The organism is Selenomonadales bacterium 4137-cl, from assembly GCA_032334055.1.
In the GTDB taxonomy this organism is placed as follows: domain Bacteria; phylum Bacillota; class Negativicutes; order Sporomusales; family UBA7701; genus Anaeroselena; species Anaeroselena agilis.
Window position 1 is genome coordinate 2666223 of sequence record JAUOZS010000001.1, and the last position, 228613, is coordinate 2894835.

Below are 228613 nucleotides of genomic sequence, written 5' to 3' on the forward strand. Positions count from 1 at the left end.
TGTAACCACACTTGGCGAAAGGACTGAACTTATGCCCAAAGTACATTTCAAGCGCGGCGGCTTCATCGAAAGCAGCCACCAGATAGAAGCCGTGGCCGTCGACCGGGCCGGCCGGCCGATTCTCGCCACAACCCGCCCCCACTACCGCACCTTCTGGCGCTCCGGGGCCAAACCGTTTCAGATACTCCCCTTCCTCGCCCGCGGCGGAATGGAGAAATTCAATCTCACGGAACGGGAGCTGTCGGTCATGGTATCCTCGCACAGCGGGGACGAATTCCACCTCCAACTCGTGCGCTCCATTCTCGGCAAAATGGGGCTGAGCCCCGAAAACCTGGCCTGCGGCGTATCCGAGCCGCTCGACGCCGCCATCGCCCGCCAATTATACAAGGACGGCCGTCCCTACTCCGCCCTCCACAACGACTGCTCGGGCAAACACGCCGCCATGCTCGGCCTCGCGCTCCTGACCGGCGCGCCGCTCGCCGGCTATACCAGCCCCGACCACCCCGTCCAGCGGCTGATGCGCTCCGCCGTGGCCCTCTCGGCCGGCCTGGCCGAGAGCGAAATGGACGAAGGCGTCGACGGCTGCGGCGTCCCCACCTTCTGCCTGCCCCTCCGCAACATGGCCCTCGCCTACGCCCGGCTAAGCGCCCCCACCGAAGAAGACTGGCAGGACCGGCGCGCCGACGTTGCCCGCATCCGCGACGCCATGCGTCACAACCCCGACTGCGTCGGCGGCCGCGGCCGCTTCGAAACGGTGCTCATGGAAACGACCGGCGGCCGCCTGATCGCCAAGCTCGGAGCCGAAGCGTCCTTCTGCATCGGCTGCTGCCCGACCGGGCAAGGGCTCGTGTTCAAGGTTATCGACGGCGGCCGGCGGGCGCTCGAACACTTCGGCATCTACATCCTAAAACGCCTCGACTGGATAACCGCCGAAGAACAAACCGCCCTGCTGAAGCACTTCCCGCCGGAAATCCGCAACGACCACCAACAGCCCGTCGGCTCGGCCGAAATCGAATGGGATGCGTAAAATACACAACCCCCGAAGCTCAACCAAGCTGCGGGGGTTGTATTCTACGGCCGGCTACGCTGACGGCAAGAGCACACTTTTTCGTAATTATCACGCTGCTAATGACCATTCGCGAGGAATTCAATTATGGATTTCTCCGGTCGGCGGGGCGGCAGGGAGGAAAAAACCAGGATTCATGGAAATATTTCTCATGGAAAACCTTGGCCGATCCTTCCGACATCGGCCGCTGCCCCTGCCGGCCGAAACAGGCACGGCCTTCCTGGGGCGAGAGGAGGGACTGGCCTTGAAAAAGGCCCCGAAAGCGACAAAAATAACGGTAATCATCCTTATTCTGCTGGCAGCGGTATTTGCCTACTACGCCGCCGAAGTCATGCTCGCCCGGGCCGCCACCGCCGCGACCGTCGAGGCCTGTTACAAATCCGGCCGCATAAAAATGACCGTCAACGACTTATCGCCAAGACAGTTGGCCGTTTTGCTCAAAATTCAGGACCCCGGCTTTTATCGCCACCACGGCGTGGACTTCCACACCCCCGGCGCCGGCTGGACCACCATCACCCAAGGACTGGCCAAAAGCTTTTACTTTGAAAACTTCCGACAGGGTCCCATGAAAATCAAGCAGACCCTGTGCGCCCGCTTTGCTCTCGACCCTTTGGTCGACAAGGAAACCCAGCTCACCCTATTTATCAACCTGATGTACTTCGGCAACGGCATCTACGGCTTGTCGGACGCGGCGGCCTACTATTTCCGCAAACCGGTGGCCGAACTCACGGAAGACGAATACATCGCCCTGATAGGCTGCCTGATCAACCCCACCGGCCTGAACGTAAAAAGCCACCCCCGGGAAAACGCCCAGCGCGTCCAGCGGATAAAAAAAGTATTGTCCGGCGCATACACGCCCCAAGGCCTCTTCGACATCACCTACGAGGGCGCGGATAAGATCTGACGGCCGGCGGACCGCGCTCTATCGAAAGACACTCCCCTTATACAATTACTTTCCCATGCTAAAAAACATATCCGGAACATCACTGTTCCGGATATGTTTTATTTCGCATCCCGATGCGCCGTTCCGTTGCGGCCGGCCGATTTGTCCCTACCCGCCGACATACATACGGTCGGTTTTCAAAATATGATTCACAAGCCAGTCGGCAAAGAAATCCAACAAGTCGAACAAATACTTTTCTTGATTGGCGTCGACCGAGTTCAGGTCGACGTTGCTGATTTTTTCGATGAAATCGCTATGCTGAACCTTATGGGACAACAGTTTTGGATAACCGATACTGGCCATATATTCTTCTTCCTGGCTAAAGTGCGTAACGGTATAATCCCTCAACTCGTCCAATATCTCCATAATCTGATCATACTTGTCCGTCCGCAGTTCATTTTTCAAAAGATCATACGCTTTATTGGCGATAGCGAATAAATTCTTGTGCTGCTCATCGATGTCTGCTAAACCAAGGCGATATTCTTCCGACCATTGAATCATATCAGAGGCTCCTTTCCTTTGCGGAAATAAGTTACCAGCGTATATATAACTTGATTCGGCCTTTATTTGTCTAATCCTTTCACAAGCTTTCCAACAACCAGAGAGATCTCAGGATTGTATCAGATTTTTTCTGTGTTTGCAGATTGTCGCTTTGATGGCGGCGTAATCTACCTCATCAGGCAAAGCCTCTTTGAGGGGCTTCAGCTTGGCTGCCCCCAATTCGTCAATCTTGGCGAGAATCAGCGCCTCATACCGGGCAGGGATTAGCGGGGACCAGTCGATTGCATATCCTTCAACACCGCACCGCATCAGATGGTCTTGCACGGTAAGCAGCTTCAGCTTGCGCTGCGCGGCGATTGCCGCCAGTGAATGCCCGGCCTGGTACAAGCCTAGCGTGACTACATGACTGGGAGTATCATCGCCGTTATCGTCACTCGCTGGCGGCGCCGTAGGCGCGGGTCGAAGCGCCCGATTATGCGCAGCACTATATTGTTGGATGACCCGCAGGAAGTCGTCACCGTAGCGCACTAATTTGGTCTCCCCGACCCCCTTGATTGACCGCAGGGCCTCCCGGTCGGCTGGGCAATGTTCACACATCTCCCTGAGCGTACTGTCGGCAAACACCACATAGGGCGGCACTCCTATCCTGTCGGCGATTGACTTACGCAATTCCCGCAATAGTTGAAACAGCGAATTGTCTTTTGTCACTGTCTGCGGCCTTTTGGGGGTCTTCTGCCACACTTTGGCTTCATCTTTTAATACCGCGGCCCCCTGGCCAGTCACTTTTACCACCGGGTACTCGCTCTCGGTCAGGCAAAGATATCCGGTGGCAATCAGCCGGTTGATAAGGTCTTTCAGCTCTTGCAGGCCGTATTCTTTAAGGATGCCGTAGACGGACAACTCTTCTACGCCCAACTGACGGACCTTCTTGTTCTTTGCTCCTTTTAACACATCGGCGATTAGGTTTATGCCATAACGCTCTCTTAGCCGCACGATGCAAGAAAGTACCTTTTGCGCCTCGACGGTTATATCGACCAGCTCATTGCCATCGTTGCAGTTGCCGCAGTGGCCGCACTCCTCGGCAGCCGCCGTCTCGCCGAAATACTCCAGAATGTACCGGCGCAAACAAGCAGGGGTGTGGCAATAGTCCACCATCGATTTCAGCTTTGCGAATTCGCCGGCTTTTCGCTCGCTGTCGAGCACCGACTGTTCGATGAGAAACTTCTGCAGCATGATGTCCTGGGCGCCGAATAACAGGATACACTCGCCGGGTTCGCCGTCACGGCCGGCCCTCCCGGCCTCCTGGTAGTATGATTCCATATTTCTAGGCATGTTGTAATGGATTACATAGCGCACGTCGGGTTTATCGATGCCCATGCCAAAGGCATTTGTGGCCACCATAATATTTATGTCGTCGCGAATAAAAGCCTCCTGGCTTTTCCTGCGCTCGTCGTCACCCAGTCCCGCGTGGTATTTCCCGACCGGCCAACCCGCTTTGCGCAAGACGATATATAGATTATCGACCTCTTTGCGGGTGGCGGCATAAATTATCCCCGCCTTGTCCTTATTGGCCGCAACATACTTCAGGACAAATTCCTTTTTGTTTTCCCCCCGGCCGACGGCGAACAAAAGGTTGGCACGGTCGACGCCGGTATAGTAGGTGTCCGGTCTTTTCAACCCCAGCAGTGCGATGATATCCTGCTTCACGGTCGCGGTCGCGGTCGCGGTGAATGCGCCGATGACCGGGCGGTTGGCCAGGCGGTCGATAAACGGCCCGATCGCCCGGTAGCTGGGACGAAAATCATGACCCCACTGCGAAATGCAATGCGCTTCGTCGATAGCCAGCAGCGATATCGCCAAGGCCTGGATAGCTTCCTGGAAATATTCCGACTCCAGGCGCTCCGGGGCAACATAAAGCAGCTTGTACCGGCCCGACCTTGTGTTATAGAGGCGTTCATTCACTTCCGCGGTGGTTAACGAGCTATTGATATAAGTGGCGGGAATACCAACCCCGTGGAGGGCATCGATCTGGTCTTTCATCAGCGAAATAAGCGGCGAGATAACGATCGCGGTCCCTGGCAGCATCAGCGCCGGCAGCTGGTAGCACAGCGACTTCCCCGCGCCTGTCGGCATAACGGCTAAAGTATCGGTGCCCTTTATCAGGCTGCCGATTATCTCGGCCTGTCCTGGACGAAAATCGGCGTAGCCGTAGTATTTCCGCAATAAATCCCGGGCCTTTTGCACGCGTTTTATTCTCCTATCAGGTTTTATTATTGGTTTAATTCAGTTTCTCTCATTATAACACTCCCGGCCCGACCTTTCTTTAGATTTTCGGCGGGCTGCGATCATCGTCACAGGCTCGCTGTCCAATTGTTTTGCAGTCCTTGTCCTGTTGCCGGGTCCTCGACAATAAAAAGAACACACGCCCGGAACATCGCTGTCCCGTGCATGTGTTCTTTTATTCTGCATTATGATTCGTCTTCCCGTTCTCCCCGGTCTCCTCGTCCGGCCTGTTTTGACCGCCTGGGGGATCGTTCACCCAAGATAACTATGTAGTCCCGGCAAAAGAAAACTCACTCCCAAATAGGTGAATATCACCGCAATAAAACCTATAGAAGCCACTGACATCACGAATGGATTATCATAGCCGCGCTCCAGGCGAAAATGAAAATAGGCGGAATAGATCAGCCAGGTGATCAAAGACCAGGTTTCCTTAGGGTCCCACCGCCAGTATGACCCCCAGGCATATTCAGCCCATACGGCTCCTGTAACAATTACCAATGTTAAAAAGGGCATGGCCAAAACTATCAAGCGATCGGTCAACCAGGCGGCTTTGCTCGTATCATCCGGGTTTGACGCCGTGATTTTGGTTTGCCATAAATAGAGCACAGCTGTGCAAAAAGATGCCGCCAGCAGGCCGTAGGCCAGCACTGCCACACTGATGTGAACCGCCAGCCACCAACTTTTCAGGGCCGGCATCAGTTGACGCGGCAACGAAAAACTTGCCGCGGTGACGGCAGTCATAACCAGCAGTAGAGCCAGCGCGACAGGCATAACCGCCGGCATCCGGCAACGCCAGTCAATCACGAACAATATACCCGCCAGTAAACCGTTAAATAGCAGGCCGAATTCATAGAGGGAGATTCCCGGCCAGTGGGCAGCGACGGCGGCACGGGCAGCGACCGCCGCGAAATTGGCCAGACAGCCGGCCAACAGTAAATACCTGCCAAATATGACGTCAGGCTTCTTGCGACTGAAGACGTAGCCAAAAAAAGCTAACAAGTATAGGCCCAGAGCAGAAATGGTTAAATATTTATCCATGAGAAGCGTCCAACACCTTCGCAAGTTGCTCGATTTTCGCGGACAATTGCCGCCGATAAGGGTTGCCCCCTATCAACAGGGTTTTTACATAGACTGACTGTCCTTCCTCCCTGAGACTAAGATAAATGATATGGTGAGGGGATAGAACGGTGGCGAAAAAGGCGATCACCAATAAGAGAAAACCACCGAAAACGAACGGTATTCCTGGATCGCGTTTTATCTGCAGCCGGGAATACTTCTTGACGCCGCCGAAGACCCACTGCTGCCCCGCTCCCGGCAGGACGAACGGTCTGTCGAGAGGCTGGCTGGCTTTGTAAAGCAACCTGTTGCCAGCATACACCGCATAAAGCACATCATCAAATTGCGGCCTGTAGCCTAGGATCTGCAGTAGTTCGGAATTGTCCGCATTCAGGGGGATTACGGAGTATTCCGAAAACCAGGCAGCAGGCTGTCTTTCGCCGATTGCCTGCAACCGCACCCTGTACCCGTACCCAAACTGCTGAATGGATAATCCGAAAACATCCAACGGGTGGTTGACAGTCACTGAGCCCCTTACTTCTCCAGCGCCGGCCCAAAAGCTGACATCGCTGGTAAATTCGGAAACTCCCCCGTCTGGGTAATAATCAATGCGAAAATCCCGCAGGAGAATGTGCCCCCGGACGGTTTGGCCGGAACGGGCGTCTGTCCTGACGGCGACCTTCTCGCCAACCGGTGCGTCGACAATGGCCTGAAACCCGAAATAGCTTCCGCAAAAACCGGCGACAAGGATAATCAGTATCGCCAAGTGAAGCACAATTGCCGCTGCTTTTCCCAGCACACCCTTCTCGGCGCGCAGGAGGTACTGCTCGTTCTTGTCGACCCGCGTGCAGTAATTTTGCTGCCGCAGGTAGTCGGTAACCCGTCCCAATACCGCTTCCGGGTTCTCCCTGGCTACGCAAAATTCCGGCCCGGTAAGCCGGGGGGGCGACGAGCCTGACCCGGAAAGCATTTTCCCAAAGCGCCGGATCTGAGCTAACGTGCAAGCAGTAAGCTGGAGAAAAAAGATGATCAGCAGTGCTTGAAAAGCGGCAGACCGAAATAACTCACCGGCCGGATCGATCACCGTTATTACTGCGCTCAAAGCGGCGATGGCGCCACACAATAACAGCCCGGCCCGCATCGAGAAGAAAATCCGGGTGAATACGTTCATTGGAAGGCTCCCACTTAACGATTTAGCCAAAGAGAGCGAAGCGGCTTCGCTCTCTTTGGTTGTGCAACCGACCTACCGCAGGCCGATGATGCGCGCAAAATCTTTGACGTCCCGGGTCCATTGCGGGGGGTTGTCGTTCTTGTGCTGCCCGGAATATTTGTCATAGTCTTCCGGGTAGTTTTTACCCGGAGGGAAATCGGCTGTCGCCGGTGGTCCCAGCGGGGTCCCGTCCTGACGCCATACCTCGCCGTAGCTGAAACCGACGTAAGCCGGATTGATATCGCCGCTGGCTTCGCTGAAGCCTTTTGTGTCGTACCGCCCTGCCAGAACATCCCGCATCTTGTCCTGCAAAAACGGGTTGATGCTATAGATATAGGCCATTATGTAGTTGATCTGCTGGGTGGAAAGCCGGCCGATCCATGGTTGCATTTTCAAGGCGGCAAACTCTTGGCCGCCGATGTCGGCGGGGTCCTGGTACATGCTGAAAACCACCGCCCGTTCGATCTGTTGGCGCAAAACGATGGGAAAGACCATGTTATTGCTGGCCAGATCCTTGTCGTTCCAGCCTGGAACGCGCCCATCGGGATGGCCGGGGTTTTCCACGCCGCCTTTTCCTTCCGGTCCGTGGCAGGTAAAGCAGCCCTGTTCGGCCGCCAACTCTTTTCCTATGGCGATGACCAAATGCGGATCATTATCCTGGCTGCGGACATCATGCATCAGCACCGCGTTGTAATTTAGGGCGAAATAGAGGACAGCCCATAGCGGAACGGTCACAAAAATTACTTTCAGCAGCCACGGAATCGGCTTATAACCGGCTTGAACCGTATGGTTGTCATGATAAAGTCGCTTTTCGGCCAACTTTGTCATCCCCCTCGCTAGCGCAGAGTTTTGAGATACTCGACAACCGCGTGAACATCGCTTTCAGGCAAATAACTGAACGGAACCATCCATGTACCCGGATTGAACCGGGATGGGTCTTTGAGATGCTCTTTCTGCCAGAATTCAGATGGCCAGCGGGCCCATGCATGACTCAGATCGGGTCCGCGGCGATGTTGCTCGAACAGCACCGGATTTTGGTAATAATACACTTCCGGCGAAGTGAAGTTGCCGATATCGCCTCGTCTGAAGACGGTAATTTCATTTGCTTCCGCGTTGCGTACCATCTGGGAATGGCACCACAGACAACCTTCACGGATGTAGATGGCGCGGCCCCTAGCTTGCAGCGCGGTATATTGCACAGACTGGGGGCCGGGTTTAAGCTCCTTGGCCCCGATGGCCGGTATGGCGTAAGTGGTGACGACCGCGAAAGAAAAAGTTGCTAACATGTACATGGCCAGGCGTGGCAGCGAGTGTTCGAAAGCGAAGACTTTACCCGCCGCAGCGCCTTCTTCGGCGAGAACGTCTTCTTTCGTCATCAGTTCAACCTGCTCCCCATGCCTGATGGAGGCAACAATGTTGATGACAAACAGCACCTGGGCAATAACAAAGGTTAAGCCGGATAACACCAAGGCGACCATATGCGGGTGCGACGCCCGCACCACCGCATCGACCCAGTGCATGCCCGCGATGGCGTTCTGCCAGTTCGCGCCCTGAACAAGGCCTGCCACGGTCAGGGACAGGAAAATTCCTGTTATTCCGATGGTGGACAGCCAGAAATGCCATGCTGCCAGACTGTCGCTCCACCAATGGCGGGAAAACAATTTCGGCATAATATAGTAAATGGTGCCGATGGCAATGAAGGTGAAGCCACCTCCCAGCGCCAGCATGGCGTGGCCGGGCACCCATTGGCTGAAGTGGAGATATTTTGATACGAACATCAACGCCTGGAAGGAGCCTTGGAAGCTTACCAGCATGTACATAGTAAGCCCAACCAGCACAAAACGGAGAGTGTTGTCCGTCCACAGCAAATCCCAGCGGGGGCTTGTCATTTTGTACAAATTCCAAATTGCCGCCGTAACCGGGATGACCATCAGTACGGAAAACACGGTCGCTTCCGCCATCAGCCAGCGGGGTACGGGACCGTCCAGGGTATGGTGCGCCCCCACAGCAGGATAGAATACCGCCAGCGACCAAAGACCGATCACCGAAAGATAATGACTATAGACAGGCTGATGGGTTATTCGCGGGATCATGAAGTAGGACATACCAATGCCCAGCGTGGTGAACCACAGGCCTAAAATGTTATGGCCCAAAAACCAGTTGGCCACGTTGTCGAAATAACCGCTGAAAGGATTTGTGATAAAGTTGAGGTATAGACCTTTTCCCAAGACAATAATCAATGGCATCCAAATAAGCGAACCATAAAGATACCATACACCGACATTCATTCGCTGCTGGGTGCGGACCCGAATGGTTGCCGTCATGGCGTAAAGCAGCAGTAAAAAGGCGATAAGAAGGAAAAGATCCGCCGGCCAAAACATGGAAGCGTACTCCCTCCCCCGGGAGTACCCCATCAGCAAACCGATATTTCCGGCCAGCAGCCCAATATTCCAGAAACCGATGGCAGCTACCGCGCATTTCTCATGTTGCAGCGCCGTCTTTGTCATATGGGGAATGGCGTATATCAGGCCGCCCAGAAAAGTTAGGGACAGCCAGGCGAAAGCCAGAACGTTGACATGTACCTGGCGAATCTTCCCGTATTCGATAAAGGGGCGCATATCAACAGGGGCTTTGTAAATGATTTCCGGGAAAGCAAAATGAACTGCCATCCATAGACCCAACAAAATACCCAGGAGAAGCCAACAAGCCGCCGACAAAAAAGCCAGCTTTACCGCTCGGTTCACCGTCATTCCTCCTTGTCAAGGGATAACCCCCGATTAGATTGGCTTTCCTTTCCGTACTTCTACGACAAACATCCCAATCCTTCTTTAGAGATTTTTTGCTAAAATGTTACCAATTGACAAAAAAATGCCCGGAACATTGTCGTTCCGGCACGCGGGTTATCCCCTCCTTGAATTTCAGGCTATTGCAAACTCCGGCAACGGACATGGCATCTCGCACCAAAAGGAACGAGTTCCGCGTCCTTCTCCAGGCATACAGCAAAAATGCCGCACCTTTCCGCCGCCTTAACTGTGCCAATTCGTTCCGGGGGGGGGGGGAGTCGCCAACGCTTTTGCCGCATATCATTGTCAAGTCAAAAGCCCTGGCGCGCGCCAGGGCTTTTTTCACCCATTTTCTATGAATATTATACCAGAAAACCCGCCTGATTTTAAGACTGTAAATTGTTGGATATAATTGCTACAATCTACTGTAACCCCCCTAGAAAGGAAGTGGCTCTATGAAAATCGTCGCCGTCAACGGCTCCCACAAAGGCCGGGCCGGCAACACCGCCGTAATGGTCGACGCCTTTTTGAAAGGGGCGCGGCTAGCCGGGGCCGAAACGGCCCATATCGCCTTGGCGGAAAAAGAAATCGGGTATTGCCGCGCCTGCAAAGCCTGCTGGTTCGCCACCCCCGGTCAATGCGTCCTCAGGGACGACATGGCGGAAATAGCGCCCCTCCTAAAAAGCGCCGCCGTCTGGGTCTGGGCCACCCCGCTCTACTTCGACAACCTCTCCTCCCGGCTCAAAGCCTTCCTCGACCGCCTGATGGTGCTCGCCAGCCCCCGCTGGACGAAGGACGACCACGGCGAATGCCGCCACCTCACGGCCGGACCGCCGCCCAAACTGGCGCTGATCGCCAACTGCGGCTATCCCGAAAGGTCCCACTTCCAGGTCATCTCCCACTGGCTGGAAAGGCACGCCCGCAACCTCGGCGCCGAAGTGGTCGGCGAAATCTACGCCTCCGAAGGCGCCCTCCTGACCAGCCCGGCCGACGAACTCCGCCCCGTCGTCGCGGACCGCCTCCAGGTCATCGAAACGGCCGGCCGGGAAATCGCCGCCGGCCTCGCCATATCGGCGGAAACCCGCGAACTGCTGGCCCGGCCCTTCATACCCGCCGAAGCCTACATCCGGGGAGTCGAGAGCCACATCGCCGCCCTGCTAGAAAAGGCTCCCTGAGTACAGCAAAGCCCCGCGGACGGCAGAAGGATTCGGGCCTTAAAAGTGGAATACAGCCTCAAACCGATCTTGCGGAAAGGAAGAACCCTATGCATCGCTTCGCATACCCCCGCAAACCGCATATATTCGCCGCGCTGTTATTCCTCTGCCTCTGCCTCCTTGCCGTCCCATCCTTCGCCTCCCCAGCGCCGCCCGGCTATCACCGCATCGTTCTGCTGTCCGATCCGCATCTCCCTGTCAGAGCGGCCAAAGCAGCCGACCAGTCCAGGCAGAATAAGATCATCGCCGCCAAGAGCAAGCTCGTCGACGACATCAACGCCTGGGAGGACGTCGGCGAAATCGTCGTCCTCGGCGACATAGCCGCCAGCCGGGGAACGACGGACGAATACGCCTACGCCGCCGGCTATTTTGCGAAATTCAACGCGCCACGCGTATTTATAACCGGCAATCACGACTACATCTACCGCGACGAGCCCAACGAGAACGGCCGCAGCGTCCGGGGGGACGCCCGCTCCCGCCGCGACAAGCTGCAGCGGTTCAAAAAAACGTTCGGCCTGCCGGAATTGCACCACACCCAAAAAATCGGCGCCTATCTGCTGGTTTTCCTGTCGCTCGACTCGCCCGATTCCCCGCATCTCGCGGCAATCTCCGGCCGCCAGCTTGACTGGCTTAAGGAAGAATTGAAGAAAAACCCTTCCGCGCCGACGATCATCTTCTGCCATGCCCCCCTGGCGGGTACGCTGGCACAATACAACAAGTCCGTCAACACCCCCAACTACATCGCCCAGCCGGAGCAAAAGCTCGCCGAAATAATCGCCGGCAACCCGCAGATTTTTCTGTGGGTGTCCGGGCATACCCACACGCCGGCCGACAACCCCTCTTTCGCCTCCGCGGTCAACCTGTATGCCGGCCGGGTAACCAACATTCACAACACCGACCTGGACCGGGAGGTTATCTGGACGAACTCGCTCTACCTCTACGCCGACAAAGTCATCGTCAAAACCTTCAACCACAAGAAAGGCGTATGGGTCGACGAACTGGAACGCGCCTTCCCGCTCCCACAGGTAAACAATAATTCTGGTAATATGTAAATCCGTGTGCTATATTATATTTATATACTCGCGTCTAACGGAGGTCGCATATGGCCAGAAAGGGGTACCGCGCGGGCGACGTGATCTATCTGGGCAGGCTCGCCGGCGGCAAGATTTCCGTCCTGCCGGTACTGCTCGTCGAGCTCGTCAGCGTCAGCATCGACGGTGAATTGTGGAAGGTGCGCAGCTCGGAATCCGGCGACGTATATACCCATTTTATCCAGTACCCGGATGAGGAAGACGACCCCGGCAGCGACGGCCCCTTCATCGACATCCCCGTATCTTAGCCTCCGTAAAGCAAGGCCCCCGGCTACGCCGGGGGCCTTTTCCGTTTCCTTATCCTTGCAGTACCGGCACAGTGTTGGCCGCGCCCGGCATGACGGTGATGGTGAAATCCTTCTTGCCGAGCTTCTCCTTGGCGATGCGGTAGGCTTCGTCCAGGCTGGTTACGGCGATCATACCCGTACCGTTGACGAAATCGACGTTCTCGGGCTTGGTGACGACGATCAGCGGCTGCTTTTGGGCGATATCGGCGCACTTGTAAGCCACAAAGCCGGGGATGGTGAAATGGTTGCGGATCGCCATCTCGAAGTCCAGCATATTCTTGTGCTTGAACCAGTCGCTGAATTCCCGCGGCTCGTAGATATCCCGGCATTCCATGATGCAGATGATCGCCCCGCCCGGCTTGCAGGCCATATAAGCGTTGTCGATCGTCTTCGAACCCTGGTAAAGGTTGATATCCTTCGGGAAGCCGCCCGACGAAGCGATTACCAGGTCGGCCTGGGCCTTGATCGGCACGCCGTAGATCTCCTCCACCAGCTTGGTGCCCGCCTCCCATGCCTTGTACCAATGGCCGGCAAAGAATTTGGCGAACTTGCCCTCGGGCGTGAATACGGCGTTCAGCAGGAAATCGGGCTTGGCCAGCTCGGCCATGTCGCACATGTCGTGATGCATATCGTTCGGCTCCAGCGATCCCGAGGCGCACAGCGGATTCAGGCCCTTGCCAACCTCCTTGTTCATGCAGAACAGGTGGTTGCCCTGGATGGTGCGGAAGCCGCTGATCGCCGGCATGATCGACTTGCGGCCGCCGCCGAAGCCGGCCATGAAGTGATAGACGATGCCGCCGGTGATGATCATCCTGTCAGCCTCGGCCAGGCGCTTGTTAATGTAGGTCTCCACGCCGCGGCTGGTTTTGCCCACATACGCAAGCTCGTCCTGATTGTGGCAGTCGTGCTGGTAGACAGGTACGCGATGGCACACGTCCTGCCCGCACACCAGGACGTCTTCGTCAACGGTGTGTGCCCGGTGGGCGCCTACGCCGATGACGATGAACATGTCGCTGTCGGGGATTCCGCAGGCGTTCAGCTCATCAAGCAGCACCGGCAAGAAGAAATTGAACTTGACCCAGGCCCGGGTGATGTCGCTGACGACGATGCCGACCTTCTCGCCCGGTTTGACGATCTCCTTCAGGGGAGGGGTGCCGATCGGGTTGGCGAGCGCTTCCTTGACTGCCGCGGCGACATCGGTCACCGGCGGATAAGCCCGCCCTTCGATGACCTGTATGATCTGCTCTTCCGGCAGGGCGAGCTTGAGCTTCTGGTCGCCGAATCCGAACTCGAAGATCTTTTCCATAATAAATTTCCACCTCACGTAGCAATTTATCTTATATTATTAGCCTTGCCGGTAACTATTTCCTGCCGTCCGGCCGGCAAAACGGCCTCCCCTGTAATATTATATTTTTTTATCCCGTCACTATCCGTAGCGCCGTCGCCGAAAATGGCGCCAATCGTCGTCAGCCCGTAGCCCTTGGCCCGCAGGGCGGGGATAATTTCGCGCAGCGCTCCGGCCGTATTCGCTCCGTGCAAATGGAAAAGAACGACAGAGCCGTCGGCAGTTTCTTCGGTCACCTGCCGGGCGATCTTCTCCGCGCTCAGTCCTGACCAGTCGCGGCTGTCCACGTCCCACATCACCATCGCCCGATAGCCGAGCTCGCCTAAAACGCCTGTCAGCGTGCCGTTATAGACCCCGTACGGTGGCCGGAAAAACCGTGCCCCTTCCCGGCCGGTCACCTCCCTGAGCGCCGCGCCGGCGGCCAGGATTTCCTCCCGCATCCCGGCCGCGTCCAACCAGCTGAAGCGGGGATGAGAATAAGAGTGATTGGCGATTTCATGGCCTTCGGCCACTATGCGCCGAACCTCGTCAGGGTTGGCCCGCACCCACTCCCCCAGCAGGAAGAAAGTGCTCCGCACCCCCGCTTCTTTGAGGACATCAAGGATTTCGTTCACCCGCCAGGCCGGGCCGCCGTCGTCGAAGGTCAGCGCCACATAAGGCCTGCCGGCTTCGCTCCGCCTCAGCACGGCCAAGGACCCCCCCGCGGGAGACGGCACAGTCGGCGTCACAGCCACGGGTGGAGGTATTTTTCGCAGAAGCTCGCTCGCCGTCACCAGTTCGAAGCCGCGGGCTTTAAGCTCGCCGACGACCGCCGGCAGAGCGGCCGCCGCCGTTTTTAGCTTCATATTAATATTGACGATCGCGCCCCCGGCGACCGCCCCCTTGAGCTGTTCCACCACCGCTTCCGCCGAATCCACCAGCCAGTCGCCCGCGTCCACCCCGCGCACCACGGCTACGGGCGGCGTCAGGCCCGCCGCCGCCTGGCGGAAGTTGTCCCCATAATAGCTATAGGGCGGCCTCAAGACGCGCGGCTCAAGGCCAGCCGCCGCCTGCACGGCCTTGGCCCCGGCCGTCAGGTCGGCGGCGATGTCCGCTACGCCGGCCTCGGCCCAGTAGTCGTGGCGCAGGCCGTGATTGCCGAATTCGTGGCCGTCCGCGACCGCCTGCTTCACCGGCAGGCCAGCCAGAGCCTCGCCCTTGATGAAAAAGGTTACTTTGATCTTCTCCTCCCGGCATAGCTTAAGCACAGCCGCGACCTCGGCCGCGTCCTCTAAATCCTCGATCGTCAGGGCCACCGCCTTCGCCGCCGGCGCCTTGTCGACGACGGCCGGCGGCGCGGCCGCGGCAGGCTGCGCCCCCAAAAATACGGCCATGATAATTGCGCCGATAATCGCTATTCGCAAAGCTTCATCCTCCTGTCAGCATGATTCACTGACAGTGTATGACGCCTGTCCGCCCGGTAGAACCGGGCGCGGAGGTTGCCACCGGCGGGAAGTTTTACTACAATGATAAGGATGGACTGGCTTGTAAAAATATAGAGACGGATAAAATAGGCTTTTTAACAAGGGCAGCCGAGAGGCTCTGGCAAGCTCTGGCAGGAGCACTGGCAAAGGCACTGACATTTTCCCTGACATTTTCGTACGTTTATTCTGACATCCGCATCGATATCAAGGATTAACGAGGGGTTTTGCGAGATTATGAGAACGATTCCCGGAATTTGCCGTTTTTGCTCCGGAGGGTGTGGCGCCATTTTCAGCGTGGCAAAGGGCGAAATTGTCGCCGTTAAGGGCGACCCCGCCCACCCCGTCAGTCAGGGCGTCCTGTGCGCGAAGGCCGGCGCGGGCTCTTTCCGCGACCGGCCGGAGCGCGTCACCCGTCCGCTGTGGCGGCCGCCGGGGGGCGACTCGTGGCGGGAGATCACCTGGCGGCAGGCTATCGCCCTGGTGGCCGGGAAGCTCAAGGCGGCGCGCGACGCGGGCTGGGCGCCGGACGACGCCCGCACCGACGGCATCGCCGTGTTCGGCTCGGCGGCGGTGACCAACGAGGAGAGCTATCTGCTGGCCAAGTTCACGCGCCTGCTCGGCTCGACGTACATCGAGCATCAGGCCCGCGTCTGACACGCCCCCACGGTGGCAGGTCTGTCATCGACTTTCGGTTACGGGGCGACGACAAATTCGTGGGCCGACCTGGCGGCGGCCGGCACGGTGCTGATCGCCGGGGCCAACGCGGCCGACAACCATCCGGCGGCGATGCGGCAGGTGCTGGCGGCGCGGGCGGCCGGGGCGAAGGTAGTGGTCGTCGACCCCCGCCGCACTTCGACCGCCGCCCAGGCGGACGTTTTCGCCCAGCTTCGCCCTGGCAGCGACATCGCGCTGCTGGGGGCGGTCATTAATATTATTCTGGAACAAGGGCTGTTCGACCGCGATTATGTCGCCAGGTTCACGAACGCCCGCTATGTGGTTAACCCCGGCTACGGCTTCGCCGACGGGCTGTTCGCGGGTTACGACGCCGCGACCCGCAGCTATGACATGGGCTGCTGGGCCTATGCCCTTGATGAAGGGGGCCGGCCGGCCGAGGCGACCGATATCGACGCGCCGGGGACGGTTTTCAGCCAGCTGCGCGCGCACTTCCGCCGCTATGACGCGGCGACGGCGGCGGCGATAACCGGCGTGCCGGCGGCGACGATCGCCGCGATGGCCGCGGCGGTGGCTGGGCGGCGGCCGCTGGCCATCCTTTACGCGCTGGGGATAACCCAGCACACGACCGCGGTGCAGACCATCCGCTGCTACGCCATCCTGTCGCTGCTGCTGGGCTCGGCGGGGGTGGCGGGCGGCGGGGTGAACGCGCTCAGGGGCGAGGCCAACGTGCAGGGGTCGACCGACCTCGGCAGCCTCGCCACCAGCCTGCCGGGGTACCTGCCGGCGCCGGCCGGGGAGGACGCGACGCCGGCCGCTTACGCGGCCCGTTACGGCGCGGAGGCGGCCGGCGGCCTCGCCGCCCTGCTGGCGGCATGGTTCGACGCGGCGCCGGAGGAAGGCTACCGCTGGCTGCCGCGCCTGGGAAAAGACAAGCCGGCCACCTACCTGCCGATGCTGGCGGCGATGGCGGCCGGGCAATTCAAGGCGGCGCTGGCGGTGGGCATCAACCCGATGGTCAGCACCCCCGACAACCGCCTGGCGGCGCAGGCGCTGGCGGCGCTCGACACGCTGGCGGTGGTCGACCTCTTCCCGTCCGAGACGGCCGAGTTCTGGCGGCTGCCCGGCGTAAGACCGGGGGAAATCAAAACCGAGGTGGTCCTGCTGCCGGCGGCCCACTTTTACGAGAAGGCCGGCTCGGTGACGAGCGGCAGCCGCCTCATCCAGTGGCAGCGGCGCCTCCTCCGCCCCGCGGGGGCGTCCAGACCCGACCTGGCGATAATCGACCTGCTCTTCCGGGCGGTGCGCCGCCTGTGCGCCGCCGCCCCGGCCCCTCACGACGCCCCTCTTCTCAGGGCGCAGTGGGACTACGGCCGGCCGGCGGACGCGAACAAGGTGCTGGCGGAGATCGACCGCGCCTGCCGCCTGTACGCCGGGGCGGCCGACTCCCTGGCGGCGGGGCGCAGCTTCGCCTGGCCGGAGGGACAACGGATACTGTACGAAGGCGGGACCTTCGCCACGCCCGAGGGGGTGGCCCGCCTGTTCGCCGCCCCCTATGCCGCCCCCCATGAGGACGGCGCAACGCCGGCGAAGGTGGCGGCGGTCTGCGCCGACGGACCGTTGCCCGAGCATTACGAGCCGGCGGAAAGCCCGCTGACCAATCCCCTCCACCCGGCGGTGAGCGCCAATCCCCTGCTGCGGGCGCCGGCGACGGGCGGGCACGACGTTTTCCCGTATGTGCTCACCACCTACGCCGCCCCGGTGGAGACCGGCGCGACGGTCGTCGTGGATGTCTCGGCCGCGCTGGCGGACGAGCTGGCGCTAGCCGGCGGCGACGAGGTGACGGTGGCCTCGCCCCGCGGCACGGTGAGGGCCAGAGTGCGGGTGAGCGACGCTCTTAAGCCGCTGACGGCGGGCGGGCGGACGGTCCATACCGTAGCCATGCCGCTCGGCAAAGCGGCAACGGCCCTGGGCGTCAACGCCATCACCAGCGCGGCGGCCGACCCCACAGCCGGCACCCCGGCGGCCAAAACCTGCCTGGTCGCCGTCCGCAAGGCATAAAGGACGCAAAAACCCCGGTCGTAAACGACCGGGGTTAGTTATATTTGATCCTGTTCCAGTTGATCTCGTCCTTGCCCCTGGTGAGCAGCGCGCTAACAATCTCGCCCGACGGACGGCCGGTTTTGCCTTTGACCTTAACGAGCAGATGGATAAGATAATTAAACTTGGCCTGTTCATCCGGTTGCCGTGCAAAGTTCTCTTTCATGGAAATCATCTCCATCGAATCTTTATTTTATTTTTACCATTTTCTCGCCGCTTTGTCAATAATAATTTTCCTTTAATATTAACTTTTACATTAATTTACAGAATATTTAAATAGTGGTTTGCGATAAATGTTTTTGCAGGCCGGTGTGGCGATATGATATATGTTAAGTTTTAAACCGCTCCATTCGCCGGGACCAAAGAAAAAAAGCCCATCTTTCCGATAAGGCTCCGCAAGATCATATGTCCGGGACAACTTACACCGCCAGAAAATGGTCTATGCCGCTCAGATGCTGGACAGACGGCGGTTTCAGTTAATGATTTATTCTGAAGAGTTTACCGTTGGATAATTAAGCCGCCGGGGATACGTTTTATTCTTCCCGTGATTTCCCATATCACACTGTCCTTGAAAGCTCTTCCGTACACTACCCAGGAAGTCCCTAGTATCCGCATGCATACGAAAATGTTGTTGCCGGATTGCGTGACGACCTTATTGCCGGCAAGCGCCGCTCGCCACATATCAGCGAATATCGGAAAAGATGCGATGTTACGTTTCATCCTTACCTCTTTATCGGGGTGTATGAAGATAAGCCCTGACCTTCCAACTAAATATGCATAGCCGGTCATGCCAATTGTTTGCTCACTGATAAAATTATTGACGGCGTCAATATTGACCGCCGCACCGATAAACCCTATGATCTGGTTATTTTGCTTTACCGGCGTCGCAACCATGACCACAAGTTTGCCGGTAGATTTAGACACGACTGGTTCACCGGCTACTACCGTCGCCTGTTTTTGCACAGCTTGCTTGAAATAATCTTGGTCCGCAACCGACCCTTTATTTCCGTCGCTGGCAACGAAATTACCATCCGGGGCAGCCAGGAACAACATCTCTATTGTCGGTCGAATGTTTTTGATTTCAGCCATTCGTGAAGCTGCGCTTGGGACCGCCGCCTTGATCTTATCATCCATAGCAATGTGTTCGACCATCGCTTTTATAGCCGTTATTTCCTTATTGACGCCCTCGGCGACAGCCTCAGTTCTTCCCAGGGCAAAGGCCAAAGCCTTGATCGACAGCTCATCATTTGTTTCCTCCGGATTGGCGAAAACCGGGGACCCGAATGTGATAATCAATAGTAAACAGGTGACAACTACCAAATTTGTTTTGACTCTCTTGATGTTAATCTTGGTTACCATTGCGTTTTACCTCATAATTGGGAATACTTCTAGTTGCTGTTCCGAAACATTATGGCCGCTTACCATAGTTTCGTTATAATCATTATACCAAAAATAACCATTGACGCGCGGATTTCTCAAAACTCTCCAAGTGATAAAATATGCGGATATGCAAAAAACAACCCTCGTCAGCATTTTCTCCCAGCAAACGAGGCTTGTCATGCGAGTGGTCCTTTTGGGTGGGATTGCGTGGTGGAGGCGATCCAACACCATGCAAATCGACCTATTTGAAGGATGCAAAAGAACCGTCCCTTTGTATCCTTAGGGTGGAGGGAAACCATGAATACAACGCTATAATACGACCGCACCTTTTCTTGCGAACAAAAAGGAGCAGCTAAAACCGCTCCCACACGCTGGATTTGGTAAAATAAACTAAAAAAAGGCACCTCTTTCTAAGTACGCGGGTTTTCGGTTTTTCCGGATTTGTATGGTGGAGGCGAGGGGTGACCTTGCAAATCCACCCCTTTATCACAACCCATTATTCTGGTACGGTCCATCTTACTACCGTATTCTCGTCCCTATAATACCTCGTGGTCAAAACTTGTTTTCCATCTGGGCTTACTGAAATTGAGGATCTAGTTGATATGCCAAACTTAGTATATATATCGTCTGGTGGCTGAAACTTCCGCTCATATATAAGTTCGGGACTTGCTGGATTTGCAACATCCCATATTCGATCTCCACCAATACCTGTTGCTGCAAGTCGCTTAGCCTGCCTGGCATAGCTCATGCCATTAATATCAGGCTTCTCCATTACTCCGTATAGAGAAGTGATCCGTTGTCGGTTATTAGCGTCCCATATTTCAATAGAACTCTCCCCGCCTTTTTTACTAATAATTGTATAGAGAACTTCCCCACCTGGTGAAAAGAGTATCTTACGAACACTTTCCGTGGAGTCTAATCTGATAATAGATGATATTTCGCCCGAATAAATATCGACTGCGTATATCCCGCCACTTCCGCCCAGAAATAGGCATTCTCCATCGGGAGAAAAAGCAAGTGTATCTACCACCACTGGTGAATTAGGATTTTCTTTTTTTATCTGGTCGGTAATTTTGAATGCTCGAAATAACACTCCCCTAGAAACATCCCATATCTCTATCGTAGTTGACGGACCCGAAGCCATACCAACCAAAGTAGCAAGATACTTATCTTCACGACTGAATACTGCGTCATGTACTGCCGGAAATCTCTCAAAGGATGGAGTATCTCTCTTGAATGGCAGAAGATCACCAGTCACTATATTAAACATATCAAATAAAATATCATCCTTAAAATATGCCTGTTTCTCGTCTTGATTGTTATAGTTACCGTAGCCGTGTCCCATTACAACTTTCGTACCGTCAGCACTCACCGTAATAGCCACAGGATTGGGCACTACGGCAATTTTATGATAATTATCGGAGCGATGAAAATACACATTTTGCCCGTAATACCGGACAAAATCTCCACTTTCCCCTACAAAAACCGCTTCATATGCGTCAAACTTAGTCTTGTCAAAAATTTTAGCAAAGTTTATGTTTGACACCCACGGATGAGTTGCTACCAGCAGCATTATCACTACGGCTAGAAAAAAAGATACACGCCGTTTAATAAATTGCCTATCAAACTTTCTTTTTAAAACTAATAGGATTAACAACAGCAATCCATATTCCGATATTTCACCATAATAGCTTTCCCCGAACAATTTAAACCAGGATGAATGTATATAGTTTTTATATAGCATTTCTGCAGTTGTTGCGATTGCTGCCACACTAAAACAACAAAACAACCACCACCAAACTTCTCTATTTCTTAAGAACGTATCTTTATTTATCAGCACTAAAGAAACTAACATAACCAGAATGGACAGTACTTCAATAGCGTGCTTTACCCCATGCAGCATTGGCCATAAAGAAAAGAAAAACAAATAGACTGTGAACAATATTCCAACAAACCTACCTATAAAATCAATATAACATCTAATACGACCGCCTCCTAATCAAACAGGTATATCGAACCTTTAACCAGATAAATACAACTATACAACAGAGTTTGCCACCAATTTCCCATATCCTGCACAATCAGTAATATTGCTCTAACTTAATATCTACCAATCTGGTGGAGATCACCTCCACCAAACACCCCACACAAACAACAAGAGCCCGCGAATTTCGCGGGCTCTCAGTCATTCCGGATTTACATGGTGGAGGCGAGGCTCATCGAACTCCTTTCATTACCGATAAAACCAAGGCTTCGTACCTTGCGGGGCCGCGAGCTATGGCGACTTTGCGGAGACCGTTACGCGCCGTTGGCGAAGCGGAGCGCGCCGCCGCATGCGAGGCCATGGACGGCCGAGCAAGGAGTCCTCTGCCATGGACGGCAGTGGACGACGGTGCCCGCGGGCGCGCGGAGCAAGCCTTACGGCGCGTCCGGCCGGAGCATCGGAGCCGGAGTTCGCGGCCCCGCAAGAGGAAAGGCATCGGCGTTAAAGCCCTAAATCCTCATTGACGATTATGACATGGATGCGGTCCTTGCCGGCCGGCATTTGGCTGCTGATGACGGTGTAACACCGGCAGATTCTCTCGGGCGAATTGCAGTCGGCGCAAGTCCCGGTAACGGCGCACGGCGTGCTGCGCTTCAACCGCCGGGCGAGCGCGGGCGCGGTCGCCTCCCGCAGGCGCTGCCATGCCTGGGCTTGATCCCGGACGAGCTTGTTTCTGCCGACAACCACAATAACCCGCTCGGGCCCGAACAGCATCGCGGCAACCCGGTTCCCTTTGCCGTCGATGTTGAACAGCTCTCCGTCGAGGGAAACGGCGTTCGCACTGGTAAAATACACGTCAGCCAGCAGCCCCTGCTTGCGGCGGCGGAGATTTTCATCGGCTGAAATGCCTTGTTCGAACTGATTTATGACGTTGTACCGGCCATCGGTCAGTGCGTCGAAGATGCCTGTCTCGCGAAGCGTGAGGGAGTTGCCCATGGCGATGACGGCCTCGGACGGGATGAGTCCCAGGGCGAGCTCTTTCGCCTCCGCCCGGTCGCGGGCCAGATAGCCGTGCATATTGCGGCTTTTCAACCGTTCGAGCAACTGCTGCATAAATCTGCCTCCTTCGATTTTTGTCTGCAACGGGCCTCAAGAAGCCGAAAAGGCTGCCAGGATGCTTTTGGCAGCCTTTTCGCGCGGCTAGCGACGGCGGAGGATTCAGCCAGTCGCGGTAATTTCTATTTTTTGTAAATAAAGCCATTTATTTAAAGGAAACGGCAGGGAACATGTCAAAGTAAAAATATGGAAAATTTAGGAAGCGGCGATGGGGGGATAATATGATACGATTGGTTGTCATCTTGTTAACGGCGCTGACGGTAGTGGCGGCCGCAGGCTGCGGCGGCGGCGGCGGGGGCGGCGGGAGCGGCGGCGCCGGCGTGGTCACTACGTATGTGCATTTTCATGACCAGAACGGCAATCCTCTGGTGCTGACCCTTACTTATACTACCCCGTCGGGTAAGGCGTATTCCGTGACCTCCAACTCTTCCGGCGATGTCGTTATAGTCACCAACGAGGTTGGCGTGTACGTCGTCAACCGCATCGATTTGCCAAGCACCGGCGGGACTTATTACGTGAACAGCGCCGTCTTTACCAATGACCCGGAGGATCTGCGGAACAATTTGGTTACGAAATATGACGTGACGATTGACTTGAGCGGCAATTCGCCCGGTTTTCCCGTTTATATCGTCAGGACGCAGTAAATCGCCCCGGAAAGAGACCGCCGCAGAAGGCGCAGGATCGGCAAAAAACGGAACGCGACCCCGGCCGGGGAAAGGCCGGGGCCGCGTTTTGTTCAGATTTCGATTTTCGCGCCCAACAGGGCTACGAAGGCCCGCAGCCACTCCGGATGATTGGGCCACGCCTGGGCGGTGACCAGGTTGTTGTCGGTTATCACCGGCTCGTTCCGCCATTCGGCGCCGGCAAGGCGGCATTCGGCGGCGCAGGCGGGGTAGGAGGTGACGGTACGCCCGTCCAGCACGCCGGCGGCGGCCAGAAGCTGGGTGCCGTGGCAGATGGCCGCGACCGGCTTGGCTGCGGCGAAGAACGCTTTGACGAGATCGACGACTTCGGGGTGCATGCGGATGTACTCCGGCGCCCGCCCGCCGGGAATGACCAGTCCGGCGTAGTCACCGGCCTTGACGTCGGCGGCGGCGAGGTCCACCGGGATGCGGTGGCCGGTCAGTTCGATATAGGTGTCCAGGGTGGTGAAGTCGTGCACCACCAGCTGCAGCATGTCGCCGGCTTTCTTGGCCGGCGCCGCCACATCAACGTGATAGCCCAGCATCATCAGCGCCTGCTGGGGTACCTTGACCTCGTAATCCTCGGCGCAATCCCCGGTCAACAGCAGAATCTTTTTCGCCATTGTTCCTACTCCTTCCGTCATTGGAATGATAGAGCAACCTTCGTCTTGCTTCCATAAAGTTCCTGCAACGGGGCGATACTTTTACAAAGAATCACCGCTTTGGCGGCGCGGCGGAGCGAGTCGCCGGGGGCTCAGTTTTCGGCGAGCCGCGCTTCTTCCGCCCGGCAGGCGACGATGCCGACGACGGCGACGGCGAGGCTGGCGGCGAGGCCGGCGAACAGGGGGACGTTATGCCCGGGGAAGATCAGGTTGCCCAGGATGGCGGCGACTACGCCGGCGAGCATCGAGAGGACGGCCGCTTTGCGCGGCAGGCGGCCGGGGTAGAAGACCGCCAGGGTGAGGGGCACGAATATGCCCACGCCGCGCAGGGCCATGGAGAGGAAGTTCCATTCGAGCACCAGGGACTGGAGGTTGCCGAAAACGAACAGGGCGGCTGAGAGGGTGATCAGCAGGATGCACGCCCGGTTGAGCCACAGCAGTTTGCCGGCTCCCCGGCAGTTGAACACGCCGGCGCAGATGTCCCGCGAGATCATTGTGCCGACGCCGAGGGCAAGGCCGGCGACGGAGCCGAGGGAGGACAGGAGGAGCGCGGTTATCGCGGCGCCGCCCAGCCATTCGGGCAGGTTGTGCAGGAGGTACATGGGCAGGGCGTTGATCGGCAGCATGTCGGGGTGGCTGGCGCGCATGTACATGCCGATCATGACGGACGGCAGGCCGACGGGGATGGTGACGAGGGCGGCGACGAGGGAGCCGGCGGCGGCGGTGCGCGTGTCCCGCGCGGCGAAGATCGCCTGGACGTAGGTCTGGGTGGAGATGATGCCGATGATGAGCGCCAGGGCGTTGCCGGCGTCCCGCGCGACGCCGCGCCCGAAGATGCTGAGCCAGGGGTCGGCCGGGAAGGCCGCTGTGAGGCCGCTTAACCCGCCGATGCCTTTGAGCGCCAGGACGCCGGCGACGAGTAGTGAGAGGTAGAGAAGGGCCAGCTTGAAGATGCCTGACAGGCCGGTGCCGTTGATGCCGCCGAAAAATACGTACGCGAGGACGATGACGAGGGTGGCGCCGGCCGCCGCTGCCGCGGTGACGCCGAACACGGCGGCGATGAGGTGGATGGCGGAGAGCATGCTGGCGACGATGCTGAAGAAGATGCCGAGCGACGAGGCGAGGCTGATTATGGGGCCGGCGGCTTTGCCGTAATGGAGGACGAGGAACTGGGGGATGGTTTCCAGGCCGGAGCGGCGCAGGGGGCCGGCGTAGAAGACGGACATGACGAGCAGGCCGATACCTGAGCCGAGCGTGAACCACCAGGCGGACAGGCCGACGCAGAAGGCGAGCTGGGCGGTGCCCATCGTCGCCGCGCCGCCGATGATCGTGCCGACGATGGTGCCGGCGACGAGGACGGCGCCTGTGGAGCGGCCGCCGACGCTGAAGTCGTCCGCGGATTTGACTTTGCGGGCCGAGTATAGGCCGAGCCCGAAGGCGAGCAGCAGGGTCGCCGCCAGGCTGAGTAGCTGAATGGCGCTGAGTTGCATGGTGAGTCCCCTCCCCGCGCGACAGGGCGTATTGGTCTTGACCGGCGCCGCGCTTTCATTTACGATTATAGCAAGAATTGTGGTTATACTCCTAATACCAATATTGTTCGATAAGTATACTGTAAAGGTATATAGGGAGGCGACGATATGGATGTCAGGGATATGCGCTATTTTCTGGCGGTTGCCGAGGAGGGCAGCATCAACGCCGCGTCTAAGCGGCTGCATATCGCGCAGCCGCCGCTCAGCCGCCAGATGAGGCAGTTGGAGGAGCGGCTGGGGGTCAAGCTGTTCGAGCGGGGCAGCCGCAAGGTCCGTCTTACCGAGGCCGGGCGGCTGCTGCAGCACCGCGCGGAGCAGCTTTTGGGGCAGCTGGAGAATGCCGTGCAGGAGATGCGGGAGTTCGACGCCGGGACAAGCGGGACTTTGTCGATCGGCACGGTGACGTCCGCGGGGGCGACGATTCTGCCGGGGGTGGCGCGCGTATTCCGCGACAGGTATCCCGGGGTGAGGTTTCAGCTGTGGGAGGGCGAAACGGAGCGGATTATCGAGCTTTTGAACAGAGGGTCGGTGGAGATCGGGATAACCCGGTTTTCGTCCGATTCGGCGATGTACCAGTCGATAAGGCTGCCGAACGAGCCGCTGGTGGCCGCCGTCAGCAAAAACCGCGCCGCCTGGCTGGAGGGCGCGGACGAGCGGGTCGCGCTGCGGGAGTTGGCGGGCAAGCCGCTGCTGATCCACCGCAAGTACGAGGCGATGCTTATCGGGCACTGCGAGCAGTGCGGCTTCGCGCCGGAGATAGTGTGCATGAGCGACGATGTCATGCCGATATTGGCGTGGGCGGACGCCGATATCGGGGTGGCGATCGTGCCGCGGTCGGCTATCGGCCTTGTGCCGGGCGCCAGTCTTGCCTACAGGGTGATCGCCGACCCGCATCTGGAAACGACTTCGGCCGTCGTCTGGCTGCGTGGCCGCTATTTGTCCGCCGCCGCCCGCAATTTCCTGGCGTTGTTCACGGCGCTGCGCGCCGGGGAGCCGGCCGGGGAGTGAGCGCGGGCGGTTGCCGCCGTACCTGGCAGCGGGCGTATTAGCGCCCGGCGGCCGGGAGCTACGGCCGGTCTCCGAGCAGCCGGGACAGGGTGACCGGCTCAAGGCCCTTGGCGCGGATGGCGTCGATGATCGCCGGCAGCGCTTTGACGGTCTGACGGCGGTCGCCGCCGCCGTCGTGGAGAAGGATGACGGACCCTGGCCGGATTTCCGCGGCGACACGCCGGGCCAGTATTTCGGCCGGCGGCTGTTCCCAGTCGCGGGGCACGACCGACCATAGCACGACGTCGAGGCCGGCGTCCCGGCATGCCCGGAAATAGGCGACGTCGAAATAGCCGTAGGGCGGCCGGAAGTAATGCGGTTTCCCGCCGCTGACCGTTTCGATCAGCCGGGCCGCCTCCTGCACTTCCCGCCGGAGCGTCCGGCCGTCGGACCGGGGGGCTTCGGGATGGGTCATGGTGTGGTCGGCGACCTCGTTGCCCCGGTCTGCGACCTGGCGCGCGACCTCGGGATACCGGCGGGCCATCTCCCCGACCATGAAGAAGGTGGCCTTGGCGTGGTGGCGGTCGAGAATGGCCAGTATTTGCGGCGTGTATTCGGGGTGGGGGCCGTCGTCGAAGGTGATGGCGACCTGGCGCTTGTCGGCCGGGCCGTGCCAGTAGATCGTGCCCGCCGATGTTGCGGCCCGCGGCTGTGGAGCGGGGACGGGGGGCGGCGCGGCGGGGGCGGACACGGGGACGGCGGGCCGCGCGGCTACGGGTTGTGCGGCGGCGGGGGCGGCTTCGGCAGCGCCCGGGGGGCCGGGGTAGGCAGCCGTGAATGCCATGCCGTATACGAATATGTAGAGGCCGACGAGGTTGATGACGCAGGTTCGTTTGAGCATTTTCTCCTCCCGGGCGGTTGAAAAGGGCTGACGCGTAGCGCGTTCTTTTTATAGTTTAGCATGTTTGGGCCCGGGGCTGTCGCCTGTTTGCTTTTTTTGGTGTAATTTGTATATTTTTATTTTTTTCTAATAATTAATCTGGTATAATATGTTTATCAGTGTTGTTTTTAATCCTGAGATATAGCGTCATTTCGGCAAACCCATCGAAAGGTGGGGGCGCAAAGCCGTGGGTCTACGGGTTCCATGCGGGGCTTATGACTGCCTGGTTGCTTCCTGAAAAGGGATAGCCAGGCGGTTTTTTATTTGCGAGGAGGTCGATATTATGCAGGGTAAACAGAAGCAAGGCAGATGCCGGTGCGGGAGCAAGGCGTTTGAGGAAGTGGACGCCACCCCGGCCGGAACGGAGAAGGAGCGTCATTTCACCCGGTGCAAGCAATGCGGTCTGGTCATTTCGACTTACCGCTGCGGTAATGTCAGCAAGCCTGCGACAGGCTGGGCGAGGCTCGCCGGGAAGCTGGCAAGCGGGATATAGGATAAGGAAAGGGAAAGGGAACGGGACGCAAAACCCGGCCGGTGGCACCGGCCGGGTTTCTGTTTGTGGTGGGCGAAGAGTTCGCGGGTTATGGGCGTCGCCGCCGAGCCGGCGGCTAGGGGAGTTCTTTAAGCAGCCTGGCGAGACGGTCGGCGGCGGCGTTATACTCGGCCAGGTCTTCGTCGGCGACCGAGGCGAGTTTGACCAGCAGCGCTTGGCAGGCTTCTTTTTTCAGGTCTTCGAGGACGGCCAGCCCCGCCGCCGTGGGACTTATTCTGATTATCCGCCGGTCGAGGCCGTCGAAATCCCGCCGGACGAGCCCCTGGGAGACGAGGCTGTCGACGACGCGGGTCATCTGCTGCTTGGACATCCGGATTTCGTTCGCCAGCAGGGTCATGGTGGCGGCGCCGTTGTCCCGGAGGGTGTCGAGGACGTGGAACTGAAGGGGGCTGAGGTCGGCTTTCGCCTGCAGGACGACCGGGCGCACCAGTTTTTTGTGGAGGATGAAGGCCAGGTGAAGTATTTTATCGGCCGCGGCGGCGCGATATTCCACAGGCAGGTCACTCCTTGCGGTTTTCTTTGTGTTGGGGCAGCGGGAAGGCGCGAATATGGTAATTGTTTGTTTACTGTGTACTTTTAATGATATTTTAGCACGAAAAAAGCCTGGCCGTCGATAGGCCGGGGAGGTAAATGTCGGATAATTCCGACGCATGGCGATAAGCGCGCAAAAAAGCCGCTCTCTTTTCGGGAGGGCGGCTTGCGCGGGGCAGGAGAGCGCGGTAGGGCTAGCGGACGATGGCCTGGAATTCGGGGAGGGCGCGCATGCGGGCGAAATGCTCCTGGCGGCGGGCGACTTCTTTCACTCCTTTGTCGAGGTCGACGGCTTTCCTGAGGTATTCGAGGGCTTCGCGGGTTTCGCCGCGGTCGGCGTGGATGGTGGCGATGCCGTAGTAGCTCCAGGTGTTTTTAGGGTCGCCCCGGAGGGTTTGTTGGAACCAGTGGAGCGAGTTGTCGAGGTCGTCCTGGAGTTTGTAGGCCATGGCCATGTCGTAGAGGGCCGGCACGTAGCCGGGGCGCATGTCGAGGGTTTTGCGGATGAGCGCCATGCCGCCCTTGTAGTCGCCTTCGAAGCAGAGGGCGATCCCTTTGGCGGTGTAAACTTTGTAGTTGGCCGGGTCGGCGGCGATCGCCCGGTCGTATTCGGCCACCGCTGCCCGGTATTCGTACCGCTCGTAGAGGTCGCGGCCGGCGGCGAAGTGTTGTTCCGCCTCGGCGGCCCCGGCACTGTCCGCGGCGAGGGCGGGAGCTTTGCCGGCAACGGGCGGCTTTGCGGGCGGCTGGTTCGCGGGCGCGGGTTGCGGGCCGCAGCCGGCGAGCAGCGCGACCGCCGCGATGATTACGATTGTGGCGGGGATGTTTTTCATGTGTTTCCTCCAGGGCCTGGCGCAGGCAAGTATCATGACAATTTTATCACTTGCCGGTTTGTTGTAAAGACCGCCGTGACGGGAATATCGCGGCGGGGCGTGTCAGACGAGGCTGACGAAGCGGCGCAGGAGGAGTTGCCCGTAGGAGTTGTCCTGCAACGAGGCTTGCAGTTTTTCGACGTCGAACCCCTCCCGGATGAGCGCCTCCCGTTCTTCTTCGATGTAGGCGAGCATTACCGCGGCGTCGAATTCGGGATGGAACTGAACGCCCCAGATGTTGTCGTGAAGGACGAAGGCATGATGGGGTTCGAAGGCGTTCCGCGCCAGCGGACGGGCGGCGGGGGGCAGTTCGAGGACCGACTGGGCGTGATAGACGTGGCCGAGGAATTTGTCCGGCAGGCAGCCCAGCACCGGGTCTTTTTTGCCTGCTTCGTTGAGTTCGATTTCGACGGTGCCCACTTCCTGGCCGCGGGGGTGGTAATCGACGGCGCCGCCCCAGGCGTCGGCGAGGATCTGGTGGCCGAAGCAGAGGCCGAGCACGGGCACGGAGGCGCCGCACATGTGCCTGAGCCAATGGGCGAGGCGCCTGCTCCAGTCCGCCCTGTCCGTGACCATGGCGTGCGAGCCGGTTATGATGACCGCCGAGACGTCGGTAAGCGGCGGCAGGGTTTTGTCGATATAGACCGGGGCGACGACGACGTCGCTCGCCGGCATGCCGGTCCGGTCGATGATATAGTCTTCGAAATCGCCGTATTTTTGGCGGATCGTTGCGAAGGTTGTTCCGGTCTTGATGATAAGCAGTTTTTTCATATCGCGCCCGCACCTCATAAAATAGCCCGAAGGGGGTTACCCCTCGGGCTTCGTCGCTCATCTTTATATTAAATATTGCGCGGCTGTTTGTCAACCGGCGGTAAAAGGCGTCGCCGGGGCGCTAGAATTTGAAGGTGAGGCCATAGCCGATGCCGGAGATTTTGAGATCGTACTTGTAGTCGGTGATGTTGTGAAACTCGAGGTCTTTGTGTTTGGTGGATCTATAGTAGAGGTTGAGTTCGGTGTTCGCCGCCAGAGCGTAGCCGACGCCGAATTCGAAGTTTTCGATCCTGTTGCCGACCCCGGCGACGGCGTAGCCGGTAAGGCGGTCTCCAAGCGGCGCGGAGGCGACGAAGCCGATCTGATAGCCGTTGGCGTTTTTCCCTTGGGCGGAGCTGCCTACGAAAAAGTACCGGCCTTTTATGATGGAGCCGGCGGAAAAGGTCAAATCCGTGCGGGAGTGTGTATAGCCGGCAAAAGCTGCGAAGTTTTTGTCCAGTTTATAGAGGATGTTGATCTGGTTGGCGGTTGTTTCGGTATTGCCGTTGCTGACAGTCAAGGTCTGGTTGGCGGCGGTGAAGAGCTTCGAGTTGGCTTTCTGATGGGCGATCTGGAGGGCGAATTTGTCGCCCAGGCCGAATGTCAGGCCTAGGTCGTAGTTGCCGCCTTTGCCGCCGTAGGAGGTCAGCCCGGACCAGTCGTTGCTCTGGTTCGGCCGGGAAGCGACATCCACTGCGACCTTCCCCGCGGAGTAATCCATCAAGGGGCTGGCCGAGGCCACGGAGCAACCCAGGACCAACATGGTCACTATGAGCAGTATTTTTTTCATCGCAATCCCCCATTTACCTTTTCTAGAATTGTTACCAATATTCGACACCGTCGATGATAACCCTTCCGTATTTTGGGGCGGGGGATCGGCATTTACCGCTGGGGACGGAGGAGGCCGAAGCGGTTGGGGCATATCCGGCGGCAGAGGTTGCAGGTTATCAGCCAGCTGCCGTTGCCGATGCAGTTTATCATGTTGGGGCGGCAGTTTTTCTGGATTATCGTCGTGCCGTCGAGGGCGCGGCCGGGGCAGGCGTCGAGACAGGCGCGGCAGCCCGGCAGGCAGGCGTCGTAAGCGGCGAGGGGGTCGGCGGCGAGGGCGCGGTCGACGAGGACGGCGCCGAGCCACAGCATGTTGCCGAAGAGGTCGTTGACAAGTAGGGTGTTTTTGCCGATTTTGCCCAGTCCCGCGCGGACGGCGGCGTGTTTGAGGGAGAGGATGCCCTGGCCGTGCTGGCGGTCGGCGTCCCAGTATTCGCAGGGGTCGGCCGACGGCACCGGGACGGCGCCGATGCCGCGGCGGTCGAGATCGGCCGCCAGCCTGAAGGTGATGGCGTCGAGCTTGTCGACCATTTTGTTGCGGACGAAGGTGTACGCGGCCGGGCTGGCGTCGAGCGCGGCCGCCGGGAAGCGGCAGGCGACGGCGAGGACCGACCGGCAGCCTTTCGCGACGTCGGCGGGGTGAAAGCCGGCCGGGGCGTCGGCGAAGCGCTCCAGCGGGGCCACGCCGCACAGGTCGGCGCCGAGCAGCGCGGCTTGCCGCTTGATTTCCATGGTTTCCATGTTATCCTCTCCTTCGGTGACTGGACTGTTTCCGGGGATTATATTATCATAGAAAACATAAATTGGTAAAATTCACGGTTTTGAAGTGACGGCCGCTATATTCAACGATTTTGATGCTTCCATGGGGGTGAGCGGGTGGAGCTAAGGCAGTTGCAGTCTTTTCTGACGGCGGCGAAGCTGGCGAGTTTTTCGCGAGCCGCGGCTGTTCTCGGCTACGCGCAGTCGACGGTGACGATGCAGATCAAGGCGCTGGAGGAGGAGCTGGGTACGAGTTTGTTCGATCGCTCGGGACGCAGGATTCGTCTGACCGGCGATGGCGAGAATCTGTTTTCGTACGCGGAACAGATTCTGAGGCTGGCGGAGGAGGCGACGGAGACGACGGCCCGCGGGAGCCGCAAAGGCGGCTCGGTGGCGGTCGGTACGCCCGAGTCGCTCTGCCTGCATTACTTGTCCCCGCTGCTAGGCGACTACCGTCTGAAATATCCGGAGGTTGCCGTCAAGCTGCGGTTCGGGACGTGCTGCGAGCTGTACGAGCTGCTGAAGACCAGGTTGGTCGATGTGGCCTTTTTTCTCGACGAGCTTATCGACGACGGGAAAATGACTGTCCACGTTTTATTCGACGAGCCTGTCCTCCTGCTGGCTTCGCCCAGGCATCCGCTGAGCCGCAGGGCGGCCGTCGCCCCCGCCGATCTGGAGGGGCAGCCGCTGATTGTAACCGAGCCGGGCTGCAATTACCGCGCCCGGTTCGAGCGCTGCATCGGCGCCCAGGGCGTCAAGCCGTGCTCGACGATGGAGGTGAGCAGCGTGGAGCTGATCAAGCGCTTCGCGAGGGACAACCTGGGGGTGGCGGTGCTGTCGGGGAGCGCCGCGCAACAGGAGCTGGCGGCGGGCCAGTTGGTCGCGCTGCCGTGGACGGGGCCGTCTTTCGACGTGAAGGCCCAGCTCGTGCACCTGAAGGAGAGAAGGCTGCCGCCCGCGCTGCGGGCGTTCGTCAGCCTGGTGCTGGCGGGCGGAAAGGGCGCGGACACGCTGATTACTCCGTTACGTTAACACCGTTCATAATTCCCCCTCTTTCACTAATACTAAGGGAAAGGGAAGCTGATGTTTAGGGGGAAAGGAACAATGAATATTTTCGACGTAATCCACGATAATTTCGAGCCGTTTTTAGATGGCGAGATAAGGCCGCTGAATATTATGGAAGCGGCCAATCTATGGTATTTTCTCGCCATAAGCGAGACGACGATGCGCAACGAGGAAGTAGCCTACAATCTCGCCCAGGACAAGGAGCTCAGGGACAAGCTGTGGGATGCGAAAGTCAGCGTGCATCAGCCGATCGCCAAGGAAATTCAGGAGTTCCTGCTCAAGGAGAAGGTGCCGTTGCCAAAAGGGACGCCGCCGAAGCCGGCGGCCGCCTATCAGCTCCCTGAAGGCGCGAAATTCAACGACCAGGAGATCGCCAATCTGATGTCGTTCAACCTGCTGCTCGGGATTACTTTCGCAGCCAGGGGACTTACCGAGTCCGTCCGCTCCGATGTCGGTCTGATTTTTTTCAAGGTTATCGTCAGAAAGACGCTTTTCGGCGCTTCGGTCAAAAAGCTTATGGCCCAGCGCGGCTGGCTCAATTATTCTCCCGCATTCAAGGCATGAATGTGGCGCAGGCGCCGGGAAAGAAAAGAAGCGGCGGCATGCGGAAGAACGAAACCCCTCCGGTTGTGGGCCGGAGGGGTTTGCCGTTTATTCCAGCCGCAGGCTGATGTCGGCGGCTGTGACGGAGTGGGTCAGGGCGCCGCTGGAGATGATGTCGACGCCGCTGGCGGCCAGGGCTGCGATTTTTTCCCGGGTGACGTTGCCGGATACTTCGACAAGGACGCGGCGGCCGATGGTCCGCACGGCTTCTTCGATGGCCGGCAGAGCCATGTTGTCGAGCATGACGGCGTCGACGCCGGCGGCGAGCGCTTCCTGGACCTGGATGAGGTTCTCGGCTTCGACCTCGATTTTGACGAACGGGGAGACGCTGCGGCGAGCATTTTCGACCGCGGCGACGATACCGCCGGCGGCTTTGATGTGGTTGTCCTTGATGAGGACGAGCGAGTCGAGGCCGAAGCGGTGGTTCTTGCCGCCGCCGACGGTGACGGCGTATTTTTCCAGCATTCTGAGGCCGGGGGTGGTTTTGCGGGTGTCGACGACGACGGCGGGGTGGCCGCCGCAGGCCGCGACGCAGCGGGCGGTTTCGGTGGCGATGCCGGTGAGGCGCTGGAGGAAGTTGAGCGCGACGCGTTCGCCGGTGAGCAGGGAGCGCGTCGGCCCCTCGATGGCGGCGAATTTACGTCCTGTTTCGATCCGGTCGCCGTCGGCGTTGTGAAAGGTGATGACGATGTTTTCGTCAAGGAGGGCGAAGACGCGTGCGAAGACTTCCGAGCCGGCCAGGACCATGTCCTGTTTGGCGATAAGGGAGCCCCGGGACCGGTGGCCGGGCGGGAAGATCGCTTCGCTGGTGATGTCGCCGTGGCCGATGTCTTCGGTGAGGGCGCGGCGCAGCAGTTCGTCGAGGGCCAGTTTGTTCATTCCATGACCGCCTTTCTCCCCCATTGCTGGAGGGTATGGTTGCTAAATTCGCCGTCGTTTCTGGCGGGGTAATCCTCGCGGTAGTGGGCGCCGCGGCTTTCGGCCCGCAGGAGGGCGGCGGCGAGCAGCAGTTCGGCGAGCTGGCAGGCGTTGACCGCATGACAGGCGTGCCGGTCGGCCGCGCCGACCGGCACGCCCGCACCGCCGGCGCGCAGCCAGGCGAGCGCCGCAGCCAGTTCTTCGCCCCGCCGCACGACGCCGGCGACGGCTTCAAGCCGCGCCCTGAGGTCCGGGAGATCGGGGCGGACGCCGGCCGCGACCTGGGCGTCGGCGGGAAAACGGCCGGCCGGCCGCGGCGCACGGCGGGAGCCGTTGATATGGGCCGCCGTCCGGCGCGCGAAGACGACGCCTTCTAAAAGCGAGTTGCTCGCCAGGCGGTTGGCGCCGTGGACGCCGGTGGCCGCGGCTTCGCCGCACGCGTACAGGGAAGGGACGGTGGAGCGTCCCCATAGGTCGGTCTTGATGCCGCCGATGGTATAGTGGGCCGCCGGGAGGACGGGGATGGCGTCCCTGTCGAGGAACCAGCCGCTTTTGGCCAGTTCGCCGTAGACGTGCCGGAAGCGTTCGGTCAGGTGCCGCCGGCCGAGGCGCGTGGCGTCGAGGTAGACCGGCCCGCCGCCCTGGCGGGCGCTTTCGCGCAGGATGGCGCGGGCGACTTCGTCGCGGGGGGCGAGCTCGCCGTCGGGGTGGCAGGCGGCCATAAAGCGCTCGCCCTGGCGGTTGAGCAGCACGGCGCCTTCGCCCCGCAATGCCTCGGTAAGGAGGAAGACTTTGCCTGACGGCAGGGTGGCGGCGGTGGGGTGGAACTGGACGAATTCCATGTCGGCGAGGGCGGCCCCGGCCCGGTAGGCGGCGGCGATGCCGTCGCCGCCGGCGGAGGCTTCGTTGGTGGAGCGCAGGAAGAGGCCGCTGTAACCGCCGGTGGCGACGACGACGGCCGCGGCGTCGAGGTAAAGCAGCCGGCCGCCCTGTTCGACGACGCAGCCCCGGCAGCCGTCCCGGTCGGTTATTATGTCGACAAGGAAGGAGTCGTCGAGCAGTTCTATGTTGCCGCGCCGCGCGGCTGCGGCGGCCAGCGTCTCCGCGATGTGCCGGCCGGTGTGGTCGTGGTAGTGGACCACGCGCCGGCGGGAGTGGCCCGCCTCCCTGGTGAGGTCGAGGCCGCCGGGGGCGCGGGTGAAGGCCGCTCCCAGGGACTGGAGGTATTCGAGGGCCGCCGGGCCTTCGCGGACCAGGACGTGGACCGCTTCTTCCCGGCACATCCCCTGCCCCACTCTCAGGGTGTCGGCGATGTGGTCGGCGGCGCTGTCGTCGGCCCCGACGGCGACGGCTATCCCGCCCTGAGCCTTGTATGTGCTGCTGGCGGTGAAGGACGCTTTGCTGAGGAGCGCCACTTCGAGCCCGGGGTCGAGCGACAGGGCGGCCGTCATGCCGGCGATGCCCGCGCCGACGACGGCGATGTCGCAGGTTATGCGCTCCAGTTTTTCCGGGCGCAGGCATTCGGGGGCGATGCAGCCGCGCGCCATCTAGACCACCCCGAGCATGCGGGTGATGGCCTGCCTGGCTTTGTCCGCGACGGCCGCATCGACGGACACCTGGTGGCGGTCGTGGAGCAGGGCGTCGCGAACGCTTTCGAGGCGCGTTTTCTTCATGTCGGGGCATACCAGACCGGGATGGAGGAGCAAAACCTGTCTGTCCGGCCGGGAGGCTTTGATGGCGCTCAGTACGCCGGCTTCGGTGCCGATCAGCAGGACGGGCGCGGGGGAGGCCGCCGCGTAGCGGATGATGTCGGCGGTGCTGCCGGCGAAGTCGGCCATTTTGACGACGGCGGGGGCGCATTCGGGGTGGACGAGGATTTTCGCGGCCGGATGTTTCTCCCGTGCGGCGAGGATGTCGCGGGGCGTTATTTTCGCGTGGGTGGCGCAGGCCCCTTTCCACAGCACCAGCTCTTTGCCGGGCAGGCGGCCGGCGACGTATGCGCCGAGGTTGGCGTCGGGGACGAAGATGACTTTGGCGTCCGGCAGCGAGGCGACGACCTTGACGGTATTCGCCGAGGTGCAGCAGATATCGCTGAGCGCTTTTACTGCAGCGGAGGAGTTGATGTAGCAGACGACCGGGGCGCCGGGATGAAGGCGTTTGAGCGCCGCCACGTCGGCGGCGGCGACGGTGTCGGCCAGCGGGCAGCCGGCGTCTGGCTCGGGCAGGAGCACGGTCTTGGCGGGCGAGAGGATTTTGGCCGTCTCGGCCATGAAGCGGACGCCGGCGAAAACGATGGTGTCGCATTCGGCCTGGGCGGCGATCTTGCTCAGATAAAAAGAATCGCCGACATGGTCGGCCACCGCCTGCACTTCGTCGCGCTGGTAGTTATGCGCCAGGATGAGCGCGTTGCGGTCCTGTTTGCGTTTTCGGATCTCCCGGATCAGTTCGTCCATGTTTTACCTCCTGAGCCGTTTCGCCCGCCGGGTTGCCGGGGGTGAAATGACATTACAGTTGTCTTGTCACCTATGATTATTATACGGCCTGGGCGGGGCGGCTGACAAGCGGTAGCGGCAATTTTAGGCGTTTCTGTTTATTTGTAGAGGATATTCTCCCGTTCGAGTTCCCGTTCGATGCGGGCAAGGACTTCAGGGGACGGCGCTTCGACGGTGTGGAGGTGAACGCCGCCGGTGATGGCCGACAGGGGCTCGGCGCCGCTGTTTTTCAGGGAGCGGAGGAAGTCGGTCAGGTCGTGGCGCGAGGCGAGCATGAGGTTGGCTTTGAGTTCGCCGTAGACGGGATGTTCGACGATGACGTCGAGGACCTTGCCGCCGTTGTCGATGATGATCGCCAGTTCGTCGGCGAGCTTGTCCCAGCCGTGCTGGCAGGCTATTTTCGCCGTTGCGGCCGCCGGCGGCTTGGCGGCCGGCAGCAGATAGCCCTGGGGGGTGGCGTAGATTTCCGCGCCGGCGGCCCTCAGGATGGCGATGTCGCCGACGATTACCTGGCGGCTGACGCCGAGTTCCTGGGCCAGAGCCGTGCCTGTCACCGGCTCGCCGGTTTTATGCAGTTTGTCGATCAAGCGGTTGCGCCGTTCCCTGGCGTCCATGGCATATCCCCCACATCCGCAGCCGCCCGTTGACGGCGGTTATTATTTTTATTATACACGCGGCGCTGGCGATAGGCTACTCTTACGGGCGACGAGGAGCACATCGGTCGCCAATTTTACATAATATATAACGTAATTGTGAGGAGGTGAATATTGTATGGAAATTATTTGCCGGGAGGTCCGGCCGTATCCGCCGCTCGATATGCACCAGGTACGCTTCTGGCTGCGGATAATGAAGGAGCATGCGCTGTTCATCAGGCTGGGGCTGCCCTGCGACCAGACCGAGCTGCGCAAGGAGTCGCAGTGTTTTTACGATTTATTCGAAAAGCTGGAGCAGAAGGCCTGCCATGTGAACTGCGGCGAGGCTTTCCGCGCGTTCGTCGAGGAAGTGATGGTGGCTGTTAAGAATCTGTTCGCCTTCAAGCGCCATTTGCTGTGCCTGCTGATCGAGTGCAAGATCCGCGGCGGGGCGAATTACCCGCTGCTGATCGACCACATTTCGCGCGAGGCGCTGTATTTCTATAAGCTGCTGCAAAAGATCTGCGACGGCGAGATGGAGTATCCGGCGGACGCGATCGTGAGCGAAAACGTGTTCTGGATCCGTATCATGGCCGACCACCTCAAGTTTATCCGCGGACTGCTGGACCCCTCCGAACGCGAGGTTTTCGAGCAGACGCAGGCGCTGAGCGATAAGTGGGACGGCCTCAACCTTCACGCCCGCGACTTCGAGAGCATGCTGTGGCACATGAGGCCGAACAACGATTTCGCGCGGTTCGAGAAGACGGTGACCGACGCGGCGGTGGAGCTGCGCGGCTTCAAGGCGACGGCGCAGGAGCTGATCGAGCGGTGCAGCGTGCTGTCGCTCATTCCTCCCCTGCTGGCCGATCATGTGCGCCGGGAGGCGGAGCAGTTCCTGCGCATCCTGGAGATGATCGGCGGCGAGCTGGGAGAATGCCAGGGTTCGCCGATCATCCGCTGTGACGACGACTGCATGGATCTGCCGAGGAGGTAGGGACGCATCGAACGCCACGGACGCGGTAAGAGACCGAACGACGTTTTGGGGCCGTCCTGACTGGCGTGGGGATGCGCGAAGTAAAAGCAGCTCCGAGATGGGGCTGCTTTTGGTTCGCCGCTGTTTGGGATGGAGACCGTCCCCCGGCTTTGGCAACTGCCCCTGCCCTGGCTGCTCAGCCGGAGCGGCGCTGCGATAAGGGAGCGCATTCGTGGGCCGCGGCCGTTGGCCGCGGTTTTCGCCTGCCGCTCATTTCATCTCGGCCCCGGAGAAGCCGAAGGCGGACAGGATGTAGACCGCGACGGCCAGTGAGGCGAGCCAGGCGAGCGGCGGCCTGAGGTGATGGAGGCGGATGATGGGGAACATGGCGCAGTCGAACAGGATGGAATGGCCCAGCGACCAACCGTTGAAGTAGGTGATGCCGCCGATGAGGGTGTCGGCGGCTTCGAGCGCCCCGAACAGCAGGACCCAGGCGAGGATGTATCTGATCTGGCGCACCGGGCCGGCGGCGGGGTAGTTGCTGAGGTAGATGAGCGTGTTGGCCGGCAGGGAGACGAAGGTGTTGAGCAGTTCGACCGTCGTTTCGCTGAGCGCGAGGGTGTCAGGGTTGAAGTCCCACAGGGGGTGATGGTAGGTGATGAACGCGGCCGCGAGGTTGACGGCCATGACGAACAGCATGGTCGGGTAGTAACGCTGCCAGCGCCGCCAGTCGCCCCACCGCCAGACGGCGATAAACAGGCCCGCCAGCAGGGCGACCCTGAATAGGAGAAGAACCGTCTCGGCCCGAAAAAGTCCCGGCATCCGCTCACCCCCTCAGCCCGCGCACGCGCGGGACAGAGTTATTTTTTACCTCCGGAAGGCGCATTATGTGCCGCCAGCTCCCGTTCCGCCCGGGCGGCGGAGTTGCCAGGGGCGCCTAAATGACCTACAATGTAAGGGTGCGACAATCGCGGCAATATCGGAGGCAAGTTATGCTGACATTATCGAGTGTTTATGTTTTCGGCGTCATTTTGTTCGCCGGTGTGCTGCAGACGGTGACCGGCTTCGGCTTCGCCCTGGCCGCCGCGCCGCTGCTGACTTTCGCCCTGCCGCCCAAGGAGGCGGTGGTGGCGGTGCTGTTCGTCGGCATTATGATGAAGGGGCTGATGGTTTACAAGACCTGGGGGGACGGGGCGTTCAAGCGCATCGCGCTGGTGTTCGCCGCCAGCGCGGTCGGCGCGTTGCCGGGCGCGTATGTTCTTCGGGTGGTGAGCGACAGCGCCTTGAAGGTGTTCATCGGCCTGACGCTGGTGGCTGTGACGCTGGCGATGTACGCCAATTATACCGTCACCATCCGCCGCCACGGCCTGGCCAAGTCGGTGGTGGGGTTCCTCAGCGGTTTCCTGGGGGCGACGACCAGTTTCAACGGCCCGCCCCTAATCCTTTATCTGATGAACGAGGGCGGCGACAAGACGACGATCAGGGCCGATCTGGCGCGCTATTTCCTCCTTTGCAACGTAACGACGATAACTTTCGCCTATTTCATGGGCACTGTGCCCGCCGATCGTCTGGGAGGGCTCGCGGCTGCGGCCCTGCCGGCGGTGTTGCTCGCCTGGTGGCTCGGAGACAAGATTTTTGCCCGCGTGGACGCGGCGCTTTTCCGCCGCATCGCGCTGGGGATAATCTCGCTGAGCGGGCTGGTGACGTGCGGGTTCGGCCTGTGGCCGCTGATAAAGTAGCGGGTGCTGATTATTGATTATGAAGAGGGGACTCCGGCGGATGGCCGGAGTCCCCTCTTCATAATGTTGCAAGACCCAGGTTGCCTAGAAAGCTCCAGATGCAAGGCGCACCGGAAAGCGCGCTGCGACGCGTACCCAAGACGTACGCTAGCAAGCGCTTTGAGGAGCAACGCCGCAGATGGGGCTTTATCGGCAGCCTGGGAGGGGACTCCGGCGGATGGCCGGAGTCCCCGCCCCTACTTGTCGGCGTTGTCCTGGTAGTGCGCGGCCTTGGCCCTCACTTCCCCGGACGTGAGTTTGTCCTTGCCGGGCCGGACGTCGTGCTCGATACCGAACTTGACCGGTCCTGTTTCCTGTCTGGGCGTACAGACCACCTCCGCGGTTAGTGTCTCCCGCGACGCGGCTTTTATCACCGGCCGCGCAGCGGCTTGGCGCCGAAGCGCGGTCCGTCGGCCGCGCGCGTGGCGAGCGTGTGGCAGAGCCAGTTGGCGTCGTCGCGGGCGGGGAAGTCGTCGCGGATATGGTGGCCGCGCGTTTCGGCGCGGGTCAGGGCGCTGCCGGCGACGAGGCCGGCGATTTCGGCCATGTTTTCGAGTTCGATGAGTTCGACGAGGCGTTGGTTGAAGACGCCGGCGTCGGGCACCCGCGCGGCCGCCAGCTCGGCCCGCGTGTCGCCGGCCAGCCGCGCGAGGCGCTGAAGCCCCGCGGCGTCGCGGCCGACGCCGGCGTACTGCTGGACGGCGGCGCGCAGCCGGTCGCGGAGGGCGGCGAGGTCCGTCCCGCCGCTTTTGGCCGGGGCCAGCCGCGCGGCGACCCGCGCGGTTTCTTCTTCGACCGCTGCCGGGTCGGGCCGGGCGCCGCCGTTGTCGGCCGCCCAGCGGCCCGCCGCCAGCCCGGCCCGCGCGCCGAAGACCTGGGTGGCGGTGAGGCCGTTGCCGGCGAGGCGGTTGGCGCCGTCGAAGTTGCCGGCGCATTCGGGGGCGGCGAACAGGCCGCGCACCGAGGTGCGGCAGTCGGGGTCGATGTGGATGCCGCCCAGGAGGTAGTGGGCCCCGGGGGCGACTTCGACGCGGTCGGTGGCAGGGTCGACGCCGTGGGCGCGGATGTAGTTGTACTGGAGGATGTCGAGCTTGGCGGCGACGGCGGCCGTGCCTTTGGGCGAGTCGCCCACGTACCACATGAGTCCGCCGTGCGGGCCGGCGCGGCCGTCTCTGACGGCCCGCGCGAGGAGGAGCATGGCTTCGTCGCGGACAGGCAGGGGCTTGGGCAGCACCGGCCGGCCGGCGTTGTCGTAGATGTTGCCGTCCAGGACGTCGGGGGCGAGGTATTCGTAGTGGACGAAGGCGCCTTGGAGGGACGGCGGCCAGACGAGCACCGACGGGTAGAAGAGCACCATTTCCATGTCGACGAGCTCCGCTCCGGCGCGGTAGGCGTGGACGAGGCCGTCGCCGGTGGCGTCGGCGGGGCAGTCGTTGGTGGCCCACAGCCACTGGCAGCCACCGGTGGCCATGACGACCGCCGGGGCGGCCAGTAAGGCGAGTTCTCCGTTCCTGAGGTCGAGCCCCACCGCCCCGGCGACGGCGCCGGCGGCGTCGCGGACGAGGCCGGTGACGAAGAAGTCGTCGAGGACGGTGATGCCGGCGTGGCCGCGGCAGGCTTTGGCAAGGGCGCCGGCCAGGCCGATGCCGCCGCCGCGCACGAACAGGTTGCGCGGCTGCGACTGGCCGGGAAATTGACCGAGGGCGTAGCCGCCGGCGGCGTCGCGCACGAAGCTGACGCCGTAGCGTTCGGTTTCGAGGACGCGGCCGGCGGCGTCCGCGGCGAGCGTTTGGGCGAGGTCGCGGTCGGCCAGCCCGTAGCCGCAACGGATGATGTCGTCGCAGAAAAGCTCGGGGCTGTCGTCGGGGTGCAGGGGGGCCTGCATGCCGCCGGCGGCGGTGAGGGTTATGCCTGATCTGGCAAGTGGGCCTTTGTTGGCGAGCAGGACCCGCGCGCCGGTTTCGGCGGCCGCCAGGGCGGCCCGCAGGCCGGAGGCGCCTCCTCCGACAATGAGTACGTCGGTTTGACGGGTTGCGGTGATTTTCATCGCGCCCCCTCCCCTTCCGGCGCCAGCGGACGCGCGAAGTCCACGACGACGTCGCGGACGACGGCGTAGCGCGAGTGCGGTTCGATGACGACCGTTTCGCCCGGGTGGATCAGGGTGGTGCAGCCGAACGCGTCCCGGCCGTTGACTCTGACCAGGCAGGAGCCGCACCGGCCCTTGAAGCAGGTGGACGTGCGGCAGCAGAAGCTGGCGTCGAGTTCGCGCACTTTTGCGAGCAGCGCCATGACGGACAGCGGCGCGTCGCCGGCCACGGCGAATTCCTGCAGGCGGCCGGCCCGGTCCGCGTCCGGGTCGAAGCGGAATACCCTGACGGTTATCGTCGATGAGTTGTCCATATGTACATCCCCTCTCTGTACCTATTTTATCCCAATCGGCCGCCGCCCTCAATCCCGGCCGTGCAGGCAACGGCCGTCCGCAGGGAGGAACGGGGCCGCCGCGGGTCGAATTTTAGCGTTAGGCAAACCTGACAACGGAGGAAACTTTTTTATGACCACGATTATGCACCGCAACGCCAAAGGCATTATCGCCGCATTGCTGGCATTCCTGCTGCTGGCGTGCACCCCCGCGCTCGCCGCGCCCGCGGACGCCGGCCGCCAGGCCAAGGAGGCAAAGGCCGGGACGAACGCCGCGGTTGTCGACGAAATCAATGAGCACCTGGCGGTAATGAACGCCGAGGAGCTTGCCGCGACCCTCAAGCTCCTGAGGGTGAGAGGGCTTATCAACGCCGCTTATGTGGACGGCACGTCCAAAATCGACCTGATGACCGGCGCTGTCAAGGGCGCGATCGAAGCTGTCGGCGACCCTTATAGCCAGTATTTCGACGCCCACACCCTGAAGGAGTTCATGATCGAGGCGAAGGGGGTGTTCGGCGGCGTGGGCATGGTGCTAGGCATGAAGGACAAGCGGATCACCGTTATCGCGCCGATCGAGGGAACGCCCGCCGACCGGGCGGGGATCGCCAGCGGCGACTGGATAATCGCGATCAACGGCCAGACCACCAAGGATATGGCGCTGGACGCGGCGGTGAGCAAGATCCGCGGCAAGGAGGGCACCGAGGTAATTCTGACGGTCGGCCGGACCGGGCAGGAGCCCAGCGATTACACTATCGTCCGCGACACGATCGAGATCAAGACGGTGGCCGGAAAGATGCTTGAGGGCGATATCGGCTACATCCGCCTGACATTTTTCAACGAGAATACGGGCGAGAGCTTCGCCGCCAAGCTGCGCGAGCTGGAGGGGCAGGGTATGAAGGCGGCCATTCTCGACCTGCGCAACAACCCCGGCGGCATCCTCGAGGAGAGCGTGAAGGTGGCCGGTCAGTTCATCCCCCGGGGCCCGGTGGTGTCGGTGGTGACCAGGGACGGCAGCCGCCGGACGAGCTATGCGGAGCCGGGTGGCCCCAGGTACCCGCTGGTGGTGCTGATCAACGGCGGCAGCGCGAGCGCTTCGGAGATCGTGGCCGGGGCGGTGCAGGACACCGGCGCGGGAACGCTCGTGGGCACGCACTCGTTCGGCAAGGGGTCGGTGCAGAACCTCGTGCCTCTCGGCGACGGCACGGCGATCAAGCTGACGGTGGCCCGCTACCACACCCCCAAGGACCGGGTGATCGACGGCGTGGGGCTCGAGCCGGACGTCCTGGTGGTCCAGCCGGCCGACGCCCGGGAGACGGGCCGCGACACGCAGCTCGAAAGGGCGATCGAGGTGCTGAGGGAGAAGCTGTAGGAAAAAGCCGCGGATGGAAGTATTGATTGGCCGGCCGGCCGATCAGTGCTTCCATTTTTGTTTGGCCGTAATGATAGCATCCGTTGCGTGTGTTCGCGATAATATGTCCGGCCGGGCGCCCGACAAACAAGGAGTATTGCGAGAATTGTCAAAATATATCGAATGACGGGTTTCCGCTTGGAAAAAAAGGTATCAGGTCTTGAAGCCGACAGTGTTTGTTCAGGTAGCACATATTCACCGATTTGCGGGGTGTGATTGTATGGTTGGCAAGATTAGCAGCACTTTGTCCTTGTTGAGGCGCCTGATAGCCGGTTTGCCGCCGAAGCTTTGCCGGCAGGTAAACGGCGGAACGGCCGCTGGCGCTCCGACGGCGGATGCGATTCGCCAGCGGGAGGACGCCCTCACTGTAAGCAAGACGAAGCTGGCGTTGGCGGCGAAATTGGCCAACCTGGGACCGTGGGAGCTCGATCCCGTGACAAATGTATTCGAATTCGACGATGATTTCTACGCCATCTACGGAACGGATGTGGCCCGCGAAGGCCGGTTTATGCCGCTGGAGGTCTATGCGAGGGAGTTTATGCACCCGGACGATCTGGCAAGGGTAGCCGCAGTGATGAATGGCGCCATTGCTTCCCCGGAGCGCGTCAGCTTCGGCCAGGTTGTGCACCGCATCATCCGCCGGGACGGCGAGGTGCGCACGATCATGGTGCGGTCGAATTATGTCAAGGATGAGCACGGCCGGCTGGTGCGGGCTTTTGGCGCGAACCAGGATATCACCGAACGGGTGCGGGCGGAGGAGGAGGCCCGCAAACGGGAGGAAGCCCTGATCGCCAGCAGGACGAAGCTGGCGTTGGCGGCGAAAATGGCCAACCTGGGGCCGTGGGAACTGAACGTCGAGACGCAGATCTTCGAATTCGACGATGAGTTTTACGCCATCTACGGAACGGATGCGGCGAGGGAAGGCCGGTTTATGCCGCTTGAGGTCTATGTTAGGGAGTTTGTCCATCCGGAGGACCGCTGGAAGATTGCCGAGGCGACGAAAAAGGCGCTTGCTGCCCGGGAGCCTGTCGGCCTCGGCCAGTTGGAACACCGCATCATCCGCCGGGACGGCGAGGTGCGCACGATCATGGTGCGGTCGAATTATGTCAAGGACGACGCCGGCAAGATGGTGCGCAGTTACGGCGCGAACCAGGATATCACCGAACGGGTGCGGGCGGAGGAGGAGGCCCGCAAACGGGAAGAAGCCTTGATCGCCAGCAGGACGAAGCTGGCGGTGGCGGCGAAATTGGCCGACCTGGGTCCGTGGGAACTGAACACCGAGACGAACGTATTTGAATTCGACGACGAGTTTTACGCCATCTACGGAACGGATGTGGCCCGCGAAGGCCGGTTTATGCCGCTGGAGGTCTATGTGAGGGAGTTTGTCCACCCGGACGACCGCTGGAAGGTGGCCGAGGTAAGGCAAAGGGCCCTTGCGTCCCAGGAGCCTGTTTACCTCGGCCAGACGGAGCACCGCATCGTTCGCCGGGACGGCGAGGTGCGCACGATCGTGGCGCGGGCAAACTATGTAAAGGATGAGGCCGGCCGGCTGATAAGAAGCTATGGCGCGAACCAGGATATCACCGAACGGGTGCGGGCGGAGGAGGCGCTGCGGGAACAGGAGGAAATCATCCGGCAGATGGCTTTCTTCGATTCGCTTACCGGGCTGCCGAACCGCAGGCAGCTGCAAGAGTGGCTCAATAAGGAAATGGAGCGGGCCCGCAGCGGCATCTCGGCGGGGGTGCTGCTGTTTATAGATTTGGATGACCTGAAGATGGTGAACGATACGTTTGGGCACACCTGCGGCGACGATATCATCGTCGCTGCCGGCCGCAGCATCGTGGCCAGCGCGGGGGAGGAAGCGTTCGTATCGCGGGTCGGCGGCGACGAGTTCATTGTGATATTGCCCGGCGAAAGCAACCGTCAGCGGATTGGCGCTATTGCCGAAAGGATAATTTCGGCGCTTGGCCAGACCCATGAAATATACGGGACGTTTTTTCATATGACGGCAAGCATCGGCATTTCCACTTATCCCGCCGATGGCGATACTGCCGAAGAGGTGATCAAAAACGCCGATAATGCCATGTATGCGGCCAAAAGAAAAGGCAAGAACTGTTGGCAATTATATACGATGACGATGCAGGCTTCGGCCTACGAGGAAATGCGGCTGACCGGCAGTTTGCGCGGCGCGCTGGAGCGGGAGGAACTATCCCTGCATTACCAGCCGCAATTTCTCGCAACCGGCGCCATCATCGGCTTTGAGGCGCTGCTTCGCTGGAACAGCTCCGAATTGGGAGCCATTCCGCCGCTACAGTTCATCCCGCTGGCGGAAAAGAGCGGCTTCATCCACAGCATCGGGCAGTGGGTGCTGCGCGAGGCCTGCCAGTTTATTCGCCGTTTGACCGATCAGGGATGGGACGGAATACGGATCGCCGTGAATATCTCGTCAAAACAGTTGGCTGTCGACAATTTCTGCTCTATTGTCCGCGGCGTCATTCAGGAGGCCGGTATTGCACCGTCCCAGCTTGAATTGGAGATCACCGAGAGCGTTCTCGTGACGTCGTTCGAGGATGCCACAAGCAAGCTGGCCGAGTTAAAAGCCCTGGGGGTGCGTCTGTCGCTCGATGACTTCGGCACGGCTTATTCTTCGTTGACTTATTTGCGGAGTTTGCCGGTGGAGACGCTAAAGATCGATAAGTCGTTCGTAGATATGATAACAACCGATATTCCTGCGGCGAAAATTATCGGCGCCATTATCCAGATGGCCCATATTCTTAATATCGCCGTTGTCGCCGAAGGGGTGGAAACCGAGCAGCAGCTGGCGTTTCTCCGCGATAACGGGTGTGACCGTATCCAGGGGTTCATCTTCAGTAAACCGTTGCCTGAGCCGGAGGCGGTGGGTTTTCTGGCCAAGAATACCGAAAAGTAAGGCGGCGCGGTTGGGGAATATTTGTTTTTGATCGGAAAAATTGCAGGATTTTACAGTTAATATGTATAACAATAGCAAAAATGGTCGTATTTACCAATGAAAAGCGGCGAGGTGCCCACCCATGGGGGAGCAGGAACGATTCAGGCGGCCGACACCGGACTGGGAGGAAGGCCGCGCTAAAAACGTGACTTTCATCGTCACCGAGGACTGCCAGCTGCGCTGCAAGTATTGCTACCTGGTGGGAAAAAACCCCGGCCGGCGGATGGATTTCGCCTGCGCCCGGAAAACGGTGGATTATCTGCTGCAGGAGAGAGCGCTGTTCGCCGAGCCGTCGGTGATCTGGGAGTTCATCGGCGGCGAGCCGCTGCTGGAGATCGAGCTGATCGACAGGATCAGCGATTATATCAAGCTGCGCATGTACGACACGAACCACCCCTGGTTCGACAGTTACCGGTTCAGCCTTTCCACCAACGGCCTTATGTACGGCGACCCCAGGGTGCAGCGCTATATTTTCAAGAACCACGGACACCTGAGCATCGGCATAACTATCGACGGCATCAGGGAAAAGCACGATACCGCGCGGGTCTTCCCCGACGGCCGCGGCTCCTACGACGCGGTGGCGGCCAACATCCCCCTGTGGCTGAAGCAGTTTCCCGATGCAGGCACGAAGGTGACGGTGGCGCACGACGATCTGCCCTATATCAAGGAGAGTGTGCTGCATATCTGGAGCCTGGGCGTGAAAACGGTGAATATCAACGTCGTGTTCGAGGATGTTTGGCAGCCGGGCGACGACGCTTTATTGGAGGAACAGCTCGTAAGCCTGGCCGACGAAATCGTCGACCGGGAGCTATACCGGGAATACGCGTGCTCGTTTTTCGACGATACGATCGGCAAGCCGCTCGATCCGGCGGGCGACAACCAGAACTGGTGCGGGTCGGGCCGGATGCTCGCCGTGGGCGCGAAGGGTGAGTTTTACCCTTGCGTGCGGTTCGCGCCCCACTCGATGAGCGGCAAGCAGCCGCGGGTGGTGGGCAACTGCGAGGACGGCGTGAACACGAATCTGCTGCGGCCGTTCCTCGCGCTGACCCGTCTGGCGCAGAGCCCGCCGGAATGCGCGGCCTGCGAGGTGGCCAGCGGCTGCGCGTGGTGCCAGGGACTGAATTACGAGGCGGCGGACACCGATACGATTTACCAGCGGGCGACCTATATTTGCCTGATGCACAAGGCCCGCGTGCGGGCGAACCGGTATTTCCGGGACAGGCTGGGCAGGAAGCGGGGCGAATCGTGATGCTGACCCATCTGCTCGTGCTGGTCGACGGCAGCGCGCCGCCGTTCTGCCATTACGGCCATGACCGCCGGGAATGCGAGCTGATGCCGCTCGCCACGCTTAAGAAGGCCGTCGCCTTCGCCCGGAGCGGCGGTCTGGCGCTGACGCTGCTGCTTGGCCGGGAGGAATTGCCGCCGGCATACCGGGCGGCGCTGGCTGAAACCGAGTTTGCCGCGATCGTCCCCGCGGGCCTGGCCAACCGGTACCCGGACGCGATCCTGGTGCTCGACGCCGAGGACCCGGGCAGCTTTCCGGACGAGGCCTGCGCCGGGCAGCGGCTTATTCTCCGCCTGCCGCGGCGGCGGCTGGGCGATATGGCGGCCCTCGTGGCCTCCTGCGCGGGACGGGCCGCGCGGCTCGATCTTTATCTCGCGGATATCGACCGGTACACGGCCGCCGATATCGGCGAATACGGACGGCAGCTGAAGCTCGCCGCCGAGTATGTCACGGATTTGTACCGGCAGGGCAGCCTGCCGGAGATGAATATTTTCTCGGACCGGCTGCTGCTGAGCGGGATGAGGAACTGCGACGCGGGGGCGGCGCACCTGACCGTGGCGCCGAACGGTCTGCTGTATATCTGCCCCGGCTTTTACTATGACGACGAAGAGCACCCGGCCGGCAGCCTGGCGGACGGCGTCACCCTCGCCAACCGGCGGCTGCTGGAGCTGACGAACGCGCCGATATGTTCGTGCTGCGACGCTTTTCACTGCAAGCGCTGCATTTATCTGAACAGGAAGACGACGCTGGAGTGGAACACGCCGTCCCGCGAGCAGTGCGTGCTGGCTCACCTGGAGCGGAACGCGGCCGGGCTGATCCGCGAACAGCTTGGGACTACGCCTCCCTTTTCGCGGCTGAGGTTTATACCGGCTATCGATTATCTCGATCCTTTCGAGCAAATGCCGACAAGGAGGACACTGCCATGAACGACACCCGGCGCAAGATCGGCGCCGTCACCCCCGCCGAACGCGACGAGATCAGGGCGCTGTTCGAGCGGAAGAACGCCCTGCGCGAGCTGTTCCGCTCCCTGGCGGGCATGCCGGAGGAGGAGCTGGCCGGCAGCGCCGTTTATGAGCGCCTGGTCGCGGATATGGGGCGGACGGCGACGCGGTTTCAGCAGTGGTGGGACGAAAAGAGCGCCCAGTATGGGTGGGAGAATATCAGCGGCTATAGCTGGGAGATCGATTTCGCCAGCGGCGACATCTACATCCGCCGCGAGGGCTAGGGCCGGGGGGCTTGTGGCCCGCCGGGCCGCTGCAATGTAAAGAAAGGAGGATGGCCATGAAAGGTTCCGACCGGGGTGGAGAGGCTACGCCCACAGCCGGCGGCGAACTGACCAGGCGCGATTTTATCAAAAGGGCGGGGTTGGCGTTGCCGTCGATCGCCCTTTTGGGGTTCGGCTCGCTGGCCGAAGGGGCGGTCTTCGGCCAGGACGCGGAGAATGGAGCCGGCCCGCCGGCCGCCGGCGCGGATAAGGCCGACGGGTATTCCCCGCAACGGAGCGGCTGCAACTGGGCGTGCGCGGGAAGCTGCGCCGGCCAGTGCGGCGGCAGGTGCAGCTACGGGTGCGAGGGCTCCTGCCGGGGGACTTGCTATCAGACCTGCACCGGTTCGTGCCAGAATACCTGCCGCGGCAGTTGTTCGGCCAGTTGCGGCAGCGGCTGCAGCGGCACGTGCACGCGGGGCTGCACGGGGAAAATGCGCTGACGGCAACAGGGAAAACACTGAGTAATCCGGTCCTCAGGGGCCGGGTTTCTTTTTGCGTAGGCCAGCGGCTAAACGGCGGCCGGCGCGGGCAGATTAACGGGTAGACGGCGGAAAAGGGGGCTGGAAGGCGTGAGGGTACGGTTCGGCTATGTGGCGATCGCGCTCGGCGTGCCGGAGGGGTCGCCGAATAAGACGGCGAGCGTCAAGACAATCGAGAAGATCGCGGACCCGCTGGGCCGTATCGGCCGGCTGCGCCGCCTGATGACGGCCAACCTGGAAACGACGCTGCGCATCCTCAGATACAACGCGGCCCACGGTATTCACGTTTATCGCTTCACGTCGAAGACGGTGCCGCTCGCCACCCACCCGCTGGCGGCGGACTGGGACTATATCGCCGATGGCGGGCCGCTGTGGCGGGAGATCGGCGATTATGCGCGGCTCCACGGGATGCGGGTGAGCGCCCATCCCGACCATTACACTCTTCTCAACAGCCCGAAGCCGGAGGTGCTGGCCGCCTCGCTCGCCGACCTGGATTACCACGCCCGCATGTTCGAGGCGATGGGGCTGCCCCCCTCCCCTTCCCTGGTGCTGCATGTCGGCGGGCAATACCGGGAGAAGAACGCGGCGCTGCGGCGCTTCGCCGGGAACTTCGCCCGCCTGCCCGACCGCCTGGCCGCCAGGCTGATGCTGGAGAACGACGACAAGATTTTCACCGCCGCCGAGGTGCTGGGCCTGTGCGAGGAGCTGGGCCGCCCGATGGTGCTGGATATCCACCACCACCGCGTTAACGGCGGCGGCGATCTGGAGGAGCTGTGGCCGCGCATCGCCGCCACCTGGGGCGAGGCGACGCCGAAGATCCATGTGTCGAGCCCGAAGGATGATAAGGACATGCGTGCCCACGCCGATTACGTCGACCCGGCCGACGTGCTGCCGTTCCTGCGGCTGGCGCGGGAGACGGGGCGCGACTTGGACGTGATGGTGGAGGCGAAGCGGAAGGACGAGGCGATGTTCCGGCTGGTGGAGGGGCTGGCGGCCGCGCCGGAGGTGCGGCGCGCAGGCCAGGCGACGGTGGAGCTGTAAGGGGGAAAATAAAAAAAAGACTGAACCTTTCGGGTTCAGTCTTTTTTGATGTCGCGGGCGGCTTTGATGCCGGCGAGGGAGGTGGCTTCGGTGACGGCGCGGAGGACGGCCCGGGCCATGACGCGGGCGGCGAGGAGGCCGACGACGCTGGTGTCGGCGGTTACGTCGCCGGCGGACAGGCAGAAGACGGTGTCGCCGTCGACCATGGTGTGGGCGGGCCGCATGGTGCGGGCGTAGCCGTTGTGGGCCATGGAGGCGATTTTGGCGGCCTGGGCCTTGGTGAGGGCGGCGTTGGTGAGGATGGCGCCGATGGTGGTGTTACCGGCGAAGAGGTTGCCGGTGCGGCCGTACCTGGCGATCATACCGTCCTCGCTGCCGAGGAAGGCGAAGGGGTCTTGGCGGCAAGCCCCGGCGATTATGCGGCCGCTGTCGGGGTCGACGACGTCGCCGAGGCAGTTGACGGCGACGACGGCGCCCACGATGAGGTCGCCGACTTTTACGGCGTAGGCGCCGAGGCCGCCTTTCATGGCATGGTCCATGCCGAAGAATTTGCCGACCGTGGCGCCGGCGCCGGCGCCGGCGGTGCCTTCGGCGAAGCTGCCTTGTTCGGCGGCCTGGCAGGCGGCGTAGCCCATGGCTTTGTCGGGCCGCACGGACGGGTCGCCGCAGGGGAGGTCGAAGAGGACGGCGCCGGCGACGATGGGGACTTTGGCGACGCCGACGTCGAAGCCGATGCCGCGCTCTTCGAGCCAGGCCATGACGCCTGATGCCGCGTCGAGGCCGAAGGCGCTGCCGCCGGCGAGGAGGACGGCGTGGATTTTCTCGACATAGTTTTCGGGCCGGAGGAGGTCGGTTTCGCGGGTGCCGGGGGCACCGCCCCTGACGTCGACGCCGGCGACGGCCCCCGCCGGGCAGAGGATGACGGTGCAGCCGGTGGCGGCGGCGAGGTCGTGGGCGTTGCCGAGCTTAAAGCCGGGGATGGCGGTGGCGGGTATGGCGTCCATCATGCGTCCCTGCCGGCGGCGAGGCGCGCGCCAAGGTCGAAGGCGCGCCCGAGGTCGCGGGGGAAGTTTTCGGCCCTGCTTTTGGCTTTGGCGGCGGGGTCGAACATGGGGGCGTCGTAGCGGCCGTAGTCGTCGAATTGGAGGGTGTCGTAGGCGAACAGGTCCTGGTGGGCGCCGAAGATCATGCCGAGGACGCGGGCGTTGTTGGCGAGGTGTTTGTCCCAGGCGAATTCTTTGAGGCGCGCTTCGTCGACGTTCATGGTGTAGATGAAGGCGGTGGGCAGGACGCGGGGGAAAAGGGTGCGTTGGTCGCCGGCGACGTATCGGAGGTAGGGGAAGAGCAGTCTTTCGAGGAAGGAGCGCATTTCGCCGGTGACGGAGCCGAAGTAGACGGGCGAGCCGAGGATGAGGGCGTCGGCGGCGGCGATTTTTTCAAGGAGGGGGGCGAGGCCGTCGCGGACGGCGCAGCGGCCGTAGCCGGGGCCTCCTTTGAGTTTGCAGGCGAAGCAGCTGACGCAGCCCCGGTAGTCGAGGTCGTAGAGGTGGACGAGTTCGGTGGCGGCGCCCTGGGCGGCGGCGCCTTCGAGGGCTTTGGCGAGCAGGGCGGCGGTGTTCCAGGCTTTGCGGGGGCTGCCGTTGACGGCGATGATGGTTTTGCTCATTTTATATCTCTCCCCTACCCTATTTTTGCTGGCATTATTTATGCTTTTCTCGGCGGCGGTGCGGATTCCTGCCACGGCGGCGGGGGGTGCAATTTTTTACAATACGGCGGGGCTGGGGTTTGGTAGGATGGAGGCAAAACCAGTTTGCCAAGCAAGCTGAGGAGGAGTGATTGGTATGTTGAAAGGTTATACCCTGCCCCGTACGCCGCGCGGCACTTCCTGCCTGGCGCCCGAGCCGCCGTGGCATTACGCGGGGACGGCGCTGGCGGTGGAGTTCGTGGCCGATCCTGCGCGGGTGGCGGCGTTCCTGCCGGCCGGCCTTGAGCCGGCGGACGGGCGGTGCGCGGCGTATTTCGTGGAGTGGCAGTACGCGAGCGAGACGGGCGAGGAGTATCTCGACCCGGTCCGCAGCCAGTACCGGGAGACGATCTTCCTGGTGTCGGCGGGCTATGAAGGGGAGCCGGTGGCGTATTGTCCGTTCATTTTCGTGGATCAGGACGTGTCGCTGATGCGCGGGTTGGCGCAGGGCTGGCCGAAGCAGTCCGGGTCGACGTGGGTGACGCGGGCGTACGACCTGCCGTCGAAGGCGACGCCGGCGGTGGCGCCGGGGGGCAGGTTCGGGGCGACGCTGGCGGCGCGCGACCGCCGTCTGGCGGAGGCGACGGTGACGCTGCGCGAGCCGGGGGCGGCGCTGCCGACGCCGAATTTCGCGCGGGCGGTGAATGTGCGCTATTTCCCCGAGCTGGCGGCGGGGAGGCACGGCCGGCCGGCGGTCCACGAGCTGGTGCGGCTTAAGTCGCGCGATGTGATGATGTCGACGGTGTGGAAGGGCGAGGCGACGCTGGCGGTGTTCGATAATCCGTATCTGGAGCTGCCTGATCTGCGCCCGACGGCGGTGCTCGCCGGGTACCGCTTTTCGTTCGCGCTGACGGTGGACGATCTTGTCCTGTTGCGCGATCTGCGCGGCGACGATCCCGCTTGACCATTTTTTACCACTGGATTATGCTAGTGGTAAGAAGTGTGGAGGAGGGGTGCAGGATGGTGGTGCGGATCTGGCGCGGGGAGGCGACGCGGGAGAACGCGCCCGCGTATTACCGCCATGTGACGGGAAAGGTTTTCCCGGAACTGAAGGGGATACCGGGTCATAAGGGGGCTTATCTGCTGCAGCGGGAAACGGCCGCGGGGGTTGAGTTTCTGGCGGTGACGATGTGGGAGTCGCTGGAGGCGATCCGCGCGTTCGCGGGCGAGGACGCCGGGGCGGCGGTGGTGGAGCCGGCGGCGCAGGCGGTGTTGACGGATTTCGACGATTTTGCGCGCCACTATACGCTGACGTTCGGGAGCTGCAGTCAGTAGCGTCAAGACGGCATACAAAAAGCGAGCTAGCCCAATATGGGCTGCTCGTTTTTTTATGCGATGACTTTGTTTTTGGTTTGCTTGGCCCGGTAGAGGGCGTCGTCGGCCAGCCTGATGAGTTGTTCCAGGTCGGCGGTGGCGGTGGCGGCGGCGATGCCGATGCTGACGGTGACGGCGACGGTGTGCGGGTCCTGGCCGAAGGGGTGGCGCTCGACGGTCGCCCTGAGGCGTTCGGCGAACAGGCGGGCGCTGTTTTTGTCGGCGCCGGTGAGGAAGACGAGGAATTCTTCGCCGCCCCAGCGGATGGCCGCGTCGTTTTTGCGGATGCTGGCCCGGAGGAGGTCGGCTAGCTGACGGAGAACGGCGTCGCCCATGGCGTGCCCGTGCTTGTCGTTGATCTGTTTGAAGTCGTCGATGTCGATCATGAGGAGCGCGGCCTCGTTGCCGGTGCTGCCCCTCCCCACCCGGCCGGCGATGGCGGCGGCGAAGTAGTGGCGGTTGTAGAGGGCGGTGAGGTTGTCTTTGAAGGCGGTCTGGACCAGTACGCCGCACCTGTAGGCGATGACGGCGTCGATCGCGCCGACGCAGGCCCATACCGCCGGGGACAGGCCTTCGGCTATATGGCTTTCGGCGAGGAAGCCGAGGATGTGCAGGAGGAGGACGGCGGCGACGATGATACGGGGAGCATGAGCGATGAACCGGGGGTCGGCGATGGTTGGCCACCTCCTTTATTTTTGTGCTTGTTTGCGAGCTTCTTGGCCGGGAAGGGTAAGCCTGCCGGCGCGGCCGGGGAAGGACCGCCGACCGGGGAGAGCGGTTTTTCGGCCGGCGGGGAGCAAGTTTGCCGCCGCGCCGACATATATATTTTAGCAGCAACCGGGCCCCGGTGGAAGAGCCTGCGGGGCAAAGGCGGATTCGGCGGAGGGGATGTCGGTGATTACGCCGGTTATTGGCATTGCGGCGAGCATCTGGGCCGACGGGGAGGAGCGGCTGTTCGCGGGCGGGGCGTATGTGCGGGCGGTGGCCCGGGCGGGTGGCTGTCCGGTGGTGCTGCCGTTCACCGGCGGCGAGGCGCAGGCCGGCTGCCACCTGGCGGTGGTGGACGGGGTGGTGCTTACCGGGGGCGGGGATGTCGATCCCTGGCTGTACGGGGCGGAGCCGCTGCCGGGGCTGGGACGGGTGTGTCCGGAGCGGGACGAGTACGAGCTGACGCTGGTGAGGACGGCAGGGGCTTTGGGCCGTCCGGTGCTGGGAATATGCCGGGGCCTGCAGGCGGCGAACGTGGCTCTGGGGGGGACGCTGCTGCAGGATGTGCGCGGCCGGCCGAACGGGCTGCAGCACTGGCAGGAGAGCCGCGCCGAGGTGGCGGGGCATGCGGTGGCGGTGAAGGCGGGGACGCTGCTGCACCGCGTGCTGCGGCGGGAAACGGTGCGGACGAACAGCTTCCACCGCCAGGCGGTCGACGAGGTGGCGCCGGGTCTGCTCGTGTGCGGCCGGGCGGCTGACGGCGTGGTGGAGGCGGTGGAGGATATCGCGGGGTTGCTGCTGGCGGTGCAGTGGCACCCGGAGGATATGGTCGACAGCCAGCCGGCGATGCTGGAGCTGTTCCGCTGGCTGGTCAATAAGGCCGCCGGCCGCGGCTAGGAGGGGCGTTATGAGGATGAAAGGCGGTGTCTGGCGGCGGCGGCCGCTGTACTGGGCGTTCGCCGGGCTGGTGCTGGTGGCGCTGGCGGTGAGTCTGGCTGTGGCCGATTATATCGACGACCGGGATCTGGCCGCGGCGCCGGGGCAGAAGATCAGCCCGCCCGCGGGCGAGGTAAGCCTGAAGATAAATGTGCAGAAGCGGACGCTGGAGGTGTACGACGAGGGGCGGCTGCACAAGACTTACCGCGTGGCGGTCGGGAAGAGCAGTACGCCGACGCCGTTCGGGGAGTGGAAGGTGGTCTGGAAGGATTATAATTGGGGAACGGGGTTCGGCACGCGCTGGATGGGGCTGAACGTGCCGTGGGGAACGTTCGGCATTCACGGGACGAATAAGCCGTGGTCGATCGGCAGCTTCGCGAGCCATGGGTGCATCAGGATGCGCAACCGGGACGTGGAGGAGCTGTTCGAGTGGGTGAAGATCGGGACGCCGGTGGCGATCGAGGGCGGCCGGACGCGGCTCAGCCGGACGCTGAAGTATCAGTCGGTGGGGCCGGATGTGGTGCTGGTGCAGCTTAAGCTGAAGGAGCTGGGGTATCTGGAGAGCCGGGCGGACGGTATCTATGGCCTGGTGACCGAGGAGGCGGTGAAGCGGTTTCAGCGCGACCGCGGCCTGGAGGAGAACGGGACGGTGGGGGCGGAGGCGCTGACGGCGCTGGGGCTGAAGCAGTGATAAGGAAAAGTATAGCGGCCCGGACATGCGGGCCGCTTTTTGTGTGCGATTATTTCGGCCGAACGGAAGCTGTGTCGCCGCTTGCGGGTCTTGATCTCAAGCGGCCGTTCAGAAGGCCCCAGCTGCTAGGCGGCTCTGTCAGGCGCGACGCGACGCGTACTCGGCACGTACGCTAGCAAGGGCCTGACAGAACAACAACGCAGATGGGGCCTTATCAACGACCGCTAAATTTTCCAGGTAAGACCGAGGCCAAAGCCGCGATAGTTGTGGCGGTCCGCCCCCGCCCCGATATGATCGACGGTGAGGTGGCGGTAGGTGGTGGTCAGTTCGAGATGGGGCCTGAGCCGGTAGGAGAGGCCGAATTCGACGTTGGCGACGTTTTTGCCGCCGCCGAGGTTGGCGTAGAGGGTGAAGCGGTCGCCGAGCTTGCGGGTGGCGATGACGCCGGCCTGGATGACGTTTTTGGCGCGGATGCCCGCGCCGCCGCCGGTGTGGGCGTGACCGACGTAGAATTGGAAGTCGTCGCCGAGTTTGCGGATGAGGTTGATTTCGCGGCTGTGGGTCCGGTAGTCGTTGTGGTAGCCGCCGGTGTCGAAGTTGATCTGCCGGCAGGCAAGGGCCCAGTCGCCGCCGAGGCCTGTGGCGACGCCGAATTCCAGGGCGTTGCCGCCGGAGAAGGAGCCGGGTTTCCAGATCAGGTCGACGGCCCACCGTCCGGGGGAGAAGTCTTCCAGCGGGCTGGCTGAGACCGGCGCGGCCGCCAGCAGCAGGGCCGCGGCCACGATGATGGCGATTTTTCTCATGTTTCACCTCCATGTTTTTTCCGTACAAGTCTACGCGCCAGCCGCCAAGGTTATGAGCAAAATTTTGGACAGGAGCGGTTAAGTGTGCCGCCGTAATGGCGGCAGAACGGCCGGAAGAGGATTCAGGGGAGCCGGTCCCCGCCGGCGAGGAGACGGTCGATGGCGGCGGTGAAGGTTTCCGGAGGATGGGCGCCGTCGATGAGCCGGCCGTTGACGATGAAGACGGGGACGCCGTCGAGGCCGAAGGCGTCCGCTTCTCTGATATCGGCGGCGATTTGACTGCTGACGGCGGGGGATGTAAGGTCCGCGTCGAGCCTGGACAGATCCCCTCCCAGTTCGGCTACGGTTTGGCGAAGGAAGGGTTCTCCTTCTTTCAGCCTGTCCTGTCCGGCAAATATGCGACGGTAGAATCGCCAGGCCAACGCATCGCTTTGCCGGCGAAGAGCTTCGAAGTAGCGGGCGGCTGGCAGGGCCATGGGGTGAAATTCCAGCGGGCAGTGTTTGAGGACCAGTTTCACGCTGCCGTGGTATTTGGCGAGGATGCCGTCGACGGTTTCCGCCGCCGACCGGCAATAGGGGCATTGAAAGTCGGTGTATTCAAAGATCGTGACCGGGGCTGCCGGCGGTCCCTTGACGGCGGAGCCGGCGATAGCGGGCCGGTACTCGGCGGCGCATTTGGGTTCGGGAACGGATTCGCTGTAAACGGCGGCAGGCAGAGCGTCCGCCGGAAGGGCTCCGTAGGCGCGGAGCAGTTCGCCCAGGTTCGGGGGGTAACCATTGCCGACGGCCTGGTCGAGTACGGTGCGGCCGTCGCGGTCGACCGTGTTCGCGTCGGCGCCGGAATCCAGCAGCAGGAGGAGCGTTTCGCGGTCGCCGCGCCGTGCCGCCCACATGAGCGGCGTCCAGCCCATGATGTCCCGGTGGTTGACAGCCGCCCCGGCGGCGATGAGCAGGGCGGCGCCGGCCGCATTACCGCGCTGGGCGGCCGCGATGAGGGCGGTTATGCCGTTTGCAGCTTGGCGGTTGACATCGGCGCCGCGGTGGATGAGGATGTCGGCCAGCCAGGTGCTGCCGGCCTGGACGGCGACGATGAGCGGCGTGCGCTGCCAGTTGTCACAGGCGTCGATGTCGGCCCCGTGGGCGAGAAGTAGCTGGGCCATGGCGATATCGGCCCTGGCGGCGGCGATAATGAGCGGCGACTTGCCCCATACGTCGCGGGTATCGGCCGCCACCCCGCCAGCCAGCAATTTTTCCGCTGCCGTCACGTCGCCGCGCCTGACCGCCGCGAGCAGGACGTCGTCTTTTCCGGTCGCCCCGACAGCGGCGGGCAGTGCCCATACCAATGCGAGAAGCATATATACCGCAAGCTGTTTTTTCCACACAGGCCTCTCCTCCCCTGTCCCGCTACTGCGGTTATGTAGAATGTATACGCGCGGTTGGCGGAAAAATTCGCCGTAAACATGGTTGGGGCCGGCATGGTTCGGTTAATGCCGGGAGGGCTGCCGCATATAATAACAAAAATGGCGAAAGGCGGTCGATTGGATGCTTTCAGCACGGATGATAAATGTGTTGTGTCTGGCACTGGTTCTGACGGTTACTTTTCTTATGAGTCCCGCCGCGGTATTGGCGGCGCCGGCGAGCGAGAACGTTAAGACGGCGGTGGAGTCTGAGGCGGGGGCCAAATGCGTCGACCCCGGAGATAACGACGGAAGTTTCGAGTTCTTTTCCGCCGAACCGGGCGAGGCGTCCCTGGATGGCCTTTACCGCGACCGGGATCGCCACCACCCCAACCGCTGCGAGCGCGTGCGGCATAAGTGTCTGGAGCAATGCCGGCATCACCGCGGCCACCACGATAACCACCGGCACTGTTTCGAGCGCTGCATGCGCTACCACGATTGCCATCACTATCGCTAGGGTGCCGTCACAAACGGCAAGGAGGCAGGTAATCCTGCCTCCTCGCTTGTTTATTTAGTGACGTTTATCAATCGGCTCGGCCCTGCCCTGCCGCGGGCGGGCGGCCACGCACGAGGCTGGCGGCGTAGACGACGATGAACAGGCCCATGACGGCGGCGGCGGTGAGGTAGACGGCCGGGTAGCCGGCAGCTTCGGCTACGATGCCGAGAACGACGGCTCCGCAGCCGACGCCGGTATCGAGGAAGTTGTAGAAGGTGGCGTTGACGATGCCGCGCCGGTCGGGAGGGACGAGGCCGACCATCCAGGCCTGCAGGGATGGGAAGAGGATGCCGACGCCCAGCCCCTGGAAGACGGCCGCGGTGAGCAGGACGGGGGTGGTGGCGGTTTGGGAGAGGATGATCTGGCCGATGAGGAGGCAGACGGCGCCGGGGAGGATGACCCAGGCGTGTCCCCGGCTGTCGAAGATGCGTCCGACGAACAGCCGCGACAGGAAGACGAACGAGGTGGTTACGGTGAAGAAGTAGCCGACGGTGGTCAGATGGGCCTGTTTGGCCATGAGGGCTACGAAGCCGAGAACGCCGCTGAGGGCGGCGCCTGTGAGCAGGGCGAGGCAGGCGGGGAAGACGGCCTTGCGCTCCAGGACGCGGTCGAGGAGGGAGGCCGCGCCCCGGCCGGAGGATGGCGCGGGAGCGGGGACGCCGGTAAAGGCGCCGAGCCCGAGGATGGCGACGAGTTGGCCGGCGGAGGCGACGGCGAAGAGGACGCCGAAGCCGTGGCCGGCGACGAGCCAGACGCCAAGGGCCGGGGCGATGGCCATCGAGAGGGTGGTGCCCAGCCCGAAGTAGCCGATGCCTTCGCCGCGGCGCGCGGCCGGGATGATGTCGACGGCGAGGGTGGCGTACAGGGTGGTGGCGATGCCGAAGCCGACGCCGTGGAAAAGGCGGACGGCGAGGGCGGCGCCGACGCTGTCGGCCCGGTAGTAGGCGGCGGTCGCAAGCATGCAGACGAGCATGCCGAGGAGCAGAAAGTTCTTTTTACCGAGGCGGTCGATGCCGGGTTCGGTGAACAGACGGATGAGGATGGCGGAGAAGGTGAAGCTGCCCATGATGAGACCTATCTGGCGGTCCGTTCCGCCGCAGTCGGCGATGAAGAGCGGCAGGACGGGCATGATGAGGTGGAAGCCGGAGAAGAGCAGGGCGTTGGAAAATGACAGGATGATGAAGTTTTTAGTCCATAGGGGGCCGGTGATCGGTGCGGGCATGATGGGTCTCCTTATTCCCGGACGGCGGGTGTTTGCCGAAGGTTGTCAGGTATACTTATTTCCAGGCGGAGGGCAGGGTTTCCTCCCGGGAAATAGAAAAGACCCGCGCTGCGGGGCGCGGGCCGGAGACGTTATCCTTCGGGGGTATGGAACAGGTCGGTGGAGAGGTAGCGTTCGCCGGTGTCGGGGAGGATGACGACGATGGTTTTGCCTTCGTTTTCCGGCCGGCGGGCGAGCTCGGCGGCGGCGAAGGCGGCGGCGCCGCTGGAGATGCCGACGAGGAGGCCTTCGCTCTCGGCGAGGGCGCGGGCGGTGCGGAAGGCGTCGTCGGCCTTGACGGTGGCGACGGCGTCGATGACGGCGGTGTCGAGGATTTTGGGAACGAAGCCGGCGCCGATGCCCTGGATTTTGTGGGGGCCGGCTTTGCCGCCGGAGAGGACGGGCGAGTCGTAAGGCTCGACGGCGACGACGCGCACGGCGGGGAGCCGTTCCTTGAGGACGCTGCCGACGCCGGTGATGGTGCCGCCGGTGCCGACGCCGGCGACAAAGATGTCGACCTTGCCGCCGGTGTCGCGCCAGATTTCCTCGGCGGTGGTGCGGCGGTGGGCGGCGGGGTTGGCGGGGTTTTCGAACTGCTGGGGCATATAGGCGTTGGGGGTGGCGGCGACGATTTCGCCGGCTTTTTCGATGGCCCCTTTCATGCCCGCGGGGCCGGGGGTGAGGACGAGGCGGGCGCCGAGGGCTTCAAGGAGGCTGCGCCTCTCCCGGCTCATGGTTTCGGGCATGGTGAGGACGATTTTGTAGCCGCGGGCGGCGGCGACGAAGGCGAGGCCGACGCCGGTGTTGCCGCTGGTGGGTTCGACGATGAGGGTATCTTTGTTTATGAGGCCGCGCTCTTCGGCGGCGGCGATCATGGCGAAGGCGGCGCGGTCCTTGATGCTGCCGAGGGGGTTGAAGTATTCGAGCTTGGCGAGAATGCGGGCTTTAAGACCCTCGGCACGGGCGTAGCCGGCGAGTTCGAGGAGGGGGGTGTTGCCGATGAGGTCAGTGAGGGAGCGGGCGGTAGGCATGGGGTAGTACCTCCTATTTGTTTGCTTGTAGCAAGACCGTATACTCCGGCTCCATAGTTACGGATGTACGCGCCGTAAGGCTTGGGCTGTCCGACCGCGACCACCGTCGTCAACGGTCATCCATGACCGATGACTCCTCGCCCGGCCGTCCATGGCCGGGCGTGTGGCGTCGGGCAGCCGCTTCGCCAACGGCGCGTATACATCCTCCACAAAGTCGCGGGTCGTATACGGCCCTGCTATTCCCCGTTCTCTTGCGCCGTTTTCCTCAGTCGGAAGCCGTGGCCGGTGGAGATGCCGCGGCCGATGGCGGTGATTTTGCCGGTGATGCAGGAGCGGCACTGGGCCGGGGTGTCGCCGACGCAGATTTTGCCGGGGTAGAGGGCGTAGTGGCGGCGGTAGTCGCCTTCGGTGACGTTTGGCATGACGACGTTGGCGCCGCTTTGGAGGGCGATCATGCGGCCGTTTTTGTCGAGGGTTTCCATGGCGGTGGTGGCGGGGATGTTGATGTCGGGCAGCAACAGTCTTATTATGGCCATGACTTTGAGGCTTGATGTGAAGGCGCCGCCGGCGGCCGCGGCGAGGGGGGTGTCGGGGTTGGGGATGAAGGGGCCGACACCGATCATGTCGGCGTCAATTTCCTGGAAAAAGAGGATGTCGTCGGCGAGGGATTCGAGGGTCTGGCCGGGCAGGCCGATGAGGCAGCCGGTGCCGAGTTCGTAGCCGAGGGAGCGGAGGTCGCGCAGGCAGCGAAGGCGGTTTTCGAAGCTCATGCCGGGGTCGAGGTCTTCGTAGAGAAGGCGGTCGGTGGTTTCGATGCGCAGGAGGTAGCGGTCGGCGCCGGCCTGTCGGTAGGCGGCATATTCGTCGCGGCTTTTTTCGCCGATGCTGAGGGTGACGGCGACGCCGAGTTTTTTGATTTCGCTGATGATGTGGCGGAGGATGTCGACGGTGTAGTAGGGGTCTTCGCCCGACTGGAGGACGACGGTGCGGTAGCCGTATTCCTTGGCTTTGCGGGCGAGGTCGATGATGGCGTCGGGCTCCATGCGGTAGCGGACGACGTTGGTGTTGTCGCGGCGGAGGCCGCAGTAGTGGCAGTTCTGGCGGCAGGTGTTGGAGAATTCGATGAGGCCGCGCAGGTGGACTTCGTCGCCGACGTAGCGGCGACGGACCCGGTCGGCGGCGGCGAAGATTTCCTGCGTATGGGCATCGTCGGCGAGAAGGGCGACGATTTCCTGCTTGGCGAGTTTGTGGGTGTTCTCGGCTTTGGCGATGATGGCGGCGATGTCCATGGCGGGCCTCCTCCCGGACGGTGATTTGTTATTATTATACAACAATTCCTATCGGATTGCTATGGATTTTGGGGTAGGCGGGTGTTTTTGTTTTTAGTTTATGCGCGGGATGGGCTTGTCACGCAGCCTGCCGCTAAACGGGCGTTTGCCAGCGTACCCGGAATGTACGCTAGCAAACGCCCGGCGGAAAAGCGCGCCCCTGTTAGCGCTTCAGCGGTTTGCGGGGCGGCCTGCCCCTTGCACCGTGGATGGGGCTTATCAGCGGCTGCCCTGGTAAGAGAGCACGCGATCGCGGGTTTTTTGCCAGACTTTTTCTATTTCCGCGAAGTTCATGTTGGGGACGTAGTAGGTTTCGAGCTCGTCGTGGAGGGTTTTGGCGCGTTTGATGCAGGCGACGCTTTTGACGAACAGTTCCCAGAAGAGGTCCTGGGCGTAGGTGACGTCGTCGGCGCGGGCGGCGACGATGTCGCTTTTGCGGCATTCGCCCATGTCGATGGTGAGTTCGGGCTGGCGGGCGGCGTGGTAGGGGTGCGGCAGGAAGGAGGTGGTGACGGCGACGTCCAGGGCGGGAATGACGGCATGCTCGGGTTTCTCGGGGTCGAGGGGGCAGTAGAAGGCTTCGACGTCGAGGCCTTTGGCGAGGGCGTCGTCGATCACTTTGCGGACGAGGGTGCTTTTGCCGCAGCCGGGGTCGCCGGCGATGACGAAGCAGCGGCCTGTGGGCCAGACGGAGGAGTCGAGGTAGTTAACCATGCCGTCGGGGGTGATGGCGGAGGCGAACAGTTTGCGGAGACGTCCGGCACCGACGGTGTCGCGGCCGCCGAAGACGGCGGCGAGAAGCTGCCGGGCGCGCTCGTTGGCGGCGGCGTGGTCGAGGGCTTCGGCGTTGGCGGCTTCCCAGTCGTCGTAGAGGGCTTTGGCGGCGCGGAGGAGCCGGTAGGCGCGCTGGAAGCTCCGGCCGATTTCGGCGGTGCAGGCGATTATCGGCCGTTTGTTGGCAACCATGCCGCGCTGGTCCCAGAAGTCGCCGAGGTGGATGATTTCGTCGACGCAGCCGGGGTGGCGGGGGTCGACGACGTGAGGGGCGGTGCCGTCAATGAAGGCGACGCCCAGGGCGGGGACGACGACGCCGTCGAGGGAGCCGTTGTCGCTGGAGCAGTGGTGGTGCTCGATGTCGTGGCCGCGGGCAAGAAGCTCCTCCCCCATCCGGCGCATGAAGGTGGATTTGCCGGTGCCCGGGCCGCCTTTCATGATGAAGATGCGGTTGGCGTCGGCGGGTATTATGTAGTTGTAGTAGGAGAAGAAGCCCTGGGGGGTGTTGCCGCCGGGAAACAGGTGACGAATCTTTCCCTCTCTCATAAAAGCAGGTTATCCCCTTTCACGGCGCCTGTCGCGCAGACGCCTCTAGTGTACCAATATGATATGCGGCGACGGCGAAACTGCCACTGAGGCAAAACCGCAGCCCCCACAATTGTGGGGGCTGCGGTTTTTTTGGGGAGACCGGGCCGGGCCTTGTATGGCGGAGACCTGAGGGACGCCGCGGGGAGGGCGCCGAAAATTCGCGGCAGGGGAATAATGCCATGAGGCGAATAGTGATTAGTACGGGGGACAAAACCATAATCTCCGCCGCGCAGGAAATACTAAGGCAGAATACTTGCGGGCGACGGACGGGATTCGCCGCGCGTCCGCCGATTGGAGGCCGGAATGGAATCGATCCTCGGTTATGTTGCCGTCTTTTTCGCCAGGGTCGCCGACATGACGCTGGCCACCATCCGCACGCTGATGGTGATGCGGGGCCGAAAGCTCATGGCTGCAGTGATCGGCTTCGCCGAGGTGCTGATTTATGTCGTGGCTCTGAAGTTCGTCCTGGAAACGCTCAACGATATTCCCAGCCTGATTTTTTACGCGCTCGGGTTCGCCGCCGGCAACGCGGCCGGCTTGTGGGCCGAGGAGCGGCTGGCGCTGGGGTATTACGTGATGCAGGTGATCACGGGCCGCGACGCGGTCGCGTTCGCCGCCGGGCTCCGCGAGCGGGGCTTCGGGGTGACGATTTTCCCCTGCCAGGGCCGCGAGGCCTGCTACGACTTGCTGAGCGTGGTTTTCGAGCGGCGGCGGCTCAATGAGCTGGAGGATGCGGTGCGCGACTGGGACCCGAAGGCGTTCGTGACGGTGACGGATACGCGCACTATCCGCGGCGGGCACTTTTACCGCAATAAGTAAAAAATCGCTTGCATAACGCAAGCGATTTTTTATGTTTGGTGTACGCGCTTATCCGCGGCCGTGGCTTTACCAGCGACGGCTGGAGCCGCCGCCGCCCCCCGATCCGCCGCCAAAGCCTCCTCCGCCCCCTCCCCCGCCGCCGCGGCGCATGAGAAGGGCGAGGATGAGCCAGGTGAACTGGCCGCCGAAGAAGACCCAGTCGAGGATGAAGAGGCCGAGGGCGCCGGCGAGAAGAAGGATCTTGCCCCACCAGGGCAGGCTGTCCCACCAGGGCGCTTCGCCGGCCCGCTGGGGCCGGGAGACGGTTTTCTTTTTGTCACCGTCGATGGTGACGCCGTATTCCTGGGCGGCTTCCTGGACGACGGCGAGGTAGCCGTTGTAGATGCCCCGGTCGTAGTCGCCGCGCTGGAAGTAGGGGAGCATGTATTCGTCCTGGATGCGGCCGGTTTTGGCGTCGGGCAGTCTCCCTTCGAGGCCGTAGCCGACTTCGATGCGGGAGGCGCGGTCGTTGACGGCGACGAGGATGACGACGCCGTTGTTTTTGGCTTTGTCGCCGACGCCCCATTCCCTGAGGATGGCGAGGGCGTAGTCTTCCGGTGTCGCGCCGTCGGTGCTTTTGACGACGACGGCGACGACGTGGGCGGTGGTTTTGCCTTTGAGCTGGGAGCCGAGGAAGTTTATTCTCGTTTTGGCGTCTTCGCTGAGGACGCCGGCGTAGTCGCGGACGAAGAGGCTGCCTGATGTGGGCGCGGGCGGGATGGCAGGCTGGGCCCACGCCGCTGCGCCGGTAAGCAGGAACGCTGCCAGCAACAGGCAGGCCAGCCATTTTTTCATCATTTTATCCCTCGCTTTTGGCCGGGGCTAGAATTTTACCTGGGGTACCTGTTTGGCGCCTTCCTCGGCCCGGAAGTATTCCTTGGGGCCGAAGCCCATCATGCCTGCGAAGATGGTGGTGGGGAAGGAACGGATTTTGGTGTTGTAGCCCTGGACGGCGTCGTTGTAGTCCTTGCGGGCGACGGCGATGCGGTTTTCGGTGCCGCTGAGCTCGTCCATGAGGGCGCGGAAGTTCTTGTCGGCCTTGAGGTTGGGGTAGTTTTCGACGACGACCAAGAGGCGGGAAAGGGCGGTGTTGAGTTCGCCGTTGGCCTGAGCTTTGGCGGCGGGGCCTGCGGCGCCGGCGAGTTTGGCGCGGGCGTCGGCGACGGCGGCGATGGCCTGCTGCTCGTGGGCGGCGTAGCCTTTGACGGTGCTGACAAGGTTGGGGATAAGGTCGGCGCGGCGCTGGAGCATGTTTTCGATCTGGCTCCATTTGCCGTTGACGTTTTCGTTCATGCCGACGAGGCCGTTGTAGCTTGAAATGCCGAAGACGACGAGCAGGGCGACTACGGCGATGACGATCCAGAGAGATTTGTTCACTGTTTTACCTCCTGTTTGGGTTTGGGTACTTTTCCATTATAGCATAAAAGCGCTAGTCGGACCAATCGGCCGTCGGATTGTTTTTATCCAGGAAGAACGTTTCCGTCTTGCAGCCGAGGCTGGCGGCGGCGGCGGTGAGTTCGTCGCGGGCGGCGAGGACGGCGTTTTTGTTGAGGTCGGCGAAGCCGTCGATGGGAAAGAAGATGTCGCGGGAGTCGGCCTCGATCTTGGCTTTGTCGCCCTGCCGCCAGACCCAGCGGCGGGTGCGGACCTCGAGGCCGTCGGCGTAGACGATTTCGCCGGGGGGGACTTCTTCGGCCGCGGGGCTGCCGAAGGGGGTGAAGATGTCGCCCGGCCGGCTGAGGCGGAGGTGGATGTCGCCGGCCATACGGCCGATGTCGTGGGCGCCGATGGGGAGGATGTGTTTGAGGGAGACGGCGTTGCCGAGGTCGACGACGCTGTTGATGCTGGGGATGTGACCGGTTTTGAAGGCGCGGGTGTGGAGGGCCTCGACCGAACTGGCGAATTTGTTGGGGTTGAGGCCGAGTTTGGTGAAGGCGTCGCGCCATGCGGCGATGTAGGGGTGGCTTTTGACGCCGTCGGGGAAGTTGGCGCCGGCGGCGGCGAGGGAGGCGGCGAGCTTGTCCGCGACGGCGGGCTGGTCGCCTTGGGGGAAGCCTTTGGCGACGACTACGCCGAAGCAGGCGGCGGGAAAGAGGTCGAAGATTTCGGGGGCGACGATGAATTTCATGTGGTCAGCTCCTTTGTGATGGTTGGTTGGTATATTGCAAGCGGAATTTCACCTCGCCGCTTGCTTGTCTGCGGCTGGTCATGTTTAAGGCTTAGGCCGTTCAGAAAGCCCTGGATGCAAGGCGCACCGGAGGATGGCCCGCGCCGGCGTACTTGGTTGCGTACGTCAAGCGGGCCATCCGAGGAGCAACGCCGCAGACAGGGCTTTATCAACGGCCGTAACGCTCATGGTGGATGCGGGTGGGGTCGAACCGGTCCACCCTCCCCCCCTGCTCGGCCGGGTGGCCGACGGCGACGATGGCGAAGGGGACGATGGTGTCGGGGATGGCGAGGAGGCGGCGGACGCCTTCGACCCGTTCGGCGACGGGATGGACGCCGAGCCAGCAGGTGCCGAGCCCAATGGCGGCGGCGGCGAGGAGGATGTTCTGGGTGGCGGCGGCGCAGTCTTGGATCCAGTAGTCGACCGGGTAGCGGCTGCGGGCGGTGTCGGCGCAGACTACGATGGCGACAGGGGCCTGCCTGAGCATCTGGGAGTAGGGATGGACGCGGGTTATTTCTTCGCGGGTTGCCTGGTCGGTGACGACGATGAATTCCCACGGCTGTTCGTTGCCGGCCGACGGGGCGGCCATGGCGGCGGCGAGCAGTTTGTCGACCGCGCCGGCTTCGACGGGTCGGTCGTCATAGCGGCGGATGCTGCGGCGGGTGAAGATGGCTTCCATATGATCAGCTCCTTGGTTTTTTTGTTTTTTGGGTCCAGGGGCGGAAGGCTTTTATGCGCGCGAGGAGGGCCCCGGCGTCGCCGTCGAAGGTGATGGCCCGGTCGTCGATGATGACTTTGGCGGGCGGTTTTTCGTCGGTGACGGCGTCAACGGCGATGCCGTGCGCGGCCAGCCAGCGCTCGATGGCGGCGATGCCGCCCGGCTGGTAGCAGCGGGAGGAGACGATGACGACCCGGTAGTATTTCCTGATATTCGCTATCGCTTCTTTTATCCCCTCCACGGGCGGGTCGGGGATGTTGCCGGCGCCCTGCCAGCCGCTGGCGTAGCTGTGGACGACGCCGTCGAAGTCGAGGATGACGGTGGGTTTGAAGGGCATGGCTTTCACCTCGCGAAACATTATTGCCCATTCCCGTTCCGCCCATGCGTGGCGGTTTTTTCGCGCCGCCGGGCAAACTAGCTCCGGGAGGTGATTTCGATGGTCGGAAGCGATGACAGGGACTTGCGGGGCGAGGTGGCGGCGCGTCAGGACGCAGGCCCGGACGGGGCCGCGATTCTGGAGGAGGATGTGTACGCCAAGCAGGAAAGGCTGTTCACGGAGGGGACGTCGGAGATGCCGTCGTAGCGTCTGCCGCAATTTGCCAGCGCCGGACGGAGATTAGGCGGCGGCTTTCCGGCGCACAATAAGCCCGAGGGGGTTGATAGGCCGGGAAGGCCGCGGGCCTGGACGCGGGGCGGCGCGCGCGTCCCGGAATGTCAGCCCCTGCGGATGCGTTGGCCCGGAAGCCGGGCGAGGGGGTGAGCTGTTTTGGAGATGAAGTACGACCACGCCGAGCCCGACCCGTATCCGGACGCCGGCCAGGCGAAGCGCCGGCGGCTGGAGATGCTCGATATCAGGCCGGCGGTGACGGTGTACAAGCCGCCGGAGGAGTAAACGGGGGCCGCGGAAGCGGCCCCTTTTTGACGGGTCGTTGCTGAAGCCAGTCCGCGGCGCTTGGTTAGCCGACTGCGGCCAGCAGGGCCGCCATCGCCGTCGCCAGGCCGGCGAGAGCGCCAAGGTTGGGCTCTTCTTTGGCGGCCTCGGCTTCGCTGAGCCTGGTGAGAAGGTCGAGGGATTGCAGAGCGATGGTTTTCCGGGTCAGGTCGTAGTTGTCGAGCTGGTCGGCCAGCAGGCCGGCGGTTTGCCGATTTTTACCCATTTGTGCCACCTCCGTTTTTTCCCATTGTATGAGCGCCTGAGCGGCGCGGTGACGGCTGCGGACATGGCAGCGGCGGCCCGGAAGGCGGCGGAAGAGGATTTTGCGCGCAAAATGGGGGATTTTCTATTGACTTGTATCCTTCCATGTGCTACATTTTCTGTAAGCCATATCAATTTTCTTTTCCTGTCGATGTCTGTGTGTAAACACAGACCCTTTTTTTGCCCGGCGCGGGAATACTAAGCCGGGAGGTGATGGTATGAGCGACCGGGATCGGAGCGAGTATGTCCGGTTTCCCGAAAAGGTGAAGACGGGCGGTTCTCTCGGGTCGGCGACGAAGATGGTGGCGGCGGCGCGGCGGGCGGAGCGGACCGGGCAGCGGCTGGGCGATGCGCCGGCGGCGACGGTGTCGCAGGATGCGTTCGCGGCCGCGGAGGAAGTTGAGGAGAAAGGTTAGCGGAGCGCCATAGCAGATGGGCTTTGGTCAAAGACCTGGAAGAAGAAGGGGACCGAAGTCGGAAGGAATAATGCCTCTTGCCGCTTAATACCTACATAGTTAGGTATGGCAGGAGGTATTTTCATGTCCACGGGGATTGTTATATCGAGAAAAGGGAAGATCGCCCTGGCGGCCGGGCTGGTTGCCGTGTTCGCCCTGGGCTTGTGGTGGAATTCGCTGCTGGCCAGGATGGCTTCCGCCGCCCAGGACCAGTTGGTGGCAAAGGCGAACGAGCATGTCGACGGCAAGGTGACGGTCGGCAAGATGGAGTTTTCGCTGTCCGGGTCGCTGGTGGCGCGGGATGTTACGGTGACCGACCGCAAGGACGCGGTGGTGGGCCGGAGCGAGCGGATCGCGGTTAGGTTCGGGGTCGGCGATGTGCTGGCCGGGCGCGCCGATTTGTCGGCGGTGAAGAGCGTGACGCTGGAGAACGCGGCGATGACGCTGACGAGCGGCAAGGACGGCCGCTGGAACTGGGAGGAATTGATCAAGGCCGGCAAGGACCGGGAGATGGCTTTCCGCGGGACGGTGACCGTGAAGCAGGGCACGCTGCTGGTGCGGTCGGCGGGCGGTGAGCGTAAGCTTGAGGCGGTGAACGGGAGCGTCGATTTCGCGCGCTATCCGGCGATGGCTTTCGATTTGACGGCCAAGGCCGGCAGCACGCCGCTGGCGGCGAAGGGGTCGTGGACCGGGGGCGGCGACGGCGAGGTGACGGTGATGGCCGACCAGGCCGCGCTGGCCGATCTGCCGCTGGCGCTGCTGGGAGCCGGCGATCTGAAGCTGACGGGCGGCACGGCGAAAAACGTGTCGGCGACGGTGAGGCAGAAGGACGGCAGGCTGAGCCTGGCGGCCGAGGGAACGGTGGAGAAGCTGGCGGCGTCGGTGGCGGGGTACGCGCTGAGCGAGGGCGCCGGCAAGGTGAGCATGGCGGACGGCAAGGTGACGCTGAAGGAGGCGGCGGTGCTGGTCAACGGCCAGAAGGTTACGGCCGGCGGCACGCTGACGCCGGCCGACGCCGCGCTGACGCTGAATCTCGACGTCGCGGCGACGGCGTTCGAAGCCGGGGCGCTCGGTTCCACGCCGCTGAAGGGGCCGCTCGCGTTCCAGGCGAAGGTTTCGGGAACGACGGCCAACCCGGCGGCCAGAGGGACGTTTACGATGGACCGGGGGAGCTTCGGGGCGGTGGCGTTCGCGGACGGCCGCGGCAGCTTCGCGTATTCCGGCGGGACGCTGACGCTGTCCGATACGCGGGCGACCGCCTGGGACGGCGCGCTGACCGTGCAGGGGAGTATCGTGCCGGCGACGCAGCAGTACGATATGGCGGCGAGCGGCCGCGGCGTGGATGCGGCGCTGCTTTCCGAGAAGGATATCCGCGGCCGGACGGATTTCGACGCCCGCCTGCAGGGTAAGGGCGCCAGCGGCGGTCATGCCGTGGGCAACTTCAGTATGGGCGAGGGGTCGTTTTCGGGAATCCCCTTCCTGTCGATGACCGGCGATTTCGTGAAACAGGGCGAGCAGATGAATTTTCATAACGTGGTGGTTAATACGGTGGGCGGCTCGTTCTCGGCCGAGGGTCTGACGGAGGGCGCGGTGGTAAGGCTGCGCCGCACGGCGGGCACGACGGCGGCGTCGCCCCGCGAGGTGCTGGAGAAGGTGGTCACCGATAAGCTCGGGGACAAGCTGAAGCAGTTTCTGCCGGGAAGGTAGACAGGTAAAGGCCCGCGAAAAATCGCGGGCCTTGTGTTTTGTCAGGTTGCAGACGACGGGGGCGGCCAGGAGCAACGCCGCAGATGGGGCTTTATCGGCAACCGGAAATTCAATACCAGTTTACGGCGGCGAGGCCGAGGTATTCCTTGAGGGCGAGGGTAAGCTGGCCGGCGGCTACGGGGGTGGGCCAAAGGTCGGTGTGGTGGAAGGCGCGGCGGATGTTTTCCTGGTAGTCGGTGGGATACGGGAGGACGGCGACGCCGGCTTTCCGGAACTGACGCACGGCGCGCTCCATGTGGTAGGCGGAGGTTACGAGGATGGGGCGCGTGTAGCCGCGTTCGGCCAGGATGGCGGCGGTGTAGCGGGCGTTGTCGCCGGTGTTCAGGCTGGCGGTTTCGGCGATGATTTTGTCGCCGGGGACGCCGAGGCTGAGGAGGATGGAGCGGGCGATTTCGGCTTCGACGCCGCCGGTGGCGAAGACTTGGCCGCCGGAGTAGATGATGGGGACGCCGAGTTTGTGGTGGAGCTGGAGGCCGGTGAGGAGGCGGTTGGCTGACGAGCCGTAGAGGTGGCCGCCGGTGCCGAGGTTGGGGGTGTCGAGGGTGGCGCCGCCGCCAAGGACGATGATGACGTCGCCGCTGACCCGGGTCGGCGGGGTGTGGCGAGCTTCGAGGGAGTGGACGAGGGGGCCGCTGACGAGGCCGATGCTGGCCAGGTAGAGGAGCCCGGCGGCGAGAAGGGCGGCGCGGGCGAGGGCGCGGCTGCGCCGCCGCCACCAGGCGAAGATGAGCAGGGCGAGGATGAAGAGGCCGGGCGGGAAGAGGAAGACGGTATAGAGAAATTTCACGAGATACACGGCTGTCAGTCCTTTCCGGCGCCGTTGGCCAGTGGATTCCCAGGGCGGGTGAAAAACCGCCCCGCCACGGATGGCGGGGCGGTCGGGGGCGCGGTGTCAGTCGCCGGTGACCTCGGAGAAGCCGATGACGGTCACGAGGTCGTCTTCGGTAAGGTTCTTCTGGTAGATTTGCTCGAAGAGGGCGATGAGTTCCTCGACGCTTTTGAGGTCCGGGTTCTGGTGGGCGAGGTCGTCTTTGGTGAGTTCGGCGAAGCGCTTGACTTTGACGCGGTCGAGGAAGGCGCTGTAGAGTTTGCGTTTCGGAGCGTATTTCTTGCCGACGGTAATCCAGACGACGGAGTTTTCAAGGTATATGTTGCTGATGTCGCCGAGGCGGACGGTGTAGTTCTTCTTGCGTTCGACGAGGAGCTTTTCGTGAAGTTCGGACTGGAAGTTGAGCGCCAGCATTGGTTATCCCCTCTCCGTTCGGCGTCGCGCCGTTTTGTTAACATTATACACTATTTGACCGGCCGGTTGAAGAGGCAAACGCTTTATTCGCCGCGGTCACATATGGGCCCGTGACTGCGTGTCCGGTCCGCGAAGGTTTTTGGGGGCGGCACATGGTCGCTGACAATGAATAAAATTGACGATGGAGGAATAATTTTTCTGTTTTCCCTTGACTATTGGCCAATATTAGGTTATAGTTTAAGAGCCCATATATAGGCTAGGGAAGTTTCATTAGTCCTTCTCAAACAGGGTCCAATGAGTTCTCAATCAATCTATTTGGGTAAAATTTTTGAGGAGGCTATATCGATAATGAGTCAAGACAAAACCCTGACCTGCCGCGATTGCGGCGCCGACTTCGTGTTCACCGCTTCGGAGCAAGATTTCTTCGCCGAGAAAGGCTTCACCAACGAGCCCGGCCGCTGCCCCGAGTGCCGCGCGGCCCGCAAGGCCCAGAACCGCGGGATGAGCCGCGGCGGCGGTTTCCAGCAGCGCGAAATGCACGATGTTGTGTGCGCCGCCTGCGGTGTGGAGACCCAGGTTCCCTTCCGTCCGAGCAGCGACCGTCCGGTTTACTGCCGCGACTGCTTCCAGGCCAACAAGCGCTACTAGGAAGACAAATCCCCCGCCGCACGGCGGGGGATTTTAAATTCGGGCATCCTTTCAGTTGGAGAATCCCTCGCCGCGCGGCGGGGGATTTCCTTTTTCCGGCGCGGGAATACTAGCGATACCTTTACAACCGGGAGGAGGAAACTAGTTTGGATAGATTCAGGGCGTTGGGGGTCGGCGACAAGACCGTGAGGGCGCTGAGTGAGATGGGGTTCGAGGAGCCGACGCCGATTCAGGAGCAGACGATACCGGTGCTGATGGCGGGGCGGGATCTTGTCGGTCAGGCGCAGACGGGGACGGGGAAGACAGCGGCGTTCGGCATTCCGCTGCTGGAGAAGGTCGGCCATAGCGCCGCGGCTTTTCAGGGGATGGTGCTGACGCCGACGCGCGAGCTTGCCATCCAGGTGGCGGAGGAGCTGAACAGGATCGGGCAGTTCTCCGCCGCTCACGCGCTGCCGGTTTACGGGGGGCAGGATATCCGGCGCCAAATCAAGGCGCTGCAGAGGCGGCCGCAGATTATCGTGGCGACGCCGGGACGGCTGATGGACCACATGGAGCGGCGGACGATCAGGCTGGACGAGACGCGGACGGTGGTGCTCGACGAGGCGGACGAGATGCTGAATATGGGGTTTATCGAGGATATCGAGCGGATTCTGGCGGCGATGCCCGCCGAACGGCAGACGGTGCTTTTCTCGGCGACGATGCCGCGGGCGATCCAGAATCTGGCGCAGCGGTTCCTGCGCGAGCCGGAGCATATCAGCATCAAGGCCCGGGAGGTGACGATTCCGTTGGTCGAGCAGCGGTACGTGGAGCTTCATGACCGCGAGAAGTTCGATGTGCTGTGCCGTCTGCTCGATATCCAGGCCCCCGAGCTGTCGATCGTTTTCGGCCGGACGAAGCGCCGCGTGGATGAGCTGGCCGAGGCTTTGAAGAAGCGCGGCTATTCGGCGGAGGGTATCCACGGGGATCTGACGCAGACGAAGCGCGATGTGGTGCTGCGGCAGTTCCGCGAAGGGGTGACGGATATCCTGGTGGCGACGGATGTGGCGGCCCGCGGTCTGGATGTGAGCGGGGTGAGCCATGTGTATAATTTTGATGTCCCGCAGGATGCGGAGAGTTATGTGCACCGCATCGGCCGCACGGGACGGGCGGGGCAGACGGGGATGGCGGTGACGTTCGTCATTCCCCGCGAGCTCGAGCATCTCCGTTCGATCGAGCGGATGACGCGGCGCAAGCTGGCGCGGATGGCGGTGCCGACGCTTACGGACGCGGTGGAGGGCCAGCAGCGCCTGGCGGTGGAGAAGCTGCTGCGCCAGGTGGAGGAAGGCGGCGCGGAGCCGTACAAGGGCAGGGCCGAGGAGCTCCTGGGCGAGCTTGATTCGGTGTCGCTGCTGGCGGCGGCGCTGAAGATGCTGACGAAGGAGCCGGTGACGACGCCGGTGAAGATCACGGAGGAGGCGCCGCTCAGGGGGCGGTACGGCGGGAACCGGCGGCATTCGCCCGGCGGGCCGGGAAGCGGGTTCGCGCCGAAGGCGAAGGCGGGCGGGTTCAATCCGAAGGCGCGGGTCGGCGGCGAGAAGGCGTGGAAGTATTAGGAGAAACGATAGGACCGCAACCAGCTTTGGTTGCGGTCCTATTTTGTCGCGATTCTCAGGTGAAGAGTATCAGGGCGACGAGTTCGAGGGTGGTGTCGCCGGTGTTGGCGATGGCATGGCTTTCGCCGTCTTTGGTGAGGACGACGTCGCCGGGGCCGACGAGGCTTTCGGCGCCGTTGTCGTTGACGGTGCCCTGGCCGCGGAGGATGTAGTAGGCTTCCATTTCGCCCGTGTGGGTGTGCAGGCCCAGGGAGCAGCCCGGCTCGATGGCGGTGACGGCGAACAGCCGGCCTTTGCCCTGGAAGTCGTCCTTTTCGAGTATCCTGGTGAACTTGACCTCGCCGTTGCCGCCGAAGCGGTTGGTCACGACGTCGACGGGCAGACTGCCGTTGCGTTTGATCATGTTTATCGCCCTCCCCGGTTGTTTTCGCGCTGGTTTATTTCGGCGTCGCGGCGGTTTTTCCTGCTGACAGACCGTAGCCCAGCCGGTTTATCCAGCCGAGGGAGGACGCCGTGTCGGGGCTGGGGATGTATTCGAGGCCGACGTGCCCCTGATAGCCTAGGGCGTCGAGCGCGGCGAGGATGAAGGGGTAGTTGATTTCGCCGGTACCGGGCTGGTGGCGGCCGGGGTTGTCGGCGAGCTGGATGTGGCCGATGCGGTCTATATGCCTGCGGAGGGTGGCAACGAGTTCTCCTTCTTCGCGCTGGGCGTGGTAGATGTCGTACTGGAGGAGGACGTTGGGCATGGCGACCCGGTCGAGGAGGCTTAGGACAAGAGCGGTGCGGTTCAGGAAGAAGCCTGGCATGTCGAAGCGGTTGATGAATTCGACGACGAGGGTGAGGCCGTGGGCGTTGAGAACCTCGGCGGCGTAGCGGACGTTGGCGGTAAGGGTCCGCCAGTGTTCGGCGTCGCTGCGGCGTTCGCTCCGGATGCCGGCCAGGCAGTTGATCCGCGGCACGCCGAGGGCGAGGGCGTATTCGACCGCTTTGGCGACGCCGGCGCGGAACTCCCCGCGCCGCCCGGGAAGGGCGGCGATACCGCGCTCGCCGCCGGCCCAGTCGCCGGGGGGCATATTGAAGAGCACCTGGGCGAGGCCGTTGGCTTCGAGGCGTTCTTTGAGGACTCGCGGGTCGTAGTCGTAGGGGAAGGGGTATTCGACGGCGGTGAAGCCAGCCGCGCGGGCGAGGGCGAACCGCTCGAGGAACGGGACTTCGGTGAAGAGGAAGTTGAGGTTGGCGGCGAATTTGGGCATGGTTTCACCTCGCCGGAAGAATTCGACTGCTGTAATGTTGCTTTTCCGGTCGCTGATATGATTTCGCCGCCCCCCTCCCCTTCCCTGCTGCCGTCCGTCTTTTTTAGTAAGCCGGAGTTGCGGGGCTCAGCAGCCGATAAGAAAATATCCCCCGGCAAGGCCGGGGGATATTTTACGGCAGGGTTACTTAGCCTGCTGGAAGCGGCTGAGGGTGAGGCCGCGCAGCCGTTTGTCGGTTTCGGCGCCGGCGATGTATTCGGCGATCATTTTGCCGGTTTTGGGGGCGAGGGCGATGCCGTCGCCTTCGTGGCCGGCTGCGATGACGAAGCCTTCGAGGCCTTCGACGGGGCCGAGGATGGGCATGCCGTCGGGGGTGTAGGGCCTGAGGCCGGCGAAGGTGCGGATGACGTGGATTTTGGCGAGGAAGGGCAGGATGTTGACGGCGTGCCGCAGGACGGCGGCGGTGGCTTCGGGGGTGACGGCGGTGTCGTAGCCGACGAATTCCCTGGTGCCGCCGATGAGGAGGGTGCCTTCGGCGGTCTGTCCGGCCGCCAGCCCTACGCCGAGGTCGGCGGCTTCGGGGTCCTCGCTGCGGATCATTTCGGGGTTGTATTTGGCGACGATGTAGCGGGCGCTCCAGATTTCCCCGCGGATCATGGGGGGCATGGGTTCGGTGACGATGATCTGGCCGCGCCGCGGTTTGATAGGCAGCTCCAGTCCGGCCATGCGGCCGACGGCGGGAGCGAAGACGCCGGCGGCGTTGACGACCACGCCGGCGCTGATGTTGCCTTCCCGGGTCACGACCCCCTCCACCCTGCCGGCGTTGACCAGCAGGCCGCGGACTTCGGCCCCGGCCCTGATGTCGGCTCCGCCGCGCCGCGCGGCGCGGGCGAAGGCGAAGGTGAGTTTGAGGGGGCTGACTTCGGCGTCGGCGGGGCTGTAGGTGGCGGCGATGATCGAAGGCGAGAAGGCTGGCTGGCGGCGGCGGGCTTCGTCGCCGCTGATTATTTCGACCGGCAGGCCGTGGTTTTTCTGGCGCTCGACGAACTTTTCCATGATGGCCATCTGGCGTTCGTTTTCGATGGCGATCATGCCGCCGTGACGGTGGTAGTCGAGGTCGGCGCCGAGTTCTTCGCCGAGGGCGGGGAACATGGCCGAGCTTTCCAGGGCCAGGTCGAGGTGTACGCCGGGGTTTTTGGACTGCATGCTGATCGCTTTGTCGCAGGCGCCGGAGGTGCCGGCGCAGATGTCGTCGCGTTCTAAGAGGATGGGCCTGACGCCCTGTTTGGTGAGATAGTAGGCGATGGCGGTGCCGATCACGCCGCCGCCGATGATGACTACGTCTGCGGTGCGTTGGCTCATTTGTCTTCCTCCCGGCATTTGCATACTGCCGGCCCGCCGTCGGTGTTTAAAAGCGCTTCGACGGTGACGGAGCGCACGGGGGGACGGACGGAGGAGGGCTCTATTTCCCCGGGGTTCTGGCCGGTTTCGGCGGCGATGAGGCCGGCGATCAACCGGCGGCAGGTCCGCCCCTGGCAGAGGCCCATGCCGGCTCCGGTGCGCCTTTTGACGCCGTTTACGGTGGTGGCGCCTTCGGCGATGGCCTGGCGGATTTCGTCTTCGGTTACTTCTTCGCAGCGGCAGATGTGTTTGCTCATGACTGGGCCCTCCCCTCGACGCTGATTGCTCTTACGGTGTTCAGCAGTTCTTTGGGGACGCGGACGGTGACGACGGCGGTGTGGTCCTGGGCGGTCGCGTTCAGTACCTTTTCGACGGTGCCGTCGCCCACGCGCTGTCCCCTGCGGTCGAGCGCGACGACGGCGTCGCCGGGCTGCGGCAGGGGCCAAGCCTCGTAGGGCAGTTGGACGGTGCCTTCGCCGCCGGGACGGGAGCCGTCGATGACGAAGATGGCAAGTCCCGGGCATCTGGCTATGCATACGCCGCAGCCGATGCATTTGGCGGCGTCGAGGACGGGTAGCGAGGTAATGGGCACGCCGACGGTGATGGCGTGTACGGGGCAAGCTTGTTCGCAGGGGTTGCAGGGGATGTCCTGCACGCATTCGATGACCGCGACCGGTCCCTTGGCCATACGTTCGGAAGCGGGCAGGCAGGCCGCGAGTTCGTCGGCAGAAAGGTAGCCGCAGGTGGCGAGTTTAGCTGACATGCGCTCCCCTCCCTTCGGCGGTGATCTGGGCTTTGGCGTCGCGGCGGGCTTGACCGAAGCGCCCTGTTCTGAGGGCGTTTAGTCTCGTCCATACGGCTTCTTTGAGGGCCGCGGCTTCGGTGGGGGCCACGCGGCCGAGGGCTTCGGCGGCGGCGATGCCGGCGAGGCGCCCTTCTTCCATGGCGCTGCTGGCTTCTTCGACGCCGGTGATGTCGCCGGCGACGTAGATGCCGGCGGCGGTTGTTTCCATGTTGTCGTCGTGGACGGGCAGGTGGCCGCCGAGTTTGGGGATGTAGGTGTATCTGCAGCCGCACATGAGGGCGAGCTCTGCTAACGGGGTGAGGCCGACGGCGATGGCGACACAGCCGATTTCGATGTCGCGCTCGCTGCCGGGCACGGGGCGGAAGCGGTCGTCGAGGGCGACAAGGGTGGCCCCTTCGACGCGGTCGGCGCCGTGGACGCATTTGACGGTGTGCCCGGTGAGGATGGGGACGCCCAGGCGGGAGATTTTGGCGGCGTGGACGCCGTAGCCGCCGATTACGGGGGCGGCTTCGACGAGGGCCGCGACCTGGCCGCCGGCCTGGCGGATCTGGTAGCTGACGATGAGGCCGACGTTGCCGCTGCCGACCATGAGCGTTCTGGCCGCGGGCAGCACCCGGTGAAGATTGACCATGGTCTGGACGGCGCCGGCGCTCATGACGCCGGGCAGGGTGCAGCCGGGGAAGGCGAGGGCGTTTTCGGAGGCGCCGGTGGCGAGGATTATTTTTTTCGGGCTGAGGATCACGCGGCGCTGGTCGGCGGTGATGACGGCCACGCGGCGGTCGGGGTAGATGGCGTAGACGGTGGCGCCGAGTTCGATGCGGGCGCCGAGCCGGGCGGTTTCCGCGAGCAGCGAGTCGCCGATGGCGTAGCCGCGCACGCCGGCGCGGTGGTCTTTGGAGCCGAAGAATTTGTGGATCTGTTTGAAGAGCTGGCCGCCGGGGCGATCGTTTTCGTCGAGGACGAGGACGTCGGCTCCCAGCCTGGCGGCTTCGGCGGCGGCCGACAGGCCCGCCGGTCCGGCGCCGATGACGATGATGTCTGCCTGGGTCATTCCTTTGCCTCCTGTTCCGGCGACGCGCCCTGGGTGGTTATTTTCATGCCGGCGCGCACCGGGGTGACGCAGGTACGGACGTTGGCCTGGCCGTCGACGGTCATGACGCAGTCGGTGCAGCGGCCGATGCCGCAGAATACGCCGCGCGGCTCGCCGCTTTTGCGGGTGTGGCGAAGCTTCAGGCGGCCGGCGGCGATGATGGCGGCGGCGATGGGTTCGCCTTCGCGGGCGGGGATGAGTTCGCCGTCGACTTCGATGGTGACCGGGGGGTTTTCGTCGATTTCTCCGAGGATGGGGTGATGAAGTATTCTCATGTGTACACCTCTTATTGGCTGCGGGGGGGCATCAGCCCCCCCGCGGCAGGCATGATCAGTTGCTGATGCTCTGCGGCGCGTCTTTGCCGGCGCCGCGTGTAAGCATGGATACCACGACGATGAGGATGACGGCGGTGACGAGAGCGATGAGCACCGCGTTGGGGCCGAGGGCGGTCACTTGGGTGAGGACCGAGCCGGCGATGAGGCCGACGCGGGCGCCCCAGGGGGTGACTTTGCAGTTCTTGCGGCCCATCTGCAGCGGTTCGTCGCTGCGCTCGCGCCACAGGAAGCCGACGAGCAGGAGCGGCACGAGGCCGCCGCCGGCCATGGCGTAGGCTTTGGAGAAGAGGCCGAGGATGGTGGAGGCCTGGAGAGCCGCCCAGCACGCGAAGACGCCGACAACGACGGTCAGCCCTTTGGCCAGTTTTACGAGGGCCTGGTCGTCCAGGTCGGGCCGGAAGGGTTTGATGAGGTCGTTGACGATGAGGACGGTGGCGGCGTTGAGGTTGGAGTCGGCCGAGGACATGCCCGCGGCGAGGATGAGGGTGAAGACCATCGCCGACAGCCACATGGGCATGTATTTGGTCAGCATCCAGGGAATGGCGTCGTCGGGCTTGAGGTTGGGGTTGAGGGTGAGGACTACCATGCCGACGAGGCAGGTGCCGAGCACCATGATGAGGGCGCCGGTGCCGCTGATGAGCAGGCCGGTGCGGGCGGTGCTGGCGCTTTTGGCCGCGAAGCAGCGCTGCCAGTAGATCTGGGCGGAGAGAACGCCGACGGTGGCGGTGACGAATTTGACGACCATGGTCATGGGCTCAACTTTGTTGAAGCTCCACAGTTCGCCCTTGCCCATGGCGGTCAGGCGGCTGCCCAGCTCGGCGAGGCTCCAGTGGACGGGCTCGAAGGCGTAGAAGTAGAAGGCGGTGCCGAGGATGAGGACGAGGACGCCCTGGAAGAGGTCGGTCCAGACGACCGAGTGGATGCCGCCGAGGGCGGTGTAGACGATGAAGACGGCGGAGAAGAGGAGGATGATGGGTGTGGGGCTGGCGCCGGTGGCGATGTTGAATATGGCGCCGAAGGCCTTGCCCTGGCCGCCGACCCAGGCGATCATGATGCAGCAGGCCAAGATGGCGGCGATGGCCCGCGTCCATTTGTCGCGGACGAAGAGGTCATCGGCCATTTCGGCGACGGTGTTATAGGTGAACCGCCCGGCGATGCCGGCGAACAAGAGGGCGAAAAGGATTTTCGAGCCCTGTTCGCCGAGGATGAAGGACATCCACGGCAAGCCCATGCTGTAGCCGCGGCCGGCGTGGCCGACGAAGTTGCCGACGCCCATGATGGTGGCGAATTCGGTGAAGAGGATGAGATAAAGGGGGAAGTTGCCGCCACCGATGGCGTACTGGGAGAAGGATTCGCCGGCTTTGCCCTGTACCCGCCAGGAAATCCAGAGGAAACAGGCGCACATTATGATGGTAATAGTCCATAACGTGGTTCCGAGATCCATATACCTACCTCCTTTTTTGGTTGCCTTACGAAAGCCTATGGTTTTTTGCCGGTTGTTATGTCAGCGGGCATCCCTCCCCACGGCAAGCGGTTCCGCGGGATCCCGCCAGTCGTCGGCCGCCCCCGCCGGCCCGCGGGCGAATTCGAGGGCGCCGATGAGGGACAGGATGTCGTATACCGGAAGGCCCGTGACGCGGGCGAAGATGCGCCGGAAGGGCGGCAGGTTGGTGCATTCGAGGACGAGCGCCCCGGCGGCGGGGAAGCGCGCCCTGATTTCGCGGGCGGCTTCCTCGATTTCGCTTTGCAGCCGGGGGACGTCGAGGACGGTTTTCTGGCGGACGAAGGTGTCATAGAATTCCGGCCTGTCTTCGAGGCCGTAGATGATGTGGCGGCCGGTTTCGATGCCGGCTCCGGCTAGGTGGCGGGGCGTGAGGCGCTCGCCGTTGGCGGTGACGATGACGATTTGCCCCGCCGGCCCGAGGTCTTTTTCGACCGCCGGAACCTGCAGCAGGCTGGAGGTGAGCACGGGGATGCCGACAGCCGCCGCCAATTCCCGCTGGAAGACGGCGAGGAAGCCGCAGCTGGTGGTGACGGCTTTGACGCCTTCGGCTTCGAGTTCCCGGGCTCCCTCGACGAAGGAGGCCAGCAGCCGCTCGTCGTTTTGTTCGACGACTTTGGCGGGCAGGGCGCCGCGAACGGTTTTGTAGCGGACGGGGAACGGGAAGGTGCGGGCGTTGCCGATGTCGCCCACCAGGCGCGGAAAGACGGTGTCGAGCATGAGGATGCCGAGGTCTTGCCCGTAGTTGGTGTATCCTCCGGTAAGTTTCATTGACATCCTCCCGTTTTTTCGGCCCCAGGGGTTATGCTTTGACCGGCAGGCCGATTTTGAGCATTTCGGCGCGGATTTTCTCAAGGTCGGCCGCGCCCGGCGCGACGAGCGGCAGGCGGACGTCGCCGGCGGCGAGGCCGAGCATGTTGACGGCGGCTTTGACCGGGGTGGGGTTGGTGGCGATGAACATGGCCCTGTATACGGGCAGCAGCTTGAGGTGCAGTTCCCTGGCGCGGGCGAGTTCGCCGGCGAGGAAGGCGGTGATCATCGCCTTGATCTCGCGGCCGACGATGTGGCCGGCGACGCTGATGATGCCGCAGCCGCCGATCGCCAGGGCCGGGAGGGTGAGGGCGTCGTCGCCGGAGTAAAGGTCGAAATCGTCCGGGGTTGTACGAATTATTTCGCTCATTTGTTCCAAATTCCCGCTCGCTTCTTTGACGGCGACGATGTTTTCCATTTTCGCCAGCCTCTGGACGGTTTCGGGCAGCAGGTTGATGCCGGTGCGGCCGGGGACGTTGTAGACGATGATGGGCAGGCCGGGGGCGGCTTCGGCCGCGGCGGCGAAATGCCGGTAGAGGCCTTCCTGCGAGGGTTTGTTGTAGTAGGGGGCTACGAGCATCGCACCGTGCAGGCCGATGCGGGCGGCTTCCTTGGTGAGGCGCACCGATTTGGCGGTGTCGTTGGTGCCGGTGCCGCCGATGACGTAGGCCCGGTCGCCGACGGCGGCCAGGACGGTTTCGAAGAGTTTCAGCCGTTCCTCGTCGGTGAGGGTGGCGGCTTCGCCGGTGCTGCCGGCGACGACCAGGCCGTCGTTGCCGTGGTCGACGAGGTAGGCGGCCAGTTCGGCGGCTTTGTCGTAGGCGACGGCCATGTTGCTGTCGAAGGGGGTGACCATCGCGGTGAGCACTTGTCCGAATTTACCCATTTTTTAGCCTCCTTTGCCCTGTTGCTCGAGTACGCCGGCATGCAGGGCCTTGAGCGCGGCCGCGAGGTCGGCGGCGGCGACGATGCCGGATACGGCGAACGGGCCGGTGTAGGTGTGCAGGACGCCGATTTTCGCCTGGCTGAGCAGGTCGACGAAGGTGTTGACGACGGCCGCCGCCGGCGATGAGCAGCCGATGAGGGATATTTTGGCGCATTCTTCCACTTTGGCGGCGACGCTTAGGCCGGCGGCCGCGGCCTGGCCGGCGGCGAGCTCGATGTCGGTCTGGGCGGCGATGATATCGACGCCCTGCGGGGTTATGTTGATGAGGTCGGCGTCGAGGCCGCTCGCGGCCATGCGGGCGAGCGCGGCGGCGTCCGTGCCTTTTTTCCCCCAGGCGAGTCTGATGATGCCGTAGCCGTTCTTGTGGGCCAGGCCGACGGCGACGCGCCCCCGCAGGCGTTCGATGGTGCCGTCGCGGTCGTTGGCCACGAGGGTGCCGGCGGCGTCGCCGAAGGTGCTTTTGATCCTGAGCGGCAGGTTGTGGCGAAGGGCGATTTCAACCGCGCGGGGGTGGATGACTTTGGCGCCCTGGATGGCGAGCTGGTAAGCTTCTTCGTAGGAGATGACCGGGATGGTGCAGGCTGCGGGGACCACCCGCGGGTCGGCGGTCATGATGCCGTCGACGTCGGTGTAGATTTCGGCGACCTCTGCCTTGACCGCCGCCGCCAGCGCGGCGGCGCTGGTGTCGCTGCCGCCCCGGCCGAGGGTGGTGATTTCGCCGGCTTCGCTGGCGCCCTGGAAGCCGGCGACGACGACGATCCGTCCGGCGGCGAGGTGGGCGGTGACGTTCTTGGGGTCGATCCGGATGATCTGGGCGTCGCCGTGGGCGGGGGTGGTGATGATGCCGGCCTGCTGGCCGGTGAGGAAGACGGCGTCGTGGCCGGCTTTTTTTAGCGCGCCGACGACGATGACGCCGGCGACGATTTCGCCGCAGGCCATGATGAGGTCCTGTTCGCGTTTGGCGATTACGGGGCATTCTTCTTTCGCCAGGGTGAGGAGGGTGTCGGTGGCGTACGGTTCCCCGGCCCGCCCGAGGGCGGAGACGACGACGAGCGGGGCGTAACCGGCCGCCTTGGCGGCGGTGATCCGGGCGACGACCTGCTGGCGGCGTTCGGCGGTGCTTACGGAGGTGCCGCCGAATTTCTGGACTAGTATCCGCATGGGGTTCCCCCTCCTAGACGAGACGTCGGGCGATGAGCTGCTCGGCGATCTGGATGGCGTTGAGGGCCGCGCCTTTGCGGATCTGGTCGCCGACGACCCAGATGTTGAGCCCCGCCGGTACGGTGCGGTCTTCGCGGATGCGGCCCACGAAAACTTCGTCCCGGCCGGCGGTGAAGGCCGGCATGGGGTAGATCTGGCGGTCGGGCTCGTCAAGGACTGATACTCCCGGTGCGGCGGCCAGTATCCGCCGCGCTTCCTCGACCGGAAGCTTGCGGCTGGTTTCGAGGTTGAGGAATTCGGAGTGGCTGCGGAGGACGGGGGCGCGCACCGTGGTGGCTGTGATCGGCAGGGAGGGCAGGTGCATGATTTTGCGTGTTTCGAGCACCAGTTTCATTTCTTCTTTGGTGTAGCCTTCGTCCTGGAAGACGTCGATCTGGGGGATGAGGTTGAAGGCGATGGGGTAGTGTTCGTCGAGCGAGGCGACGGGCAGTACGGACGCCGCGGGCTGGCGGCCGTCGAGGAGGTCGCGCAGCTGGCCGTTGAGTTCGTCCAGGGCGGCTTTGCCGGCCCCGGAGACAGCCTGACAGGTGGAGACGATGACCCGTTTGAGTTCGGCTTGCTGATGGATGGGGTTGATGGCCAGGGCCATGATGATGGTGGAGCAGTTGGGGTTGGCGATGATGCCGTTGTGGTTGTTGAGGTCGGCGATGTTGACCTCGGGCACGATGAGCGGCACGTCGGGCTCAAGGCGGAAGGCGCTGCTGTTGTCGATGACGACGGCGCCCGCCTTGACCGCTTCCGGGGCGAGGACCTTGCTGATGGGGCCGCCGGCGAAAAAGGCTATCTGGATGTCGCGGAAGGCTTCGGGCGTGGCTTCCTCGACGACATAGTCGCTGCCGCGGAAGGAAATGGTCGTGCCCACTTCCAGAGCCAGCAGCCGGAGTTTGCCGATGGGAAAGTCGCGGCTGGCGAGGATGTCGAGCAGTTCGGTGCCGACCGCTCCCGTCGCGCCCAAGATGGCTACATTGTATTTCTCCATTCATATCCCCCTTTGTACCCGCAGTGTGGTATTAATAGAACTACACCGCATATGTAACGCAATATCCGTGCCAGGAGCACTAAACCCCCGTACGGCGGGCATTCGGGGAAAAATGGGCCGGGAGGAAATTTTTCAAATATTGAAATAAACGGCCCGCAACCGCTGCTATTGGCGGTTTGTGAAATTTACATTTTTCAAAAATCGGAAAGGGTTTTCCCGGCCCGGCGGCAAATTATAGGAATGGTATTCTTGTTTGGAGGTCGTTATGCCGCTTAAGATAGGTATTGTCGGCTCGGAACGGCAATGTCTGCTGCTGCTTGATTTGTTGGCCGACCAGGATGAGCTTGGCGTGTGCGCGGCTTTGCCCCTGCCGCAGGAGCCCCTGGCCGCGAAACGGTTCGGGGCGCACCGTGCGCTGGTGGCCGCGTCGTGGGAGGATTTCGTCGCCAGGGGGCCGGAGGCGGTGTTCAGCTTTCTGCCGCCCTCCGACCTCCCGCCGGACTGGCCGCCGGCGGGCGTGGAGCTGGTCAGTTATCACACCACGCACGCGGTGAGCAGTCTGCTAAGCCTGCTGTCCCGCCAGCTGAACCAGTGCGAGGAGCAGCGGGTGAAGTACCTCAGCGCCCTGAATTCCGTCACCGAGGGCATTCAGATCATGAACGAGGCGGGGATCATCGAGTATATCAATCCGGCTTTTTCGAAGATTACCGGCATCCATCCCGCGGAGCGGATCGGGACGAACGTTTTCCAGGTGTCGCCGGACGGCGCGGCGGCGCGGGTGCTGATGTCCGGGAAGGCGGCCACGGGCGTCCGCAACCAGGCGGTGGGATCGTGCGCGGACGTCATTTCCAACGGGGCGCCGATTTTTATGGCCGGTACGCTGCGCGGGGCGGTGGTCGCTTTTCAGGAGGTGACGGATATCATCCGCCTGTCGGAGGAGCTGAGCACCACCAAGGAGCTGGTCGAGTCGCTGAGCCGCGAGCTGGGGGCGGCCAAGTATTCGTTCGCCGATATGATCGGCGCGAACCGCAAGCTGCTGGCGGCGATCAATCTGAGCAAGCGGGCGGCGAAGAACGATTCGACGGTGCTGATAACCGGCGAGAGCGGCACCGGCAAGGAGATCGTCGCCAACGCCATCCACCACGCCAGCCCCCGCTGGAACAAGCCGTTCATCACGGTGAACTGCGCGTCGATCCCGGAGGCGCTGCTGGAGAGCGAGCTGTTCGGTCACGAGAAGGGGGCGTTCACGGGGGCGCACAAGGCCAAGGCGGGCAAGTTCGAGCTGGCCAATGGGGGGACGATTTTCCTCGACGAGATCGGCGATCTGAGTTCAAACACCCAGGCCAAGCTGCTCAGGGTGCTGCAGGAGAAGGAGGTCGAGCGGATTGGCAGCAACCACCGCCAGGCGGTGAATGTGAAGATCCTCGCCGCGACGAACAGGAACCTGCAGAGCATGGTGGCCGAGGGCCTGTTCCGGCAGGATCTTTATTACCGGCTGCAGGTGATAAACGTGACGCTGCCGCCGCTGCGGGAGCGCAAGGACGATATCCCGCTGCTCGTCGATCATTTTCTCCGCCGGATTTGCCAGGAGTCGGGACGGTCCTCCCTGCAGATGGCCGAGACCTGCCTGGAGCTGCTGTTGGCCCACTCGTGGCCGGGCAATGTCCGCGAGCTGCAGAACGTGCTCACGCGGGCGGTGACGATTTGCGACGGCGATGCGCTGCTGCCGGGGAATTTCCGGTTTTTGTCCTCCGGCGCGGCGCCCGAGACGGTGCCGGGCGAGGAGCCTATTCTGCCGCTGCACGAGATGGAGAAGGCGATGGTCGTCAGGGCGCTGAGGAAGTACGGCTGGTCGACGGCCGGCAAGAGGAGCGCCGCCCGGGAGCTCGGCATCGCCCTGGGGACGCTGTATTATAAGATAAAACAGTATCAGCTCGGCAAGTGATCTTGCCGAGCTGATCTTTTTGCGTACGAAGAATACCACACGCTAGGCGTGTGGTTCCAAAAAGCTTATAGCTATGCCTCGAAAAGAACAGCCTCCTTTTGTTAGAATAAATGCAGGTTTGCCGACTGCATATCTCTTAACAAAAGGAGGCGCATCCAATTGGATACTCAAAGTCTAGCACACAGCAAATGGCGTTGTAAATACCACATCGTCTTTGCACCGAAATACCGGAGACAGGTTATCTACGGGAAAATTAAAACGGATATTGGGGCGATTTTAAGAAAGCTGTGCGAGTACAAAGGGGTAGAAATTATCGAAGCCAATCTATGCCCGGATCACATTCATATGTTAGTGAGCATACCGCCCAAGATCAGTGTGGCGCAATTTGTCGGGTACTTGAAAGGTAAAAGTTCGCTGATGATATTTGATAGACATGCGAACTTGAAATACAAGTACGGCAACAGACAGTTTTGGTGCAAGGGCTATTTCGTAGATACAGTTGGGCGAAATAAAGAGGCAATTGAGAAATACATCAGAGAGCAGCTTCAAGATGATATAGTTGCTGATCAGCTATGCCTTAAAGAATTGATAGACCCGTTTACGGGTGATCCAGTAAAAAAGTCATAAGAAAATTAGCCCCTTTAGGGGCTGACTGAAGAGGTTATGCGGTTGGCAGACCTTTCAGTGAGTCTTGAGACTCGGCTAGTAGCATGCCCTTTCAGGGCTTAACCAAGCCACCCGTTTTACGGGTGGTGCCGTGACTGCCACGCCTGCCGGCGCGGGGCGGGGAGTTATAGTTTATAGCCAGGCTCGTAGGCTTTTCTGACGACCGCTATGGGGTGGAGCGCCTTTACGCCGGCGCCGTGGGCGATCTGCAGCCGGCAGGTGCCGCAGTCGGCGAGGACGGCGTCGGCCGGCGCGGCTTTTATTTTGGCGAACAGTTCGCGGCCGATGGCCATGGAGATGTCGTAGCGGTCGTCCTTGAAGCCGTAGCTGCCGGCGATGCCACAGCAGCCGGCGTCGAGGTCGGTCACGGCTACGCCCGGCAGGGCGGCTAAAAGCTCCAGGGCCGGCCGGCCGATGCCCTGGGCGCGGAGGTGGCAGGGGGCGTGGTAGAGGTATTTGCCGCCGACGGGGGTGAAGGCGGTGTTGAGCCGCCCCTGGTCGTGGAGCTCGAGGAGGAACTCCATGACGTCGTAGGTGCGGGCGGCAACTTCGCCGGCGCCGTCGGCGCCGAAGAGTTCGCCGTACTCTTGTTTGAGCATGAGGCCGCAGCTGGTGCAGGCGGTGAGGACGGGGACGCCCCGGCGAACGTGGTCGGCGAGGACGGCAAGGTTGCGCCGCGCGGCCTTCCCGCCTTCTTCTAGGTAGCCGCCGGTGACGAGCGGCACGCCGCAGCAGGCGAGGCCGGGCGGGACGAGGACTTCGTAGCGGTTGGCCTGGAGGACGGCGATGAGGTCGAGGCCGACCTGGGGGTCGTTGTAGTTGATGAAGCAGCCGGGGAAGAAGACGACTTTGTCGTCATAGGGCTGCTGACGCAGTTTGCCGAAGCTCCGGAGGAAGGTGCGGGGGGCGTAGCGGGGCAGCGGCCTGCTGCCCGCGATGCCGATGGCTTTGAGCATCCGGCGGGTGACGGGGTTGGCCATGCCGAGGTTGGAAAGAGGCTGGGCGGGCATGGCAAGTTTGGCCATGTGCTCGCCGTGGGCGAGAATCCAGTCGCGCAGGCGTCGGCCGTGCTTTTTGACGTGCCCGGCCCTGGCCCGCATGTTGAGCGCCGCCACCGGCACGCCGGAGGGGCAGGTGATGTCGCAGGTTTTGCAGTTGGTGCAGTAGGCGAGGGCGGCGTCGGCGGGGGCGCCGGCCAGGCGGTGGCGCTCGGCGGCGGGGCCGGCCAGCTTGGGGCCGGGGAAGTCGCGCACGACGGCGGCGACCGGGCATAGGGCGGTGCAGGAGGCGCACGCGGTGCAGGCGTCGAGGTTGGTGTTACATTTTTTCACGGCTATCCCTCCCTGCCGCCACGCCGGCGTGCCAGCCGCTGACGACGGCGACGCCGTTGCCGGCTTTTTCGTGGCTGTAGTCGCAGCCGGCCAGGATGGCGCCGGCGAAACGGACGTTTTCGAGGACTACCCGGCCGGCGGCGTCCACCGGCCTCAGTTCGCGGTCGGTGTCGACGCCGAAGCGGGCGAAGGGCTGCGGTCCGGCAGCCAGCAGCCGGGGCGCGCTCCAGGCCAGCGGGTCGGACGGGACGGCCAGGGGAAGGCCGAAAATGCTCTCCCGCGCGGCGCCGGCGGTGCTTTCCAGGCCGCCGCCGAGGAAGCCGCCGGTGGCGAGTACGAAGGAGCGGGCCCGGTAGCGGCGTTCGCGGTCGTGGTGGCCGGTGACGATCGCCTGGCAGCGCCCCTGCCCGGCTTCGGCGCGGACGACTGCGGCGTGTTCGAGGATGGCGACGCCCCGGCTTCTGAGGTGGGCGAGCAGCAGCGCCCGCAGGCGGAGGCCGGTGACGGCGGGCGGGGCGCCGGCGATTTCGAGCAGCCGGCAGCCGGTCGCCGCCTCGATCGTTTCCCAGGCCGCGCAGCTGGGCTGCGTTCCCAGGACGGGCGGTATGATGACGAATTGCCCGGGTGGGAGACGTTTTTTCAGCTGGGCGGCGAATTCGCGGCGGCCGGCTTCGCTGTCGAGCCAGCGGGCGACGTCGAGGGCGGTGGCGTCGCGGCCGCCGGCGAAGCCGCAGTCGACGGTGACGACGCTGTAGTGTTTGTTGTAGCCCGGGCGGCGGGCCAGGCCGCGGGCGATCATTTCCGGCCGGTAGTCCTTGAGGCCGGCGATGCCGAGGATGACGGCGCTGTTGACGGCCGCGGCCCTGGCGACGCCCATCGTGGCCGGCGCCAGGCAGGCGGGTTTGAGCGTCCCGGCGGCGGTGGGCAGCCAGAGGTTCTCGCCGAGCGAGCCGCGATAGGGGTAGCCGGCGCCGGCGGCGAGGGCGAGGAACCAGTCGGCGGCCGCCCGCACGGCCGGCAGGCCGAGTTTACCGTAAGGGTGGCTTTCCGGGAGGGCGGCGACGGCGGCGGCCGGGTCGGTTACCGGGCGGCCGTCGGCGTCGCAGCCGAGGATATCGATCGTGCCGCCGCCGATGGTGAGGGCGCCGGCGCCTTTGGCGGCGAGCAGTACCCGCGCGCCTTCGCCGGCGGCCGCAGCCGCGGCGGTCAGGCCGGCCAGGCCGGCGCCGACGACGATTACGTCATATTCCTTCATCGTGCATCGCTCCATCTATGTTGAGACTCGCGCCGTATATGCCGCGGAGGAGTTCTTGTTCCCTGAGTTGTTTGCCCCACAGTACGGGCCGGATCCCCGCCCACCGCTCCTCGATGAAGTCGCGGAGGAGCTTGTCCGCGCTTTGGTCGGCGAAACCGGCGGCGCAGAGGGCGCCGATGCCGCGCAGGCCGCAGAAGGCTCCCTGGCAGGTGCCCATGCCGAGCCGTGTCCGGCGGCGGAGGTCGCCGAGGCCGTGGGTGGTGGGGAGGGCGGCGATTTCCTTGATTTCCCCGAGGGTGACGAGTTCGCATTCGCAGATGAGCGCCCGGTCGGCAGGGTTGTCCTCAAGCCTGCGGACGACGGCCCCGAAGGCGTCGCCCAGCCTGGCGGCCGCCAGTTCGGCCCCGCCGGCGGGGAAGTGCTTTTTCGCCGCCGCCAGCAGGCCGGGGGCGGGGTCGGCGACGAGCGGCTCGTCGGCGGTGCGGCAGGGAACGGAAACGCCGAGGCGCTCGCAGGCGAGGTCGGCGGCTTTTTCGGCCATCAGGCGGTAGGTGGTGAGTTTGCCGCCGACGACGGTGATGAGGCCGTCGACGCCTTCGGCGCGATGGTCGATAACGGCGAAGGCGCGGGAGGCGGCGCGGCCTTCGGCGCCGGGAGCGGCGCTGTAGAGCGGACGGGTGCCGGCGAAGGCCCTGAGGATGCGGTAGTCGGCCAGGTTTTCGAAGAGGGCCTCGCCGATGCGCAGCAGTTTGAGGACTTCGTCGCTGCGGGGGGCGGTGTCGTCGGGCCGGTCGGCGGCGGCGGAGGTGGTGCCGAGGATGGTGACCGAGCCGTGGGGGACGAAGATGTCGCCGTCAGCCGGCGGGCGGAGGCGGTTGATGACGCGGGAGGCGAAGCGGTGGTTGAAGGCGATGAGGGTGCCGCGGTCGGGTTTGACGCGGACTTCGGCGCCGGCTAGGGCGGCGACCTTGTCGACCCACGAGCCGGCGGCGTTGATGACCAGGTCGCAGGCGATGGTGCGGGTTTCGCCGCTTAACAGGTCGCGGACGGCGACGCCCGTGACTTTGCCTGCGTCGGTTACGATGCCGACGGCTTCGGTGTAGGTGAGGACTTCACCGCCGTGGCGGGCGGCGGCGGCGGCGTTGTGCCAGCAGAGCCGGAAGCCGTCGACGGCGGCGTCGGGGACGCGGTAGGCGGCGGCGATGCGCGGCGTGAGGTTGGGTTCGAGGCGCACGGCTTCCGCCGGGGCGAGCGGCGCGGCGGGCAGGCCGAGCGCGCGGCAGGCGGCGAGCCATTGCTGTTCGAAGGCGGGGTCGTCTTCCGGCAGGCGGACGAAGAAGCCTTCGGTGTCTTCGACGCACTGGTGGGCGATTTTTCGCAGGATGCGATTTTCGGCGATGCATTCCGACGCCGATTCCGGGTCTTTGACGACATAGCGCCCGCCGCTGTGGAGCAGGCCGTGAAAGCGCGAGCTGGTGCCGTAGGCCAGGTCGCGCCGCTCCACCAGAACGGCTTTGACGCCCCGCATCGCCAGGTCGCGCAGGATGCCTGCGCCGGTTGCTCCGCCGCCAATGATGACGGCCTGCGTTTTGGTCATGATTTTTCCACTCCCGGTACGATATTTGCTGTAAAAAAGACAGAGAAGTCCCTTTGTCCTCGCGGTACAAAGGGACTTCTCTTATACTCCAGTCCCTGTATATGCTGTTATTCTTCCCAGTCGAGGGCCCGCGCGACCGCCTTTTGCCAGCCTTTGTAGAGCTTGGCGCTCCGTTCGCCGTCCATCTGCGGGGTGAAGCGGGTGTCGAGCTTCCAGTTGCTGACGAGGCTCTCTTTGTCGTTCCACACCCCGGTGGCTAGGCCGGCCAGGTAGGCGGCGCCGAGGGCGGTGGTTTCGGTGACTTGGGGACGGTCGACAGGTACGTCGAGGATGTCGGCCTGGAACTGCATGAGGATGTTGTTGCCAACGGCGCCGCCGTCCACCTTGAGCGCCTGCAGGCTGATGCCGGAGTCGGCTTCCATGGCGCTGAGGACGTCCTTGGTCTGGTAGGCCATGGCGTCGAGGGTGGCGCGGATGATGTGGGCTTTGGCGCTGCCGCGGGTGAGGCCAAGGATGGCGCCGCGGGCCTTCATGTCCCAGTAGGGGGCGCCGAGGCCGACGAAGCCGGGGACGACGTAGACGCCTTCGGCGTCGTTGACTTTCCTGGCGTAGTATTCGGAGTCGGCGGCGGTCTCAATGAGCCTGAGGCTGTCGCGCAGCCACTGCACGGCCGCGCCGGCGATGAAGATGCTGCCTTCGAGGGCGTATTCGACTTTGCCGTCGAGGCCCCAGGCGATGGTGGTGAGGAGGCCGTTCTTGGATTCGTATAATTTTTCGCCGGTGTTCATGAGCATGAAGCAGCCGGTGCCATAGGTGTTCTTGGCCATGCCGGGCAGGAAGCAGGTCTGGCCGAAGAGGGCGGCCTGCTGGTCGCCGGCGGCCCCGGCGATCGGTACGGCGGCGCCGAGGAAGACGCCGGGATCGGTGTGGCCGTAGACTTCGCTGGAGGGGCGCACTGTCGGCAGCATTGCGGCCGGGACGGTGAGCTCGGCGAGGATTTCTTCGTCCCATTTGAGGTCGCGGATATTGTACATGAGGGTCCGCGAGGCGTTGGAGTAGTCGGTGACGTGGACTTTGCCGGCGGTCAGCTTCCAGATGAGCCAGGTATCGATGGTGCCGAAGAGCAGGTCGCCGCGCTCGGCTTTGTCCCTGGCGCCGGGTACGTTGTCGAGGATCCACTTGACCTTGGTGCCGGAGAAATAGGCGTCGATGACAAGGCCGGTCTTGTGGCGGAAGGTGTCCGCCAGGCCCTTGGCCTTGAGGGCGTCGCAGATTTCCATCGTCTGGCGGGACTGCCAGACAATGGCGTTGTAGACGGGTTTGCCGGTCGTTTTATCCCACACGACCGTGGTTTCGCGCTGGTTGGTGATGCCGATGGCGGCGATGTCGCCGGGGTTGATGCCGGCCTTGGCGACCGCTTCGGCGGCTACGCCGATCTGGGTGCTCCAGATTTCGTCGGCGTCGTGCTCCACCCAGCCCGGTTTGGGGAATATCTGGGTGAATTCCTTCTGGGCGACGGCGACGATGCCGGACTGGTCGTCGAAGATGATGGCCCGCGAGCTGGTCGTGCCCTGGTCGAGGGCCAGCACGTATTTTTTGCTCATAGTTCTCTACCTCCCATTGTATGCCATTGACAGGCTCTGGTCAACATTTGCCGGATTTTGTCCTTTTAGATCAGGCCGACCGCCTTGCCGACGAAGTACGCCAGGCCGCCGCCGACGAGCGGGCCGACGACGGGCACCCAGGAGTATTCCCAGTCGGAGCCGCCCTTGCCGGCGATCGGCAGGACGAAGTGGGCGAGACGCGGGCCGAGGTCGCGGGCGGGGTTGATGGCGTAGCCGGTCGGCCCGCCGAGGCTGAGGCCGATGCCGACGACGAGGAAGCCGACCAGGTAGGGGCCGAAGCCGGGGGCGATGCCGCCGACGCCCTTGGAAAAGATGGCGAAGATCGGGATGATGAGGGCCATGGTGCCGATGATTTCGCACACTATGTTGGCGGGAAAGCTGCGGATGGCCGGGGCGGTGCAGAAGACGCCCAGCTTGGCGCCTTTGTCCTCGGTGATTTCCCAGTGGGGCAGGAAGGCGAGCCAGACGATCACTGCGCCGACGAAGGCGCCGGCCAGTTCGGCGACCATCGTGGTGACGGCGTGGGGAGCGGTGTAGGTGCCTATCATCATTTTCGCGAGGGTCACGGCCGGGTTGAGGTCGGCCTGGGGGGCGCCGGTGGCGACGGCGGTGAATACGCCCATTATGACGCCGATACCCCACCCAAAGGTTATGACTATCCAGCCCGCGCCCTCGGCTTTGGATTTTTTCAGCAGGACGTTGGCGACGACGCCGCAGCCGAATACGATCAGTACCATGGTGCCGAGGAATTCACCCATAAGATTTGTCACAGTTTTCTCCTCCTCACATATTTATCCGCGGTAAGTTCTCTTTCCCCCTTTGCGCCGCCCCGTCACCCCCTTCTTGTCCGTAAACCGGAAAATTAAAAAGCCCGATAAACCCTGCTCGCAGGGGGAGTCGGACTCTCTCAGATCTCTCGTCCACGCTGTGCGGTTAGTACAACTTATTCGCGCGGCGGCGAATTATGCGCGGGACGGGAAAATTATTATTTTCACCGCGGGGGAGGCATGGAGGGCGTCGTTAAATGCGCAGGATGAGTCTTATTGCTCTTTCATAAAAGAAGTAGTCCCACGCCCAGTTGATGGTGACGATGAAGCGGTTGCGGAAGCCGACCAGCCTGATGAGGTGGATGACGAGCCACAGCAGCCAGGCGGTAAAGCCGGCGAACCGCCAGCGGCCGATGGCGGCGACGGCCGTGCTGCGGCCGATGGTGGCGAGCGTGCCGGGGTCCTTGTAGACGAGGGCGGCTGGCTGGCGGCCGGCGGCGAGGGCGGCGATATTGGCGGCGGCGAGGATGGCCTGCTGGACGGCGACGGGGGCGATCATCGGCAGAGGCCCGCCGTCCTGCTCCCGGCAGGCGGCGTCGCCGGCGACGAAGACTTCGGGGTGGCCGGGCAGTTGGAGGGTTTCGGCGACGATGGCCCGCCCGAGGCGGTCGGCGGGGACGCCGAGGGTGGCGATGAGGGCCGCCGCCTTGACCCCGGCCGCCCAGACGATGGTGCGGGCGGCGATGGCCGCGCCGTCGGCAAGGGTTATTGTGCGGCTGTCGAAGCCAGCGACACGGGAACGAAAACGGATTTCGACCCGCATTTTCCTAAGGGCGCGGGCGGCGTAAGCGGCCAGCGAAGCCGGCAAGGCAAGCAGCAGGCGGTCGCCGCCTTCGAGGAGGATGAGCGATACCTCGGCGAAGTCGAGTTCGGGGTAGTCCTTGGCGAGGACGAGGTGGACGAGTTCGGCCAGCCCGCCGGCGCTTTCGACGCCGGTCGCGCCGCCGCCGGCGACGACGAAGGTGAGGAGTTCGCGGCGGATGGCGGGGTCCTGTTCCCGGGAGGCGAGCTCGAACATGCGGAGGATGTGGTTGCGGAGGGTGAGGGCGTCGGCGAGGTTTTTGAGGCCGACGGCGTTGGCGGCGACCGATTCCAGGCCGAAGAAGCTGGTTTCGGCGCCGACGGCCAGCAGCAGGTAGTCGTAGCTTATCGCGCCGCCGTCGGTGAGGACGCGGCGGCCGGCAAGGTCGACGCCGCAGACGTCGGCCATGCGGAAGGCGACGTTGCCGTAGCCGCGGAGGATGGCCCGGAGCGGGTAGCTGATGTCCTCGGGGCCAAGGCCGGCGGTGGCGACCTGGTAAAGGAGCGGCTGGAAGAGGTGGTAGTTGTTGCGGTCGAGGAGAATGACGTCGAGCGGTTCGCCGCTGAGGGCCTTGGCGGCCTGAAGGCCGGCGAAGCCGCCGCCGACGATGACGACGGCGGGGTTGGCGCGGGCGGGGGGGTTATTTGATGTCATCGTGGTCCTCCGGTTGCCGGCGGCGGAATTTGACTCCGGAGCTGCTCCGGACATTTCGCCGCCGGTCAGTGCAACTTCCGGAAGTTGCAGTAGCCGATTTCGTCGCAGCGCTCCTTGAGGCGGGGCCAGAGGCCTTCCTCCCTGACCAGGCGGACCGCCGCGGGGAACATGATGTGGTTTTCCTTGTAGATGTGGTCGCCGAGGTTGTATACGATGTAAGCGGCGAGCTCGCCCAGTTCGCGGCGGAAGGCTTCGAAGCCGCCGTCCGCGCCCCGCGCGGCAAGGGCCTTTAAGGCGTGCTTGCGCTCGCGCAGTTCTTCGTGTTCGGCCTCCATGGCCTCGACGGTGGCGCCGATGCCGCGCTTGGTCAGCTCGGGGAAGACTACTTCTTCCTCACGCCGGTGGTGGTATTCCGCCGCCAGCAGGTTGGCGGCGATGTCGGCCAGTTCCTGCCGGGCGGCGGGGTCGAGGGCCGCCGCGGCCTGCACCCTGGCGTTGAGGGCTTCCAGGCGTTCGAGGGTGGCGAGGATCTGCTCGTGCTCCTCGATCATGGTGCGCACCGGATGCCACGGCTCGATGGCGGCCTGCAGTTGCAGGAGCTCGTGCCGGAGGTTGTCGAGGTGGAGACGGTGCAGTTGGTGGAGGTCGGCAGGGTCGAGGTTATGCCTGGCCAGTCGCTCTTCGGCCAGGGCGACCGTCTCCGGGCGGACGAAGGCGAAGACCGCCTTGGCTTCGCGTTTTATCTGGTCGGAATCGGCGCCGCCCTTGTAGCGTTCGACGAGGTCGACGATCATTGCGGCGCGCTGCTCGCTTTCCAGCATTTGATATCCTCCTTTGAATTAGGCGTCGTGTGCGGGGGCAGGCCCCGCGAGATAGTTTTCCCGTCGGGGGGAAATCTACACCGCGGCGGACGAAATGTGCAGGTCTTATCTGGCAATCTGTAGTATAATTGGTATTGAATACGTAATTTCCCACGGCAAAATTCCGATAAAAAACCGTTTACAGGAGGAATCGCCATGATCTCATCCACCGTGGCCGAGCAGCTCCGGCGCATTGCCGGCAAGGAGAACGTTTTTACCGAACCGGAAGATCTCACCTGTTATTCTTATGACTCCACGCATCTGTCGGCGCTGCCCGATGTCGTGGTAGCGCCGCTGACGACGGCCGAGATCAGCGAGATCGTGAAGCTCGCCAACGCCGAGCGCATCCCGGTCATCCCCCGCGGCGGCGGGACCTGCCTCTCGGGCGGTACCATCCCGACCGACGGCGGGATTATTCTCGCCTTGCACCGCATGAATAAGATCCTCGAAATCGACCAGGACAACCTGACGGCAACCGTCCAGCCGGGCGTCATCACGGCCACCTTCCACCAGGCGGTGGAAAAAGAAGGGCTCTTCTACCCGCCCGACCCGCAGAGCATGCTGATGTCGACGATCGGCGGCAACGTGGCCGAGAACGCCGGCGGGCCGCGGGGCGTGAAGTACGGGGTGACGAAGGATTATGTCCTCGGCCTTGAGGTGGTAACGCCGACCGGCGGCATTTTGCGGGTGGGCGGCAAGACGATCAAGAATGTGAGCGGCTATGATCTGATGCGGCTGTTTGCCGGGTCGGAGGGCACGCTGGGGATTATCACCGAGATCACGGTGCGGCTGGTGCCGCTGCCGGAGGCGAAACGGACGCTGCTGGCGATGTTCGACACGCTCGACGACGCCGCCGCGGCGGTGTCGAGCATCATCAAGCACCGCATCATCCCGACGACGCTGGAGCTGATGGATCACAAGATCATGGAGCTGATCGAGTCGTTCAAGCCGGTCGGGTTCCCGATGGATGTCGAGGGCGCCATCCTCATCGAGGTGGACGGCAGCGAGCACGATGTCAACAAACAGATCGACAAGGTGGCGGAAATCTGCGCCGCGTGCCGTTCGCGCGAGGTGAAGGTGGCCAAGGACCAGGCGGAGGCCGCCCAGTTGTGGGCCGGCCGCCGGTCGGCGTTCGGGGCGCTGTGCAAGAGCGCAAGGACGGTGTTCGTCGAGGACGCGACCGTGCCGCGCAGCAAGGTGCCGGATATCGTGAAACGCATCCAGGAGATCGCCCGAAAGTACGATTTGGTTATTCCCATTCTCGGCCATACCGGCGACGGCAATATGCACCCCAACATCCTGACCGACGAGCGCAACGCGGAGGAGATGAAACGGGTCGACGCGGCGATCGACGAGATGTTCGAGGCCGCACTGGCCCTGGGCGGCACGCTGTCGGGCGAGCACGGCATCGGCCTGATCAAGCGGAAATATATGCCGTGGCAGTTCGGCGAGGAAGGCCTGGATTTCATGCGGAGCATCAAGCGGTCCGTCGACCCGAACAATATCCTCAACCCGGGCAAGATGTTCCTCATGGAGAAGGGTGAATGACATGAAGACGCTGAAACAGATGCGGGAAGAGTCCGAAAAGTGCCTGCGCTGCGGCCTCTGCCAGATCGTGTGCCCGATCTACAACGTGCTGGGCAGCGAGCCGGCGGTGGCGCGCGCCAAGGTCCGCCTGGCCCGTGAGCTGGCGGGCGACGTCCTCAAGGTGACGCCGCGGATGAGGAAGATCATGTCGCTGTGCCTGAACTGCAAGGCGTGCGTCGCCAACTGCCCGTCGCAGGTGCACACCGATAAGCTGGTGCTGGCGGCGCGGGCCCAGATCAAGGACGAGGACGGCCTGCCTTTCCTGCTCGGCGCCGCCCTGAAACAATTCCTGCCCAATAACAGCCTCCAGGGCGTGGCGGCCAAATCGGCCTATCTCTACCAGCATCTCGGGCTGCAACAGGCGGTGCGCGGCAGCGGGCTTCTCAAGGCGGTGTCCCCCGACCTCGCCCAGAAGGAGGGCGTGATGCCGGAGTTCGCCCCGCGAACTTTCCGCGCCGAGCTGGCGAATATGACGCTTAAGAAGGGCGGCAAGGTCAAGGTCGCCTATTATCTGAGCTGCATGACGAATATGGTCAATCCGGCGCTGGGCAAGGCGGTGATCGAGGTGCTGGAGCGCCACGGCTGCGAGGTCGTCATTCCGACGGACGTGCAGTGCTGCGGCACGCCGCAATTGGCGTACGGCGACGTGGAGACGGCCGAGGCGCTGGCGAGGAACAACGCCAGGCTGCTGGCGGCGACGGGCGCGGATTACATCCTGACGGACTGCGGGACGTGCGGCGACACGCTGCGCCATTACGAGGAGCTGACCGCCGACGCCGCCGGCTTCGAGCAGAAGGTGCTGGATGTGAGCGAGTTCCTCGTCGACAAGCTGGGCGTCAAGCCTGGCGACAAGCCGGTGGAGGCGGTCGTAACCTATCACGATTCCTGTCACCTCAACAGGGGCCAGGGGGTGAACAGGCAGCCGCGCGAGATTCTCAAGGCCATTCCCGGCCTGACTTTCCGGGAGATGGCGGAGGCCGACCGCTGCTGCGGCGGCGCCGGGACGTTCGCGATCACCAATTACGATCTGTCGATGGCTATCCTCGACAGGAAGGTCGGCAATATCAAGGCGGTTAACCCGACGATCGTGGCCGCCGGCTGCCCGGCGTGCAAGATGCAGCTCGAGCACGGGCTGGCCCGCAACAATGTCGGGGCAACGGTGGCCCACCCGGTGGAGCTACTGGCGAAAACGTACTGAGCTAATACGCGGAAGAACACGCGATACCCCCTATCCCAAGTGGTTATAGGGGGTATCGCTTTTGTTTATGCGCCTTTTTTCACTTTTTCACAGGAAAAATATGAAGATATTTAGAAATATTTCAATGTCGAATTTTGGCAGAAGGTGGCTGGGCCGATCCGCAAAATTGTCCCGGGGCAGCAAGCTGCGCGGCGACAGTTATCTATATATAGTCTATCAGCAAAAGGAGCGGATTTTGTGCAAACACCACAGTTTAAGCAAGGCAGTCTCCGCCGGAGCGGATTCAGCGTGCACAGCCTGCAGGCAAAAATCACTTTCGCGGTTCTGGCGATCTTCCTCGTGTCTCTCGCGGCGCTGGGCGGACTGAATTTCGACCAGGCCCACAGGATCCTCACCACCAACATCGTGCAACAGATGCAGGCGGAAGCGGCCGGTGAGGCCGACAAGGTCGGCGAGCTTTTGAAAGGCGTAGGCATGGAGCTTACGGGGCTGACGCATATGCCGGCGATACAGAGCGGCGATCCCAAGGCGATCGTGCCCGTCCTGGCGTCGCTGGCGAAATCGTATCCGAAATTCGATTCGCTGGCGTACGTCAATACCGCCGGGTTTCACTACAACAATACGGGCGCTACCGGCGACCTCAGCTCCCGGCCTTATATCCAGCAGGCTCTGAAGGGTAAGGTGGCGGTGTCCGACCCGGTCGTTTCCCGGGCGACCGGCCGGCTGGTGGTGAACGTGACGGTGCCGGTCAAGACGGACGGCAAAGTAACGGGGGCGCTGTTCGGGAGCCTCGGCATGGAAGATATGACCAAGATGATTGTGGAGCATAAGGTCGGCAAGACAGGCTATGCGTTCATGTGCCGGGGCGACGGCCTGCTGATCGTCCATCCCAATAAGGAGCTGGCCATGAAGGTCAACTCCCTGACAGACGCCAAGACCGACGCCGGGATGAAGGCGGTGGCCGAGCGGATGGTCAAGGGGGAAAAGGGCCTGGCGACGGTCACGTCGCGCGGGATCGACCGCTATTATTCCTTCGCGCCGGTGCCGGGGACGGCCTGGTCGCTGGGACTTTCGGTGCCGATTGCCGAGGTGTCCGGGGTGGTCTCCGGACTGAAGACGACGTCGGTTATTACGATCGTGATCATACTGGTGGTCTCGGCTATTCTCGTCGCCTGGCTGGTGCGCCGGATGACCGCGCCGCTCCAGGTGGTGGAGGCGGCGGCCAACCGCATTGCCGGCGGCGATATTTCCAGCGTGGAGCTGTCCGTGAAGTCGAACGACGAGATCGGCCGGCTGGCGCAAAGCTTCACGCAGATGGCGCAGAACCTGCGCTCCCTGATCAGGCAGATCACCGCCAACGCCGATCAGGTGGCGGCTTCGGCCGAGGAGCTTACGGCCAGCGCCGAGCAGTCGGCCCAGGCGGCCAACCAGATTGCGGCTTCGATCAACGGGGTGGCCGGCGGGGCGACGGAGCAGCTGGCGGCTGCGGAGGAGACGGCGTCGGTGGTGAATCAAATGTCGACCGCGATGCAGCAGGTGGCGGCCAACGCCAACCATGTGGCCGGGCAGTCGGCCCAGGCGGCCGATAAGGCGAAGGCCGGCGGAATCGCGGTGGATAAGGCGGTCAGCCAGATGGCCCAGATCGAGAATACGGTCAACGCTTCGGCGCAGGTGGTCGCCAAGCTGGGCGAACGTTCGAAGGAGATCGGCCAGATCGTGGAGACGATTTCCGGCATCGCCGGTCAGACAAATCTGCTGGCTTTGAACGCGGCCATCGAGGCGGCGCGCGCCGGCGAGCAGGGCCGCGGGTTCGCGGTGGTAGCCGAGGAGGTCAGGCAGCTGGCCGAGCAGTCGCAGGACGCGGCCAAGAAGATCGCCGAGCTGATCGGCGATATCCAGGGCGACACCGACCGGGCGGTGGCGGCGATGACCGACGGCACGCGCGAGGTCAAGACGGGCGCCGAGGTGGTTACCTCGACCGGCGCGGTCTTCCGCGAGATCGTGGAGCTGGTGTCGCAGGGGGCCGACCGGATGCGGGAGATTTCGGCGGCCATCCAGCAGATGGCCGGCGGCAGCCAGCAGATCGTGTCCTCGGTGGGCAGGATCGACGCGCTCAGCAAGTCGTCCGCGGGCGAGGCGCAGAGCGTTTCGGCGGCGGCCGAGGAGCAGCTCGCTTCGATGGAGGAGATCGCTTCCTCGAGCGAGGAGCTGGCGAGGCTGGCCCAGGAGCTGCAGGGCGCGGTGGCGCAATTCAGGCTGTAGTACGGAGACCCCCCCGACCGGTTACAGGTCGGGGGGGTTTTAGTTCAGTATAGCTTTAGCGCTTCATTTGCAGGTACTGGTCCGCTTTTTCGATTACGGCGGCGGCGAGATCGGCTTCGGGTACCGCCACGGCGTCCACGGCGGCGGCGGCGACGGCGATGCCGGGGACGCCGGGCGGGCCGTCGTGGCGGGCGCAGTCGGCGGTGCAGCCGCTGAGGTAGATGAGGAGGTCGGCGTCGCGGCGGTTGTAGCTTAGCCGGCAGCCGCGGGCGGCCAGGCGGGACGCGAGTTCGCCGGCCAGGCGGCCGCGGTCGATGCGGGGGTTGCAGCCGCCGCAAAAGACGATGCTGACGTGAGCGGCGTCAGCCATCCCGGCTCTCTTTGCCCTTGCGGAGGATGGCGAGCGCCTGGCGGATGAGCTCTTCGTCGGCCTGGAAGACGGGGACGATCTCGCGGACTTCGGGGGCCGCCTCTTTAAGCGCCGCCGCGACGACGTCGGCGAGGGTCTGCTGGGCGCCGGGGCAGGTGGCGCAAGCGCCGGTCAGCCTGACTTTGAGGACGCCGTCGGCGGTGAGTTCGACGAGCTCGATGTCGCCGCCGTGGGCGCGAAGCGCCGGACGGACCTGTTGGTCGATGATTTTGCCGAGTTTATCCATGACCCCTCTCCCCCATCACCGGCCGGCCGCGGGCTCGATGCCGGCGATGGCCCGGGCGAGGTCTTTTTTCTGCTCGATGTTGCCCTGGCGGGCGATCATGATCCGCTGGGCCTGGGGCGAGCCGGCGCCGTGCATCGATTCGGTGCGGTAGCCGACGGCGGCGGCGCCGAGGGTGATGTTTTCGATCAGTCTGAGGACGCGCATGCGGTGCTCGGTGGGTACGCCGGCGACGCCGCGCAGGTATTTTTCGACGACCGGGCCGATTTCCGGATGGCGGAGGTCTTTTTCCGACGGCATGGTAACCATGAGGCCGCCGGCGATGTCTTCGGCGAGGCGGGCGATCTCGTAGGGGAAGCGGGTGACGTTCTGTTTACAGACGTTGGCCAGCAGGAGGTCGATGAGGTAGGTACCGGACGCGGTCGGGTAGCCTTCGGCCGAGCAGGCGATGCCGCAGGCGTAGAGGGTTTCGTTGAGGTGGACCATTTCGATGAGTTTGTCCTTGACGGCGGAGGCCTTGGCGGCGCCGTTCATTTCGGCGGCGAGGGCCGCGGCGCCGATGAGAACGTCGCCGACGCCGACTTTGCAGCCGCCGTAGCTCTGGCGGTGGTAGCCGGCGAAGCGTTCGACGAGCGCGCCGCTGAATTCCGTCTCGCCGCACATGAAGACGTGCTCCCAGGGAACGAATAGATCGTCGAAGACCATCAGGGCTTCGTGGCCGCCGAAACGGCTGTTGCCGACGTCGATGTCGCCGTTCTCGAGCTTGCGAGTGTCGCAGGACTGACGGCCGTAGATGTAGAAGATGCCGGGCGCGTCGGCGGGGGCGCAGAAGGAGACGGCGTAGTCGGCGTCGTCGGCGCCCATGGTCATGGTGGGCATGACGAGTATCCAGTGAGAGTTGAGGGCGCCGGTCTGGTGGCATTTGGCGCCGCGGACGACGATGCCGTCGGCGCGCTTTTCGACCACCCGGACGTAGAGGTCGGGGTCGGCCTGTTTGCCGGGCGGCAGGCTGCGGTCGCCTTTGGGGTCGGTCATGGCGCCGTCGACGGTGAGGTCTTCGTCCTGGATTTTGCGCAGGAAGGCGGTGAAGCGTTTATGGTATTCGCTGCCGAGTTTGCCGTCCATTTCGAAGGTGACGCTGTCGACGGCGTTGATGGCGTCCATGCCGACGCAGCGCTGGAAGCAGGCGGCGGTTTTCTGGCCGAGGAGGCGCTGCATTTTGACTTTTTTGACGAGGTCGTCGCTGCTCTGGTGGAGGTGACAGAAGCGGTTGATCGTTTCGCCGCTGAGGTGGGAGACGGCGGTCATGAGAGACTGGTAGCGGGGGTCGTGGGCCAGTTCGTAGGTCATTTTGACGGCGTTCATCGACGGACGGATGATGGGGTGGTCGACAGGGTTGTCGATGAGTTCGCCCTGGAGGTAGACTTTGAATTTGAGCTTGCGGAGGCTGTCTTCGTATTCGCGGCCGGTCATGAGAGCCATATGTGAACATCTCCTTTGCGCTGGCGTTGGCTGTCATGTATGTATTCCCGCGCGCCCGGCCGTATTCCTCCCGTCGGTGGACGCCGTTCGTAGGAAAAGGCTGCCCGGATTATTCTCCCAGGGTGAGGTCCCAGCGCTGCTCGGTGAGTTTGTCGCGCCAGGTGGTGTTCTCGGTTTCTTCGGTGAGGCGAAAGCCGAAGCTTTCGTAGAGGTGGCAGGCGGCGTCGAGGCCGCGGAAGGTCCAGAGGAAGACGTGGGCGAAGGCGCGCTGGCGGCAGTAGTCGATGGCGACGTTCATGAGGCGGCGGCCAAGGCCGCTGCCGCGGAAGGCGGGCTCGACGAGGAACCAGCGCAGTTGGCCGGTGCCCGGGCCGGCGGCGACGATGGCGATCGCGCCGACGACCTGGCCGGCGGCTTCGGCGACCCATATCTCGCCGTCCGACCCGCCGGCGAAGAATTTGGCCATACCGGCGATGACATAGCTTTCGAATACTTTGTCGAGGCCGTATTCCTGTTCGTAGAGGATGCCGTGGCGATAGGCGATGTAGCCGGCGTCGCCCGCCCGGTAGGTGCGGATGACGACCGGCCCGGACGGCTGGGGCTGGCGGGAGAGGATGGCCCTGACGGCTTCCATGTGGGCGACGAGTTGCTGCTGTTCGGCGACGCTTAGGCCGTTCAGGACGGCGACGATCTGGCGGGTGGAGGCGTCGGAAATGGCGGTCATGACGCTTTTCCCCTTGTCGGTCAGGGACAGGAGCTGCACGCGCCCGTCGTCCGGCGAACGAACGGTGGTCAGCAGTTTCTCGCGCCTGAAGCGCCGCAATATGCGGCTGAGGTAGCCGGGGTCGATGTCGAGCAGCCGGGTGAGGTCGGTGGCGGTGTACCGCCCGGCCATGAGGAGTTCGAGGAGCACGCGGGCTTCGGCCAGCGAATAGGGGCTGTCGAGGATGGTTTTGTTGACGAGGCCGATGATGTTGGTGTAGAAACGGTTGAATTCCCTGATCCTGGCGGCCCGTTGCAGGGTGGCGTCCTGCATAGGTCAACCCTCCTTAGCTGTCTTTTGCCACCAAAGTACCATATTTATTTGACTTAGTCAAGTAAATTTGCGGTAAGGGGCGAAAAGGAAAGCACGGCGTCAGCCGTGCTTTATCGTTTATTGGGTTGCCCCGCCCCCATCGTTCCGGAGGCCGGCGGCGAAGGCGCGCAGTTCGAAGAGTTCGTGTTCTTTGTAGACTTTGGTGACGAAGACGGTGAGGTGTTCGGCGAGGTCGAGGTCGGGGCCGTTTTCGACGACAGCGCCGGCGGCGTCGAGGAGGATTTTGACGACGGGGCGGGCCTGAAGCCTGGGGCGCACGCTGGCTACGACCGCGGTTTCGCCGCCGCTTAGCCGGACGACGGTGCCGACGGGATAGATGGCGACGTTGGCGAGGAAGATGTCGAGGATGGCTTTGTCGAGGTATTTGTCGGCGAGGGTCATCATTATTTCGTAGGCTTCGTGGGGCAGCATCCCTTTGCGGTAGGGCCGGTCGGCGATGAGGGCGTCGAAGATGTCGGCGACGGCGACGATCCGGGCGTATTCGTGGATATTGTCGCCTTTGAGCCGGCGCGGGTAGCCGGTGCCGTCGATGCGTTCGTGGTGCTGGAAGGCTACGTGGGCGGCAAGGGTGGATATCTCCCGCCGCTTGCGGATGATTTCGAAGCCGTCGTTGACGTGCCGCTGCATGGCTTCGGATTCGGCGGGGGTGAGGTTGCCGACTTTGAGGATGATGTCCTTGGGCACGGCGAGCATGCCGATATCGTGGAGGAGGGCGCCGAGGGCCAGGTCGATGAGTCTGGCTTCGTTGTAGTCGAGGCTGAGGGCGATGAGGACGGAGATTATGGCGACGTTGACCGAGTGGGCGTAGACGTAGTCCTGGTAGGTGCGCAGGTCGAAGGTATGGATCATGGATTCGCGGTTGCCGACGATTTCGGCGACCATGGTTTTGACTTCGCCGCGCAGGGCAGCGGTGTCGAGGTCGCCGCTTTTCTGGTAGCCGGCGAAGGCGGTCTGAAGTGCGCGGATTAGTTTGACCCGGGTGTCCTCCCGCACGAGCTCGGGCACGTCGATGGCTTCGAAGAGCGGATTCCTGATGTAGACCGAGCCGATGCCCAGGCTGGCTAGTTTTTTGATGCTGGCGTCGGTAAGGACCATGCCGTTTCTAACAAGGAGCCGGCCGTCGGCGCCGCGCACGTTGCCGGCGACGGTCATACCGGACTGCAGGACGGCAAGGGATACGCGCTGCATACTTCCCCCTATCTGCGTTGGCACGGGCAAGGCGACCGGAGCCGGAACGGACGCCCGTGCGGACGACGAATAAGCTATATGAAAATTTTATTCTTTCCGGCGACGGCCTGCCAGGGACCCGGGTCCTAAAAAAACGGGCGGAAGGTCCCATCTTCCTCCCTCCCCCAGGGGGAGCGCCTCTCCCCTCGCTTACCCGACTGCCGCAGGAATATGGGGCCCGGACGGCGAATACACTGTAAAGAAATCCCCCGGCGGGCGCCGATGGAGGTAGCCATGAACAGCCACGGCCCGGACAAGGAGCCGTCCGCCGATTATCTGCGGCGGCTGGTGGAACGCCTGGAGGCGATGCGGATCGCGGAGTATCTGGAACTGCTGGAGAAGCCGCGCCGGCTGGTGATGACCAATTTTGTCGCCGGCGTCGCCCGCGGCCTGGGGTTCGCGATCGGGACGACGATTGTTTTCGCGGTCGTGATCGAGGTGCTGAGACGACTTATACTGATTAACATTCCGGTGATCAGCGATTATTTGGTGGATATCATCCGCCTGATAGAGATGCGAAAGTAAGAAAGACGCTCGTTTGAGCGTCTTTCGCTTTTATGTTTCGCCGGACGGCGACGGGAGAGGCTTGAGGATGAGCGGCACGATCGAGGCCAGGGGCTGCTGGAAGAGCATGAAGAGGGTGATGGGCACGGCGACGGCGGGCGGGAAATGGGCGATGGCGAGCACGAGCCCTGAGCTGATGTTGCGGATGCCGATGCTGTAGACCATGGCGAAGGCGACGTCCCGGGGACGCCCCCGGACGACGAGGGAACCGAGATAGCCCAGGAAATAGCTGGCGGCGACGATGAAGAAGGTGATCAGGATCATTTTCAGGATCGCCGGGCTCCAGTCGACGGCGGGGGCGACGAGGGCGGCGTTGAAGAATATTACTACGTAGAAGGTGACTTTGGCGGTGACGCCGCCGAAGCCCTTGGCGTAGGCGACGGCCTTTTCCTTGAGGATGTCGTGGAGGATCATGCCTACGAGGCTGGGAATGGTTATCATCCACATAAGCTGCAGGGCCATCTGCTTGTAGTCGATGTGGAGGGCCTGGCCGACGGTGACGAGGAAGAAGGCGGGCAGGAAGAAGGGAACGATCACGGTGTCGAGCGCGAGGGTGACAAGCGCGACCGGGACGTTGCCCCTGACGATGGAGGTCCAGATTACGGAGGTGACGCCGACCGGCACGGAGGCGGCGACGAGATAGCCGATGCGGACGCTGATGTCGTCGGGGTAGAAGATGTAGCCCATCAGCCAGGCCATGAGGGGCGAGCCCAGGTGGGCGAGGCAGAGTGTCCACAGGGAGATCCATGGCCGGCTGAGTACTTTGCCGAATTGCATGAGGCTGGTTTCGAGCGCGGTGACGAAGGTGGCGTAGCCGAAGAGGACGATGAGCGCCATGCGGAGCTGGGGGGAATCGGCGATGGCGGAATTGAAGCCGAGGAGGAGCGCGCCGAGTACGCCGAGGTACATTTTTTTCCCCAGCCAGGCGTTGAGTTTGCTGAAGTCCATGATGGCGGTTTTCCTTCTTATGGAGTGTCGGCCAGACGGCCGCGGCGGGTGTCGTTACGGTTATAGTATGTTCAGCTGGCGGATTATGACGTTGTGAATGTATTCCAGCCGGTCAGTCGTTGGCGAAGATGGTGATGTCGCGGCCCATCTGCTTGGCTTTGTAAAGAGCCTGGTCGGCGGCGGTGACGAGCCGTTCGCCGGTGGCTTCGTCGGCCGCGTCCCGGTTGGTCCAGGTGGCGCCGCCGATGCTGACGGTGACGTTGATGAAGCCTTTGCCGACCGGGAATTGGCTTTCGGACACTTTGAGGCGCATACGCTCGGCGACCGATACGGCCCGGACTCGGTCGGTGTCGGGCAGGATGACGGCGAATTCCTCGCCGCCGTAGCGGGCTGTCAGGTCGACGCTGCGGAAGCTGTCCCTGATGATGGCGCCGAGTTGCTGGAGCACGGCGTCGCCCGCCGGGTGCCCGTGGATGTCGTTGATGGCTTTGAAGTTGTCGACGTCGATCATGAGGAGGCTGAGGGGCTTGGCGGTGCGCCACATTTTTTTGATTTCGCGGTCGAGGACGTAATCGAACATCCGCCGGTTGGCCAGGCCGGTGAGCAGGTCGTAGAAGCCTATTCGCTGGATGGTGGCGTAAACGTCTTTGCGGCCGAGGAGCATGGAAAGGTGGCCGATCGTCCGCTCGATGAAGTTTTCCAGGGCGTCGTGGTCGGCGGCTTTGTCGAGCTGCCGCCAGTGGAAAACGATCAGGCCCTGAAGACTGTCGCGATAGACGAGCGGAACGGTGTAGAGCAGTTTGGCGGCGCCGGCGCCGCCCTGGCGGAAGGCTTGTTTGACGATCAGGTCTTTGCGCCCGCCGCCGGGCGGGGGCAGCAGTTTCTGCAACCGTTCTTTGCCATACAGCGTTTTGAGGCGGCCGATGTCGGCCATGGAGAAGCCGCGGGCCATGACTTCCTGCAGTTGGCCGTCGGGGAGGGCGGGCTCGATGCCGAATACGGCGATGCCGTCGACGCCGAGCACGGCGGCGAAGGTTTCGCCGACTTTGTAGAACAGGCTCCCCAGCGAGGCTTGTTCGAGCTTGAGGGCTTCGACGAGAAATTCGTTCTCGGCGGCGCGGTATTTGGCCTCGCGCTCGCAGTCGGCGCGCTCGATTATTGCCGTGGCCTGCCGGGCAAACAGCGCCAGCAGGTCGGCGTCGAGGTCGGAGAAATGGTCGGACCGTTCGGCGAAGGCTTCGAGTACGCCGATAACGCCCTGCCCGGTGACGAGGGGGACGCCGACCATGGACATGAGACAAAGGCGGGCGGCGCCGGGGCGCAGGCGGTAGTTGTACTGGGAGAGGTCGTGGACAATGACGGGCTGACCGCTGAAGTAGCTGTTGCCCATGAATTTGCGCTCTAACGGGACGTCGCCGGGGTCGACGCTGCTGCGCCAGGCGACCGCCCGGAAGGTCCGGCCGGCGGCCTCGTAGCGGCTGAGAAAGAGGTGGTCGCAGCCTACCGCCGCGTGGGCTTCCTGGACAAGGAGGTCGAGGGCGTCCTGCGGTTTTGCCCCGGGGTCGAGGGACAGGCTCAGCCCCCGGACGAGACGCGGGAGGTCGAAAGGTTCATGTTTGGCTTGTTCTTGTTCGGCGTTCACAGGCAACATCTCCGCTCATGAAAACATCGGCTGCCGAAGCAGACGGCAAAAACCGGCGGTGTTTCGCCGGTCAGTACTTTTTTTGCCACATAACCTGGTAGCCGTTGCCCGGATGGGTGTCGTCGCGCTTGATCTGGATGGTTCGATCCTTGTCGGCCGTTTTTATGTTTACGCATTTTGCGCCAGATTCGACCGTAACCCCCGGAAGGATGGCGCGTTCGTTGCTCTCTTTTTTGAGCGAGTAGGAGTAGTCGACGATATCGCCTGGCGCGGGCTTGAAGGCCTCGGGTTTGTCCGCCAGCCTCATCTGGCCGGTGCGGCTGCCGGAAGCGGCGGGAGCAGGCTTTTCTGCGGACGGCGTCGCGGGCGGGACCGGGTCCGGCGTCGCCAGCGACGGCGCGGGCGGCGGGCTTTTGACGGCGAAGTAGCCGGCGTGGACGAGGAGGGCTGCGACGGTTACTAGAGCCAATACGGTTGCCAGGCGCCAGAACGTTTTTTTATCCATGCTGTTATCCTTCCGCGGAACCGTGTTTGGGAAATTATATTCGCCGCGCCCCGCGACACTCCCTCCCGCCCCGCGCCATTTTCCCGCCGCGAAAATGAAGCGACCGCCGACGAACGCCCGCGAGGGGGGTGGCCGGCGGCGCTGTAGGCGATCCAAGGTTGCTGGCAGATACCAGTTACCCGTTCTCGCCTACTTGTATATCTGGGGGTTGACGCAGGTGAGCGGCTTGCCGCCTTTGAGGACGGCGATGATGTTTTTGGCCGCGAGTTCCGCCATGGCGTCGCGCGTTTCGACGGTGGCGTTGCCGAGGTGGGGGCAGAGGATGACGTTGTCTAATTCTTCTAGGCCGGGGGTGATCTTGGGCTCGAATTCGTAGACGTCGAGGGCGGCGCCGGCGATCGTGCCGGCGCGCAGGGCTTGGAGGAGGGCATGTTCGTCGATGAGCGGCCCGCGGGCGGCGTTGATGATGTAGGCGCCGCTCTTCATGGCGGCCAGTTGGGGGGCACCGATCATGTGGCGCATGGACGGGTCGTAGCTGACGTGGAAGGTGAGGAAGTCGGCGGCGCTGATGACGCCGTCCAGGGGCAGGTACTCCACGCCGAGTTCGGCTTCCTGGGCGGGGCTGAGGCGGGTGCGGGAGTTGTAGACGACGCGCATGTCGAAGCCTTTGGCCCGTTTGACGACGGCTTTGCCGATGTTGCCGAGGCCGACGACGCCGAGGGTTTTGCCGGCTACTTCGACGCCGAGGTGATAGAGGGGGGCCCAGCCGGTGAATTTGCCGGCGCGGATGTTTTTGTCGCCTTCGACGATGCGGCGGGCGATGGCGATGATGAGGCCCCAGGTCAGGTCGGCGGTGGCGTCGGTGGAGACGGCGGGGGTGTTGGTGACGGGGATGCCGCGGGCGGTGGCGGCGGCGAGGTCGATGTTGTTGAAGCCGGCCCCGTAGTTGGCGATGATTTTGAGGCCGGGGGCGGAATCGATGACGGCGGCGTCGATGACGTCGGACAGGAGCGGCAGCAGGGCGTCGCAGCCGGCCAGGCCGGCGATGATTTCCTCTCTTGTGAGCAGCGTGAGGCTGTCGTGCATGGTAACCGCGAATTCGCCGGCAAGCATGTTGTAAGCGACGCGGGGAACTTTTCCGGAGATGAATACTTTTTGCTTCATTTTTTTCTCCCTCCTTGCGGTTTAATCTTATCGTATTTTTTCCTATAGGTAAAATTCATATTCCGAATGTTTAATATGCGTCTGATTTATAATACAATAGAGGCAAGGAGGCGAGCCTATGGATATACGCCATCTCGAATATTTTCTCGAGGTCGCCAGGCGGGGGAGTTTCAGCAAGGCGGCCGCGAAGCTCCATGTCACCCAGCCGTCGATCAGCAAGATGATCAGGGCGCTGGAGGAGGAGCTGTCGGTGACGCTGTTCCACCGCACCAACAAGCAGGTGGAGCTGACCGACGCCGGCCAGGCGCTGCTCGAGCAGGCCCAGCAGATCGTCGGCCTTTTCCAGAACCTGACGGTGGAGCTGGATAATGTCACCAGCCTACGCAAGGGCCGGCTACGGATCGGCATGCCGCCGATCGCGGCGTCGACCGTTTTTCCCCGCGCGCTGGGGGAGTTTAACCGGTCTTTCCCGAGCATCGGCATCGAGCTTTATGAATACGGGTCGAAGAAGATTGAGGAGGCGGTGTTGGACGGCACCCTCGATACGGGGGTGGTCTGTACGCCGCCGGCGAAGACCGACTTGCTGGCCGTTTATTCGTGCATCCGCGACCCGCTGCGGGTGATCGTCCACCCCAGTCACCGCCTGGCGGGCCAAGCAGCCGTCGATTTCGCGGCGCTGGCTGACGAGGCTTTCGTTCTTTATCGCGAGGATTTCAGCCTTCACGACCATATCCTGCAGCGTTGCGGCCAGGCGGGTTTCGCGCCGCGGGTGATCTGCGCGACTTCGCAGCGGGAGTTCATGACCGGGATGGTGGCCGCCAATCTCGGCATCGCGCTGCTGCCTGGGAATATCTGCGACGGGCTCGACCCGGCGGCCATCGTTTCCGTGCCGCTCGCCGGCCCGCCGCTGTGCCTCGAGCTGGCGGTGATCCGCCGCCGGGACCGCTATTTGTCGTTCGCCGCCCGCCAGTGGCTGGCGTTCACGGCCGAGTTTCTCGGGCTGGAGCCGGCGGGAGTATGAAAAGGGAAAGCCGGGGCCTGTATGGCCCCGGCTTTCCCTATGATTTTATGACTTTTCCGTTTCGGCGGTGATGATGCTTACGAAGATGTCCGCCAGTACAGGGTCGAACATCGTGCCTCTGCAGGCGGCGATTTCCCGCAGCGCTTCCGCCGCCGGGACCGCCTGGCGGTAGGGGCGGTCCTGGGTCATGGCGTCGAAGGCGTCGGCTATTAGGAGGATGCGGCATTCGACTGGGATGTCTTCGCCTCTCAGGCCGAGCGGATAGCCGCCGCCGTTCCACCATTCGTGGTGTTTGAGGATCCAGTCGGCGATGTGGTGGAAATCGGGGGAGGCGACCGCGATCCGGTAGCCGATTTCGCTGTGACGGTGCATGATCTTGGTTTCGGCTTCGTCGAGGCGGCCGGGTTTGAAGAGGATGTTGTCGGGAATGCCGACTTTGCCGATGTCGTGGAATTGCGCCAGCAGGCGGAGATCGCCGATTCGCCGCTCGGAGACGCCGACGGCTCTGGCGAGTTTTTCGACAAGTTCCTGCAGCCGGTCGGCATGGCCTTCGGTGATGAAGTCGCGGGCGTGCAGCGCCTCGGTGAGGGTTTTGACGAGGGCGCTGCGGGCGCTGTTGCTGCGGTGTAGCTTTTCCCGGTACATGCTGCTGTCGGCTTCGCGGTAGACATCGTCCATGCCGGCGTGGGAAGGGCCGCGGACGGCGTACCCCATCGAGACGCTGAGCACGTACTCCCTACTGGTCATGTTGTCGGCGGCGATGGCGGCCATTATGCGGTTAACGGTATCCTGGAGGCTGGCTTCGTCGGTGGCGGGCAGGAGAACGGCGAATTCGTCGCCGCCGATCCGGCAGAGGACGGCGCCTTCGGGGACGTTGTCCTTGATTATACGGGCGGCCTGCAGGAGTAAGGCGTCGCCGACGGCGTGACCCAGGGTGTCGTTGACGAGTTTGAGTCCGTCGATGTCGCTGATGATGATGCCGGCCGCCGGGCAGTCCCCGTTGTCGAGGCGTTGCATTTCCTGTTCGAAGTACCGGCGGTTATACATGTCGGTGAGGAGGTCGTGGGTGCTGGCGTAGGTGAGCCGCCGCTCCGCCTCCTTGCGCCCTGAGATGTCGCGGTAGATTATGTAGCCGCCCACCTGTTCGCCCATGACGACGATCGGGTAGCCGAGGACGAAGATGTCGAACCGTTGACCGTCCTTGCGTTTTCTGACCGTCTCTTTTTCGATGACCCTGTTGCCGAGCACGCTGCTGCTGATCTCGATCCCTTCCTCGCGCAGTTCGTCGGGGACGACGAGATCGTTGATAAAGCTGCCCTGTGCTTCGTCGAAGGTGTAGCCGAACAGGCGCGTGAAGTTGTTGTTGACCTTTACGATTCGATCTTCGATGTCGATGATGGCGATGCTTTCCGGGGAGTTTTCGAAGAGCTGCTCGAAGTACTCTTTCTGGAGGGCAAGTTCGTGCTGCGTGGCATGTTCCTGCCTGATGAGCTTTTGAATAGTGGTGACCATGGCGTTGAACCGGTCGCTGATTTCGGCGAATTCCACGGCGGAGTAGTCGTGCCAGCGGGCGGAGAGGTCGCCTTGCTGCACCTTGGTCATCGCCTCGACGAAGCTTTGCATCCTGGTGGCGAAACCGCTGGCTACCGACACGCCGAGGAGCAGGGCTAAGATGGCTGCGACCGCGCCTACGCCTAACGTGCGGTTTTTGATCGGCGCCAGGTCCTGCCGGAAGTTCTCCTGGGGGATGAAGCCGACGAGCTTCCAGCCGGTCCGGGCGATGGTGATGTGGCTGATGAAGGTTTTACCGTTTTCCAGGGGAAGTACGGATACGCCTTTGTACTGGTTTTTTATCTCCCAGAACCAGGCTTCGTCGGTTACGGCTTTCCCCAGCCGGGTGGGGTCGGGATGGGCGATGATCAGGCCGGACTGGTCGACGAGGATGGCGTAGCCGCCCTGACCGAAGTAGATTTTACTGACGACGTCGGCGAGCGCCTGCAGGGATATGTCGATCCCGATGACGCCGGCCGTCTTTCCGTTGACGGTCACCGTCCGCGCGACGCTGATGATCGGTTTGAAGGTGAGGGCGTCGAGATACAGGTTGCTCCATATGACGCGGTCGGGGTCATCCAGCGCCCGCTGGTACCAGGGGCGTTTGCGGGGGTCATAGCCCGGGACGGGCGCATTGTTGGACGACAGGATGAACCGGCCGTCGGCGGTACCGAAGTAGACGGCCGGCAGGTCGCTGTGGATGCGGCGGTACTGATCCCATTCGGCCTTCAGTTGATCAGGTGCGGACAGGGAGTGAGTCTGTACGCGCTCGATGTCCCGGGCGAAGGTATTGATGGCTGTGTCGACGTGGGCGATGAAGTTCTCGATGAAGAATATCCGGGCATTTTCGATGCTCTCGAGGCTGTGCTGCTCGGCCTTTTCGAGCAGGATGGCTTCGGTCTTCTGATAGGAAAGCATGCCGAGGACGATTATGGGGAGAACGATGAGCACTACGAATGCGGCGATCATCTGGGCCCTGATGCTGAATATCATTTAACTCCCCCCGCCCCTTGGTGCAAGCATGTCCAAATATTCCTTATACGGTCTATTTTAACATGCCGGGGCTAGACGGGAAATAGCAAATCGCAACACGGAATTCGTGTCGATTGGGCGGGCTTATGGGGACCAGGCGGGCCCTCTTGAAGAGGGCCCGCCGGTGACTCCTCACCCTTTCGGTTTTGCCGGGAGGCCGGGATACTGTCCGGGGTAGATTATTATCTCGCGATCGGTCATTACTTTGGCTACAACCCTGAGGACAACGGCGACATTGAATTGACGGAAACCGTGGTCGGGCGGATGGTCTCCCGGGGCGCATTTCGGTTTGCACCACTGATGGCCGTGGTGTTGGTCGTGTTCCCAGTGATCGTCATAACCGCACTGGTCATCGTCGCAATGGTCGTGATGATGACCGTGGCCGCAGTCGTTGTCATGTTCGCAGTCGTCGTGGTGATGGTGGCTGTGACCGCAGTCGCCGTCGTGGCCGCAGTCGTCGTGGCCGCAGTCGTTGTCGTGGCTCATGCCTTTGCCGTAATGGTATTTGCCGCGGTGATGGTGGTGGTGGTGGTGATGGTGATGCGGGCAGTCGTAGTCGACATATTCGACCATGACGTTGGCGTCGGCGTCCATGCCGCACATTGCGCCCCAGATAGGCACGTCGGCGGTGAATCTGACGCGGCGGACTTCGACGGCGTGGACGGGCTGGTCGGGCAAACAGGCTACGTAGAGGGCTTTGATTTCGAAATCGCCGCAGACGATGACTTTGTTGTGAATGATTGTTACGTCGCGTATGCAAAGTTTTTTGATGAAAACGTCGATGACCTGCTCGATCGACGGTTTCCGGCGCGGCACACGGACGCAGATGTCGAGCGTGCATTGGGTTTCCCCTTCACCGACCAGTTGACGGACGACGATGCTCTGCGGTCCGGCCTGTGCGCCCAGCACGCATTTCCCCAGGACTGGCTTGGGTTTATATAAGTAGTTCACGCTTGCACCCCCTTTCGGTGTTTCAGATTATTATATGAGGCTAAGGGGGATGGCGTGAGAGACGACCCGCCGTCGGCGGGGGATTTGTGAGCCTGGTTTATTGTCCCGCCGGTATCATGCTATAATATGTTTGTGGTATTGTTAGCTGCCGGCGCTTGCCGGTGATTATAGGAGGCAGGCTATGGAGCTGGTTTTGCTAAGACACGCGAAGGCTGAGGAGGATTCGGCCGCTCTTCCCGACGAACGGCGCGAGCTGGTGGCGAAGGGCCGCAAGCGCGCCCAGGCGGTGGCGAAGGGCCTTGAGCGGCTGCTGCCCGCCGATGGGCGGGTCGAGGTCTGGACGAGTCCGGCGCTCAGGTCGCGTCAGACGGCCGAGATTATCGCCGAGCATCTGGGGGTTGAGACTGTGACGGAGCATGCCGCCATTTACGCCGGCAGCCTGGACAATTTGCTTGCCGAGTGGGCCGGCGCCGCCGGGGAGCGGACGGTGATCGTCGTTGGCCACGAGCCGTATCTCGGCATCTGGGCGCGGCAGTTGGCGGACGTGACGCTGCCGTTCAAGAAGTGCGCGGCGGCGGGGTTCAGTATCGCCGCCCCCGATTTTTCGACCGGCACGCTGCGGTGGTTCGCGGGGCCGAAGGTGCTGACGGCGCTGGGCGGCGATAAGGGTTAGGAGGTGTAAACCATGCCGGGTTTGAACACCGAGGTGGAACTGAAACTGCGATTGCTGGCACCCGAGGCCTGGGAAGGGGTTTTTGCCGCCTCCGCCGTGGCGGAGATGCTGCTGACGCCTCCCCAGGACGAGCATCTGGAGTCATGGTATTTTGATACGGCGGAGGGCGATCTGCAGGAAGCCGGCCTGGCTTACCGCATCCGCTTGGAGGGCGGCCGGTGGGTGGCGACGGTGAAGACGGACGGGTCGGCCGCCGGCGGCCTGCACGAACGGCGGGAGTGGAATGTGACCGTCGACGGTCCCGAACCCAGCTACGATTATTTCCGCGCTACCGAGGCCGGCCCGCTGTTGGCGGCGGCAGCCGGTGACGCTCCTCTGGAGCCGAGGTTCAGCACGGTGTTCGACCGGCGGCGGGCGGATGTCGCCTTCGCCGACAGCCGCATCGAGGTGGCCGCCGACCGGGGGATGATTCTGGCCGGCGGCCGGGAAGAAGCGATCGCCGAGGTGGAGTTGGAGCTCAAGGAGGGTTCGGCGGCGGCGGTGCTTGCGCTGGGCGCGGAGCTGGCCCGCCAGCTCCCGCTGGCCGTGGAGCCGCGCAGTAAGTATTTCCGCGCGCTGGTTCTGGCGGGGCTGGACGAGGGCTTCGAACCGGCGGCGCCGGCGCTGGTCGAACCGGAGGATGCCGTGGTTCCCGCCGTTCGCAGTCTGGTCGCCGGCCAGATTCATACGGTTTTGGATACATACGCTAAATTTACGGCCGACGACAAGGATATCGAGAGGCTGCACCGGCTGCGTATCGAATTGCGCCGCCTGCGATCGCTGGTCGCTTTCGCGAAGCCGCTGGCCGAGCCGACGGGGTACGCGGCATGGCAGTCGGAGCTGCGCGCCCTCAGCAGGGCGACCCACGACCTGCGGGAGACCGACGTGATCGGCGAGGTGTGGGAGGAGATGCTTGCCGCCCGCACGCCGCTCGCCCCTCCCCCCTGGCTGGCGATGCTGCTGGCGACCGAGCGGGAGAAGCTGGTGGCGGAGCTGAAGGCGAACCTGGGCGACCAGGGGCGGATAACGGGGACGCTGCTGGCTTTCCGGTCCTGGCTGGCCGACGAGCGGTCGCTGCAGCCGCGTGACCTGTCGCTGGAGGATTTCGCCGCTTCCCGTGTGGGCGGCTGGCTGGACGATATGCGTACGGCCGGCAAGGATATCGGCCTGGAGGATGCCGCCGCCCTTCATCAGCTGAGGATCGAGGGGAAGAAGGTTCGCTATGTGCTGGAGCGCCTGCCGTTTGAGGACCGGCGGACGAGTATGCTCGTGGCCCGGCTGCGGAAGCTGCAGGACTGTCTGGGACAGGTGCATGACGCGGTGCGGATCGATACGGTGATGGGCCGCTGGATGAGCGAGCACGCCAGCCGGACCGTCCACCGCGACGCGGGGCTGCTGATGGGCTGGATGACGCGGCTGAGAGTGGAGGCCGGCGGGGAGTTCGCCGCCGCCTGGAAGCGGTTCCGGCGGGCGGCGAAGCGCTGGCGGAAGTAGTCGTGACAAATGTAATAAATACGAAAAGAACCGGCTAAGGCCGGTTCTTTTCGTATTCAACCGTTGTTTTCCGCCGGGCGGCGGGCAGTACAACTAGTCTTTTATGGAAAAACATGGCTATAAGAGCGTGGCCGGGGGCATACTAGGCCCAGACACCGTATGGAGGTGATTGTGTGGCTAATTATCGCCGCCGCGGACGCGAGCGCGGCTTTACGCTGGTGGAGCTGACCGTCGTGCTGGCCATTCTCGCCACGCTGGCCACCCTGTATGTTCCGGCGGTCGGGGCCGTCGCCGAGAACGCCGCCCTCTACAAGGCGCGGGCCGATCTGAGGGCGATCGACGGCGCCATGCTGCTCGGCGCGCCCCCCTCTCCCCTGCCTGAGCCGCCGGTGCTGCTGCCGGGGGCGGCAAGCAGTTACCAGGTGGACGGCAGCCGGCAGCGGGCCTATCTGCCGATGACGGTTAACGGCCAGGCTATCAGGCTGTACAGCGACACGCCGCTACCCGCGAAAACGAGGTGAACCGGAAAGTCGCCGGCTTGGCCGGCGCTTTTTTTATTTGGTTAACCGCTGCAGCCAATTGACGATGGCCGCTGCCAGGTCGTCATGGCGGCCGGTGAAGACGTGGTCGGCGCCGTCAAGGACGGCGAGTTCCCCGGGGGCCGCGCAGGCGGCGCGCAGTTGCTCGGAGCCGGCGAAGGGGACGGCGGCGTCGGCGGTCCCGTGGACGATGAGGAGGGGCGCGGCGAAGGACGCCGCGGCGGCGAGGGGGTCGTAGCCGCCGGCGGCAAGGTCGCGGACGAAGCCGCTGTCGAGGGCGAAGCCTTTGCCGTAGAAGTTGGCGATTCGTTCGCCGCGGGCGGACCTGGCCCACAGTTCGGGGCCGAGGATGGTGTCACGGAAATTATCCACGGGATGGACGACGGGGGCGACGGCGATCCGCCCGGCCAGCGTTCCGTCCGGGGCGGTGAGGGCCACCAGGCCGCCGAGGCTGTGGCCGAGAAGGAATACGGGCCTGCCGGCGAGCCGGCCGCCGACCCAGGCGAGGACGCTGCGCAGGTCCGCCTGCCAGCCGGCGACGGTGGTGTCGGCGGCAAAGGCGCCTTCGCTGTCGCCGGAGCCGGCGAAGTCGAAGCGGACGGCGCAGAAGCCCGCCGCTTCGAGGCTTTGGGCGAGGTTGCGCATGAGCTGGTTGGCGCCGACCTTGTCGCCGGTGAAGCCGTGGCAGCAGACGACGACCGGGGCGGCAGCCGCCTCCGGTTCGTGGATCATCGCCGACAGTCGTTTGCCCCGGCTTGCTATCCATTCGTGGCGTTTCATGCTATTCACCTCCGCGGAGGAAGCGTTCTTCGATGAAGTCGGCCATTGCGGCGGGGTCGTCTAGACCGAACCTTGGCAGGCCGGGATAGACGTCGGCGTCGGTGACGATGGCCACAAGGTCGTCCTGGCGGCACACCGGCGCGTCGCTAACGGGAGGACGGAAGATTTCTATCTTTGTGCGGCCTTCGTGTTTGTAGCCTTCGGTTATGACGATGTCGACGCCGTGGATGCGGTTGACCAGTTCGCTGAGCGGCAGTTCGGCCTCGACGTTGGCGATGATGGCCATTTTGTCCGGCGAGGATATGCAGACGACATCGGCGCCTGCCTGGGCGTGCCGCCAGGTGTCCTTGCCGGGATGATCCATTTCGAAGCCGTGGACGTCGTGCTTGATGATGGCCAGTTTGTGGCCGCGCCGTTTCATTTCGGCGACAAGCTTCTCTAGGTAGGTGGTTTTGCCGGAATTGGCTTTTCCGACAAAGGAGAGTACCGGTACCATGAAATACCTCCTCAGTGTTTGTCGTGGTCCTGCTGTTTGGCCGGGGCTTTCCGGCCTTGCCGGAAGGACGACCAGAACATCTGAATGCTCATTAGGGCGAAGAAGGCGCTGAACAGGCGGCGCAGCACGATGTCGGCGGTGATGTTGGCGACATAGGCCCCGACCATGCCGCCGAGGATGATGCCCGCGGCCAGGTACGGGAGGTAGCGGTAGTCGATGAGCCGGTTGCGGTGATGTTTGACGACGCCGACGATGGCGGTGGGGATCATGGCGGCGATGGCGGCCGCCTGGGCGGCGTGCTGGGGGACGCCGAGGAAGAATACGGCGGCGACGACGAAGATGGCCCCGCCGCCGATGCCGAGCAGGCCGCTCAATATGCCGGTGAGAACGCCGGTGAGGATGGCGAGGACGATCATAGGCCCCACCCCATTCTGATCGACATGGCGAGCGCCAGTACGGCGAAGATGCGTTTGAGGACCGCCGGCCGGACCCTGGGCAGCAGCGCCGAGCCGATATAGGCGCCGGTCATGCCGCCGGCGGCGAACAGGACGGCGAGGCCGATGTCGAGCTGGCCGAAGGTGTTGTAGACAAAGGCGCTCATGACCGCGCCGGGGATTACGATCGCCAGCGACGTGGCGTGGGCGGAGTGCTGGGATACGCCGAGAAAGTAGATCATGCACGGCACGAGGATGATGGCGCCGCCGATGCCGAGCAGGCCGCCCACCGCCCCGCCGATCGCTCCGATCAGTACGGCTTTGGCTTTGTTCATTGCCCACCTCTTTCTTTACCTGCTGAAGCATCTATTATATATTCCCCGCCCGTTAAGCTTTTCCTTGCTTCCCGACCGGGACTAATTTCCTATCGGCGGCAAAAAAGGTTTACGACAAAATCCGACGAACTATCCTATAGAGGTTATTCTTGCCATATATCCTGGCTTCGGAGGCAATCACAAGATGGCGACGAGACAGTCCGGCCGTGGCCCACGGGCCGCCGGCAACGATAGCGTGGTCCGCGTGCAGGCCGATATCCGCGACGGCGTGGAGCAGGAGCGCCTGAAGCGCTACACGCGGGAATACAAGCAGAGCAGGGAGATCGAGGAGGGGCTGGAAAGCCTGAGCCGCTTCGCCTGCCAGCCGATCGATTACGTCCCGGCCATGACCCGCAAGGAATGGGTTGAGCCGGCTATCCCCGATTTCAGCTATATCCTTGTCGAGACGCGCCTGAAGGTGACGAACAAGTACCTGGCGGCGATCGCCACGCAGGTGCTCGGCGGCCTGTTTTTCGTCATTCTCAGCTTGGCGTTCATGGATTCTTTCGTGCCGATCATCGGCATTGTCGGCCTGGCGGCCTGCACCCTGGCCCTCAATCGGGAGCTGCAGAACCGCCGCCGGGAGGTGGACCGCGCGCTTACGGAGGCCCGCGCCGATATCGAGCGCCGCGTTAAGGAGCTGCGGGAGAAAATCGCGGAGGAACGCCAGGCTTTCGAGGAAGCGGAGAACCAGCGGATCGCGAGGATCGAGCGCCTGCTGAACGCCGACCCGGCTGCGGTCTTCGAACGGATCGAGGAGGTGCTGCGGAGCTTCAAGCTGCCTTTTTATCTGCGCTGCACCGTCGATTTCTACGAACTGGAGCCTCTGGTCACTCTTTACCTTCCCGGGCACAACGTCATCCCGCCCAATATCGTTACCCTGTCGCAGGCTGGCGTCATCGATTACGAGGAGAAAACGGCGCCGGCGATCAATCAGCAGTACAGCGAGGCGATGGCCGGCACGGCTGTCACCTTGGCGCTGCTGCTGTACACCTACCTGCCGCCGCTCGACGTCCTGTACGTGCGGGGGGTGTTCGACCGTGGCGAGAACCCGGCATGCTATTACTGCCTGCGTCTAACCCGCCAGGCGGCGCTGGAGGTTGTGGAGGCCCCGAGCGCTCTCGAGGCATTCCGGCAGTTGGAGGCCCGTTTCGAGATCGGCCAGAACGGCATGTTCACCCCCATCGATGAGCAGTTGCTCCCCGACTGGTGGGAGGCCGCCCCGCGCGAAGGGGTGCTGGCTACGAAGCTGACCATCCCGTCGAAATTTTGACCACAGACCGGCCGCACCGCGTGAGCCGGTTTTTTCATGACCCGGCTTTGCCCGCCGGCGGACGGCCTGGTATAATAGAGGTGCTTATCACCTTTAAGGAGCTGAAGACTCTGAAAATATTGTTCTGGGACATCGACGGCACTCTCCTCCGCACGGCCAAGGCTGGCTTGTTCGCTTTCCGGCAGGCGACCGAGGAGCTGTACGCCGCCAGCCCGGATTACGACCGGGTAACGACCGCCGGCATGACCGACTGCCATATCGCCGCCCAGATCATCGCCCTGGCGACCGGGCGTGAACCCCGACCGGAGGAAACCGCGGCGCTGGTCAAGCGGTATATCGAGCTGCTGCCCGCCCATCTGGAGGCCCGCCGGGGGTATGTCATCCCGCCGGTGGCGGATATTCTGGCCCATGTCGATGGCGAGCCGGGCTATGTGTCGCTGCTCTTGACCGGCAACACGGCGGCCGGCGCCCACGCCAAGCTGACCAGCTACGGGATCGCCCAGTATTTCGATTTCGCGGTGAGCGCGTTCGGCGACGACTGCGCGAGCAGGACGGAGATTTCCTCCCGGGCGCTGGCGAGCGTGAAGGAGCGCTACCCTGCGGTGCCTCCGGAGGATATTTTCGTGATCGGCGACACGCCGAACGATATCAGCTGCGGAAAGGCGATCGGCGCCCGCACGGTGGCGGTGGCGACCGGCACGTTCACAGCGGCCGAGCTGGCCGCCCACTCGCCGTGGTGGGCGGTGGAGCAACTGCCGGCGCCGGCCGAATTCGCGGCGAAACTGGCGGGGAAATGAAAAAACCTCCCGGACAATAGTCCGGGAGGTTTTATGTGTGCAGGACTAATTTTCACTGGCCAGCTTTAAACCATACAGGGCGGCCTCGTCGCCGGGGTTGATCCTGAGCGCCGCCCGGAAGGCTTTGGCGGCTTCGGCCGGCAGGCCGACCTTGAGGTTGTGGTAGCCGTCCTTCATATGGTTGGCGTAGTGGTCGAGCTTATTGCCGTCGCTATCATAAATATAGTCCTCGTCCCATACTACCTGATGCTTGGAAATATAATAGCTGTTTAGTCCGAAAAGAAGCTGCGCCAGCCAGCGCCCCTCCTTGTCCCGAAAACCGCGTTTCCCATCCCGTTCCACAAAGACCATCCCGTTTTGGCAATGCCGCGAGGCATGGGAAAATTGCGGCTCGATCACCATCTTACCCGCCGTATCGATAAAACCAAACTTGCCGTCCACCCGCACCTTGGCAATCCCCTCCTGGAAATCCCACGCCCCTTCGAACCATGGCGTAATAGGCTTGCCAAACTCATCAATGAACACATACCTGGAAGCTGTGTAGTTGTTAATGTAGACCAGACCCATCGCCGGCTCCCCCGCCGTCAGGATCAAGTCATCGAACACCGGCTCGATCACCATTTCCCCCGCCCGGTTGACGGCCCCGGCTTTGCCGGACGGCCGCACTACCGCGAGTCCTCCTGCGAAGTACCCAGCCTCGGAAAACTGCGGCGCGATAACCATCGTCCCTTTTTTGTCGATATAGCCCCATTTGTTCTTTACCTTTACCGCTGCCAGCCCCTCGGAGAATAGCATGGCTCCCTGGTATTCGTACTGCGGCGCGATAACCATTTTCCCCGTTTTGTCTATGTACCCGTATTTTCCGTTATCTTTCACAATAGCAAGCCCGTCGCGGAAGCCCCAGGTATGATCGTACTGCGGCGGGACGGCAAGATTTCCGTCTTTGTCGATATACCCGTACTTCTCGCCCTCCTTGACCCTGGCCATGCCATCGGCGAAGTCGTCGACATAATCGAACCTTGGTACGATCAATACCCTGCCCTGTCGGTCGAGGACGCCCCATTTGCCGCCTTTCGTGACGGGAATAAAGGCACCCTCATATTCTCCGCCCGCCACCGCCAGCAGCAGTCCTTCTCCTTTGTAAATAATCGCGGAATACCGCGGCGCGGCAAGCAGGCTGCCCTCCTTATCTACGACACCCCACCGACCGTCCGCTTTCACGGCGAATATATCAAGATAATCGTTTCCCATGCTTCTCATGGTACTCAATAGCTTCACTTCTTCGAAGCGGGGCGGAATAACCCATTTACCGGTACCGATGTGCAGCAGACCTTGTTTATCACCGCCCGACAATTGCACGCGTAGAGGCATGTCATCACGTAGATAATATGCCGACGACGCAACCTGCACATTAACAAAGCCTTCCGCCGGACATGCCGTCCCCAACAGCAGCGCGGCCATGAGTATGAATACCAGCTTCTTCATCCGCAATCCCCCCACCGAACAAGCAGCCGGCAAAACTCGCCGGCTGCTCGCCGGATAAGTGTTTTTCAAATATATTGTACCAAACAATGAAATAATTTGTTATATCTTGGCATATATTCTATTTATTTTCATCTACCTCCATCCAGGTCCGGAAATGCGGTATCGGGTCGCGGCGGCCCGATCCCATACCGGGACCAAATTCCGGCGAATCAGCCAATTCGAAATGAAGGTGCTGATCCGGAAGCGGATTATCATCACCGCCGGCATTCCCCGAACTTCCCGACTTGCCGATTATCTGCCCAGCCTTGACCGGCGTGTCTTTCAGTATGCCGTTGTCAGAAAGATGGGCGTACAACGCGTACCTCGTCTCCCCATCGTGGTCGAAGCGGACGATAATATACTTGCCGTACCCTTTCACTTCTCCCTTTTCATGAATAACCCCATCACCCACTGCTAAAATGTCGGTTCCGTTCTTGGCCCAGAGATCGACCCCCTGGTGGTTAGGGTCTATATTGTATGTTCTATTGGGTTTATAGGTATTGGATTTAGCTTTGCCGCGCACCTCCATAATAGCGAGGGGATCCGAGGTAAACTTATGCCGGGCCTCGTTATTCCTGCTTGCACCGGCGTCCATATACCCGCCGCTGCTCTGCGCCTTCACAACCTCATTGTCCCGGTAGCGGTTGCGAGCTTCGCTGCCGGACGGATCGCCCCCGTATTGCGGGAACATCCCTTTCGGGTCTACCCACCAGTTGGTGCCGCTGTCTTTGCCGCTGCTCCCGCTCGTCGCATTTACCCAACTGCCTGTGCCGTCGTCCCTGCTACGTTCAAAAAACGCGTCCCAGTAATTGGTCGGCTCATTCGGCCGCCTCGTTTCGCCCCGCGACGGATTAAACAAGCTTGCCGCAGGCGTCATCTGCAATGGCTTCTCTTCTCCCTCCCTATTGTCCCAGCCGTTGAGATAAAACTCCTGTCCCTTGGGTATCGCGCTCGCGGCGTACGGCTGGCCGAACTGGCGCAGTATTCGCGCCTTCAGACCGGGGTCCACCGGCCGGTACACCGTCCGCAGTTGCTGCGGCGGCGCCTCCCGCCTCCGTTCGGCTTCCTCCATTTTGGACAGTTCCCACTCGATGTCGTCGTCGTCCATCCCCGCCAGACTGTCCTGATAACCCAGCGCCCGCATCCTCCTCAGGTACTCTTCCTCTCTGCTTCCCATGAACACACCCCCTAATTATTTACCGGTTTTCCGGCATAAAAATAAGAAGGCCGCCCTGGCGGTCTTCTTGACGATATCATCATATCACACTTTTTTGCCAGAAAGTCCACTAAAAGTCCACTTTTCGTCCAAAACGGGATTTTAAGTAATTTTTTAGGATTTACTTATTACCGTGCGTCCCCGAGTTGCCGGGACCGTTCAGAAGGCCCCAGATGCAAGTGGCACCGCAGGAGCGATTGCTTGCGTACTCGGACGTACGCAAGCAATCGCTCCGAGGAGCAACGCCGCAGATGGGGCCTTATCAACGGGCTCCTTGTATTTTGGCGGAAGACTTCATTGCCGGGAAGACGTAGCGGGCGACGATGGCGGCGAGGATGACCGCGCCGCCGGTGAGCGACCAGGGGCCGGGCGCCTCACCGAGGAGAAAGAATACCCATATGGGGTTTAGAACAGGCTCGATCATGGTGATGATGGTGGCCTCGATGGCGGTGACGTGCTTGATGGCGAGGGAGTAGAGCACGTAGGAAAAGCCGAGCTGGAAGATGCCGAGGAAGACGATGGCCGACAGGCCGCCAAGGCCGGGGTTGCCGTGGAACAGGAAGGGGATGCCGAAGAGGAAGGCGAGGGTGTTGCCGAGCAGCACCGAGCCGAAGGGCGACGCGTCCTTTTGGCTGCGCATCGCCAGGGCCATGACAGCGAGGCTGATGCCGCTGCCCACGGCCAGCAGGTTGCCGAGCAGGTGGCCGGCCTCCATTTGGTCCTGGAAGAAGAGGGTCATGCCGCCGAAAACGAGGCCGATTGTCGCCCAGTCGAGGATGGTGGCTTTTTCTTTGAGGAACCAGGCGCCGAAGAGGGCGACCCAGATGGGGGCGGTGTACTGGAGGACGATGGCGTTGGCGGCGGTGGTCATTTTGTTGGCGCTGACGAACAGCGTCACCATCGCGGCGTAGCCGAGCGCGCCGGTTATCTGCACTTTGCTGAGGTTGAGCGGCTGGCGGCGGAAGGCGAAGCGGATGACGGCGGCGGCGACGAGGCTGCGCACGCCGCTGATGGCCAGCGGGTGCCAGTCGACCGCTTTGATGAGGAGCCCGCTGCTGCTCCAGAGGACGGCGGTGATTACGAGGAGGATGATCGCCCGGAAATGCTCCGTTCTGCCGGAGCCCAGCAACCAGTTCAATTGTGGCGCTCTCCTTTACCGGCTCAGGCCGGTTTGCATATAGTTATACGATTTTGGCCGCTTTGAGGGCGGCGATTTTGTCGGCGGAATAGCCGAGTTCGGCGAGGACTTGGTCGGTGTGCTGGCCGAGTACGGGGGCAGGCCGTTCGATGGTGTCGTCCGAGGCCGACATTTTTACGGGGTTGCCGGGGATGGTGATCGTGCCGGCGACCGGATGGTCGACGGCGACCATCATGTTGCGTGCGCGGATGTGCGGGTCGCCCACGACCTGGTCGACTGAGAGGACCTGCGCGCCGGGGACGCCGTTGGTTTCGAGGACGGCGAGGAGTTCCCCGGCGGTGAAGCGGCTGGACCACCGGTTGATTATTTCGGTAAGGGTGTCGATGTTCTCGGCCCGCTTGGCGTTGATCTCGAACCGGGCGTCGGTGACGAGGTCTTCCCGGTCCATGGCCTTGCAGAGCCGCCGCCAGGTGGCTTCGTTGGCGCAGGCGATGAAGACGTGGCCGTCGCTGGCGGCGAAGACGTCGTAGGGGCTGACGTTGGCGTGGCTGCTGCCCAGTCTCGTCGGAATATCGCCGTCGATGGTGTAGCGAACGACGGCGTTTTCGAGGATGGCGGCGATGCAGTCCTGCATGGAGATGTCGATCCGCTGGCCGCGGCCGGTGCGCTCGCGCTGGTAGAGGGCGGCGAGGATGCCGATGGTGGCGAAGTTGCCGGCGTTGATGTCGCCGAGGGCGGTGCCGACGCGGGTGGGCGGGCCGCCTTTGGCCCCGGTGATGCTCATGAGGCCGCCGGTGGCCTGGGCGATGGCGTCGAAGGCGTACCGGCCGGAGTTGGGGCCGTATTGCCCGAAGCCGGTGATGGATGCGTATATGAGTCGAGGGTTGACGGCGGCGAGGTCTTCGTAACCCAGCCCCCAACCGGCCATGGTGCCGGTGGCGAAGTTTTCGAGGAGGACGTCGGCCCACCGGGCGAGGTCTTTGAGGACCGCCTGCCCTTCCGGCCGGCGAAGGTCGAGGGTTATGCCGCGTTTGTTGCGGTTGAGGGTCATGTAGTAGCCGCTTTCGCCGTTGGCGAACGGGCCGAAAAGCCTTGAGTCGTCGCCTCTGCCGGGAACTTCGACTTTGATTACGTCGGCTCCCAGGTCGGCCAGCACCATGGTGCTGTAAGGTCCGGTCAGAACCCGCGATACGTCGAGCAGTTTGAGTCCGGCCAGCGCCTTGGTCAAATATAATCCCCCCACAATTTATCTAAATATTTACGATATATTCCATTATTATAACCTTTGGGGCCGGTCTTGACAATCGCGCCGCGCCATGCGACGCCTGCCCCGGAAATGAGGAAAAGGCCTTCGGATTAGCGCGAAGGCCTGGCTTGTGGCGTGGCGCTCAGAAGGCGGCGAGGTCTTCGTCGCGGGCGTCGCACAGGAACATGTGGCCGGGAGCGTGGGTGATCATTATTTCGGGTTTGGTGGTCATGGCGACCGCCTGGGGGGTGACGCCGCAGGCCCAGAATACCGGCACTTCGCCGTCGCGGATTTCGACCGGGTCGCCGAAGTCGGGGCGGCCGAGGTCGCGGATGCCGATGACGGCGGGGTCGCCGATGTGGACGGGGGCGCCGTGGACGGCAGGGAACCGCGAGGTGACCTGGACGGCTTTGACGACTTTGTCGTGAGGGACGGGGCGCATGCTGACGACCATGTTGCCGTGGAATTTCCCGGCCGGGCGGCAGGGGTTGTTGGTGATGTACATGGGGACGTTGCAGCAGGCTTCGATGTGGCGGACGGGGACGCCGGCGGCGAGGAGGGCGGTTTCGAAGGTGAAGCTGCAGCCGAGCAGGAAGGCGACGAGGTCGTCGCGCCAGTATTTTTCGAGGCTGACGACTTCGTCGGCGAGGACGCCGGCTTTATAGATGCGGTATTTGGGGGCGTCGTAGCGGAGGTCGGCGCCGGGGGCCATGAGCTTAGGCTCGGGCGAGCCCGGGTCGGTGACGTCGAGCACGGGGCAGGGCTTGGGGTTGCGCTGGGCGAACAGGAGGAAGTCGTAGGCGAGGTCCTTAGGAACGATGGCCAGGTTGGCCTGCACGTGGCCTTTGGCCATGCCGGCGGTCGGCCGGGCGAGTTCGCCCTGGCGCATGAGCTGGCGGAGGGTGGTGGGGGTCATTGACGCGTAGTCCATTTCATCGACCTCGTTTCGCGGATTTGTCACAGTCTGGCGTTTCCGTGCAGGACGGCTTCCCGCACGAGGGTGACGAAGGCCAGGTGGGCGTCGGCGCCGCAGCCGTCGGCGCCTGGGTATACGCCGCCGCTGATGGGGTCGTGGAAGCCGGCCGCGGCGGTGGCTTCGAGCACTCTTTTTTCCCGCGCGGCGTCGGGGCCGGCGGCGGGCGCTCCGGCCAGCAGGCCGAGGAGGGCGGCGATGGCGTAGCCGCCCCAGTTGGAGATGGCGGCGGCGACGAGGACGTCGACCGGGGTGGCCGGCGCCAGGCCACGGCCGCAGGGGCACTGGCATTTGGCCCCGTACGGCACCTGGGCCCGCACGGCGTCGGCGATGTTGGCCATGCCGATTTCGTTGCCGCCGTCGCCGACGGCGACGGTGGCGATCCGCCGGCTGCCGGCGGCGCGGAAGAGGTGGTCGAGTTTGGCCTGGCTGGCGCCGGTGTCTTCGCCGTTCATGTTGTGGATGACGCCGGCGTCGTTCATGCCGCCCCGTTCGATGGCGATGCAGGCGGCGGGCTTCAGGTCGTCGAGCAGCCGTTCGGCGGCCACCGCGGCTTCGTCGCCGGCGACGGGGAACGGCAGGACGGCGAGGGTCAGGAGCTTGTCCCTGGCGACCGAGTGGCCGATTTCTCCGGGGGCGACGCACTGGAAGCCGGCCGCGCGGGCGACGAGTTTGACGCCTTCCACCAGGCAGGCGTCGGTGACGATGACCGGCGCGGCCTTGAGGGCCAGTCGCAGGGCGCGGGCGAGGGCTACGGCCCCCGGCGGCCCGTCCGATTCGCCGCAGCCCGGGGCGACGACGGGCTGGTCGACCCAGCCGGTGGCGATGATGACGGTGTCGCCGGGCCGCACGCGGTCGATGAGGAGGTCGGCGGCCGCCAGGGTGAGGGGTTTGCCGGTCTTTTCGCGGGCGGCGCCGTAAAGCTTGGCGATTATGCCCCGCGCCGGAACGTCCAGGCTGATGAGGCGGTCGAGCGTTTCGGCGATTTGCTGAGTTTTCGGAATCATGTCTTTCCCCTTTTCCTTTCCTGCGGCAAGGCTCGTCCGCATTCGCGGCCGAACGACATTTCCCGGGAAATATCGCCTCTGGGCGCTTCATGTTCTCCACCAAAAGACGCCTGGCTTCAGCCATGCGCCCGGAGCCCGCGGAAAATCCGGGCCGCGGGCGGCCCTTCTCCGGAATCCCGGAGGATGGCGGAGCAGTTCAATGCCGTCAGGATACGGCGGTATTCTGTGTTAATGATACCAGCCGGGCGTTGGACCTGTCAACGCCCGGACCGCCGGCAGGCGGCCCGGGCTGGTCCGTCGTCAGAGGACGACGCGAATGCTGTTGTCGCGCAGCCAGGCGTCGATTTGGACGAGGTAGGCCATGAGCTGCGGTCCGCCCATGAGTTGGCCGAACCACGGGTAGGGAGAGCCTGCGTCCACTGAGGCGGCGAAGTCGCGGACTTTCGCGGCGTCGATGAGCGGCAGCAGGGGCGAGGCCTGATCGTCGAGGACGGCGAGCAGCCGGTCTTTTACTTCCGCGGCGAACGAGGGGTTATGGGTTTTGGGGTAGGGGCTTTTGCGCCGCCATAGCACGTCGTCGGGCAGGACGCCGGCGAGGGCGTGACGGAGCAGCCCTTTTTCGCGTTGCTGGTAGTTTTTCATGCCCCAGGGAATGTTCCAGGCGTATTCGACCAGCCGGTGGTCGCAGAAGGGCACCCGGAGTTCGAGCCCGCAGGCCATGCTCATGCGGTCCTTGCGGTCGAGGAGGGTTGGCATCCAGCGGAAGAGGCTGAGGTGGAATATCTCCCGCATGCGGGCGTCTTCGGCGGCTTCGCCGGTGAGCCGCGGCACGTCGGCGAGCGCCTCGGCGTAGCGCTGGCGGGGATAGTCGCGTAGGAAGGTGTCGGCCCTGAGCAAGGGGGATAGCAGTTCGAGGCGCCGCTCGGGCCGCGGGGACCATGGGAAGGTGTCGGCGGCGAGCATTTCCGGGCGGTAGAACCAGGGGTAGCCGCCGAATACTTCGTCGGCGCATTCGCCCGACAGCCCGACTGTCGCTGCTTTTTTGACCTCACGGCTGAAAAGGTACAGGGAGGTGTCGATGTCGGCCATGCCGGGGAGGTCGCGGGCCCGGGCGGCGTCGCGGAGGACGCCGGCGAGTTCCGGGGTGTCGAGGAGGATTTCGCGGTGGCGGGTGGCGAAGTGCTCGGCTACCCGCTGCACCCAGGGGGCGTCGCGGTTGGGCTGGAAGGAGTGTGCGGCGAAGAAGCGGTCGTTGTCAATGTATTCGACGGAGAAGGTGTCGAGGGTGCGGCCTTCTTCCCGGTAAGCCGCGGCGGCGACGGCGGTTATGGCGCTGGAGTCGAGGCCGCCGGACAGCAGGGTGCACAGGGGAACGTCGGAGACGAGCTGGCGTTTGACGGCGTCCTGGAAGAGCGCCCGCACCATGTCGACGGTGGCGGGGAAGTCCTGTTCGTGCGGCTGGCTGGTTAGCGACCAGTAGCGCGTTTTCGCCAGTCCGCGCCGGTCGAACAGGGCCGCGCAGCCGGGCTCAAGCTCGTCGATTCCCCGGAAAACGCCGTGACCGGGGGTGCGCGCCGGGCCGAGCATGAAGATTTCCGCCAGGCCCTCGCGGTCGATTTCCGGCTGGATGTCCGGATGGGCGAGCAGGGCTTTGAGCTCGGAGGCGAATACCAGGCCGTCCGGGAGGCGGGCGTAGAAGAGCGGTTTTACGCCCAGGCGGTCGCGGGCCAGGAAAAGCCGCTGGCGGACGGTGTCCCAAATGCCGAAGGCGAAGATGCCGTTGAGCCGTTCGACGCAGCCGGCTCCCCATTCAATGTAGGCTTTGAGAAGTACTTCGGTGTCGGAGGAAGTGGTGAACGCATGGCCGCGGGCCATGAGATCCCAGCGCAGGTCGGCGGTGTTGTACAGTTCGCCGTTGTAGGTTATGATGTATTCTTGCCCGCCGCGGCTGCGGAGCATTGGCTGTTTGCCGCCCGCCGGGTCGACGACGCTGAGGCGCCGGTGGCCCAGGGCGGCGTGCCGCGATTTGTAGAAGCCCTGGGCGTCCGGTCCGCGCCGGGCCAGGGTGTCGGTCATGGCGGTCAGGACGTCCCCTTCGCGGGTCAAGTCCCTGTCCCAATCGACCCATCCGGTGATACCGCACATCTTATACTCTCTCCTTCTCAGCGGGGAAACGAACGGCGCCTACCGGCGCCGGCGAACGGCCCGGTAGGCGTCTTTGCCCCGTGATTACGGGTTATGATATGCGGCGGCTGCTTATTTTGCCACCCCGGCCGCCTGGCGTTTGGGTCAGCGTTTGCCGCTCTTGGGCTTGCTCTTGGGATTTGACGGCGGCAACGTCATCTCGTCAAAGTCTTCGTCTTCTTCCCGGCAGTCGGGCCCCTGGGCGGTGGTGTCGGCCACATCGTGGCTGTGACCGTCGTCGTAGCTTGTCTCGCCCTCGTAGGGGTGAACGTGGCCGCCGTCCATGGTTTCGACGGCCGGGCCGGTGATGATGTCGAACCAGTGCCAGTGGCCGTCGTAGTAAGAGGTCCGCACCCGTATGCGGTGAACGTGGGACTGGCCTGCCGCCCTGGCCGGCCCGGTGACGCCCTGGATAATGTGCTGGTGGTCTTCGGCGACCAGTGCCAATGTATCGAAAACATGTACATGGACCATATGGCGGTCTTCGCGGTCTTCGCCGGGGGGACGGCGGTGCGCTTCGTTTTCGGGCATATTCCTACCTCCCTTCTCCTTCTGTGGTATTATATGCGCCAGGCCCCCCGCCGGCGACAAGGAAAAGGCGGACGCGCGTATTGGTATTCCGGCGGACGGGTGGTAAAATAGTTGTTAGGATCTGAATTAGTTGGGAGAGTGCCGTATGGGGTATCGTATTCAGGAAAATTGTCAGGGGATCGACTGGGATGCGGTTTACGGGATACTGACCAGCGCCCGGATGGCTTCACATCCTCTGGAAAAGGTGAGGTCGGCGTTCGAGAACAGCTACCGGACGGTTTTCGTGTTCGAGGGCGATCTCTTGCTCGGCTTCGGACGGGCGATTTCGGACGGCGCCTACGAGGCGGCGCTTTACGATGTCGCCGTGCTTCCGGAGTACCGGGGGAAAGGGATCGGCAAGCTGATCGTGACGAAGATCCAGGAGGGACTGCCGGGCATGAACACGATTTTTTTCGCGATGCCGGGGGTGGAGAAGTTCTACCGTTCGATGGGCTACGCGAAGATGCTGACCGGCATGGCCAAGTTCGCCCGCGCCGAGGTTATGCGGGAGAAAGGCTTTTCGGACTGAGCATCCCCGGACGGCCGGGAGGCGAAAAAAGGACACCCGCCTAAAAACAGGCGGGTGTCCTTGCGTTTTGGCCGGCAGGGCCGGTCATATTTTGCTGATAAGCTGCTGGAGGATTTTGTATTTGGCGTCCTGATAGATCTTGTCGAGATCGACGATGTACCACTCGCCGTTGAGCTTCTCCAGGCCGACAGGCCGGACTACGATGTTGAGCGAGTTCTGCTCGGTCTGCAGGGTGGCTACGACGACGGCGTAGTCGCCTTGTTCGGCCGCTTTCCTGAGCGACAGGAGGTTGGCGTTTTTGAGGTCTTCCAGCCCCGATTTGCCGGTGAGGTACTTGATGACCACCCGCGGATCGTTGGCCGTGCTCGGGGAGATATAAAGCGCGGCGTCGTTCAGGCGGTCGCCTTTGGCGGCTTCGAAGAAGGTTTTGACAACCCCGTCGGCGGACAGCCCGGTGACGCGCTTGGCCCCGCCGCCTCCGCCGCAGCCGGCGAGCAGCACCACTATCAGCAGGGTGAATACAGCCGTGAGTTTGAGCATGCTTTTCTTCATCTAAGGCCCATCCTTTCCCGCATATCATTATTGACACATGTTATGTCTATTATAGCAGCGTCTGACTGATTAGTCACCACGCCACTATTTTCCTGATATGCGCGCGGCGAGCGCAGGCCACACTAACTTAAATCAGGCCACACGGAACGCTTGCCCGGAAGGGGCGGCGGGCAGGGGAAAGCCCCCTCTGCCTCGGATGGCGGCGGGGGCGTGTGATTTCCGTCACGGCGCGGGAGATGGCGGACGCTTTATAATTAGTTCAGGAGAATATTTTTCCAGGAGGTCATGATTATGAGCAGGACGTTTATCAAGAATATCGATTTCGGCAAGACGCACGAACTTGCGGAACTGGTCGATTACCAGCCGGGGCGGGTGGTCAGCCTGACGCTGGTGCAAAACGAGGCGCTGAGCATGACGCTGTTCGCGTTCGCGAAGGGCGAAGGGGTCAGCACCCACTCGGCTCCCGGCGACGCGATGGTTTATATCATCGACGGCCGGGCGGAGATCACCATCGGCGGGGAGAAGCTCGCCGCCGCCGCCGGGCAGACGGTCGTGATGCCGGCCGATATCCCCCACGGGCTTGAGGCGACGGAGGATTTCAAGATGCTGTTGATTCTCGTCAAGCAGTAGCAAGGCTCAGGTCGGCGCCGAAGACGCCGACCGTCCGGCCGCCGTCTTCGATCGGCACGGATACGGTCAGGCAGGGGCGCTGGGAAATGGCCGATATATAGGGAGCCGAGACGTGCGAGCATGTTTTCCAGTTCCCGGTCGCGTTTAAAGCCCAACATGGCATCTACCCCTCAAAAAAAATCGTCGCTCCCCAGCGAGAAGCGACTTCTTCGTCGTAATATATCTTTGATTGTTAAAGAACCAGGAATATTATGTCAAGGCACCGGAGAAAATTCATAACATTCTGCTTTCCGGTCGGAAGGAATTCTTACGCGGTTTCCAAAATAGTATATAATAGGTTATCGAAAAGGGGGTTGCGTCGATGGTCTGGATGATGCTCCGTCCGGTTACCCATTGTAAGGAAGGCTGCCATAGATTGTCCCGGGCAGGACGGTAAAAGGCCCAAAAAGGGCGCTCTAGCGAGCGCTCTTTTTTATTTGGCCGCAGATGGGGGTGTAACGGCTCCGAGATTTTACGATTCGATCCCCTTGCGCTGCTTGGCGGCATACATTGCTTTGTCCGCCACCTGCAGCAGTTCTTCGCTTTCCTGGCCGTCACGGGGGTAAAGGGCGATGCCGATGCTGGCGCTGACGGAGAATTCGCGGTCCGCCAGCCGCATTGGCTGCTGGAGGGCTTCCATCAGTTTGCTCAGGACGGTGAAAACATCCTGTTCTTCGCCGATGCCGGGCAGGAGGACGGTGAATTCGTCCCCGCCCAGCCGGGCGACGATGTCGCTGCCGCGCACCGAGGCGGTGAGCCGCTCGGCGATGAGCCGGAGGGCCTGGTCGCCGATGTAGTGACCGAGGGTGTCGTTGATGACTTTGAAGCGGTCGAGGTCGAGAAAGATGACGGCCAACATGTCTTTGTTGCCGCGCGCCTGGGCGAGGGCGACGGCCAGCTTGTCCCGCAGCATGACCCTGTTGGGCAGACCGGTGAGCGGGTCGTGGTACGCGAGGTGTTTGATCGTTTGTTCGTAGCGCTTCCGCTCGGTTATGTCGACGATTTGGGCGATGAAGTACCGCGGACGCCGCCGGGCGTCGCGGACGAGGGACACGTGGATGGTGACGTTTATTATTTCGCCGTCCCTGCGCAGGTACCGTTTTTCCATGACGAAGCGCGGTTTTTTGTCGTGCAGCAGTTCGCTCACCATAAACATGTCTTTGGTGAGGTCTTCGGGATGGGTGATGCTGGCGAAATTCATCGCCGACAGCTGGTCGACCGAATACCCCAGGATGTCGGCCATCGCCTGATTGACCCTCATGAAGCGCCCTTTCAGGTTGGCGATGACCATGCCTATCGGGGCGTTTTCGAATACCAGCCGGAACCGCTCTTCGCTTTCCCGCAGGGCAGCCGCCTGCGTGTCGTGGCGGTTCTCGCAATAAGAGAACTGACCTTTCATGCAGCTTACACTACGCTTTCTCCAAAATTTTACAGTTAGCACCTGCTATATTCGCCAAATTTTGTAAATTACCTGCCGCCGCGCACTAACTTTCTACAAAATATAAATAGCGCCCCAATAGCGATTATAAATAGCCCCATAAGGGCGGGGGCCGCCGTCAGCGTGTCAGGAGGTTCCTGAGCGCGGCGACGGCGGCGGCCGCCATGAGCGCGTAGCCGTCTTCGTTGGGATGGACGCCGTCGGTGTGCAGGTCCTGCCGCAAGCCGCCCGCAGCCGGGTCGACGAGCGCGGCGTGAAAGTCGATTGTCGGCAGGCCGCTTTCGGCCGCGCAGGTCCGCAGGCAACGGCGGTACTCGGCAAGCAGGCTCTCTTCCCGGTAGTCTACCGGCGGCGGCAGCCCGATGACCGTCTTTATGCCCCCCGTACGGGCCGCGGACGCCATGGCGGCGATGTTGCCGGTAACTTCGGCTGCCGCCAGGCCGAGAAAGGCGTCGTTGGAGCCGCCACTGATGATGACGTAGTCGGGCCTAAGGGCGGCGACATCGACGGCGAACCGCCGGAGCATATCGCCGGTCGTCTCGCCGCATACGCCTTTGTTGACCATCCGCACCCCGAGTTGGTCGCCGGCGGTCCGCACCCAGGAGTATTCCGGCGGGTACGGGTAGCCGTATGTAAGGGAGTCGCCGATGGCGACGATCGTAGTACAGTCCATAGTGTCAGCCCCCGCGGCGGAACCGCAGGCTGAAAAATTCCCGGCCGTTGGAGTTCGGATAAATTCCTGCGCTGCCCGGGGGATTCGCGCCGCATTGCGGGCGTGTATTCATCCCATAGCCTCCTGTTCGCGACCACTGCCTTTTTGCGGCTGTATTCTTCCATCATCATTCCATGCCGGGACGGTAATTCCTGCACAGGGAAGACGCCGCGGCCGGGGGCAGCGGAGAAACCCGGTTACGTTACGGGTAACCGGCGAATAACATAAAACAGGCGGCGATATTATGAAAGGGGGAAGTTTTTTGGAAGAAGCCATCGTTATCGCGACAGACCCGGTGACGGAAGCATCCGCTCCGCAAGCTGGCACCGACGCTTTCGCGGCGGCAGACGGGGGTGAGGCGGCGGAGAGCGGGGCCGCCAGGCTGCCGGATATTTCGTCCTGGCTGCCGGGCGGGAGCATTTGGCTGTACGCGATCCCGCTCGTCCTGCTCCTGTTTCTCTGGCTGTTCTATCCGGCGATTCTTATTCTCGCGTGTATTATCCTTTTTCTGTGGCTGCTGAGTTAGCCGCCCCGGCGACCTTCGGGGCAAGCGTTCGAAGGCCGTTTTGGCCCGAAATAGCCCGCTATCCCCCGGGATAGCGGGCGTGGTCCCCAATCGTGCCGCCCGCTGGCGTTGTCTCCCGCTAGCGGTGGTTGACAAATCGGCCCCACTCGTTTAGAATATTCTCTGCACGACAATATATAATATATTACTGTTGGGGAGTCGCCAAGCTGGTTAAGGCATCGGACTCTGACTCCGACATTCGAGGGTTCAAATCCTTCCTCCCCAGCCATCATGACTCACTAGCTCAACTGGCAGAGCAACTGACTCTTAATCAGTAGGTTGTAGGTTCGATTCCTACGTGGGTCACCAGCATTTTAAAGCCTCGCAGAGATGCGGGGCTTTTTGTTATGTAAATATAGGGACAGCCTGATAGTTCACCTTTGCGGCGTTGCCCTCAATGTTTTTCGTAAAAATTTGCTGTATTAAATTTATTTCCTTAATTCTAGTCTGATATAAGTGTGATATACTGGTAAAGTATGAGTTTACATTTTTAAGAGGCAGGTGGTTTTTCGGTTTTTCAAGCTTGTCTGTCATTTATTTTGGGAGAGGTGAAACTTTGAAACCAACTCGCATCCGGTGGAATCTGGCTATTTTGATGTTTCTTATCAGCTTTATCGCTTACATGGACCGGGTGAACCTATCGGTAGCCACCCCTGTAATTATGAAGGAGTTCGAGCTCACTAAAATCGACATGGGCCTGATGCAGACCGCGTTTTTCGTCGGCTATTCGATCATGCAGGTACCGGGCGGCATAATGGCCGAATATTTCGGTCACCGGCGCATCACCGTGCTGGCGGTCCTCTGGTGGTCGCTGTTTACGGCGCTGACGGCGTTCGGCAAAGGCCTGCCTTCGTTCCTGGTCATCCGTTCGCTGTTCGGACTTGGCGAAGGCCCTATTTTCCCGGCGTTCAACAACTTTGTCTATAAGTGGTTCAACAAGTCGGAAAAGGCGATGGGCTTTTCCTACGTACTGGGCGGCGCCTTCATCGGGCCTGTCTTCGGGCCGGCGGTGACCGTGGCCTTGATGCTGGCCTGGGGCTGGCAGTCGGTGTTTGTCGTGTTTGGTCTGGTCGGCGTGGTCCTGGCTGCCTCCTGGCACTTTTTCGCGGCCGAAACGCCGCGCAGCAGCCGCTTCGTCAACGAAGCCGAGTTGCAGCATATTGAGGAAGGCATGGATGTCGCCGCGGTAGAGAAGAAAGAGCTGGCCCCCTGGAAAGCTTTCATGAGCTCAAGCCAGTTTTGGGCCATCGGCATTCAGTATTTCATCACCGACTATATCATGTATGTGTTTTTGGCGTGGCTGCCGCTTTATCTCATGGAGGCGCAGAAGTTTTCCCTCGCCAAGATGGGCATCGCGGCCGCTTTCCCCTGGGGGCTTTTGTGCATTTTGACTTTCGCGACCGGGTATGTTAGCGACAAGCTGGTGGCTAAAGGCTTGTCCAAGGCTAAAGCCCGCACCCTGTTCGGCTCGCTGGGCCTCATGATCTGCTGCGTGGCCCTGTATCTGGGAGCCGTCGCCACCACGCCTTACATGAACGTGCTGTGGCTTACCATTTCGCTGGGCTCGCTGGGTCTGACCTTCAGCGCTTCCTGGGCCGCATGCATCGATATCGGCGGCAAGTTCTCCGGTTCTGTTTCCGGCTGGATGAATTTCTGGGGAAATATCGGCGGCATCGCCGCACCGACGCTGACGGCCTGGATCGCCACTACCTACGGCTGGCAGGCCGCTATTTTGGTTACCGCCGCTTCCGCGGTTATCGGCGTCATCGCCTGGCTCGCGGTCAAGCCCGACGTGCAGCTCACGCTGCGCAAATAGCGAAAAAAAGCTTGCTAAATCATTGCCTGCGCTGACAAGCCGGCAGTTCCTATAAGGAGGAGATATTATGTTTACCGAGTTTCATCTGGGATACGGAAACGGCGAAGTGACGGTCAGCCTGCCGACGAAGCAAATTCTGCATGTGGTCGAGGGCAAGCATGTGGAGCCGATAGCTGACGTGAAAGCCGCTGTAAACGCCGCCCTCGCCAATCCCATCGGCACCCCGCCGCTGAAGGAGATCGTAAAAAAGGGCGACCGGGTTTGCATCATCGTCAGCGATATAACCCGCGCCTGGGTCAGGCACGATCTTTTCCTGCCGCCGCTTTTAGATGAGCTCAACGCGGCCGGAGTGCCGGATAGCGATATAACGCTGATCGTCGGCCTCGGCGCCCATCGCCACCATACCCACCAGGAGAATGTCACGGTATACGGCCAGGAGGTCGTCGACCGGATCGGCATAGAGCAGAGCCACGCGCCCACCGCCGAAGACTTTGTGAAGGTCGGCACCACAAGCCGCGGCGTGGATACTTATATCCACAAAACGGTGGCCAACGCTGACAAGGTCATCTTGACCGGCGGCATAGTCTATCACCTGATGGCCGGCTTCGGCGGCGGCCGCAAATCCGTAATGCCGGGAGTCGCCGGTTATAACAGCATCCAGGGCAATCACAGCTTCTGCCTGCATGACACAGTCGGGCAGGGGATCAGCCCCCACTGCGTGTCCGGCAAGCTTGACGGCAACAATATGCACGAGGATATGACGGAGATGGCGGCGATGGTCAAGCCGGCCTTCCTGCTTAACGCCGTTTTCACCCCTGAGGGCAAATTCGCCCGGATTGTCGCCGGCCATTGGTACGATGCCTGGCTGGCAGGCTGCCGCACGGTGGAGGAGATTTTCGGCGTCCCGATCGACGCCAAGGCGGATCTCGTGATCGGCTCGGCCGGCGGGTTCCCCAAAGATATCAACCTGTACCAGGGATCGAAGACCATCGACAACGCCTATATGGCCGTTAAGGAAGGCGGGGTCGTCATTCTGACGCTGGAGTGTCGGGATATCATGGAGCCGCCCGATTTCAGCGGCTGGTACGATTTCGAGTCGCTGTACGACCGCGAGCTCGAATTGCGCAAAGGGTTTACTGTTCCGGGGTTCATTGCCCTGAAGTGCGGCTTGATCGCCAAGAAGATCGCGCTTATCGTCGTTACCCTGCCGCAAAACAGGGATTTTATCGCCAAAGCCGGCATGATTCCCGCCGCCTCGATGGACGAGGCCATGGCCATCGCCGAGCAGAAGCTGGGCCGCAAGGATTACACCGTCACGGTGATGAGCCACGCGGCCAATACCGTGCCGTTGTTGAAGTAGTCAGCTGATTTAAGAATTGTCCCCGCGTATAAATGACAAACCCGCTTTCCGGCGCCAGTCGGCCGGAAAGCGGGTTTGTCGTTATAAGGTTTATTCCTTAACTTCCAGGTTCATGAGGGCGGAGCTCAGCGACTTGCCGTGGATATCCAGGGCGAGCGTGCGGGTTACGCCGCCGCCGAGCGCCTGAAACATCACGAAGTTGAGGGCGCCGATGTTGGGAAGCTCGTAGCGGACTACCTCGCCCTGCACGATGTCGGCGAAAAAGGCTTTCACCCGTTCGGCGGTAATGTGCTTGGCGAGCAGCGGGTAGTTGGCAGGGTCGTAGGCGATCAGCGAGATGTTCGAGGTGTTTCCTTTGTCGCCCGTTCGGGAATGAGCGATTTCGCGAAGTTTCATCTCATACCACCTCGTACTTCACAGAGTAGTTGACCAGAGACCTGGGTATAAGGATCGAAACCATCGCGACCACTTCCCGCGCGGATTTCCATGCGCCGGCGCCCCCGGCGGGGCCGTTGGTGTACAGGGTTTCGACTTCGTTGCCGATGCGCACCGCTTCCTGCAGGTTTTCCGTTCGGCCGGCGACCCGCGCCCGCACCTCGTACGGTTCGTGTCCGGCCGACAGCTTCTCGGCATGGAGGGCGTTGACGCCGATAAGGTCGAAGCGGCATTCCTGCGTCTTGACTCCCATAAGTCCGAGACGTTCTTTTACGATGTCGAGCGCCAGCCGGCCGCGCTCGACGGCGCCCGGCCCGGCGTAGCTTATCTGTCCTTCGCCGATATAGCTGTCGACATAGCCGATGGATACTTTGAGCAGGTCGGTTTTGGGCGCGCCTTTGCCGCCGGTGACTTTTACCTGGTCTTTGGCGATTTCCGCCATTTGCACGCCGGTGAAGTCGGCCACTACGTCGGGCGTGAAGTAGGCGGCCGGATTGTGTATTTCGTACAGCAGTTGCTCTTTGCAGGTGGCCAGGGCGACCATGCCGCCGGCTTCGGGGACTTTCGTGATCACGACGGCGCCGTCTTCGCTGACTTCGGCGATCGGGAAGCCGAGATGGCCGATGCCGGGGACGTCTTTGTAGCCGGGATCGGCGAAATAGCCCCCGGTTATCTGGCCGGCGCATTCCATGAGGTGGCCGATTACCGTGGCCTGACCCATAAGGTTCCAGTCATCGAGGGACCAGCCAAATTCGTACGCCAGCGGCGCGATAAACAGCGCGGGGTCGGCCACGCGGCCGGTGATTACGATGTCCGCTCCGCCCTTGAGGGCCTCGATGATCGGCCCGGCGCCAAGATAGGCGTTGGCGGAGACGAGTTTATCCTTGATGGCGGACAGTTTCCCGCCTGTTTCCTCGATGGTGTATTCTTGCCCGCGGATGGCTTCCAGGACGTCGTCGCCGCTTACGGCGGCGATCTTGAGACCCTTGACGCCGAGTTTGCCGGCCACTTCCTTGATTTTTCGCGCGCCGGCCTCAGGATTGGCCGCGCCCATGTTGGTGATTATTTTTATGCCTTTTTGACTGCAGACCGGCAAAACAGCTTCCATCCGCGCGGCCAAAAGAGCGTCGTAGCCTGCCGACGGATCTTTCATCTTCGCCTGCTGAGCAATGGCGATCGTTCTTTCCGCCAGGCATTCGAAGCACAGATACTGGATATTCCCTTTTTCCGCCAGTTCGACGGCAGGCTCGATCCTGTCGCCGGAGTAGCCCGCCCCTGCGCCAAGCCGGATCTTTTTCATAGGATCACCTCTAATGTTTTTGATAGCGCGATTATCCGCGCCGGCCAGCGGCGAACCCGGACGGCCGCCGTTGCCGAGGGGTTACAGTACGAAGGCTCCCGTCAGGACGGCGACGATCGTCATGACGAGCGTTACCCCAAACGCGAAGGGGATGGTGAATTTCTGATGGTCGCCGAGGTCGACGCCGGCGAGGCCAACCAGCAGGAAGGTGGAGGCGGTCAGCGGGCTTACCGGGAAGCCGGTGGTCATCTGACCGAGGATGGCGGCGCGGGCGACTTCAACTTTGGCAACCCCCATGGCTTCGGCCGCCGTGGACAGAACGGGCAATATGCCGAAGTAATAGGAATCCGGGTCGAAGAGGAGGCTTGCCGGCATGGAGGTGATGGCGGTCAAAACAGGCAGATGCCCTCCGAGCGTCTTGGGCACTATGGCGACGAGCGTGCCGGCCATGGCCTTGATCATGCCCGATTTCGTCAGGATGCCGGTGAAGATGCCGGCCGCAAAGATGATGGCGATCATGAATACGGCCGATTTCCCCTGGGCGACGATCCGCTCTTGCTGCATCTTGACGTCGGGATAGTTGACTATAAGGGCGATGACCAGCGCCACCATGAAGACGACGGGCAGGGGTATCAGTTTGCCCTGGACCAGGGCGACGATGGCCGCGATGGTGAGGATGGCGTTGAACCAAACCAGTTTGGGACGTTTGAGCGGGTCGACCTTTTCCTCTTCACCGGAGACGCTTTCTTCCGCGAACTTGACGACCCCTATACGGGCCCGTTCCCTGCGTCCCAGCAGGTAGGCAAAGGCCAGCACGGTGGCAAGGCCGGCCAATTGGGCCGGGATGACGGGGTTGAACAGTTCCGTCATGTTGAGGTGCAACGAGGTGGCGGCGCGCAGCGTCGGTCCGCCCCAGGGCAGCATGTTCATGGTCCCCGCGCCCAGCGCGACCAGGCAAGCCAGTACTTTTCTGTCCATGCCCAGCTTGTCGTAGATCGGCAGCAGGGCCGGCACGGCGATCAGGAAGGTGGATGCGCCCGAGCCGTCCATGTGGGCCAGCATGGCTATCAGCGCCGTACCCACGGCGACTTTGACCGGGTCGCCGCCGCCGTACCTGACGATCCGCTTGATGGCGGGATCGAACAAGCCCGCGTCGTTCATCACCCCGAAGTAAAGAATGGCGAATGTGAGCATTACGCCGACCGGAGCGACGCTCTTGATCCCGGCGAAGGCGAACGCCCCCAGCTTGGGGCCGAAGCCCGCCAGCGCGCCGAATACCGCCGGTACCGCGACGAGCGCGACTATGACCGAGGCCCTCTTCGTCATGATCAGAAACAATAACGCCGCAATGATGCAGAAGCCCCATAAAGATAACATAGCTGATCCTCCTTTGCTCGTAATGCCCTCTTAAAATGCAAGTCGCGTGCCAGCCGATTTTGGCGGCTTAACCGGCTCCTCTTTATCATATTTGATAAAAAAAATAGCCGACGCGGTCAATCCTCCCCGGATTGTCGGGCGTCGGGCCTTATCAATATTGATAAAGGCAGTGTCGAGTAATTATCATAAATGATAAGTGCCCTGCAGCCGGCGGTAAAGGCTGGCGATCGATATGCCCAGAATGGCGGCGACTTTTTTCTTCCCAGCCGTGTTATCGCCGTGTATCCTGAGAAGTTGCAGGATGTTTTGCCGCTCAAATTCTTTCACACGCTGGGCCAAGGTTCCGCCGGCGAGAAACCGGTCCAGGTCGGACTGGGCCAAGATCCGGCGCGGAAGGTGCTCCGGCAGTATTTCGTCGCCGGTGACGACATTGCAGGCGAATTCGATCGCGTTCCTCAGTTCCCGGATGTTTCCCGGCCAGTCGTATGCCAGAAAGATTTTTTCCACTTCGGCGCTGATTTTGAAAACCTTTTTCTGCGCCGATGAGCGGCTGTCGGCGAAGTGGTGCGCCAGCAGCGGGATGTCTTCCTGGCGCCTTCTGAGGGGCGGCAGGTTTATCTGAAATACGTTTATGCGGTAATAAAGGTCTTCGCGGAAGTTTTTCTTTTCCACCATGAGTTCCAGGTCCTGATGGGTGGCGCAGATGATGCGTATATCGACCTCTTTCTCCTCCAGCTCCCCCACCCGTCTGACCCTTTTCTCCTGGAGGACCCGCAGCAGTTTGGCCTGAAGGTCGTTGCCCATGTCGCCTATTTCGTCCAGAAACAGCGTTCCGCCGTCGGCGAGATGCAGGAGGCCGGGTTTGCCGCCTTTCTTCGTGCCGGTGAACGCTCCCTCGGTATAGCCGAAGAGCTCGCTCTCGAGCAGGTTGACCGGCACCGCGGCGCAGTTGATGGCGACGAATGGCCGGTGCTTCCTGGCGCTGGCGTTGTGAATACCCTGGGCTATCAGTTCCTTGCCGGTGCCGCTTTCGCCCTGGAGGAGAATGTTGGCGTCAGACACCGCAGCGCGTTCGGCCAGCGTGACGCAGGCGCGGAATTCCGCGTTGTTGTAGACTAGGTCGTCAAAAGTGTACCTGGCGCTGAGGATCTCCTTTACCGTTCCCTGGAGGTCCCTGAGCCGGTTTTGCGCCCTGCTAAGTTCGGCCGACAGTTTCTGCACCTCGGTGATATCCCTGATGATGGATACGCCACCGATTATTTCGCCGGCGACGATTATCGGCGACATGTCGACGATGTATTCGACCTTTCCGTCGGTGCGGTAGACGCCGTTCATGCCCTGCCCTGTCTTGATGACTGTCGGCAGGATGGCCCCGGGGCGCACTTCGGCGAGCTTGCGGAATAGGATTTCATCGGCTTTTTTGCCGATGATGCGCAGGTATTGGTCGTTGACGTACTGGACTATGCCGTCCTTGTCGGCGATCAGCAGGCCTTCGTTGAGCGAGTCGAAGATATCTATCGACCACTTCGCGAGCGAGGCTGCGTCCAGGATGTTTTTGGCGGTCATCGTCGGTGCCTCCGCGCTGGTTAGATGTTGTGTCCTTCGCTGCGGAGCTTGTCAAATCCTGCACCGCTCTCCCGGTGACGGGCGCGGATGGGGGATTCCCGGCAATTTTAAAGGCAGGCTCCGGCCTGCCTTGGTTTTTTTAGACGCCCTTGTCTTTGGGGGTGTTGACGACAAACACCTTGACGTCTTGCATGCCGAATTTCTCGGCTTCCCGCACCGTCCACTTGGCGACGTCGATACGGTTGCCCTTGATGGCCCCGCCGGTGTCTTCGGCGGTGGCGTATTCGCCATGGCCGTCGGGATACTGGATGAACACCTTGGAGCCGAGCGGGATGATGCTGGGGTCGACGGCAATGACGCCTGGGCGGACCTGGGTGCCGAGATGGGTTTTGCTGCCCCACTGGTCGTTGTCGTGCGGCCCCGGAGCGTAGGCGGTGGCAACCATTTTGATTTCTTTCTTGAAGTTTTCCGGGGCTTCGCCGCGGATCTTTTTGGCGTGTTCGGAGGCCTTGAGCTGGGCGCCCGGGGTGGCGGCGGCGGGTTTGGGGTCGGGAGGGGCGGCGTGGGCGACGGCTGGCGGAATGCCCGGCATGCCGGCCGCGGACAGCACGAAGGCTCCGGCGACCGCGGCGGCGAGGCGCCGGTATTTCTTCTTCAGGCTTCTATGGCGGTAACCTTTGTGTCTACCGGCGTTATGCTTCACAACAAAAGCCCCCTTTTTACGGTTGTTATTCATAGTGTCTGTAAAAAAGGGGGCGCAATGCCCGGCATTTTTTGGACGAGGCAGCACGGAAAAAAACAAGCGACCCGGTCGCACCCGGGCCGCCTGGGGCTTATTCGGAAAGGGCTTTTTCGGTCGTGGCGGCCGCGCGGCCAAGTTCGTTAAAACAGTAGTTGAGGAGCACGGCGATGATGCTGCCGGTGGTGATGCCGCTGTGGAGAAAGAGCTTCGCCCAAGCGGGGAAGCCGTGGTAGAAGGTGGGAACGGCCAGGGGGATAAGGCCGACGCCGAGGCTGACGGCGACGATCATGGCATTGTTGTTGCCAGCGAAGGAGACTTTGCCGAGAACGCGAATGCCGCTGGCGGCGACCATGCCGAACATCGCTATGCCGGCTCCGCCCAAAACGGGGGCAGGGATGGCGGCGACGACGGCGGCGGCTTTGGGGAAGAGGCCGAGGACCATGAGGATAAGGCCGGCGGTGACGACGACGAAGCGGCTTTTGACCCCGGTGAGGCCGACGAGGCCGACGTTCTGGGCGAAGGCGGAGTAAGGGAAGGTGTTCATGACGCCGCCGAGCATGGTGGCAAAGCCGTCGGCCCTGAGGCCGCGCACTACGTCTTGCTGGGTGACCGGCCGCCCGACCATTTCGCCGACGGCAATCATGTCGCCGGTGGTTTCGGTCATGATGACGAGCATGGCGAGGAAAATGGTGAGAATGGCCGTGAGGTCGAAGGTGGGCATGCCGAAGGCGAAGGGGGTGGTGATGCCGAACCAGGGGGCGGTGGCCACCTTGGCGAAGTCGGTGAAGCCGAGGAGAAAGGCGATGAAGGTGCCGGAAACCAGGCCGAGCAGGACGGCGATGCTGCTCCAGAAGCCCTTGAGGAAGCGGTAGTAAACGATCGTCAGCAGCAGGACGAGGAAGGCCATGGCGATGTTCCCGGGGCTGGCGAACCCCGGTGCGCCCGGCACGCCGCCGCCTGCCCAGCGGACGGCCACAGGCAGGAGGGAGACGCCGATGATGGTGATGATGGTGCCGGTGACGACCGGCGGGAAGTAGCGGATGAGGCGGCTGAAGTAGGGGCTGATGAGGTAGGTCAGCAGTCCGGCGACGATGATCGAGCCGAAGATGCCCTGGATGCCGTGCATTTTACCGACCATTATCATCGGCATGACGGCTGCGAAGGAGACGCCCTGTACGACCGGCAGCTTAACCCCCATGTTGAGGAAGCCGAAGGACTGGATGACGGTGGCGATGCCGACGGTGAAGAGGTCGGCGTTGATTAGGTAGATGAGCTGGTCCTTGGTGAGACCCAGGGCGTTGGCGATGATGAGAGGCACGGCGACGCAGCCGGCGTACATTGCCATGACGTGCTGGAGGCCGTAGGCGAACAGTTGGCCATTGGGGAGGATTTCGTCGACGGGATGGACTTTTTCGGTGCTCATGTGCAGGTTCTCTCCTTCGGCTGTTTCGTCATTGCGGCGTATACTTTTTCGGGGGTGAGCGGCAGGCGGGTCAGCCACGCGCCGACGGCGTTGCGAACGGCGTGGGCGATGGCCGGCGCCGGGGTGTTGGCGACGACTTCGCCGATCGATTTGGCGCCGAACGGCCCGGTGGGCTCGTAGCTTTCCTCGAAGAATACGCGGATGGCGCCGACGTCCTTGCGGCTGGGTATCTTATAGGTCATGAAGGAATTGGTCTGCAAGCCGCCGCGCTCGTCATACCTGACGTCTTCGTAGAGGGCGAGGCCGATCCCCTGCACGAGGCCGCCCTCGGCCTGGACCCGCGCCAGGTTGGGGTTGATGACGGTGCCGCAGTCGATGACAGCGACATAGTCGAGCAGTTCGACTTTACCGGTTTCCTTGTCGACCTCGACGTCGGCGAAGCCGGCGACGAACGGCGGCGGCGACACCGGGCTGCCGTGGCTGGCGTAGCCGGCGAGCTGCCGCCGGTCGGGGCCGACGACCGACCGCTGGGCGAGTTCGGCGAGGGTGAGTCTGTCGCCGGCGGGTCCGGTGAGAACAGCGCCGTCGAAGGTTACCTCCGCCGGCGCGGCGTTCATGAGGCCGGCGGCGGCGGCGATTATCTTTTCCCTGAGTTCGCCGGCGGCCTTGACGACGGCCATGCCGGTGACATAGGCGGTGCTGGAGGCGTAGGAGCCGGTGTCGAAGGGCGAGACGTCGGTGTCGGCGGCGTGGACGATGATGGCGTCGAGCGGCGTCTGGAGCACCTCGGCCGCCATCTGGGCGAGGATGGTGTCGCTGCCTGTGCCCATGTCGGTCGAGCCGAGGAGGAGGGTGTAGTTGCCGTCGTCGTTCAGGCGGACTTCGGCGGAGGCGGTGTCGATGCCGGCGATGCCGGAGCCCTGCATGGTTACCGCCATGCCGACGGCCCGCACTTTGCCGCCGAGGTCGCGGCTGGGGTACTTCTCATCCCAGCCGATGAGTTCGCGGCCGCGCTCGATGCACCGGTCGAGGGACGCGCTGCCGAGGATGCGGTTGTGGTAAATGTCGAGCTCGCCGGCCCTGATGATGTTCTTAAGCCTGAGCGCAGACGGGTCGAGGCCGAGTGCGCCGGCGAGCTTGTTGACCGCCGATTCGACGGCGAAGCAGCCCTGGGTGGCGCCGTAGCCGCGCATCGCCCCGGCCGGCAGCTTGTTGGTGTAGACGGCGTGGCCGGCGTAGCGGACGGCGCGCGCCTTGTTGTAAAGCGAAAGGCTTTTTTCGCCGGCGACGGAGAAGACGGTGGGGGCGTGCTCGCCGTAGGCGCCGGTGTCGGACAGGCACTCGACGTCGATGGCGCGGATGAGGCCGTCGCGGTCCGCCCCCAGGCGCACTTTGAAGCGCATGGCGTGGCGGCTGTTGGTGGCGGTGAAGGTTTCCCTGCGCTCGTAGACGATCTTGGCCGGACGACCGGTGCGGAGGGTGACGAGGGCGGGGAAGATTTCGGCGACCGCGGTCTGCTTGCCGCCGAAGCCGCCACCGATGCGGGGCTTTATGACCCTTATGCGGCTGGCCGGCAGTTCGAGGGCGCGGGCCAACTGTCGCCGCACGTGGAAGGGTATCTGGGTGGAACTGACCACCACGAGGCGGCCGGCATGGTCAAGGTAGCTGAAGGCCCGGTAGGTCTCCATCATCGCCTGGGCCTGGGCCTGGGTGTAGTAGGTTTCCTCGACGACGACAGCGCTGGCGGCCAGTTCGGCAGCGACGTCGCCGACCTCGACCTTGTGGGTGGCGGCGATGTTGCGCAGCCGGTTGTGGCCGATGTCGAAGTTGCAGTGTAGGTCGGTTTCGGGATGGACGACCGCGGGGTGGTCGATGGCCTGCTCGAAATCGAGCACCGGCGTCAGCACCTCGTAGTCGACTTTGATGAGTTCGAGCGCCTTTTGGGCTGCGCGTTCGTCGGCGGCCGCGACGATGGCCACCTCGTCGCCGACGTAGCGGACGAGGTCTTCGAGGATGAGCCGGTCATAGGGCGAGGGCTCGGGATAGGTCTGGCCGGCGAGGGTGAATCTGGCTTGGGGCACGTCTTTATGGGTGAGGACGCAGGCCACCCCTTCGACGCTCTCGGCGGCGACGGTGTCGATGGCTTTTATGCGCGCCGCCGCGTGGGGGCTGCGGAGAATTTTGACCGTCAGGGCGTTGGCGGGGACGAGGTCGTCGGTATACAGCGGCTTGCCGGTGGCGATGGCCAGCCCGTCGATCTTGGCGACGCCTTTGCCAACGATTTTCATGGCCGCACCTCCAGGAACTTTTTGACCGCCCGCAGTTGGCCCATGTAGCCGGTGCAGCGGCAGAGGTTGCCGGTGAGGTAGTGGATTATTTCGTCGTCGGTGGGATCGGCCAGTTCGCGTTTCATCGCCAGCACGGTCATGATGAAGCCGGGGCTGCAGAAGCCGCATTGCTCGGCGCCCTCGGCTACGAGCAGGCGGGCGAACGCTTCCGCTTCGCCGGCGACGCCTTCGATGGTGGTGATGTCGCGGCCGTCCATCCGCGCGGCCAGGATGGCGCAGGAGAGGGTCGGCCTGCCGTCCACCCATACGGTGCAGAGGCCGCAGTTGGTGGTGTCGCAGCCGCGGCGGACGCTGGCGAAGCCTGCGGCCCGCAGGGTGTCGGCGAGGATTTCGTCAGGCGCCACTTCGAGGGCGGTTTTGTGACCGTTGATGGTTACTTCGATGCGCATTTCGACACCTCCAGCACGGCGCGTTTGACGAGGACGGCGGCCATCGCCCGGCGGTATTCGGCCGACGCCTTGAGGTTGCCTCCGAAGGCAAGTTCGCCGGCAGCCAGGGCGGCGGCTTCGCCGGGGTCCGCGCCGCCGTCCAGGGCGGCGGCCGCCGCGGGGGCGAGCCTGGCGCCGGCCGGCCTGGCACCGACGGCGACCGTCCACCGGTCGCCAAGGCGGGCAACGGCGGCGTTGACGACCGGAAAGTCGCTGGCCGAGTTGCGCAGGCTTTGGTAGGCGGCGGCGCGGCCGTCCTTCCTTATATATATCCGGGTGAGAATATCTCTGGTGTACGGCTTGTCCAAAAAGACCGCCAGCGGCATCCGGCCGCCGGCGTGCAGCTCGACGTCGGTGTCGAGCGCCAGGAGGGCGGTGATGAGGTCGGAGAAGCCGTATTTGGAGAAGACCGAGGCGCCGACGGTGACGAGGTTGCGGAACTGGACGCCGAGAACGTTGCCGACCGCGCGGGGCAGCATGCCGGAGAAATTTTCCCGGCAGGCGGGGTGGTTTTCCAGGGCGCGGAAGGTCGCCATCGCCCCGACCTCGATGAAGCCTTCCGTTTCGCGGATGTAGTCGAGGCCGATACGCGAAAGGTCGACAGCGGCGGCGATCTTCCTGTTGCCCAGCCGCAGGAAGGCGCAACCGCCCAATAGCGCGTTGTCGGGATGCTCCGTCAGCGTCCGGTAGGCTTCAGCGAGCGTCTGCGGCCGGACGAGTTCTTTGACTGTAAACATGATGTCCTCCCTCCCATAAAAAGAAAACCCGGCGGCGGATTTCGCTTTTTCCGATGAGCAAAATCCCCGCCGGGGTCTGGTCCCCAGGTGGCTTTTTCACTCGTAGCCGGCAATTTACGGTTGCCTGTAGAAACTTCTGGGCCGTATCCCCAAAATTATACGAGGTTATTCAGTTGCACTATTATTTTACCTGGGCCGACAAATGGTGTCAACGAGGTTGCGCGCATACGGCAAAAGCGGCGCCTCCGGCGGCTTTGAGCCCTGCCGGGGACCTCGGCGGCGATAGCTAAGACAGGTATCGGTGTGTAGCCGGCGAAGGCCTCATACCGCAGCCGCGTCAATACGCGAGATGACGGGGGAGGATTTTGCGCGAATTGTGTCGAATAATTCAACAATTAGTTTTACCATTATTTTCTACCAGAGCTAAGCAGACCTGGCAAAAGGAGTTGAGCGTCCTTGCAATTCTTCCGAAACCTCAGCATCGCCTCCAAGCTTTCCGTCCTAGTGTTCATCGCCGCCTTTTTCGTGGCGACGATCGCCGTAACCGGCTACTATTTCCTTGCCAAGACCGACGCCGTGATGCAGGATCTGAACAAAAACGAGCTGCGGGCCGTGAAGCTGATCGACGAAGTCCAGATCGAGATCAAGTCAGCCCAGTCGGTTGTGCTCGAATACCTGCTGACCAAGGACGTCGACCGCCGCAAGGCGCTGCTGGACGGTTTGAAGTCACGCGGCGAGAAGGTCGACTTTTATCTGCTGGAGCTTGACAAAACCAGGCTGAGCGAGGATCAGCGCCGCAATCTGGAGCTGCTTACGTCGATGCTGGGAAGCTACCGCAACGGCCGCAACGGGGTGTTGAAGCTGTCGGCGGAGGGCAAGACAAGCGAGGCTATCCTCATATATACCTACCAGTACATGCCGATTCTCGACGGCATCAATAAGCAGCTGGGCTACATAGCGGACGAGTTCAACGCGAAAGCCCGCAACGCCCATGCGCAAAGTTCCCGTGGCGTGACGGTGGCCAGCACGACGCTGACCGCTATCGGGCTGGCGGCGTTGCTGATTGTCATCGTCTTCGGGCTGGCCATCGCCCGTATGATCTCCAGGCCGCTCAAACAGGTGGCCGCCGCCGTTAGGGAGGTTGCCGCCGGCAATCTGGCGGGGAAGGCGCTGACGGTGGACTCCCGCGATGAAGCCGGTCAGGTGGCGACCGCCATCAATGCGATGACCGATAATCTCCGGGGGCTGATCAGGCAGGTGGCCGAATCGGCCGAACAGTTGGCAGCGTCGAGCGAGCAGCTTAACGCCAGCGCCGACCAGGCCGCCGTGACAGCCACCCAGGTCGCCCAGGCGATCGGCGGCGTGGCTCAGGGCTCGGCGGCCCAACTGCGGGCGGTGGAGGAGAGCGCGGCGGCTGTCGAACAGATGTCGGCCAGCGTTGAGCAGGTGACCGCCAACGCCGAGGTCGTCGCCGCCACCTCGGCCGAAGCGGCCGAAGCGGCCGGCAAAGGCACGGAACAGATTTCCACGGCCGTGAAACAGTTCGCGAATATCGAAACGACGGTGGCCGATTCGGCCCGGATCGTCCAGACGCTGGGCGAGCGGTCCAAGGAGATCGGTCAGATACTTGACACTATTTCCAGTATCGCCGGCCAGACCAATCTTCTCGCCCTCAACGCCGCCATCGAATCGGCCCGGGCGGGCGAAGCGGGCCGCGGTTTCGCCGTCGTGGCCGAGGAGGTGCGCAAGTTGGCCGAGCAGTCGCAGGAGGCGTCGATGCAGATCAGCGAGCTGATCGGAGCCATCCAGGCCGATACCGACAGGGCGGTCACGGCGATGAACACCGGCACGCAGGAGGTCAAGGCCGGCAGCGAGGTGGTCAACAACGCCGGGCAGGCGTTCGAGCATATCCTCACCCTCGTCGACCAGGCTTCCGCCCAGTCCGGGGATATGGCCGCCGCCATCCGCCAGATGGCCGACGGCAGCCAGCAGATCGTGGCGTCGATGAAGGCTATCGACGAGGTGAGCAAGACGACGGCGGCCGATACGGAGTCCGTTTCGGCGGCGACTGAGGAACAGTCGGCCACGATGGAGCAGATCGCCGCCTCCAGCCAGAGCCTGGCGCAGCTCGCCCAGAACCTCCAGACCGCCCTGCGCCGGTTCACGGTCTAAATAAGTATTCCCGCGGAAGAGGCTGCCGGACAGCCTCTTTTGTTTTGCGCCGGCCGCCTGAATTTGCCACTAATCGCCGCCGCGCGCCGAGGGCAAAATAGCGGCAAGGAGGTGAGCGAATGGCCAGTTCCAGCAAATCGAACCGCTGCGACAGCAGCTCCGGCAAGAGCCGCTCCGCGGCTTCATCCGACTTCTCCGTCGAAATTTGCCCGTCGTCCTCGTCCAAGAAGAGCAAGGAAAAGTCGAAATAGCTTCCCGGCAAGCCGCGAACAACAGTCGCGGCTTTTCCATTTCACCGCCCGGGGCATATTTTCCCGGCTGCATTTACAAGCCCCGCCCGGAGTAGTATAATACGGTTAGTTAACCGAGATGCAAAACAAGGTTAACGGTTTTTGGCGCCGCATTGTGAACTTATTTTTCATAAGCAGTTGACAAGGAGGCTTTCCATGAGTATCCATACGATCAACGCCCTGGGGGCGAAAGTGTTGAGCGGCGACACGCTGAGCTTTTCCGAGGCGATGGCCCTCACCCGCGTCGACGGGGCCGAGGTGCCGCTGCTGATGGCGATAGCCAACAAGGTCCGCGCCGAGTTCTGCGGCGATGCGGTCGATACCTGCGAAATCGTGAACGCCCGCGCCGGCAACTGTTCGGAGGATTGCCGGTTCTGCGCCCAGTCGGCCCACCACCGCGCGGCCGTCTCGACCCATCCCCTTCTGGACGAGGCGGCGCTGCTGGCGGCGGCGAAAACGGCCGAGCACGACGGGGCGCGGCGTTTTTCGATCGTCACCGCCGGGGCGGGGATGCAGGGAGACGACGATTTCCCCCGCGTACTGGCGGCGGTAAAACGGATCGGACGTGAGACAGGTGTGATTCCCTGTTGTTCGCTGGGGGTGTTGGACGAGGAGCACTTCGCCGCGTTGAAGGCGGCCGGCATCACTCGCTACCACCATAATCTGGAGACGGCGGAAAGCCACTATCCCGCGATTTGCACCACCCACTCCTGGCGGGAGCGGGTGGAAACGGTCAGGCGGGCCAAGGCGGCCGGGCTGGAGGTGTGCTCGGGAGGGATCATCGGCATGGGCGAAAGCTGGCGTCAGCGTGTCGAGCTGGCCTTCACCCTCCGCGAGCTGGATGTAGATTCGGTTCCGGTCAATATTTTGAATCCGGTGCCGGGCACCGCGCTGGAGGGACAGCCGCCGCTGCCGCCGCTGGAAATTTTCCAGACGCTGGCCATTTTCCGTCTCCTCCTCCCCACCAAGTCGATCCGCTACGCCGGCGGCCGGGAGAAGGCACTCGGCGATCTCGTGCCCCTCGGCCTGCTGGCCGGCGTGAACGGCATGCTGATCGGCAATTATCTCACGACCGCCGGCCGCGGCGCCGACCGGGATATAGCCGCCGCCCGCGGTCTCGGTCTGAGACCCTTGTCGTCACGGGACGCCTGATGGATACGGGAAAATCCGCCGCCGAGGCGGGTTTTCTTTTTCATTGCGCCGCTAAAAGGATTTGACTATGGATACGGAAAAAATATAAGGATGATGCTAAAACGGCGGGAGGACTGCGCAATGGACGGAGCAAACGACAGGCCGGTGCCCCAGGGGGTGTACCGGCATTACAAGGGGAACATGTACCGGGTGATAGGCGAGGCAACCCATACCGAGACGATGGAGCGGCTGGTGGTTTACCAGGCGCTGTACGGCGAACGCGGCCTGTGGGTGAGGCCGCGGACGATGTTCCTCGAGAAGGTGACGGTCGCCGGCGAGGAGCAGCCGCGTTTCGCCTATATCGGCGCCGACGGCGCCTGACGGGATTTCACCTTTTTGAAGGCCGCCCGCTTGCGGCGGTCGAGGCCGTGCTCTTTTGTCAGGTACCTGGCCAGACCGTCGATGTCGGGAAAAACGCTGTATTCGTTCAGCCCGGCGAGGTGGAGAAAGGCGCGCGCCTCGTCGACGGCGGCGGCGGGCAGGGGTATCTTGGTGACGCAGTCGGGGCAGATGTCTTCAAGCGGCTTTTCGATGGCGCCGTGGATGGTGAAGTGGCCTTTCTGCGCGAAGATGCGGGGGTTCTGCATGGTGGGGAAGATGGCCAGCGGGTACTGAAGCTTCTTGCCCAGGTACAGCACCTGCTCGTGCTCGTGGTCGTAGTCGACGGCGTCGGACTGCACCAGCAGCCCGTGGCCGGTGGCCTTGTGGTTGAGCGTGTCCGGTTCGAGGACCCATATGCAGGGCCTGTCGGGCGTGCCGCTCAGGGCAAAGTACAGGGCGACGGCGAAGGTGGTCGTCCAGTCGAGGAGGCGTGTGGGGATGCCGGCATGGCGCATCTCGAAAAGGGTTTCGATGGGTTTAAGCGACTGGGTGTTGACGAGCGGTTTGGCGAAGGCGAAGAAGTCGAAAAAGACGTTGCATTCGGTGTAGCGTTTCCGCCTGACCCGAAAGAGGCTGGGCAACAGGGTGAAGCACGAGCTGGGACAGCCGCGGTAGAAGGGGTACGGCACCCCTTTGGTGGCCGTCTGCACGGCCTGCAGGAATTGTTGCCAGGCGTCGCTCATCGTCGTCATCTCCCCACCGGTTATTGTTTCCCGATTTCGCTATATTAGCAATATTTTCCTCTATGCCCCCCTCCCCTCTTCCCCACCTCTCTCTCCCCCGCTCTTCGCGGGTGCGCCGCAGGTGGGCGCTTATCAACGGCCGACACGGAAAGACCCCGCCAAAAAAATGGCGGGGTCTTCGCTATGCTAAGGCTTGGTCCAAATCTTCAATCAAGTCGGCCGGGTCTTCGAGGCCCAGCGACAGGCGGACCATGTCGTCCGGGACGCCGGCGGCGGCCCGTTGCTCGGAGGTGAGCTGGGAGTGGGTGGTGCTGGCCGGATGGATGACGAGCGATTTGGCGTCGCCGACGTTGGCGAGCAGGGAGAAGAGCTTGAGCGTGTCGATGAATTTCCGGCCGGCTTCGAGGCCGCCCTTGATGCCGAAGGTGAGGATGGCGCCCGCGCCTTTGGGCAGATAGCGTTCGGCTTTGGCGCGGTCGGGGTGGCCGGCGAGGCCGGGGTAGCTCACCCAGGCGACCCGGTCGTGCCCGGCGAGGTGTTCGGCGACCGCCAGGGCGTTGTCGCTGTGGCGCCGCATGCGCAGGTGGAGGGTCTCAAACCCCTGGAGGAGGAGGAAGCTGTTGAAGGGGCTGAGGCAGGCTCCCAGGTCGCGGAGAACCTGGGTGCGGAGGCGGGTTATGAACGCCTGCGATCCGAGGGCTTCGGCGTAGCGCAGGCCGTGGTAGCTGGGGTCGGGCTCGCTGAGGAGGGGGAATTTGCCGTTCGCCCAGTCGAAGTTGCCGCCGTCCACGACCAGCCCGCCCATGGAGGTGCCGTGGCCGCCGATGAATTTGGTGGCCGAGTGGACGACGATGTCGGCGCCGAATTCGAATGGCCGGCAGAGGTACGGACTGGTGAAGGTGCTGTCGATAATGAGGGGCAGGCCGGCGGCGTGGGCGGCGTCGGCGACGGCTGCCAGGTCGAGGACGTCGATCTTGGGGTTGCCGATGGTTTCGGCGTATACCGCTTTGGTCGCGGGGGTGACGGCCGCGGCGAAGTTGGCGGGGTCCCGCGGGTCGACGAAGCGGACTTTGACGCCGAGCCTGGGCAGGGTGTAGGCGAACAGGTTGTAGGTGCCGCCGTAGAGGGTGGACGAGCTGACGATTTCATCGCCGGCCTGGGCGATGTTGAGGATGGCGGCGGTGATGGCGGCGTGGCCGGAGGCGAAGGCCAGCGCCCCCACCCCGCCTTCGAGGGCGGCGATGCGTTTTTCGAGCACGTCGGTGGTGGGGTTCATTATCCGCGTGTAGATGTTGCCGCTCTCCTGGAGGGCGAAGAGGCCGGCGGCGTGGGCGCTGTCGCGGAAGTTGTAGGCGGTGGTCTGGTAGATGGGCACCGCCCGCGAGCCGGTGGCGGGGTCGGGCTCCTGGCCGGCGTGGACGGCGAGGCTGTCGAAGCGGAGATCGGCGGGCAAAGTCATTGTAAGTTCCTCCTAGTATGAATTTATATATAGTTTGCCGACTATCAGGGGTAGTTTTCCGCGACGAGGCGGGCGCCGAAATAGGCGAGCCGCGGGGCGCGGAAGATGGACGCCAGCCAGGGCAGGCGCGCCGGCAGGGCGGTGCCGACGAATTCGCGCAGGATGGGCTTTAAGATGTCGAAGTCGATCAGGAAGCCGTCGTGGCCGTGGGGGCTGTCGACTTCGGCGTATTCCGCCCGCACGCCGAGGCTTTTGAGTATCTGGACGAGCTCTACCTGCTGGTAGGCGGGGTAGAGGATGTCGGAGGTCACTCCGGCCACCAGCACCCTGGCTTCGATGCGGGCCAGGGCCGCCCGGTAGGAGGCGTGGCCCATACCCAGGTCGTAGAGGTCGAGGGCCCGCAGCAGGCAGAGGTAGGAGTTGGCGTCGAAGCGCTGCACCAAGCACTTGCCCTGGTAGTCGAGGTAGTTTTCGACCTCGAACTGGTCGTTGCGCGTCCTGCGGGCGAATTTGGCGGCCATGGAAGGCTCGCTCTGGTAGGTTATCATGCCGACGGCGCGGGCGAGCGACAGGCCCTGGACGGGACCGGGGCCGCCGTAGTAGTCGCCGCCCTGCCATGCGGGGTCGAGCACCACGGCCTGGCGGCCGACGCGGTTGTAGGCGATGGCCTGAGCCGAGGCGTAGCCTGGCGCGGCGAGCGCGGCGACGGCGTCGGCGAAGCCGGGGTAGGTGACCGCCCACTCCAGTGCCTGGGCGCCGCCCATCGAGCCGCCGATGACGAGGGAGAGGCGGTTGATGCCCAGGGTTTCGAGCAGCCGTTTCTGTACGCGGACCATGTCGCGGATGGTCACTTCGGGGAAGGAGGCGCCGTAGGGCCGGCCGGTGGCAGGATCGGGCGAGGCGGGACCGGTGGTGCCCTGGCAGCCGCCGAGGACGTTGGCGCAGATGACAAAGAAACGGTCGGTGTCGATGGGCCGGCCGGGACCGACGAGGAGGTCCCACCACCCTTCCTCGTCCTGGTCGTTGTGGGCGGCGCAGTGGCTGTCGCCTGTCAGGGCGTGGCAGACGAGAACGGCGTTGTCCCGGTCGGGGGCAAACGTTCCGTAGGTTTCGTAGGCCACTGTCACTTCGCTGAGAACGCCGCCGCGTATCAGTTCGAACGGTCGCTCCGGCGCGGCGACGACGGCGAATTCCATGTATGGCCGGTATTTGACGCCGGGAAAAAAGGTTTCAGGGTAGCGTGTCTGCATCTTGAACCCTCCGTTGCTGCGTGTAGTGGATGATGAGGGAAAAACAAAAAACTCCTTCCCGAGGAAAGGAGTAAACGACATAAGCGCAACCTTCCCTCTCATCTGTCAGGCAATGCCTGCTGGAATTGGCACCTTGCGCCGTAGCGCCGGTTGCCGTGGTGTCATCGGGCCAGTCCCTCGACCACTCTTGATAAGAGAAAGAGTATTAAATTGGCTTAATGATAGCACGCAGCCAAGACGGTGTCAATATTTTTTATCAGCTTTTTCCGTATTCGCGCCAGATGGTCGCGAAGCGTTTGCTGCCGATTTCGAAGTGGCCCTGAGATGAGTAAACCCGCCGCAGGAGGTTTTCGCGGCGGCCGGAACCGCCTGCGAACTCGCCCAGCACCTGAAGGATCTGGAAGGCCATTTCGCTGAGGCCGGCGACGTCCTTGGAGCGATGGATGACTTCGCCGAGGTTGACCTGGCAGGTTGACCAGAGGCCGGCGGCTTGTACTTCCTGGATGAGCATCGCCACTTCGACGCCGTAGTTGGCGGGGATGCGCATCTTCAGCAGGTCCTCGCGGTAGATGGCCACCGTGCCGGCGAGCGGCTGGATATAGCCGGACAGGAGCGGCATGTAGGTGTTGAACCACGGCCGGGCGAGGATTTCCGTGACCCGTCCGCCGCCCAGCTCCAGGCCGGACGCCTCGACCCGCACCGGCCGCGTGAAGTAGCCCTTGACGTAGCGGATGTCGGGATGGGTGAGGATGGGGCCGAGCAGCCCGTAGAAGAAGCGCGGGGTGATGCTTTCGATGTCGGTGTCCACCCAGGCGAGGATGTCGGCGTCGGTGACGAAGGCGCTTTTGAACATTGCCTCACCTTTGCCGCGGTAGCTGCCGAGCTCGGGGGCGATCTCGGGGTGGAGGTAGACGGGGATGCCGTAGGATTTGGCGACCGCCACGGTGTTGTCGGTCGAGGCCGAGTCGACGAGGATGACTTCGTCGGCCAGCCCGGCGGCCTTGACTTCAAGGGCCGTTTCGATAACCTGGCCGACCGTCCGTTCTTCGTTGAGGCTGGGGAGGATTATGGCCACCTTCTGGCCCTGTTTGCTTTTGCCGCCGCGCATCACGGCCGGCAGGGAAAAGTCGCCGGCGTCATAGGTTCTTTCCCGCACCCAGCGGTAGATCTCGTCGCCGGCGGCGAATTCCAGGTCCGTAAACGGACCGCGGACGATGGTCACGCTCCCCTGGTACACTTCTTTGATAGCGTTGTAGAAGGGCATTACCTCCGAATCGGCCAGGGGCGCGCCGAAGAACAGCATGCCATGGTCGGCGCCGACGGCCTTGACGAGGTCGATGACCGTCGCTTCGCGGCGCCAGTTGATGTTGACGTTGTCGAACATGTCGTGGGCGCGGGCCACCACCGAGGAGAGGAAAATATCCTCAAGCTGGGGCAGTTTTTCTTCGAGGTGCAATACCCTAAGCTGGGTAACGCCGGCGCTTTCCAGCACGTCAAGGACGGCGCAGGCGTTGATGCCGCCGCGCAGCACGGCCGCCGCCGGCCCGTCCACCCAGCCGTCGGTCAGGACGACGATGTCGTCGCGGTCTTCATAGAGGCTGCCCCGGTCGGCGAAGCCGCGGACGACAATCCGGCAACCGGCCTCCGAAGGCCGTCTTTCCGGCCAATAAGGTCGTTCTGTTTTCATACCGTCCCCCCTTCCCCTGTCGCAAGAAAGAAAAAGCCTGTCGTTGACAGACTGTACCATAATCAACTTGTATATTTTTCTTGGTTTGATTATATCTTATTCGCCCGCCGGCGGACAACCCCTATAAGCGAAAATATTCCAGCAGGCGTCAGGCGAGCGCAAGTTCGACCGCCCGCCGGGCGTGGATGCGGGTGGTATCAAACAGCGGAAGATCGCTGTCGTCCTGGTCGATGAGCAGGGGTATTTCGGTGCAGCCAAGGATGACGCCCTGTGCGCCGGCGGCGGCCAAACGGCCGATTATCTCGCGGAAGCGCTGCCGGGAATCGGGGTTTACAACCCCCAGCACGAGTTCCCGGTAGATAACGTCATGGATAATTTCGCGGTCGGCGGCGTCGGGGATGATGACGTCGATGCCGTGTTTTTCCCTGAGGCGGGTGCGATAGAAATCGCCCTCCATGGTGAAGCGGGTGCCGAGCAGGCCGATCTTGCCTAACCCCCGGGCTTTGATTTCTTCGGCCGTGGCGTCGGCGATATGGAGCAGCGGAACATCGACCCGGCGGGTGATGTCGTCCGCCAGCTTGTGCATGGTGTTGGCGCAGATGACGAGCAGTTCCGCCCCGCCCCGCTCTAGCCGTTCGGCGGCGTCGGCCATAAGCGCGCCGAGCTTGTCCCACTCGCCCTGGTGCTGCAGGGCGGCGACGGCGGCGAAGTCGACAGAATACATCAGGCACTTACAGGAATGGAGCCCGCCCAGTCTTTCCTTTATTTCCTCGTTGACGATCCGATAGTACAGCAGCGACGATTCCCAGCTCAGGCCGCCGATCAGGCCGATGGTTTTCATGCCCGCACCTCCGTGGCGTTTTTCGTTGTCACCAGCTTACCGGAAAAGCGCGGCGCTGTATATAGCCAATCGCGCGGCCGACGGGATTAATTGGTATTGCTGAGGTTGCGGGAATATATAGGCCATGGTCAATGGCAGCGGCATGTCCGGGCGGCGAGCAGCGCTTCAAGGACGCCGCCGCCGACCGCCCGCGCTTTGTCGGAGATGGTGAAGCAGTGTTCGGGCCGGCCGCGGGGGTCGATGTCGCCGATCTTCTGGCCGGCGGCGACTGCCAGGCCGTCGTGGATGAGGCCGCGCAGTACGCCGCCGATGACGGCGGGAACGGGCAGGCCGCCCACATGGCCGACCGTCTCGCCGGCGGCGACGGTGTCGCCGATGGCCCGCGCCGCCCGGAAGGCGCCGGCCGCGGGAGCGCGCAGCAGCCGCTCGAGGCCGTAGCCGTCGATAAGTCCCGGAACGCCGGTGTCCGGCAGGGCCTCGCCGTGGTCGATCACTCTGCCGAGGTAGTGGCCGCGGGCCGTTTCGACGACATAGCCGGCGTCCCGGCCGGCGGCGAACCCCGGGCCGAGGCCGACGACCACCGGCGCGTCGTCCAGGCGGGTGCCGGTGTTGCGTTTGGCGAGGATGGCGTCGACCACCGCCCACGGCCGGATCGCTTTCACGATATCGCCCCCAGGGTCGACGACGACGGCGATAAGCCCCCGGCAGGCCGCGGCTACCGCGTCCGCGGGCTCGGTCCTGACCGCCGTCACCCCTTCGACGGTCGCGCGCCCGTTGAACACGGCGGCGGCGAAGGCGACCGGCAGCCGGATGACGGTTGGCTGCGCCAGTTCGGTCATAACGACGGCAAAGCCGCTGCGGAAGAGGCGGTGGGCTACGCCGGTGGCCAGGTCGCCGGCGCCTTTGATTACGATGAGGCGGTTTTCCTTGTCCAAATTCAATGCGGTCACCTTGCTTCCTTACTGGTGGCGGTCGGCCTTCAGCGGTTTAGTTCGTCGAGCGATTTGCGCATCGTCTCTTCGCCGAGAACGAATACGTTGAGGGCGGTGATGACGAGCACGGCGGTGAATAGGGTGAAGACGAGGGCAAACTTGTCGGGGCCGGTCATTATCCAGCCGACAACGCTGGGGGCGAAAATGCCGCCGACGCGGCCGAAGGCGGCCGCGAAGCCTACGCCGCTGGCGCGGGCGTGGGTAGGGTAGAGTTCGGGAGAGTAGGTGTAGACGACGCCCCAGGCACCGAGGTTGAAGAAGGACAGCAGGCAGCCGTAGACGAGAATCTCTGTGCCTGTTTTGGCGATGCCGAAGAAGTAGGCGCAGACGGCGCAGGCGGCCAGGAAGGAGGAAAGCGTCGGTTTGCGGCCGATGCGGTCGACGAGGTAGGCGGCGGTGAAGTAGCCAGGTATCTGGGCGAGCGTCATCCACAAGACGTATTCGAACGATCGGATGAGGGTGTGGCCGCTCTTGACGAGCAGGGACGGCAGCCATGTGAAGATGCCGTAGTAGGAGAAGACGATGCCGAACCACAGTATCCAGAGACAGACCGTCCGGCGCAGATATTGCCCTTTCCACAGGTCGGCGAACGCGAATTGGGGCTTGGGGGCGGCAATTTCGGCGGCGCTGGGCGGCTCGCCCACCGGCACGCCCAGTTCGCGCTCGATGGCGGCGACTTGCTCGTGAGCTTCCTGATAACGGCCTTTGTCTATGAGGTAGAGGACCGATTCGGGGACCATCCTCCACAGCGCGAATACCAATATCGCCGGCAGGGAACCGATATAGAAGGCTATCTGCCAGCCGTGCCGGGGAATAATATAATAGGCGATGACGGCTGCGGCCAGCCAACCGAAGGCCCAGGCGCTTTCGAGCAGCACGATCATGCGGCCGCGATGGCGGGCGGGCGAGTATTCGCTGACGAGGGTGACGGCCACGGGTAGCTGGCCGCCGACGCCGAAGCCGACGAGGAAGCGGAAAAAGAGCAGCGATTCGTAGCTCCAGGCGAGGCCGCACAGGCCGGTAGCCACGCTGTAGACGACGAGGGTGGCGGCGAACAGTTTCTTGCGCCCCATCATGTCGGCCAGCCGCCCTGACAGCGCCGCCCCGCAGGCCATGCCCACAAGGCCGATGCTGCCGATGTAGCCGACCTGAGCCGAGGTGAGGCCCCAGGTTTCGATCATTTTCGCGAGCACGAAGGCGACGATGCCGGTGTCCATCGAGTCGAACGCCCAGCCAAGCATCGTAAGGATGAGCAGCCGCCAGTGGAACTTACCCAGCGGCAGGTTGCTTAGCCGGTCTGATACGCTTGCCATGTCTCTAACTGCCCCCCATATTACTTCCGTCCGCGCCGCGCCGGAAACGAAGCAGCGCAAAAACAGCCGCAACGGAGTCTTTGCGCCAAATAATGCCTGTCGCTATTTCCGGTCCGGCGGGTACACTAAGCCGGGAGAGAGGATTGCTCTTCCCGTGCGCCTCCGGCGCCCGATCTTAAATAAAATTCGCCGCCTGGGAGGGATATCCTTTTTCGGCGGAACGCGGGCGACACGGCGGAAGTCCATATTTTTCCGATTATTCCGCCTTCCTGTGGTACCCTTATATTGTCCACATGTATATGCTATAATCAAAGTGGTCAAGAATCTTCCGGGGAGGGAACGTACCGTGGCCTTTCGTCTCAAGCCAAAGGAAGAAAAGTTTTTCGAGTTTCTGGCCGACCATGCCGCGCTGGCTAAAAAGGCAAGCGACACGATGGTAATGGCGTTCGAGGAGCAGGACAGGCTGGGCGAGATCCTGTCGGAAGTGGAAAGCCTCGAGGCAGAGGCCGACAAGCTCGAGGAAAAGATTCTCAAAAAGCTCCATAAAACGTTTATCACCCCCTTTGACCGCGAGGACATCTTCACGCTCGCCCAGAAGCTGGACGACCTGGTTGACGCAATGAAAGGCATTGTCGACAAGATGCACATGTACAATGTCGGCGTCGCTTCGCCCGAGGTCCGCGAGCTGGTCGCCCTCGTCCATACCAGCATCACCCAGGTGGTCAAATGCATCAATTACCTGGGCGAACTGAAGAAGCAGCATCTGAAGCTGGAAGCCCGCTGCAACCGGATAGTATCCCTGGAATCGGAGGGCGACGTCCTCTACCGCCGGGAGATGGCCAAGCTCTTCCGCGAGGGCTGCGACCCGATCGAGATAATCAAATGGAAAGAAATCCTCACCAGCCTGGAAGACACCCTCGACATTTGCGAAGACATCACCCAGCTTCTGAAAAGGGTAGTGCTCAAATATGCCTGATTTGTGGTGGCTTTATGCCGTAGTGGTTTTCGCCCTGGCCTTCGATTATATCAACGGCTTCCACGACACCGCCAACGCCATCGCGACGTCGGTGTCGACGCGGGCGCTGGCCCCGCATCACGCCGTCTGGCTGGCTGCCGGCCTGAACTTCCTCGGCGCTCTCCTGAGCACCGGGGTGGCCAAAACCATTGGCGGCGACATCGTCAAGTCGGCTCAGCTTATCGATCAGCCGGTTATCATCGCCGCGCTGATCGGGGCGATCTTCTGGAACCTTCTCACCTGGTGGCTGGGTATCCCGTCGAGTTCGTCCCACGCGCTGATCGGCGGCGTTATGGGCGCGGTGATCGCCGGCCGAGGCCTCTACGCCCTCAAGCTGGCGGGCATCCAGAAAATTGTTCTGTCCCTGATCCTGTCGCCCGTTATCGCCCTTGTCACCGGCTATTTCGTGATGATTATCCTGCTGTGGGTGTTCGGCCGCCTGGGTCCCGGCATGCTCAACACCGGCTTTAAGCGGATGCAGCTGCTGTCGGCCAGCCTGATGGCCTTTTCCCACGGCTCCAATGACGCCCAGAAGGCGATGGGCATCATCACCCTCTCGTTGCTGGCCGCCGGCCAGATCCCCACCTTGGAGGTGCCGACCTGGGTCAAGCTGTCCTGCGCCATGGCCATGGGTTTCGGCACGGCGGCGGGCGGCTGGAAGATCATCAAGACGATGGGTACGCGTATCTTCCGCATGGAGCCGATCAACGGCTTTGCCGCCGACCTGAACTCAGCCCTCGTCATTTTCGGCGCCACCTTCCTGCATCTGCCGGTCAGCACGACCCATGTAGTATCCGGCTCGATTATGGGCGTGGGGTCGGCCCAACGGGTGACGGCGGTGCGCTGGACGACAGCCCGGCAGATGGTCTTCGCCTGGGTGCTCACCATTCCGGCCAGCGGCGTAACCAGCGCCCTGACCTATTACCTTTACAAGCTGCTGTTCCTGTAGCGGGCAAGCGGCCGACAACCGATGAAGTACTGAGAGGGTATCGCAAGATACTCTTTTTAAGTTTGTCCCGGCGCCGGTGCGCCGGGAAGGCATGTACGCACTAAGCTTTGCTGGCAAACATTCCGTTTCTTGACAATATACGACAATAGATTATAAAATATTTATGTTGCTTCTTTTTCCCGAACAGATATGCGCGACAACTTCATATTGTGGCAAACTTGCCGAAAGGCAAGGACGCAAAGCCATGGGTCTACGGGCATGATTGCCTATGATCGCCAGGCTGCCGTGCCAATGTAGTACTAAACGGCACGACCAGTTTTTTTTATTTTGGCGGCCAGAAACTGATTAAGCGGACGAAAGGTTGAAGCGATGATGAAGAGTTTGCAGACAAAACTGACGGCGGTTATCTTGATTATTTTTCTCGTAGCTTTGGGAGCGCTGGCTGGCTTTAACTACTCGAAGGCACGGGCGATCATACTGGCCGATGTGAATGAAACCCTTTTGAAAACGGCTGACGATTCCGCCGGGATTCTCGGCGAATGGCTGCAGGCCCGTCAGGCGGAGATCACCGCCATGTCGGTGGCACCGGTAATCCGTAGCGGCAATAAGGAGGCGATCCTGCCTTATCTGGTCAATGTTGCCAAGGAGAGGCCCTTCTATGACGCTGTTTGCTACGCCGATGTGAACGGCAATTTTATCACCTCGCTGGATAAGAAGGGCTCGATTGCCGAGCGCCCTTATTTCCAGCGGGCGGTGCGGGGAGAAACGAATTTATCCGATCCGGTGATATCCAAAACAACCGGCCATCTTATCGCGCCGATGGCTGTTCCGGTCAAGGTTGACGGGAAGGTTGTCGGGGTGGTGTACGGCACGATCGATCTGGGCATTCTTTCGAAAAAGGTGCTTGCGATCAAAGTCGGCGAGACGGGGTACGCCTTGGTGGCGCAAAAGGACGGTCTGACGATTATCCACCCCAGCAAGGATGTGGCCATGAAGGCCAACCCGCTCAAAGACGCCAACGCTGACGCCGGACGGAAGATGATTACCGAACGGATGGTCAGCGGCGACAAGGGCTTGGCCGTATTTACGGCCATGGGTGTCGAGAGGTTTTACGCATACGCTCCCATCCCCGGCTCGAACTGGGCGCTGGCGGTAACCGTACCGGTGGGGGAAGTTACCGAAAAGCTTTCGTCGCTGACGGTCATCTCCCTGGTCACCATCATGGTGGTGCTGGTGCTGGCCGCCATCGCGATCGCCATATATTCCCGGCGGCTCGTCGGCCCTCTCCGGAAGATGGTGGCTTATAGCGAGGAGATTGCCAACGGCGATCTCAGAGAACACCAGCGGACGGTTATGTCGAACGATGAGATTGGGCACCTGGCGGAAACGCTCGTGGGGATGCGCAGCCATCTGCGGGCCCTGATCGAGAAGGTAAGGGCGTCTACCGATCAGGTGGCGGCATCGTCCGAGGAACTTACCGCCAGCGCGGAACAGTCGTCCCAGGCAGCCGGCCAGATCTGCGGCGTGATCGGCGAGGTGGCAGGCGGGGCGGAAAAACAGCTCAAGGCTGTGGAAGCGACTGCGTCTATAGTCGAAGAGATGTCAGCCGGCATCAAGCAGATCGCCGCAAACGCCAACACTGTCGCCAACACCGCGGCCGACTCGGCCGAAACCGCCCGCCAGGGCAGCCAGGCGGTGGAAAACGCCGTCAATCAGATGGAGAAGATCGAAGACACTGTCGTCCGTTCAGCCAAGGTGGTCAGCAAGTTGGGGGAACGGTCGAAAGAAATCGGCACCATCGTCGACACCATCGCCGGCATTGCCGGACAAACCAATCTTCTCGCCTTGAACGCGGCTATCGAGGCCGCCCGTGCCGGGGAACAGGGCCGCGGCTTCGCGGTGGTCGCCGAGGAAGTGCGCAAGCTCGCCGAGCAGTCGCACGGGGCGGCCAAGCAGATCGCCAGTCTGATCGGCGAGATTCAGCAGGATACCGATAGCGCCGTGGTGGCTATGAACGCTGGAACCGACGAAGTGCACGTGGGCTCGGAGGTCGTCCAGGAGGCCGGAAATACTTTCCAGACTATTTTCGCGGCGTTCAGCAGCGTCAGCGAGCAAATCCGGGAAATCTCGGGAGCGATCGAAGAGCTGTCCGGGGGCAGCCAACGGATCGTGTCTGCCATGCAGGCCATCGACACCGTGTCCAAAGAGACGGTCGCGCAGGTCCAGTCGGTGTCGGCAGCCTCCGAGGAACAGACGGCTACAATGGAGGAGATAGCGGCTTCCAGCCAAGCGCTGGCTAAGATGGCCGAAGAACTGACACAGGCGATCAACAGGTTCAGGATATAAAGGCAGTACACCAGGCTCTGCGATAATCGCAGGGCCTTTTTTTGTCCGGTGGCGAAAGAGAAAAGCAGTTTTCCGGGGAACTTTACGGCGATATTATGCTTCCCATAGCGGCAATAATATGGGTGAAGCCGAGAACGGCTAGCAACGGCGGAGGTGGGCCGATGAGAATCCTGGTGGTGGAAGATGACGCCCCTCTGCGGGAGGCGATCGTGGCTGTGCTGAAAGAGGACGATTACGCGGTCGACGAGGCGGGCGACGGGGACGAGGGTCTTTATCACGCCCGGCAGGGAGTTTACGACCTGGTCATCCTCGACGTGATGCTGCCGGGTATTGGCGGGCTCGATATCGTACGGCGGCTGAGAGCGGACGGCGACCGAACGCCGATCATGCTGCTGACCGCCCGGGACAGCGTCGCCGACAAGGTGGCGGGGCTGGATTCGGGTGCGGACGATTACCTGGTGAAACCGTTCGCCGTTCCCGAGCTGCTCGCCCGGATCAAGGCCCTGCTGCGCCGCGGCGGGCCGGTGAGCGCCGACGGGGAACTCTATTACGGCGGCATCGCCGCCAGCCCGAAGGCGAAGGATGCCTTTGTGGACGGCGCCGCTCTCCACCTCACCGCCAAGGAATACGAGCTGCTGGAGTTCCTGGTCATCAACCGTGAACAGATTCTCACCCGCGAGCAGATCTTCGATCGCGTGTGGGGCGTCGAGTCGGAAACCACCCACGGCATCGTCGACCTCTACATCCATTACTTGCGCAAGAAACTCGCCCCGTTCGGCCGCGATGCCGTCATCCAGACGGTCCGCGGTGCGGGTTTCATGCTTAAGCTTAAGTAACATGTTCCGGAAAACGCTCCGCAGACTAACTGTCATCAATTCGCTCGTGTTTTTCCTCGTCCTGGTATGGTTCGGCGGTTCGCTGTACGGCTTTGTGGCCTACCAGCTCTTCGACGAGGTCGACGGCGCAATGCGCGACAGGCTGGAGGCTTTCCGCGTTACCGGCGGACGCCCCGCCATGGTATTCAGCCGCCCGGTCGCTTTCGACCCGCGGATTTTCCTGTTTGTCCGCGACGCCGGCGGCCAGGTGGCAAATTTCTATCCGGTGGACAATATCGAGGCCGTGAGGTCGGTGGCGGCGGGAGCCAGGCCGGGCAAGCCCCAGATGCAGAAAGCGGGCGGCCACATCTACCGCTCCCTGTCGGCGCCCTACCTTGGCGGGGGCGGGGCGCTGGCGCGGCCGGAGGGGGCGTTCGCTGTCAAGGACGTGGTGGCGGTGGCGATCGTCGATTCGGAAACGGCGATGCTACGCCGGCTGCTGATTATTATCCTCGCCGCGACCGCCGCCGGGATGCTGGCGGCGGTGGTGGCCGGCTACTTCCTGGCCGGACGGGCGCTGGTGCCTGTACGATCGGCGTGGGAAAAACAGCAGCAGTTCGTCGCCGACGCCTCCCACGAGCTGCGGACGCCGCTGGCGGTGGTCAGGACCAACGCCGAGCTACTCCTTCGCTACCCCGACCGCACCATCCAGGAGGAGAGTGTGCGCATTACCAGCGTTGTACGCGAGACCAACCGCATGAGCAGGCTGGTGGCCACGCTGCTCACGCTCGCCAGGGCCGACACGGGCCAGCCGGAGCTTGTGACCGAGGAGGTCCGGCTCTGCGATCTCGCGAGCGCCGCGGCCGGGCAGTTCAGGCCGCTGGCCGCACAGAAAGGGGTGGCAATCGGTGTGACAGCCGAGGATAACGTGCTGCTGGCCGCCGACCGGGAAAGGCTCCAGCAGTTGCTTGTCATCCTGCTCGACAACGCGGTGAAGTACACCCCGGCGGGCGGCAGTGTGTCGCTAACCTGCCGTCGGCAGGCAGGGCAGGCCATCCTTACCGTCGCGGACACCGGCGTCGGCATCCCGCCTGAGGATGTGCCGCGGATTTTCGACCGGTTTTTCCGCGGCGACCGGGCCCGCTCGCGCGGCGAGGGCGGCGCCGGACTGGGGCTGGCGATCGCCCGCTGGATCGTGGAAAGCCACGGCGGCAAGATACGGGCCGAGAGCGTGGTGGGCGCGGGGACGAAGATTATCGTGACCCTGCCGGTGAAGTGAGGTAATGAATATTTTTGTGGCGTAGGCCGCAACCGCTGTTTGCGCGTAGTCATAAACGTTTCTACTCGCAAGGCCGTTTAGAAAGCCCCAGATGCAAGGCGCACCGGAGGATGGCACCGGAAGCGTACACGAACGTACGCTGAGGATGACATCCGAGGAGCAACGCCGCAGATGGGGCTTTATCAACGGCCTTGCCCGGTTTCCCCGCTATTTTCCACCCTTTATCTAAAGAAAAACTAAAACTGGTCGGCTAAAATTGCCCTGTATGTTGCCGCGTCACCTACATCAGCAAAAACAGGGGGGAATGGATATGCCGTCCCGTTACAAGAACCGATCCGCCGCAGCCCTGCTTGCCGCCGTTCTGATGCTGAACGCGCCGGCGGCGCTGGCTGCGCCCCAGGAGCTGGCCCTCAAGGACAGCATCGCCGCCGCCGTAAGCAATAACCCCGCCCTCAAGATGGCGGACGCCGACAAGGAGCGCGCCGCATGGGGAGTGGACGAGGCCGCGGCCGGCCGCTGGCCGACGTTGTCGCTCGGCAGCACCTACAGCCGCCAGCCGGACTCCGGCCGCGCGCCGGCCAGCGAAGGGGTGAGCAATAGCCTGAGGCTCAACTGGCAGCTGTATAACGGCGGCCGGACCGCCGGTCTGGTCGACCAGGCGGAGGAAGGCCTGAGAAGCGCCGCCCTCGGCGTGACCAAGGCCGAGCAACAGGTGAGGCTGGACGCCGCTGCGGCGTATTTCGCCGTCCTGCAGAACAAGAATCTCGTGGCGGTCAACGAGGAGTCGGTCGAGAATCTGCGACAGCATCTGAAAACCGCCCAGGCGAAGTTCGACGTCGGGCTGGTGGCCAAAGCTGACATTCTCCGCTCGGAGGTAGAGCTGGCCAACGCCGAGCAGAACCTTATCAAGAGCAAGAACAGCTACGAGCTGGCCCTCGCCAGCCTGAAGAACGTGATGAGCATGGATCCGGCCGCCGAGATCGCGCTCACGGACGCGCTTAAGTACGAGAAGTACGGGAAGACGCTCGACGAAAGCGTCGCCATTGCCCGTGAAAACCGGCCGGAGATCCAGCAGGCGGCAGCCGGGGTTAATATGGCGACAAGCGGCGTGAAGGTGGCCGAGAGCGGCAACCTGCCGACCGTGACCTTCGGCGCGTCCAAAGGCTGGAACGATTCCGCCCTGCCCGACAGCGGCGGCGACTGGACAGTGAGCCTGACCGCCAACTGGAACGTGTTCGACGCCGGGGTAACGAAGGCCAAGGTCCGCCAGGCCGATGCCGGGCTGAGCAAGGCCAGGGAGCAGGCCCGCCAGACGGAAGACGCCGTCGAGCTTGAGGTCCGCCAGCAGTACCTGTCGATGCAGGAGGCGGAAAAGCGGCTCGACACGACCGAGGTGGCGATCGCCAAGGCTGAAGAGGATCTCGGCATCGCTCGCGAGAAGTATGACGCCGGCGTGGGCACCAACATCGACGTCATCGATGCCCAGTTGGCCCTCGCGCAGGCCCGGACCAACTACTACCAGGCGCTGTACGATTTCAACGTCAGCAAGGCGAAACTGACCAGGGCCGTCGGCCTGCCGGTCGAGTAGCGCGACAATATAGCGGAGGTGCCGGAATGAAGGCAATTTGGCAGAAAATAGTCAAGCATAAAAAATGGCTGCTCCTCGCCGTCGTTCTGGCGGTGGCCGTCAAGGGCGGGCTGGCCTGGCAGGCCAGCAGCAAGGCCAAGGCGGCGACCAACGTCCAGACGGCGGCGGCGATCAGGGGCGACGTAACCTCGCTCGTATCGGCGACCGGCACCATCAAGCCGGTGAATATGGTGGACGTCAGTTCGAAGATCACCGGCCTTATCAAGGAAACGAAGGTGGAGGAGAACGACGCCGTCAAGGCCGGCCAGGTGCTGATCGTCCTCGACGACAGCCGCCTGCAGGCCCAGGTGACCCAGGCCCGCGAACGCCTGGCCAACGCCCAGTCCAACTTCGAGCGCAACAGCCGCCTCAACAAGATCGGCGCCGTTTCCGACCAGCAGCTAGACGCTTCCCGCATGGAGTACAAGGTGGCCCAGGCCAATTACGATGAGGCCGCTTCCCAGCTCGCCGACACCGTCATCCGCGCTCCGATCGACGGAGTGGTGATCGGCAAGCCTATCCCCGCCGGCCAGACGGTCGCCCAGGGTCTCTCGAACCCGATGGTCATCCTGACGGTGGCCGACCTGTCGAAGATGCAAATCGAGACCCAGGTGGACGAGAGCGATATCGGCAAGGTGGCTGTCGGCCAGAAGGCGACGTTCACGGTCGACGCGTACCCGGGCAAGGTTTTCACCGGCGTGGTGTCGAGCGTTTCCCAGAAGGCTACTATCCAGCAGAACGTCGTCTACTACGGCGTAATCATCGATGTCGACGCCGGCGACCGGGAACTCAAGCCCACCATGACAGCCAGGGTGTCAGTGGCGGTCGGCGAGAGCAAGAACGCCCTCACCGTGCCGCTGGCGGCCGTGAAGACCAACAAGAACCAACAGTATGTGGTCGTGATGAAGAACGGCCAGGCGACGAATGTCAATATAACCACCGGCCTGTCGAGCGACGACCGGGTGGAAATTACCGGCGGTCTCACGGACGGCGACCAGGTGGTCGTCTCCCAGTCCAAGCCCCAGAAGCAGCAGCAACGGGGCGGCATGATGATCCGCTGACCGGGGAGGTAAGGGAATTGACGATAGCATTGTCGGATGTCAGAAAAACTTATCAGATGGGCGATACGGTGGTCAACGCCCTCGCCGGCGTCGATCTCGTCATCGGCGCGGGCGAGTTCACCGCCATCATGGGACCGTCCGGCTCGGGAAAGTCGACGATGATGAACATCCTCGGCTGCCTCGACCGGCCGACCCACGGCTCGTATATGCTGGACGGCCAGGAGGTCGCCACCCTCGGCGACGATGAGCTGGCCATCACCCGCAACAAGAAGATCGGCTTCGTGTTCCAGAGCTTCAACCTGCTGCCGCGCATGGATGCGCATCAGAACGTCGCCCTGCCGTTGGTGTACGGCGGGGTTGCCAAGGCGGAGCGGAACGAGCGGGCTGCCAAGGCGCTTGCCATGGTCGGGCTTGAGACGCGCATGCATCATTTGCCCAACGAACTGTCGGGCGGCCAGCGGCAGCGGGTGGCCATCGCCCGCGCCCTGGTGAACGAGCCGACGATCATCATGGCCGACGAGCCGACCGGCAACCTCGACACCAAGTCGGGCAACGAGGTTATGGAGATTTTCCGCAACCTCAACGCCCTCGGCCGCACCGTCATCCTCGTCACCCACGAACCCGATATCGCCGAGCATGCGCGCCGTGTGGTGCATGTCCGCGACGGCTTGATCGTGCGCGACGAACGGAAGGAGCGACCGCCATGCTGAGGGAAAGCGTCGCCATCGCCTGGAACGCGCTGGTGGCCAATAAGCTGCGTTCCATCCTCACGATGCTCGGCATCATCATCGGCGTAGGCGCCGTGATCGCCATGATCTCCATCGGCCTCGGCGTGCGCGACAAGGTGCAGGACTCGATCGCCAGCCTGGGCAGCAACCTGATAATCGTTACCCCCGGCGCGTCGTCGGCCGGCGGGTCGCGGCAGGCGGCCGGGTCGGGCATCACCCTCACCTACAAGGATGCCCAGGCTATCGCCCGCAGCGTCGGCGGCGTCAATTACGTCGCCCCCAGCGTCAGCCGCGGCTACCAGTTGGTGGCCGGCAACCAGAACTGGACGACGTCGGTCACCGGCACGACTCCCGAGTATCTGCCGGTACGCAACCAGGAGGTGGCGAGCGGGTCGTTCTTCACCGGCCGCGATCTCGACACCAGGAGCCGCGTGGCAGTCATCGGCCAGACGGTGGCGACCAATCTGTTCGGCGATATCAACCCGGTCGGCCAGACGGTCAGGATAAACAAGTCGCCGTTCACCGTCATCGGCGTGCTGGCCAGCAAGGGGCAGTCGATGGGCGGCGGCGACCAGGACGACACCGTCCTCATCCCGCTGACGACAGCCCAGGAGCGGCTGCTGGGCGTGACTTACATCCAGGCGGTCAGCATCCAGGCCGCCAGCCCCGAGGTGATCGACCAGGTGCAGGCCGACATCGCCGCGCTGCTGAGGACCCGCCACGGGCTGCAGCCCGACGAAGGCGACGATTTCACCGTCCGCAACCTGGTGAGCGTGATGGAGACGGCCAGCGAGACGACCGGCACCATTACCCTGCTGCTCGGCAACATCGCCGCCATCTCGCTGTTGGTCGGCGGCATCGGCATCATGAACATCATGCTGGTGTCGGTGACGGAGCGGACGCGGGAGATCGGCATCCGCAAGGCTCTGGGAGCGAGGTACCGCAATATCCTCCTTCAGTTCCTGGTGGAGGCGGTCGGTATCGGCGTGGTCGGCGGCATCGCCGGCATCGTCCTCGGCGTCGGCGCGTCGTTCGCCATCTCGGCTGTGGCCGGCTGGAAGCCGGTCATATCGACGGCGGCGATCGTCGTCTCGTTCGGGTTTTCGGTGCTGATCGGCCTGTTTTTCGGGCTGTACCCGGCCCGCAAGGCCGCCTTGCTCGACCCCATCCAGGCGCTGAGGTACGAATAGACGATATAGAAAAGGCGCCAGCCCGTCACGGGCTGGCGCCTTTTTATTCCGGTTTACATGCTTTGACCTCTGGCGGCGGCTTTCTTTTCCCGCCTGCGGCGCTTGAAGTCTTTGAATTTCTCCGCCGAGCGCTCGACGATGACGAACAGCACCGGGATGAGGAAGATGCCGAACGAGGTGGCGGCGAACATGCCGCCGACGACCGCCGTACCCATGGCGTTGCGGGCGCCGGCGCCGGCGCCGCTGGCGATGGCCAGCGGGATGCAGCCGATGATGAAGGCCAGCGAGGTCATGACGATCGGCCGCAGCCTGATCTTGGCGGCCTCGATGGCGGCGGGGATGAAGGCCATTCCTTTGTCGACCCTGACCTTGGCGAACTCGACGATCAGGATGGCGTTCTTGGCCGCCAGGCCGATGAGCATGATCAGGGCGATCTGCATGTAGATGTTGTTGTTGATGTGGGTGTTGAACAGGTGGCGGCCGTACTGGAAGAAGAAGGCGCCAAACACGCCGGTGGGCACGCACAGCAGGACGGCGAAAGGCACGGTCCAGCTTTCGTACAGCGCCGCCAGGCAGAGGAAGACGAACAGGATGGAGAGGGCGAACATCAGCGGCGCCTTGCTGCCGGAGATTTTTTCCTCGCGGCTCTGGTCGGCCCATTCGTAGGCGAACCCGCCAGGCAGCGTTTCCTTGGCTACCTGTTCGAGGGCGGCGAGCGCCTGGCCGGAGCTGTAGCCGGGGGCGGGGTTGCCGCCGATCTGGATGGCGCGGTAGCTGTTGAAACGCTTGATGAGCGAGGGAGCGTTAACCGGCTTGGGCTTGAGCAGGTTGTTGAGCGGCACCATCGTGCCCGAGCTGCTGCGGACGTAGAAGAAGCGCAGGGCGTCGACGTCGGTCCTGAACTGCGGCTCGGACTGCATTACGACCTTGTAGGAGCGGCCGAAGCGGTTGAAGTCGTTGATCTGCACGCCGCCGAAGTAAGCCTGGAGGGCGCTGAACACGTCGCTGACCGGCACGCCGAGCTTGAGTGCCTTCTCGCGGTCGACCTCGAACTCGTAGCCGGGGGTGTTGCTGTTGAACGAGGAGTATATCATGCCGATCTCGGGGCGTTTGCGGGCGGCGGCGACGAATTCCTTCGAGACTTTATCCATCTCGTCGAGGGTCGAGCCGGCGCGATCCTCGATCATCATCGTAAAGCCGCCGGTAGTGCCGATGCCGGGCAGCGCCGGCGGGGCAAAAGCAAGGACGGTGGCCTCGGGAATGTTGCTGTTGTTCATGAAGATTTTCTGGATTTGGCTGTCGACCTGGAGTTCGGTTGCTTTGCGATCACCCCAGGGAGCCAGCTTGGTAAAGATGACGCCGACGTTGGGCTTGCGGCCGCCGCTGAGGAGGTCGAAGCCGGTTATTGCCATAGCTGTTTCGACGCCAGACTGGGTCTGGATGTTGGCGGCGACCTTGTTGAGAATCTCGCGGGTGCGGTTCATGTTGGCCGCTTCCGGCAGGGAAACGCTGGTTATTATGAATCCCTGGTCCTCGTCGGGGACGAAGGATGAGGGCAGCACGCGGAAGAGGGCGCCGGTGAGGACGAGCAGCACGACGATGAGCACCAGGCCCAGACGCGCCCTGGGGAAAAGCTTGGCGAGGACGCCGCCGTAGCGCTCGACCATCCTGTCGAACCAATCGTTGAATTTCTCGAGCACCAGGCCGATCCTGCCGCCGTGGGCGTTGGGGTCGTAAGGCTCGAGGAGCAGGGCGCACAGCGCCGGGGTGAGAGACAGGGCAACGACGGCCGACAGGCCCATGGAGACGGCGACGGTGAGGGCGAACTGCTTGTAGAGGATGCCCATGGTGCCGCCGAGGAAGGCGACGGGGATGAAGACGGACGCCAGCACGAAGGCGATGGCGACAACCGGCCCCTGCACCTCGCTCATCGCCCTGACGGTGGCGTCGCGCGGGCTTAAGCCGTTATAGCGCATGTGGTGCTCGACCGCCTCGATGACGACGATGGCGTCGTCGACGACGAGGCCGATGGCCAGTACCATGGCGAACAAGGTGAGGGTATTGATGGAGAAGCCGAGGAGCAGGAAGGCTCCGAAGGTGCCGATGAGCGATACCGGCACGGCCAGCATCGGGATGAGGGTGGCCCGCCAGCTTTTGAGGAAGATGAAGACGACGAGCAGCACGAGGGCGATTGCCTCGCCGAAGGTCCAGGCCACCTCTTCCATCGATTCGCGGACATAGTTGGCGCTGTCGAAAACTACTTTATACTTCATGTCGTTAGGGAAGCGCAAGGAGGCGTTCTCGATAACGGCGATGCAGTTGGCGACTGTTTCGAGGGCGTTGGCGTCGGGGCTGAGCTGGACGGAGAAGCCGGCCGTGGGCTGGCCGCTCATGTCGGAGAAGAAGCCGTAGTCCTTGGCGCCAAGCTCCACTTTGGCGATGTCGCCGACGCGGATGAACGAGCCGTCGGGCTGGGCGCGGACGACGATGCGGGCGAACTCCTCCGGCTCGGTCAGACGCCCTTTGGCCCGCAGACTATACTGATGCTCCTGGTTGGGGTTGGAGGGCAACTGGCCGACGATGCCGGCCGGGGCCTGGATGTTCTGCTGCTTGATGGCGGTGGCGACGTCAGTTGACGTTACCTTGAGCTGAGCCATCTTGTCGGGCTGCAGCCAGATGCGCATCGCGAAGTCGGAGCCGAACTCGCTGACCTCGCCCACGCCTTTGACGCGTTTGAGGTCGTCGACGAAGTTGAGGCTGCCGTAGTTTTTCAGGAAGGTCTTGTCATAGGTGGCGTTGGGCGAGTAAAGGGCGAAGATGAGCGCCCGGTCCTGGGACGCCTTGAAGGTCGTGACTCCGGCCTGCTGTACTTCGCTGGGCAGGGCGGCGTTGGCCTGGGCGACCCGGTTCTGGGTCTGGACGGTGGCTATGTCGGGGTTTTTGCCGAGCTGGAATTTGACGCTCAGCGAATAGTACGAGCCGTTGTCCGAGCTGGTGGACTGCATGGCGATCATGTCTTCCACGCCGTTGACCTGCTGCTCGATGACCTGAGCGACCGTTTGCTCGATGACGTCGGCGTTGGCGCCCTGATAGGACGTGCTGACGCTGACCTGCGGCGGCGTTATCTGCGGATACTGGGCGATTGGCAGGTTGAAGGCGGAGATGAGGCCGCCCAGAGTGATGACGACCGACAAGACGATCGCAAAGATCGGCCGGTCGATAAAAAATTTAGCCACGGGGTACCTCCTATTGCTTGGCCTTGCTTGCGGGCTTGGCCGCGCCGTTCGGCTCGGGCTCGATCATCGATACTTTCAGGGGCGTTCCCGGAGGCGCCTTGGCGAAGCCTTCGACGACAATCCGGTCGCCTTCCGCGAGCCCATCCTCGACGATCCACATGGTGCCGACCTTCGGGCCCATCTTGACCGGACGCGATTCGGCCTTGTCGCCCTCGGCGACGACGGTGATGAAAGTCTTGCCGAGCATCTCCTGCACGGCCCGTTCGGGTACGAGCAGCGCGCCGGTGCGCATTTCACCCTGGGCGACGATGCGGGCGAACATGCCGGGAATAAGGATTTTCTGCGGATTGGCGAACGACGCCTTCATGGTGAGGGTGCCCGTCTCCTGGCTGAGGCCGCGGTCAACCTGCTCGATCTGGCCGGTGATCGGGTACTTGGAGCCGTCGCTTAATAGCAGGGTGAGGTCTTTGCCCCATTCGCCGGCGGCGCTGACTTTGCCGATGCGGGTGAATTTCAGGTATTCCGTCTCGCTCATGCTGAACTGGACGAATACGGGATCGACGGTCGAAATGGTCGCCAGAACGGTCGAGCCGGCCGAGACGTAGCTGCCGATGTCCGGAATCTGGACGCCAATACGTCCGCTGAAGGGAGCGACGATGAGGGTATCGTTGAGGTCGTTGACCGCCTGCTGGACCTTGGCCCTGTTAGCGTCGACGACGGCCGCGTGCTGGGCTTCGGCCGACAGCTGGGTATCGAAGGCCTGCTTGGCGATCGCCTGCTGGTCGTACAGTTTCCGGTAGCGGATGGTGTCGAGGCGGGAATTGGCAAGGGTCGCCTCCGACTGGGCCAGGGTGGCCCGGGCGGATAGCAGAGCGGTTTCATACTGGCGGCGGTCGATCTGGAAAAGCGGCTGCCCTTCGGTGACGGCAGCGCCGCCGCTGACCATCTTACCGACGATGTTGCCGGAAACCTTGGCCCGGATCTGCACTTCGTTTTTGGCGGTCACCTGACCAACGTACTCGTATGTAACCGGGGTATCCCGCTTGATGACCTGGGTCGCTTTGACGGCCACCGCCTGGGCCGGGCGCGCCGGCTTGCCGCCGCAGCCGGCGACCGTAGTCGCAACGAGCACTGCGGCGACCAGCGCGGCGTAGCCGCTGCGCTTACCGATAGTTCTGAGCATGGAATAATCCTCCTTATTTATAAGGGCTCTGGCAGGTTCGCCAGCGGTTATCGACTTTTGTCAATGTTTATGCTAAAATATTATTAAATATTAACAATAATATATTGTTAAGATATGTTTACTATATATTACATATTAATGCTTATACAAGCGGCTTGTCAACGTGAAAAAATGTGAGGAGGCGCCTTTATGGACCGGACGGATACCGCCGAGCAGCTTTTCGACCTGATTTTCCTCCTCCGCAAACGGCTGGTTCGCCATGCCGCCCAGCATTCCAAGCCGGAATTCAGCCCGATGCAGATGCATGTGCTGTTCACGCTGTGCGAGCGGGGATGCTTCACGATGAGCGAGCTGGCCGGCGAGGTGCTGATCGCCAAGCAGCAGCTCACGCCGCTCGTCGACCGGCTGGTGTCGGCCGGGCTGGTGCTCAGGGAACCCGATCAGGAGGACCGCCGGGTGGTGAAGATCCGTCTTTCGCCGGCGGGACGCGATTTTCTCGCCGCCAAAAGGCGGGAGGCTATCGGACTTTTCGAAACGCGGATCGCCTGCCTCGACGAGCGCGACCTGGAGCGGCTGAGCGACGCGCTCGGCCCGCTCCAGGAGGTCATCCGTAAACTGCCCTGAAAAAACGCTCCGGCCGCGCCCACTTGCTTGCGCGGCCGGTTCGATTTTCGGACGCCTGAGAAGCCTGTTACAGAACCTGACTGATATGCATAACCTTGAAACGGCCGCCGCTCTTCTGAGCGGCTTTATTCAACTGCGCGAGGCAGACCGGGCATTCGGACACGACGATGTCGGCGCCGGTTTTTTCGATGTTGACCCGTTTCTTTTCAAGGATGGCGGCGGCGACTTCGGGGTAGTCGGTGTGGAACGACCCGGCCCCGCCGCAGCAGGTGTCGGCCCCGGCCATTTCGACGTATTCCCCTGCCGCGCTCAGAAGCTGGCGGGGCTCTTTTTTGATGCCCTGGCCGCGGCCGAGGTGGCACGGCTCGTGGAAGGTCATTTTGGCGGCGGAGCGCTGGCGCGGCTTGTAGCCGGCTTTGACCAGGTATTCCGACAGGCTCATTATCTTGGCGCTGAAGGCTTCGGCCTTTTCCCGCCACGCGTCGTCGCCGGCGAAGTAGGCGCCGATGTGTTTGAGGGTGCCGGCGCAGCTGGCGCAGTCGCTGACGACCACATCGGCGTCGGCGAACAGGCTGATGTTCTCTTTGGCCAGGGCGAGGAAATCTTCCCGCAGACCGTGGGCCAGGTGCGGCAGGCCGCAGCAGACGTTGTCGACCTGCCGCGGCGCGGTGACGGCGCCGAGGACGGCGAGGGTGTCGGCAACCGCTTCGGGGAACATCATCCTCATGCCGCAGCCCTGGAAGTAAGCGACTTTGGCGTCCCCGCCGACAGTCGCACGGGTGACGGGCGCCTCGCCGGCCAGCGCCGCGGGGCCGGCGAACCGGGACAGGTACTGCTCGCGGGTGAACGGGGTCGGCGCCATGCCGAACGGCACGAGGCCGCCGAGGCCAAGCTTGCGCACTACCTTGAGCGCGCCGGCTGAAAGCTTGACAAGGTTGCGTTTTTTCATCATGACGCCGAGGGCGCTGTACTTGACGCCCGGGCCGCCGGCCCGGTCGGCGATGTACTGGCGGAGGGCGATCATCGCTTCGTCGGTCTTGACCTTGCTGGGGCAGTTGTCGATACAGGTCCGGCACAGCAGGCAGAAGTTGGTCGCCTCAAGGACGCCGGCGTCCGCCGGGAAACCGCCTTCGGCCACCGCGCGGGCGATGTTGTTCTTGCCGCGGGCGCTCGAGGCCTCGATATCCTTGACGTCGAACAGCGGGCAGACCGTCAGGCAGGTGCCGCAGCGGTCGCACTGGGTGACGATATCCTTGACTTCCTTCAACAGGTCGCGGGTGTTGTTCGTTGTCATGTCAGACTCCTTGCTCACTGTCACCAGATTTTGTCGGGGTTGAGGATGCCTTTGGGGTCGAAGGCCTGCTTGACGGCCTTGAGGGCGACCACGCCGTCCTCACCCAGGGCGTCGGCGATGTAGCGCCGCTTGGTCATGCCGATGCCGTGCTCGCCGGAAAGGGTGCCGCCAACGGCCAGCGCGGCGGCGAAGATTTCGTCGACCGCCTTGTGGACGCGCTCGGCTTCTTCGGGATTTTGGAGGTCGCAAAGCACCGACGGGTGGAGATTGCCGTCGCCGGCGTGGCCGTAAACGGCGATGGGGAGGTTGTACTTTTCCGATATCTTTTTGATGCGGCGGACGACTTCGGGAAAGGCGTCCCGCGGCACCGAGATGTCTTCGCCTAGGCGGGTGGGCGCCATGGCGCCGACGGCCGAACTCAGGCCGCGGCGGATGGCCCAGATGTCGTCGGCTTCCTTGGGCGACGCGGCGATGCGGACTTCGGCCACGGCGAAGCCGCGGGCAATCTGCTTGATCTGGCCGGCCTGCTTGGCGAGGGCGGCCTCGTCTTCGCCGTCGACCTCGATGATGACGCACGCCTCGATGGCGGGGTCGATATCCATCTTGCGGTGACGGGCGACCGCCTGGATGCTCATTTTGTCCATCAGTTCTGCCGAAGCGGGCACGACCCCCGCCTGAAGCATGCCGTGGATGGTGGCGCAGGCGTCGTCGAGCGAGGGGAACATGAGCTGGAGGGTGTTGCGGGCTTTGGGCATGGGAATCAGCCTGAGCAGCACCTTGGTGATTATGCCGAGGGTGCCTTCCGAGCCGGTGAACAGACTGGTGAGATTGTAGCCGGTAACGTTCTTGATCGCCTTGCCGCCGGTGGTGATGACGCGGCCGTCGGCGAGGACGACCTCCAGGCCCATGACATAGTTGCTGGTCACGCCGTATTTTACGGCCCGCATGCCGCCGGCGTTCTCGGCGACGTTGCCGCCGATGGTCGACATTTTCCAGCTGGCCGGGTCGGGCGGGTAAAACAGGCCTTTGGCGGCGCAGTGGTTGTATAGGTCGATCGTCCTTACCCCCGCTTCCGCGGTAACCATCATGTTGCGCTCGTCAAGCTCGATTATTTTCGTCATCCGGTCGAGGGACAGCGATATGCCCCCCTTTACCGGGATGCTGCCGCCGGTGCGACCGCTGGCCGCGCCCCTGGCGGTCACGGGTATGCCGTGCTCGTGGGCGATGGCCATGACTGCGGATACCTCGGCGGTCGTCAGCGGGCGGACGACAAGCTCGGGACTGTTGGCCGGCAGCAGGGGAATGAAGGAGGAATCGTAGGAGTATCCGAACCGGTCGAGGTCTTTGTCGAGCACGTTTTCCGGCCCGACGGCCGTCCTCAGTTTTTCTTTGATGGCTTCGTTTATCATCTTACCGCCTCCTGGTAATGGTGTCGCTCAGCTTGACTCTAACCCAAATTATAACATAAATAACGTCTTGCTGGCCGGAAAAATGGTTTTATATCGCATTTACCGCCGAACAAGCGGATACCACCCGTAAAACGGGTGGTATCCACAGTCATTGCCGGTGATGCTATTTGAGGAAATTGCGCTCGATGTCCTTCATCCGCTCCTTGGCTTTCTTAAGTAACTGGTCGCGGTTGACGACGACCCGCTCGTGCCTGCCGCTGCCGATGAACCCCAGTTCGTCGCAGGCGGTGATGTCGAAGAAGAGCCTGTTGCCGTCGATGCGGCTCAATACCGACTTGACGGTGACCGCCATGCCGGTGCCGGTGGGCGCGTCATGGGTGAATTCCATATATCGCCCGACGGTGATGAACCCTTCCGGCAGCTTGCTTTCCACCGCCTCGACGGACGCGCGGATCAGGAGATCCACATAGGCCGGCGTGGCCAGCAGACAGTCGAGGGCGCCGCTGCCGTGATGGGCTGCGGTGTCATCATCGCGGACGGTTTTCTGGACGACCGCCTCGATGCCTGGAGCCAAGTAGTCGTTCAGGTTGATCATAACATACAGCCTCCTTTTTGTTTGTACTGAAATTTCTGACTAATTCAATTATACCACAGCGGAGCCCCGCTTGCCACCTGCGAACCACTTCGGCGCTGACAGCGCAACTGCGAAGCAAATTACCCCGCGCAAAGCCGGTGACCCGCACAAACCGTGCGGGTCACCAGTTTTCGGGCGATTTTTATGCGTCTATGCCGGCTTCCCGCTTGACGGCGGTGCGTTGGCGCACGTACAGAAAAACCATAATGGCGACCCCGGCTATTTCATACTGCAGGAGGGGCGAGATCAGCGAAAAGCCGGCGACAAGCAACAATACCCTTTCCCACCAGCGGCACGGGCGGCGGAAGTAGCCGGTGGCGCACGCGCCGATGGCGAAGATGCCTAAGAAGGTTGTCATTAGTCCTTCCACAAAGCTGGGCAGGGAAAAGCGGATAAACAGCAACGAGGGGAACATGACGAATACATAAGGAACGATGTAGGCGCCGTAGCCGAGTTTGAATGCTTCGATACCGGTCCGGAAAGGGGCGGATTTGGCGACGCCGGAGGCGGCGAAGGCGGCCAGGGCCACAGGCGGGGTGATGTCGGCGATGATGCCGAAGTAGAAGACGAACAGGTGAGCCGCCAGCGGCGGGATGCCGACCTGAATGAGGGCCGGGGCGGAGATTGTCGACTGGATGATGTAGTTGGCGGTGGTCGGCACGCCCATGCCGAGGATGAGGGAGCTGATCATCGTGAAGATAAGGGTCAGGTAGACGCTGCCGCCGGCGAGGGCCACGATGCCGCCGGCCATTTTAAGGCCCAGCCCGGAGAGGGTTATGATGCCGACGATGATGCCGGCGGTGGCGCAGGCCACGACTACCGGAAGGGCCGAGCGCGCCCCGTCCTCGAGACCTTGGACGAAGTCCTTCAGACTCATGCGCGTTTCGGCATGGAGGAAGGAAACGGCGATGATGGCGATGAGGCCCAGGAGGGCGGCGAGCATCGGCGTGAACCCGTAGGTAAGAAAGGCGACGATGGCGACGATCGGCATGGCCAGAGTCCAGCGCGTTCTCAGCAAGCCTCGCCAGTCGGGCAAATCTTCCTTCGGTATGCCGTGCAGGCCGGTCTTTTTGGCTTCGAGGTGGACGGAGATGAAAACGCCGGTGAAGTAGAAAACGGCGGGGATGGCGGCGGCGATGGCGATATTTATGTAGGGGATGTTGAGAAACTCGGTCATGACGAAGGCCGCGGCCCCCATGATCGGAGGCATAAGCTGGCCGCCGGTGGAGGCGCACGCTTCGACGGCGCCGGCGAATTCACGCCGGTAGCCGATACTTTTCATAAGGGGGATGGTGACCGAGCCGGTCCCGACGACGTTGGCGACCGAACTGCCGGATATCGTCCCCTGCAGCGAGCTGGCAATTACCGCCGCCTTGGCCGGGCCGCCCACAGCGCCGCCGGTAAGGCCGACGGCAACGTTGGTCATCCAGTCGCCGATGCCCGATCTTCTCAAAAAAGAGGCGAAGAGCATGAAAAGAAAGATAAAGGTCGAGGAGACGTCGATGGGGATGCCGAGGATGCCCTCGGTGCTCAGCCACTGGAAGGTGACGATGCGCTTGACGGTAAAGCCGGGGTGGGCGAGAAAACCGGGAAGCTCGGGGCCGACGTAGGCGTAGACGAGAAAGATGGCGGCCAGCACGGTGATGACGATGCCGCACACGCGCCGGCTGGCTTCGAGGATGAGCAGGACGGCGACCAGCGATACGGCGAAATCGAGGTTGTCAAAGTTGCCGGCCTTGTAAATTATGTCCTCGTAAAAAATAACGTGGTAGAGGGCTACGCCGGCCGACAGAACGATCAGGATGAGGTCGTTCCAGGGAACGGTGTCGCTTGTGCGTTTGCGGCTTACTGCATAGAGGATGTAGATGAGGACGAGGGCGAAGCCGACGTGGGGCGCCCGCTGGAGGGTGGAGGGAAAGACGCCGAAGGCGGCGGTATATAGCTGGCCGATCGACCAAATCACGCAGATGGCGGTGACGATGTGCGGCCAGTACCCCTTCAGCTTGCGGAAGCTGAACTCGGGGTCGTATTTGGCGAGAATCTCTTCGGCCCCCAGTTCGGCGGCCTTGTCGGGAGCTATCGCAGACCCTGCGGTCTTTTTTTCGATGTCGTCTTTTTTGTTTGCCATGCTATCCTCCCTCGGCCAGGGTGTTTAGGTTAAGTCGTAGGGGGAAAACGGGGGAAGCCTAGCTCCGGCCTGGCTTCCCCCGTAGGGAGGGGTCTATTTGGGGATGAGGTTGTCGGGGACTTTTACGCCTTTTTCTTTATAGTACTTGATGGCTCCGGGATGGAGCGGGGTGGTGATGCCGTCCAGGGCTTTCTCCAGCTTGATGTATTTGCCCGCGGCATGGGCGGCGGCGATTTCGGCGTTTTTCTCGTAGAAGGTCTTGGTCAGCTGGTAAACGAGGTCGTCCTTAAGGTCGGCCTTGCAGTACAGAGCGGCCTGCATGCTGACCGTGTAGACGTCTTGGTCGTTGCCGTAGGTTCCCTTGGGGATTACGAACTGGCTGAAGAAGGGGAACTTGGCCTTTAGTTTGGCGAATTCCGGCCCCTTGATTTCGACTATCTTGATCTTGCGGACGGTCATGACGTCCTGGATAGCTGCGGCCGGGACGCTGAGAACGCCGAAGTCGGCGTCGATATGGCCGTCTTTGAATTTGTTGGCCGCGTCGCCAAAGCCTGCGTATTCGGGTTTGAAGTCGGAGAACTGCAGGCCGTATTCGGCGAAGATGTCCTTGGAGATTACGGCCGTGCCGCTGCCGGTGGGGCCGATGGCTACTTTCATGCCTTTGAGATCGGCGATGGATTTGACGGGGCTGTCGGCGGCGACGAAGCCTTGATATACCTCAGGGTAGATGACGCCGATGGCCCGGAAGTTTTTGATGGCTTTGGTGTCTTTGAAAGCGGCTCCTTCGCCTTTCCAGGCCTGGTCGGCGATGTTGTTCATAGCCATGCCGAGATGGGCTTCCCCTTTGCCGATGCGTTTGAGGTTTTCGACCGAGGCGCCCGAAGGCTGGGAGGTTACCTGAACTTTGCCGGCGAGGTGCTTGTTCCAGGTGTTGGCGATCGCGCCGCCGAGCGGGTAGTAGGTGCCGCCGGTGGAGCCGGTCAGCAGGAAGAGTTGCTCGGTTTTCGGCGTGGCGGCCTTTTTGTCCCCGCCGCCGCAGCCTGCAGCCAGGATGGCGAGCACGAAGACCGCGAGGACCAGAGTGGCTGTTTTCCGAAGATGCATTTGTTTTTCCCCTCCTAATAAATTTATGTTCAATTTGCGCGGAAATAAAAAAACCCGGTCAGCTACAAACAGGATGTTTGGGGTGCACGGGCGACATTGCCTCGTAGGTTGCGTCGAGAAGTCAATATCCAGTTTTCGGTAACTTTAATAATATTATATATTAGTCTTTTTTTACGGTCAACGATTTTTGAAATTATTCATGCAAAAAATGTTGCAATTTGAAGTGTAAATATACTAAAACCCCAGCGCTATCAAGGCGCCACGCTGCATGGCAGCATTTTGACGATAGATAAATTGTTATAATAAATTCATTTATAAATATATATGAATTGATACTATCCAATATTCGCATGGCGCACGCTGCTCCCTGGCGCAATGCGTGGACAGGGCCCGGCCGAGGTCTCCCCCCCTTCCGAAACAGAAACCAGCCCGCAACCAGCATACAGCGCCGCGCCTCGGTGCGGGCGCCTTTCTTTACCCGACGGCGCAGCCGGCGTCATATCCAGAATTATAATTTCAAATACTCTGATGTGTATTGTATAACTTCATTATTGGTGTTACAATGAAATTAAAATTTCATTGTATGCGACATGATGTGATGGGAAAAACCGCCGGTATTGAAAGAATAATGTCACTTTGACAATATGACTATATTCCCTGAAGGAGGCCGATCGATGGATAACGTTTTTTACCGCAGTGTGCGTAAAACGCACCTGGAGGTGGACCATGGCGAAGGGGCCTACCTGTTCGACACCGCCGGCAACAAATACCTCGACGCCTGCTGCGGCGCGGCCGTGTCCAACCTGGGCCACGCCCACCCCGAGGTTGTGAAGGCGATGACCGAACAAGCCCAAAAGGTCGCGTTCAGCCACCTGTCCCGCTGGACGTCGAAGCCCATCCGGGAGCTGGCCGATCTTGTCGGCGGCCTGGCACCCGGGTCGCTGAACAAGCTCTACCTGGTGTCCGGCGGCTCGGAGGCGACCGAGTCGGCGCTTAAGCTCGCCCGCCAGTATTACCTGGAGCGCGACGGCAAAACGAGCAAGTACCGGCTGATTTCCCGCTGGAAAGCTTTCCACGGCAATACGATCGGCGCTCTGTCGATGACCGGGGATAAGCGGCGGAAAAAATACGCGCCGCTGCTGCTGAATTTCCCGAAGGCGGCCCCGTGTTACTGCTACCGCTGCGAGTTCGGCGAAAAGCCGGAGACCTGCGGCGCGCGCTGCGCGTACGATCTGGAGCGAATCCTGAAGCTGGAGGGCGCTGACACCATTTCCGCGTTTATCGCCGAACCGGTGGTGGGCGCGGCCTGTGGCGCGCTGGTTCCCCACCCGCAGTATTTCAAGATCATCCGCCAGCTTTGCGACAAGTACGATATCCTGTTCATCGACGACGAGGTGATGGCGGGGTTCGGGCGGACCGGCTCGATGTTCGCCATCGAGGATTACGGCGTGGTCCCGGATATGATCTGCGTGGCCAAAGGGATGAGCGCCGGCTATGCGCCGCTCGGCGGCGTCATTGTCAAGGACGAGGTCTTTGATGCCTTTGTGAAGGGGTCGGGCATCTTCGTCCACGGCCACACTTACGGCGGCAACCCGCTGGCGGCCGCGGTCGCGGTAGCGGTCGTCCAAATCCTCGTCCGCGACCAGCTCGCCGAAAACTCCCGCGTCGTCGGCAAATACCTGCTGGAGAAGCTGCAGGAAAAGGCGCTGCCGTTCTGGTTCGTCGGCGACGTGCGCGGCAAGGGGCTGATGCAGGGGGTCGAATTCGTCCGCGACAAAAAGACCAAGGAGCCGTTCCCGGTGGCCCAGGGGGTTGCGGAGAAAGTCACCCAGAAGCTTATGAAGCACGGCATCATCGTTTATCCCGGCACAGGCAACGCCGACGGGGAAAATGGCGACCAGTTCCTGCTGGCGCCGCCGCTGAACATCACCAAGGATCAGGCCGACGAGATCGTGGCCGCCATGGTGGCCGGGTTCGGCGAACTCGATCAAGAGTTAAGATAATCGTAAAGGCGAGGTATCGACAATGGAGAAGCTTATCATCACCGTCGCGCCCACCGGCAACGTCCCCACCCGCGAGATGACGCCCCACGTACCGCTCACGCCGGAGGATATCGCCAACGACGCGCTCGAGTGCTACCGGGCAGGGGCCTCGGTATGCCATATCCACGCTCGTGACGCCGAGGGCAAGCCGACCCACCTGCGCGGCAGCTTCGAGGCGATCATAAAGGCGATCGACGCCACCGGCTGCCCGATCATCCGCCAGATTTCGACGGGCGCCCGGGCCGGAAAAACGCTGGAGGACCGGGCGCAGCCGCTGGAGCTTAACCCTGCGTCAGCCAGCCTGTCGACAGGGTCGTCGAACTTCCCCCATTCGGCCAATGTCAACGATCCTCCGTTGGTCCGCTTCCTGGCCAAGACGATGCTGGAACGGAACATCAAGCCGGAAATCGAGGTTTTCGATACCGCCATGATCCACAACGCCCTTGAGCTGAAGAAGGAAGGGCTGCTGAAGGACCCGCTGCAGTTCAACCTGGTGATGGGCGTGAAAGGCTCGCAGCCGGCGACTGCCAAACAGCTCTTCCACCTCGTCGAATGTCTGCCTCCGGGCTGCGTGTGGTCGGTATCCGCCATCGGCCCGGCCCACGTGCCGCTGTCGACCGTCGCCATTGCGCTGGGAGGCCACGTGCGGGTGGGACTGGAGGACAACGTCTACTATTCGAAAGGCGTCCTCGCCACCAACCTGGCGCTGGTCAAGCGGATCGCGGACATCGCCAGGGCATTCGGCCGGGAGATCGCGACCCCGGAGGACGCGAAGCTGATACTGGGGCTGTAAAGCGGCGACCGCAAATATACGCACAGACAACGGGAAGAGAGAAAAACACATCTGATATGGCTACAGAAAAGAGGCCGCCCGCGATTGCCGGACGGCCTCTTCGTTTTGGGGATTCAATCTTTGTGGTAAATGTTCTGCTTCCGCCAGATGGTCTCGAATTCGGCGAGGGTCTGCCTGGTCTGCTTGGGACGTTCCGTGCCCACGGCGACGATGAGGGCGTTGATGAGCGACAGCGGCGCCACGAAGGAATCGATGAAGGTGGACATGTCGCGTTTGGCGAGCAGGACGATGTCGCTGTATTTACCCAGCGCCGAGGTGTGGTCGTCGGTGATGGCGATGGTGCGGGCCCCTTTCTCGCGGCAGAAGCTCATGCCCTCGACGGTCTGGCGGGTGTAGCGGCGGAAGGAGATGCCGATGACCAGATCGTCGGGGCCGACGCTGGCCAGATCCTCGAACAGGGTGTCGGCCTTGGTTATCAGCATGCTGTTCTTGAGCAGTATCTGGAGGTAAAAATGTAGAAAGGTACCCAGCGACGCCGCGCTTCTCAGGGCGACGATATAGATGTGCTTGGCGCGGATCATACTTTTGACCGCTTCGAGAAAGCTGGTCAGGTCAAGCTCCTCGAGAGTGAGCTTGATGTTGGCGATGTCGTGTTCCATCACGTCCTTGAGAATGGAGCCCTGCGGGGTCTTCAGGGAAAACTCGAGGCGCTCGACGGTGGTGATCCGGTCCCGCACCATTTCGCTCATCGCCTTGACCAACTGCGGGTAACCGTCGTAGCCAAGAACGACGGCGAACCGGACCACGGTGGCCTCGCTCACGCCGACCTCCCTTGACAACTGCTTGGCGGTCTGAAAAACCGCCTTGTCGTAATTGTTGGATATGTACTCGGCGATTTTCTTTTGTTTCGGACTCATCTCAAAAAAATGTTCCTGGATTCTTTTGCCCAACTGCGGCATGAAAGGTGCCCCTCCGACAAAGTGAAATGTGTTTCGACTCGCAAATTCCGCATAGAAAGAAATGCTTCATTAATTATAACACATGACGGGAGGTTGGAGAATATCTTGCGTCTTCACCCGGTCAGGAGGCTTTGTAGAGCGCGAACCAGAACCTGACTCCTCCCGCGACGTTCTCCACCCCGTAGGCGTTGCCGTGCAATTCCTGGATGGCCCGCACGATCGACAGCCCCAACCCGTGTCCGCCGAGTTCCCTGGTCCTCGCCTTATCCGCTTTGTAAAAACTTTGCCACAGATCGCCAAGGCTTTCCTGGGGTATGTGACCGCCGGTATTATACACATTCACCCTGGCACGGTCTCCCGCGGCTTCGGCCGTGATTTTGACGAGACGCGCCCCGGCGGCGTGAGTAATGGCGTTGTTGAGCATGTTCGTGATCACCTGCTCGATCCGCAGGATGTCGCCGTTGACCATCAGCGAGGACGGCCGCTCGATCCGCAGGGTGATATCCTTCTCGTAGAGGATGGCGCGGTATTTTAACGCAATCTCGTCAAGCAGCAGCGATAAATCGAAGTCCGTCCGTTCCAGCCGGAAGTATCCCGACTCGATCTGCGACAGGTCGAGCAGACCGTTGACCAGTTTAGCCATTTTTTCGGCCTCGTCGGCGATCACCGCGCAATAATATTCCTTGTCGGCCTTGTCGCGGACCACGTTTTCCCTAAGCCCTTCCGCGTACCCGAGGATTAGGGAGATCGGCGTCTTCAGTTCGTGGGAGACGTTGGATACGAAGCTCCTGCGCAGCTTGTCCAGGTTTCGTTCTTTTTCCACGTCGGCGGCAAGTTGTCTGTTCTTTTCATTTAGCGCGGCGATCGCTTTGCTGAGCTGGCTGGACAGATTGTTGACGCTTTTGCCGAGGCGGCCCACTTCGTCGTCGCCGTCGATGTGGCACCATTGGGAGAAATCGAGCCGGGAGATACTTGCCGCCACGTTGCTGAGGTCCCGCAACGGCACGGTGAAACGCCGCGCGAAAAAGTATGCCCAGGTGCAGCCGGCCAGGATGGCCAGCAGGCCGGAAAAGGCCATGAACCTGTTGGCGTAGGCGGCGCTTTCCGTCACGGCGGCCAGAGGGAGTCTGATGACCAGGACATCGCCGCCGCTCAGCCGGCGCCTAAGGAGCATGAACCGGACATTGAGCCCTTGATCGTTCTGGGATTCGAGCACCGAATTGCCGTCGATGTCCTCGCGGGCGATTATCGTTATCGCCGGGGGCGGCGGCTTGTCCATGGCGCCGGCGCGGGGAGGAATCGCGGCAACCTGCCGGTTGGCCAGGCGCTCGAAAGAGCTATATTTGAGATAACCGTCGCTGTCGGTGATGATGATGCCGGCACCGATTTGGTTGGCGATGCGCTCGAGCTCCAACGCGATGTTCTTGTCGCCGGCTCGGTAAAGGGCGTCGATCGCCAGGGCGCTGTCGATCAGGGCGCTTTTTTTGTTGCGCGTGTAGAAGCCTTCCAGGAACAGGGCGCTCAGGCACCAGGCGGCGAGCACGAAAAAGACGAGCAGAAAGCTGATATTCAGGAACAGCTTTGTTCTGATGGAAATCATTGCTCGCCCCCGAACCGGTAGCCGTACCCTCTGATCGTCTGAATAAGGTGGCTTCTCGTGCCAATTTTCGTTCGCACTCGGTTGATGTGGGTGTCGACAGTGCGCAGGTCGCCGAAATAATCGTAATCCCAAACGCTGTTGAGGATCTGCTCCCGGCTTAACGCCCGCCCCTTGTTGCCGGCGAGATAGACGAGCAGTTCGTATTCCTTGGGGCTGAACTCCAGCCGGCAACCGTCGACGGTTACGACGCGGGCGTCGGGGTCGATCTCAAGCCCGTCGCAGGAAAGCTGCCGGGCATTTTCATCCCCGGCGCGGCGAAAAATGGCGTTTACCCGCGCGGTGAGCACCCTGGGGCTGAAAGGCTTGGTTATGTATTCGTCGGCGCCGATTTCGAAACCGAAAAGTTGATCAACCTCCTCCCCTTTCGCGGTCAGCATGATGACGGGGATGCCGGACAGCTTCCGGATTTCACGGCAGACCGTCCAGCCGTCGTAGCCCGGCATCATGACGTCGAGAATGGCCAGATCGACCTTGTCCCGGCGGAATTTCTCAATAGCGTCCCGTCCGTCGCCTGCCTCGATGACGGTGTAGCCTTCGCGGAGAAGATAATCGGCGATCAATTTCCGCATCCGCTGCTCGTCGTCGGCGATGAGTATCGCTTTGCGCATGGGTAGTCTCCTTGCTATCGCTGCTGATTCTAGCTTTAGGATACATCATCGGCAGCCTCTGCCGCCCCTTTCCAAGGAAATTATAAGAAAACGACAATCTCCTGTGACAAGACTGTAACAATCGGCAGGCATAATAGAGAATGTCAGGATGAATTTCCACAGGAGAGGTTTGACATATGCAGACAATGACAACGACTTTCCGGCGCTACAGGTGGTGGCTGGCGGGCCTGCTCGCCCTGGCTGCCGCCGCGGCGGGCGGCGCGTTCTATTATCAGAAGAGCTCCACCCCCGTCGCCGCCGTCACCACGGCCGTGGTCGAACGGGGCGACATCCGGTCGGTGGTGGCGGCCACCGGCACCCTTAAGGCTTTGAATTCGGTTGACATCAGTTCGCGGGTGACGGGACTGATCAGCGAGGTCAAGGTCAAGGAGAACGACCTTGTCAAAGCCGGCCAGGTGCTGGCGATCCTCGACGATACGAGCGTCCGGGCGCAGGTCGAGCAGTACCGCGCCCAGGCGGCCAATTACGCCGCCGTCTACGAACGGAGCAGAAAGCTGTACGCCATCGGCGGTGAATCGGCCCAGCAGCTCGATTCGGACCGGACCAACCACCTTGTGGCGAAGGCCAATTACGAAAATTTCGTCACCCAGCTCGGTTATTACGTGATAACCTCGCCGATCGACGGCATGGTGGTCGGCACGCCCACCCCGGCCGGCCAGACGGTCGTGCAGGGCATCTCGGCCGCCCAGGTGCTTATGACGATCGCCGATCTGGCCAAGATGGAGATCAAGGTTCTCGTGGATGAGACGGACATTGGCAAAATCAAGGCGGGCCAGCAGGTCTCCTTCACCGTCGACGCCTACGCCGACAAAACCTTCACCGGGAAGGTTACCAGTATTTCGCGCAGCGCCACAACCTCGTCGAACGTCATCTACTATCCGGTGTATGTAGCGGTCAACACGCCCCAGGACCTGCTCTTCCCCACGATGACCGCCAGGGTGGCCATCAATGTCGGCGAAAGCAAAAACGTCCTCGTCGTGCCTTTGTCCGCCGTCAAGGAAGAGAAAGGCGAAAAATACGTGCAGGTCATGGCCGGCGGCCAAGAGCTGAGCAAAACCGTCCAGGCCGGCCTGAGCGGCGACGAAAATATCGAAATAGTAAGCGGGCTCAGCGAAGGCGAGCAGGTCGTATTACCGACCGAGAAGCCGCGCACGACAAGCAGCAAGAACCAAGGGCCGCCGCCGCCCTTCTAACCCGGAGCAGGATGACGCCATGGCTAGCGCTTTGTCGAAACTTCAACCTGCTGCTCCGCATGTCGGCCCTTCACAATGTCGCGCTGCCGATGGTGTACGCCGAGATGGAGCTGAAGGCCGCCAGGAAAAAGCTGCGCAGCACCTCGACACCAGATAAATCATGGAGGTATTCTTCCGGCTGAACGCCCAGGGACGGACGGTCATTATCGTCACCCGCGAACACGATATCGCCGCCTATGCCCACCGGATAATCCAGGTCAAGGACGGCCTGGTCGCGGGCGACGAAACCGGGGAGGAGGTGGAGAAATGCTCTGGGAAAGCATCCTTATTGCCCTCGAGGGGCTGAAGGCGAACAAGCTCCGCTCCCTCCTCACCATGCTGGGGATTATCATCGGCGTCTCAGCCGTGATAACGATGGTGTCGCTCGGCCTCGGCATGCAGCAGAAGGTGCAGAGTTCGATCGCCAGTCTGGGCAGCAGCCTGCTCGTCATAACGCCGGGGGCGGCCCAAGCGCCCGGCAGCGTCAGGATGGCGTCAGGCTCCAACATCACGCTGACCAACCAGGACGCCAAAGCCATCGCCCGCGAGATCGGCGGCATCAGATACATCGCGCCCTCGGTCGCCGATTCCTACCAGGTCGTTTTCGGCAATCAGAATTGGAAGACCAAGGTCCAGGGCACGACCGGCGAATTCCTCGCCGTTCGCAGCTACAAAATCGCCGCCGGCAAGTTCTTCGCCAGCGGCGACGAGAGTACTCGCGCCCGGGTCGCAGTCCTCGGGCAGACGGTGGCCGCCAACCTGTTCGGCAGCGCCAGTCCTGTCGGCAAGACTATCCGCATCGCCCAGGCCCCGTTCCGGGTGATCGGCGTGCTGGCGAGCAAAGGCCAGTCATCGATGGGCCAGGATCAGGACGATATCGTGCTCGTGCCGCTGACGACCGCGCAGGAACGCCTGCTGGGCATAACCTACCTGCATAACATCAGCGTGCAGGTGGAAAGCGACAAGGTGCTCGACAAGGCGCAGGCGGCCATAACCACCCTGCTGCGGACGCGCCACCGCCTGCCGGCCGGTGCGGAGGACGATTTCACCGTACGCAACCTGGCCGCCCTTATGAGCACGATGCAGGAAACCACCGGCAACATCACCGCTTTCCTCGGCGGCATCGCCGCCATATCCCTCGTCGTCGGCGGTATCGGCATAATGAATATCATGCTCGTCTCGGTGACCGAGCGAACGCGGGAAATCGGCATCCGCAAAGCCCTGGGCGCCACCTTCGCCAATATCCTCATGCAGTTCCTCATCGAGGCGGTCGTCATCAGTGTATCCGGCGGCCTGACCGGCATCCTCCTGGGCGTGGCCGGGGCGAAGGTGGTCTCGGGTTTCGCCGGCTGGAACGCGGTAATCTCCTGGGGGGCGATCATGGCAGCGTTTGGCGTGTCGGTGTCGATCGGCCTCTTCTTCGGCCTGTACCCGGCCCGCAAGGCGGCGCTGCTCGACCCGATCGAGGCGCTCAGATACGAATAGACAACCCAGGGAGGGGAATCCGTGAAATCGTTTTATCGGCCTCTGGCCAGATTGTCGGCGCTGAATAACAACCGGTACTCATAAAGTCATTTCCTGAAGTTCATCCCAGAGGACGGCCAGCGGCGGCAAGCTGTTCTGATATTTCTCGATATCCCGCCTTACCAGCCGCCGAAACCCCTTATCCCTGTCGACGAACGGGATATGGTATACGACTACCCTTGCCGGCTTTACAGCTTGGGCAAGCACTTCGCGGCCCTCGGCCAAGTTGATGAACAGCGGGTTTACAAACGCCGTTTCGATTGTTTCCCCCGCGAGCATCCGGGCGAAATACGCGGCGTCGTAGTCGCCGTCGCCGATGATGAATACCTTCCGCCCGGCGAAGTCGAGCAGGTAACAAAAATTCTCGATCTCGGCGTATTGCTTGCCCGCATGATGTGACCGGAATACCGTCAGGGAAATGTCCTCCTGAAGCGGAATCGTCTCCCTGACCCCGAGCGGAAGGTCGAGCAGCCAGGTCCGTTCCGCCCGGCGCAGGGCCGCCTGCCGCAGCGAAACAAGGTCCGCCGTCTGGCGGTCCGGCATAAGCAACCCTTTTACCCGATTGTTTTCGAGGAACGCTTCCGTGCACCAGGCGGTAAAATGGTCGGGGTGGCAATGGGTGAATAAAACGTAGTCGATATTCCGGAACAACGGACCACCGCCCGCCAGCAGTTCGGCGAGCAACCGTTCCGACAACCCGCTGAACATGCCCGGCGCGCTCTCATGGATACCGTCCAGCAACAGTTTTGTGTTCTTATAACGCAGCAATATTCCCGCGTTGGCGAGTAACGTAACCTTCAGGTCGTTCATCGATAACCCCCACACAAACAATAACGCGGCGCCCCCTTGCGGATGCCGCGCAATATTTCCGCCGGTAAAAAGCGCCTTCCGGCCACCGGTAACGCTGTTCCCTTCGGGCTACGAAAACCAATTATTATGTAAAAGACCGCGTCATCCGCTCGGTCAGAAACGTTCCGGCATCAGTCGGACCGCTCCCGATTTGAATATATTCAAATCATGCATCAAGGTAGCTATCAATGTTAAGTTCCATCACCCTATCAACAAGCATTCCAAATTAAGAAAGAGGAGTTTCGAACCCCTCTTTCTTTGGCGTTGCTGCCAAGCCCAAGCAAGCTCCACATTCGCGGTTGGTGCCGGGCTTTTAAGTTTTGATAATGTTTGATCCGTCAGGCTGAATGCTTCCCTCAAGGATTTTGGCATTTTACACGGCTGCGAACAGTCGCGCCTTGTGCCGGCTCGCCACTACCGGGCGGCTGCTTCAGCTTTTCTTCCGCCAAACTAAGCGCGAGGTCATTATAAAGACGAAACAGTTGAACAATCATTGCCTCCATTGTGCAAATTCTTTTTTCAAGTTTTGCGATCTCGGCGAGATTTCCCTCTTCGGGGGTTTCCATATTAATCCCTCCCGCATCCCATAAACCACATTACCGTTCTTGGCGACCCCAGGATAGGTTTTAGCTACTGCACCGGTCAGAGCGAAATCTCGCGGATCCCGGACATAGCCGCTGGCGGGGGCGCTTCACCTTCCGACGCTTCCAATACACAGGCCGCCATCGTCGCAGCTTTGTCAGCCATCGCCAAATAATCGGCCGGATTTGCCGGCCTTTTGCCTCCGTCCACGACAAAAATGCCTTCACGGCTGGTCAAGACGGGGCAGAATTGATTGGTTGCCACTGATCCATAGTCGTTCAGCGCGATGCCCAGTAACGCGGCGATCCGGGGCAAGGCGGCCGCCTGTTCGCTTTCAGTTGTCAGGATTATCGCTCCCGCCCTTATTTGAACTATTGGTCGTACCGGCGTAGCTGGCCCGATATGGGCTGTGAAATTGCCGACCCCACCCCGGAGGCTGATCAGCTCGGCCTGCGCAAACGTATGGATATTGGGATGGCGCAGCTCCTGAAAGGCAGCCGCCGCCGTGGCGGACGGCGAAAACGGAACAAGTGTCACCAAATGTCCCCGGTCCGCCAATTGCATTGCCACATGAACCCCCGCATCCCCTCCGCCTAAAACGAGCGCCATCTTTTTCATCGCCTTTTTTCCTGATTCTGTCGTGCGGCTGACAAAATACTTTCGCCGTCTTTGTAAACCTGGATGACATTACGCAAAAAGCTCATGTTTCTGAGCGGGTTGCCGCGCACAACCAGCAGGTCGGCATTTTTTCCCGGCTCGACGGTGCCGGTGACATCGCTTACCCCGATGGCTTTTGCGGCCCTGCCGGTGGCGGCTTGCACCGCGTCCGGGGGCGACATGCCCAATGCGGTGAAAAGGGCGAGTTCCTGCCAGACTTCGCCGTGGGCCACGCCCAAGGACCCGGCATCCGTGCCGGCAATTATGTCGGCGCCGGCATCGATGCCCCGCCTGACCAGCGCGCAATGTCCGCTGTATATCCGTTCCAGGCCGACTTCGGGCTGGGCAGGATTAGCCGGACCGCATGCGAGCATTTGCCGTAAAGGCGAAAGCGTCGGCACCCAGTAGGCCGAACTTCCGTCAAAGAGATCAAGCGTCTTTTCGCCCATCAGAATGCCGTGCTCGATGGTATCCGCTTGGGCGATCAGCGCCCTTTGCACACCGTCAGCGCCGTTGGCGTGAACGCTGACCGAGCTGCCGACACGCCGCGCCTCCGCCACCGCCGACTCGATGTCTTCCTTGGTCAACTCAGGAGCGCCGGCCTTTCCGGTTCGGAAGTCCACCAGCCCCGTAGCCATAAGCTTAACGCAGTCCGCACCCGCTTCAGTCTGCTCGCGGACAGCCTTGGCTATTTCCTCCGGGCCGGACGCCTCCCGGCCGCCGGCGTAGTGAAAATGGCCGCCGGGGACGGAAATCGACCGGTGGCAGGTAAGTACCCGCGGTCCGGGTAGTACCTTTTTGCCGACAGCTTGTTTTAAGGTTGTCGCGATGCCATAGGGACCGCCTAAATCCCTGACGGTGGTGACTCCCTTGCGGAGAGTCAGTTCGAGGTTCCGGGCGGCCCGGAACAGCATGATTTCCCGCCCTTCCCGCCAGCGGCACCGGCGTGTCTCCATGTCGGCGATGCCTTCCAGGAATAAATGGACATGGCAGTCGATCAGGCCGGGCAGCACTGTGTACGGCGAGTAGTCCACCGCTCGTTCGACCTGCTCGACGGCAAAGTCATCTTCGCCGCCCACGGCGGCGATTTTGCCGTTTTCCACGGCAATAAAGCGATCGTAGCACGGTGGCGCGCCGCTGCCGTCAAGCAGCAATCCAGCCTTGATTAGCATGATATCGCTTCCCTTAAGCCAGAACGGTCAGTCGGCAACGGGCCGCAGCTGCAAACCGGCGCGGGTCACAATCTCCGGCAGGACGTCTTCCCAGCCCACCGGCATGATGTGTATGCCCTTCACGCCGGCTATGCGTCGCAGTTGAGCAATAAGTTCAACGGCGATCGTTTTGCCTTCTTCCTGCGGGTTTTCCGCGTTGGCCATCCTGTCGACCAGTTCGTCGGGAACGCTGATGCCGGCGACATTATCCTTCATGTACCTGAGGGCCCGGACCGATTTGACGGGTATGACCCCGGCCATGATGTTAACTCGCTGATCAAGTCCGGAGTTACGGACGAGGTCCATCCATGCGGCGAATTTTTCCACGTCGAAGACAGCCTGGGTTTGAATGAACTGGGCCCCGGCCCGGACCTTTTTGGCCAGCCGCATAACCCTGAGTTCGACGGGGTCGCCGGTCGGGCTTTCGACTGCGCCGATATAGAACCGGGGTTCGGTTTTCAACTCATCGCCGCAGAGCAGCCGCCTTTCGTCGCGCATCATCTTGACGAGGGCGATAAGCTGGATGGAATCGATATCGAATACGTTCCTGGCGGTCGGATGATTGCCGAAGGATTGATGGTCGCCGCTCAGGCAGAGTACATCACGGACCCCGAGGCTGTAAGCCCCAAGAAGGTCGCTCTGGATGGCGATTCTGTTCCGGTCGCGGCAGGTCATCTGTATAACGGGATTGCCGCCGTGCCGCATAATGTGCACCGCGGCGGCGATGCTGGACAGCCTGACGACGGCGCTTTGGTTGTCGGTAATGTTGAAGCCGTCGCAGTAGGCTTTTGACTGCTCGGTGTGATGGATGACGCTCTCCGCCGAGGCGCCTTTTTGCGGGCCGATTTCCGAGGTGACGACAAATTCGCCCCTGGCGAACAGCCTTTCCAGTTTGCTTTCCGTTGTGAATTCCCCGTCTTGTTTTGCCGGTTCGCTCATAGGAGCACATCCTCCCTTACGTACTTGCGGGGACCGCCGTCGCGGGATTTCGACCAGTCCTTCACCGGAAAGACCTCGTAAATGGCGTCTTCCCTCCCCTGCCGCTTAAGCTTTTCATAGATGAGCGTCCAGGCGCACGGCACGTCCGGGTTTACTTCGCACTTGCCGTCCTGCGAACCGCCGCAAGGACCGTTGAGAATGCTCTTGGAGCAACGGATGATCGGGCAGATGCCGCCGGTACGGGCCAGGATGCACTCGCCGCATAGGCCGCAGCGCTCCTCCCAGACGCCGTGCTCGGTGGTGCCGCCGATAAATTTCGTGTTCTGGGCCGGGACGACGCATTTGTCAGGATACCGCTCGGACAGGTACTGAACGCCCACTCCGCAGGCCAGTGAAACAACGCAGTCAGCGGCCTGAATTTTTTCGGCAAGTTTGTCGACATATTCTTTGTCGCACTGCCGCTCCAGCGTTTCGGTCGCCGTATCGATGGGCTTGCCCTCTTTTTTCCGCAGAATGCGCAGGCTGGTGGCCAGGATGTCAACTTCTTTTTGGCCGCCGGACAGGCATACGGTCACGCAGCCCCCGCAGCCCACCACCAGCACCTTTTGGGCTTCCATGATGTTTTCCGCTATCTCGGCCAACGGCTTTTGTTCGGCGACAATCATGCTCTTTCACCATCTTTCTTTATCCGGGTAGAAGCCTTGTTCAGGGGGCTGGGACCCAAAGCGCGGATGCGTTCGGTCATCTCGCGGGCGATTTCAGCGAACCGCGGTCCCATCGAGCTCGACAGGTTGTACATTTCCAGACGGTCGCCGCCGATGCCCAGTTCGTCAAGCAGTTTTTTTACGTATTCCACCCGCTTGCGGGCTCTGACATTGCCTTTGAGAAAATGGCAGTCGCCCTCCATGCAGCCGGCGACGTATACGCCATCGGCGCCTTCCTCGAAGGCGGTGAGCAGCATATTGTGCTCGATCTTGCCGGAGCAGGGCAACTCGATCATCCGGATGTTGGCCGGATACTGCAGCCGCATGGAACCGGCCAGGTCGGCGGCCGAATAGGCGCAGTAGTAGCAGCAGAAGGCGATTATCCTCGGTTCGAAAGCATTCATGGCGATTCCTCCCTGAACAGGCCGCGAATCTTTTCAAGCACCTGGTGGTCTTTGTAGTGCTGAAGCTCGATGGCTTTGTTGGGGCATTCCCCGGCGCAGCTTCCGCAGCCGTGGCACTGGACGGGCTCGATATAGGCCTTCCCTGAGGCGTCGATGCGCGGCACGCTGTAGGGGCAGACGCGGACGCAGGTCAGGCAGGCGGCGCATTTCTCCTGGTCGACGCTGGCTACCACCCCGCCGGCCATCAGATTGTCCTGAGTCAGGATGGTGGCGGCGCGGGCCGCCGCGCCCTGGGCCTGGCAGATGGCTTCGTCGACCGATTTGGGCGAATGGGCTCCGCCGCAAAGGTAGATGCCCTGGGAGGGAAAATCGATCGGCCCAAGTTTGGCATGGGTTTCGACGAAGAAGCCGTCTTCGTTTACCGGTACCTTCAGCAGCATGCCGAGGCTCCGTGACGTATCGGAAGGAACCGTACCCGGTGCCAGCACAACCAGTCCGGGGTTCACGGAAATAACGGTTTTCAGGCTGGGTTCATAGAAATCGCAGCGAAGGCCGTCGCCGTCCCTGGTGACAACAGGCCTACGGTCCGGCGTGTAGAGGACAAAGCGGATGCCTTTGGCGCGGGCTTCCTTGTAAAGCTTTTCCATGAAGCCGTAGGTGCGGATGTCCCGGTAGAGAATGTAGATGTCGGTGTCGGGCTGCCGCTCTTTGAGGGCGACAGCGTTCTTCAAGGCTTGGCCGCAGCAGGTGCGGCTGCAGTATTTCAGTTCGTCGGTGCGGGAGCCGGCGCATTGGATCATGACGATCCGTTCGGCGGCCAGCGGCTGGCCGGCTGCAACCATCTTTTCGAAAGCGGTGGTGGTGACAACCCGGGGGTCTTCACCGTACAGATAACCGACCGGAGGCTGTTCCCGGACGCCGGTGGCGACTATCAAGGCGCCGTGGTCGATCTTGGTTTCCGCCCCTGACCGCGAGTTGCGGATCGTAGTGCTGAATTGTCCGGCATGACCGGAGAAGTTAACAACCTCGCAGCCGGTATGGACCCTGACCAGCGGGTGGCTGCCCACGTCGGCGGCCAACTGGCGCAGGCAGGCCTGGACGTCGTTGCCCGCGAAATCCAGCATCACTTCCCGGGCGTGGCCCCCCAGCTCGGCCCCCTTCTCGACGATGCAGGCGGCAAAGCCCTGACGGGCGGCCGTAAGCGCGGCGGTCATCCCGGCGACTCCGCCGCCGATGACCAGGAGAGAATGCTCGACCGGGACTGAATGCAGATGAAGCGGCTCATGGTGCCTGACTTTGGCAACCGCCATCCTGGCAAGGTCCTTGGCCTTCTCGGTGGCGTTTTCCGGCTCGCCGCGGTGGACCCACGAGCACTGGTCGCGGATGTTGGCCATTTCGAAGTAAAATTGGTTGAGGCCGGCCTCCCGCATCATCTCGCGGAAAAGCGGCTGGTGGGTCCTCATGGTGCAGGAAGCCACCACTACCCGGTTGAGCTGCTTTTCTTCGATTATCTCCTTCATCCGTTTCAGGGTATCCTGGGAGCAGGTGTAGAGATTATCCTGGCAATGGATGACTCCGGGCAGCTTTTGCGCGTAGGCGACAACCTCGGGGACGTTTACCACCGAGGCGATGTTGATGCCGCACTGGCAGATAAACACGCCGATCCGCGGTTCCTGTCCGCTTACTTCCCGCTCCGGCGGATAGACTTTTTCCCGCGTCAGGGTGTTGCGGGCGGCGGCCAGGAGCTCACCCGCCTTGGCGGCGGCCGCGCTGGCGTTCACGACCGTTTCGGGGATGTCCCGCGGCCCCTGGAAGGCTCCGGCGACGTATATGCCGGCGCGGGTGGTTTCCGTGGGGCTGAAGGGCGCGGTGGCGGCAAAGCCGTAAGGGTTGGCTTCAATACCAACGATGGCCATAAGTTCAGCCGCCTGCTTGGGCGGAAGGACACCGACCGCCAGCACGACGAGGTCGAATTCCTCCGCGACGATTTCTCCGGCTTCGTCGATGTATTTGATGAACAGGTTATTGGTTACCGGGTCTTCCTTGACGGCGGAAATCATGGCCCGTACATAGCGGACGCCACCCTGCCGGGCGGCTTCGACGTATTTGTCGAAGTTCTTGCCATAGGACCGCATATCAAGGTAAAAGATGGTCGGCTCGATGCCGGCGTCATGTTCGCGGGCGATGAGCGCTTCCTTGGTGGAATACATGCAGCAGATGGAGGAGCAGTACTCGGCCCCTCCGTCGGCGCATTCACGCGAACCGACGCATTGGATAAAAGCCACTTTCTTGGGGGCGATATGGTCCGACGGCCGCAGGATATGGCCGGTGGTCGGCCCTGTGGACGACAGCAGCCGCTCGAATTCGAGGCTGCTGATAACGTTTTGGTATTCGCCGTAGCCGTACTCGCCCTTTAGCTTTGCGTCATATATATCGAAGCCCGGAGCAAGCACGACGGCGCCGACCGGGAGCTCGAGCGCCTTGTCGGCGTCGGCGTGGCGGATAACCTGCTTTTTACAGGCTTTCTCACACTGGAGACATTCGGAGCAGACGCCGCAGTTAAGGCAGCGTTCCGCCTCCGCCATAGCCTCTTCCCTGGTCATGCCCAGCGCGACTTCCCGGTAATCGCCGGCGCGGTCCGGCGCGGAGGCGAAACGCTGCGGGTGACGGGCAGCGGGATGAACGGGCGTATCCTCCGGACGGCCCAGGTTGTCCCGGGAAGGCTTCTCGCGCCCGGCTTCGACAGGGAGGCCGTTTAGGTACCTGTCGATTGATTCTGCGGCTTCGTGGGCGCTGGCCACCGCCTCGATTACCGAGGCCGGACCGTGCGCGACATCGCCACAGGCGAAGATCCGGGCGTCGCCGGTCGCTTTGGTGACCGGGTCGGCGGCGATGATGCCCCGGGCCGTCACTACGGCGTCCTGGCCGCGGAGAAACTCGAGGTCTGCCGCCTGGCCGACAGCCATGATGACCGTGTCGGCGTCAAGGACCATTGTCCGCGTTTCGTCATACCGGGGGTTGAAACGCTTGTCGGTGTCGAAAACCGCGGTACAGGCCCTGAATTCAACAGCACTTACCCTTTCGGCCCCGCCGCCGGCGATCCGTTTGGGACCCCAGCCGGGGTGAAGGACTACCCCTTCCTCCTCGGCTTCTTCGATCTCCCAGGCATGGGCCGGCATCTCGTCCCGGGATTCCAGACAGGCTACATGTACCTCCGCCCCGCCCTGGCGCAGCGCCGACCGGGCCACATCCATGGCCACGTTGCCGCCGCCGATGACAACGACTTTCTTGCCGACCCGGGGATCGAGGCCCAGCTTGATGTCACGCAGGAAGCCCACACCGGGCAGAACGCCGGACAACCTGGCGCCTTCGACGGGCAGGTCGCGGCTTTTTTGCACGCCGGCAGCGACAAGGACGGCATCGTACCGGGATTTTATTTCCTCCATGGTGATGTCGGTGCCTACCCGGGTGTTTGTGCGCACTTCGATACCGTGCTTTAGCAGGTTGTCGATTTCCCGCTGGACGATTTCCTCCGGCAGCCGGTAGCGGGGGATGCCGTACTTGAGCCAGCCGCCCGGGCTGGGCAAGGCTTCGAAGATAGTTACTTGGTAACCTTTGGCAACGAGATCGTAGGCGGCCGTCATCCCGGCCGGACCGCCACCGACGATTGCCACCCGTTCTTTACGGGTCGGGACGAGGGCCGGCGTTTCGGTTGCGGCAAAATCATCCCAGCCGTAGTCGGCCGCCGCCCGTTTAATGGTGGCAATGGCGAGCGGTTCGTCGATTTCCCCGCGATTGCACTCCGCTTCGCAGGGGTGGTGGCAGATGCGGCCGCAGATGCCGGCAAAGGGCAGCCGGCGATGAATGACCTCAAGGGCTTCGGCGAATTTCCCCTGGGAAACCAGGGCGACATAGCCCTGGACGTTGGTGCCCGCCGGACAGGTCTGACGGCACGGCGGGGTGCCGCGCTTGTCGATCATATACCGGTTGGGCACCGATTGCGGGAATAGTTTGTATACCGCCTTCCGGGTGCCCATCCCCTGGTTGAAGCGATCCTTGACTTCTACCGGGCAGGCTTCGGCGCAGTCGCCGCAGGCCGTGCATTCGTCGATGTCGACATATCTGGCGTTCTTGCGCACCCTGGCGGTGAACCGTCCGGCTTCCCCGGCAAGGTTCTCCAGCCGGGAGTTGGTGTGGATAATGATGTTGGGGTGGCTCAGGCAGTCGCTCATCTTGGGCCCGAGGAGACACATCGAGCATTCGTTGGTCGGGAAGGTTTTGTCGAGCTGGGCCATTTTCCCGCCGATGGAAGGTTCGTCGGTCACCATGTGGACGAGATAACCGCCGCCCGCCAGGTCGAGAGCCGATTGCATGCCGGCGATGCCGCCGCCCAGCACGAGAACGGAGCCTATAGGTTCGTTGTTTGCCATGAGTGTCACTCCCCTTTCGCCAGCGCCGCCAATACCGGGGCGGGGTCGATGATATGCTTGCGCAGCCACCGGTCTGCCCCTACGGCGCCGAACGCCAGGCCCATGAGTTCGGTGAAGTAAAATATGGGCATGGGGTGGACGACTTGGGTCTGGCGCGTGTCGAGATTGACCTGGCACAGGGGGCATGCGGACACAATGGCCTGAGCACCCGCCCGCCCGGCTTCGGTGACCAGCTTGGCGACCAGGGCGGCCACCGCGTCGGTCCGTGAAAGCGCCAAAGCGCCGCCGCAGCATTCGGTCTTGTACGACCACCGTTTCACTTCGGCGCCGAGAGCGGTGAGCAGTTTATCCATCTTCACCGGGTGTTCGGGGTTGTCGAAAGCAACTACGTCTTTCGGCCGCGTAAGCAGGCAGCCGTAATATGTCACCACCCGTAAACCTTTGAGCGGACGGAGAGTCGCTGCTCCGATACGCTGCAGCATCTCCCGGCTGCCGAAGACTTCGAGGGGGTGTCTGGTCTCGATGGTCGCGCCGTACCGCGCTCCGATGATTTCTTCGAGGTCGTCGTTAATCTTGGCGGCCTGACAGTCCTGTGCGCGAACGGCGCGGTCGGCGGCTCTGAGCATATTGTAGCAGGCAGCGCAGGGCGCGATGACATCGTTGCCGGCCTGCTCCGCGATTATAAGGTTGCGCAGGGGAAGAGCCGTGGCCAGATAGTGGTTGGTGGCGTGGGCGCATGAGGCTCCGCAGCAGTTCCAGTCGTCCAGTTCAACCAGTTCCACGCCGAGGGTCTTGCAGACAAAGCTGATTGAGTCGTGGTATTCGGCAGCGGTCGAGTGGAGGGAGCAGCCCGGATAATAAGTCGCTTTCATTGGCCCGCCTCCTTGGCCTTACGGAAGATCCGTTTTATTTCCCCCGCCCTCTTGATGCTGTCGGGCAGCAGTTTCAGCTTGTTTTTGGCCAGGAATTTGAGCCCCAGCCCGAGGTCCTGGGCGTAAGAAGCCGTTTTGAGCTTGAACAGGCCGATGGTACCGGCCTCGTAGGAGCGTCCGAAGGTTTTGACGGTGGCCAGGAAGGAGGCGTGAAACGCCGCCGTCCGGGGTTCGCCGGCCTTTATACCGCATGCCAGCGCCATCTCCCGCAGGGTGTCGTTGATTTTTGAAATGTCGATACCGTTGGGACACCTCGCCCCGCAGGTCTTGCAGCCGACACAGAGCCAGATGGTGTTGCTTCTCAGCACCGCTTCTTTTTCGCCGAGTTTGATCAGTTTCAGCAGATCGCAGTTATAGGGTTTCATCGCAAAGCTCATCGGGCATCCGCCGGCGCATTTCTTGCACTGGTAGCACAGGCTTACCGGCTGTGCCGATCTTGTTTCGACTTCCTCAATAAACTTCCGGGATGGAGTTATGCCCGCACCTGTCACAATAATGCCTCCCCTCTCGACATGCCGCAACTGCTTCACGGCGGCGACGCCAGGCAGCGTCCCGGCACTTATTCGACCGCCATCGCTTCCTTCAGCGCCACTCTCGGCTCGAACATCCTGTTGCTGAGGATGAAGGCGATGATCAGGCCCAGCAGTAGCAGGACCGAAGCTGATATGAACGTGTACTGGGCCGCCTGACCGGCATAATTGTCTTTCAGGAAGGCCACGATCTGGGGACCGACGATTCCGGCCATACCCCACGCGGTAAGGATGCTGCCGTATACGACCGGCATCAGCCTGGGACCGAAAACATCGAGCACGAAGGAAGGCATGGAGCCGAAACCGCCTCCGTAGCATAACAGCACGTAGCAGACCAATACGCCGAAGACGACCGGGTTCTTTACGAACAATAAAGCGACGAACACGGCGATTTGGCTGCCGAGAATGAGGCGGAAGGTCTGAACGCGCCCGATTTTGTCCGACAGCCCGCCCCAGAAGAACCGGCCCAACCCGTTGAAAACCGAGCTTGCGGCAATGAGCGTCGCACCGGAGGCGGCCAGACCGGCCAATACCTGCGGATCGTTCAGCTTCGCCGGATCGATCGTTTCCTTCAAAAGATCCTGCAGCAGGGGTGACTGAAAGCTGATGAACATTATGCCGGCAATGATGTTGAGGAAGAATACCGCCCACATCATCAGGAATTTACCGGAAAAGACGCACTGTTTCGCGGTTACGGCGGCCATAAACGTCTGCGCGCCGTCCGCGGTCGCCGCGATAGCAAGCCCCTTTGGCGCGTATGCCGGCGGCGGGTTGACCAGGCAGTACCCTGCCGGCAGCGTAACGATGAGCATAATTACGCCGATGTACGAAAACACCTGGACGAGATTCCCGCCGCTGAAGGCCAGGAAAGCCGGGGCCAAGATTTTGGCCATGACGAGCGCGCCGAAGCCGAAGCCCATGACGACCATCCCGGTGACAAAGCCTTTCTTGTCGGGAAACCACTTGGCGGCGGTAGCTACCGGAGTGACATAGCCGAGCCCCAACCCTAGCCCGCCGACTACTCCGTACCCGAGGTACAGCAGCGGCAGGCTATTGATCTGGAGGGCATAAGCGGATATTAGATAACCGGCGCCGTACATCAGGCCTCCGGTCATTGCCAGCTTTCGTGGGCCGTATTTCGGCAGACTGACGCCGCCCCACGCGGCCGCCAGTCCAAGGAAAAAGATCGCCAGGCTGAAGGCCCAGGACGCCTGCGCGTTGGTCCAGTTCCCCGCGGCCATAACCGGCTGCTGAAAATAGCTCCAGGAGTATACCGTCCCCAGGGCGAGCTGCAGGAGTGTCCCCATTAAGGCCACCAGCCACCGGTTTGTGTTCTTTTGCGCTTCTGTCGCCATAACTGACCGCTCCTAGAACAGACCGACAATTTTGCCGCTGTTGTCGATGTCCATCGCCTCGGCGGCCGGTTTCTTCGGCAGGCCGGGCATCGTCATGATCTCGCCGGTGATCGCCACCAGGAAGCCCGCCCCCGCCGCCACCCGCACCTCGCGGACCGTCACCGTAAACCCGGCCGGCCGGCCGAGCTTGGCGGCGTCGTCGCTTAAAGAATACTGCGTCTTCGCCATGCAGACCGGCGTCTTGTCGAACCCCATCGCGGTCAGCTCCTGGATGGTCTTGTCGGCGGCCGGCGTGTAGTTCACGCCGTCGGCCCCGTATATTTCCTTGGCAATGGCCGCGATCTTGTCTTTAATCGGCAGCTTGCCGTCGTAGAGGAAGCGGAACTTGTTCGGCTTCTCGATCGCCGCCAGCAGCTTCTGCGCCAGAGCCTCGCCGCCGGCGCCTCCCTTGGCCCACACTTCCGACAGGGCCACTTCGGCCCCCAGGGCGGCGCACTTTTCCTCCACGAAGGCCAGTTCGGCCGGCGTGTCGGTCGGGAAGGCGTTGATCGCCACCACCGCCGGCAGACCGAATTTGCCGACGTTTTCGATATGCTTGGTCAGGTTGGCCAGCCCTTTTTCCAGGGCGGCCATGTTCTCCCGCCCAAGGTCGGCTTTGGCCACCCCGCCGTGCGACTTGAGCGCCCGCACCGTGGTTACGAGCACGACGGCGTCAGGCTTGAGGCCGGCGAACCGGCACTTGATGTCGATGAATTTCTCGGCTCCCAAATCGGCGCCGAATCCGGCCTCGGTCACGAGGATGTCGGCCAGCTTGAGGGCGAATTTCGACGCCATGACGCTGTTGCAGCCATGGGCGATGTTGGCGAACGGGCCGCCGTGGATGAAGGCGGGGGTGTTTTCCAGCGTCTGTACGAGGTTAGGTTTAATGGCGTCCTTGAAAAGCAGGGTCAGCGCCCCCGCCACCTTGAGGTCGGCGACGGTGACCGGTTTGCCGTCATAGGTGTAGGCGACGATGATGCGGCTGATGCGCCGTTTCATGTCTTCGAGGTCGGACGCCAGGCAGAGGATGGCCATCATTTCCGAGGCCACCGAGATGTCGAAGCCGCCTTCGCGCGGCACGCCGTTGGCTTTGCCGCCCAGGCCGAGGACGATGTTCCTAAGGGCCCGTTCGTTGAGGTCCATGACCCGCCGCCAGGTGATGCGCCGGGGGTCGATATTAAGCTCGTTGCCGTGGTGGAGGTGGTTGTCGAGCACCGCCGCCAGCAGGTTGTGGGCGGTGGTGACGGCGTGGATGTCGCCGGTGAAGTGGAGGTTGATGTCCTCCATCGGCACTACCTGGGCGTAGCCGCCGCCGGCCGCGCCGCCTTTGACGCCGAAGCACGGGCCGAGCGACGGTTCGCGCAGGGCGATGACGACTTTCTTGCCCAGGCGCCTTAATGCGTCGCCGATGCCGACGGTGTTGGTCGTCTTGCCTTCGCCGGCGGGTGTGGGGTTTATGGCGCTGACAAGGATCAGTTTGCCGTCGGGGCGGTCTTTGAGCCTTTCCCACGCCGCAAGCGAGACTTTCGCCTTGTATTTGCCGTAAAGTTCGAGGTCGTCGTCGGTCAGGCCGAGTTCGGCCGCCACCTGGGCGATTGGTTTCATGTTCGCTTCCTGGGCTATTTCCACGTCGCTTTTCATTGTTCGTCCCCCATTCATTGGATTATTGAAATTGGTTCCATATCATGTCTGGGCCGCGCCGTCCGCGCCCTATTTGCACTGGAGGGCTGCGGCTTTCAGGGTATTATGGAGCAGCATGGCGATCGTCAGCGGCCCTACCCCGCCCGGCACAGGCGTGATGTGACCCGCCGTCCCGGCGACATCGGCGAAATTCACGTCGCCCACCAGCCTGTCGCCCACCCGGTTGATGCCGACATCGATTACCGTCGCACCCGGTTTTACCATATCCTTGGTGACGAATTGCGGTTTGCCGATGGCGGCGACCAGAATATCGCCTTCCCGGCAGACAGCGGCCAGGTCTTTAGTCCGCGAGTGGCAGACCGTGACTGTCGCGTTCCTGGCAAGCAGCAGCATGCTCATCGGCTTGCCGACGATGTTGCTGCGGCCGATAATCACGGCCCGCTTGCCTTCGATGGCAATTTCGTTCATTTCCAGCATTTTTACGATACCGTAAGGAGTGCAGGGAACGAGATTCTCCCTGCCTACGCACAGGTTGCCGACATTTACCGGGTGGAAGCCGTCCACGTCCTTATCCGGCCGGATGTGCTCCAGCACCTTCTCAGCGTCGATGTGCTTCGGCAAGGGCAGTTGCACGAGGATGCCGTGCACGGCCTGGTCGCCGTTCAAGCGGTCGATGGTGGCTAACAGTTCTTCTTGGGAGGTTGTCTCCGGAAGTCTGATCACCTCCGAATTGATGCCGGTGTCGATGCACGCCTTGTGCTTGCGGCTCACGTATACCTTCGAGGCCGGGTCCTCGCCGACGATGACAACCGTAAGCCCCGGCCCGATGCCGAAGCGCTCCCGGAATTCCGCGACTTCCTTTTTTACTTCCTCGGTCAGTTTCGCCGCCGTAATTTTTCCGTCCAACACCTCTGCCGCCATGTTGTTTTCAGCCTCCTTCATTATTTCGGTGCCAATATCGCCAGGATTGTCATTGCGTAAGTATATATGTATATACATATAGTTCGAGGCAAAGATACAAACTCCTCTTGCAAAAGGGAATTTTCAGTTTTTTTATTAACGGCTACCCTAAGCAGGCGCCTGGCTGGCTAACCTGGCCGCCCCCTGCCGAGCATACGTCTTCCAGACTGATTTCCTCCCCCGGTGCCAGGACGATGAACTCCTGATCCCATTGACCGAGCAGCAGTTTATGCAGCAGCCGCAACGAACCGGGGGTTATGGCGTGCTTTAAACCGAGCCTGGCGGCAAACTCCTCCGTCCGCGGCGTCACGCAATCTGTTTCATAGGCTCCTGTGTCGATCACCATGAACCGTCGGTAGTGCCCGAGCATCGTCTTCATCACCCGCAAGGCGCGCTGCTCGCCGTAGCGGGAAATACAGCGCTCGTATTCCCACAGAATATTCTTCTCGTAATCCAGCCATCCTTTTGTCGCAAAATAGGTTCCCATTTCCTGAGTGATGAGTTTGCGGGCCTCGCAAGACCCTAACAGCAAAGGGATGCAATCATCAGCCTTGGGAAGGACAATGGTGAAAGCGGAGGATTTGATTCCGACAAGGCTGTTGCCGCAGAAGCCGAATGCGAGGAGAACGTAGTCGACATTGCCCAGCAAGTCCAGTTGTGCCTGGATTCTGCTGTGAAGCACGTTCGGGGTGTTGTGCAGACCTGACTCGATGTATATCACCGGATAGTCCACGCCGGTCTCTTTCAGCGCCAGGCAAAGTTCTTCTTTTATCGTCTGACAAGCTATTATTACGGCTCGCATGCGCATCTCCCCCTGAATGCCGGTATGCCCCCGGATCTCTCAAAACGGCGTGTATGAGGTGGCCTTGAGCTGAAAGCGGTCTTTATGACAAACCATGTGGGATATTCCTAGCGGTGTGTCGTCTTTCGAATAGATTACCTGCTTGATGACCAATGCAGGCGTGTTTACTTCCGCCTCCAGCAATCGGGCCTGCTCGGCATTGAGAACGTCGACCGAGATGACCATGTCGTTTCGGACCGGTACGGTTTCCTGATGCTTGGCGACAACCTCGGAGAAGTTGGCGTATTCGAGCTGGGTTTCCAGCAGCGGCGTCGCCCGCAGGTACGGCAGGTACTTCTCCTCGACTCCGACAGGTTTATTTTCCTTGTATAATACCCGCTTTAACAAAAACACCTTGCCGTCGGGAGCCAGCTTCAACTCCTTGATGTAGTGCTCGTCGCGGATAAGTTTGACCCCCAACAGCTTGTAGCGGCATTTTTCCGCGCCTATGGCCGCGCTTTCCTGCAGGTCGATAACGAGCTGATTAAGCCGGGGACGATGAACGAAGGTTCCTTTCCCTTTGACGGTCTCGATCAGGCCGGCCTCCGCCAACAGAGCGAGCCCATGGCGCACGGTCATGCGGCTGATTCCGTATGTTTCGCCTAGTTGCCCTTCGGTGGGAATCATGTCGCCATCCTTTAGCTCCCCGGTTTCGATTTGGCGCTTGATATCATCGGCGAGACGATAGTAGGCGGGGATGAGGTTTTTATTGTTTCTCATGCTTCACCTCAGCAAAACTCAGATTGGCCAGGAACATCTTCTGAAAGTTGGGCTGCGCCGCCAGTTCCACGTATTCTGCTTCAGCGGCGATTCGCCCGCATCGCGCCTGTTTTTCCCGGGAAAGCAGGGCAAGGACCGCACCGGTCCCCGCCGCGTTACCAACCGAGTTAATCCGTTCCCGGGAAAACCCGGGGAACAACCCTATTTTCAAAGCGCTGTCGATGTCGATGTAGTTCCCGAAGGCCCCGGCAATAAAGACCGTCGGTTCGCATGCTGGTCGGGCTTTTTCCATAAGGATTTCAATACCGGAGCGTATCGCGGCCTTGACCAGTTGGAGCTGCCGGATATCGTCCTGGGTGACGGCGATGGCGCAGCCTGTGGCGCTGTTCTCCGCCGCGGCCAGGACAAACTCCCACCGGCCGGCGTTATTTCTCAGCCGCCCGGCGACCGCCGGGGGCAAGCTCTTTTGCGCCTCTTGTCTGAAGCGGCCGCTGGCGGTGATTATCCCGTTTTTCACCAGTTCGGCGACAGCTTTGACTATCCCCGAACCGCAAATCCCCGCCGGCTTACCGTCGTCGATCGTTCTGATGCGGACGTCCCCGTCGATAGCGACATCAGCTATCGCGCCGGCGGCAGCCCTCATCCCGTCGCGGATGTGGGCTCCCTCAAAGGCGGGCCCGGCGGCCGTAGCGCATGCCCACAGCCTTTTGCCGTTGCTGAGGACGATTTCGCCATTTGTCCCCAGGTCGACCAGCAGGGTCGGGACTGACGAGCTGTCCTGACCGACGGCGACTATGGCCGCCGTCGTGTCGGCCCCTACGAAGCTGGCAATATTGGGCAGCAAAAGGACTCTGCCGGTACAGTTGATGTGGAGATCGATCACTTCCGGGAGAAAGGGCTCGATCTGTTTGAAGACCGCCGCATAGGGCTTGACGGTAAGACTATGTGGCGATATTCCCATAAGCAGGTGTTCCATGGTCGTGTTGCCGGCTATCACCGCAGCGTATATCCGTTCACGCGGCAGGTCCGCCGTATCGCAAAGCGCGGCGACGATCTCGTTCAAACACCGTCTGACTGATGCCGCCAAGGCTTCCAACCCGCCGGGGGAAGCGGCTGCTTCAATGCGGGAGATGACGTCGGCGCCGAAGGCGGCCTGCGGATTTGTCCGGGAATGGGTCGCGACAACGGAGCGCTTGTTGATGTCTACCAGCATGCCGGCGATCGTCGTCGTCCCGATATCGAAAGCCACGCCGAACAAGGCCGCGGTCGTATCTCCGGGCTCAACCGCAATGATCTCGTCGCCCATCGTAACGACGGTCATCTGGTCAGGCTTCTCCGCCGCCGCCCCGGCCAACTGCCTCATAAATTCGGCACCGGAGCCCAACGCTGACGCCTCGAAGGCATGACCAATCATTTCCTGCAGGGAATAGCAGTTTTCCAGCGCGGGGTACTCGGGCACGATTGCCGCCTTGCGCAGGAGCGGCTGGCCGTCATCGGCGGGGATGGCTGACATGCTGCCTTTCGGGCTGGCCGCAGTCTGCCTCAGGGCGATGACAATATCCCCCAGGGGGCGAATCTGGCAAGCCGTGTAGCAGTTGCCGGCTTTGGGGCTCGGCTGGGTCCCGTCAGGTCCGGCAACCCGCCCTGCGAGCAGTTGCACCATGCACTTGCCGCACTTACCCTTGCCGCCGCACAATGCTTCCAGAAGAACCCCGGCGTCTGTCAAAGCGTTGTGCACGGTTTGACCCGGGGAAGCATGGATAGTCTTGTCGCTGCCTTCGATAATAATTTTGTACATTTTTCGCCACCTGCGTACAGGCGCCATCCTGCAAAGTAGTATATACAGCTATACTACAACAGTTACGATTTTTTCTCCTGCATTTTTCAACATTTTTATCGTCCGGCGCCTTACCCTCTTTAGAGGCATTTTGCATAATAACACTATCGCTGCCAAGGATCAGCCCGCGGTCAGCTTCTTGGCAGCCTCAGCCAGTTTGTGAACACAGACGGCTGTGGCCTCGATCAGGTCCTCGGCAGGCAGGTAGAATGGAGCGCTCGCATCGTAAAGAACGGTTACGCGGGCCGGCAATTCGTCGTAACCGGCCCACAAGGCAAAGATGACCGGCAGCCGCGGCAAGATGTCGATACTGAGTCCATACTGGCCGTAAATCGCCCGCGCGCCGCCGACAAGCTTCCCGGCCGCCGTCATGAGAGCCGGCCTGCTCCCGAATACGGCGAGCAGACCGTCTATGATTCTTTTGTTATACATGTCAAGGTATTTTACGCCACCGCCGGTAATCTCCTTAAAGGAGACAAGTCGGCCGGCGAGCGGCTGACCGGCGGCCCGGAGCAGATAATGCAAAAGGACGGTCTTGACGACGGCCGGCGTCGCCTCGCCGCCGGCTGCGGCCACTTCGCCGCCGGGCCAGCTTATATGATAGTCTTCATTCACGTAACGAAGGCTGATGAGGCCGCTGGCGGCGTCAAAAAAAGCTCCGCCGGCTGCGGCCAAGTCGGCCGGTTGACAGCGCCTGAGTTTGGTGCGGGCCTTCTGATAGGCGACGTCGTAAGCCCCGCCGAGGTTGTCGGTCATCACCGTCATCCCCCTTTCCCGGGCAGCCGAAACCGCTCCAAAGATATATATGTATATACATTATACGCTGTCAATTTGAAATTTTCCACTATTCTGATAAGTTTTTATTAAAAATTGCTCCCTTGCGTTTTCAGACCAGGTACTTCTGTACAGCGTCGTCCACCGCTTTTTCGACCGTGCTTCTGCTATAACCGAAAATTAAAATGTTTATGGCGAGGTCTATGCTGCCTACTCCCCCATCGTCGATCTGCTCCCAGTCGGGAGAACCCTTGATATCCACCTGGTCGAGCCTGGTAAGTGACAAAAACAGGAAGGCTTCGCTGGCCGGCAGCCTGGCCAGCAGTTTAATATGTCCGAGAATAATGCCTTCATAGGATAATGGTTCGCCAAGGGCGATCAAGAATCCAATCAACGCTCCCTCTAAGCCTCTTCTGGTAAGTGGCTCGGCAAACACCACCTGACGGGTTTTGCTGAAAACAACCGCATCACTCAAGATTGATCACTTCCTTAAACAAAGCAGGCGGCAATATCTTCACCGCGCTGGCGGTCAGTATCGTCACTTTGCCGACGCTCGCCCTGACGTCTTCGACCGTATTGTTTACTTCCGGTCCGGCAATATCTGTTTTGTTGACGATTATCAGGTCGCTGTCCTGCACCTGGGACAGCAGAAGCGGTTCAAGCACTTGCTTAAGTTCCGCCCAGCGCCCGGCGTCAACGACGGTGATCGTCTTGCATTTCGAGCCGCTGGTGTTGTATTGGCGGATTAGCCTGGCCACATTGCCCGGTATAGCCAAGCCGGTCATTTCGATAATCAGCCAGTCTGGGTTGAGGGTTTCGGCTATTTCTTTGACCGCAGCAACCAAATCGCCGGTTATCTGACAACAGACACAGCCGCCGAACAGTGGCTTGACCGTAAGCCCGCTTGCAGCAAGAAGTTTATCGTCGACACCCTCTTCACCTATTTCATTTTCGATGATGGCGACCGTTTCCCCGCCTGCAGCGGTAATCTGTCTGGCCAACTGCAGTATTATCGATGTCTTTCCCGACCCTAGGAAGCCGCCGAACAGAAGTATGCGCATAATCTTCCCTCGCTTTGTTTCGCTGGGTGCCTGAGCAGCAACGTGCCCCGGTCGTCGCAACGGCTCCGAGAATGTTCGTTACGCGATCGGGGCCACGTTGTCTTATGGCGATTGCTTATAGGCCTTTTAAACCCGCCTAATTATAGCGCCCGTATTTTTCGACGGCGTCGAAAAATGCCTTGACGTTTTCGTGCCTGGCGTTCATGGGCAGGTTGCAGCCCGAGGAATACATCAGGCCTTCGCCGTTCTTGAATGTGCCGATTAGTTTTTTGGCGTACTCGTCAAGCTCGCTGGCCGAGGCGACGGTGAACAGGGCTGCCGGCACGTCTCCCTTGATGCAGCAGTGGCCTTTCAGGATATCGTAGGCTTTGAAGATATCCGTGGCGCCATCGAGCTCAAGGACGAATTTGCCTTTGGGCAGTTCAAGGAAGAACTCTAGATTTTTCGTCCAGTCGGCGTCACAGTGCAGGATCGGCACGATATCTTTCTCCGCCAGCTTCTCCACCAGAGTTTTCATGTACGGACCGACAAACCGGTCAAAGTGTTTCTTGGAGATGAATTGTCCCGCGCCGCGGACCGCCCCGACGAAGACCCGATTGATGCCGAGCATTTTCGTTACCGCTTCGCAGCCGGCAATGGTGGCGTTGTTTACTATCGGCAGCAGTTCGTCGAGCTGGTCGCCTATCTGGAACATGTCTTTATAGAATTTGTCTATGGAACGCATCATGGAAAAGTTGTCAAAAGGCACTACTCCCATGATCGCTCCCCAGGTCAGACTCTGTCCGCGGCGAAGGGTGCGCTCGATTTCATCCTGGCGAAGTTTGGCCATTTCTTTCTGGGCAGCCGTTACTTCCTCGCGGCTCGCCTGATGCGCCCGCTCCAGGAATACCAGCCGATATTCCATAAACCCTTTGTCTTTGAGGATGGCGTAATCATCCCGGGTCATAGCCTCATACTCGATGATCTGGTACTGGGCGTTGTCGTCCAGTTCCGTCCCCGGCATTCTGAGCCGGCCCGGACCGCACTTCTGGCCGACAGGCGCATAACGGCCGTGTAGCATGTATGCGTTACTATCCCACACCGGGAATGCCTGCCACACTTTTTCGGTGGCATCCATGGCTTTTTCCCAGTCCCACATATACTCTTTGTTGGTGATGCCGGCAAATTGCCCGGCATACTGCTCGATGATGGGAGCGCATACCACTCTGTCCACCGGCTTAAGCTCGATGGTGGCGACGAGCCGTTCTTCAGCTGTCATGGCATCTCTAGCCATTTAACACACCCCCGCTATTTTCCTGCAGGCTTCCACTGCCTCGTACGCGCTTTTGCAGACCCCGTCCGCGCCGACATACTTCCCGACATGATCGTCGACCGGCCCACCGCCCACCAGCACTACTGCGCCGCTGTCCGCAGCTTTGACGGCCGCTACCGTTTCCTTCATGATGTCAAAGGCGGTGGTGAGAAGGCAGCACATACCGACGACCTGCGGCTTGTGCTGCTTAACGGCCTCCACAAAAGTCGCTACAGGCACGTCGACGCCCAGATCAACAACCTTGAAGCCATTACAGCTGAGTATGGTAGAAACGATATTTTTCCCGATATCATGGATGTCGTCCTTGACAGTTCCCAGAACCATAGTCCCGACGGTTTTCATCTCTCCCCCCTCGGTCAGGGCGGAATTCAGCAGCGCGGCCGCACCGCTGAATACGTCGGCCGACATAATCAGCTCCGACAGGTAATAATCGCCGGCTTCGTATAACTTGCCGACCCCCTCCATGCCTTTCTGCAGCTGGGCCAGGGTCTCCATTGCCGGAATGCCTGCGGCAAGCTGGGCTTTTACTTCCTCCAGCACCGCATCTTCTTCGAGCTCGGTCATAACCTTGACAAGATCATATTTCCCCATGCTGTCGCCTCCTGTTATTCTAATAAGACTTTTCTAAACGCTGTCGGAATGCTATTCGTACAAGCCCTTGCGGTGTGCTTTGAGAAATTGGGTGCAATATTTGTCCTGCCCGAGAAGCGCCCGGGACGCGTACACCAGTCCCATCATGGCCTTGTCGGTCGGGTTGAGTATATAGCCGTCCATCCCCGCCGTCATCGTCTGGACGACGAACAGGCGATTCAACACCGCGCGATTGGGCAGACCGTAAGAAATATTGCTTAACCCGCAGGTGAAATGCACCGCGGGAAACCGTTCTTTTATCAATCTGATCGCGTCGAGAACTTCCCGGCCGTGTTTGTCGTTGGTACTCAGAGGCTTGATCAGCGGATCGAGATAAATGTCGTCCTGCGCGACGCCGTCTTTTTCGAGAGCCTCGACCAGGTTTGTGGCGATCCGCAGCCGATCTTCGGCCGTAGCCGGCATCCCCGCATCTTCGATACATAAAGCGACAATCTTCGCCGCGAATTCTTTTACCAGAGGAATCACGGCGTTATACCGTTTTTCCTCGGCGCTGATGGAATTCACCATCGGCTTATAACCCGGTTTCAACAGGCTGAGCCCAGTTCGCAGGGCGGCCTCGTCAGGGCTGTCGATGCACAGCGGCGTGTCAACCGCCTGCTGAACGGTGTCGACCAGCCACGACATTATTTCGATCTCCTGCCCGACCATATTCCCGCAGTTTACATCAAGGTAATTGGCGCCGGCGGCCGCCTGTTGGCAGGCAACTTCCTGAATATACCCGGCGTTGCGCGTTTCCACTGCTTCCCTGATTGCTTTGCGGCTTGTGTTGATGAGTTCTCCGATGATTAGCATTCAATCCCTCCTTTATAGTAGAGCAGCGACGTTGCCGGGTAAAAGGTTTCCAGAGATGTTAGTGCCAGACCCGGCGAAAATGATATCGTTTTCTGGAATTTCCACCCCCATTCAGTTGCCATTCGCGAGCCTCCCGGCGGTATCTTTTTTGCATCAATCAACTGGCAGGAAAATATCGGCAGGAAAAATCGCCAAGGAGGTATAATTATTTATTGTATTTTTAGAACCTTCTTTCTTTTCTCGATGCAGGCAAGAGGAGTTGACGAAATGAGTAACATTGAGAGACAGAAAAAGGATAATTCCTTAAATATTAAAAACCTTTCCCTTTTGTTCGAAAAGTTTCCCAACCCCATCTTTGTAACCGATGTAAAGGGAAATATCCTGATTTCCAATTCGACTGCAGCTATGACCATGGGAATAACCCTGGATCAATTTCTAAAATCAAATGTTAACGATCTGGTCCATAAAAATTACTACGACAAGTCGTACACGTTGGAAGCGGCGGAGAAGAAGCGTCCTATTCGCGGCCCGCTGACGACCGCTTTGGGCATTACCATGATATCGTCGAGCACGCCGGTGCTCGATGATGACGGCGAAGTGATCCTGGTGCTCACGACCGGCTATCCCAAAGGGATCAACCCCAAAATTGCCGACAGCGATGAACGGGGGTTTACGTCAAGACGCAAGCGGGAAATTGAATATCTGCGCAGTCGCGTCTTCGACAAAACCGAGGTTGTCGCCGAAAGCCCTTTAATGAGGCAGGTCCTCCTCATGGCCCACAAGATTGCCCAGACCGACAGTTCCGTGCTGTTGACGGGAGAGTCGGGTTCCGGCAAGGAAGTGCTGGCCAAGTATATCCACCGCCATAGCAAAAGATCGCTTGAAGCGTTTCTCGCCGTCAATTGCGCAGCATTCCCGGAGCCTCTGGTCGAATCGGAATTGTTCGGCTACGAAAAGGGCGCTTTCACCGGCGCCAGAGCCGACGGAAAAATGGGCTTGTTTGAAGCTGCGCATCGCGGCACTTTATTTCTGGACGAGATTGCCGAACTGCCCCTTGCCCTGCAGTCCAAACTGCTCCGCGTGCTGGAAACGGGCGAAGTCCGGCGAATAGGGAGCAATGTAGGCCGCAGGATCGATTTCCGCCTGATCGCCGCCACCAATAAGAATCTTGAGCATATGACCGAGCAGGGAACCTTCCGTAAAGACCTTTATTACCGGCTGAGCGTCATCCCGGTACAAATACCGTCGCTGAGGGATCGCCCGGAGGACATTGTCGCCCTTGCGGCCAAATTTTTAGCCGACTTTAACAAAAAATACGATGCCGATGTCGAGCTCGATGCCAATACCCTGGAAATCTTTAAGAAACAAAGCTGGCCGGGAAACGTGCGCGAGCTTAGAAATTTGATCGAGCGCAAAGTCATCTGCAGTTTGCACGATTATCCGGAGGACTGTCTTCAATCCGCGGCAACCGTCGATACGCAAGAGCAGCGCCAGGGTGATATCTTCAAATATTTCGGCCTCAGCGGCACGCTGCGGGAAGTATTGTCAAAGGTCGAAAAGAAATATATCGATAGTGTTCTTGAAGCCTGCGGCGGGCGGATCGGCGAAGCCGCCAACCGTCTGGGCATCTACCGGACGGTCCTTTACCGGAAGCTCAAGGCTTTCGAGCAAAAGGAATAGCCCTGTAAATCGTCGTTTTTGATGCATCCGCCTTTTGCCCATCTTAGCCATAGAACGCTAGCCGGCAGGCCGACAGCGGAAGTATTCGACAGGAGCCCGGAATTCCGGGCTCCTGTCGATTTCCCGGAAAAACCCATCCCCCGCCCGGAACGCGGCGGGACTTTTTTAGAAGTAGTAGTCGAGCTTGGTCATGAAGGTGGTGTCAAGCCGGTTGCCGGTCAGAGACGGCGTGAGCGCCCGGTCCTTGACTTTGAAATCCTGCCACTCGAAGGACAGGATGACGTTCTTGTCGATTACCGTCTGGTATACCAGGTAGAGGGCCGTCAAGTTGTCGGTGCCGCGAAGGTACGGGCTGAATACCGGGCCGGGATATGCTACACCCGTGGTATCGAAGCCGCCGGCGCCACTCGGCAGTGCGCCCGCCATAGCGCTGCGGTAAATGATCGCCCAAGCGGCGTCATTTACCTTCTTCCGGTTAACCAGCTGGTAGGACGTGGGGTAATAGGCCATCGTCGCTCCCGGACCTGTGCCGTTGCTCAACTGGACCGACCAGGCACGCGGACTGGTCGGCAGGTTGCTGGTCGCGCCGTTAAGCTTGGAACCGACGAAATCGCCCAGCAGCGTCAGGCCGTTATCGATCTTCCACTTTACGGATATGTCATAACCGTTGGAGCTTCTGAAGTTTCCGGATTCGGCGATCATCGTGGCGCCAGCACCAAGGCCGCCGGTGCCAGGGATAGAGGCCCAGTAGTAGCCGGTGCCCAAACTGAATTTGTCGCTCACTTTGAAGGTCAGGTCGGCGGTGGTAATCTGATTGGCGCTGCCGGTGCCGGCAGAGCTCTTGATGTTGCCGGTGAAGGCGGTGAGTTTCGTGTTCGGGGTTATGGTCCGGTACAAGGTGAGTCCGTCTACCGCCATCGGTTTGCCGAGCAGGCCTTTGCCGATGAAATCGAGCGGTGTCCGGCCCAGCCGGATTTTATCGAACCCAAGCGCGTCTTTGTGGCTGATGTTGAAGATATCGAAGTAAGCGGTAGAACCAAACGACGTGTCGGTGTCGCCGATTTTGTTGCTATAGTTGGTCGTGAGACGACCTTCGATGCTGGTCTTCTCGTTGATCGTCCCGGCGAATTTCAGCCGGATCCGAAAATCAGTCGAATCAGCCCCATGCAGTTTCTGGCCATTGGGGTATTTGGGGCTGTTGCTCAGCCAACGAAACCGGCTGTCGCCGCCGAGCAGCCAGGTGTTGGTTTTGGCTTCCACCTTGGCCATACGGGCGCCCATGCGGTTGAGCTCGCCGGCGAACTCGGCCGCCAGCTGGTCGATGAGCTTTTTCTGGGCTTCGTTGGCTTTGTCGAAGCGGTCGATGGCCTTTACGGTGGCAATGGCGAACTCGTAGCGGTTCATGAGCTTGTCGCCGCGGAAGGTGCCGTCGCCGTAGCCTTCGATTATTCCGGCCTTGGCCAGCTTGGCTACCGCGTCATAGGCCCAGTGCTTGGCAGGTACGTCGGTGAAGGTCTGGGCGGCAAACGCGGTGGTCGAGAGCGCGAAGGTAAATAGGGCGATAAGAACGATTGTCCACAATTTCCTCACGTTTTTCCCTCCTGATGTAGAGTAACGGCTGTTTTCCATGCTAGCTGATCTTCCGGCCCGGCATCCCCCCTATTCGCATATGCTCCCCGTGCCCTAGTGTCCAAGTTTCCTAGGCTTTGACGCTGGGAGCGCTTTCGCTGGCGCTGGGCGCTTTAGGCATGGTGGTGAATATTAACAGGACGATACCGAGTACGCCCATAGCCACATTGAGATAAAAGGCTTCGTTGTAGCCTTTGAATACGTCGAACAGCCTGCCGCCGACAAGGCCGGCGCCGGATACGAGGACGGCGCTGATAGCCAGTAGGTTGCCGTTGAGTTTGGGGAAGGCAGCCGGGCCGAAGAAATGGCCGAGCATAGTCTGCTGGGCGACGAAACACCAGCCGAACCCGGCGCCGTAGCACGCGGCGGCTATGTAAACCAGCATGAGGGTCGACGGACTGGCCTTGATAGCCAGGAAGGAGCCGACAAAGTAGCAGCATAACCCAAGCATCATGACGAAGCGGGCGGGGATCCGGTCCATCAGCCAGCCGCTGATGAGCCGGCCTGCGATGCCGCCCATGGTGAAGATGCCCATGGCAAAGGCGGCGTCGGCGGGATTGACGCCTTTGCCGCGAAGGTGCATAATCCAGTGGGCGGTGAAGAAAAAGAAGGGCCATTGACTACAGGCCGCCGCCAGAACAGTAAACCAGTAGGCAGCGGTTTTGTATGCCTCGGCCGGTGTCCAGGCGTACTTGGTGTAGAGCGGGTTGGCGGCCGCCGCCGCTTTTTCGGCTTCGGTCGCTTCCCGGCCGTCGGGTATCTGGCCGTAGTCCTGCGGCCGTTCCTTGATGAACATGAAAGCGATTATTCCGGCGATGACACAGGCGCCGGTAACGCAAAGCCAGGCCAGACGCCAGTTGCCGCCGGTAGCTGCGATGAACTTGTTTATGGCCGGCGAGGCGATGAAGCCGGCAAAGCCAGAAGCGGTCATGGCGATAGCCATCGCCCGGCCGCGATACCTGACGAACCAGCGGGTAACCGTGGTCGCCAGCGGCAGCATCGTGCCCATGGCCATGCCAAAGCCATTCAGGACACCGAAACCGATAAGGTAGTGCCAGGGCTGGGTGGCCACCTGAGACAGCCATACGGTACCAATCACCAGAACCACCGCGCCCATGGCGAAGGTTTTTCTGATTCCGTATTTCAGGACCGCCATTCCGGCGGGGATAGCGCCCAGACCGACGAATAGGTTGGTCAGCGAGAAGCCCGCGCCATAAGTCATACGGTCCATCGGGATATCTTTGATCATGAACGAATTTATGACGGCTCCGCCGTATAGCGGGAAACCCAGATTGATGAGATAGATAACCCATAACACAGCGACCATGTACCAACCGTAGAATTTCTGCTCGTTGTTACCCATTTGCAGCCTCCTTTTTTGTCCTAAACGTCAGGATACTCAACCGGAAGCACTCGGTTAACCGTACCTGAAGGCGACCCCGAAAGTCCCCCGCGGGTAATTCCAGCTCGTTATGCCTTTGTTCTTGCACATAACCCGGCAGGTACCGCACTCCAGGCATCCCGCATAGTCGAAGTTGATCTCCCCTCCCTTCAGGGTGTAGAGTACGGCCGGACAGACCACCAGGCACGGCTTTTCTTGACATTTGGCGCATATCGATTTGTCGAGAACGATATGCGGATGGCCTTCGTCGACGGCGAATTTGTTGAGCCCCAGGAGCTCCTCGGCGCTTTGCCTCTTGATCGTCATATCGCTCTAAACCCCTTCCAGCCGTCGGCGAGTATTTGGCCCACCGTCACATGCCGGCGCATGATGCCGAACATCGCAGAGGTCATCTTTTCCGGAACGCTGCCGTCGACGGTAAACATGAGTTTCAACGCATCGTTGGCGAGCGCCGGATATTCGCTGAAAACGCGGGGTATCTCCATGATTTTGTGCCAGCCGGCAAACAGCCTCATGTTTGGCATGAGCGATAGTTGCTCCAGTTGCTTTGCGTAAAGGGGCCCTACGGCGGACACTTCCTCGGCCGCGATAACGGCGTTGGCCGCAGCCAAGCCGCTGACGATCGCCAAATCGATGCCTCTGATAATGAACCCGGTGTTGATGCCGAAACCGGCAGCGTCGCCTACCAGTAAGAGGCCGTCGCGGTAGAGGCTTTTCGGCATGGCGCTCAGGCCGACCTCGGGCACCAAATGGGCGCCGTATTCCACCGTTGTCCCGCCTTCAATGAGCGGCAGGATTGCCGGGTGCATCTTGAAGTCCTGGAGGATTTCATGAATCTTTTTGCCGTTTCGGCCAGCCTGTTCGGGATTGAAGACGATCCCTAAAGAAACGCTCCCTTTGTTGGTATAGATGAATGCGCCGCCGGAGATGCCTTCCGTGCAGCCGACGGCGAGCCGTGCCGCCCCCTCGTCGCCGCAAAGGTTAAACCGCGCTCCGATGATGTCGTCGGGTAATTCGATGATTTCCTTGATGCCGACACCGACCTGGTGCGGCGTGATATCGCCGAGAAGCCCCGCTTTTTGCCCGATCAGCGAATTCACGCCATCGGCGGCGATGACAACATCGGCGTACATTTCGTCTTCACCGGCTTTAATGCCGACGATTTTGCCGTTTTCCTCGATGAGCTCGTCAACCAGAATACCGGTCGCCACCATCGCTCCCTGAGCCTCGGCTTCAGCCGCGAACCATTCGTCGAAGGGAGCCCTTAAGACGGTGTAGGACTGAGGCACTTCGCCGCCAAAGTCGTAGTCGGCGTAATCCATTGTCACGGCCCCGTTTTTGCCCAGCATCATGATTTGCTCGCGGACTACCTTGCGCTGCAGCGGCGCCCTGGCGTACAGTCCTGGCTCGACCATCTCCAGAGCATAGGTGTAAAGTCGTCCGCCGGTGACATTCTTGCTGCCGGCGGATACGCCCCGCTCAACGAGCAGGACGCTTTTTCCTTCCCTGGCCATCACATACGCGCAGGCTGAGCCTGCTGGCCCGGCCCCGATTATTATCGCGTCAAATTTATCATCGGCGGACATGTTTGCTGTTCCCCTTTTTTAGCAGTTGCCTTACGGCGCTGCTATTTTTTGAAAGCTGCCGTCAATAGCGGAGCTACTTCGTAAAGATCGCCGACAATGCCGTAGTCGGCCGCTTCGAAGATAGGCGCCTTTTCGTTCGAGTCGACCGCCACGATGATCTTCGAATCCCGGATACCGGCGACGTGCTGAACCTGGCCGGATACGCCCAGACTAAGGTAGACTTCGGGTTTGACCTTCTGGCCGGAGATACCGATGTAGCGCTCTACCGGCAGCCAGTGATAGTCTTCGGCGATACCCCGGGTGCAGCCGATTTCCGCCGTGAGAGCTTTTGCCAGATCCTCCGCCAAGGCCAGGTCTTCTTTTTGGGACAGGCCGCGGCCTACGCATACTATCCGGGCGGCTGCCGCGATATCTACGCCCTGGCGCTCTATCGGGCAAAGGTCGCTGACTTTCACCCGCGGATCGCCGTCGGCCGTGTCGAGCGAAATGATCTGGCCTTGACCGCCGGCAGCCGTCGCTTTGTCGAAGGTGCGGGGAGCGACAGTGACAACAGCCGGCAGGACAGTAGCCTCGCTGGCCACAGCCAGGCCGCCGTATTTGAGACGGGTTGTCTGCAGTTTGTCGTCGACAATTTCGATCGTCTGCGCTTCGGTTACCAGCCCGGCATCCAGGCCGTCGGCGACTTTCGCGGCGATATCCTTGCCACGGGCAGTGCCGCCTATGAGGATAACCGCGGCAAGGTCCTTGGCCGCCAGTTCGGCGATCGGCTGAGCGTAGCCTTCGGGCCAGTCGCGGCCTTTTAGCAGGATGACTTTATCGGCGCCGGCGGCGGCCAGAGCGGCCGCGTCTTCTTCCGCAAGGGCGACCGCGCAGAGCGGCTGATTCATGGTTGCCTTAAGTCCAAGGCCGGCGGTGAGGAGTTCCAGGGCAGTGGCGTTGTTTTCTGAGAAGATGAGAATTCCCGACATGTTAAGGCTCCTTTCCTCTAGCACACGCCTTCTTTGGCAAGTGCGGCGACAAGTTTGGCGACGTTATCTGCCTGCGCTGGCTCTTTGAAGAGGATGTTTTTGCGGTTCATGACAAAGCCCTTGACCGTCATACTGACTGTCTTGGGGGTAAGCTGCGCGGGGGTGAGGCCTAGGTCGGCGATTTTTATCTCTTCCGAGGGCTTCTTGGCAGCGGCTAGCACCTGCTTGAGACTGGGAATCCGCGGCTTGTTTATTTCCGGTACAACGCTCACTACCGCGGGGCCGTCGATTGTCACGACCTCGGTGCAGTCTCCCAGCTTGCGGGTGGCGACGATGCGGCCGTCTTCAAGCTTGAGGGACTGAACAAATGTGATCGCCGGAAGGCCGAGTCTGGCCGCCATGCGTGGCGCTACCTGCTGGTTGTAGGCGTCGGAGCTGCCTTCGCCGCAGATGATCAGGTCGTAGGGACCCTTTGTGCGGGCGGCGGCGGCAAGAACGCCGGCGGTAACATGGCCGTCGGCCTTGTCGGCGGCCGGGTCGGCAAGGTAGTATACTTTATCCGGCCCGCGGGAAAGGAGATCTTTGAGCGACTGCTTCACGGCGGGGCCGCCGAAAGTTATGGCGTCAATCGTCGCTCCCTGGCTCTCCTGCAGTTGTACGGCTTCTTCGATGGCGTTTTTGTCATAGTCGCTTATTTTATATTTGGCCCGGCTGAAGTCGAGCGAGGCATCGGCGGCATTAACCCTGATATCTTGTTCGTCCAGCACCCATTTGTAGCAGACAAGTATTTTCGGCATTGTTTTCTCCTTTCGATAGAGCGTTTAGGCCAAAACTTCGGCGACAATCGCTTTTTCCGGGAATTCGGCCGAGCTATTTTTGAGAATTACTCCCTGGACGTCGCGGTAAAAGCGGGAGGCTACCATTTCTTCGCTGTAGCCGTAGCCCCCTTCGATTTGGATGACGTCGATCAGGGCGCTTTTACCGATCCGGTTGGCAAACAGCCGGATGATGGCGGATTCCACGGCAAACGGCTCGCCCTTATCTACGAGGTCGGCGGCATGGTATACCGCCAGCCTGGTCAGGTGAATATTGGCGGCCATGTCGGCCAGCATGCCCTGAATGGCCGGAAAGCTGGAAATCGGCCGGCCAAATTGGATACGCTGCTTGCTGTACTTGGCGGCATCTTCCATGGCGGCCTGAGCGATACCGACGACGATCGCTCCATCGGCAACGCCGGTTGTCGCCTGGATTTCGGCCAGCATGGCCGCGCCTGCGCCCTCGCCGCCCAAAAGGCTGGCAGCGGAAACTTTGACGTTGTCAAAAACCAGTTCGGCCCACTGGCAGCCTCTGAGGCCCATTTTGCCGATAAGCCGGTTTACCTTGAGCCCCGCCGTTTTGGCGTCGACGATGAAGGCGCTGAGTCCTTTCGCGCCCGCCCCGGGATCGGTAACGGCGAACACTATGTAGACGCCAGCGGCGCCGCCGTTGGCGACATAGGTTTTCTTGCCATTCAGCAGGTATGTGTCGCCTTCGCGGACGGCCACCAGTTTGTCAGCGCCGGCGCCGAGGGCGGCTCCGGGTTCAAGATCGGCCAGGCCGCCAAGGACGTCGCCTTTTGCCAGGGGCGTCAGCCAGTTTTTTTTCTGGGAGTCGCTGCCCCACCGGCTGACGGCGTAAGCTGCGGCCGAAGCGTGGCTAACCAGGATGGCGGCGACAGCGCCGCTTACCTTGGCGAGTTCCTCGACCGTAAGAATGTAGCTCAGGTATCCCGCCTCTGAACCGCCGTATTCGCCAGGCAGATACAGGCCGAGAAAATCGTGTTCAGCCATTTTTTGAATGACTTCCCCCGGAAAAACGCCGGTAGCATCGGATTCAGCCACCGACGGCACGACGTACTCCTGGGCGAATTCCCGCGCCGTCTGCTGAATGAGCAGTTGTTCTTCCGTTAATGTGTAGCTCATGCGTTAACCCCCTATCTTCATCTCGCCGGGCCTAGTCTTTCAGGATAATTCCCGAAATGACGAGGCGTTGGATTTGGTTAGTGCCTTCGTAAATCTGCTGTATTTTGGCGTCGCGCACGAGTTTTTCCACCACCGAGTCTTGCGAGTACCCATACGCTCCCATGATTTCCATGGCATCCGCGGCCACCCGCATGCCGGTGTCGGTGGCGAAGGTCTTGGCCATGGCCGCTTCTTTGGTGTAGGGCAACCCGCTGTCTTTCAGCCGCAGGCAGTTGCGAACAAGCTGCTTGGCCGCCTCGGTCTGAATGGCCATATCGGCCAGTTTGAAAGCGATGCTCTGGTTGGCGGCCAACGGTTTGCCGTTAACGTCCAGGTGGCTTTTGGCGAATTTGATGGCTTCGTCGAGGGCGCGCCGGGCTATGCCAACGCCCTGGGAGGCCACCATCGGCCGGGCCATGTCGAGGGTTTTCATGGCAATTTTCATGCCTTCTCCCTCTTTACCCAGAAGATGGTTTTTGGGAATACGGACGTTTTTCAGGAGCAGTTCGACGGTGTTAGAGCTGCGGATGCCCAACTTATGCTCTACCGCGCCGACGGTCAGGCCCGGGCGTTCCTGCTCAACGATGAAGGCGCTCAGGCCTTTGACGCCAAGCGACGGGTCGGTACTCGCGAAGATAATCATGATGTTGGCATAACCGCAGCTTGTGGCAAAGCACTTCGTGCCGTTTAGCACCCATTCGTCGCCCTCCAGCTTGGCGGTGGTAGCCACGGCGCCGGCGTCCGAACCGGCCCCCGGCTCGGTCAGGGCAAAGCCTCCCAAGCCCCCGGCAACGATGCGGCTGAAATAGAGCTTTTTCTGTTCCTCGGTACCGGCAATGAGCAAAGGATAGCAACTAAGGCCGTTGCCGCCGAGGGTGGTGGCAAAAGCGGCGCAGCCATAAGCCCATTCCTCGACGATCGCCGCTTGTGATACCGAATCGTAACCCGCCCCGCCGTATTCGGTGGGCACGGCGTTGCAGATCAGACCGGCTTTTTTGGCTTCCTCAACAATAAACAGAGGAAATTCGCCGCTACGGTCGTATTCGGCCGCGACCGGGATGATGTGCTTGGCGGTGAATTCCCGCGCCAGCAGTTGCAATCTTTGCTGCTCCGGTGTCAACGATTTGTCTGCCATATCCATCAACCTTTCATTTTGGCTTCGATAAGCGGTTTCAGTCCGCCCCATTTGGGTTGGAAGATGCCGGCCGGCATCGTTTTCAGGTTGGGGGAAATACGCGGTTTGAAGTCCATCAGGGCCAACACGTCTTTTTCAAGGTCGATCCCGGGGGCGATTTCCACAAGGGTCATCTCGCCATTTTCCAGCGTAAATACGGCCCGTTCAGTCACATAAACAACCGGTTGACCAACTTTGACCGCATATTTGCCGCTGAAGGTGACTTGCTCGACCTGGGGAACAAATTTTTTGTTTTTGCCTTCTTTGACGATGACCAGTTGGCCGTCTTTGGCGGCAACCTCAAGCCCGCCGGCGGTAAAGGTGCCGCAGTACACGACTTTCTTGGAGGTTTGCGTTATGTTGATGAAGCCGCCGCAGCCGACGACGCGGCCCTTAAATTTACTGACATTGACGTTGCCGGACGTATCTGTCTGGGCAAGGCCGAGGAAGGCCACGTCGATGCCGCCGCCGTCGTAATAATCGAACTGGGCGTGATGCTCGACCACGGCCTCGACGTTATACGAATGGCCGAAGTTGGGCAAACTGGCCGGAACGCCCCCGATGCCCCCCACCTCGGTAGTCATTGTCATTGTGTCGCTGACGCCTTCTTCGGCGGCAATAGCGGCAACGTCGCTGGGGATGCCGACCCCGAGGTTCACTACGGCGCCGGGGGAAAGCTCCATGGCCGCCCGCCGGGCGATGATTTTGCGGTCATCCAGCGGCAGTTCGGGGATGCTGTCGAGCGGCACCTTGATGTCGCCGGAGAAAGCCGGGTTGAAGTACAGTCCCTCAGTCTGCCAGCAGCTTTCCTGTTTGGTGGCGATCACGATATGATCTACCAGTATGCCGGGCACACGTACAGCCTTGGGATGCAGCGTGCCGGCCTTGGCGAGATACTCGGCCTG

At 61.8% G+C, this 228613-nt stretch carries 216 protein-coding genes, 2 tRNA genes, 1 pseudogene and 4 riboswitches (1 of these 223 running past the window's edge); of the genes and pseudogenes, 72 read left to right on the top strand and 147 right to left on the bottom strand.

Going from position 1 to position 228613, the window contains the following annotated elements; all coding sequences use genetic code 11:
• The first annotated feature begins 31 nt into the window (after window positions 1-31).
• The gene (locus tag Q4T40_14085) at window positions 32-1027 is read left to right on the top strand and encodes an asparaginase (GenBank protein ID MDT8902375.1); all 996 of its coding nucleotides are present in this window, start codon (window positions 32-34) and stop codon (window positions 1025-1027) included.
• A gap of 283 nt (window positions 1028-1310) precedes the next feature.
• A complete protein-coding gene (locus Q4T40_14090) occupies window positions 1311-1970 on the top strand; it encodes a biosynthetic peptidoglycan transglycosylase (GenBank protein ID MDT8902376.1) in 660 nt (219 codons plus the stop codon).
• Window positions 1971-2117: 147 nt separating this feature from the next.
• On the opposite strand, the gene Q4T40_14095 is transcribed toward Q4T40_14090, so the two are convergent.
• From Q4T40_14095 to Q4T40_14120, 6 genes are all read right to left on the bottom strand, one after another.
• A complete protein-coding gene (locus Q4T40_14095) occupies window positions 2118-2510 on the bottom strand; it encodes a bacteriohemerythrin (protein ID MDT8902377.1) in 393 nt (130 codons plus the stop codon).
• A gap of 108 nt (window positions 2511-2618) precedes the next feature.
• Window positions 2619-4754 (bottom strand): DNA helicase RecQ, encoded by a 2136-nt coding sequence (gene recQ / locus Q4T40_14100; GenBank protein ID MDT8902378.1) that lies wholly within the window; start codon window positions 4752-4754, stop codon window positions 2619-2621.
• A 291-nt stretch (window positions 4755-5045) separates the two neighbouring features.
• Window positions 5046-5831, bottom strand: coding sequence for a cytochrome c biogenesis protein CcsA (gene ccsA, locus Q4T40_14105; protein MDT8902379.1), 786 nt, complete (start codon window positions 5829-5831; stop codon window positions 5046-5048).
• Window positions 5824-7050: a cytochrome c biogenesis protein ResB gene (locus Q4T40_14110; protein MDT8902380.1), complete on the bottom strand. Its 1227-nt coding sequence runs from the start codon at window positions 7048-7050 to the stop codon at window positions 5824-5826. Before Q4T40_14110 ends, ccsA begins: the two co-directional genes overlap by 8 nt.
• Before the next feature lie 42 nt (window positions 7051-7092).
• A complete protein-coding gene (locus Q4T40_14115; GenBank protein MDT8902381.1) occupies window positions 7093-7878 on the bottom strand; it encodes a c-type cytochrome in 786 nt (261 codons plus the stop codon).
• A gap of 17 nt (window positions 7879-7895) precedes the next feature.
• Complete coding sequence (locus Q4T40_14120) at window positions 7896-9803, bottom strand: cbb3-type cytochrome c oxidase subunit I (protein MDT8902382.1); 1908 nt, start codon at window positions 9801-9803, stop codon at window positions 7896-7898.
• Window positions 9804-10297: 494 nt separating this feature from the next.
• On the opposite strand from Q4T40_14120, the gene Q4T40_14125 reads away from it, so the two are divergent.
• From Q4T40_14125 to Q4T40_14135, 3 genes are all read left to right on the top strand, one after another.
• Complete coding sequence (locus tag Q4T40_14125; GenBank protein MDT8902383.1) at window positions 10298-11017, top strand: flavodoxin family protein; 720 nt, start codon at window positions 10298-10300, stop codon at window positions 11015-11017.
• 89 nt (window positions 11018-11106) lie between these two features.
• On the top strand, window positions 11107-12108 hold the full coding sequence (locus Q4T40_14130; protein MDT8902384.1) for a metallophosphoesterase: 1002 nt from the start codon (window positions 11107-11109) through the stop codon (window positions 12106-12108).
• 50 nt (window positions 12109-12158) lie between these two features.
• Window positions 12159-12395 (top strand): hypothetical protein, encoded by a 237-nt coding sequence (locus Q4T40_14135; protein MDT8902385.1) that lies wholly within the window; start codon window positions 12159-12161, stop codon window positions 12393-12395.
• 49 nt (window positions 12396-12444) lie between these two features.
• Here the strand turns inward: Q4T40_14135 and larA (Q4T40_14140) are convergent, their stop codons facing one another.
• Together larA (Q4T40_14140) and Q4T40_14145 are read right to left on the bottom strand one after the other, a co-directional pair.
• Window positions 12445-13740, bottom strand: coding sequence for a nickel-dependent lactate racemase (gene larA, locus Q4T40_14140; protein MDT8902386.1), 1296 nt, complete (start codon window positions 13738-13740; stop codon window positions 12445-12447).
• 26 nt (window positions 13741-13766) lie between these two features.
• Entirely contained in the window at window positions 13767-15182 is a 1416-nt protein-coding gene (locus Q4T40_14145; protein MDT8902387.1) for a polysaccharide deacetylase family protein, read from the bottom strand.
• 294 nt (window positions 15183-15476) lie between these two features.
• Between Q4T40_14145 and Q4T40_14150 the strand changes: the two are divergent.
• Window positions 15477-17189, top strand: a pseudogene (locus Q4T40_14150) (molybdopterin-dependent oxidoreductase).
• Between the two features lie 510 nt (window positions 17190-17699).
• Window positions 17700-17975: a molybdopterin dinucleotide binding domain-containing protein gene (locus Q4T40_14155; protein ID MDT8902388.1), complete on the top strand. Its 276-nt coding sequence runs from the start codon at window positions 17700-17702 to the stop codon at window positions 17973-17975.
• A 34-nt stretch (window positions 17976-18009) separates the two neighbouring features.
• Here Q4T40_14155 and Q4T40_14160 read toward each other — a convergent pair whose 3' ends face one another.
• The 4 genes from Q4T40_14160 to Q4T40_14175 all read right to left on the bottom strand — a co-directional run bounded on the left by Q4T40_14160 (window position 18010) and on the right by Q4T40_14175 (window position 22491).
• Window positions 18010-18180 (bottom strand): hypothetical protein, encoded by a 171-nt coding sequence (locus Q4T40_14160; protein MDT8902389.1) that lies wholly within the window; start codon window positions 18178-18180, stop codon window positions 18010-18012.
• 332 nt (window positions 18181-18512) lie between these two features.
• On the bottom strand, window positions 18513-19373 hold the full coding sequence (locus Q4T40_14165; protein MDT8902390.1) for a cache domain-containing protein: 861 nt from the start codon (window positions 19371-19373) through the stop codon (window positions 18513-18515).
• Window positions 19374-19890: 517 nt separating this feature from the next.
• Entirely contained in the window at window positions 19891-21336 is a 1446-nt protein-coding gene (locus tag Q4T40_14170) for a hypothetical protein (protein ID MDT8902391.1), read from the bottom strand.
• 543 nt (window positions 21337-21879) lie between these two features.
• On the bottom strand, window positions 21880-22491 hold the full coding sequence (locus Q4T40_14175) for a lactate utilization protein (protein MDT8902392.1): 612 nt from the start codon (window positions 22489-22491) through the stop codon (window positions 21880-21882).
• 224 nt (window positions 22492-22715) lie between these two features.
• Between Q4T40_14175 and Q4T40_14180 the strand changes: the two genes are divergently transcribed.
• On the top strand, window positions 22716-23138 hold the full coding sequence (locus Q4T40_14180; protein MDT8902393.1) for a hypothetical protein: 423 nt from the start codon (window positions 22716-22718) through the stop codon (window positions 23136-23138).
• A 92-nt stretch (window positions 23139-23230) separates the two neighbouring features.
• Here Q4T40_14180 and Q4T40_14185 read toward each other — a convergent pair whose 3' ends face one another.
• Together Q4T40_14185 and Q4T40_14190 are read right to left on the bottom strand one after the other, a co-directional pair.
• Window positions 23231-23800, bottom strand: a complete 570-nt coding sequence (locus tag Q4T40_14185) for a DJ-1/PfpI family protein (protein MDT8902394.1) — start codon at window positions 23798-23800, stop codon at window positions 23231-23233.
• A gap of 131 nt (window positions 23801-23931) precedes the next feature.
• On the bottom strand, window positions 23932-25329 hold the full coding sequence (locus Q4T40_14190) for a sodium:solute symporter family protein (protein MDT8902395.1): 1398 nt from the start codon (window positions 25327-25329) through the stop codon (window positions 23932-23934).
• Between the two features lie 147 nt (window positions 25330-25476).
• On the opposite strand from Q4T40_14190, the gene Q4T40_14195 reads away from it, so the two are divergent.
• A complete protein-coding gene (locus Q4T40_14195; protein ID MDT8902396.1) occupies window positions 25477-26376 on the top strand; it encodes a LysR family transcriptional regulator in 900 nt (299 codons plus the stop codon).
• A 58-nt stretch (window positions 26377-26434) separates the two neighbouring features.
• Here Q4T40_14195 and Q4T40_14200 read toward each other — a convergent pair whose 3' ends face one another.
• The gene (locus Q4T40_14200) at window positions 26435-27256 is read right to left on the bottom strand and encodes a polysaccharide deacetylase family protein (protein MDT8902397.1); all 822 of its coding nucleotides are present in this window, start codon (window positions 27254-27256) and stop codon (window positions 26435-26437) included.
• A gap of 183 nt (window positions 27257-27439) precedes the next feature.
• A riboswitch (cyclic di-GMP riboswitch) is annotated at window positions 27440-27530 on the top strand.
• A gap of 48 nt (window positions 27531-27578) precedes the next feature.
• Here Q4T40_14200 and Q4T40_14205 point away from each other — a divergent pair.
• Window positions 27579-27788 carry a hypothetical protein gene (locus tag Q4T40_14205; protein MDT8902398.1) on the top strand — a complete coding sequence of 70 codons (210 nt, stop codon included), beginning with the start codon at window positions 27579-27581 and terminating at the stop codon, window positions 27786-27788.
• A 115-nt stretch (window positions 27789-27903) separates the two neighbouring features.
• Here the strand turns inward: Q4T40_14205 and Q4T40_14210 are convergent, their stop codons facing one another.
• From Q4T40_14210 to Q4T40_14230, 5 genes are all read right to left on the bottom strand, one after another.
• Complete coding sequence (locus tag Q4T40_14210; GenBank protein ID MDT8902399.1) at window positions 27904-28341, bottom strand: MarR family transcriptional regulator; 438 nt, start codon at window positions 28339-28341, stop codon at window positions 27904-27906.
• Between the two features lie 232 nt (window positions 28342-28573).
• Window positions 28574-29212, bottom strand: coding sequence for a tetratricopeptide repeat protein (locus Q4T40_14215; protein ID MDT8902400.1), 639 nt, complete (start codon window positions 29210-29212; stop codon window positions 28574-28576).
• A gap of 102 nt (window positions 29213-29314) precedes the next feature.
• On the bottom strand, window positions 29315-30022 hold the full coding sequence (locus Q4T40_14220; protein MDT8902401.1) for a glutamine amidotransferase: 708 nt from the start codon (window positions 30020-30022) through the stop codon (window positions 29315-29317).
• Window positions 30023-30143: 121 nt separating this feature from the next.
• Window positions 30144-30851, bottom strand: coding sequence for a hypothetical protein (locus Q4T40_14225; protein MDT8902402.1), 708 nt, complete (start codon window positions 30849-30851; stop codon window positions 30144-30146).
• Window positions 30852-30943: 92 nt separating this feature from the next.
• A complete protein-coding gene (locus Q4T40_14230) occupies window positions 30944-31630 on the bottom strand; it encodes a hypothetical protein (GenBank protein MDT8902403.1) in 687 nt (228 codons plus the stop codon).
• A gap of 135 nt (window positions 31631-31765) precedes the next feature.
• Here Q4T40_14230 and Q4T40_14235 point away from each other — a divergent pair, with 135 nt between their 5' ends.
• Both Q4T40_14235 and Q4T40_14240 read left to right on the top strand, forming a co-directional pair.
• On the top strand, window positions 31766-32680 hold the full coding sequence (locus Q4T40_14235) for a LysR family transcriptional regulator (GenBank protein MDT8902404.1): 915 nt from the start codon (window positions 31766-31768) through the stop codon (window positions 32678-32680).
• A 72-nt stretch (window positions 32681-32752) separates the two neighbouring features.
• The gene (locus Q4T40_14240) at window positions 32753-33277 is read left to right on the top strand and encodes a DUF3231 family protein (protein MDT8902405.1); all 525 of its coding nucleotides are present in this window, start codon (window positions 32753-32755) and stop codon (window positions 33275-33277) included.
• Between the two features lie 87 nt (window positions 33278-33364).
• Here the strand turns inward: Q4T40_14240 and nadC are convergent, their stop codons facing one another.
• The 4 genes from nadC to Q4T40_14260 all read right to left on the bottom strand — a co-directional run bounded on the left by nadC (window position 33365) and on the right by Q4T40_14260 (window position 37340).
• Window positions 33365-34195 carry a carboxylating nicotinate-nucleotide diphosphorylase gene (nadC, locus tag Q4T40_14245; GenBank protein ID MDT8902406.1) on the bottom strand — a complete coding sequence of 277 codons (831 nt, stop codon included), beginning with the start codon at window positions 34193-34195 and terminating at the stop codon, window positions 33365-33367.
• On the bottom strand, window positions 34192-35781 hold the full coding sequence (nadB, locus tag Q4T40_14250) for an L-aspartate oxidase (GenBank protein ID MDT8902407.1): 1590 nt from the start codon (window positions 35779-35781) through the stop codon (window positions 34192-34194). Before nadB ends, nadC begins: the two co-directional genes overlap by 4 nt.
• Window positions 35782-36687, bottom strand: coding sequence for a quinolinate synthase NadA (nadA, locus tag Q4T40_14255; protein MDT8902408.1), 906 nt, complete (start codon window positions 36685-36687; stop codon window positions 35782-35784).
• A gap of 137 nt (window positions 36688-36824) precedes the next feature.
• Window positions 36825-37340, bottom strand: a complete 516-nt coding sequence (locus tag Q4T40_14260) for a transcription repressor NadR (protein MDT8902409.1) — start codon at window positions 37338-37340, stop codon at window positions 36825-36827.
• A 157-nt stretch (window positions 37341-37497) separates the two neighbouring features.
• On the opposite strand from Q4T40_14260, the gene Q4T40_14265 reads away from it, so the two are divergent.
• On the top strand, window positions 37498-38352 hold the full coding sequence (locus Q4T40_14265; protein ID MDT8902410.1) for a DUF2935 domain-containing protein: 855 nt from the start codon (window positions 37498-37500) through the stop codon (window positions 38350-38352).
• A 249-nt stretch (window positions 38353-38601) separates the two neighbouring features.
• Here Q4T40_14265 and Q4T40_14270 read toward each other — a convergent pair whose 3' ends face one another.
• Window positions 38602-39153, bottom strand: coding sequence for a CBO0543 family protein (locus Q4T40_14270; GenBank protein MDT8902411.1), 552 nt, complete (start codon window positions 39151-39153; stop codon window positions 38602-38604).
• 170 nt (window positions 39154-39323) lie between these two features.
• On the opposite strand from Q4T40_14270, the gene Q4T40_14275 reads away from it, so the two are divergent.
• Window positions 39324-40070, top strand: coding sequence for a sulfite exporter TauE/SafE family protein (locus tag Q4T40_14275; GenBank protein ID MDT8902412.1), 747 nt, complete (start codon window positions 39324-39326; stop codon window positions 40068-40070).
• 236 nt (window positions 40071-40306) lie between these two features.
• Here Q4T40_14275 and Q4T40_14280 read toward each other — a convergent pair whose 3' ends face one another.
• Genes Q4T40_14280 through Q4T40_14290 form a run of 3 tightly spaced genes read right to left on the bottom strand, consistent with a single transcriptional unit; the run spans window position 40307 to window position 42509 of the window.
• The gene (locus Q4T40_14280; GenBank protein MDT8902413.1) at window positions 40307-40444 is read right to left on the bottom strand and encodes a hypothetical protein; all 138 of its coding nucleotides are present in this window, start codon (window positions 40442-40444) and stop codon (window positions 40307-40309) included.
• A gap of 35 nt (window positions 40445-40479) precedes the next feature.
• Window positions 40480-42156: an FAD-binding protein gene (locus Q4T40_14285; protein ID MDT8902414.1), complete on the bottom strand. Its 1677-nt coding sequence runs from the start codon at window positions 42154-42156 to the stop codon at window positions 40480-40482.
• Window positions 42153-42509, bottom strand: coding sequence for a 2Fe-2S iron-sulfur cluster-binding protein (locus tag Q4T40_14290; GenBank protein MDT8902415.1), 357 nt, complete (start codon window positions 42507-42509; stop codon window positions 42153-42155). Before Q4T40_14290 ends, Q4T40_14285 begins: the two co-directional genes overlap by 4 nt.
• Before the next feature lie 151 nt (window positions 42510-42660).
• Here Q4T40_14290 and Q4T40_14295 point away from each other — a divergent pair, with 151 nt between their 5' ends.
• The 7 genes from Q4T40_14295 to uvsE all read left to right on the top strand — a co-directional run bounded on the left by Q4T40_14295 (window position 42661) and on the right by uvsE (window position 50975).
• Complete coding sequence (locus Q4T40_14295) at window positions 42661-43896, top strand: S41 family peptidase (GenBank protein ID MDT8902416.1); 1236 nt, start codon at window positions 42661-42663, stop codon at window positions 43894-43896.
• Window positions 43897-44155: 259 nt separating this feature from the next.
• The gene (locus tag Q4T40_14300; protein ID MDT8902417.1) at window positions 44156-46864 is read left to right on the top strand and encodes an EAL domain-containing protein; all 2709 of its coding nucleotides are present in this window, start codon (window positions 44156-44158) and stop codon (window positions 46862-46864) included.
• A 121-nt stretch (window positions 46865-46985) separates the two neighbouring features.
• Window positions 46986-48152, top strand: coding sequence for a radical SAM peptide maturase, CXXX-repeat target family (locus tag Q4T40_14305; protein ID MDT8902418.1), 1167 nt, complete (start codon window positions 46986-46988; stop codon window positions 48150-48152).
• Window positions 48152-49114, top strand: coding sequence for a CXXX repeat peptide maturase (locus Q4T40_14310; GenBank protein ID MDT8902419.1), 963 nt, complete (start codon window positions 48152-48154; stop codon window positions 49112-49114). The genes Q4T40_14305 and Q4T40_14310 overlap by 1 nt, the downstream gene beginning before the upstream one ends.
• On the top strand, window positions 49111-49413 hold the full coding sequence (locus Q4T40_14315) for a CXXX repeat peptide modification system protein (protein MDT8902420.1): 303 nt from the start codon (window positions 49111-49113) through the stop codon (window positions 49411-49413). The genes Q4T40_14310 and Q4T40_14315 overlap by 4 nt, the downstream gene beginning before the upstream one ends.
• A gap of 56 nt (window positions 49414-49469) precedes the next feature.
• The gene (locus Q4T40_14320; protein ID MDT8902421.1) at window positions 49470-49895 is read left to right on the top strand and encodes a hypothetical protein; all 426 of its coding nucleotides are present in this window, start codon (window positions 49470-49472) and stop codon (window positions 49893-49895) included.
• Between the two features lie 129 nt (window positions 49896-50024).
• Window positions 50025-50975 (top strand): UV DNA damage repair endonuclease UvsE, encoded by a 951-nt coding sequence (gene uvsE / locus Q4T40_14325; protein ID MDT8902422.1) that lies wholly within the window; start codon window positions 50025-50027, stop codon window positions 50973-50975.
• A 35-nt stretch (window positions 50976-51010) separates the two neighbouring features.
• Here the strand turns inward: uvsE and Q4T40_14330 are convergent, their stop codons facing one another.
• Both Q4T40_14330 and Q4T40_14335 read right to left on the bottom strand, forming a co-directional pair.
• Window positions 51011-51982, bottom strand: a complete 972-nt coding sequence (locus tag Q4T40_14330; GenBank protein MDT8902423.1) for a P1 family peptidase — start codon at window positions 51980-51982, stop codon at window positions 51011-51013.
• A complete protein-coding gene (locus Q4T40_14335) occupies window positions 51979-52641 on the bottom strand; it encodes a flavodoxin family protein (protein ID MDT8902424.1) in 663 nt (220 codons plus the stop codon). The genes Q4T40_14330 and Q4T40_14335 overlap by 4 nt, the downstream gene beginning before the upstream one ends.
• A 175-nt stretch (window positions 52642-52816) precedes the next feature.
• On the opposite strand from Q4T40_14335, the gene Q4T40_14340 reads away from it, so the two are divergent.
• Together Q4T40_14340 and Q4T40_14345 are read left to right on the top strand one after the other, a co-directional pair.
• Entirely contained in the window at window positions 52817-53623 is an 807-nt protein-coding gene (locus Q4T40_14340) for an acetoacetate decarboxylase family protein (GenBank protein ID MDT8902425.1), read from the top strand.
• 56 nt (window positions 53624-53679) lie between these two features.
• Window positions 53680-53994, top strand: a complete 315-nt coding sequence (locus Q4T40_14345) for an antibiotic biosynthesis monooxygenase (GenBank protein MDT8902426.1) — start codon at window positions 53680-53682, stop codon at window positions 53992-53994.
• Window positions 53995-54047: 53 nt separating this feature from the next.
• Here Q4T40_14345 and Q4T40_14350 read toward each other — a convergent pair whose 3' ends face one another.
• Complete coding sequence (locus tag Q4T40_14350) at window positions 54048-54536, bottom strand: GGDEF domain-containing protein (protein ID MDT8902427.1); 489 nt, start codon at window positions 54534-54536, stop codon at window positions 54048-54050.
• 391 nt (window positions 54537-54927) lie between these two features.
• On the opposite strand from Q4T40_14350, the gene Q4T40_14355 reads away from it, so the two are divergent.
• Together Q4T40_14355 and Q4T40_14360 are read left to right on the top strand one after the other, a co-directional pair.
• Window positions 54928-55638 (top strand): gamma-glutamyl-gamma-aminobutyrate hydrolase family protein, encoded by a 711-nt coding sequence (locus Q4T40_14355; protein ID MDT8902428.1) that lies wholly within the window; start codon window positions 54928-54930, stop codon window positions 55636-55638.
• A gap of 10 nt (window positions 55639-55648) precedes the next feature.
• Window positions 55649-56368: a L,D-transpeptidase family protein gene (locus tag Q4T40_14360; protein ID MDT8902429.1), complete on the top strand. Its 720-nt coding sequence runs from the start codon at window positions 55649-55651 to the stop codon at window positions 56366-56368.
• A 224-nt stretch (window positions 56369-56592) separates the two neighbouring features.
• On the opposite strand, the gene Q4T40_14365 is transcribed toward Q4T40_14360, so the two are convergent.
• Both Q4T40_14365 and Q4T40_14370 read right to left on the bottom strand, forming a co-directional pair.
• Window positions 56593-57171 carry a hypothetical protein gene (locus Q4T40_14365; GenBank protein ID MDT8902430.1) on the bottom strand — a complete coding sequence of 193 codons (579 nt, stop codon included), beginning with the start codon at window positions 57169-57171 and terminating at the stop codon, window positions 56593-56595.
• 122 nt (window positions 57172-57293) lie between these two features.
• Window positions 57294-58553 carry an ankyrin repeat domain-containing protein gene (locus Q4T40_14370; GenBank protein ID MDT8902431.1) on the bottom strand — a complete coding sequence of 420 codons (1260 nt, stop codon included), beginning with the start codon at window positions 58551-58553 and terminating at the stop codon, window positions 57294-57296.
• Between the two features lie 160 nt (window positions 58554-58713).
• On the opposite strand from Q4T40_14370, the gene Q4T40_14375 reads away from it, so the two are divergent.
• Window positions 58714-59085, top strand: a complete 372-nt coding sequence (locus Q4T40_14375; GenBank protein MDT8902432.1) for a hypothetical protein — start codon at window positions 58714-58716, stop codon at window positions 59083-59085.
• A gap of 67 nt (window positions 59086-59152) precedes the next feature.
• Here the strand turns inward: Q4T40_14375 and Q4T40_14380 are convergent, their stop codons facing one another.
• The 4 genes from Q4T40_14380 to Q4T40_14395 form a co-directional block, all read right to left on the bottom strand.
• On the bottom strand, window positions 59153-60346 hold the full coding sequence (locus Q4T40_14380) for an MFS transporter (protein MDT8902433.1): 1194 nt from the start codon (window positions 60344-60346) through the stop codon (window positions 59153-59155).
• 131 nt (window positions 60347-60477) lie between these two features.
• Window positions 60478-61416: a cysteine synthase A gene (cysK, locus tag Q4T40_14385; GenBank protein ID MDT8902434.1), complete on the bottom strand. Its 939-nt coding sequence runs from the start codon at window positions 61414-61416 to the stop codon at window positions 60478-60480.
• Between the two features lie 236 nt (window positions 61417-61652).
• A complete protein-coding gene (gene hydE / locus Q4T40_14390) occupies window positions 61653-62705 on the bottom strand; it encodes a [FeFe] hydrogenase H-cluster radical SAM maturase HydE (protein ID MDT8902435.1) in 1053 nt (350 codons plus the stop codon).
• A 258-nt stretch (window positions 62706-62963) separates the two neighbouring features.
• Window positions 62964-64064 (bottom strand): PRK06851 family protein, encoded by a 1101-nt coding sequence (locus tag Q4T40_14395; GenBank protein MDT8902436.1) that lies wholly within the window; start codon window positions 64062-64064, stop codon window positions 62964-62966.
• A 345-nt stretch (window positions 64065-64409) separates the two neighbouring features.
• On the opposite strand from Q4T40_14395, the gene Q4T40_14400 reads away from it, so the two are divergent.
• Window positions 64410-64925 carry a DUF5698 domain-containing protein gene (locus tag Q4T40_14400; protein MDT8902437.1) on the top strand — a complete coding sequence of 172 codons (516 nt, stop codon included), beginning with the start codon at window positions 64410-64412 and terminating at the stop codon, window positions 64923-64925.
• 66 nt (window positions 64926-64991) lie between these two features.
• Here the strand turns inward: Q4T40_14400 and Q4T40_14405 are convergent, their stop codons facing one another.
• The 5 genes from Q4T40_14405 to Q4T40_14425 all read right to left on the bottom strand — a co-directional run bounded on the left by Q4T40_14405 (window position 64992) and on the right by Q4T40_14425 (window position 68207).
• The gene (locus Q4T40_14405; GenBank protein ID MDT8902438.1) at window positions 64992-65762 is read right to left on the bottom strand and encodes a TPM domain-containing protein; all 771 of its coding nucleotides are present in this window, start codon (window positions 65760-65762) and stop codon (window positions 64992-64994) included.
• A gap of 24 nt (window positions 65763-65786) precedes the next feature.
• The gene (locus tag Q4T40_14410; protein ID MDT8902439.1) at window positions 65787-66341 is read right to left on the bottom strand and encodes a LemA family protein; all 555 of its coding nucleotides are present in this window, start codon (window positions 66339-66341) and stop codon (window positions 65787-65789) included.
• Window positions 66342-66393: 52 nt separating this feature from the next.
• A complete protein-coding gene (locus Q4T40_14415; protein MDT8902440.1) occupies window positions 66394-67092 on the bottom strand; it encodes a phenylalanine--tRNA ligase beta subunit-related protein in 699 nt (232 codons plus the stop codon).
• A gap of 208 nt (window positions 67093-67300) precedes the next feature.
• On the bottom strand, window positions 67301-67810 hold the full coding sequence (locus tag Q4T40_14420) for a nitroreductase family protein (GenBank protein ID MDT8902441.1): 510 nt from the start codon (window positions 67808-67810) through the stop codon (window positions 67301-67303).
• A 4-nt stretch (window positions 67811-67814) separates the two neighbouring features.
• The gene (locus Q4T40_14425; GenBank protein ID MDT8902442.1) at window positions 67815-68207 is read right to left on the bottom strand and encodes a hypothetical protein; all 393 of its coding nucleotides are present in this window, start codon (window positions 68205-68207) and stop codon (window positions 67815-67817) included.
• A 78-nt stretch (window positions 68208-68285) separates the two neighbouring features.
• On the opposite strand from Q4T40_14425, the gene Q4T40_14430 reads away from it, so the two are divergent.
• Together Q4T40_14430 and Q4T40_14435 are read left to right on the top strand one after the other, a co-directional pair.
• Window positions 68286-68432, top strand: a complete 147-nt coding sequence (locus tag Q4T40_14430) for a hypothetical protein (GenBank protein MDT8902443.1) — start codon at window positions 68286-68288, stop codon at window positions 68430-68432.
• Between the two features lie 183 nt (window positions 68433-68615).
• Entirely contained in the window at window positions 68616-68741 is a 126-nt protein-coding gene (locus Q4T40_14435) for a hypothetical protein (GenBank protein MDT8902444.1), read from the top strand.
• Window positions 68742-68805: 64 nt separating this feature from the next.
• Here Q4T40_14435 and Q4T40_14440 read toward each other — a convergent pair whose 3' ends face one another.
• Window positions 68806-69006, bottom strand: a complete 201-nt coding sequence (locus tag Q4T40_14440; protein MDT8902445.1) for a hypothetical protein — start codon at window positions 69004-69006, stop codon at window positions 68806-68808.
• A gap of 256 nt (window positions 69007-69262) precedes the next feature.
• On the opposite strand from Q4T40_14440, the gene Q4T40_14445 reads away from it, so the two are divergent.
• Window positions 69263-69460: a hypothetical protein gene (locus Q4T40_14445; GenBank protein MDT8902446.1), complete on the top strand. Its 198-nt coding sequence runs from the start codon at window positions 69263-69265 to the stop codon at window positions 69458-69460.
• 123 nt (window positions 69461-69583) lie between these two features.
• A complete protein-coding gene (locus tag Q4T40_14450; GenBank protein MDT8902447.1) occupies window positions 69584-71206 on the top strand; it encodes a hypothetical protein in 1623 nt (540 codons plus the stop codon).
• Between the two features lie 109 nt (window positions 71207-71315).
• Here Q4T40_14450 and Q4T40_14455 read toward each other — a convergent pair whose 3' ends face one another.
• On the bottom strand, window positions 71316-72062 hold the full coding sequence (locus tag Q4T40_14455; protein ID MDT8902448.1) for a YdcF family protein: 747 nt from the start codon (window positions 72060-72062) through the stop codon (window positions 71316-71318).
• Window positions 72063-72158: 96 nt separating this feature from the next.
• A complete protein-coding gene (locus tag Q4T40_14460; protein MDT8902449.1) occupies window positions 72159-72509 on the bottom strand; it encodes an ASCH domain-containing protein in 351 nt (116 codons plus the stop codon).
• 348 nt (window positions 72510-72857) lie between these two features.
• Here Q4T40_14460 and Q4T40_14465 point away from each other — a divergent pair, with 348 nt between their 5' ends.
• Window positions 72858-73157, top strand: a complete 300-nt coding sequence (locus tag Q4T40_14465) for a zinc-ribbon domain containing protein (protein MDT8902450.1) — start codon at window positions 72858-72860, stop codon at window positions 73155-73157.
• Between the two features lie 146 nt (window positions 73158-73303).
• Complete coding sequence (locus tag Q4T40_14470; GenBank protein ID MDT8902451.1) at window positions 73304-74749, top strand: DEAD/DEAH box helicase; 1446 nt, start codon at window positions 73304-73306, stop codon at window positions 74747-74749.
• 55 nt (window positions 74750-74804) lie between these two features.
• Here the strand turns inward: Q4T40_14470 and Q4T40_14475 are convergent, their stop codons facing one another.
• The 12 genes from Q4T40_14475 to Q4T40_14530 form a co-directional block, all read right to left on the bottom strand.
• Complete coding sequence (locus tag Q4T40_14475) at window positions 74805-75152, bottom strand: cupin domain-containing protein (GenBank protein MDT8902452.1); 348 nt, start codon at window positions 75150-75152, stop codon at window positions 74805-74807.
• A 34-nt stretch (window positions 75153-75186) separates the two neighbouring features.
• The gene (hyi, locus tag Q4T40_14480; protein ID MDT8902453.1) at window positions 75187-76002 is read right to left on the bottom strand and encodes a hydroxypyruvate isomerase; all 816 of its coding nucleotides are present in this window, start codon (window positions 76000-76002) and stop codon (window positions 75187-75189) included.
• A 183-nt stretch (window positions 76003-76185) separates the two neighbouring features.
• Complete coding sequence (locus tag Q4T40_14485; GenBank protein ID MDT8902454.1) at window positions 76186-77364, bottom strand: FAD-binding oxidoreductase; 1179 nt, start codon at window positions 77362-77364, stop codon at window positions 76186-76188.
• Window positions 77361-77660 carry a (2Fe-2S)-binding protein gene (locus Q4T40_14490; GenBank protein MDT8902455.1) on the bottom strand — a complete coding sequence of 100 codons (300 nt, stop codon included), beginning with the start codon at window positions 77658-77660 and terminating at the stop codon, window positions 77361-77363. Before Q4T40_14490 ends, Q4T40_14485 begins: the two co-directional genes overlap by 4 nt.
• The gene (locus Q4T40_14495; protein MDT8902456.1) at window positions 77657-78166 is read right to left on the bottom strand and encodes a 4Fe-4S binding protein; all 510 of its coding nucleotides are present in this window, start codon (window positions 78164-78166) and stop codon (window positions 77657-77659) included. The genes Q4T40_14490 and Q4T40_14495 overlap by 4 nt, the downstream gene beginning before the upstream one ends.
• Complete coding sequence (locus tag Q4T40_14500) at window positions 78156-79259, bottom strand: NAD(P)/FAD-dependent oxidoreductase (GenBank protein MDT8902457.1); 1104 nt, start codon at window positions 79257-79259, stop codon at window positions 78156-78158. The genes Q4T40_14495 and Q4T40_14500 overlap by 11 nt, the downstream gene beginning before the upstream one ends.
• A complete protein-coding gene (locus tag Q4T40_14505; GenBank protein MDT8902458.1) occupies window positions 79256-79573 on the bottom strand; it encodes a (2Fe-2S)-binding protein in 318 nt (105 codons plus the stop codon). The genes Q4T40_14500 and Q4T40_14505 overlap by 4 nt, the downstream gene beginning before the upstream one ends.
• A gap of 55 nt (window positions 79574-79628) precedes the next feature.
• Complete coding sequence (locus Q4T40_14510; protein ID MDT8902459.1) at window positions 79629-81077, bottom strand: sodium:solute symporter family protein; 1449 nt, start codon at window positions 81075-81077, stop codon at window positions 79629-79631.
• Between the two features lie 60 nt (window positions 81078-81137).
• Window positions 81138-81905, bottom strand: a complete 768-nt coding sequence (locus Q4T40_14515; GenBank protein ID MDT8902460.1) for an aspartate/glutamate racemase family protein — start codon at window positions 81903-81905, stop codon at window positions 81138-81140.
• Between the two features lie 31 nt (window positions 81906-81936).
• Window positions 81937-82830, bottom strand: coding sequence for a 4-hydroxy-tetrahydrodipicolinate synthase (gene dapA / locus Q4T40_14520; GenBank protein ID MDT8902461.1), 894 nt, complete (start codon window positions 82828-82830; stop codon window positions 81937-81939).
• Between the two features lie 3 nt (window positions 82831-82833).
• Window positions 82834-84051 carry an aspartate kinase gene (locus Q4T40_14525; GenBank protein MDT8902462.1) on the bottom strand — a complete coding sequence of 406 codons (1218 nt, stop codon included), beginning with the start codon at window positions 84049-84051 and terminating at the stop codon, window positions 82834-82836.
• A 13-nt stretch (window positions 84052-84064) separates the two neighbouring features.
• Entirely contained in the window at window positions 84065-85090 is a 1026-nt protein-coding gene (locus Q4T40_14530) for an aspartate-semialdehyde dehydrogenase (GenBank protein MDT8902463.1), read from the bottom strand.
• A 265-nt stretch (window positions 85091-85355) separates the two neighbouring features.
• Here Q4T40_14530 and Q4T40_14535 point away from each other — a divergent pair, with 265 nt between their 5' ends.
• Complete coding sequence (locus Q4T40_14535; GenBank protein ID MDT8902464.1) at window positions 85356-87035, top strand: sigma 54-interacting transcriptional regulator; 1680 nt, start codon at window positions 85356-85358, stop codon at window positions 87033-87035.
• 153 nt (window positions 87036-87188) lie between these two features.
• Complete coding sequence (gene tnpA, locus Q4T40_14540) at window positions 87189-87662, top strand: IS200/IS605 family transposase (GenBank protein MDT8902465.1); 474 nt, start codon at window positions 87189-87191, stop codon at window positions 87660-87662.
• A gap of 164 nt (window positions 87663-87826) precedes the next feature.
• On the opposite strand, the gene Q4T40_14545 is transcribed toward tnpA, so the two are convergent.
• The 7 genes from Q4T40_14545 to Q4T40_14575 form a co-directional block, all read right to left on the bottom strand.
• Window positions 87827-89032, bottom strand: coding sequence for an anaerobic glycerol-3-phosphate dehydrogenase subunit C (locus tag Q4T40_14545; GenBank protein ID MDT8902466.1), 1206 nt, complete (start codon window positions 89030-89032; stop codon window positions 87827-87829).
• On the bottom strand, window positions 89019-90287 hold the full coding sequence (gene glpB, locus Q4T40_14550; protein MDT8902467.1) for an anaerobic glycerol-3-phosphate dehydrogenase subunit GlpB: 1269 nt from the start codon (window positions 90285-90287) through the stop codon (window positions 89019-89021). Before glpB ends, Q4T40_14545 begins: the two co-directional genes overlap by 14 nt.
• Window positions 90274-91884 carry an anaerobic glycerol-3-phosphate dehydrogenase subunit GlpA gene (glpA, locus tag Q4T40_14555; protein ID MDT8902468.1) on the bottom strand — a complete coding sequence of 537 codons (1611 nt, stop codon included), beginning with the start codon at window positions 91882-91884 and terminating at the stop codon, window positions 90274-90276. Before glpA ends, glpB begins: the two co-directional genes overlap by 14 nt.
• A 107-nt stretch (window positions 91885-91991) precedes the next feature.
• The gene (gene glpK, locus Q4T40_14560; protein MDT8902469.1) at window positions 91992-93488 is read right to left on the bottom strand and encodes a glycerol kinase GlpK; all 1497 of its coding nucleotides are present in this window, start codon (window positions 93486-93488) and stop codon (window positions 91992-91994) included.
• A gap of 65 nt (window positions 93489-93553) precedes the next feature.
• The gene (locus Q4T40_14565; protein ID MDT8902470.1) at window positions 93554-94279 is read right to left on the bottom strand and encodes an MIP/aquaporin family protein; all 726 of its coding nucleotides are present in this window, start codon (window positions 94277-94279) and stop codon (window positions 93554-93556) included.
• 250 nt (window positions 94280-94529) lie between these two features.
• Window positions 94530-95792, bottom strand: a complete 1263-nt coding sequence (locus tag Q4T40_14570; protein MDT8902471.1) for an NAD(P)/FAD-dependent oxidoreductase — start codon at window positions 95790-95792, stop codon at window positions 94530-94532.
• Between the two features lie 65 nt (window positions 95793-95857).
• Window positions 95858-96613, bottom strand: coding sequence for a hemerythrin domain-containing protein (locus tag Q4T40_14575; protein ID MDT8902472.1), 756 nt, complete (start codon window positions 96611-96613; stop codon window positions 95858-95860).
• Window positions 96614-96808: 195 nt separating this feature from the next.
• Here Q4T40_14575 and Q4T40_14580 point away from each other — a divergent pair, with 195 nt between their 5' ends.
• The 3 genes from Q4T40_14580 (at window position 96809) to Q4T40_14590 (ending at window position 101699) form a co-directional block, all read left to right on the top strand.
• Window positions 96809-98200: an FAD-linked oxidase C-terminal domain-containing protein gene (locus tag Q4T40_14580; protein MDT8902473.1), complete on the top strand. Its 1392-nt coding sequence runs from the start codon at window positions 96809-96811 to the stop codon at window positions 98198-98200.
• A 1-nt stretch (window position 98201) separates the two neighbouring features.
• Window positions 98202-99437, top strand: coding sequence for a (Fe-S)-binding protein (locus tag Q4T40_14585; GenBank protein MDT8902474.1), 1236 nt, complete (start codon window positions 98202-98204; stop codon window positions 99435-99437).
• 237 nt (window positions 99438-99674) lie between these two features.
• Entirely contained in the window at window positions 99675-101699 is a 2025-nt protein-coding gene (locus tag Q4T40_14590) for a methyl-accepting chemotaxis protein (GenBank protein ID MDT8902475.1), read from the top strand.
• A gap of 55 nt (window positions 101700-101754) precedes the next feature.
• Here Q4T40_14590 and Q4T40_14595 read toward each other — a convergent pair whose 3' ends face one another.
• From Q4T40_14595 to Q4T40_14615, 5 genes are all read right to left on the bottom strand, one after another.
• Complete coding sequence (locus Q4T40_14595; protein MDT8902476.1) at window positions 101755-102069, bottom strand: hypothetical protein; 315 nt, start codon at window positions 102067-102069, stop codon at window positions 101755-101757.
• A complete protein-coding gene (locus tag Q4T40_14600; GenBank protein ID MDT8902477.1) occupies window positions 102062-102355 on the bottom strand; it encodes a NifU family protein in 294 nt (97 codons plus the stop codon). Before Q4T40_14600 ends, Q4T40_14595 begins: the two co-directional genes overlap by 8 nt.
• 15 nt (window positions 102356-102370) lie before the next feature.
• Window positions 102371-103834 carry a 4-hydroxyphenylacetate 3-hydroxylase family protein gene (locus tag Q4T40_14605; GenBank protein MDT8902478.1) on the bottom strand — a complete coding sequence of 488 codons (1464 nt, stop codon included), beginning with the start codon at window positions 103832-103834 and terminating at the stop codon, window positions 102371-102373.
• A 109-nt stretch (window positions 103835-103943) separates the two neighbouring features.
• Entirely contained in the window at window positions 103944-104870 is a 927-nt protein-coding gene (locus tag Q4T40_14610) for a helix-turn-helix domain-containing GNAT family N-acetyltransferase (protein ID MDT8902479.1), read from the bottom strand.
• A gap of 117 nt (window positions 104871-104987) precedes the next feature.
• Window positions 104988-106118 carry an HD-GYP domain-containing protein gene (locus Q4T40_14615; GenBank protein MDT8902480.1) on the bottom strand — a complete coding sequence of 377 codons (1131 nt, stop codon included), beginning with the start codon at window positions 106116-106118 and terminating at the stop codon, window positions 104988-104990.
• 273 nt (window positions 106119-106391) lie between these two features.
• Between Q4T40_14615 and Q4T40_14620 the strand changes: the two genes are divergently transcribed.
• A complete protein-coding gene (locus Q4T40_14620; GenBank protein ID MDT8902481.1) occupies window positions 106392-106682 on the top strand; it encodes a DUF5665 domain-containing protein in 291 nt (96 codons plus the stop codon).
• Window positions 106683-106712: 30 nt separating this feature from the next.
• Here Q4T40_14620 and Q4T40_14625 read toward each other — a convergent pair whose 3' ends face one another.
• The 4 genes from Q4T40_14625 to Q4T40_14640 all read right to left on the bottom strand — a co-directional run bounded on the left by Q4T40_14625 (window position 106713) and on the right by Q4T40_14640 (window position 110980).
• The gene (locus tag Q4T40_14625; GenBank protein MDT8902482.1) at window positions 106713-107669 is read right to left on the bottom strand and encodes a bile acid:sodium symporter family protein; all 957 of its coding nucleotides are present in this window, start codon (window positions 107667-107669) and stop codon (window positions 106713-106715) included.
• Between the two features lie 112 nt (window positions 107670-107781).
• On the bottom strand, window positions 107782-109311 hold the full coding sequence (locus tag Q4T40_14630) for a sensor domain-containing diguanylate cyclase (GenBank protein MDT8902483.1): 1530 nt from the start codon (window positions 109309-109311) through the stop codon (window positions 107782-107784).
• 70 nt (window positions 109312-109381) lie between these two features.
• Complete coding sequence (locus Q4T40_14635) at window positions 109382-109816, bottom strand: hypothetical protein (GenBank protein ID MDT8902484.1); 435 nt, start codon at window positions 109814-109816, stop codon at window positions 109382-109384.
• A 189-nt stretch (window positions 109817-110005) separates the two neighbouring features.
• A complete protein-coding gene (locus Q4T40_14640; GenBank protein MDT8902485.1) occupies window positions 110006-110980 on the bottom strand; it encodes a 2-hydroxyacid dehydrogenase family protein in 975 nt (324 codons plus the stop codon).
• Window positions 110981-111098: 118 nt separating this feature from the next.
• Between Q4T40_14640 and Q4T40_14645 the strand changes: the two genes are divergently transcribed.
• Window positions 111099-112001: a LysR substrate-binding domain-containing protein gene (locus Q4T40_14645; protein ID MDT8902486.1), complete on the top strand. Its 903-nt coding sequence runs from the start codon at window positions 111099-111101 to the stop codon at window positions 111999-112001.
• A gap of 45 nt (window positions 112002-112046) precedes the next feature.
• On the opposite strand, the gene Q4T40_14650 is transcribed toward Q4T40_14645, so the two are convergent.
• Entirely contained in the window at window positions 112047-114545 is a 2499-nt protein-coding gene (locus Q4T40_14650) for a diguanylate cyclase (protein MDT8902487.1), read from the bottom strand.
• A 171-nt stretch (window positions 114546-114716) separates the two neighbouring features.
• Complete coding sequence (locus Q4T40_14655; protein MDT8902488.1) at window positions 114717-115535, bottom strand: DUF3794 domain-containing protein; 819 nt, start codon at window positions 115533-115535, stop codon at window positions 114717-114719.
• A gap of 181 nt (window positions 115536-115716) precedes the next feature.
• Here Q4T40_14655 and Q4T40_14660 point away from each other — a divergent pair, with 181 nt between their 5' ends.
• The 3 genes from Q4T40_14660 (at window position 115717) to Q4T40_14670 (ending at window position 118262) form a co-directional block, all read left to right on the top strand.
• Window positions 115717-116208, top strand: coding sequence for a histidine phosphatase family protein (locus tag Q4T40_14660; protein ID MDT8902489.1), 492 nt, complete (start codon window positions 115717-115719; stop codon window positions 116206-116208).
• Between the two features lie 12 nt (window positions 116209-116220).
• Window positions 116221-117741, top strand: coding sequence for a CHAD domain-containing protein (locus tag Q4T40_14665; GenBank protein ID MDT8902490.1), 1521 nt, complete (start codon window positions 116221-116223; stop codon window positions 117739-117741).
• Window positions 117742-117914: 173 nt separating this feature from the next.
• Window positions 117915-118262 (top strand): prepilin-type N-terminal cleavage/methylation domain-containing protein, encoded by a 348-nt coding sequence (locus tag Q4T40_14670; protein ID MDT8902491.1) that lies wholly within the window; start codon window positions 117915-117917, stop codon window positions 118260-118262.
• A 33-nt stretch (window positions 118263-118295) separates the two neighbouring features.
• On the opposite strand, the gene Q4T40_14675 is transcribed toward Q4T40_14670, so the two are convergent.
• The 4 genes from Q4T40_14675 to Q4T40_14690 are packed head-to-tail and all read right to left on the bottom strand — an operon-like array spanning window position 118296 to window position 120325.
• Window positions 118296-119060, bottom strand: a complete 765-nt coding sequence (locus tag Q4T40_14675; protein MDT8902492.1) for an alpha/beta fold hydrolase — start codon at window positions 119058-119060, stop codon at window positions 118296-118298.
• 1 nt (window position 119061) lies between these two features.
• Window positions 119062-119556, bottom strand: a complete 495-nt coding sequence (gene mobB, locus Q4T40_14680; GenBank protein ID MDT8902493.1) for a molybdopterin-guanine dinucleotide biosynthesis protein B — start codon at window positions 119554-119556, stop codon at window positions 119062-119064.
• Between the two features lie 11 nt (window positions 119557-119567).
• On the bottom strand, window positions 119568-119972 hold the full coding sequence (locus tag Q4T40_14685; GenBank protein ID MDT8902494.1) for a sulfite exporter TauE/SafE family protein: 405 nt from the start codon (window positions 119970-119972) through the stop codon (window positions 119568-119570).
• On the bottom strand, window positions 119969-120325 hold the full coding sequence (locus Q4T40_14690; GenBank protein MDT8902495.1) for a sulfite exporter TauE/SafE family protein: 357 nt from the start codon (window positions 120323-120325) through the stop codon (window positions 119969-119971). Before Q4T40_14690 ends, Q4T40_14685 begins: the two co-directional genes overlap by 4 nt.
• A gap of 184 nt (window positions 120326-120509) precedes the next feature.
• Between Q4T40_14690 and Q4T40_14695 the strand changes: the two genes are divergently transcribed.
• Together Q4T40_14695 and Q4T40_14700 are read left to right on the top strand one after the other, a co-directional pair.
• Window positions 120510-121637: a hypothetical protein gene (locus tag Q4T40_14695; GenBank protein MDT8902496.1), complete on the top strand. Its 1128-nt coding sequence runs from the start codon at window positions 120510-120512 to the stop codon at window positions 121635-121637.
• Between the two features lie 80 nt (window positions 121638-121717).
• Window positions 121718-122434, top strand: coding sequence for a haloacid dehalogenase-like hydrolase (locus tag Q4T40_14700; protein ID MDT8902497.1), 717 nt, complete (start codon window positions 121718-121720; stop codon window positions 122432-122434).
• A gap of 45 nt (window positions 122435-122479) precedes the next feature.
• On the opposite strand, the gene Q4T40_14705 is transcribed toward Q4T40_14700, so the two are convergent.
• From Q4T40_14705 to Q4T40_14740, 8 genes are all read right to left on the bottom strand, one after another.
• Entirely contained in the window at window positions 122480-123919 is a 1440-nt protein-coding gene (locus tag Q4T40_14705) for a WG repeat-containing protein (protein ID MDT8902498.1), read from the bottom strand.
• 118 nt (window positions 123920-124037) lie between these two features.
• Entirely contained in the window at window positions 124038-125135 is a 1098-nt protein-coding gene (locus Q4T40_14710; protein MDT8902499.1) for a M23 family metallopeptidase, read from the bottom strand.
• A 301-nt stretch (window positions 125136-125436) separates the two neighbouring features.
• Entirely contained in the window at window positions 125437-126312 is an 876-nt protein-coding gene (locus tag Q4T40_14715) for a DMT family transporter (GenBank protein ID MDT8902500.1), read from the bottom strand.
• A 43-nt stretch (window positions 126313-126355) separates the two neighbouring features.
• Entirely contained in the window at window positions 126356-127540 is a 1185-nt protein-coding gene (locus Q4T40_14720) for a CaiB/BaiF CoA-transferase family protein (protein MDT8902501.1), read from the bottom strand.
• Window positions 127541-127700: 160 nt separating this feature from the next.
• Window positions 127701-128489, bottom strand: coding sequence for a putative hydro-lyase (locus tag Q4T40_14725; GenBank protein ID MDT8902502.1), 789 nt, complete (start codon window positions 128487-128489; stop codon window positions 127701-127703).
• Window positions 128490-128515: 26 nt separating this feature from the next.
• A complete protein-coding gene (locus Q4T40_14730; protein MDT8902503.1) occupies window positions 128516-129538 on the bottom strand; it encodes a DUF4392 domain-containing protein in 1023 nt (340 codons plus the stop codon).
• A 300-nt stretch (window positions 129539-129838) separates the two neighbouring features.
• Entirely contained in the window at window positions 129839-131683 is a 1845-nt protein-coding gene (gene asnB / locus Q4T40_14735) for an asparagine synthase (glutamine-hydrolyzing) (GenBank protein ID MDT8902504.1), read from the bottom strand.
• 144 nt (window positions 131684-131827) lie between these two features.
• Window positions 131828-132253, bottom strand: coding sequence for a YmaF family protein (locus tag Q4T40_14740; GenBank protein ID MDT8902505.1), 426 nt, complete (start codon window positions 132251-132253; stop codon window positions 131828-131830).
• Window positions 132254-132398: 145 nt separating this feature from the next.
• Here Q4T40_14740 and Q4T40_14745 point away from each other — a divergent pair, with 145 nt between their 5' ends.
• Window positions 132399-132821, top strand: coding sequence for a GNAT family N-acetyltransferase (locus tag Q4T40_14745; GenBank protein ID MDT8902506.1), 423 nt, complete (start codon window positions 132399-132401; stop codon window positions 132819-132821).
• A gap of 84 nt (window positions 132822-132905) precedes the next feature.
• On the opposite strand, the gene Q4T40_14750 is transcribed toward Q4T40_14745, so the two are convergent.
• Complete coding sequence (locus Q4T40_14750; GenBank protein ID MDT8902507.1) at window positions 132906-133373, bottom strand: hypothetical protein; 468 nt, start codon at window positions 133371-133373, stop codon at window positions 132906-132908.
• Between the two features lie 291 nt (window positions 133374-133664).
• On the opposite strand from Q4T40_14750, the gene Q4T40_14755 reads away from it, so the two are divergent.
• Window positions 133665-134003 carry a cupin domain-containing protein gene (locus tag Q4T40_14755; protein MDT8902508.1) on the top strand — a complete coding sequence of 113 codons (339 nt, stop codon included), beginning with the start codon at window positions 133665-133667 and terminating at the stop codon, window positions 134001-134003.
• Between the two features lie 511 nt (window positions 134004-134514).
• Here the strand turns inward: Q4T40_14755 and Q4T40_14760 are convergent.
• Window positions 134515-135441, bottom strand: coding sequence for a diguanylate cyclase (locus Q4T40_14760; protein MDT8902509.1), 927 nt, complete (start codon window positions 135439-135441; stop codon window positions 134515-134517).
• A gap of 157 nt (window positions 135442-135598) precedes the next feature.
• Window positions 135599-136153: a GDSL-type esterase/lipase family protein gene (locus Q4T40_14765; protein ID MDT8902510.1), complete on the bottom strand. Its 555-nt coding sequence runs from the start codon at window positions 136151-136153 to the stop codon at window positions 135599-135601.
• Window positions 136154-136454: 301 nt separating this feature from the next.
• On the opposite strand from Q4T40_14765, the gene Q4T40_14770 reads away from it, so the two are divergent.
• The 5 genes from Q4T40_14770 to larA (Q4T40_14790) all read left to right on the top strand — a co-directional run bounded on the left by Q4T40_14770 (window position 136455) and on the right by larA (Q4T40_14790) (window position 139933).
• On the top strand, window positions 136455-136718 hold the full coding sequence (locus tag Q4T40_14770) for a hypothetical protein (GenBank protein MDT8902511.1): 264 nt from the start codon (window positions 136455-136457) through the stop codon (window positions 136716-136718).
• A gap of 191 nt (window positions 136719-136909) precedes the next feature.
• Window positions 136910-136986: transfer RNA gene (locus tag Q4T40_14775), tRNA-Gln, on the top strand.
• 4 nt (window positions 136987-136990) lie between these two features.
• Window positions 136991-137066, top strand: a tRNA-Lys gene (locus tag Q4T40_14780).
• Window positions 137067-137313: 247 nt separating this feature from the next.
• The gene (locus Q4T40_14785) at window positions 137314-138573 is read left to right on the top strand and encodes an MFS transporter (protein MDT8902512.1); all 1260 of its coding nucleotides are present in this window, start codon (window positions 137314-137316) and stop codon (window positions 138571-138573) included.
• A gap of 67 nt (window positions 138574-138640) precedes the next feature.
• Window positions 138641-139933, top strand: coding sequence for a nickel-dependent lactate racemase (larA, locus tag Q4T40_14790; GenBank protein MDT8902513.1), 1293 nt, complete (start codon window positions 138641-138643; stop codon window positions 139931-139933).
• 90 nt (window positions 139934-140023) lie between these two features.
• On the opposite strand, the gene Q4T40_14795 is transcribed toward larA (Q4T40_14790), so the two are convergent.
• The 9 genes from Q4T40_14795 to Q4T40_14835 all read right to left on the bottom strand — a co-directional run bounded on the left by Q4T40_14795 (window position 140024) and on the right by Q4T40_14835 (window position 150289).
• Entirely contained in the window at window positions 140024-140329 is a 306-nt protein-coding gene (locus Q4T40_14795) for a hypothetical protein (protein ID MDT8902514.1), read from the bottom strand.
• Window position 140330: 1 nt separating this feature from the next.
• A complete protein-coding gene (locus tag Q4T40_14800; GenBank protein MDT8902515.1) occupies window positions 140331-141668 on the bottom strand; it encodes an acyclic terpene utilization AtuA family protein in 1338 nt (445 codons plus the stop codon).
• A gap of 81 nt (window positions 141669-141749) precedes the next feature.
• Window positions 141750-143045, bottom strand: coding sequence for a citrate:proton symporter (locus Q4T40_14805; protein ID MDT8902516.1), 1296 nt, complete (start codon window positions 143043-143045; stop codon window positions 141750-141752).
• Window positions 143046-143228: 183 nt separating this feature from the next.
• Window positions 143229-144611, bottom strand: a complete 1383-nt coding sequence (locus tag Q4T40_14810) for a sigma 54-interacting transcriptional regulator (GenBank protein MDT8902517.1) — start codon at window positions 144609-144611, stop codon at window positions 143229-143231.
• 139 nt (window positions 144612-144750) lie between these two features.
• Window positions 144751-145314 carry a 3D domain-containing protein gene (locus Q4T40_14815; protein ID MDT8902518.1) on the bottom strand — a complete coding sequence of 188 codons (564 nt, stop codon included), beginning with the start codon at window positions 145312-145314 and terminating at the stop codon, window positions 144751-144753.
• A gap of 130 nt (window positions 145315-145444) precedes the next feature.
• A complete protein-coding gene (locus Q4T40_14820; GenBank protein MDT8902519.1) occupies window positions 145445-146776 on the bottom strand; it encodes a nucleobase:cation symporter-2 family protein in 1332 nt (443 codons plus the stop codon).
• Complete coding sequence (locus tag Q4T40_14825) at window positions 146773-149064, bottom strand: molybdopterin-dependent oxidoreductase (GenBank protein ID MDT8902520.1); 2292 nt, start codon at window positions 149062-149064, stop codon at window positions 146773-146775. The genes Q4T40_14820 and Q4T40_14825 overlap by 4 nt, the downstream gene beginning before the upstream one ends.
• Entirely contained in the window at window positions 149061-149513 is a 453-nt protein-coding gene (locus Q4T40_14830) for a 2Fe-2S iron-sulfur cluster-binding protein (GenBank protein ID MDT8902521.1), read from the bottom strand. The genes Q4T40_14825 and Q4T40_14830 overlap by 4 nt, the downstream gene beginning before the upstream one ends.
• A complete protein-coding gene (locus Q4T40_14835) occupies window positions 149498-150289 on the bottom strand; it encodes an FAD binding domain-containing protein (GenBank protein ID MDT8902522.1) in 792 nt (263 codons plus the stop codon). Before Q4T40_14835 ends, Q4T40_14830 begins: the two co-directional genes overlap by 16 nt.
• Window positions 150290-150372: 83 nt before the next feature.
• Window positions 150373-150472: riboswitch (purine riboswitch) on the bottom strand.
• A gap of 273 nt (window positions 150473-150745) precedes the next feature.
• On the opposite strand from Q4T40_14835, the gene Q4T40_14840 reads away from it, so the two are divergent.
• From Q4T40_14840 to Q4T40_14855, 4 genes are all read left to right on the top strand, one after another.
• Window positions 150746-152461, top strand: a complete 1716-nt coding sequence (locus Q4T40_14840) for a HAMP domain-containing methyl-accepting chemotaxis protein (protein ID MDT8902523.1) — start codon at window positions 150746-150748, stop codon at window positions 152459-152461.
• A gap of 119 nt (window positions 152462-152580) precedes the next feature.
• A complete protein-coding gene (locus tag Q4T40_14845) occupies window positions 152581-152712 on the top strand; it encodes a hypothetical protein (GenBank protein ID MDT8902524.1) in 132 nt (43 codons plus the stop codon).
• Window positions 152713-152907: 195 nt separating this feature from the next.
• Complete coding sequence (gene bioB, locus Q4T40_14850) at window positions 152908-153903, top strand: biotin synthase BioB (GenBank protein MDT8902525.1); 996 nt, start codon at window positions 152908-152910, stop codon at window positions 153901-153903.
• 120 nt (window positions 153904-154023) lie between these two features.
• Window positions 154024-154263 (top strand): DUF1653 domain-containing protein, encoded by a 240-nt coding sequence (locus tag Q4T40_14855; GenBank protein ID MDT8902526.1) that lies wholly within the window; start codon window positions 154024-154026, stop codon window positions 154261-154263.
• On the opposite strand, the gene Q4T40_14860 is transcribed toward Q4T40_14855, so the two are convergent.
• The 7 genes from Q4T40_14860 to Q4T40_14890 all read right to left on the bottom strand — a co-directional run bounded on the left by Q4T40_14860 (window position 154239) and on the right by Q4T40_14890 (window position 162548).
• Complete coding sequence (locus tag Q4T40_14860; protein ID MDT8902527.1) at window positions 154239-155006, bottom strand: FRG domain-containing protein; 768 nt, start codon at window positions 155004-155006, stop codon at window positions 154239-154241. The two genes, Q4T40_14855 and Q4T40_14860, sit on opposite strands and share 25 nt — an antisense overlap.
• A 181-nt stretch (window positions 155007-155187) precedes the next feature.
• Window positions 155188-156465 carry an O-acetylhomoserine aminocarboxypropyltransferase/cysteine synthase gene (locus Q4T40_14865; GenBank protein MDT8902528.1) on the bottom strand — a complete coding sequence of 426 codons (1278 nt, stop codon included), beginning with the start codon at window positions 156463-156465 and terminating at the stop codon, window positions 155188-155190.
• 44 nt (window positions 156466-156509) lie between these two features.
• Window positions 156510-157715, bottom strand: coding sequence for a homoserine O-acetyltransferase (locus tag Q4T40_14870; GenBank protein ID MDT8902529.1), 1206 nt, complete (start codon window positions 157713-157715; stop codon window positions 156510-156512).
• Window positions 157716-157810: 95 nt separating this feature from the next.
• A riboswitch (SAM riboswitch) is annotated at window positions 157811-157912 on the bottom strand.
• A 59-nt stretch (window positions 157913-157971) separates the two neighbouring features.
• Window positions 157972-159402, bottom strand: a complete 1431-nt coding sequence (locus Q4T40_14875; protein ID MDT8902530.1) for a glucosyl-3-phosphoglycerate synthase — start codon at window positions 159400-159402, stop codon at window positions 157972-157974.
• A gap of 148 nt (window positions 159403-159550) precedes the next feature.
• Window positions 159551-160243 carry an aspartate/glutamate racemase family protein gene (locus tag Q4T40_14880; protein ID MDT8902531.1) on the bottom strand — a complete coding sequence of 231 codons (693 nt, stop codon included), beginning with the start codon at window positions 160241-160243 and terminating at the stop codon, window positions 159551-159553.
• A gap of 128 nt (window positions 160244-160371) precedes the next feature.
• Window positions 160372-161193, bottom strand: coding sequence for a selenium-dependent molybdenum cofactor biosynthesis protein YqeB (yqeB, locus tag Q4T40_14885; protein MDT8902532.1), 822 nt, complete (start codon window positions 161191-161193; stop codon window positions 160372-160374).
• A gap of 29 nt (window positions 161194-161222) precedes the next feature.
• On the bottom strand, window positions 161223-162548 hold the full coding sequence (locus tag Q4T40_14890; GenBank protein MDT8902533.1) for an MFS transporter: 1326 nt from the start codon (window positions 162546-162548) through the stop codon (window positions 161223-161225).
• Between the two features lie 346 nt (window positions 162549-162894).
• Between Q4T40_14890 and Q4T40_14895 the strand changes: the two genes are divergently transcribed.
• The 9 genes from Q4T40_14895 (at window position 162895) to Q4T40_14935 (ending at window position 173558) form a co-directional block, all read left to right on the top strand.
• Window positions 162895-163524: a DUF47 family protein gene (locus tag Q4T40_14895; GenBank protein MDT8902534.1), complete on the top strand. Its 630-nt coding sequence runs from the start codon at window positions 162895-162897 to the stop codon at window positions 163522-163524.
• Complete coding sequence (locus Q4T40_14900) at window positions 163517-164512, top strand: anion permease (GenBank protein ID MDT8902535.1); 996 nt, start codon at window positions 163517-163519, stop codon at window positions 164510-164512. The genes Q4T40_14895 and Q4T40_14900 overlap by 8 nt, the downstream gene beginning before the upstream one ends.
• A 201-nt stretch (window positions 164513-164713) precedes the next feature.
• Window positions 164714-164800, top strand: a riboswitch (cyclic di-GMP riboswitch).
• 81 nt (window positions 164801-164881) lie between these two features.
• Window positions 164882-166858, top strand: a complete 1977-nt coding sequence (locus Q4T40_14905) for a methyl-accepting chemotaxis protein (protein MDT8902536.1) — start codon at window positions 164882-164884, stop codon at window positions 166856-166858.
• A gap of 161 nt (window positions 166859-167019) precedes the next feature.
• Window positions 167020-167694 (top strand): response regulator transcription factor, encoded by a 675-nt coding sequence (locus Q4T40_14910; protein MDT8902537.1) that lies wholly within the window; start codon window positions 167020-167022, stop codon window positions 167692-167694.
• A gap of 1 nt (window position 167695) precedes the next feature.
• Window positions 167696-168952 carry a HAMP domain-containing sensor histidine kinase gene (locus Q4T40_14915; GenBank protein MDT8902538.1) on the top strand — a complete coding sequence of 419 codons (1257 nt, stop codon included), beginning with the start codon at window positions 167696-167698 and terminating at the stop codon, window positions 168950-168952.
• A 310-nt stretch (window positions 168953-169262) separates the two neighbouring features.
• On the top strand, window positions 169263-170540 hold the full coding sequence (locus tag Q4T40_14920) for a TolC family protein (protein ID MDT8902539.1): 1278 nt from the start codon (window positions 169263-169265) through the stop codon (window positions 170538-170540).
• A gap of 26 nt (window positions 170541-170566) precedes the next feature.
• Window positions 170567-171640 (top strand): efflux RND transporter periplasmic adaptor subunit, encoded by a 1074-nt coding sequence (locus Q4T40_14925; protein ID MDT8902540.1) that lies wholly within the window; start codon window positions 170567-170569, stop codon window positions 171638-171640.
• Window positions 171641-171657: 17 nt separating this feature from the next.
• The gene (locus Q4T40_14930) at window positions 171658-172350 is read left to right on the top strand and encodes an ABC transporter ATP-binding protein (GenBank protein MDT8902541.1); all 693 of its coding nucleotides are present in this window, start codon (window positions 171658-171660) and stop codon (window positions 172348-172350) included.
• Window positions 172344-173558: an ABC transporter permease gene (locus tag Q4T40_14935; protein MDT8902542.1), complete on the top strand. Its 1215-nt coding sequence runs from the start codon at window positions 172344-172346 to the stop codon at window positions 173556-173558. The genes Q4T40_14930 and Q4T40_14935 overlap by 7 nt, the downstream gene beginning before the upstream one ends.
• 53 nt (window positions 173559-173611) lie before the next feature.
• Here Q4T40_14935 and Q4T40_14940 read toward each other — a convergent pair whose 3' ends face one another.
• Entirely contained in the window at window positions 173612-176794 is a 3183-nt protein-coding gene (locus tag Q4T40_14940) for a multidrug efflux RND transporter permease subunit (protein ID MDT8902543.1), read from the bottom strand.
• A gap of 10 nt (window positions 176795-176804) precedes the next feature.
• Window positions 176805-177977 (bottom strand): efflux RND transporter periplasmic adaptor subunit, encoded by a 1173-nt coding sequence (locus Q4T40_14945; protein ID MDT8902544.1) that lies wholly within the window; start codon window positions 177975-177977, stop codon window positions 176805-176807.
• Between the two features lie 189 nt (window positions 177978-178166).
• Here Q4T40_14945 and Q4T40_14950 point away from each other — a divergent pair, with 189 nt between their 5' ends.
• On the top strand, window positions 178167-178601 hold the full coding sequence (locus tag Q4T40_14950) for a MarR family transcriptional regulator (protein ID MDT8902545.1): 435 nt from the start codon (window positions 178167-178169) through the stop codon (window positions 178599-178601).
• Between the two features lie 67 nt (window positions 178602-178668).
• On the opposite strand, the gene Q4T40_14955 is transcribed toward Q4T40_14950, so the two are convergent.
• From Q4T40_14955 to Q4T40_14975, 5 genes are all read right to left on the bottom strand, one after another.
• On the bottom strand, window positions 178669-179895 hold the full coding sequence (locus Q4T40_14955) for a (Fe-S)-binding protein (protein ID MDT8902546.1): 1227 nt from the start codon (window positions 179893-179895) through the stop codon (window positions 178669-178671).
• Window positions 179896-179915: 20 nt separating this feature from the next.
• Window positions 179916-181304 carry an FAD-linked oxidase C-terminal domain-containing protein gene (locus tag Q4T40_14960; protein MDT8902547.1) on the bottom strand — a complete coding sequence of 463 codons (1389 nt, stop codon included), beginning with the start codon at window positions 181302-181304 and terminating at the stop codon, window positions 179916-179918.
• 163 nt (window positions 181305-181467) lie between these two features.
• A complete protein-coding gene (locus Q4T40_14965) occupies window positions 181468-181899 on the bottom strand; it encodes a hypothetical protein (protein MDT8902548.1) in 432 nt (143 codons plus the stop codon).
• A gap of 181 nt (window positions 181900-182080) precedes the next feature.
• Entirely contained in the window at window positions 182081-184066 is a 1986-nt protein-coding gene (locus tag Q4T40_14970; GenBank protein ID MDT8902549.1) for a TRAP transporter permease, read from the bottom strand.
• Window positions 184067-184159: 93 nt separating this feature from the next.
• A complete protein-coding gene (locus Q4T40_14975) occupies window positions 184160-185170 on the bottom strand; it encodes a TAXI family TRAP transporter solute-binding subunit (GenBank protein MDT8902550.1) in 1011 nt (336 codons plus the stop codon).
• Window positions 185171-185844: 674 nt separating this feature from the next.
• Here Q4T40_14975 and Q4T40_14980 point away from each other — a divergent pair.
• The gene (locus Q4T40_14980) at window positions 185845-187173 is read left to right on the top strand and encodes an aspartate aminotransferase family protein (protein ID MDT8902551.1); all 1329 of its coding nucleotides are present in this window, start codon (window positions 185845-185847) and stop codon (window positions 187171-187173) included.
• Between the two features lie 22 nt (window positions 187174-187195).
• Entirely contained in the window at window positions 187196-188005 is an 810-nt protein-coding gene (locus Q4T40_14985) for a 3-keto-5-aminohexanoate cleavage protein (protein ID MDT8902552.1), read from the top strand.
• 113 nt (window positions 188006-188118) lie between these two features.
• Here Q4T40_14985 and Q4T40_14990 read toward each other — a convergent pair whose 3' ends face one another.
• The 3 genes from Q4T40_14990 to Q4T40_15000 form a co-directional block, all read right to left on the bottom strand.
• The gene (locus Q4T40_14990; GenBank protein MDT8902553.1) at window positions 188119-188964 is read right to left on the bottom strand and encodes a MurR/RpiR family transcriptional regulator; all 846 of its coding nucleotides are present in this window, start codon (window positions 188962-188964) and stop codon (window positions 188119-188121) included.
• A gap of 121 nt (window positions 188965-189085) precedes the next feature.
• On the bottom strand, window positions 189086-190564 hold the full coding sequence (locus Q4T40_14995; protein MDT8902554.1) for a HAMP domain-containing sensor histidine kinase: 1479 nt from the start codon (window positions 190562-190564) through the stop codon (window positions 189086-189088).
• Window positions 190561-191232, bottom strand: a complete 672-nt coding sequence (locus tag Q4T40_15000) for a response regulator transcription factor (protein MDT8902555.1) — start codon at window positions 191230-191232, stop codon at window positions 190561-190563. The genes Q4T40_14995 and Q4T40_15000 overlap by 4 nt, the downstream gene beginning before the upstream one ends.
• A gap of 176 nt (window positions 191233-191408) precedes the next feature.
• Between Q4T40_15000 and Q4T40_15005 the strand changes: the two genes are divergently transcribed.
• The 3 genes from Q4T40_15005 (at window position 191409) to Q4T40_15015 (ending at window position 194009) form a co-directional block, all read left to right on the top strand.
• A complete protein-coding gene (locus Q4T40_15005; GenBank protein MDT8902556.1) occupies window positions 191409-192485 on the top strand; it encodes an efflux RND transporter periplasmic adaptor subunit in 1077 nt (358 codons plus the stop codon).
• A gap of 160 nt (window positions 192486-192645) precedes the next feature.
• Window positions 192646-192831 (top strand): hypothetical protein, encoded by a 186-nt coding sequence (locus tag Q4T40_15010; protein ID MDT8902557.1) that lies wholly within the window; start codon window positions 192646-192648, stop codon window positions 192829-192831.
• Window positions 192792-194009, top strand: a complete 1218-nt coding sequence (locus Q4T40_15015) for an ABC transporter permease (protein ID MDT8902558.1) — start codon at window positions 192792-192794, stop codon at window positions 194007-194009. The genes Q4T40_15010 and Q4T40_15015 overlap by 40 nt, the downstream gene beginning before the upstream one ends.
• Window positions 194010-194087: 78 nt before the next feature.
• On the opposite strand, the gene Q4T40_15020 is transcribed toward Q4T40_15015, so the two are convergent.
• From Q4T40_15020 to Q4T40_15125, 22 genes are all read right to left on the bottom strand, one after another.
• Window positions 194088-194858, bottom strand: coding sequence for an MBL fold metallo-hydrolase (locus Q4T40_15020; GenBank protein ID MDT8902559.1), 771 nt, complete (start codon window positions 194856-194858; stop codon window positions 194088-194090).
• A 395-nt stretch (window positions 194859-195253) separates the two neighbouring features.
• Complete coding sequence (locus tag Q4T40_15025) at window positions 195254-195463, bottom strand: hypothetical protein (GenBank protein ID MDT8902560.1); 210 nt, start codon at window positions 195461-195463, stop codon at window positions 195254-195256.
• Window positions 195464-195539: 76 nt separating this feature from the next.
• Window positions 195540-196097 carry a hypothetical protein gene (locus Q4T40_15030; GenBank protein MDT8902561.1) on the bottom strand — a complete coding sequence of 186 codons (558 nt, stop codon included), beginning with the start codon at window positions 196095-196097 and terminating at the stop codon, window positions 195540-195542.
• Window positions 196094-197308, bottom strand: a complete 1215-nt coding sequence (locus tag Q4T40_15035; protein ID MDT8902562.1) for an amidohydrolase family protein — start codon at window positions 197306-197308, stop codon at window positions 196094-196096. The genes Q4T40_15030 and Q4T40_15035 overlap by 4 nt, the downstream gene beginning before the upstream one ends.
• A 27-nt stretch (window positions 197309-197335) precedes the next feature.
• On the bottom strand, window positions 197336-198286 hold the full coding sequence (locus Q4T40_15040; GenBank protein MDT8902563.1) for a methylenetetrahydrofolate reductase: 951 nt from the start codon (window positions 198284-198286) through the stop codon (window positions 197336-197338).
• The gene (locus Q4T40_15045) at window positions 198283-198951 is read right to left on the bottom strand and encodes a methylenetetrahydrofolate reductase C-terminal domain-containing protein (protein ID MDT8902564.1); all 669 of its coding nucleotides are present in this window, start codon (window positions 198949-198951) and stop codon (window positions 198283-198285) included. The genes Q4T40_15040 and Q4T40_15045 overlap by 4 nt, the downstream gene beginning before the upstream one ends.
• Window positions 198948-199394, bottom strand: coding sequence for a hydrogenase iron-sulfur subunit (locus Q4T40_15050; protein MDT8902565.1), 447 nt, complete (start codon window positions 199392-199394; stop codon window positions 198948-198950). The genes Q4T40_15045 and Q4T40_15050 overlap by 4 nt, the downstream gene beginning before the upstream one ends.
• Window positions 199391-203824: an FAD-dependent oxidoreductase gene (locus tag Q4T40_15055; GenBank protein ID MDT8902566.1), complete on the bottom strand. Its 4434-nt coding sequence runs from the start codon at window positions 203822-203824 to the stop codon at window positions 199391-199393. The genes Q4T40_15050 and Q4T40_15055 overlap by 4 nt, the downstream gene beginning before the upstream one ends.
• 5 nt (window positions 203825-203829) lie before the next feature.
• A complete protein-coding gene (locus tag Q4T40_15060; GenBank protein ID MDT8902567.1) occupies window positions 203830-204696 on the bottom strand; it encodes a CoB--CoM heterodisulfide reductase iron-sulfur subunit B family protein in 867 nt (288 codons plus the stop codon).
• Complete coding sequence (locus Q4T40_15065) at window positions 204693-205247, bottom strand: 4Fe-4S dicluster domain-containing protein (GenBank protein ID MDT8902568.1); 555 nt, start codon at window positions 205245-205247, stop codon at window positions 204693-204695. Before Q4T40_15065 ends, Q4T40_15060 begins: the two co-directional genes overlap by 4 nt.
• A gap of 68 nt (window positions 205248-205315) precedes the next feature.
• A complete protein-coding gene (locus tag Q4T40_15070; GenBank protein MDT8902569.1) occupies window positions 205316-206641 on the bottom strand; it encodes an OFA family MFS transporter in 1326 nt (441 codons plus the stop codon).
• 12 nt (window positions 206642-206653) lie between these two features.
• A complete protein-coding gene (locus Q4T40_15075) occupies window positions 206654-208321 on the bottom strand; it encodes a formate--tetrahydrofolate ligase (protein MDT8902570.1) in 1668 nt (555 codons plus the stop codon).
• A gap of 69 nt (window positions 208322-208390) precedes the next feature.
• Window positions 208391-209242: a bifunctional methylenetetrahydrofolate dehydrogenase/methenyltetrahydrofolate cyclohydrolase FolD gene (gene folD / locus Q4T40_15080; GenBank protein ID MDT8902571.1), complete on the bottom strand. Its 852-nt coding sequence runs from the start codon at window positions 209240-209242 to the stop codon at window positions 208391-208393.
• 142 nt (window positions 209243-209384) lie between these two features.
• Window positions 209385-210083, bottom strand: coding sequence for a DUF1638 domain-containing protein (locus Q4T40_15085; GenBank protein ID MDT8902572.1), 699 nt, complete (start codon window positions 210081-210083; stop codon window positions 209385-209387).
• Window positions 210084-210122: 39 nt separating this feature from the next.
• Window positions 210123-210842 (bottom strand): GntR family transcriptional regulator, encoded by a 720-nt coding sequence (locus tag Q4T40_15090; protein ID MDT8902573.1) that lies wholly within the window; start codon window positions 210840-210842, stop codon window positions 210123-210125.
• The gene (locus Q4T40_15095) at window positions 210829-212640 is read right to left on the bottom strand and encodes an ASKHA domain-containing protein (protein MDT8902574.1); all 1812 of its coding nucleotides are present in this window, start codon (window positions 212638-212640) and stop codon (window positions 210829-210831) included. Before Q4T40_15095 ends, Q4T40_15090 begins: the two co-directional genes overlap by 14 nt.
• A 159-nt stretch (window positions 212641-212799) precedes the next feature.
• Window positions 212800-213435 (bottom strand): DUF3786 domain-containing protein, encoded by a 636-nt coding sequence (locus Q4T40_15100; GenBank protein ID MDT8902575.1) that lies wholly within the window; start codon window positions 213433-213435, stop codon window positions 212800-212802.
• A gap of 130 nt (window positions 213436-213565) precedes the next feature.
• Window positions 213566-213928 (bottom strand): hypothetical protein, encoded by a 363-nt coding sequence (locus Q4T40_15105; protein ID MDT8902576.1) that lies wholly within the window; start codon window positions 213926-213928, stop codon window positions 213566-213568.
• Entirely contained in the window at window positions 213921-214514 is a 594-nt protein-coding gene (locus Q4T40_15110) for a GTP-binding protein (GenBank protein MDT8902577.1), read from the bottom strand. The genes Q4T40_15105 and Q4T40_15110 overlap by 8 nt, the downstream gene beginning before the upstream one ends.
• A gap of 136 nt (window positions 214515-214650) precedes the next feature.
• Window positions 214651-215787 (bottom strand): uroporphyrinogen decarboxylase family protein, encoded by a 1137-nt coding sequence (locus Q4T40_15115; protein ID MDT8902578.1) that lies wholly within the window; start codon window positions 215785-215787, stop codon window positions 214651-214653.
• Complete coding sequence (locus tag Q4T40_15120; protein ID MDT8902579.1) at window positions 215788-216417, bottom strand: cobalamin-dependent protein; 630 nt, start codon at window positions 216415-216417, stop codon at window positions 215788-215790. It abuts the gene before it with no gap.
• Window positions 216418-216468: 51 nt separating this feature from the next.
• Entirely contained in the window at window positions 216469-217269 is an 801-nt protein-coding gene (locus Q4T40_15125) for a methyltetrahydrofolate cobalamin methyltransferase (protein MDT8902580.1), read from the bottom strand.
• A 267-nt stretch (window positions 217270-217536) separates the two neighbouring features.
• Between Q4T40_15125 and Q4T40_15130 the strand changes: the two genes are divergently transcribed.
• Window positions 217537-218949, top strand: coding sequence for a sigma 54-interacting transcriptional regulator (locus tag Q4T40_15130; GenBank protein ID MDT8902581.1), 1413 nt, complete (start codon window positions 217537-217539; stop codon window positions 218947-218949).
• 165 nt (window positions 218950-219114) lie between these two features.
• Here the strand turns inward: Q4T40_15130 and Q4T40_15135 are convergent, their stop codons facing one another.
• The 9 genes from Q4T40_15135 to Q4T40_15175 all read right to left on the bottom strand — a co-directional run.
• Window positions 219115-220539, bottom strand: coding sequence for an S-layer homology domain-containing protein (locus Q4T40_15135; GenBank protein MDT8902582.1), 1425 nt, complete (start codon window positions 220537-220539; stop codon window positions 219115-219117).
• Between the two features lie 109 nt (window positions 220540-220648).
• Window positions 220649-221941, bottom strand: coding sequence for an MFS transporter (locus Q4T40_15140; protein MDT8902583.1), 1293 nt, complete (start codon window positions 221939-221941; stop codon window positions 220649-220651).
• Window positions 221942-221995: 54 nt separating this feature from the next.
• Complete coding sequence (locus Q4T40_15145) at window positions 221996-222286, bottom strand: ferredoxin family protein (GenBank protein ID MDT8902584.1); 291 nt, start codon at window positions 222284-222286, stop codon at window positions 221996-221998.
• The gene (locus tag Q4T40_15150; GenBank protein ID MDT8902585.1) at window positions 222283-223566 is read right to left on the bottom strand and encodes an FAD-dependent oxidoreductase; all 1284 of its coding nucleotides are present in this window, start codon (window positions 223564-223566) and stop codon (window positions 222283-222285) included. The genes Q4T40_15145 and Q4T40_15150 overlap by 4 nt, the downstream gene beginning before the upstream one ends.
• Before the next feature lie 41 nt (window positions 223567-223607).
• Complete coding sequence (locus Q4T40_15155; GenBank protein ID MDT8902586.1) at window positions 223608-224534, bottom strand: electron transfer flavoprotein subunit alpha/FixB family protein; 927 nt, start codon at window positions 224532-224534, stop codon at window positions 223608-223610.
• A gap of 17 nt (window positions 224535-224551) precedes the next feature.
• Window positions 224552-225331 (bottom strand): electron transfer flavoprotein subunit beta/FixA family protein, encoded by a 780-nt coding sequence (locus Q4T40_15160; GenBank protein MDT8902587.1) that lies wholly within the window; start codon window positions 225329-225331, stop codon window positions 224552-224554.
• Window positions 225332-225355: 24 nt separating this feature from the next.
• On the bottom strand, window positions 225356-226495 hold the full coding sequence (locus tag Q4T40_15165; protein MDT8902588.1) for an acyl-CoA dehydrogenase family protein: 1140 nt from the start codon (window positions 226493-226495) through the stop codon (window positions 225356-225358).
• A gap of 31 nt (window positions 226496-226526) precedes the next feature.
• On the bottom strand, window positions 226527-227669 hold the full coding sequence (locus tag Q4T40_15170; GenBank protein MDT8902589.1) for an acyl-CoA dehydrogenase family protein: 1143 nt from the start codon (window positions 227667-227669) through the stop codon (window positions 226527-226529).
• A gap of 5 nt (window positions 227670-227674) precedes the next feature.
• A protein-coding gene (locus Q4T40_15175) for an acyl CoA:acetate/3-ketoacid CoA transferase (protein MDT8902590.1) crosses the window boundary here: on the bottom strand, window positions 227675-228613 show its 3' portion. 636 nt of this gene lie beyond the right edge of the window; 939 of the gene's 1575 nt are visible here — the last part of the coding sequence; its start codon lies beyond the right edge, outside the window; its stop codon occupies window positions 227675-227677.

Coding starts and splice junctions, on each gene's coding strand:
- Q4T40_15115 (MDT8902578.1), bottom strand. CDS start 215,787: ATGGCTAGAGATGCCATGACAGCTGAAGAACGGCTCGTCGCCACCATC.
- Q4T40_15030 (MDT8902561.1), bottom strand. CDS start 196,097: ATGAAAAAGATGGCGCTCGTTTTAGGCGGAGGGGATGCGGGGGTTCAT.
- Q4T40_14900 (MDT8902535.1), top strand. CDS start 163,517: ATGCCTGATTTGTGGTGGCTTTATGCCGTAGTGGTTTTCGCCCTGGCC.
- Q4T40_14975 (MDT8902550.1), bottom strand. CDS start 185,170: ATGCATCTTCGGAAAACAGCCACTCTGGTCCTCGCGGTCTTCGTGCTC.
- glpK (MDT8902469.1), bottom strand. CDS start 93,488: ATGAGCAAAAAATACGTGCTGGCCCTCGACCAGGGCACGACCAGCTCG.
- Q4T40_15165 (MDT8902588.1), bottom strand. CDS start 226,495: ATGAGCTACACATTAACGGAAGAACAACTGCTCATTCAGCAGACGGCG.
- Q4T40_14130 (MDT8902384.1), top strand. CDS start 11,107: ATGCATCGCTTCGCATACCCCCGCAAACCGCATATATTCGCCGCGCTG.
- Q4T40_14220 (MDT8902401.1), bottom strand. CDS start 30,022: ATGAAAAAACTGCTTATCATCAAGACCGGAACAACCTTCGCAACGATC.
- Q4T40_14425 (MDT8902442.1), bottom strand. CDS start 68,207: ATGTTTCGCGAGGTGAAAGCCATGCCCTTCAAACCCACCGTCATCCTC.
- Q4T40_14990 (MDT8902553.1), bottom strand. CDS start 188,964: ATGCCGCAGTTGGGCAAAAGAATCCAGGAACATTTTTTTGAGATGAGT.
- Q4T40_14400 (MDT8902437.1), top strand. CDS start 64,410: ATGGAATCGATCCTCGGTTATGTTGCCGTCTTTTTCGCCAGGGTCGCC.
- Q4T40_14125 (MDT8902383.1), top strand. CDS start 10,298: ATGAAAATCGTCGCCGTCAACGGCTCCCACAAAGGCCGGGCCGGCAAC.
- Q4T40_14705 (MDT8902498.1), bottom strand. CDS start 123,919: ATGAAGAAGCTGGTATTCATACTCATGGCCGCGCTGCTGTTGGGGACG.
- Q4T40_14665 (MDT8902490.1), top strand. CDS start 116,221: ATGCCGGGTTTGAACACCGAGGTGGAACTGAAACTGCGATTGCTGGCA.
- Q4T40_14600 (MDT8902477.1), bottom strand. CDS start 102,355: ATGGATAAACTCGGCAAAATCATCGACCAACAGGTCCGTCCGGCGCTT.
- Q4T40_14530 (MDT8902463.1), bottom strand. CDS start 85,090: ATGGAGAAATACAATGTAGCCATCTTGGGCGCGACGGGAGCGGTCGGC.
- Q4T40_14615 (MDT8902480.1), bottom strand. CDS start 106,118: ATGCAGCGCGTATCCCTTGCCGTCCTGCAGTCCGGTATGACCGTCGCC.
- Q4T40_14800 (MDT8902515.1), bottom strand. CDS start 141,668: ATGAAAAAGATCCGGCTTGGCGCAGGGGCGGGCTACTCCGGCGACAGG.
- Q4T40_14395 (MDT8902436.1), bottom strand. CDS start 64,064: ATGAGAGAGGGAAAGATTCGTCACCTGTTTCCCGGCGGCAACACCCCC.
- Q4T40_15060 (MDT8902567.1), bottom strand. CDS start 204,696: ATGAAAGCGACTTATTATCCGGGCTGCTCCCTCCACTCGACCGCTGCC.
- hydE (MDT8902435.1), bottom strand. CDS start 62,705: ATGGACATCGCCGCCATCATCGCCAAAGCCGAGAACACCCACAAACTC.
- Q4T40_14315 (MDT8902420.1), top strand. CDS start 49,111: ATGAACGACACCCGGCGCAAGATCGGCGCCGTCACCCCCGCCGAACGC.
- Q4T40_14365 (MDT8902430.1), bottom strand. CDS start 57,171: ATGAGAAAAATCGCCATCATCGTGGCCGCGGCCCTGCTGCTGGCGGCC.
- Q4T40_14535 (MDT8902464.1), top strand. CDS start 85,356: ATGCCGCTTAAGATAGGTATTGTCGGCTCGGAACGGCAATGTCTGCTG.
- Q4T40_14865 (MDT8902528.1), bottom strand. CDS start 156,465: ATGACTTTGCCCGCCGATCTCCGCTTCGACAGCCTCGCCGTCCACGCC.
- Q4T40_14970 (MDT8902549.1), bottom strand. CDS start 184,066: ATGGCAAACAAAAAAGACGACATCGAAAAAAAGACCGCAGGGTCTGCG.
- bioB (MDT8902525.1), top strand. CDS start 152,908: ATGAGTATCCATACGATCAACGCCCTGGGGGCGAAAGTGTTGAGCGGC.
- Q4T40_15140 (MDT8902583.1), bottom strand. CDS start 221,941: ATGGGTAACAACGAGCAGAAATTCTACGGTTGGTACATGGTCGCTGTG.
- Q4T40_14485 (MDT8902454.1), bottom strand. CDS start 77,364: ATGAGCCAACGCACCGCAGACGTAGTCATCATCGGCGGCGGCGTGATC.
- Q4T40_14330 (MDT8902423.1), bottom strand. CDS start 51,982: ATGATGGACGCCATACCCGCCACCGCCATCCCCGGCTTTAAGCTCGGC.
- Q4T40_14180 (MDT8902393.1), top strand. CDS start 22,716: ATGATACGATTGGTTGTCATCTTGTTAACGGCGCTGACGGTAGTGGCG.
- Q4T40_14675 (MDT8902492.1), bottom strand. CDS start 119,060: ATGAAACGCCACGAATGGATAGCAAGCCGGGGCAAACGACTGTCGGCG.
- glpA (MDT8902468.1), bottom strand. CDS start 91,884: ATGACCAAAACGCAGGCCGTCATCATTGGCGGCGGAGCAACCGGCGCA.
- Q4T40_15095 (MDT8902574.1), bottom strand. CDS start 212,640: ATGTACAAAATTATTATCGAAGGCAGCGACAAGACTATCCATGCTTCC.
- Q4T40_14995 (MDT8902554.1), bottom strand. CDS start 190,564: ATGATTTCCATCAGAACAAAGCTGTTCCTGAATATCAGCTTTCTGCTC.
- Q4T40_14935 (MDT8902542.1), top strand. CDS start 172,344: ATGCTGAGGGAAAGCGTCGCCATCGCCTGGAACGCGCTGGTGGCCAAT.
- Q4T40_14240 (MDT8902405.1), top strand. CDS start 32,753: ATGAATATTTTCGACGTAATCCACGATAATTTCGAGCCGTTTTTAGAT.
- Q4T40_15110 (MDT8902577.1), bottom strand. CDS start 214,514: ATGCGCATACTTCTGTTCGGCGGCTTCCTAGGGTCGGGAAAGACATCG.
- Q4T40_14760 (MDT8902509.1), bottom strand. CDS start 135,441: ATGAAAGGTCAGTTCTCTTATTGCGAGAACCGCCACGACACGCAGGCG.
- Q4T40_15075 (MDT8902570.1), bottom strand. CDS start 208,321: ATGAAAAGCGACGTGGAAATAGCCCAGGAAGCGAACATGAAACCAATC.
- larA (MDT8902513.1), top strand. CDS start 138,641: ATGTTTACCGAGTTTCATCTGGGATACGGAAACGGCGAAGTGACGGTC.
- Q4T40_14980 (MDT8902551.1), top strand. CDS start 185,845: ATGGATAACGTTTTTTACCGCAGTGTGCGTAAAACGCACCTGGAGGTG.
- Q4T40_14905 (MDT8902536.1), top strand. CDS start 164,882: ATGATGAAGAGTTTGCAGACAAAACTGACGGCGGTTATCTTGATTATT.
- nadC (MDT8902406.1), bottom strand. CDS start 34,195: ATGAACAAACTGGCCCTCGACGAACTGCTGCGCCGCGCCCTCACCGAA.
- Q4T40_14095 (MDT8902377.1), bottom strand. CDS start 2,510: ATGATTCAATGGTCGGAAGAATATCGCCTTGGTTTAGCAGACATCGAT.
- Q4T40_14610 (MDT8902479.1), bottom strand. CDS start 104,870: ATGCAGGACGCCACCCTGCAACGGGCCGCCAGGATCAGGGAATTCAAC.
- Q4T40_15090 (MDT8902573.1), bottom strand. CDS start 210,842: ATGAGAAACAATAAAAACCTCATCCCCGCCTACTATCGTCTCGCCGAT.
- Q4T40_14515 (MDT8902460.1), bottom strand. CDS start 81,905: ATGAAACTTACCGGAGGATACACCAACTACGGGCAAGACCTCGGCATC.
- Q4T40_14910 (MDT8902537.1), top strand. CDS start 167,020: ATGAGAATCCTGGTGGTGGAAGATGACGCCCCTCTGCGGGAGGCGATC.
- Q4T40_15170 (MDT8902589.1), bottom strand. CDS start 227,669: ATGGCAGACAAATCGTTGACACCGGAGCAGCAAAGATTGCAACTGCTG.
- Q4T40_15120 (MDT8902579.1), bottom strand. CDS start 216,417: ATGGGGAAATATGATCTTGTCAAGGTTATGACCGAGCTCGAAGAAGAT.
- Q4T40_15160 (MDT8902587.1), bottom strand. CDS start 225,331: ATGCCGAAAATACTTGTCTGCTACAAATGGGTGCTGGACGAACAAGAT.
- Q4T40_15010 (MDT8902557.1), top strand. CDS start 192,646: ATGGAGGTATTCTTCCGGCTGAACGCCCAGGGACGGACGGTCATTATC.
- larA (MDT8902386.1), bottom strand. CDS start 13,740: ATGGAAAAGATCTTCGAGTTCGGATTCGGCGACCAGAAGCTCAAGCTC.
- Q4T40_15055 (MDT8902566.1), bottom strand. CDS start 203,824: ATGGCAAACAACGAACCTATAGGCTCCGTTCTCGTGCTGGGCGGCGGC.
- Q4T40_14635 (MDT8902484.1), bottom strand. CDS start 109,816: ATGGATAAAAAAACGTTCTGGCGCCTGGCAACCGTATTGGCTCTAGTA.
- Q4T40_14575 (MDT8902472.1), bottom strand. CDS start 96,613: ATGCTGGAAAGCGAGCAGCGCGCCGCAATGATCGTCGACCTCGTCGAA.
- Q4T40_14830 (MDT8902521.1), bottom strand. CDS start 149,513: ATGCGCATCGAAGTAACCATCAACGGTCACAAAACCGCCCTCGAAGTG.
- Q4T40_14685 (MDT8902494.1), bottom strand. CDS start 119,972: ATGATCGTCCTCGCCATCCTCACCGGCGTTCTCACCGGCATATTGAGC.
- Q4T40_14505 (MDT8902458.1), bottom strand. CDS start 79,573: ATGAGAATACTTCATCACCCCATCCTCGGAGAAATCGACGAAAACCCC.
- asnB (MDT8902504.1), bottom strand. CDS start 131,683: ATGTGCGGTATCACCGGATGGGTCGATTGGGACAGGGACTTGACCCGC.
- Q4T40_14525 (MDT8902462.1), bottom strand. CDS start 84,051: ATGCGGATACTAGTCCAGAAATTCGGCGGCACCTCCGTAAGCACCGCC.
- Q4T40_15040 (MDT8902563.1), bottom strand. CDS start 198,286: ATGAGCGAACCGGCAAAACAAGACGGGGAATTCACAACGGAAAGCAAA.
- Q4T40_14440 (MDT8902445.1), bottom strand. CDS start 69,006: ATGGGTAAAAATCGGCAAACCGCCGGCCTGCTGGCCGACCAGCTCGAC.
- Q4T40_15015 (MDT8902558.1), top strand. CDS start 192,792: ATGCTCTGGGAAAGCATCCTTATTGCCCTCGAGGGGCTGAAGGCGAAC.
- Q4T40_14380 (MDT8902433.1), bottom strand. CDS start 60,346: ATGCCCGCACCGATCACCGGCCCCCTATGGACTAAAAACTTCATCATC.
- Q4T40_14750 (MDT8902507.1), bottom strand. CDS start 133,373: ATGAAGAAAAGCATGCTCAAACTCACGGCTGTATTCACCCTGCTGATA.
- Q4T40_14510 (MDT8902459.1), bottom strand. CDS start 81,077: ATGGATCTCGGAACCACGTTATGGACTATTACCATCATAATGTGCGCC.
- Q4T40_14640 (MDT8902485.1), bottom strand. CDS start 110,980: ATGAAGCAAAAAGTATTCATCTCCGGAAAAGTTCCCCGCGTCGCTTAC.
- Q4T40_14710 (MDT8902499.1), bottom strand. CDS start 125,135: ATGGGAAGCAGAGAGGAAGAGTACCTGAGGAGGATGCGGGCGCTGGGT.
- Q4T40_14745 (MDT8902506.1), top strand. CDS start 132,399: ATGGGGTATCGTATTCAGGAAAATTGTCAGGGGATCGACTGGGATGCG.
- Q4T40_15050 (MDT8902565.1), bottom strand. CDS start 199,394: ATGAATGCTTTCGAACCGAGGATAATCGCCTTCTGCTGCTACTACTGC.
- cysK (MDT8902434.1), bottom strand. CDS start 61,416: ATGCCTACCGCCCGCTCCCTCACTGACCTCATCGGCAACACCCCCCTC.
- Q4T40_15145 (MDT8902584.1), bottom strand. CDS start 222,286: ATGACGATCAAGAGGCAAAGCGCCGAGGAGCTCCTGGGGCTCAACAAA.
- Q4T40_14225 (MDT8902402.1), bottom strand. CDS start 30,851: ATGAAAAAAATACTGCTCATAGTGACCATGTTGGTCCTGGGTTGCTCC.
- Q4T40_14825 (MDT8902520.1), bottom strand. CDS start 149,064: ATGAAAATCGTTGGCAAAGGCGTCGCCAAGATCGACGGGCTGGCCATC.
- Q4T40_14195 (MDT8902396.1), top strand. CDS start 25,477: ATGGATGTCAGGGATATGCGCTATTTTCTGGCGGTTGCCGAGGAGGGC.
- Q4T40_14765 (MDT8902510.1), bottom strand. CDS start 136,153: ATGGACTGTACTACGATCGTCGCCATCGGCGACTCCCTTACATACGGC.
- Q4T40_14660 (MDT8902489.1), top strand. CDS start 115,717: ATGGAGCTGGTTTTGCTAAGACACGCGAAGGCTGAGGAGGATTCGGCC.
- Q4T40_14475 (MDT8902452.1), bottom strand. CDS start 75,152: ATGATCAAACGCAACGGCAGTCTGCCCGTCGACGTCGTGACCAACCGC.
- Q4T40_15035 (MDT8902562.1), bottom strand. CDS start 197,308: ATGCTAATCAAGGCTGGATTGCTGCTTGACGGCAGCGGCGCGCCACCG.
- Q4T40_14925 (MDT8902540.1), top strand. CDS start 170,567: ATGAAGGCAATTTGGCAGAAAATAGTCAAGCATAAAAAATGGCTGCTC.
- Q4T40_14215 (MDT8902400.1), bottom strand. CDS start 29,212: ATGAAAAACATCCCCGCCACAATCGTAATCATCGCGGCGGTCGCGCTG.
- Q4T40_14310 (MDT8902419.1), top strand. CDS start 48,152: ATGCTGACCCATCTGCTCGTGCTGGTCGACGGCAGCGCGCCGCCGTTC.
- Q4T40_14625 (MDT8902482.1), bottom strand. CDS start 107,669: ATGGACTTCAGCAAACTCAACGCCTGGCTGGGGAAAAAAATGTACCTC.
- Q4T40_14855 (MDT8902526.1), top strand. CDS start 154,024: ATGGACGGAGCAAACGACAGGCCGGTGCCCCAGGGGGTGTACCGGCAT.
- Q4T40_14305 (MDT8902418.1), top strand. CDS start 46,986: ATGGGGGAGCAGGAACGATTCAGGCGGCCGACACCGGACTGGGAGGAA.
- Q4T40_14810 (MDT8902517.1), bottom strand. CDS start 144,611: ATGACCGCCAAAAACATCCTGGACGCAGCCTCGCTCGCGAAGTGGTCG.
- Q4T40_14420 (MDT8902441.1), bottom strand. CDS start 67,810: ATGGAAGCCATCTTCACCCGCCGCAGCATCCGCCGCTATGACGACCGA.
- Q4T40_14430 (MDT8902443.1), top strand. CDS start 68,286: ATGGTCGGAAGCGATGACAGGGACTTGCGGGGCGAGGTGGCGGCGCGT.
- nadA (MDT8902408.1), bottom strand. CDS start 36,687: ATGGACGAACTGATCCGGGAGATCCGAAAACGCAAACAGGACCGCAAC.
- Q4T40_14650 (MDT8902487.1), bottom strand. CDS start 114,545: ATGATATTCAGCATCAGGGCCCAGATGATCGCCGCATTCGTAGTGCTC.
- Q4T40_15070 (MDT8902569.1), bottom strand. CDS start 206,641: ATGGCGACAGAAGCGCAAAAGAACACAAACCGGTGGCTGGTGGCCTTA.
- Q4T40_14265 (MDT8902410.1), top strand. CDS start 37,498: ATGGAAATTATTTGCCGGGAGGTCCGGCCGTATCCGCCGCTCGATATG.
- mobB (MDT8902493.1), bottom strand. CDS start 119,556: ATGGTACCGGTACTCTCCTTTGTCGGAAAAGCCAATTCCGGCAAAACC.
- Q4T40_14955 (MDT8902546.1), bottom strand. CDS start 179,895: ATGACAACGAACAACACCCGCGACCTGTTGAAGGAAGTCAAGGATATC.
- Q4T40_14375 (MDT8902432.1), top strand. CDS start 58,714: ATGCTTTCAGCACGGATGATAAATGTGTTGTGTCTGGCACTGGTTCTG.
- Q4T40_14730 (MDT8902503.1), bottom strand. CDS start 129,538: ATGATTCCGAAAACTCAGCAAATCGCCGAAACGCTCGACCGCCTCATC.
- Q4T40_15150 (MDT8902585.1), bottom strand. CDS start 223,566: ATGTCCGCCGATGATAAATTTGACGCGATAATAATCGGGGCCGGGCCA.
- Q4T40_14915 (MDT8902538.1), top strand. CDS start 167,696: ATGTTCCGGAAAACGCTCCGCAGACTAACTGTCATCAATTCGCTCGTG.
- Q4T40_15045 (MDT8902564.1), bottom strand. CDS start 198,951: ATGATTGTCGCCGAACAAAAGCCGTTGGCCGAGATAGCGGAAAACATC.
- Q4T40_14295 (MDT8902416.1), top strand. CDS start 42,661: ATGACCACGATTATGCACCGCAACGCCAAAGGCATTATCGCCGCATTG.
- Q4T40_14845 (MDT8902524.1), top strand. CDS start 152,581: ATGGCCAGTTCCAGCAAATCGAACCGCTGCGACAGCAGCTCCGGCAAG.
- Q4T40_14300 (MDT8902417.1), top strand. CDS start 44,156: ATGGTTGGCAAGATTAGCAGCACTTTGTCCTTGTTGAGGCGCCTGATA.
- Q4T40_14870 (MDT8902529.1), bottom strand. CDS start 157,715: ATGCAGACACGCTACCCTGAAACCTTTTTTCCCGGCGTCAAATACCGG.
- hyi (MDT8902453.1), bottom strand. CDS start 76,002: ATGCCCAAATTCGCCGCCAACCTCAACTTCCTCTTCACCGAAGTCCCG.
- Q4T40_15025 (MDT8902560.1), bottom strand. CDS start 195,463: ATGGAAACCCCCGAAGAGGGAAATCTCGCCGAGATCGCAAAACTTGAA.
- Q4T40_14460 (MDT8902449.1), bottom strand. CDS start 72,509: ATGCTGGCGCTCAACTTCCAGTCCGAACTTCACGAAAAGCTCCTCGTC.
- Q4T40_14205 (MDT8902398.1), top strand. CDS start 27,579: ATGCAGGGTAAACAGAAGCAAGGCAGATGCCGGTGCGGGAGCAAGGCG.
- Q4T40_15085 (MDT8902572.1), bottom strand. CDS start 210,083: ATGCGAGCCGTAATAATAGCTTGTCAGACGATAAAAGAAGAACTTTGC.
- Q4T40_14160 (MDT8902389.1), bottom strand. CDS start 18,180: ATGAAAGAGAACTTTGCACGGCAACCGGATGAACAGGCCAAGTTTAAT.
- glpB (MDT8902467.1), bottom strand. CDS start 90,287: ATGAAGGAATATGACGTAATCGTCGTCGGCGCCGGCCTGGCCGGCCTG.
- Q4T40_15005 (MDT8902556.1), top strand. CDS start 191,409: ATGCAGACAATGACAACGACTTTCCGGCGCTACAGGTGGTGGCTGGCG.
- Q4T40_14690 (MDT8902495.1), bottom strand. CDS start 120,325: ATGAACAAAGCCAAAGCCGTACTGATCGGAGCGATCGGCGGGGCGGTG.
- Q4T40_14415 (MDT8902440.1), bottom strand. CDS start 67,092: ATGAAATTCATCGTCGCCCCCGAAATCTTCGACCTCTTTCCCGCCGCC.
- Q4T40_14185 (MDT8902394.1), bottom strand. CDS start 23,800: ATGGCGAAAAAGATTCTGCTGTTGACCGGGGATTGCGCCGAGGATTAC.
- Q4T40_14950 (MDT8902545.1), top strand. CDS start 178,167: ATGGACCGGACGGATACCGCCGAGCAGCTTTTCGACCTGATTTTCCTC.
- Q4T40_14795 (MDT8902514.1), bottom strand. CDS start 140,329: ATGAAACTTCGCGAAATCGCTCATTCCCGAACGGGCGACAAAGGAAAC.
- Q4T40_14270 (MDT8902411.1), bottom strand. CDS start 39,153: ATGCCGGGACTTTTTCGGGCCGAGACGGTTCTTCTCCTATTCAGGGTC.
- Q4T40_14260 (MDT8902409.1), bottom strand. CDS start 37,340: ATGGACGCCAGGGAACGGCGCAACCGCTTGATCGACAAACTGCATAAA.
- Q4T40_14605 (MDT8902478.1), bottom strand. CDS start 103,834: ATGGCTCTCATGACCGGCCGCGAATACGAAGACAGCCTCCGCAAGCTC.
- Q4T40_14965 (MDT8902548.1), bottom strand. CDS start 181,899: ATGATCAACCTGAACGACTACTTGGCTCCAGGCATCGAGGCGGTCGTC.
- Q4T40_14175 (MDT8902392.1), bottom strand. CDS start 22,491: ATGCAGCAGTTGCTCGAACGGTTGAAAAGCCGCAATATGCACGGCTAT.
- Q4T40_14085 (MDT8902375.1), top strand. CDS start 32: ATGCCCAAAGTACATTTCAAGCGCGGCGGCTTCATCGAAAGCAGCCAC.
- nadB (MDT8902407.1), bottom strand. CDS start 35,781: ATGGCGCGCGGCTGCATCGCCCCCGAATGCCTGCGCCCGGAAAAACTG.
- Q4T40_14275 (MDT8902412.1), top strand. CDS start 39,324: ATGCTGACATTATCGAGTGTTTATGTTTTCGGCGTCATTTTGTTCGCC.
- Q4T40_14585 (MDT8902474.1), top strand. CDS start 98,202: ATGAAGACGCTGAAACAGATGCGGGAAGAGTCCGAAAAGTGCCTGCGC.
- Q4T40_14740 (MDT8902505.1), bottom strand. CDS start 132,253: ATGCCCGAAAACGAAGCGCACCGCCGTCCCCCCGGCGAAGACCGCGAA.
- Q4T40_14360 (MDT8902429.1), top strand. CDS start 55,649: ATGAGGATGAAAGGCGGTGTCTGGCGGCGGCGGCCGCTGTACTGGGCG.
- Q4T40_14495 (MDT8902456.1), bottom strand. CDS start 78,166: ATGTCAGCTAAACTCGCCACCTGCGGCTACCTTTCTGCCGACGAACTC.
- folD (MDT8902571.1), bottom strand. CDS start 209,242: ATGGCGGCAGAGGTGTTGGACGGAAAAATTACGGCGGCGAAACTGACC.
- Q4T40_14880 (MDT8902531.1), bottom strand. CDS start 160,243: ATGAAAACCATCGGCCTGATCGGCGGCCTGAGCTGGGAATCGTCGCTG.
- Q4T40_14595 (MDT8902476.1), bottom strand. CDS start 102,069: ATGGCTGACGCCGCTCACGTCAGCATCGTCTTTTGCGGCGGCTGCAAC.
- Q4T40_14920 (MDT8902539.1), top strand. CDS start 169,263: ATGCCGTCCCGTTACAAGAACCGATCCGCCGCAGCCCTGCTTGCCGCC.
- Q4T40_14580 (MDT8902473.1), top strand. CDS start 96,809: ATGATCTCATCCACCGTGGCCGAGCAGCTCCGGCGCATTGCCGGCAAG.
- Q4T40_14285 (MDT8902414.1), bottom strand. CDS start 42,156: ATGAAAATCACCGCAACCCGTCAAACCGACGTACTCATTGTCGGAGGA.
- Q4T40_14835 (MDT8902522.1), bottom strand. CDS start 150,289: ATGTTTACAGTCAAAGAACTCGTCCGGCCGCAGACGCTCGCTGAAGCC.
- Q4T40_14820 (MDT8902519.1), bottom strand. CDS start 146,776: ATGAGCACCGAAAAAGTCCATCCCGTCGACGAAATCCTCCCCAATGGC.
- Q4T40_14725 (MDT8902502.1), bottom strand. CDS start 128,489: ATGGACTACGCGTCAATGACCCCCACCACCCTCCGCCAGCTCATGCGC.
- Q4T40_14620 (MDT8902481.1), top strand. CDS start 106,392: ATGAACAGCCACGGCCCGGACAAGGAGCCGTCCGCCGATTATCTGCGG.
- ccsA (MDT8902379.1), bottom strand. CDS start 5,831: ATGGATAAATATTTAACCATTTCTGCTCTGGGCCTATACTTGTTAGCT.
- Q4T40_14695 (MDT8902496.1), top strand. CDS start 120,510: ATGGCGACGAGACAGTCCGGCCGTGGCCCACGGGCCGCCGGCAACGAT.
- Q4T40_14465 (MDT8902450.1), top strand. CDS start 72,858: ATGAGTCAAGACAAAACCCTGACCTGCCGCGATTGCGGCGCCGACTTC.
- Q4T40_14945 (MDT8902544.1), bottom strand. CDS start 177,977: ATGCTCAGAACTATCGGTAAGCGCAGCGGCTACGCCGCGCTGGTCGCC.
- Q4T40_14755 (MDT8902508.1), top strand. CDS start 133,665: ATGAGCAGGACGTTTATCAAGAATATCGATTTCGGCAAGACGCACGAA.
- Q4T40_14335 (MDT8902424.1), bottom strand. CDS start 52,641: ATGAGCAAAACCATCATCGCCGTCAACGGCAGCCCCCGCAAAGCCTGG.
- Q4T40_14445 (MDT8902446.1), top strand. CDS start 69,263: ATGAGCGACCGGGATCGGAGCGAGTATGTCCGGTTTCCCGAAAAGGTG.
- Q4T40_14135 (MDT8902385.1), top strand. CDS start 12,159: ATGGCCAGAAAGGGGTACCGCGCGGGCGACGTGATCTATCTGGGCAGG.
- Q4T40_15020 (MDT8902559.1), bottom strand. CDS start 194,858: ATGAACGACCTGAAGGTTACGTTACTCGCCAACGCGGGAATATTGCTG.
- Q4T40_14290 (MDT8902415.1), bottom strand. CDS start 42,509: ATGGACAACTCATCGACGATAACCGTCAGGGTATTCCGCTTCGACCCG.
- Q4T40_14875 (MDT8902530.1), bottom strand. CDS start 159,402: ATGAAAACAGAACGACCTTATTGGCCGGAAAGACGGCCTTCGGAGGCC.
- Q4T40_14200 (MDT8902397.1), bottom strand. CDS start 27,256: ATGCTCAAACGAACCTGCGTCATCAACCTCGTCGGCCTCTACATATTC.
- Q4T40_14500 (MDT8902457.1), bottom strand. CDS start 79,259: ATGACCCAGGCAGACATCATCGTCATCGGCGCCGGACCGGCGGGCCTG.
- Q4T40_15100 (MDT8902575.1), bottom strand. CDS start 213,435: ATGACCGACAACCTCGGCGGGGCTTACGACGTCGCCTATCAGAAGGCC.
- Q4T40_14985 (MDT8902552.1), top strand. CDS start 187,196: ATGGAGAAGCTTATCATCACCGTCGCGCCCACCGGCAACGTCCCCACC.
- Q4T40_14450 (MDT8902447.1), top strand. CDS start 69,584: ATGTCCACGGGGATTGTTATATCGAGAAAAGGGAAGATCGCCCTGGCG.
- dapA (MDT8902461.1), bottom strand. CDS start 82,830: ATGGGTAAATTCGGACAAGTGCTCACCGCGATGGTCACCCCCTTCGAC.
- Q4T40_14860 (MDT8902527.1), bottom strand. CDS start 155,006: ATGAGCGACGCCTGGCAACAATTCCTGCAGGCCGTGCAGACGGCCACC.
- Q4T40_15000 (MDT8902555.1), bottom strand. CDS start 191,232: ATGCGCAAAGCGATACTCATCGCCGACGACGAGCAGCGGATGCGGAAA.
- Q4T40_14320 (MDT8902421.1), top strand. CDS start 49,470: ATGAAAGGTTCCGACCGGGGTGGAGAGGCTACGCCCACAGCCGGCGGC.
- Q4T40_14190 (MDT8902395.1), bottom strand. CDS start 25,329: ATGCAACTCAGCGCCATTCAGCTACTCAGCCTGGCGGCGACCCTGCTG.
- Q4T40_14805 (MDT8902516.1), bottom strand. CDS start 143,045: ATGTTATCTTTATGGGGCTTCTGCATCATTGCGGCGTTATTGTTTCTG.
- Q4T40_14960 (MDT8902547.1), bottom strand. CDS start 181,304: ATGATAAACGAAGCCATCAAAGAAAAACTGAGGACGGCCGTCGGGCCG.
- Q4T40_15155 (MDT8902586.1), bottom strand. CDS start 224,534: ATGTCGGGAATTCTCATCTTCTCAGAAAACAACGCCACTGCCCTGGAA.
- Q4T40_14490 (MDT8902455.1), bottom strand. CDS start 77,660: ATGAGCAAACACATCTGCCGCTGCGAAGAAGTAACCGAAGACGAAATC.
- Q4T40_14230 (MDT8902403.1), bottom strand. CDS start 31,630: ATGGAAACCATGGAAATCAAGCGGCAAGCCGCGCTGCTCGGCGCCGAC.
- Q4T40_15125 (MDT8902580.1), bottom strand. CDS start 217,269: ATGCTAATCATCGGAGAACTCATCAACACAAGCCGCAAAGCAATCAGG.
- Q4T40_14165 (MDT8902390.1), bottom strand. CDS start 19,373: ATGGTAACCAAGATTAACATCAAGAGAGTCAAAACAAATTTGGTAGTT.
- Q4T40_14340 (MDT8902425.1), top strand. CDS start 52,817: ATGTTGAAAGGTTATACCCTGCCCCGTACGCCGCGCGGCACTTCCTGC.
- Q4T40_14890 (MDT8902533.1), bottom strand. CDS start 162,548: ATGGCAAGCGTATCAGACCGGCTAAGCAACCTGCCGCTGGGTAAGTTC.
- Q4T40_15130 (MDT8902581.1), top strand. CDS start 217,537: ATGAGTAACATTGAGAGACAGAAAAAGGATAATTCCTTAAATATTAAA.
- Q4T40_14405 (MDT8902438.1), bottom strand. CDS start 65,762: ATGATGAAAAAATGGCTGGCCTGCCTGTTGCTGGCAGCGTTCCTGCTT.
- Q4T40_14345 (MDT8902426.1), top strand. CDS start 53,680: ATGGTGGTGCGGATCTGGCGCGGGGAGGCGACGCGGGAGAACGCGCCC.
- Q4T40_14570 (MDT8902471.1), bottom strand. CDS start 95,792: ATGACATCAAATAACCCCCCCGCCCGCGCCAACCCCGCCGTCGTCATC.
- Q4T40_14645 (MDT8902486.1), top strand. CDS start 111,099: ATGGATATACGCCATCTCGAATATTTTCTCGAGGTCGCCAGGCGGGGG.